The sequence below is a fragment of the Clostridioides sp. LIBA-2809 genome (assembly GCF_056688965.1).
In genome coordinates, this window is the sequence record NZ_CP197004.1 from 3,770,802 (window position 1) to 4,001,487 (window position 230,686).

The window sequence follows — 230,686 nt, forward strand, 5'->3', positions numbered from 1 at the left end:
TGTGGCGATTTGGTATACTTTATTTATTTATAAATATTTGATATAATACAAAACTATAAATTCATAGGTTTAATGTAGTCATAAACTTGATATAGTACAATACTATAAATTCATAAGGAGGTGTATAAGATTGCCAAACTTTAATTTAAAAACATTATTTTTAGGAAACTACATCCTATCACTCCTCTTTATGGGAATCTCTACAAGTATTGAAACTTATATGAATATACAAAGCATTATCCCCTTAATGATTTCAACATTATTGCTTATAGATATTACATATATAACTTCTTGTAATGTCAGAGAAAATAACATTATTTCACTATTTTGTGGGTTATTAGCACTAGATAGTTGGTATTTACTCTTGTCATTTGTAGCCACACCAATAGGTACTATTATTTTTAAAATATTAAACACAATTATAGCGTATGTTTCTATTAAGTTCATATTTTTATTTTTATTTCAAGGTAGTGGATACAAATTTCGTAAGATAACAGATATTTTGTTAATTATTACCTGTATTACTGCAATTATGGGAGCATTTATATCTGACAAAATGTATGCTTGTATGTATGGAATACAGTTTGTTGTAAGTATAATAAGCTTTTTCTATATTATTTTTTATCATTGGAAAAGAGTCACTTTTGTTATAAGAAGTGAAAAAAGACCTATACTGATTTCTGTATTTATAACAATTATAGGATTCCTTATTTATTATTTTTTCACACTAAAAATATCAAATCATATTGGTAATTTTGGAATCTATCTAACTGTATTGATATTTTCTATGAGTATTCATGGTATTGTACTTAAAGAAAATGATAGTTTTCCTATTTCAACAGTTTTTAACTTAAAACAAAGGTCTATTTTTCTTTTTACGAGTATTATAGTTATTAGTTTGGTAGTACTGCTTAGTAGTGGTAATTTTTCTATAATATTAATCGCTATAAATGTTTTATTTATGCTGATTTTCCTTTGTAACATTATTTTAGAATTTAATTTAAAGCATGAAAAAAATCAAATTCCTAGAAATAGTAAGTATACTTTTGCATTAGAGAGATTACAACAAGAGGAACAACTAAAAACAGATTTTTCTAATTTTTTACATGACGATGTGTTACAAGATTTGCTTTCAATAAAAAATATGACTAGTAAGTCATATCGTCCAGAAGTACAAGATATTATATATGAAACACTTAACAACTTAAATACACGTATAAGAAAGCAGATGCAGGACTATCATCCTGTAATCTTAAAAAATCTGACAATAAAAGAAAATTATCAGAATTTGATTGAAAGTATTTCTTCATCATTTCCACAAAGAAATATCCTGGTTGCCTTTAAGTGTTCTGATACTCTATTCTTGGTTGAGCCATATGATATATTGATGTACCGTCTAATTAAAGAATTATTGACCAATGTATATAAACACTCAAATGGTAGCCACGCATGGATAACTTTATCACTAGAAAAAGATATAATAAAATTATCTGTTGGTGATAATGGTGTGACAAATACATCCTTTAAAACTAATTTAGATACACCTAAAATGCCTTTAGATACAACAAAACATAAGGGCATTATCTCAATTAAAGAACAAGTAAAAAATCTAGGAGGAACAATAAATATTTCTGATAATATACCTCACGGAATTTGTGTACAAATTACAATTCCTATGAAAGGAGATGGTTCATATAAATATTTTGTTAGTTGATGACCACATGCTTTTTGCTAAAAGCTTGTCCATTGCATTAGAAGAATATGAAGAAATCGAACAATTTTATTCCACACAAGATGTTCATAATTTATCAGAAATAATTATAAATAAAAAAATAGATATTGTGTTAATGGATATAAATCTTAGAGACTTAAGTGAATGTGATGGCTTAGAGGTAGCTTATAATTTATTAGAAACTAACCCTACTATTAAAATAATCATGTTGACTGGATATGACCTACCAGTTTATAAATATAAAGCTAAAAAAATAGGTATCTGTGGATTCCTTAATAAAAATATCAGTCCAGATAGTTTAATTGATTCATTATTAAAAGTCTATCAAGGTCTAACTTGTTTCCCATCTGAAAATAATGAACTAATTATTGAAGATTTGACAAGTATGGAGAAAAAAATATTACAACTTATCTGTAGTGGAAAAAAAAGAAAAGTGATTGCTGATGAATTATACATAAGTGAAAGAACATTATCAAATCATTTACAACACATATATGACAAATTAGATGTTTCTTCATCAGTTGAGGCTATTACAAAAGCAATTCAAATGGGCTATATTTCTCCAGTATATTAAAAAAAATAGTGTGCTTTTCTCATTAAAAAAATGCACACTATTTTTTAATATACCGTTTATTTTTATATACTCATATTTTAAGCAACTAAAAAACAAACTAACCTCTTAATAAATATCTCTATATAACTCCTAATACATATCATCATATCCATCCCCATAATTACAGGGTTTTAAGGAACTTTCTTCACTTAAATACGACTCAAAATTACAACTAAACAAAATTGCTGGTTCTATATACATTTCCATAGGTGTATATCTCCATCTTTTTACCTTTGCCTCTATAACCTTATAAAAATCATCTAAACTATACCCTTCTTTTAATCTTTCATCTATAATGTCCTTAGTTATACCTGAATCAACTTTAAAATTTTTTCCTGATTCATTGTTTAATTTTTTTATAATAACTTCATGAATAGTTTCTAAAACTCCACAAGTCGATTCTTCATTTGATTCTTCAAGGGTATTTTTTTTAAAATTCTTTTTATTTAAATTGTTTTTTAATAACTCTTTTTTCTTTGTCTCATTTTCTGTTTCACACCCTGTATCAATTACCCACTCATAATCTTTGTCTATACTATATTCATCTATACAGCCGTATGTGCTGGTATTATTGGTTTTGAACAACTCATCTCTATGCTTATGTTTCATTGTTTTTTGATTATTGTTAATAGTTCCGTTAATATATTTCTCTATATTTGTGAAAATATCACTATTTTTTCCTACAACCCCTGTATTACTATCTTCAGAACATACATAACTATACACAGAACAACAATTTCCCTTTACTCCTCTACTTATTAATCTCAATATACCTAAATCTATAAATTCATTTATAAGTCTACTTATTGTAGATATAGATACATCAAGGTCAGATGCAGCTTTTCTTACTGTAATCATAAATTGCCCTCTTGGCAAAGTTCCTTTTAATCTTTGTATATTTTCTTTTCTCATTATATAATGATTAAATCTGATTCTATTTACATCACTTCGTTCATTAAAATACAATACCGCTGAATTTAATTGATAAAAGCCATTACTCATATTCCCACTCCTCCAATTTGAATAAATATTTGTTTGTAAAATTTTTTAGATTTCTAAATAACTTATTAAATTATTATTTTTATTAAAAAGAATTCTTTGATATTTTTATTTTAAACTTTTAATCATATTAAGTTAATGGTGCAGATTTAACTTTTTTATTTAAACAATAAGTGTAATATTATTTTTAATATAAAGATTTTATTAAACTTATCATATAATTTTTTAATATTATTTTATCTTCTCTATATTTTTCTGCTATGTACTAAACTCTAATTCATATCTTAACTTGTTTATATTATGATTTATTTAAATTATGGTTTATTCATATAATAATTTGTCACTGCCATAAACTATATATTTATATAAATACGCAATCAAAAATAAATCACTATGCTATACTAATTATTATGAAGATTATACTGATAGCTACAAAAACAACTATAAGGAGCTTTATACTTTTTATTAAACACAAGAAAAATGTATAACACCTTATTCATTATAAATTACAAATACCTAAAATTTTATGTATTATCAATTAGTTAATATACATATTTTACACAATGAGGAGGAATAGTTATGACAAACTCTAAAAGTAGAACAGAATATCTAAATCGTATTTGCAAAGTACAAGACTATATAGAAGAACATTTGCATGAACCTCTTTCTCTTGATGAACTTTCCAACATAGCAGGGTTTTCAAAGTTTCATTTTCATAGAATTTTCAAAGCCATAGAAAAAGAAACTTTGTCTCAGTATGTAAATAGGCTAAAATTAGAAAACGCAACTTCTTTTCTTATTCACCGCCCTGATATGACAATTACTGATATTGCACATTACTTTGGCTTTACTGATTCTGCTGTTTTTTCTAGAGCATTTAAAAATTATTATAAAATAAGCCCTATAAAATATAGAAATAATTATAGCAAGAATTGCAAAGAACCATATAAAATTTCTCAGTACAATAGAAGCATATCAAAACCTAAATGTAAGAATATTAGAGAGGTTAAGGGTGAAATTGAAATTCTAGAACTTGGTAATATGAACACCATTTACACTAGATATACTGGTTCATATGGTAATCTAACCAGTACTTTCCCAAAACTTTTAGAAAAGCTATTCATATATGCAAGTGAGCAGAATTTAATTGGACTTGAAAATACAAAAATATTAGCCATCTATCATGATAATCCACAATTTACACAGGAGCACCAATTAAGGACTAGTATTTGTATGACAATTCCAGACAACAAAGTTGTCAAAGAAAATGATAATCTTGGCAATATGATAATACCTTCTGGAAAGTATCTTGTGGGACATTTCGATATTTCAAAATACGAATATAGTGATGCGTGGGATTTTATGTATAGAGAATGGCTATCAAATGGCAATTACAAGCTACGTGCATCCTTTCCTTTTGAAGTATATCTTAATAACCCAAATAATCACCCTCAAAATAGGCACTTAGTCGATATATATTTGCCGATAGAACCTTTTTAAATAACCTCGTATAAATTATTCTTGTATTAAGGGTTCATAATCCCTATTTTATGGTTTGATAAGATTGATAAAATGAGGTGAACCAATGAAAGAAATAAAAATTAATGGAGCTAAGATACACAATCTTAAAAATATAGATGTTTCTATCCCAAAAGACAAACTTGTTGTTGCAACAGGTGTCAGTGGCTCAGGTAAATCCAGCCTTATGTTTGACATTGTATTTGAGGAGGGGCGTAAACAATATCTGCAATCTTTAGGTATACTTTCAGGTATTGATAAGGAAGATAAATTTGATAATATTCAAGGCCTAGCTCCTACTATAGCTGTTCAACAAAATATTATTCGTCAAAGTAATCCTCGTTCAACAGTAGGTACAAGAACCAATATACTTAATATGCTTACACTATTGTACTCAGCAGAGGGACAGATAATGTGTACAATGTGTAATACTCCTTTAGGCACCAATCTAGTTTGCAATAATTGCGGTCATGAAGAAGAACGATTGAGACCAAGTTATTTCTCATACAACTCTTCAGATGGAATGTGTATGAAATGTTCTGGACATGGAGCATACTTTGAGATTAATATTGAAAAGTTAGTCTTTGATAAACACGATACCCTAAAACAAGTCTTGGATAGAGCAAAAATTACACCAGGATATTTGAGAGTATTCTCTAAAAAATTCAACGATTATTTAGAGATACAATTCTTACAATTACCTGAAGAAATAAAAAATGAAGTACTCTATGGTCACTATGAAAATGGCAAAAAAAGTTCCTCTTTATCAAAGCTATTTCACAACCGTTACAAAAGGGGTGAGGATTTGAATGGAGTTTACACTATGACTGCTTGTTCTGAGTGTCAAGGCTTTAAGATTGGTGAAGAAGCACGTGGAGTTCTCTTAAATGGAAAACATATTGGTGAACTTGGAAAAATGACTATTTTAGAAATTGATGAGTTCCTTAAAATCTTATTAGGTCAAGGGAATTTAAATACATTTGGTACAAACCTTGTAAATGATATTTTATCCAAAACAAGACATCTAATAGAATCACGATTAGGTCATTTATCCTTATACAGAGAAATGTCAACTTTGAGTGGTGGAGAAATTCAAAGACTATTTTTAAATTCACATCTTGATTCAGAGATGGATTCATTAATTTATGTACTTGATGAGCCAACTGCTGGATTACATGAATCAGAAAAAATAGACATCTTAAAATCAATAAAAAAACTTAAAGACTTAGGAAATACAGTTATAGTCGTTGAACATGATAGAAATACAATTGAAATGGCAGAACATATTATTGATATTGGTCCAAAGGCTGGTATTGAAGGTGGACAACTAATTTATCAAGGAGATTTAAATGGTCTACTTAAATCAGACAAATCAATCACTGGACAATATTTATCAGGAAAATGCTCAATGCCTAACAGAGCAACCTCTAGAAATATTGATAGTATTGATAAAATGCCTTGTATAACTGTTCAAAATGCAAATACAAACAACCTTAAAAATGTAACAGTGTCAATGCCTTTGGGTTCTATGGTTGGAATATCTGGTAAATCAGGTAGTGGAAAGAGTTCACTTATATCAGACACCCTACTCCCTCTTCTTAGAAGTCACTTTAATAACCATACTATCAATAGTCAATCAAGTGTCCTAGAGAGTGAAATAAGTGATGAAGATGATTATGCAGTTGTTGAGACTATAGCAGATAGATTAATAGGCACTAAGTATATTTCTGGATATTCAGAAATATCTCAATCTCCTATTGGCAAAAATATGAATTCAACTCCTGCTTCTTATATTGGTATATGGGATAAGATACGTACAGTATTTGCAAATCAGTCAGAATCAATAAATAGAGGATTTACAGCTGGTCATTTTTCATTTAATTCTAAAGGAGCTTGCTCTAAATGTAGTGGTAGTGGATATGAAAAAGTCTGGCTTGGTAATAACTTAAGCATCGACCATATATGCAGTGAATGTCATGGAAAGAGGTTTAATGATGAGTCTTTATCCATTAAATATAAAAATAAAAATATTCATGATGTTTTAAATATGAGTGTCTCTGAAGCTGTAAATTTCTTTGAAGATATGCCAAATATTGTTTCACACTTAAAGGTACTGGAACAAATAGGTATGGGATATATAAAATTGGGTCAACCCACACCTACTTTAAGTGGAGGTGAATCTCAAAGAGTCAAACTCGCAAAAGAAATTGGTAAAAAACGAAATGGTAATATCCTTTATGTATTGGATGAGCCAACTACTGGTCTAAGTCTATATGATACTGCCAAACTAATTCAACTGTTGGATGAGTTAGTAGCAAATGGAAACTCTGTAATTGTTGTTGAACATGATATAGATGTTTTAAATGTTTGCGACTGGATTGTTGAACTTGGTCCAGAAGGTGGTGATAAAGGAGGCTATATAATTGCAGAAGGCTCCCCTAAAACTCTAAAAGAAAATCCAAACTCTATAACAGGAAGGTACCTATAATGAATAAAAATAGTTGCTTAGATTTGACATTTGAAAGTATAGAACCCTCAAATGTTGGTATGAGTTCAAAAAAACTTTCACAACTTGAACCTCTAATAATCTCTCAGTACAACAATATAAATGGAATAATTATCGCAAGAAAAGGAAATATCGTATTTGAAAAATATTATAATGGTTATAATATTGATGATACTTTTCATGTTGCATCAGTTACAAAAAGTGTTATATCAGCTTTAATAGGTATCGCAATAGACAAAGGATATATAAAAGATGTTGACCAAAAAGTTGTTGATTTTTTTCCTGAATATACTTGTAGTCCTACTGAAATATGTAAAAAGGCAGTAACTATACGTCATCTACTTACAATGACTGCACCATACCCTTTTAAAAATAATACTGAGTCATTAGAGAGATTTTGTAAACAGAAAGATTGGATAAAATATGCCTTAAATCAACTTGGTCAAAAAGGTGATATTGGTACTTTCAAATACTCTTCAGCTGGAACGCATCTACTTTCAGCTATTATCACAAAGACTACAGGAAAATCTGCTCGTGAATTTGCTAATGAATACTTATTTAAACCTATTGGTATGAAAGAGATACCAGATTATGATATGAACGGCTTTGGCTTTGAAGATTTATTTGGAAAAAATCTTAAGGGTTGGGCAAAAGATAGACAAGGTAATTCTACAGGTGGATGGGGACTTATGTTGAGCGCTAGAGATATGTTACGATTTGGTTTTCTATATTTAAATAAAGGTATTTGGAATAATAAAAGTATTATATCTAAATCATGGATTGAAGAGTCTGTCAAAATGAATACCAATGAGTATGGTTACCTATGGTGGCTATGTGAAAAAGATGGAGTTTTATGGTATTCAGCAATGGGAGCTGGAGGAAATGCTATCTGTTGTATTCCACAATATGACTTAGTGATAGCCATCCCATCTAAGATAGTTTTTAAACCTCGTGACAGATGGGATTTTATTCAAAAGCACATACTTACATCTATGATAGATTAACTATATCACAAATAGCGAAACCCTCCACTATAACACCAGACTTTGGTTTAGTGATATTATGATTGATACTATATACATAAAAGGAGATGAATACTAATGGAGACTTACACAACATCAGAGGTAGCAGAATTAATTGGTGTACATCCTAATACTGTGCGTTTATATGAGGAACTCAACTTAATACCTAGACCCAAGCGTAATACAAATGGTTATCGTATCTTTAATGATTTTCATATAGAACAATTTAGATTTGCTCGTACAGCCTTAAAAATTGAAGTTCTACAAAGAGGATTGAGAAAAAATGCTCTTGAGATTATTAAAACATCAGCAAATAGAGATTTTGACAAGGCTATTTGTCTTGTAAATCACTACTTGCAACAATTAGAAATAGAAAAATCTAATGCTGAAGAAGCACTCACTATTGTCACTCAGATTTTAAATGGAAATTCTCAGGAAACAAATAAACTATTTTTAACTAGAAAAGAAACTGCAGAATACTTAAATGTTACAATAGATACTCTAAGAAACTGGGAAATGAATGGTTTGCTAAAAGTAAAAAGAAAACAGAATGGTTATCGTGTATATACTGATGAAGATATAAAGAGACTTAAAATTATCAGTTCACTTCGTTTAGCAAACTATTCTCTTTCAGCTATTTTACGAATGTTAAATGCTTTGTCTTGTAATCCTGATACTAATATCAAAGTTGTCATTGACACTCCAAAAGATGACGATGAAATTATTTCAGTATGTGACAAATTGATAACTTCGTTAAAAGAAGCTGAGCATAATGCAAAAACTATGAAGTCCCATCTTCAAATTATGAAAAAACAATTTTCTTAACCCTACACTCTAACTCCAGACTTTGATTTGTGTGTTATCCTTAAGAACGAGAAAAATTCAACACACAAATCAAAGGAGGAATAGAATGGAAAACAAAAATACTCACTCTACATGGAAGAAAAAAGTAATCACATTTCTAGCAAGTCAATATATTTCTTTATTTGGCTCATCACTTGTACAGATGGCTCTAATATGGTATGTCACACTTCAAACATCATCAGGTATATGGGTAACAGTTCTAACTGTATGTTCCTTTATACCTCAAATGATAATTTCTTTTTTTGCTGGTGTATGGGCAGACTACTACAATAGAAAAGTACTCATAATTGTATCAGATGCAATAATTGCCATCTCTACATTAGTTCTAATCATATTTATGATGTCATCAACTGGAACAAAAAATGAATTGATAGCCATAGCAATAGTATCTGTTATACGTTCTCTAGGAAGTGGTGTGCAGACACCTGCTGTAAATGCAATGATTCCTCAACTTGTACCAGAAGAACACTTAATGCGTTTTAATGGCATAAATGGTAGTCTACAATCTATAGTACAATTTATAGTTCCTATTGTAGCTGCAGCAATACTTAGCTTTGGTAACCAAATAAATCAAGTTCTTTTAATCGATGTATTCACTGCAATTATTGCTATTGTATTGTTGATATTTATCAAGATTCCTAAGCATAACATACCAAAACAAGTTGAAAAAGCATCATTTTTTACGGATATGGTGTCAGGAATAAAGTACTGCTTTTCAGATAAATTCATTAGAAAGATACTTTTTAGTTATGGAGCTTTTATGTTTCTTTGTGTTCCATCAGGATTCCTTATAGGACTGTTGATTGAACGTACATTTGGTAGAGGTTATATCTATCTGTCCATTATTGAAATGATTGGATTTTTGGGTATGGTTTTAGGTGGATTGATTATAGGAATATTTGGTGGCTTTAAAAACAGAAACAAGACTTTTTTCTTAGCAATATTATCTTATGCTGTTTTTTCAATTATTTTAGGTTTTGTAACACAGGCATGGCAATTTTTTATATTTATGTTTTTTACCAATTTTTCAATTCCAATTATTCAAGCATCAGCTATGACTATGTTACAAGAACATGTAGAACCACAAATGCAAGGTCGAGTGCTTGGTTTACCTATTATTATATATACTGGCTTCATACCTCTTGGTATGATGATTTTCGGACCAATGGCAGATATAATATCTATTAATAATTTAATCATAATAGCAGGTATTATACTCTTATTTTTTGCCTTTTCTATTCCCTACTCAAAACAGTTTTATAAGCAAGGGATATTTAAGTCAAAAGAATCTAAATAATATATACTAAAATGAATCATACTATACAATGCTCAACTAAAATTATATACTGCCTTAATAATAAGTATCTTAGCCATTTCACGTGAAACTCTACATGCTGAGAATTCATTTTAAATATAAAATCATGATATCTAATTATTTTAAATCTATATGACTGTTTTTTAATATTGTAAGTGATTTAACTTCATCATCAGCAGTTATGTAAATCTATCTTCTTTTTTATAGATTTTATTTTAATCTATATCAATTTATTTATTTTGCAACTATTTTTAATAGTATTATTATAGTATTATTGATAAAAATAGCCTGCTAACTATATCTCATGTTAGCAGGCTAAAATATTTCTAGAATAATAAATATATTACTTTATTACTATTCTATTTTTTCGATTAAAATATATTCTAAAACAAATATCTTCAATTAATGAATAAATTGCACTTGTTATAAAGTACAGACCTATAGCTACTGGAGTTCTAACAGTCAATATAAGACTCATTATAGTAGTCACTATAGCCATTTGCTTGTTAAACTTTACTTGAGAATTCACCTTAAAATACGGTATATAATTCACCAAATTTGAAGCTAACATAATTAATGTATATATACAAGGCAGTATAAATAAGTTATCAAACGTACCTAAATTAGCAATCCATGGAATTATAATTGTTGTAAATTCCTTTGTCATATCTAGACATACATGATATAACGCATATACTACTGGCATTTGCACCAAAATTATAAGGCATCCAAGCATACTCTTCATGCTTTCTACAGAATTTACTTGTATTTGCTTTTCCAATTCTTTAGTATCATTCTTATACTTTTCTTTTATATGTTCCATTTTTTCTGCTAATTCTTGCTGTTTTTTTACAGAAAACCTTTGTTTTAATGATAGTGGCATTAGTACTAACTTAACTATTAAAGTTATAAGTATAATAGAAATTCCAAAATCTCCTGTAAAGTTAAATAATATACTTAGTAATCCTTGTAATATACTTGAAATGAAATCCATTTTATTCTCTCCTTTTATTTTTAGTTTTTAGGATTATAACAGATTCATTTCAAATTAAAATAAACTACAATACCTCCAAATATCATACTTTTGAAAAACGATATACTGTTTAGGCAATCTTTCTTCAGAATATGTAATTCTATTTACAAATATGTTTCTTATTAAAACATATGTAATTCTATGATTTAAGAGGTCTTTACAAAAATAAATTATACTACCAACGATAGATATCAATAATGTCATATAAATTAGTATATATATCATACTATCCATATCTAATTTCACTACATCACCTCTTCAGTATTTATATTTAGCTTTAAATAATTTCAGTGTTCATACTTGGTTTTAAATAATTATAGTATATAAATTTCCTAATGTAAATATACAAATTGTCATATTTATCATATTTTATTCGAAATATTTATAAGTATCCAACCTTTTCATATATAACATTTACTGAACCTCCCATGACTAAAGTCATAAGTATACGTAGATATTTTTTAAGCAAAATCCTTTAAAATATTCTTTTTAATATCTAAACAAAACAATATTGAATTTTTATATTGGATTCTTACATATAGTCATTAATACAATATTAAATATAACCAAATACTAAAATCAATGACTTTTTTTATGATTAGTGCTAAAATAATTAAAAATAGAAACTAAAACTCAAATGAATTTTCAAAAAAATAAACGGAGGTTACTTAAGATGATAAGTGATTCTATATCAAAAAGACGTAGTATTAGAAAATATAAAAAACAAAGTATTTCACATGAAACTATAGAAAAAATAATTGAAGCTGGAATAAATGCACCTTCATCTAAAAACAGACAACCATGGCGTTTTGTTGTTGTCACTGAGAAGGAAAAAGAATCTATGCTCAAAGCTATGAGTAAAGGTATTCAAAATGAAATTGACGACAATGGACTTCTTCCAGAAAGTCGTCAACATATCGCTGGTGCAAATTACACAGTTAAAATTATGGAACAAGCTCCAGTAACAATCTTTATTTTAAACATATTAGGTAAATCACCTTTAGAAAGCTTATCTGCTGAAGAACGCTTTTATGAAATGGCAAATATACAATCAATTGGAGCTGCAATTCAAAACATGTCACTTGAGGCTGTAGAATTAGGTCTAGGTAGTCTTTGGATTTGTGATGTATATTTTGCATATCGTGAATTATGTGAGTGGTTAGATACAGACAGCCAATTAGTAGCAGCAATATCTTTAGGTTATCCTGATGAAGAACCATCAATGAGACCTAGGTTACAATTAAGCGATGTAACTGAGTGGAGATAAATAATTATATTGAGTAAATAAGACTAAAAGAATTTATATTAGGCGAGGTATTTTAATGAAAAAAATAGTTAAATCTTTTACATTTTGGTTTCTTTTAATAGCATTATTTGAGATTTATATGCATCAAATTGGTCAAGATTCAAAGAGTATTGTTCTAATAAGCTTAAATCCTATCTTATCTATTATTTCTCGCACTGATAGTTTTCTTGTTTTTATGGATTCAGGTATGCAAATACCATGTAGAACGATTATGGGGTCAATTTCGATTTATTGGTACATAGCATCTATACTTTCTTTTCTTATTTATGGCATAATCTTAGATTTGATTAGAGTAATTATTTCTAAAATTGTACACAAAACAAAATAAACATTTTAAATAGTGCATTTTCTTGAGCTATTATGAAAATTTGATTGTTTTTTAAACAACCTTCTCAAGCAAGGCAGAGTATCTACACTCTACAATCTAACTGTAGCTCCTGAAAATGCACCTAAGGTTACACATGAATATTATTTTAGTGTTAATTAATAAAAATTAATTTAATATATTTAATATATTTCTTAGAAAGTATATTATACCTCCATAACCTCTTTGTGATTACCAATCACCTTATTTTGCTTTATAGTCAATGACTTCATTTCATGAAGTGCAAAGTATATACATACAATTGCTGCCGCGGCATCTGCTATTGGCCCTGCAAACATTACTCCATCAATTCCCATAAACATTGGTAAAATCACTATTAATGGAATTAAGAATAAAATCTGACGAGTCAAAGAAGTAAAAAGTCCAAGTACTGATTTCCCAATTGATGTAAAGAAAGTTGATGATATTATTTGAACACCATTTATAAATGTTAAAAATAAGAAAGTTCTAAAATAATGTTCTGCAAATATAAAATAAGTCTCATTTCCATTACCAAATATAGATGTAATTTGTCGTGGGAATATTTGGAAGCATAAGAATGCAATACTAGCTATAACAGTTGCACTTCCTACTGCTAACTTATATGCTTCTTTTACACGATTATACTTTTCAGCCCCATAATTGTATCCTATAATAGGTTGCATACCTTGTGCTATACCTATAATTATAGATATAAAAATCATATTTACTTTAATAATAATACCAACACAAGCAAGTGGAATCTCACTTCCATAAACTGACCTAGCTCCATAATATGCCAATGTATTGTTCATAACTATCTGTGTTACAGTCATTGCTAATTGATTAAAACATGAACTTGAACCTAGTGCAAATATATGTTTATAAATTATACTCTCTAATTTAAAACTTTTCTTATGTAATTTGATATGTTGAAAATTCTTTATATAATAAACACTGATTCCAAAAGATATAAGTTGCCCAATGACAGTTGCTAAAGCAGAGCCAGCAATCCCCATATTAAAAACAAATATGAATAGTGGATTTAAGATTGTATTGATGACTGCTCCTACTAACATACAAAACATAGAAGCTTTTGGTCTTCCATCTGCAAGTATCAACTTACTCATTCCAGTGGACATTATAAGAAATGGTAATCCGATTGATGTAATTTTTGTGTATGTGTGTGCATAAGGTAGTATTTCTGATGTAGAACCAAAGAATTTTAATAGTGGTGTCAAAAATACTGATACTATTACAAACAAACTTATTCCAAAAATAGCCATCAAACAAATAGAATTTCCTGCTGCTTTTGTAGCCTTTTCTGAGTTTTTAGCCCCTAATTCCAATGAGCATTTAGATGCTCCTCCAATACCTAATAACAAGGCAATTGCTGTACATATTGTAGTTAATGGGAAAGCAACATTTGTAGCAGCGTTACCTAATACCCCAACACCTTGCCCAATAAATATTTGGTCAACAATGTTATATAATGCACTTACTAACATTGCTATAATACTAGGAATTGCATACTTAGTTAATAATTTTGAAACTTTATCATATTCCAATGGTTCTTTATAGTTTTCTTCCAATTTCCTTCGCCTCCAATTTTGCTTCTTCATTCATATCAATAGCTAGAAAGGCAACCTTTTCTAACATTGATATAAATAACTCTTTCTCTTCTTTCTCAAACGAACTCAACAATTCTTCTACATATCCATTTGTTATTTTTAATATTTCATCATAACATTCTAAAGATTTCTCTGTAGGGTATAAATGCCATGTTCTTTTATCCTTTACACTTGGTTTTCTAGTGATGAATCCTTCTTTTTCTAAATTTGCCAAAGCTCTTGTTATATTACTAGGATTCACAAGGATTTTTTTAAATATAGTATCTTGTGTAATGCCTGGATTATTACATATGTGTAACACATAAAAATATTGGCTATTATTGATTCCAATATCCGCCAATTTCCTGTCAATATAATTTGTATTATATCTATTTATAATGGAAACCCATTTTAATAGCTCTCTCATATTCTCTCCTTATTTATTATTCACCGTTTTTTGCGTACGCAATAATCTATTTGCTCATGCAATCATTTTACTGCTAATTTTATTCTTTGTCAATAGCACCTAAGTTTATATTTAAATTATAAAGTCACTATAAATTTCATATATTAGACCATTACTTTAATTTAACTATCTTTAATTTTTCACTAATGTTTAATTACCTTTTATATTAATCTATTTACATAAATATTTTCTAATTCCTAATTCCTAATTCCTAATTCCTAATTCCTAATTCCTAATTCCTAATTCCTAATTCCTAATTCCTAATTCCTAATTCCTAATTCCTAATTCCTAATTCCTTTTAAGTTTATTTTAAAAATCATATTGACACAATATTTATTATCTGTAATAATATTTATATCGAAACGATATATATCTAAATGATATTAGGAGGCAATATGTTAGAATACATTATTTTAGGATTCTTAATGGAAGAAGAATTGAGTGGGTACGACTTAAAGCAATGGATGTCACATAGTACATCATACTTTTTTGATGCTAGCTTTGGCAGTATCTATCCAGCACTTAAAAGATTAGAAACAAAGGGATATATCTACTGTCGTGAAGCTATAGATGGTAGCAAATTAAAAAAACTATACTCTATAACTGATGCAGGTAAAGAATACTTTCTTGAATGGCTAAAAAAACCGATAAAATTTTCTAAAACAAAGCAAGACCATCTTGTTAATATATTCTTTTATAAGTATCTACCTAAAGAAGTAATTGAAACAAACTTAAAACTATTTATAGCTGAGGTTGAATTACTCTCAGATAAACTAAATAAACAAAAAATTGATGCAGAAAAAAATCATTGTATTGAAGAATACAAATACATGTATTCCACAATGATTTATGGAGTTGACTATTATAGTTTTGTAATTAATTGGTGTAAAGATTTACTAAAAAATTTGTAAGATATAATTTTTTAAAATAAATATACATAATAAAGGGAGATGAAACTTATGAGACTTTTAATACATGATTTAACTGAGGAAGAATTAGATAAACTATCACCTAGGCTTAATGAAAATATAAAATTACTTCCAAACACAAAAGAAATTCACAAATGTATTGGTTGTTTTAGTTGCTGGATTAAAACTCCTACTGAATGTGTTATAAAAGATTATTATAGTAATATGAGTAAACTTATAAATGACTCTGATGAACTTATTATAATAAGTAGATGTTGTTATGGAGGGTTCAGCCCTTTTGTAAAAAACATAATTGATAAAAGTATTAGCTATATCCTCCCATACTTTGTAATGAAAGATAATATGATGCGTCATAAAAGTAGATATAGCAAACAAATAAATTTAAAAGCTATATTTTATGGAAATCATATTACAGAAGCTGAAAAAGACACTGCTACCAAATTAGTACATGGAAATTCCATAAATTTTAATATGAAAGAACACTCTGTTTGTTTTTATGAAAATATACAAGATATAAGAGGTGAATCTATATGAATATAGCGATGATAAATGGTAGTCCAAAAGTAAATAAAAATAATTCACAGTATTTTTTATCTGAAATAGAAAAACTTATTAAAAAAGACAATAAAATTTTTACATTTAAAATAGATAACACTTCTAAATACCCTGATGCTTTTAATGCTATACTTAACTGTGATAGATTGGTAATTGCATTTCCTCTTTATGTGGATGGCATTCCATCTCATTTGGTTCATTTTCTAGAGGAATGCGAAAAATTTTTAAAGACACAAAATAAAAAGCCTATCCCAGTGTATGCAATAGTTAATTGTGGATTCTATGAAGGCAAACATAATCATTTGGCAATTCAAATGATAGAGCATTGGTGTAAAAAGGTCAATTTCACATGGGTTCAAGGTATTGGAATTGGCGCTGGAGAGATGTTTGGTTCACTGGAATCTGTGCCTTTGGATAAAGGTCCCAAAAAAAAATTAGGTATTACACTAAAAGAATTATCAAGAAATATGCTTAATGACAATATGAACATTGATAATTCTCGTAAAAATAATATTTTCATTTCACCTAATTTCCCTAGATTTCTATATAAACTTCTGGGTAATTATCAGTGGAATCCTCAAGCTAAATCAAATGGTTTAACTAAGAGTGATATACTAAAGAAATAAAAAAATAGAATGATATAACAATATCAAAAAAACCGTCAAGTACAGCAAAGCCATTCATCTTGATGGTTTTCATGATATTCATATTTACTACACAATAGATAGCATAAAATACTCCTAATTTCTATATGTTGCAATTCTTTTCTTTATGAGCTGTAATGATTGTGTAGCTATAAGCATTTACTGTTATAATACAATTATCTACACTTATATACCAGTTCTTTCCCTTTCTATTGATAATAGCATTTGGAGATTCTATTTTAGTTTTACACCAGTTCACTACATCATTTATCTCTAAAGAAAGGTTTTTCTTAATTCTTACCACACCTAATTCTGTTGTATGTAATTTATCTAGATTTCTAAGTAATTCATTTTCTGGATTCATTCGTATTAGAACACCTCACCCTTTATAAAATAAAATATATATTATTTAATTCTATTTTATCATAACCTTATAATAAAGTAATTTTTTCTACTGTTTATAAATTCCTTATTAACATATTAGAGTTATAAAACTATTTTTATATGAATTTCTCTACTTTATATTACTACATATTGCTACTTTTTTTAAAGAATTGGAACCCAAAACTGAATTTCGCTCAAACCACTACCATTAACATTTTCTCCATATTTTACAAAATCACATAAATTATTTTCATTTAATTGACAACTTGAATTAGGAAACCATTCTTGATAGATATATTCTACAACATTTTGCATACTATCTTCATTTCTTCCAATAAACATAAAGACAATATAATTACTTTTTGGAAGTGTAAATTTTTCCATTCCATTAGCTAATTTACCAAAACAAGATACTTGTGCTCCTGCAATATATGTAAACATAGGTGTATTTTCAACTTCTTTAAAGTCACTATAATCATTGACTCCAATTAAGAAATCTAAATCTACTCTGTTTTCTATCAATTGTTTATTTTTATGTAAACTTCTCCAACACCTTCCAATAATATGAAATCCCCTTTTTACTTTACCAGAATAGCCAACAATATTTATCTCTGTGCAATCGACTTTTTTAATGTCTAAAATCATATCTCCACGTAATTTTTTCCGATTATTAATATCAAATTTTAATTGTATTGGTAAAAAGTCTTTATGTTTTCTAAAAAAATTTGGACTATATTTAAACATTTTTTTAAATCTATGTGAAAAAGAGCGTTGTGTGTCATAACCTGAAATTAAAGCAATTTCAATAATTGGCCTTTCTGTAAAAATAAGCATTCTTGCTGCTTCAGTCAATCTACGTCTTTGTATATAATTATGAACAGTAAAACCTACAACTGATGTAAACATTCTATGTAAATGGTACTTTGAATAACCTGTTTCTTTAGCAATGGCATCTAAATCCAACATTTCATCTAAAAGATGTATCTCTATATAATCCAAAGCTTTTTCAATAGTAATTAAATTATTATCCATGTAGAACACCTCCTATCTTAAAGATAACATATTGTTTTAGTTTATTTTTCACATTCTTTGCTAATGTTTTGGTTTATTTTCTTACATATAAAAGGCACTTCAACTTGAAGTGCCTATACATTACATCTTTATTTTTTTAATTTAAATATCTATTACTATTTATAAGATTTAATATTTCAACTCTTTTAATGTTTCAACTCTTATAGAAACATACTTGTAACATTCCTTATTTCCAAAGTTTTATAGACTTATCTGTTAACTACGCTTACAACTTATTAGCTTTTTATTTAAGTTTACTATAATCTTCATCAGATACAGGTTCTAGCCATTCATTGAAAGCACCCTCAGCAGGCACCTCTATAGCTAAATGCTGAAACCAACTATCATGTGCAGCTCCATGCCAGTGCTTTATATCTGGTGGTATATTTACTACATCACCTGCATGCAATTCCTGAGCTGGCTTTCCAAATTCTTGATAATATCCTCTACCTCCAGTTACAAGTAAAATTTGCCCTCCCTTATGGTGTATATGCCATGAATTTATTGTAGAAGGTGCAAATGTTACATTGCCAATTGCTACTCCATTCGTGCTAAGCATATTTAAATAACATTCTCCTGTAAAATACTGTGCAAATGCTTTATTTTCCTCACCAATAGGAAAAACTGCTCCTACACCTAAATCTTTTTCTCTACTCATTTCTAATTCCCCCTATGCCTTAATCTAACTTTTTTACACTTCAAGTATACAACTTGAAGTTAACTCTAAGGCAATAGCTTTTACTATAATAATTTAATTTTTAATTTAGATTTATTTTTTAATCTATTCCTTTAAATCCTCATCCTCTATTATAGATTTTCTTATATTCAATAATTGGTCTACAAATTGATTAGCAGGAGAATTTAAAATATTCTTTGGAGTATCATACTGTTGAATAACCCCATGATTTAATACCAAAGTTTTTGTACCTAAAATCAAAGCTTCATAAATATCATGTGTAATAAATATAATCGTAACTCCTGTTTTTTTATGAATTTCTTTTATCTCTTTTTGTAATTGCTTTCTTGTAATCTCATCGACAGCACCAAAAGGTTCATCCATCAGTAAAATCTCTGGAGAAGAAGCTAAAGCTCTTGCAATACCTACACGCTGTTGTTGCCCACCCGATAATTCTGATGGATAGCGGACTTTCATATCATTCGGTAATCCCACTATCCCCATCCACTTGTCTACAGCATTTTTCACTTCTGATTTATTTTTTTTATTGAGAAGATTTGGTACATATGAAATGTTTTCTTCAACAGTCATATGGGGAAAAAGAACACTTCCCTGTACGCAATACCCTATTTTTCTTCTTAACTTAATTAAGTCCTCATTTTTAATATCTGTTTGATTTATCAAGATATTCCCACCATCTGGCAAAATCAAACCATTAATCATTTTTAAAAGTGTTGTTTTACCAGAACCAGATGAACCAATAACAGTTAAAAATTCTCCTTTTTCTATATCTAAATTAAGATTATTTATGATAGTTTTATCATCATATTGTTTTTCAATATTTTTAAATTGTATAATAGGTGTCATTATATTTCCTCCAATTATAAAAGACCTTTTTTACTCAAAAACTCATGTGCAACTTCTCTAGGCTCTAAATTGTTGTTTTCTACATCATAATTCATTTTAGCCATTTCCTTGTCAGTCAAAGTATTTTCAACCATTTTAAATACTTTTGATAACTCTGGATGTTCCTCTAATACTTCTGAACGAACAACATTTCCACATTGATAAGATGGATAGAAGTTTTTATCATCCTTTAAAACTACAACGTCTGAAACACTGTACTGACCATCAGTTGTAAATATAGGCATTACATCAATTTTGCCCTCATTGATAGCTTGATATTTTAATCCAATATCTAAGTCAACTGTGTTTTTAAAGTTTAATCCATATGTATTACACAATGGAGTATATCCATCCTCTCTCTCATAAAAATCATATTCTGCTCCAAATGTTAATTTAGAAGATGCATCCTTTAAATCCGAGATATTTTTTAAGTTATATTTTTCTGCAACTTCTTTTCTGACTGCCAACGCATAGCTATTAGAAAAACCATACATACCAGTCCATTGCATTTTAAGTTTATTTTTGTATTCCGATTGTAATTCACTAAACATATCTTCAGTATATAATTCATTTTTCTTAAGTACCATATTCCAACCTGTCCCTGTATATTCTGGATAAATATCGAATTCTCCATTTTCCATAGCTGGCTGAATATTAGACGTTCCTCCACCTACACCTTGTGTAATTTCTACTTTTAAACCAGTATTCTTTTCAATTAAAATATCCAACATCTCACCAAGGATATATTGTTCAGTCATAGGTTTTGTAGCAATATGAATAGTTTGAGTCTTCGAAGAATTAAAGAAATATGATGTAAAGATAGCTACTATGAGAATAAAACTTCCTAGAATGGCAAAAACTTTTCTTTTATTTTTCTTTTTTCTTTTTATTTGAAAAAATCTCTCTACTAATCCTAAAATAAAATCAAATACTAAAGCTAACAAAGCGATAAGTATACTTCCAGTAATTGTCATTACTGTATTATTTGTCGTGATTCCTCTATATATGGCTACACCTAATCCTCCAGCACCTATAAACGAAGCAATACCAGCTAATGCAATTGTCATAATGACCATGTTTCTAATACCAGACATAATAACTGGTAAAGCTAGTGGAAGCTTTATTTTATATAGTATCTGAAAATCTGTACTTCCCATCCCTCTAGCCGCTTCAAGAATATTTTTATCTACATTAGTAATTCCAGTATATGTATTTCTAACCATAGGCAATAATGCATAGATAGTAAGAGCAATAACAGCAGTAGTATTTCCAATTCCAGAAAATGGTATTAAAAATCCTAGCATAGAAATAGACGGAATGGTATATAGAAAATTAATAGTTCCCAATATGGGTTTAGATGAACTATGAAATTCGCTTACAATTATACCAATTATACCACCTAAAACTATTGCGATTATTATAGAAATAATAGAAATAGTCAAATGCTCTATAGATAATTTTATAAAAAAATCACTTCTCTCAGATAATAATGTCAAAATAGCATTTATCATTTATCTCACTCCTTTTTATGAGTTTTACTTAACAAGATTTAAATTTTAATTTAGTAATAGTACTCATTTTAATACATCAACAAATTATTCCATAAATTACATGTTAAGGTTATAATATTAAACTTGCAAGTAGGCACAAAAAAGTAACTATTAAAGAATATTTTCTTATATATTATCTATAAAAATAAGAAAAAATGCCAGAATCGTTAAAATCTTGATATTTAAACGAATTTCTGACACTATATTTAATTAAATTTGAATATTTCTCATATTATTTACTACTGTTAAGTTTAAGTATCATTTTATATACCCATTATACTTATTAATATATCATATATTAATTATATTTTATTTATTATACTATATACTTTGCTGTTAATGATACTCTATTATTGCACAATTGATTTGGAGTTCCTTGAAATATTACTTTTCCACCTTTTGTTCCACCTTCAGGACCCATATCAATAATCCAGTCAGCTCTTTTAATTACATCTATATTATGTTCAATTATTATAACCGTATTTCCATTATCTACAATTTCTTCAATTATAGTTACAAAATTTTCAATATCAGCCATATGAAGTCCTGTTGTAGGCTCATCCAATATATACACTGAACTTTCCTTGTTTAATTCGCTAGCAAGCTTTAACCTTTGACATTCTCCACCAGATAAGGTATCAAGAGTTTGCCCTAAAGTAAGGTATCCTATGCCCATTTTTTCAATACATTGTAATTTTGTTTTAATCTGCTTTAGACTAAAAAATTCAATCGCATCTGATACAGACATTTCAAGAACTTCTATTATATTCTTCCCTTGAAACTTATATTCTAAAACTTCTTTTTTAAATTTTTTCCCTTCACAAATATTACAAACGCTCTTTATACTATCCATAAAGGCAAGATTCATCTCTACTATTCCAGACCCTTTACAATTATCACAAGCTCCTTCTGAATTTGAGCTAAATAAAGAAGAATTCACTCCATTTGTTTTTGAAAATATACTTCTTATATTGTTCATAATGCCACTGTATGTTGCTAAACTTGACCTTGAATTTGCTGACACAGGGCTTTGGTCTATAAGCACAGCATTAGGATTTTGCTTTAAGAATTCATCCTTAATTAAGGTACTTTTACCTGCTCCTGCTACTCCAGTAACTAAAGTAAATACACCCTTAGGTATTTTAATAGATATATTTTTCAAGTTATTTTTATTACAATTTTTAATTTCTAAATATCCTCTAGCTTCTCTTACATTTTCTTTGATAGTAAGAGATTTACTTAAAGCATTTGCTGTCACTGTCCCACTTGTAAGTAAATTTTCATAACTTCCTTCATACACAACTTCTCCACCATACTTACCAGCTTTTGGACCTACATCTACAATATGGTCTGCAATCTTAATGACATCTGGGTCATGTTCAACAACTATAATTGTATTTCCTTTATCACGTAATTGTTTTAAAAGTTTATTTAATTTATATACATCTTTAGGATGAAGACCTACACTTGGTTCATCAAATATATACATTAAATCTACAAGATTACTATTCAGATATTTAACCATCTTTATACGCTGAGATTCACCTCCTGATAGAGAAGATGTCTCTCTATCTAAACTTAAATACCCAAGACCTATATCTATTATACTATTTAATTTTTCTATTATTCCCTTAAGTATAGGTTGGGCTTCTGGTTCATCTATATTTTTAATAATTTCAACTAATTCATCAATTTGCATACTAGTTAAATCTGCTATGTTATAGCCATTAATTAAAGACTTGTACACCCTTTCATGAAGTCTCCTTCCATTACAAACAGGGCATTTGTCTTCTATAAGAAGTTTACTCATTTTTTTCTTCGTAGCTTCAGAGATTTCTCCTTCTTTACTTAAATATAGACGATTAAACTTAATCAACAATCCTTCATATGTCATATTAGTTTGACCAGCATTTTCTCCTTTAATCTTTTCTGCTTCACCATATAAGAATTTTTCTAACTCTTTTTCTGAATAATCACAGATTTTTTTATCAAGGTCAAAGTATCTTGATTCAGCAAATATATTCCAGTGCCAAGAACCCACTCCAAATCCTGAAAGCAATATGGCACCTTCATTTAGTGATTTATTCGTGTCAAGAATATTATTCATATTAGGCATTAGCTTTTTTCCAAGTCCATGGCAGTCTGGACACATACCATAGACATTGTTAAAAGAAAACATGTTAGCATTACCTATACGTTCACTTCCAAATCTTGAATATAAGGTTCTTAAAAATGAGTTTACATCTGTAATAGTCCCTAGAGTTGACCTTGAATTGCCACCAAGTCTACTTTGGTCTACAATAATTGGGGTTGATAGATTCTCTATACAATCAGCTTTAACTTCTCCATACTTAGGTAAAAAACCTCTTATAAAAGTGCTAAATCTTTCATTTAACTGGCGTTGGGATTCTTTTGCAATTGTCTCGAATACAATAGATGATTTTCCGGAACCTGATACACCTGTGAATATAGTTATTTTTCTTTTAGGTATTTTTAAAGATACATTTTTTAAATTGTTCTCTTTGCACCCTTTTAAAATTATAAATTCATTATTCATATTTTACCTCCTACATTGTTTCTATTTAGATTCTTTAGAGTAAATCATAGTAATAGCTATAAATAAGTAAGATACTATTTCTATTAAATTACTTTTTCTTGTAAATACAGGTCAAATTATAGCATGTAAATTTTATCTGGTAGTATACTGGAGGGCTTAATATTTATAGAAAATACATTTATTTTATATAAACACTATTGAATCTATTTTATATAAATATCATAATTATATAGATACTAAATTATGTAAAGTTCTTAAGTTAAAAACTTTATATAATTGTATTAATTACAAAAAAAGTATCTTATCTATAATTCTAAAATCATAAATAAGATACTATATTTCATATATGTGTAAAATCAAATTTCACTACTATTTTTTGATAATATCGTCTTTAAACTTTCTCTTAATAAAACTGAAACTATACCTAATATTAAGAACATCAATCCACCTAATACAACATATTTTGTCCCTAATCCCGATATAAATAATCCACATACAGCTGTAGCAGTTGTTATTCCTAGATTGGATGCAGTTAAATATAATCCATTAGCAAAATCAGCAGCTTCTGATGCTACAGATGCAATCCAGTATTGATTAATATTAGCAGCTATACCAGCTAATACTCCCCATGCCAAAGTAATTAACATCATTGGTAAGCTAAACTGACCTAATAAGAATAATACTATGTATACTACTACCATTGAAAAAATAAAATATTTTATAAGTCTTATAGGATTCTTGCTAAGTGATTTTCCTGCTATAAGATTTCCAATAATATTTGCCATACCATATATCAATAACATTACACTAATTATCTTTTCAGGCAAATTTGTTACACTTTTAAGATACTCAGCAAAATAACTATACACTCCAAAGATTGAGCCATTTATTAAAATTACAGCCATAATAGAAAACCAAACAATCGGTTTTTTTAATACACTTAATTGAGCTCCATAAGAAAGTCTTTTTTCTACAGGCATAGATGGCACAAATATTAATGTAATTACAAATGCTATAGCATTTACTATAGCAAAGAATGACATAGCCACTCCTAATGAAACTGTGTTAGCAATAAAATTGGCTACTGGTACACCAATTACCATACCTGCTGATACTCCAACCATTACCCTAGCAACAGCTTTTGGCGCTTCTTCTTCACTTACTGATGCAGAAGCTGTTGAAAATGCAAGTGAGCAGTATATTGGTTGTAAAAAACCACATATTACACGAGCAATTAATAAGACTGTAAAACTTGAAGTAAACACTGATAAAATGTTAGCTAAAAGAAAAATTCCAAGAACAAATAGCATCGCCTTTTTGCGGTTTACTCCTGAGAATAATAAGGGCATAATTGGTCCAGATATTGCAATAGCAAGGGCAAATAGACTCACAAGAAGTCCTGCCTGAGAGATGCTAACATTAAAATTATCAGCAATTATAGGTAATATACCTATAATTCCCATTTCAGTATTTAAAATTGCAAATACTCCAAAAGTTAATATAAATATAAACAGGTTATTATGTTTAGTCATAAGTATTTTTTTCATCCACCTTTATAATTTTTATTCTATTTTAAAATAATCAATTCATTGTATTTTAATAAATTTATTTTAAAATCTTATTTTTTATCATTAACAAATCCTTGTTTACTTAGCGTTTTAGAAATTTGTGGATAATGGTTATAAGGATAACAGTAAAAATCAGTTACAAGCTCTGTCCAATTAGATATACGATTATTGTATGGTCTCTCTTTTAAATATTTAGCATAGGTTTCATCATACTCTTTTATTAACTCATGTAAATCATGATTATAAACTTCCTCAAAATAGACTGCATTTTTAGGCAAACGTGGTTTTAAATCAGGATTCTGAGCAGAATATCCAATACATAAACCTAAGATAGGAATAACGTATTTAGGTAAATTTAACTCTTTAATTACTTCTAAAGCATTTAAACGTACATCTCCAATTACTACAGTTCCTAACCCAAGCGATTCAGCCGCTACAACTGCTGTACCTAAAGCAATACCAACTTCATGAGACCCTACAATTAAATTATCAATATCTTTAATAACTTTATCTATAGACTGATTTTTTTCCTTACATACAAGATATGTTCTATAATAATCAGCACAAAATACAAGAAACACAGGCGCTTCTTCAATGTGCTTTTGATTACCACAAAGTAATGCAAGTCTTTCTCTACGTTTTATATTTTTAATAGCAATGACTGATACATGCTGAATATTAACCCAATTTGGCGCTGATTGTACTGCTTTTATAATCTGCTCTAAAAGTTCTTCACTTATAGGTTTGTCTAAGTAAGAACGGATAGAGCGATGTGAAAGCAGTGCTCCTATAACTTCATTCATAATTATTTACATCCTTTTCTATAGTATAAAAATATTTAAACTAGCTTCTAAAACCATTTTTTTCCAACCATTTTATTATTTCAGATTCTGAATTTTTACCACCACTTTCATAAATTTCAAGTGGATTTAAAATATTTGAATCATTACAAAATGTACGTATATCTGAAACAACATGACCTAGACCACCACCGCCATTGGTACAAAATGGAATTATAGTCTTACCTGACATATTATTTTCATATAAAAATGTTGCAACAGGAGGAGCCATAGTGTTAAACCAATTTGGAGTACCAATAAAAACTATATCGTAGTAATCAATATTTTTACATTCCACAGCTAATTTAGGTCTATATCCTTCTTTAACTTCTTTATTTGCTTTTGTCTCACATTCATTATAGTCATTTGAATAACCTTGTTCTGGTTCAACTTCAAATAAATTTCCACCAATTATATTTTGGATTTGTTCAGCGATTTTTCTAGTATTCCCTGTATAGGAAAAGTATGCTATCAGTATATTATTTTTCATATTATCACCCTTCTTATTTGTAATTTGTAGTTAACTAATTTAAAATAATTTATTTTTTCTGCATCATATTAAAAATTAGAAAATCAAGACAATCTATCTTTTTTTGATTTTCGTGTACTTTATGAAGTAATGAAGTTCTTTGACAAGACAATAAACGTAATTGCTCTTTGATTTTTCCATCTTTTTTTAATTGTAAAAACTTATCAATCATATTAGAGTCGCAACCTGCATCTTTAAGATTACGAATTACAGTAATATTTTCCTTTGCTATTTCACTCAACATAACACCTCCTTTTCTTAATTAATTCTAATACTATTTTTAGTCTATAGCAAATACTTATATCTTATATTCAGATATACTTGACAAGCATTTCTAATAACTATATGATAAAGAAAATTGATAAAAAGGAGATTTACATATGGAACTTAGAGTTTTAAAATATTTCCTTACAGTATCTAGAGAAGGAAGTATCACAAGAGCTGCAAATTTTTTACATGTTACACAGCCTACAATTTCCAGACAACTTAAAGAACTTGAAGAAGAATTGGGTAAAAAACTTTTTATTCGAAGTAACCACAATGTAACACTAACAAACGAAGGAATGCTTCTTAGAAAAAGAGCTGAAGAAATTATTGAAATGGTTGAAAAAACAGAATCAGAGTTTAAATCAATGGAAGAAACTATTTGTGGTGATGTCTATATTGGTAGTGGGGAAACAGATGCGATGAAATATATTGCTGATATTGTAAAAAATTTACAAGAAGATTATCCAAGTATACATTATCATCTTTATAGTGGAAATTCAGAGGATGTTACTGAAAGGCTTGATAAAGGATTATTAGATTTTGGAATTTTAATTCAACCTGCTGATATATCAAAGTATGATTATATTAACATGCCTGTAAAAGATATTTGGGGAGTAATTATGCAAAAAAATAGCCCACTTGCTACAAAAGAAACTATTAGCCGTAAAGATTTATTAGATGTACCTCTTATTTGTTCAAGACAAGCTATACTCCAAACAATATCAAAAAATGAATTTGCAGAATGGTTTGGAAGAGACTTTGATAAATTAAACATTGTCGCTACTTTTAATCTTGTATATAATGCAGCCATAATGGTGGAAAAAGGTGTAGGCTATGCTATAACTATTGATAAATTAGTCAATACAACTGAGAATAGCAACCTTTGCTTTAGACCTTTAGAGCCAAATCTTGAATCAGGCTTAAATATTGTATGGAAAAAGTATCAAGTTTTTTCACCTGCTGCTGAAATATTTTTAAAAAAGATGCAAGAAAATTTTACTATATAGAGAATAATTTATTAAGTGTATTTACTTATAAAAATGAGCTAGTCTAAATTATTTCTTAAGTGCTAAAATATGTAGTAAAAATGCCCTTAGAATTTAATTATTTAAATTCTAGGGGCATTTTATATGTTATTTAAACATATTTATTTTTTATATTATTTAATCTCCATGCTAGAGTATCTCCATCTGTTAATATTAACAATTAATCTTCACTTAACACAGATGTAAGCTCAGGGTCATTTAAAAGATGTTCAAAATAGCTATGTGCTGAAATATATCCTATTCCATACATTTTACGTTTTGAATTTACAACCTTATATTCATAACATGCACTCTTGACTTTATTGTAGTCATTAAAATCCACTGCTTTATAGATAGCTCTTTCATTTCTTGGTATATACTTTACATATTTCGGCTTGATAAAATACAAGTCGTCTTTTATCTTACGCTCACGTTTAAGCTTCTTTAAAACTTCTCCATTTTTTCTATGCATTATATGGTCATCATACTTATAATGATGAGCTATATGAGTAACATCACCCTTAAATTTATGCTCAAAATCCAATATAGTCTTCTTCATTAACTCATAATGTGTTCCTTCTTTTTTATCTATATCTGCAAGTATAATTACATTTTGAGATTTCACTCCAAGTTCTTTCAAAGCAGATTTAAATTCATTATTTCTAAGCTCTTCTTTTTGCTTTCTAGTCAGATTTCTAAACTTGGTATTTGCCTTAAAAACGTTAACCCCAGAACCATCTGATACTAGTACAACATATACATTATTAACACCACACTGTTTTATAGCATCTACAATTGCACTTCCACCCCATAAGACTTCATCATCTTGATGTTGAGGGTAAAATACTGCTGCTGACTTAAACTTCCTGCTATTACTCTTAGGAATAGGCATTTCAAGTTTTCCATTAAAATTCTTCGCAATTAAAAATATCATTAATAATATTAATATACTTATGCCTATGTGCTTTGTTTTATTTTCCATATTTAAAGTTTTCTCCTTCTTATTAATTCAAATATATGATAAACCTTTGTGGCAGATAGGTTGAAATACACAAATTATTTTACAATATTTTATAGTTTCATACACTCTTTGACACGAGCTATAATAAAATAAAAAAGCCTTCTAACCGTAACATTGCAAATATTACAGCTAGAAAGCTTCTTAATTCTTAAAATTTATTAAGCTTATTTTTAATCTGAACATGTCTATTTTAGATAAATTATACTTTAATTACTATATGAATACGACTATTTTCATAGTCTACATTTCTTTTAAAACTTCAAGTAACTCTTCTTCACTATACATGTACTTCTTATTACAGAATTGACAACCAACTTCTGCTTTTTTGTCTTCTTCTATTATTTCAGCTAATGATTTTTTACCTATTGCAACTAAAGCAGTTTTCACTCTTTCCTTTGAACATTCACACATAAATCCAACTTCACAAGTATCAAGTATCTTAGGCTCTAAACCATCTAAAACAATACTTAATATATCTTCTGGTGATTTTCCTTCTTTTAACAGATTCGTTACTGAAGGTAATTTAGCTACATTTTCCTCTAATTTAGCAATCGTCTCTTCTTCTGCATCTGGCATCAATTGAACTATAAATCCTCCCGCAAACTCTACTTCTTCTTCTTTTGTAAGTACACCTAAAGCTACTACTGATGGAGTTTGTTCTGATACTGCAAAGTAATAAGTAAAGTCTTCTGCAATCTCTCCACTTACCAATGGATAAGTGCCATTATATGGCTCTCTAAGACCTAAGTCTTTAATAACTTTTACAACACCTTCTGTACCTACTGCTGCTGCTACATTTAACTTACCATTTGGATAGTCTTCAACTTCTACTTGTGGATTTCCTACATACCCTTTTACCATACCTTTAGAATCTGCTGTTGCAATAATAGTTCCAATTGGACCTCCACCTTTTATTATTACAGTCAATTTATCACTATCATTTTTCATCATTAGTCCCATTATAGATGTTGCAGTTAATGTTCTTCCAAGTGCTGCTGTTGCTACTTTTGTAGTTTCATGTAATCTTCTAGCTTCTTCCACGGTGTTTCTAGTAGTTGCAACAAATGCTCTAACTTGACCATTTCCTGATGTTGCTCTTAGTACATAATCTCTCATTTATATTCCTCCATATTTCGTTAATTATCTAATTTCACTATATGCTATTTTAATTCCAATATATAAATACTTACCTATTTTAACCTTAGATAATAGTTCTTCTATATTAGATTTACTCTCAATCTATAAAACTTTATAATTCTGAACCTCCCATGACTAAAGTCACAGGGTTCCTGCTTCATAGAATTTTGCATACTAAAATATGTCTTACCAATTCTCCACAGGCTATCCCCGTAGTTCCTACGGTTCTTACATACGTTATTTATTTTAAACTCTTATTAGTCTTAATCCTTCTTTTAATATATTTATACTTGCATTTATATCTCTATCGTGAGTTTCATTACAACAAGGACAAATCCATTCTCTTATATTTAAATCCTTAATTTCCTCGTTTTTGTACCCACATTTATTGCATATTTGTGAACTTGCAAAGAATTTACCTACCTTTACAATTTGTCTACCATACCAATTAGCCTTATATTCTAATTGACAAACAAATTCTGACCATGACACATCAGAAATTAAGCGAGATAATTTACGATTTCTAGTCATATTCTTTACTTGTAAATCTTCTATGCAAATAATATCATTCTCTCGTATTAATTTAGTAGATAGTTTTTGTAGAAAATCCTTCCTTTGATTAGCTATATGTTCTTGAAGTCTTGCAACTTTTAACCTTGCTTTATTTCTATTTAAACTACCAATTGTTTTTCTCGATAATTCTCTTTGTAATTTAGCAAGTTTATTTAATGACTTCTGAAGATACTTAGGATTTTCTATAAATTCTCCACAACTTGAGATACAAAACTCTTTAATTCCTAAATCTAAACCTATCTGATTATTAGTATTTTCAAATGCTTCAATATCTATATAAGTACAACATAATGATACATAATATTTACCACTTGGTTCTTTGGATACAGTAGCATTAAGTATTCTCCCTTGAGGTACTTGTTTATCTCTTACTTTAACCATACCAAGTTTAGGTAATTTTATATATTGACTAAAGTACATAATATTTCCATTGGTAAAGTTAGTTCTATATGAAAATCTATTAGTTTTCTTTGATTTAAATTTAGGAAATCCTGCATTTTCTTTAAAGAATTTTTTATATGCGTTTTCTAAATCTTTTAAGGTGTTTTGTAGTGAAAATTTATCAGGTTCTTTAAGCCACTTTAATTCTCTTTTTAAATTGGTCAAATCAGAACTACACTGTTTATAAGTAAAAGTTTCTTTATCGTTTTCATAAACTTCTATTTTTTTAGCAAGATATTTATTATATACAAATCTACAACATCCAAAAGTTTTGTTAATTAACTCTTGCTGTTTTTTATTTGGATACATTCTAAACTTATAGGCTTTTTCCACTACTATCACCTCACTTTAATTGTTTTTTATGATTATTAATATACATATCCGAATAACTTCTATTTTTCATCACCCATTATAATATTAACAAACGTAATTATTTAAAACAATTATTTCGAAGGTTTTATATCTATTTTTAAATAACATATGTAAGAACCGTAAGTCCTAACTTTTATCATTTTTGAGGTTGTCGTTCACATAAGTTCGCTACTTCCTATGCAGTTCTCTTATGAACTTCTTACACTTTCATGCAAGCACAGACTATATCTTATCCTTCGGCATTATCCGTTAAGGTCTACCCACTTCCACTACCAATAGCTTGTAGTGTACTTCCCTCAAGAGGAATAGTCGTTGAAGTTTCTCCTACTTAGGAGCTTACCTGCTGATTGCCCATTTTAAAGTACTTAGGGTTTAACCTTATACCATCTAACCAATTTTTTCTACTTTCGTAACTTTCACACTTAGGTTTATTTCATCCTTATGTTTTAGTTTGGTTAGCTTTAGGGGTTTCCAGCAATTCAAGTAGTATTAGATAGGTTCTATCCTATCTCTACATATAAGTTTCCCTATATGCTGACTATTTTAGCTACTAACTCACGACTAAAGTCACAAGTGTGCGTAGCTATTTTTTAATCAAAAAGTAACAGTTCATAAAACACCATCAATTTGTTTTAATATATAAACCTGTATTTGTTGTATTTTTATATGATATTTATCTTCTATATACAAATATATACAAAATTTTTTTACATACAAAAATATCTTATTTTTTACATACAAAAAATATCCTTTGACTTTCTTCATTAGGTTCATCAAAAGTAAAATCTCCATAAGATTTTATATATTTAAACCCAGATTCTTTAAGCATATCAACTATTTCATCTTCAGTATACGCCCTTTGTTGATGTACTTCTTCAAATCTTTCAAACTTTCCATATTCATCTTTAATAAAAAATGTAAGCTCCATTTCAATTAGATTTTCTTCATCATCAAAGTAATTTTGCCACATATAGGCTATATCTTCTCTATTTTCACCGTACATATTATTTCCTAATATATTGGCTAATTTATAAAATGAGCTTATATCAAATATAAATATTCCATCTTTTTTTAATAATTCATATGTCTTTGAAAATACATTTTCCAAATCATCATCATAGGTTATATAGTTGAATCCATCACAAGCACAAAGCACACAATCTAAATCAGATATTTCAAAATCTAGTTCTGATATATCTTGTTGAAGTAAAACCAATTCTACGCCTTCTTTTTCTGCTTTTTCTCTTGCTACACTAAGCATCTCATCAGATATATCAATGCCAGCTATATCATAATCTTTTTTAGTTAATGGAATTGTAAGATTACCTGTACCACATGCCAATTCCAATATATTTTTTACTTTTACACCTTCACCATCTATTATATCTTCTATATATTTAACCCAGCCTTCATAATCAACTTCATTCATAAGTTCATCGTATACAAACGCAAAATCGCTATATTGACTCATCCTTTTTATTCTGCCCCTCCACAATCTTTTTCAGCCTCTTTTTGCGTGATGTAAGCATACCTCCGATTCTTCCAGCTTCCTTAGCTGTAAGACCTGCCCATCCACGTTCTCCAACTTTGTCCATAAGACCTAGTTCTGAGGCTATCTCATATTTCATTATATCATCATTTGTCAATATTTTAGTATTCTTGCCATTAGTTATCTTCTTTTCTCTTTGCATATTTTCTTTCAAAAAAATCACCCCTTCTTATTTGTATTTTTGTCAATTAAAAGAAATTTATACAAATATGTAAGGGGTATTTATCAATTCACATCTTTTTAAATTTAAGTATCTCTACTTTTTAATATTTATAAATTACTTCTTAATTTATAGCTTCTTTATATTTCAATAATTTTGCATAAACATTCAGTGCATTTACACATATCTTTTCATCAAAATTAAAGTTTATATTATGAAGACCATTTACAAATCCTTTTTCCTCATTTTTTGAACCTAACATAAAAAATAAACCTGGAACTTCTTTTTGATAGTAAGAAAAATCTTCTGATATCATAAGTGGCTCCAATTCCACAACAGTATCATTTCCAACAGCTGATACAAATTCTTGATATAAATCCTTGTCATTTTTAACAGCAATATAATCGTCTATGATATTTATATTAACCTTACAGTTATAAGCTACTTCAAACCCTCTAGCAAGTTCTCTAACTCTAAGTTTCATTTTCTCATACACTTCTGGGCTGAAACATCTCATAGTACCTTCCATCTTTATGTTCTCAGCTATTATATTTCTTCTAGCCCCACCTTCAATTCTACCAATAGTCAACACTGCATTGTCTATTGGGCTTATATTTCTTGATACTATAGTTTGAAGTGAACTTATAAAGTTTGAAGCTATTACTATCCCATCAATCCCATTTTGTGGCATAGCACCGTGCCCACTTTTAGACACTATTTCTATATCAATATCTCCTATTTGAGCCATAAAGTATCCTTCTCTTGTACCAACATAACCTTCAGGTAACTCTGGATATATATGAAGCCCATATATTTCATCAACATTATATTTTCTAAGCACACCTTCATTTATTAAAGCTTTTGCTCCCCCTGGCCCTTCTTCTGCTGGTTGGAATATGAATACTATATTATCATTTAGCTCTTCTTTATTGTCATTTAAATACTCAATTAACCCAAGTAATATAGTAGCATGTCCATCATGACCACATAAATGTTTTACACCCTCTTCGCTATGAAGCCCATCTATATCAGCTCTAAAAGCTATATCTTTTTTAGGTCTTTTACCTTCTATTATACCTACTATACCTGTTTCTAAATAAACTTCATATTTAATTCCCAATTTGTCAAGATAATCTCTTATGTACTTTGAAGTCTTATATTCTTTTCTTCCAATTTCTGCGATTGGGTTTAATGCCTTTCTATGTTTATAAAGTTGCTCTTGTAAATATGATGCCTCTCTCATGTAATCTCCTCCAAATTCTAATTTATTAAAAAATATTTCTATATCTCTCATAATTAAAATATTATATAACAAACTATACTAATTAAAAGTAAAAAATTAAATTTAATATAAAAATATTTTGCATTATTAAATAATTCACCATTAATAATAATTCCCCTGTTTCATAAATCAAAACAGGGGAATTATTAGTTAAAAATTTTATTTTTTAGCAAGAGAAGAAATGTTTAGCAAGTCCACCCTTAGCAGTTTCTTTATACTTATCCATCATGTCTATACCAGTTTCTTTCATTGTTTCAACAACTTGGTCTAAGGAGACAGAATGTGAGCCATCAGTTAATAATGCATAATTAGCTGCATCGTAAGCTCTTTGAGCTGCCATTGCATTTCTTTCTATACATGGAATTTGAACGTATCCATATACAGGGTCACAAGTCATTCCTAGATGATGTTCAAGTGCTATTTCTGCAGCATATTCAATGTGGTCTATAGTACCACCTTTTAAGTATGCTACTGCCGCTGCTGCCATAGAACAAGCTGCACCAACCTCACCTTGACACCCTACCTCTGCTCCAGATATTGATGCATTAGTCTTTATTATATTTCCTATTATCCCAGCTACAAGTAGAGCTTCGATTATTTTTTCGTCATCATACTTATAAAAATCTTGCATTGCAAAGAATATTCCTGGAATTACACCAGCAGAACCACAAGTTGGTGCTGTAACTATTATATTACCAGAAGCATTTTGCTCTGACGCTGCCAGTGCATATGCGTATACAAGCGTTGAGAAATTCTTATCTTTTTGGTATGCATTATAAAATGTACTTGCTCTTCTTTTTAATAATAGTTTACCTGGTATTATCTCATCTGTGCTTAGTCCATCATCAATAGATTTTCTCATAGCATCTTTTATAGTTGTTATATAATCTTTTATGTCTTTTGGTTCACATTCCAACACAAAATCTACTAAAGTCTTATTATTTTCCTTACACCATTTTACTATTTCATCCATAGTATCTAGGTGATATATACTGTTACTTTTGCTATTTCTCTGACCTTCTTCTGCTATAGTTCCTCCACCTACAGAGTATACAGTCCATTCAGCTGTTACATTTCCTTCTTTATCTAAAGCTTCAAACTTCATTCCATTTGGGTGAAAATCTTTTATAATATCTTCTTCCCAAACAATTTCAACTTTTTTAGGTGCTATAGTTTTTTCAATTATATAGTCAGTTAAGTGACCTTTTCCTGTAGCTGCCAAACTACCATATAATATTGCTCTAAAACTTTCTGCATCTGGGTTTTCATTTTTAAATCTTTCTGCTGCTCTTTGTGGCCCCATAGTATGAGAACTTGAAGGCCCACTTCCTATTTTAAAAAGTTCCTTTAAAGTATCCATATTATTCCTCCTAAATTTTCCGTATTATTACTTATTATTAGATTTTACGCACATATTTATTATAACCTAAATATATTAATTATTAGTTATTAAATTCGCATAAAATTTATTTTTTATTTCCATTTTGGTATATTTTATTAAATTAATATGCATATTTTGAGAATAAAACATTTATTTCAAATTTTTGTAATATTAATATAATATAAATATCTTATTTAAACAGTTAAGATATTAACTATACCTATTAAAATTAATTAATTTGTACTATAATTATTATTGTACTTAAAAAATTAAATTTAGATAAAAAAGGAGATTTGATTATATGTTATTTAAAGGTTCTGCTGTTGCTTTAGTTACCCCATTTACAGAGGATAATAATGTCAACTTTGAAAAATTAGGTGAATTAATCGAATACCACATTGAGAATGACACAGATGCACTAGTTGTTTGTGGAACAACAGGTGAGGCAACTACTATGAGTGAATCTGAAATTTTTGCTGTAATAAAATATACAGTTGAAAAAGTTAACAAAAGAATACCTGTTATAGCAGGTACTGGTTCAAACAATACTATGTTGTCTGTTCATATGAGTCAAGAAGCTGAAAAATTAGGAGTGGATGGTCTTTTAATAATAACTCCTTACTATAATAAGACTAATGAAAAAGGTCTTAAACTTCACTTTGAAACAATAGCAAATAGCGTTAAGTTACCAATTATTTTATATAATGTACCTGGAAGAACTAAAGTAAATATAAAGCCATCTGTTGTGGCTGAACTTGCTAAGATAGATAATATAGTTGCTGTAAAAGAAGCTAGTGGAGATTTAGCTCAAGTTGCAGAAATAGCTAAATTAGTACCTAAAGACTTTGCTATATACTCCGGTAACGATGATACTATCTTACCACTATTATCATTAGGTGGAAGTGGTGTTATCTCTGTACTTGCTAACATATGTCCTAAAGAAACACATGATTTAGTAACTAAATTCTTTGAAGGTGATATTGAAGGCTCAAAAAAATTACAACTTGATATGGATGCTTTAATTGCTGCCTTATTTATAGAAGTAAATCCAGTGCCAGTTAAAACTGCCATGAATATTTTAGGTTTTAATGTTGGAGATTTAAGACTTCCTCTAGCTGAAATGGAAGAAACTAATCTAAATGTATTAAAACAAGAAATGACAAATTTTGGATTTAAATTTTAGCAATATTTATATAAATAAGTTGATTTTTTCTTAAATATGTATTATTATTAGAATAATCAAATTTTAATATCCTATTAACCTAGGGTAGAGGTAGCTGTAACTAAGAGTATCCAATAGTAGCTGGCAGGCGTTAATGATTGGAAAAAGGATTTACAGCCGAAGAAAATATTTCTTGCAATTATATTTTCTGGGATTACACATAACATGTGTAATACTGTCACTTATATTATGAGTGATGAGCTACAGGGTTTACTTTGAGTGATAAATTAGACGTACAAAGTATACCTTTGTACGTTTTTTGTATATAATTAAAGTTGTTAATATAATATTAAAGTTTTTGGATATATAAAAATATTAACATATCTTACTTGTATAACTAAAATCAAATAAAATAATGTTTTAATAATTTAAAATTGGGGTGAATTTATATGAAAAAAGTAAATGTAGCGATAGTTGGTGCTACTGGAATGGTAGGTAGAACATTTTTAAAAGTATTAGAAGAAAGAAATTTTCCAATAGAAAATCTATTTTTATTCTCATCTTCTAAATCAGCTGGTTCTAAAGTAGTATTTGGTGGTAAAGAATATATAGTAGAAGAATTGAAGGAAACTTCATTTACTGATAGAGGTATACAAATAGCATTATTCTCTGCTGGAGGAAGTATTAGTGAAAAGTATGCTCCAATAGCAGCATCAAATGGAATCTTAGTAGTAGATAACTCTAGTCACTGGAGAATGGACCCAGATGTACCTTTAGTAGTTCCTGAGGTAAATCCAGAGGCAATAAAAGAACACAAAGGCATAATAGCTAATCCTAACTGCTCTACTATACAAGCTATGGTTCCTCTTAAAGCACTTGATGATAAGTACAAAATTAAGAGAGTAGTATACTCTACTTACCAAGCTGTATCTGGTTCTGGTGTTAAAGGAGTTGAGGATTTAGAGCAAGGAATGAATGGTAATCCTACTGGATTCTACCCTCATCAAATCTCTTACAATTGTCTTCCTCATATAGATTCATTTACTGAAAATGGATATACTAAGGAAGAAATGAAAATGGTAAATGAAACTATGAAAATACTTGATAACTATGACTTAAAAATAACTGCAACTACTGTAAGGGTTCCAGTAAGAAATGGTCACAGTGAATCTATAAATGTTGAATTTAACAATCCATTTGAGTTAGAAGATTTGGTAAAAACACTTGAAGAAGCTCCAGGTGTTGTAGTAGTTGATAATCCTGCTAAGAATGAATATCCAACTGCTGTAGAATTTGACAATAGAGATGAAGTATTTGTTGGAAGAATAAGAAGAGACTTTAGTGTTGATAATGGTGTAAATCTTTGGGTTGTTGCTGATAATATAAGAAAAGGTGCTGCAACTAATGCAATTCAAATAGCTGAAATGGCTTTATCATACGATTTAGTATAATATGCAAAATTGTATAAATATATAATTTTGTAAAATATTAATAATAACACAAAAACAAGCATTAGAAGTAACTGTAATATAAAACACAAAAATAAAAAAGAGGGGATTGATTTTATATGATATTTAAAGGTTCTGCTGTTGCTCTAGTTACACCATTTACAAAGGATAACAAAGTTGATTTTGACAAATTAGGCGAATTGGTTGAATACCAAATAGCTAATGGTACTGATGCTATAGTATCTTGTGGTACTACTGGTGAAGCTAATACTATGACTGATGAAGAACAACTTGCTACTATTAAGTATGTTGTAGAAAAAGTTAATAAAAGAGTTCCTGTTATAGCTGGAAGTGGTTCTAATGATACTATGCACTCAGTTAATCTAAGCCAAGAAGCTGAAAAATTAGGAGTAGATGCTCTATTAATCATAACTCCTTATTACAATAAAGCTAATAAGTCTGGACTTAAACGTCATTTTGAAACAATAGCTAACAGTGTCAAACTTCCAATTATACTTTACAATGTCCCTGGAAGAACTTGTGTAAATATAAGCCCTAGCCTTATAGTTGAACTTGCTAAAATAGATAATATAGTTGCTGTAAAAGAAGCTAGTGGAGACCTAGGACAGGTTGCAGAAATAGCTAGCTTAGTACCAGATGACTTTGCTATCTACTCTGGTAACGATGATACTATACTTCCTTTATTGTCTTTAGGAGGTCAAGGAGTTATATCAGTACTTGCTAATGTTTGCCCTCAAGAAACTCACGATTTAGTAGCCAAATTCTTTGAAGGCGATATAGAAGGTTCTAGAAAATTACAACTTGGTATGGATGCTCTAATCGCAGCTTTATTTATAGAAGTAAATCCTATACCAGTTAAGACTGCAATGAATTTATTAGGATTCAATGTTGGAGATTTAAGATTACCTCTAGCAGAAATGGACCCAGCAAATTTAGAAGTATTAAAGAAAGAATTAGTTAACTTTGGACTAAAAGTTAATGCATAGTAAAAATTGATGCATGGTAAAAAATAAGTTTGGTCAAAAGTTAGCCCTTAATCATAGGAGGAAATTATGTTAAAAGTTATAGCAACTGGTTATGATGGAAAAATGGGTAAGATTTTAGCCGATACTATAAGAGAAGATAGTGAATTAGAATTAGTTTGTGTTGCAGCTAGAGGTATGGATAGCTGTGAAGGTGACCTTAAAATCTATGAAGATATGAGCACTATAGTTGAAAAAGTTGACGTAGTTATAGATTTTTCTCATCACTCTAATTTAGATAATATCTTATCTTATGTTTTAAAAACTAAGACACCTTTAGTAATCGCTACTACTGGATATAATGATGAAGAAATGAACAAAATACATGAAGCGGCTAAAGTTATTCCTGTATTCCAATCATATAATATGTCTCTTGGTGTAAATGTATTAGTAAAATTGGTTAAAGATGCAGCTAAATTATTAGAAGGATTTGATATAGAAATAATAGAAAAACATCACAACAGAAAAGTAGATGCCCCAAGTGGCACAGCTGTTATGATTGCTAACGCTATAAAAGATGTTTTACCAAACGTTGAAAATAATTATGGTAGATATGGTCGTAGTGCGAAAAGACAACCAAACGAAGTTGGTATTCATGCTGTAAGAGGTGGAAACATTGTTGGTGAACATGATGCTCTATTTGCTGGAGATAATGAAGTACTTACAATAAGCCATCAAGCACAATCTCGTGGTATCTTTGCAAGTGGTTCTATAGCTGCTGCTAAATATTTAGTTAAACAAAAACCAGGATTTTATAATATGGACAGCATGTTAGGATAATAACAATAATATAATGAGAATACACAGTATAACTCAAATATATACAATAGATAAATTTATTTGATACTATGCTTATATAATAAAAAATCTGTAAAATAAAATGTAAATAATGAAAAGTAAGTATATACTAAAATTGATAAATAAGTATATAATAAAAGAAATATAATGAAATACAAGGAGAATTAACAAATGGTAAATTTAAACGATGCTTATGAAATAGCAAGATATATAAAAGAAGTTAAAAAGAAAACACCTGTTAAGGTATATGTAAATACTAACTCTTTACATTTCCAATCAACTGATAAATTTAAAGTATTTGGATGCAATGGTTCTTATATATTTATAGGTGACTATGAAGATATAATGGAAGTATTAGATAAACATGGTAAAGATATAATAGATACTCATGTAGAATACGATAGAAGAAATTCTGCTATTCCTCTAAAAAATACTTTAAGTGAACATGCAAGAATTGAGCCAGGTGCAATAATAAGAGACATGGTTACTATAGAAAAAAATGCTGTTGTCATGATGGGAGCTGTTATAAATATAGGAGCTGTTATTGGTGAAGGTTCTATGGTAGATATGAATGCTGTTATTGGAGCTAGAGGTACTCTTGGTAAAAATGTTCATCTAGGTGCTGGAGCTGTTGTTGCTGGTGTTTTAGAACCACCTTCTGCTACTCCTGTTATAGTTGAAGATGATGTTTTAATAGGAGCTAATGCAGTTATTCTTGAAGGTGTTAGAATCGGTAAAGGTGCTGTTGTTGCAGCTGGTGCTATTGTAACTACTGACGTAGAAGCTGGTGCTGTTGTTGCTGGTTCTCCTGCTAAAGTTATAAAAATGAAAGATGAAAAAACGGCTGACAAGACTAAACTTATGGATGACCTTAGAAATTTAGACTAATTAAATAAGTAATGTATAAGCAAAGGGGTGTCTCAACATGAATTTAATTCATTAGAGACACCCTCTTTTTATAATATTTAATTTATTCAATATAGTTTCTTATTTTTATTCTTGTTTATCCTTATCAAATCCGACTGCTTATTTCCACTATGTTTATTTATTTTACTAAATCTGATTACTTATTTTTATTGTATTTTATTCATTCTTATTCAGCATTTTAAACTATCTTAACTTTACCTTAGATTAATACATCGAACCACTATTTACTACTGGTTGTGCATCTTTATTACCACAAAGAACCACCAATAGATTACTTACCATAGCTGCTTTACGTTCTTCATCTAAAGTTACAACATTATTTTCACTTAAATTAGTTAGTGCCATTTCTACCATACTCACAGCCCCCTCAACAATCTTTTTACGTGCTGCTATTATAGCCTCTGCCTGTTGACGTTGTAACATCGCTGCTGCAATCTCTGGTGCATAGGAAAGGTGAGTAATTCTCACTTCACACACTTCAATTCCTGCAATATCAACTCTTGATTGTAATTCGTCTTTTAATTTATCTGCTATTTCCTGACTGCTACCACGAAGAGATTTCTCATCTCCATCTTCAGACACATCGTATGGATAAAGTCTTGAAACATTACGAATAGTTGAATCACATTGAATAGATAAAAATGTATTATAATTATCCACATTAAACACAGCCTTAGTTGCATCTATAACTTTCCAAATTACAACAACTCCTATTATAATTGGATTCCCTAGTAAATCATTAACTTTCTGTTTTTCATTATTAAGAGTCATCGTTTTTAAAGATACTTTTTTCCCTCTTGGATTAGATGATATATCTACTTTTTCATCAGAAGAAGATTTTGATACATTAATTCTCGATGATGTTGGATTTATTGCTGAACAAAATGGATTTACCCAATAATATCCCTCTTTTTTTATAGTTCCATAATAGTTACCAAACAAAACTAGAACTATAGCTTCTTTAGGATTAATCATTTTTAGACCAAAACATAGGATAAAGTCTACCAGTATAAATACAAGCCCTAAAATTAGCATAAGTGAGCCTATCCCAGCAAAACCATTATCAAGTTTTATTATTCCAAAAACCATGATGCTTATTGAAACTATTAAAAACAAGATAATCATTATCAAAGCCACTACTCCATTAAATGTTTTCGCTTCTTTCTCTTGATAAGTTTTTTCTTCTTTTAACATATCTATCACTCCCATATTCGTGTATTAAGTTAAGATATTTCTAATTTAATAATATCACTTTTAATGCCCTAAATGTTGAATTTAAAGTTAATACTCTAAATTTTCACCTATATATATCTTTAGTATTTTTAATATATCAATATTAATTTTTAAATGCCTTTTATGAAATATGAACTTATATTTAATATATATTAAATTTGAGTACACTTTTTTAAATATCCAGTAAATTGTAACCCTATTATCACTAATATTATTTTATATAGATTATATTAGTGATAAAATAAACTTATAGTAATACAACAAATTTTTATTAATTTCATAGGAGGAATTTATGTTGAAAGTTATAATTAGCGGTTATAATGGAACAATGGGAAGAGTATTAGCAGAATGTGTAAAAAAGGATAGTGAATTACAACTAGTGTGTGGTGTAGCTAGGTCTGCTGATGAAAAAGGTTGTCATGGTGATACAAAACTTTATAAAACAATGACTGATGTAACTGAAAAAACTGATGTCATAATAGATTTTTCACATCATGCAACTTTAGAGCCAATATTATCATATGCACTAAAAAATAATACACCTGTGGTATTAGCCACTACTGGCTATGATGAGAGTGATTTAAACAGAATAGAAGAAGCATCAAAAAGTATTCCTGTATTATTGTCATCAAATACATCTCTTGGAGTGAATATCTTAATCAAATTAGTTAAAGATGCATCAAAAATGCTAGATGGCTTTGATATTGAAATCATAGAAAAACATCACAATAGAAAAGAAGATGCTCCTAGTGGAACTGCTACTATGATAGCAAATGCAATTAAAGAAGTATTACCAGAAAGTATAAACACACATGGAAGATATGGTAGAGATTGTAAAAGAAAAGCAAACGAAATTGGAATACACTCTATAAGAGGTGGTAATATAATCAGCGACCATGACGTTATATTTGCAGGAGATAATGAAGTTCTTACATTAAGTCATCATTCTCAATCTGATGAGGTATTTGCAAACGGTTCTATAATCGCAGCTAAATTCTTAGTTGGTAAACAATCTGGACTTTATAAAATGTCAGATATATTAGGATAGCTTTTTATACATAATAAATCTCAATCTATTTAAATATCCATATTTTAAAATTTGAATACTTAATAGATTGAGATTTTAACATATTTCTAAAGTTTATAACTTCTATCTATTTCTTTTGCATATAAATATTTTCTTATCTATTATTTCACTTATTGATATATAATAATATCTTTTACTATCTTATAGTTTTTTATTTCTCATATAAATTATTGTATTCTATACACTGATACATAACCAGATGGAGAAGTACCTGTTGTTCCTGAGCCAAAGGTAAAACTTAAAGTTATTGCTGCTGCTCTAGCGTCAACTAAAAAACTTAAACTTACACTTACATCTGATGAGGTAAGTGTATTTACTGCTTTTGCTACAAAGTTATTTTGAGCTGTTCCATTAAAGTTAGTTGTAATTGCCATAAACCCTGCAAGTGAAAGCGTAGCACGTATACCAAAAGATACATTATACACTCCTCCAACTGCAAGATTTATAGTACTACTTGTTGGTAAAGTTATATTAGTTCCATTTATAAATGATGAATTAAATGTCACCAATGAATTATTCACTAAGCTTGGAGAAGTTACTGTAAATTGTGCATTATTTGATGCTAATGCTCCAGTTGCCCCTGTGTTTCCTGTTGGACCTGTTGCTCCATTGGCCCCTGTTGCTCCTGTTGCTCCTGTTGCTCCTGCCACTCCATTGGCCCCTGTTGGGCCTGTTGGGCCTATTGCTCCTGCTGTTCCTGCTGCTCCTGTTGCTCCTGTGTTTCCTGTTGGACCTGCTGCTCCATTGGCCCCTGTTGCTCCTGTTGCTCCTGTGGCACCAGCTGCTCCATTAGCTCCTGTTGGACCTGTTGGACCTATTGCACCTGCTGCTCCATTAGCTCCTGTTGCTCCTACTGCTCCTGTTGGACCTGCTGCTCCATTGGCTCCGGTTGCTCCAGTTGCCCCAGTTGGACCTACTACTCCATCTGCTCCTGTCGGGCCTGTTGCTCCTACTGCTCCGGTTGGACCTATTGCTCCATTGGCTCCGGTTGCCCCTGTTGCTCCAGTTGGACCTATTGCTCCATCTGCCCCTGTTGCTCCTGTCACTCCAGTTGCCCCTACTGCTCCATTGGCTCCGGTTGGGCCTGTTGCTCCTACTGCTCCTGTTGGGCCTATTGCTCCATCTAGACCTGTTGCTCCTACTGCTCCGGTTGGACCTACTTCCCCATCTGCTCCTGTTGGACCTGTTGCTCCTATTGGACCAGTAGAACCTGTTACTCCATTTAATCCCGTTGCTCCTGTACTTCCTGTTGGACCTGTTGCCCCTGTATTTCCTGTTGCTCCTGTTTCTCCAGTTACTCCATTGGCTCCTGTTGCTCCAGCATTTCCTGTTGGACCTGTTATTCCATTGGCTCCTGTTGCTCCTGTATTTCCTGTTGCTCCGGTTGGGCCCGTTGCTCCTGTTGCTCCAGCATTTCCTGTTGGACCTGTTATCCCATTTGCTCCTGTATTTCCTGTTACTCCGGTTGGACCTGTAGAACCTGTTATTCCATTTACTCCTGTGGCTCCTTTGTTTCCTGTTGGCCCTGTTATTCCATTAGCTCCAGTTGCTCCTGTATTTCCTGTTGGGCCTGTTATTCCGTTTGCTCCTGTTGCTCCGATATTTCCTGTTGGGCCTGTTATCCCTGTAGCTCCATTAGCTCCAGTTGCTCCTGTATTTCCTGTTGGGCCTGTTATTCCATTGGCTCCAGTTGCTCCTGTATTTCCTGTTGGCCCTGTTATTCCATTGGCCCCTGTTGCTCCAGTCGTTCCTTTAGGACCTGTTGGCCCTGTTGGACCTGTTGGGCCTATATCTTGATACAAACTTGGACCTGAATTGTCCTTATAATTACTCATATAATAAATCCTCCCTATTTTAAAATTAGAGCAACACTCTATAAATATTGAGTATTGCTCTAATTAATTATATGAATCGACAATTTTTTATGTGAGAATATATCTATTTACTTATATCAATATCTATACTTTGATTGTTAAAGGTTGTTACATTATTATTATTTTTACCCCAGTCTTCTATTATTGGAGTAACACTTATTTTCTTAACATTTTTTCTAATTTCATATTCTAAATAAGATTCAACATATTTACCTTTAGGATAACCTAAGTCATAGCCTCCTGCACCGCCAACAAATTCTAATTTTTTTCCTCTTCCATCTTTAAGTTCAAACTCTAATATTTTTGGTGCATTATCATCCTTATCAAAATTATATTTATTAGTTTTAAATCCATATATTATCCTAATCTTTGTAGGAGAAACTCTTACTTCTTTCAACACTAAATCAACATCAATATCTTTATTTTTTAATCTTACATTCTTATCTACATTATAAATTCTTGTATCTTTAACTATATTTGAACCATTTATATTCGTATTAAATGACCAATTTCCACTAAGATATCCATTTAAGTGCTCACCTTCTACTCCTCCCATATTTCCTATCTCTATCTCTTTTGATGTCTTTATACTCTTATTTAACTCATACTCGACTTTATTTATACTTATCTTTATATCATAGTCTTTATTTAAATCTATATTTTTTAATAAATCAAAATTTTCTACATCACTTTTTCCATCTCCATCTTTATCTAGATTATCAAGCTTACATGTCATAACCATATTAGTAGTGCCATCTTTATTTTTTTCTGATGTAGAAGCACCTGTTATTGAAACAAAGTTCATATCTCCAACTTTAATTTTAATATCATCAATTCCTAAGAATCCATTTTGTTTCTTTAACCCCAAAGCATCTTTATCAAGCTTACTATCATCAACACTTATGTTGAGGAATAGTTCTCCATCTCCAAGCATAATCTCATTTAACTTTATACTGATTCCTTTATCTGTAGCAACACTATCTACAATGTTTTTATAAGGTTTGAGTTCTTCAGTATCCTTATTAAAGAAATATTCTATTTGTTTTCCTATATGTTGCATATATGCTAGAGTAGTTTCATTAGTAAATGCAGATGTACCTAAAATAACTACTGATAATCCCCCTACTAGAGCATACCTCTTAAAATTATTATTCTTCTTATTATATTGAATCTTAGATTTCATTCTCTTTTTCATCTTAGATTTCTCTTCACTACTTAATACAATGTCATCATATTCTTCTATATCTATATTTGTCTCATTAAATAAATCAAATTTATCTTTCATAAAAAATCTCCTTTTCCTCTATATTTTTTATATTCAAATACTTGCTATTATTCATTTTATATTTAAGCTTTCTTCTTATTTAAATGAATTTTCATCTTTTTTCTACCTCTTGAAAGTCTATTATGTAGATTTTCAACAGTAGTTTCATTTTGTATAGCTATGTCTTTTAGAGAAATATCTTCTAAATAATACTTTCTAAAGAGTTCTGCATCTTTATCACTTAATGTACTTATAAGGTCATTTACTTCTTCTTCAATTTCTTTTTTATCCAATTTTTTATCTATATAGAGTATTTCTTTATCTTCCAATTCTAAATGCATATTATTGTTTGTGTACTTTTTCCTATAATTGATTGCTCTATATTTAGAGATAGAACCTATCCAATTTTTAAATGAATTTTTTTCAATATCAAATTTTTCTATGTTATTCCATATTGATAAAAGTACATCATCTATACATTCTTCTTCATAAATTCTAGCATTAGCAAGTGTTCTTCTGACTATAGATGTTATAAAATTCCCATACTCATCAATAAGCATTTCCATACCTTTTTCTTTTTGCTTTTTTATATTTTTGATTATAAGTTTATCCTCCAATTTAATACCTCCTTTGTAAAAGCCTTTACAATTACTAATACAATTAAAAATCTCATTTCCTATCAATTATTTAAATTTTTTTTATTATATTATAAAAATAAAACCAGTTAATCTGTATAAAGTTAAATTAATCCTACTTTAAATTGCTTTTTAAATGAAAAAAGCCCCAACACGATTAATAAAAATCATATTAAGGCATCCACAAAATTATATAATTGCTTATCTATCTTCATCAGTAACATTGAATATATAAGGAACATTTCTATAGTAATCACCAAAATCAAATCCATATCCAACTACAAATTTATCTTCTATTTCAAATCCACAATAATCTGGTACTAAATCTACTTTTCTTCTACTTGGTTTGTCCAAAAGAACACAACATTTTAAACTAGATGGGTTTTTAGCTTTTAAATGCTTTAATACAAAATCCATAGTTAATGCAGAATCAGTAATATCATCTACAACTAATACATCATATCCTGCTATATCAGTAGTAACATCCGCAACTACTTTAACCCTTCCAGTACTTTCTTCACTATTTCCATAACTAGATGTAGTCATAAAATTAACTCTAAGAGGTAAATTTATATTTCTAACTAAGTCCGCACAAAATATAAAACTACCTTTTAATAGAGAAACTACCATAAGATTTTTATCTTTATAGTCTTTTTCTATAACTGCTCCTAATTCTTTTAATTTATCTTTAATTTTTTCTTCTGAATACAACACTTCCCATTTTTTTGTTTCTATATCCATAAAAAGACCTCCAATTGTAATAATCCTTCTTAATTTTATAAGAGATTGCTCATTTTTTCAATACTCTTATTCAATATTAGCCAATATTATTGAGTTTTTAAGTACATTCAACAATTATTAACAATGTATCTTATATTTTAAGTAGTCGATATATTAATACTAAATTACATACTATATATTTTAGACAAAAAAAGAAAAAACTTGCAATAACAAGTTTTTTCCATTTATACATAATCACATTTTATTAGGGGTACTAACCAAATTTATTTATGCTATTTTTATTGTATTTATAATATAAAAATATTTTAAAATACTAATCAACTTTATTCATATCATTCATTACATTTAGGATTATCTCATCTGTTATAGACATACCTTTATCACTTACTCTACCTAAGTTTTGTATACTTTGCTCAACACTTGAACCAACTATACCATTTAGTGGTGGTACAAAACAATCCTGCTTAGCTATTATAGCACTTTGTACAGCAGCAGATGCAGCAGATGATAATTTCAATGCACAACCAGCTTTTGCTCCATCACATATCATTCCACTTAAATCAGCTATCATATTTTCTATAGCTCCCTCTATTTGCTTTTCAGTACCATTCATAAGCCAAGAGATACCAGCAGTTGCTCCAGTAGATGCAGCAACTCCACATCCACATACAGCAGATAATCTTCCTGTATAGTTTTTGATATAACCAGTTACTAAATGTGATATAGCTAAAGCTTTTGCTAGTCTTTCATCAGATTGTGGGAATTTTTTATTGTAAGCAACTATTGGAAGAATTGCTGTTAAGCCGTGGTTACCACTTCCATTTGAACTCATAACAGGCATTTTTATTCCTGCCATTCTAGCATCTGAAGCTCCAGCAGTTAACATCATTGCATAGTTTATAACATCATTACCTAAAAGACCTTCTTCCATAGATTTTTTAATTCCATATCCAACACCTATACCAGTTTTTTGCTTTAATCCATACTCAGCCATTTCTTCATTCATTTTTACTCCATCTAGTAAAAACTCTATATCTTTAAAATCCATATCTTCTATATTTTTTACTAACTCTTGTATAGTTACAGTATCCATTAAGCTTTCAGCTTTTTCTGCTGAAGCATTTGAAGCTGATACTTTTGGTTCATTATCTAGTAATACTTCTCCATCTTTCTCAAAGTATGTGAAGTTGTCATGTTTAGTTCTTATTCTAACCTTAGAAGTATGATTTGCTCCTTTTAATACAACCTCTATAAACACTTTCTCTTTTGTATCTGCAGGTGCTATTGATAAAGGATTATTATCTATATAATCTTCAGCTATTTTAACTTCTTCCTTTGTTAAGGTCTCTAACACACTTAATCCGTTTTCAGAATGTCCACCTACTATACCTAGAGCTGCTGCTATTTTTAATCCTAATCTTTCAGTACCTGGTATACCTACGCACATACCATTTTTATAGATACTAGGACTAACTAACATACGATTTTCAACGACTTCTTCTCCTAATAACTCTTTTGCCTTTGCACATGCTAGTGCTAAAGCTACTGGCTCAGTACATCCTACTGCTGGCTTAACTTCTGCCTTTAACATTTCCACTAATTCTTTTCTTATATCTCTCATTTTATATAAACCTCCCAATTAAGTTTAGATTTAGTACTCAAATAATTCTATTAAATAATTTCTTATCTATATTTATAGCAATATACATGCCATATTCTTTATTTTTTTTATTTTTTTATTTTTGATATGCTACAATCATTGGTATGGCTAATTCTATGTATATATTTTTTTTATTTATATAGAGATTTTATATTTTTTTCAATTGCTAAAATAGCGACAATTTCGCAAAAAGACAAAAAAAAATCTCAAAATGAGATTTCATATCATTTTGAGACGGTTCAAATATACTATCTAAATATATATATTCAAAATAATCATAATAAAAATTATGCTATTCTTAAAAGTTATAAATTAAAAAAAATTCAAACAATTAATATTTTTATTTGTATTTACGTTTTATACAACTTTTTATTACCTTCTTATATTACTATGAGATTATATTGTATTTTTCAATTTTTCTATATAATGTAGCTCTTGATATTCCAAGTGCTTTAGCTGTTAATTCTTTATCTTTTTTATAATCTTTGTATTTATCTAAAGCTTTTATTATCTCAATTTTCTCAAGTTCATCAAGTGGAATTACTTTATCACTTTTAACTTCTAATTCTTCTACAGATGTATTTTTTATTTTTTGAGGAATCACATTCATTGTAATTATTGGAGATGAAGACATGTTCACACTATATTCAATGATATTCTGTAACTCTCTTATATTGCCTGGCCACTTATATTCAATCAAGGTATCAACAACCCTACTGTCTATATCAATAACATTTTTAGCTAGTTTTTTTGAATACTCTTTAACCATATGCTTAATTATAAGTGGTATATCATCTTTTCTTTCTCTTAAACTTGGTAATTTTATAGGTATAACATTTAATCTATAATATAAATCTTCTCTAAATGTCCCATTTTGAACCATTTTTTCTAAATCTTTATTTGTTGCAGCAATAATTCTTACATCAATTAAAACATTTGATTTACTTCCAATCTTATTGAGCTCTTTTTCTTGTAATACTCTCAATAGCTTTGACTGTAAATGCAAACTCATATCTCCTATCTCATCTAAAAAGATACTTCCTTTATGAGCTACTTCAAACATTCCAAGCTTTCCACCTTTTTTAGCTCCAGTAAAAGCTCCCTCTTCATATCCAAATAGTTCACTCTCCAATAAATTATCTGGTATCGCTGCACAGTTTACAGCTATAAAAGGATTATCAACCCTATTACTATGATTGTGTATGGCTCTTGCAAAGAGCTCTTTACCCGTTCCACTTTCACCAGTAATAAGTACTGTTGAAGTTGATTTAGAAGCCATCAGTGCTTCTTTTTTAGAATTTCTTATAGCTGTACTTTCTCCAATTATATTTTCCAGTTTTATCTTATAATCTTTATTAATCTTATTGTAGTTTTTTATAGCGTCTCTTTTATCTATAAAGTCAATAACGTATCCTTTTAATTCATTTTTTAATACTATTTTATTGATGTTATATATTCCCTTTGAATCATATCCATATCTCTTATAAAAAAAGCTACATGATTTATCTTTCTTAAAGTTATTTATAGAAGGCTTCTGTATAAAGTCTAATTCAGCAAATATGTTTTTGCCAGTTATATTATCTTTTAGATTAAAAAGCTCTTTAAATTTTGAGTTATATTTATCAATTTTACCATCTACATCAATAGATACAACTGCCTTGTCCATATTGTTTAATAAAGTTTCTAATTTTTTCTTTTCTAATTCCAGTTCATATGTTTTAATTTGAGCTTTTAATTTGCTAGATATTAAATCTGCCATCTTGCCTAAAAAGTTTATAAGACCACTTTTATTATTTTCTATAATCTGTGCCTGCTCTTTTGTAAAGGCTATAAGACCTATAACACCATGAGAATCACCATCACATATAATAGGGCAACACACCTCTGCAAACTCTACACAAGCATCATTTTTATAACATTCCTTACATATATCACTACTCTTTGGGTCATCAATCAGTATTGTAATCTGTTCTGTAAGTGATTTTTTAAAAGCCGTATACTTATCTACTTTCTCACCTATTTTATCTACATATACTCCTGTTCCTGCAATCCTAAATAACTCCTTATTTACTATAGTTACATCTATATTGAGTACTGATACTATAGCCTCAGCTATGTTTTGAATATCAGTTTTTATATATTCTAGACCTATCATAATCATCATTCCTTGTTTTTTCTTAACATAAGTATTTGTCTTATTTCTTTAAGAATTAAGTATATCTTATTTAAAGTAAATTGGATTGACATTAGGACTACAAAGAGCATAACAATTATTATCAACTCATAATTTATTTCCATCTAAACATCTCCTTATAACAAAAGACTAGGCTTAACCTAGTCTTTTATATTATATCCATATTTATATTTTAACTCATTTATCTTCTTTTTCCCACATAAATATATTTTAATTTATTTGACTCTTTAATCATACCGTCAAAGTTTAATCTTGAAAATATATTGAATACTTCATGTGGATAGTGAATCTTTGCAACAGAACCACAAAACTTATGTTTAAGATAGTTTAACTTAACTTTTAAATTTTTTAAATTTAAATCCTCTAATATAACCTCTCCATTGCCCTTTAAAACTCTTTGTATTTCGGATGAAGCTTTTTCACAATCTGTAATAACATTAAATTGGTCTACTATTATTATCTTGTTGAAATGATTATCATCAAATGGTAAAAACTCTAACTTACCTTTAACTACATTGCAATTTTCATTATATACTAAAGAGTAACAGACATCTTCATAGTTACTATTCTCCAGTATAGTTACAGAAGTACCAAGACCTCTTAATCTCTTGCCTAGGTTTCCTATATGACCAACAAGCAATATTTTATCACCTACATTATACTCAATTGTATCCAAAAAACATTCTAATTCATCAGATGTATATTTAGCTTTAACTGGCTGTCTATTTATCTGATATAATATGCTTTTCACAATGCTTCACCTCTTCATTTCCTCAATTATAAATTATGTACAGATTACATTATAATAAATGGCGAGCAACTATTCAAGAGATATTTCATTAGTATTTTTTTAAACAATCTTTATGCATTTTAATATGTTATTATAGCGAAATTATTAGTATTTTGTTCATAAAAAACAGTATACTTTTTGAGTCTATTCATTGTTATTTTCATCCAGTTTTTTTATTTTCGATATTGATACTTCATATGCCATTTTTTTAATCACATTATTTTCATCTATTTTTTTCTCATACTCTCTACTTTGAACCCTACCCCAAAGCTGTATTCTATCACCAACCTTTAGATTCTTTGCAAATTTAGCATTTCTTCCCCAAACTATAGATGGTATATAATCAGATTTGTTATAAGGTCTATTTATAGCCACTAATAAATCAGTTATTTCCCTTCCTAGAGGTGTCTTCCTATACACAGGCTCCTTACATACATATCCATCTAGAAATATGCTATTAGGGTCCTTATTTTCCTCGTCTATGCTTTTTATTTCTCTGGCAAACACAGTAAGCACTAATCTATTTTTATTATTTAATGTTTTATTATATGATCTTAATTGTCCTACAACATTGACTAAATTTTGTTTATCGAGGTCAATGTCTTGAAGAAGTCTTTCTGATACAGTCATTGGAAGTATATCAAAAGAATCACTTAGTCTGTTTATTTTTATTTTCATGCTATAAAATTTTTCTCCAAATATCTCATGACTAAATTCTAGCTTATTGTCTAACTCCCCTCTTAAGTTTACTACGTTATTCTCATCTTTAACAGCTATCATATTTTATCCCTCCACAATTGTTAATTCTTATATTTCTGGTATCAGCTTATATAATAAATATATTTGTGAGAGATGTATTTTATTACAAATCTTTGATTGCTGTTTAAAAATTTTTATTTAGTTATAAATTTCATTTAATCTTTCAGTTTTAAACTTATAAAATTTCTATACGATTATATATCATCACTGATGAATTTCCCCATTTTAGCTTTAGATTAATTATGAAACTCTTTTAATGCTTTTTAAGTCATATATAACTCATTTTTAATACTTATATGCAAGTAAATTCAACAACTTAAATTTATACAAATAACTCAGACAACTATCAAGTCATTATAAACTTACTTTTTATTATATACAAGTTATATTAGACTTATTATGATAATATTTTTACTAATCTATTTTAATATATGAATACTTAGTCAGTTTATTGAGTATAAAATATAAATATTTAACTTCAAATTATACTTTAGTTTTTAGAAATATAACAATTTATACATCTAATTTACTAAATTATTATATATATTACATAATTGGCATGTTAATTGCTTTATATAATTATATTAATTTAATAAATAAAAAACTGCCTTAAAATATTAATTCAATATTCTAAAGCAGTTTATGATTTTTATTATTAGCTGTAATATTTAATAAATACTAAGCAGTCTTTTTATTTTTATTTGCAGCCATTATCATTGTAGCAGAAGTGTAAGCTATAACAACTATTACTAATGCTTTTAATATATCCATTGGTAGAGTTTTTACTATATATGCTGCTATGAAAACTCCTATTAAACCACAGATAGCTATTATAACTGATGCTTTTTTAGTATATGCATCTTCTTTTATGAATTTCATACTTGCAACTGGCATTAATAATGCACAAGAACCCATAACTATTGGGAATGCAACTTTTGAAGACATTCCTAAGAAATAAACCATTGCCATACCAGGAGCATATAGACCTATACCAGCTGTCATTAAAGCACCTAGTATAAAGTTACCTACTACACCTATTACTAATTTAACACCAGTAAGACCTAATTCATTTCCTCCACCTGGTAATACATTAACCCAAGGATGACCTAATAACATTAATACTGCTGTTAATGCTAGAGTCACACCCATAACAAGTTGTATTTTTCTCTCGTCCATTTTAGCTATTATTCCTGCACCTATATATGAACCAACAGCTGCTGCCACAACCATAGATACTAGAGTAACACCATCAACTGGTATGATTGATGTAAATATGAATGCTTCTGTTACAACTGGAATTGTATGTGCTACGTTTAATGTACCAGGCATTTTCTTATCTGGTATATTTAATTTTAAAGCTTTTGACATTGCTATTGTTGGAGCAAATGACCCTATTCCTAATGTATCAAAGAAATCTGTTATAAATCCTGTTACAGCAACTTTTGGAGTACTTTGTTCTTCTAGTTTCCCCTCTTTGTTTGCTTTAGCTACGTCTTTACCAAACACAACTGCAAAGATTGCTGCGAATACTACGTATAATGCCTTTAAGATTGCTACCATAATCCATCCTCCTATTTTTTTATTTTTTAATATATTCTGAATCTTATAGCCTAAAAGCTATAGAATAGTAGCCAATAAGAGGCTACTATTCTATTTTAATTTCCCAAGTTATTTATTACTTATTTAAGAATAAATCCATGTTTAAGTGGATCTTCTTCATCTATTACAAAGTGATTAAATCCAGTTATATAAGCAGAACCACTTATTTTAGGTACTACAGCATTGAAATCTGCAACTTTAGTTTCTTCAACTATTTCACCTTTGAATAAAGTTCCTAATATACTTTCATATACGAATTTTTCTCCTACTTTTAATTCACCTTTAGCATGTAAAGTAGCTAATTTAGCACTTGTTCCAGTTCCACATGGAGATCTGTCAACTTGACCTTGACCAAATATAACTACGTTTTTGTAAGTAGCTTCTGGATGAGTTGGCTCATCATATATTTCAACTAAGTCTACAGTTTTTATATGAGCTAAAGTTGGATGTTGTATTTCTATTTTTTCGTTTATTATATCTCTAAGTTTCATAGCTAGCTCAGTTAATTTACCAGCATTTTGAGGTTCGATTTTTAAACCTAATTGACTTGCATGTATTATAGCAAAGAAGCTTCCACCAAATGATATGTCAAATTTAACTGTTCCAACACCTGGTAAGTCAACTTCAACACCTTCTTTATATAAGAAAGCTGGTACGTTTAAGAATGATACTTCTTTAGCTTTTCCATCTACAACTGTAACATCTCCTCTTATTATTCCTGCTGGAGCTTCCATAACTACATGAGTTATAGGCTCTACTGCTGGAACTACACCTGTTTCTATAGCTGCTGTCATAGCTCCTATTGTACCATGGCCACACATGTTAAGGTATCCGCCACCGTCCATGAAGATTATTCCAAAGTCAGCATCTGGACAACAAGGTTGAGTCATTACAGAACCAAACATATCATTATGTCCTCTTGGCTCTAACATTATAGCAGTTCTTAAATAATCTAGATTTTTTTCTAAATATTCTTTTTTCTCAGGCATAGAATTTCCTTTTATGTTAGGTATTCCACCTACAACTATTCTAGTTGCTTCACCTGCTGTATGAGAGTCTATAGCTTGTATACTTCTGCTAAATTTCATATCAAATTCCCCCTTAGGTTTATTTTGCGTGCTCACGCATTTTTAATTTTAGGAAAGCTAATGCTTTTTTAACATCAACTTCATCCATGTGATTGTCTCCAACTACTTCTGTCTCTATGTAGCCTGTTGTCTTTTTATAATCAATTATAGTAGCTTTATCCAAATATGAATTGGTAATTACTAATCCATCTGCTCCTATAATAGTAAGACCTACTGTAGGTATATCTGATTTTACAAACTCTGATATAGCATTTGTAAAATCAATATGCTGGTTTCCTGCCATATCTAAAGTTATAATCACTCCATCAGGTCGCAATGATTCAATCCATCTTCCAAGTCTAGTTGCCAAAAATGTTTTCCATTCATTGTGCTCTGATGTCCCAACTACAACCACTCCTAACAAGTCTATGTCAGAATCATTATCTATCAAATCTAGTAATGGGTCTCTAAATATATGAAGTGATGTGTTTTTCATTGATGTAGAAATTCCCACAAAACTCATTCCCTTACTTAAATTTTTTATCCATGTTTTCTCATTTTAAGCTTTAAAAATGCCAAAGCCTTTTTAGCATCTATTTCATTTGTGTTGTTTTCTCCAACAACTTCTGTCTCAATACCTTCTTTTGATTTGTTCATATCAACTATTGTATTCATATATTGATTGCTTACAACAAATTTAGCTTGAGTACCATTAAATGTCACTCCAACTACAGGTATATCTCTTTTGCCTATTTCTTCAAATGTATTAGCATAGTCAACATGTGAGTTTCCCCATCCATCTGATGAAACTATAGCTCCATCTGCTCTCATGGCTTCCAGCCAAGCGGCCGTTCTTTGTCCCACAAAAGTCTTATTTTCGTTTCCATCTGGAGTTCCTACTACTATTACTCCAAGTAAGTCTACATCTTTATCACTTTCAACGATGTCTAAAAGTGGGTCTCTAAAGTGATGAAGAGATGTTTCTTTTGTTGAAGGTCCTATTCCCATAATATCCACCTCTCTTAAGTCATAGCTCTAAGGGCACCATCTCTGTATTCATTAGGAGATATAATCATAGGTACATTTCCCATATCTATAATTGATGTTCCTCCTTCAAAACCACTAGGTTCCTTTGAGAATAACTGATTGTCATACATAGCACCTTGACCTGCTATTTGCTTTACTATGACAACCTTTTTTGCATTTGGTCGAATTTTGTCAAAATATTCACGAACTTGAGTAGCATTTCTTCCGTCTTCCATTTTCAAAGACGTTCTTATTTCTTGTATAAAATCATCACACGCTCTAAATGCTGCAAGTGGAAGTGTTCTTTCGAAAGGTAAACCTCCCTTTAGAGTTACATCCACATGAATTATATAATCTTCAACTGATGGAGTTCCATATCTACCAAACACCATTTGTTCTTTCAGAATACCTTCTGAAGAACCAAATTCATGCATTTGATTTCCATCTTCATCTGCACCAGTTAACATTACGTATACACCAGTTAAAGTATGTGTAATTCCCTCTCCCAATCTGCCTAAAACTTTGGTTGATATTGGTATAATGTCCATAATAGTGTTAATTTCTCTGTCATAATCTCCAGGCTTTATTATATCCACTTTTATGTCTGTTATTAAATCTTCTCTTTTTTTTATTTCATCTATACTTGATAAGTTGATTGTAAGTACATCTTTCTTTATAGAAGTTTTTGAACCGAAATTAACTTCATTCATATGAAACGGTTTTATAACAAGTCTTCTCATTATTTTTTCTTCCATAATATCCACCTTTGTTCTTAAAACCCCTCTCCCAACTGTATGGGAGAAGGGTTTTATATTTTCAAATATAAATTACATTTTAAACGTGAGCTTTATATTCGTATGGTAATGGAACTATCTTACCAGCAGATGGTATTGCTACTAATTGCTCTAATGTATCTCTTAGTATATGTGTTTGCATTTCTATGTTATGTGGTTCACCAGCATTAGCACCCATTGGAACTAATGGAGCAACTGCTCTAGGAGTTCCGTTTTGTCTAACTACTGGAGGAAGAGCTGCAATTATTATTGTAGGTATTCCAGCTTCCTCTATTGCTCTCTGCACGATCACGGCAGTTCTATGGCAAGTACCTCAGCCAGCTGTCATGACTACACCGTCTACTCCTTCTTCCTTAAGTTTAGCAGCGATAGCAGGACCAGTTTCTTCAGTGAAGACATGTTGGTTTCCTCCACCACCCATGAATGCATAGTGCATAGGAGCTACTGCTTTTATAAATCCTTCTGCAGCTAATTCATGTAATCTATCTATAGGAAACATACAGTTTATATCTTTGTTTACATCTCCATTGTCATATCCACCATGTGATACCATCATTTCATCAACTGTAGCTGTATTAGGTACTGCTCTAAATGTAGTATCTCCTGCTAGATTAAATCTCTTGTCAGATTTTAAGTGAACACCAGCTGCTGTAGCTAAAGCTATAGTCATATCTTTTAATTCTTTAGTTACAGGAGTCCAAACTGGAGGAGGTGTTATTGGAACGAATATTTCAGATTGAAGTCCTTGTACTGTTGTAAGGCTCATATATTTCCTCTCCCTTCTATTTTCAAACGATTATTTATTATTTTTCTTCTTGCTTTGATTGCATTTCTGCTTGTTTTTCTTTTTCTCTCCTAATATTTTCTACATACTCTTGATTAGGCTCTGGACTTAATACCTCAGGATAGCTTAGCATGAATCCAACTTCTTGACCTATCTTAAGTTCGTAGTCAGTTATAAGCATTCTATTAGGTATTTTAAATTGTCCAAGTCTACCTTTCAGGTCTATAGTCACTCCACCACCTTTGATGTCAACTATAATACCCTCATAAAAAGTCTCTGATGAGATATATTTTAATCTATCCATTATAATTCTACCTCTCTACACTGTTTTAAACTTGGATCTAAATTTATACTATTATCTAAATCTTAGTTTTCGTCTTTTTCGTATATTTCTCTTCTTTTCTTACTCATTGGTAAAGATTGCTCATTATCTTCTAATGCTATTTTTTCTCCTGTAACTTTTTCTATAGCCTCTATGTTATTTAATTTAACATTTGGATTCCATTTTCTTTCAGGAGCTTTAACTTCTACACCAGCTATAGCATTTTTAAGCATAGCCATTATTCTAACAGCATCTTCTGGAGCTAATGTATTGTTAGATAATATTTCATTCTCTATACCTTGTTTAGACTTGTTATTGTCTACCATGTGAGTCATGTACTTATTACCAACAACTAGAGCACCTTGAACAGCTGAGAAACTTACACCAACTACTGGTATACCTCTCATACCTATTTGCTCTATGTGAGATGCGAAGTCTATATGGTTATTTCCGAAACCTTCAGTAGTTACTACAGCTCCATCAACTTCCATAGCTTCAACTAACATACCTAATCTCTTAGATACATAGAATTTCTCAGCATTTACTTGTGGAGAACCAACAAATACAACACCTACTAAATCTATTTCTTCATCTTCCATAGCTCTTATTACTAATGGCTCTCTCCAGTAATGTCTTGACATTTCTTTTGATGCAGGTCCTATACAAGTTAATGCATGGATACCACCATCTAATACTTCAAGTGGAGATAATACAACTGGCATGTTTCCTAAGTCAACGTTTGGTTGAGCTCCTAATGTACCAACTGGCTCAACTGGTAATATTAGGTTATCATGCATTGCACCTTGTCCCATTATTTCTTTTATAACAACAACTTTCTTTTTACCTTCTCTTCTGTATTGCTCTATTACTTCTTCGTCAACTACTAAAGAGTTGTCAACTGTTTTTAATGCTTCTCTTATTTCTTGAGTTACATAGTCAAATGCACGGTGAGCAGCTAGAGGTCCTGGTCTTTCCATGTTAGTTCCTGCTTTTATTGTTACTTGACCTTTGATGAATATTTCACCTTTGTCAGCAGCACCTGGTCTACCCCACATCATAGTAGTATTTAACTCACCTTCTGAAGAACCGAATTCACCTATTTGAACTCCATTTTCATCTGTACCAGTTAATACCATTACAGCTCCATCTATAACTCTAGTTATACCTGAACCTAATTCGCCTTCTTCTTTAGTAGCGATTGGTTGTATATCTAATACAGCTTCACTGTAAGTTTCATATTTATCAGGAGTTATTATTTCTAACTTCATATCTACAACTAACTCTTGAGTATCATTAGCTTCTTTACATATTTCTTCAGCATTTCTGATGTATAAAGTAGTTCCTTCTATTTTAGTTTCATCAGCAAATTCAACTTTGTCTATTTTAAAGTGTTTTTTAGTTAAGCTTCTTAAAAGTTTCTTTTCTGCAACTTTTGGAGCTACTTCTACTGCACCTGCTACTGGAGCAGCAACGTTTGCTACTGGAGCAGCAACTCCTGCTTGACCAGCTACTGATAAAGGTATTTCTAAACTTATATTTTTACCTTCACCTATGTGTATTTTAACTGTTTCACCTAAAACTCCTGTGCTTACTGGCACTACTGCTTCTAAAGCTGCTGGAGCTTCTTCTACTACTGCTTCTTCTACTACTTCTTTAGCCTCTCCTGCTTTGTATCCTTCTACGTTTTCTGTAGTCATTGGAGATAACGCATCTAAAGTTTCTTTTAACTTAGCTCCTAGTACTTGACCTATAGTTAATCCATTTTCTGGTATTGTTAATAATCCAGAATCCTCTAAGTCTGCAAATATTGCTGGATCTTCTAAGTTTTCTGGTGCTATTATTGTTCCCGCTTCAAATCTACAACAACATACTGCTGGGTCATTTGCATGGGCTTGAGCTGTTTCTAAAGTTATTGACATAGTATAAAATACCTCCTTACATTATTTTCTTATTTATTATTTTAAATCTCGATTCCTCAACAGGTAACCCCTTAACTGAGGAATCAAGTAAATTAAAACCTACTTAAATAGTTGTATTTTAACTATTATTTTTGTGGTACTACTCCCATTTGAGTAGCAATTGCTAAAGGTATCTCTAAGTTTATATCTTTACCTTCTTGTATGTGTATTTTTATTACTTGACCTGTTGTAGCCTGTGTCAAAGTAGATACAGGTGCTACTGGAGCTTCTACTACTTCTTCAGTAGATTCCTCAACATCCGTTTCTGCTGTTTTATACCCTTCTACATTATCTGTAGTCATTGGAGATAAAGCATCTAAAGTTTTTGTTAATTTAGCTCCTAATACTTGACCTACTGTTAAATGATTTTCTGGTATAACTAGCAATCCTGAATCTTCTAAATCTCCAAATATTGCTGGATCTTCTAAATTTTCTGGTGCTATTATTGTTCCTTCTTCAAATCTACAGCAGCATACTGCTGGGTCATTTGCATGAGCTTGAGCTGTTTCTAAAGTTATTGACATATAAAAATGCCTCCTTCTTTTGATTTTTAATTTATATTGATACCTTAACACTTTTAATAATAAACATTTTTACTGTTCCCTACTAACAGCTCCAAGTGTTAAGATTTTTAAACTACATAAGTCATCAAAATTATTGTTTTTTTCTCATTTGAAGTCACCTTATATATAAGCAATTCCTATGCCAACTTATTAACAAAAAGATTTTTTCTATAATAGATTCTTCTCTTATCGCTATTTTTAGCCAAATATCATATAAATATTTATTTAAAGCAGTTTATTTTTTATGCTTGTAAACATTTTCTCAAACAAAAAAAAGTGTCAATTTATCAACACTTTTTCATTTTTTTTAACATACCCACATACATAGCATTGTTATAGCCATTGATTTTGCTACATTTCAAACTCGCACTTATTATTTTGTCAAAATTTAGTCATGTGTCATATTTTAGACACATCTATTTTATACTGGTCTATCTTATAATACAATGTAGTTCTTGGTATATTTAATATCTTAGCTGCTTTAGCTTTGTTTCCATTAGACATTTTTAAAGCCTTTGTTATATTTTTTACTTCAATCTTTTGAGTAGCTTTCGTCAAATCCAAAGGATATTCCTCTTCTTCAATACTCTTATTAGTAGAATCCATCATATAACTTGGTACATCTTCCACCTCTATCCTAGAGTTTTGAGATAAAACAACCATATTTTCAATTGTATTTTTCAATTCTCTAATATTGCCTTTCCATCTGTAACTTTGAAATATGTCTATTACATCTTTACTAATTGTAAGAACAGGTTTATTATTTTGTTTACATATTTCTTCTAAAAAACTATGCACTAACAATCCTATATCTTCTTTTCTCTCTCTAAGTGGTGGTATTTTTATTTCCACAACATTTAATCTATAATATAAATCTTCTCTAAACTTTTCTGCTTTTACCATTTTCTCTAAATCTTTATTAGTAGCTGATATTATTCTGGGATTTATTTTTATTGTGGTATCTCCACCAACTCTTCTTATTTCTTTTTCTTGCAACACTCTAAGCAACTTAGCCTGCATACTAAGAGGTAAATCAGCAATTTCATCTAAAAATACAGTTCCATCTTTTGCAAGTTCGAATATACCTATTCTACCTTTTTTACTTGCTCCAGTAAATGCACCTGATTCATACCCAAAAAATTCGCTTTCAAATAACTCATTTGGTATAGCACTACAGTTAACAGGTATAAACTGACCTTTCCTCTCACTATAATCATGAATAGCTCTTGCAAATACTTCTTTACCTGTACCACTTTCACCCCAGATAAATATACTACTATTAGTTCTAGCTACTTGTTTTGCAATCGCTTTCGATTTTTCTAATTTATAGCTTTTACCTAAAATTTTGTCAAAGCTACCTTTAGATAAGTTTTTAACTTCATTCTTTAAATATTTCAAAGTATCATTTACTTTTTCAAGCTCAAGAGCAAGTATCTTGGCTTCTGTAACATCAACCTCTGTACATACAACACCAATAAATTCTTCCTTATAAAATATAGGATTTGCATGAACTAACGCATACATATTTTCTTTTTTATCCGTAAAATATAAGTCACTCATACCGATTTTACTATTCAATACTTTCTCTGAGATAGTATTCTCCAAAAATTCGTTCATCGGTCGACCGACTATGTCTTCAGATTTTATATCATACCTTTCCTCCATAAACTTATTCCATAATATAACTACACCTTCGTTATTTATAGCACAAATTCCTTCTTTAATTTGTCCTATAATATATTTTAAAGTCAAACCATAGTCTTCTAAGTGCATATATAGATAATCTCTAATATGTTCTTGTTTTAATACACCAATAATTTTATTATCTCTAAGAACAGGAAGAATTCCTATATTTTTCAATATCATTATATCTCTACACTCATCTAAGGTTAAACCTTCGCTGACATATATTACATCCTTTTTCATTATAAGTTTTACTGTCTGGCCTTCATATTTCTTATGCATGTCATAAAGATTATGTATATCTGTCATAGATATAATACCTTTTAATTCACCAGATGAATCTATTACCATTAGAGTTTTTGTATTGCTTTTTATCATTTCTTTTATTGCATCTTCAATTCTTGTGTCTTCGTCTATAGTTGTAAATTTTGTATCCATTACCTCTTCTACTTTTTTTACTTCTGGTATCGAAAACATAAAGTCCCCCCTTTATAGTAGTACATAATCAAAACTTATTTATACATATTTATTCTAGCATATCATAATAACAATTTATTCAATAATTAATATTAAAATTTCTTAAGTGATTATTATACAGATTTCTAATACAAATTCATGTAAGTACTAAAATGAATACTTAAATCTATACAAATAAAATCAAATGAATTATACCTTTAGTATGTTATTTTTTCAATACTATTTTCACCTTCAAATTATTTTTCTATTCATAAAACAGTTAACATCTATTTTTAAAAAGATTATAGTTACATAAAAAAATGCCTCAAAATGATTTTTAAATCAATTTGAGACAATATATTTTAAAACTTAATAACAAGCAGTATTCTGTATTAGTTTTTTACTCTTTTAGTTTGATACACCAATCCACAAATTGCTATAATACCAATAAGTATATATGGCATTATTTGCGTTTCATCACCTGTTTTTGGTGATTTTACCACTATATCATGTGCTGGTGGCACTGGTGGGTTTATTATTGTATCATTTTTTGATGGTACTGATGTATTTTCTACTATATCACTTGATGGTGGTACTGGTGGATTTATCACTGTATCACCTGATGGTGGTATTGGTGGATTTATCACTGTATCATCTGATGGTGGTATTGGTGGATTTATCACTGTATCATCTGATGGTGGTACTGGTGGATTTATCACTGTGTCATCTGATGGTGGTGATGGCTTAGGTTTATGCCCGTTTGAGTCATTATTATCATTATTTGGTGGTATTGGTGGATTTACATCTGGGTCTCCATCCGTTGGTACACCTATATTGAAATCAACTACTTCACCACTTTTTTGTTCTATTGTATAGCTCAATAAATTTTGCTTACTAGCTGGTAATACAGATGAGTGGTCTTTTTCTCCAAAATCAAAAACTGTCTTAAAATATTGAATGGCTTTTGGGAAAATATAATCATAAGATAATGCAGATACCTTATCTTTTACATTTGGCTTATCTATGCTCTTAAGTTTAAACTTTTGTTGTGTTGAAATCTCTACTTCACCTGTACCTATTACATTTCCGTTTTCATCATAAGCAGTTACTCCATCTGGTAATTTCAACTTAACCACACCACTATAACCTACTAGGGCTATAGATTCTGTTTCATAAGTTCCATCTTGAATTTTATCAAATTTAATATCAGTTAAACCACTACTTAAACTAGGTTTTCCTGTATCATTTGGCTTTAACTCATTACGACCAGCTTCTAATAATGCTTCTAAATAAGCTTTTCTATTTATTTGAGCTTCCTTGTCTTTCAGATATTTAGCTTTTTCTTCTTCAGTATTTGCATTCTCTATCAATCTATCATAAGAATCTATAAGAGTTTGATAAAGCTTAAGTCTCTCTTGTTCATTCATTTGCCCAAGCATAATCCAAATTGCATCTTGAGTTGCAAAATGAATCATACCTTCATATTCTTTTCCACCTAAATTAAATTGTTGCTTATATCCAAATCCATCAAACTCAGAACCTGCATATAGTATAGATTTAATTGCATCTTCATTTTTATTTTCTTGACCATTAAAATCTTCTGCTGGTAAGTATGGACTCTTATTTTTATTACTTGGAGATTTTAAATGATTATTGTAACAAAATGCAGTTTGTTCTCCATCTTCACCTTCTATTACATATTTACCATCCTTATGGCTTGCACCTATAAGACCCTCTATTACATAATCGAAAGTTAAAGTTTTTGTAATATCATCAAATCTTAAATCAAAATAAGGTCTATTTGAACCATCTGTTTCTTTTAATAAACAACTATTCTTTACTTTTGAATTTTTATTATTAGACCAAAAGCTAGTATTTCCATCTCGTGAAGTAAGTACCTCATAAATTTCTGACTGTTCATCTGTTTTTACATCATTTTCGTCTTCCCAGAAATTATATACAATCTTATTTATTTGAGATACAGTAAGATTAAGAATATCTTCAATGTTCTTCTTCAAACTCATTTCTTCCACTTCTAATTTTTCTTCTTCTGATGGTATCATTTCATTTGGTACTTCTTCTAATGATGGTTTATCCCCATCTGGTGTCTCTCCTACTGTTGGTTTTTCTCCATCTGGTGTCTCTCCTACTGTTGGCTTCTCTCCATCTGGTGTTTCTCCTACTGTTGGTTTATCCCCATCTGGTGTCTCTCCTACTGTTGGTTTTTCTCCATCTGGCGTCTCTTCTACTGTTGGTTTCTCTCCATCTGGCGTCTCTCCTACTGTTGGTTTATCCCCATCTGGTGTCTCTTCTACTGTTGGTTTGTCTCCATCTGGCGTCTCTCCTACTGTTGGCTTCTCTCCATCTGGTGTTTCTCCTACTGTTGGTTTCTCTCCATCGAGTATTATATCTTTTCCATCTACTTCGTCAGCATAAGATATTATTGGTGCAAATGCAGTAAATGCTATACTAAAAGCAATTACTAAACTAATTATACTTGATTTTTTAATTTTTATTTTCAAGATTTTCCTCCTATTTATATTTATAGCAGGTTGCACTACTAACTCCATATATCTTTTAAGTGCCCAGGTTTAAGATATACTTCACAGTTTCTATAAATAGGTTTTTAGTAATTTTTAATTCTTATTTTTAAGTATTTTAAGTGCACTTTTTATGAATATCCTAAAATATAATCTTATTATTTAAGATATTCTTGATTAATAAAAGACAAAAATATATTTTCACACTAAAAAAGATACCATAGAGTATCTTGATATAACACAAAAACTTTACCCTGTTGGATGATTGACTTCATTAAATTTTTACTTGTCAATATGGCCACATATTTGAGTCTTTATTTTTGTCTAATATAATTTTAATAGCTATTTCCATCATTATACATTATGCATTACCTTTTGTCTATTTCTTCCATATTATTTATATTATTCCATAATCTTATCGTCATATTGCAACAAAAAACATCCTTAAAGTAATTTTTCAAACTTTTCTAAGGATGTTTTTTTCATATATTTTTATATTATATTATTATTTATATTATATTATTTTATTTTTAATCTTACGTCACCTTTTATTCTTCTTATTAATGGGTGATTAACTGTTCTCATTACATGGTCAGTAATATGATATACACCTAATTTTAATTTTGGTGCAGAACCCATTACTGTGTTACTACAGTCAGTACAGTTTCCTATTAATATAACTTCTGCTCCAGCTTTCTTAAATTCTATACATTTTTGAGCTTGTCCTGGACAGTGTCCTGGATTTTCACATTTTAATGCACCTTTAATTTCTTGAGCTTGTTTACATTTTTGAACTGATACTATATCAGTAACTCCCATTTTAGCTGCTATGTCTCTCATTCTTTCTTCATTAGGTCCACATGCACAGACTAAAAGACCCATTTTTCTCTTTTCATTAACAAATGGCATAGTAACTATTATACCACCACTAGTTTTAGTTATTGGAGTATCTAAAGTAGTAGCTTTACCAGTGAAAGGTCCTCCTAAGATTATCTCTCCGTATTCACCTTTTATTCCACCAGCTCTTTCAATTAATTCTCCAACAGTAGTTCCGATAGGTACATCTTCAAATACTATAGATTCTTTTCCACTGTTTAATTGTCCAACTACAGTTACATTTTTAGATATAACTGGTCTTTTTTGCTCAACAGCTTCTACTATTCTAGTTAATGTCTCTACATTTATTACTACTGCATTAGCTTCTGAAGGTAATTGAGTTGGCTCAAGTAATTTACCTAGAACATCTCTTACTATCGCTCTCTCTTCTCCCATTGGGTACATGTCAACTAGTTCTGCAACTTCTATGTTATCTCCTGGCTTTATTACTTTTTTGAATGCTGCTATTGCTTCTGGATGCTTGCTTTTTATTGCTAGCATACCTTTTCCAGCATTAGTAACTTCCATAGCGTATTTTATACCTTGATAAACTATTTCTGGTCTTTCTTCTATTTCTTTTATGTTGTGAGCTAATAAAGGTTCACATTCAGCTGCATTTGCTAATATTGTTCCACCTTTTAAATCTATGTTTAATTTTATATGAGTAGGGAATCCTGCTCCACCCATTCCTACAACTCCAGCTTCTTTAATTAAGTCAAGTATACTTTCTCCTTTTAATGGTTCAAAAGTATCATCTTGTACTTCATCAGCTTCGATTACTATAGCTTGGTCATTTATTTCACTTATTTTTCCACTAACACTGGCATAAATATTTGCCCCTAATCCAGCTGGTTCTGCGATTAGAGTTCCTTTTTTTACTACATCTCCAACACTTACTACTGGTTTATCTGGACCACCAACGTGTTGTTTTAATAAAATAGAATATAGTTTGTTCAACTAGTACGCCCCCTTAAGTATATTAATTTTTTTATAAGCTGTTCAAATAATGTTAATGTTGTTTTTCTATTACAATGTCTTAACATATTGTTTATTTCTATAGAACATATCGCTTATTAACAAAGCAATTTCTATGCCAACTTTTAAACAAACTTATATCCTTTGAAAATACTGTCTTACAGCATTCATAACTTATTTAAAATATTTAAACTTATTTTAAATAAGTCAATTATTAGACACTTTTTTAATTAATTTAATCTATAATTATTGATATCGCATACATGCATAAAAAGTGTCAAAAAATAGACACCGTCTTTTTATCGACACTTTTCTAACATATATTATATAATTTACCACAACTTTACTTAAAATATACATTTATTACTTATTAATTCCTAGGTTTTTGCACTCCATTAGAGTCAACTATGTAATTATCTTTATATAGTAAGTCTGATACCTTTACTAAATTGTATCCATCTTTTTTAAGTTTACTTATTATAGTGTCCAAGTAGTTATCTACATCATTTATATTAGCATGAAATAAAACTATTGAACCAGGTTGAGATTCTTTTATTACTTTTTCAATTACGTGGTTTGGTCCAAGCTCTTTCCAGTCTATAGAATCCACATCCCACTTAATTACTTTATAACCTAAATCACTACAAATGTCCATAGCTTTGTTGTTTACATCTCCAAAAGGTGGTCTAAACAGATTGGTCTTTTTCCCTGTTATATTAAATATCTTTCCCGATGTCGTTTCTATTTCTTTTGTTATATCTTCTTTTGATATTTCTTTCAAATTAGCATGGGTATTTGAATGGTTTCCAATTTCATGACCTCTTTCATCTATAGCCTTTACAATATCTTCATTATCATCAACCCAACTACCAACTAGAAAAAAAGTAGCTTTTATATTATGTTTATCTAAAGTATTTAGAATTTCATCCATATTATTAGTTCCCCATGCCACGTCAAAACTTAAAGCTATTTTTTTCTCATTTGTATCAACTTTATATATAGGCATTTTTGAGTTGTCAGATTTAGAACATATGTACTTTATTCCACAAACAAAAGCAAATATTAATACTAATAATAATGAAAAAAATAAAACACTATATATCAAAGCTTTAGTTCTTTTAACTTCTCTTTTCATACTATTCCCCCTTTTAGATAATTTCTTCTATATTTAAAATTTATTTTTTTTTAGCTCAAAAAAGTACTGTAATATTTAATTTATAGGACAATAAAGAAAAAAACAAAGTCTATCTTGACCCAGTTAAATGCTCTAAAATACTCATTTATTTAATTTTTTTATATTTTTTACATTTTTACCTTTATTTTTCTGTATATATTGTTTTTATTTTGGAGAAATTAGTATTAACATCACATAAATAAAAGTGTTGTTAGACATCATAAACTAATTATTTGAGGAGGAAATTTACTATGTCAAATTCAAACAGAACAGTAGTGCCAGAAGCAAAAGCTGCTTTAAACCAAATGAAATTAGAAATAGCTAACGAAATAGGTTTATCTAACTATGAGAACATAGACAAAGGTAACTTAACAGCTAGAGAAAATGGATATGTTGGTGGATACATGACTAAGAAATTAGTTGAAATGGCTGAAAGACAAATGGCTGGAAAATAGATAGTAAATTTTGACACCTGGGTATCAACAGGGCTGCTAATTAGCAGCCCTATTTCTCTGTATTTATTTATAAAATTAATTTTATATGATTTGTTAAAGATTAATAATACTATACAAATTGTTCTTTTAATTTTGTATAAATTAGTTTAATATATTATATATAGAAATAGTTTGACGGAGGATGATATTTATGTTTGAAAACTCGTCTGAAGAATTAGCGTATCATAAACTTTTAATTTTATATATCTTAGAAAAAATTAAAATGGATTTAACTAATTCTCAAATAACTCAAGTAGTATTAGAGACTGAAATGATGAATTACTTCTCATTACAACAGCTTTTATCTCAGCTTATGGAATCTAAGTTTTTGACTACATATAAAGACTCTGACAGAGAATATTATGCTCTTACTCAAAGAGGCGTAGAAAGTCTAGAATACTTCTTTAATCGAATACCTACTAGTGTTACAGAAAAAATAGACAAGTATATAGATTCTAATAAAGAAAATTTACTAGCAGATACTCAAGTAAAGTCTAGTTTCGTAAAGCAAAGTGATAATGAATTTATTGTAAACCTTAGAGTCATAGAAAATCAGTCTAACTTAATAGATTTAAATCTAAATGTTTCATCAGAGAAACAAGCAAAACTTATTTGCAACAACTGGAAAAATAATGCATCTTATATGTATGCCGAAGTTATCGACTTACTTATAAGAGACATACATTAAAGCCTACAAACAAATTATAGTTGTAGGCTCTTTTCCTACCTTGATTTCTTTTATTAATTTATTATTTGCGGTTTCGTAAACTTTCACTGAGTTTTCTTGTGTGTCTGATACAAATAATAACTTTTCATCTTTAGATACTTCTAATCCCTGAGGAATTCCATTTATCTCAATATTTCCAATATATCTACTTGTTGTATAATCTAAAATTCTCACATTATTATAACCCAAGTCAGCAACATAAACTTTTTTGCCACTATAATTAAATCTTATTTCCACTGGTAATAAGAATTCATATAATACCTTTTTTATATCCATGCTTACTTCATCAACTATTATGAGCTTTCCATCAAGTGTTGATATATACATTTCTTTCTTTTGCTTATCAAGTTCTATATGCCATGCTCTAAAGTCCATATTAATTTTCTTTTGTATATTTTTATTTATTGTATCTATACATACTATTGAATTTATACACGGTACATATAATTTTTTACTTTCTCTGTCAAAGTCAAATCCATGTGGCATATTATCAACACCAATAATTCCTATTGGATTTAATGTGTCTTTATCCAATACATATATACTATTAGAATCTTCATTTGCTACAAATAATTCATTATCACTAAGTACAACTTGACTAAGACTTCCTCCTATGGAAACAGTATCAATTATTTTATCATTACTTAAATCTAAGACATAGAGTATACCATTACTTGAGCTAGGTATGTATATTAAATTTTTTTCTTTTTCTATGCAAAAATGATGTGGATATATATTATCTTCTAATACTATTTCCTTTTCTAGCTCAAGTGTAGAATAATCAACTATGCTAATGCTCTTTGATAGATAGTTAGAAATATAGATTTTCACATAACCCCTCCTCTCCACAATACATATACTACAATAATATATTATTTCATTAGCTTGTATTATGCTTTATAGTTGCATTATTACGCATATATTTGGTATTATTATTAATGTTAAAAAAATGAAATAATATTTAATGGAGGTCTTTTTAATGAAAGTAACATTTAACCCAAGTGGTGTCTGTTGTAGAGAAATGATTTTTGAAGTTGATGAAAATAATATGATTGTTGATGCTGAGTTCGTAGGAGGATGTAATGGTAATTTATCAGGACTTAGAAGCTTAATAATTGGTCAAAATGCTCTTGAAGTAGCTGATAAATTAAATGGTATTGATTGCGGTGGAAAAGGTACTTCTTGCCCAGACCAGTTATCTAAGGCTATCCGTCAATCTATATAATTACTACTATATAACATCAATAAAATTTATTAAAAACTTACTTTACATAAAAAGAGCTGTCTACCATCTTAGACAACTCTTTTTTATATTTTTATTTATATTCCTGTATTTATTTATAAAATTATAATTTCTTTACTAAAGTTCTCACTGTGCCAATCATGTATAAAGAACCTGCACTTATTATCACATCATCCTTATTTGCTGTTTCTAGTGTGTAATTTACTGCATCTTCTATCTCGTGTTTTGATGTTACATCATCCACATATTTTAATACTTTCTCTTTTAGTATATCTGAATTTATGGCCCTTGGATTGTTAGGTGTTGTTGTTATTACCTTATTAAAACGTGGCAATAATATATTTAAAACACTATCAATATCTTTATCTTCTAGCATACCTATCAATAGAGTTAAACTTCTCTCTTTAAAATTTTTATCAAGTGCTTTTGCCAAAGATTTTGCTCCATCTTCATTATGTGCACCATCTATTATAAAAATTGGATTTTCTTTTATTTTTTCTATTCTTCCTGGCCACTGAGTAGTTATAAGTCCTTTTCTTATAGATTTTTCACTTATATTTTCTAGTTTATTTATATCTTTTAGATATTTTATTACACTCATCGCCAATATAGAATTATTTATTTGATGTTCACCTATCAACTTTATTTCAAGGTCTTTGTGAATTTCTTTCATTACAGTACAGTCATATATTTGAGAGTCTATATCTGATTTTTTTATATTTACATCATCAAAATTAACTTCTATATATTGTGCTTTTTTCTCCTTACAAACTGACTTTATAACATTTTTGGCTTCATCAGTTTGGTCATATACTAGTACTACTCCACGTTCCTTTATTATACCAGCCTTTTCATATGCTATTTTTTCTATTGTATCTCCAAGTATACCTGTATGGTCTAAACTTATAGATGCTATTACACTTACAAGTGATTTTGTTATTATATTGGTAGCATCATATCTTCCACCTAAACCAACTTCTAAAGCTACAAAATCCACCTTTTGTTCTGAATAGTAATAAAATGCCATTGCAGTAACTACTTCGAATTCTGTTGGATACTCATAGCCTTGTCCTACCATAATATCTATTTTTTCTTTTATTAATTCAATTATCCTAGCAACATCATCTTGTGGTATATTTTCTCCATTTACTCTTATACGTTCAGTAAAGGTTTCTAAATACGGAGATGTATATAAACCGACTTTATATCCACACTCTCTTAGTATATTAGAAACAAAAGAACACACTGAGCCTTTTCCATTAGTTCCAGCTACATGTATTATATTTAAAGTTTCTTGTGGATTCCCCAATAATTCTAATAATTTTCCAATATTCTCTAGACCTAATCTTATACCAAATTTATTGGTTTGTGATATATACTCCAATGCTTCTTCATATTTCATTATCTAATTCCCCCTGTATCGGCATTTTCTTTTATGTTATCTAATTATAGTATATTTTCTACTTTTAATCTACTGACAAAGAATACATATAATCTAATACCTTCTACATTAAATCTAGTTACTACTTCTTTATTTTCTTTATTTATAAATTTTTATTTTTATACATTTCTACTAACTCAGTTAATGTATATATCGAAACTAAATCATACTTTGAGATATCCATATAATTAAATTTTATGTTAAATACCTGCTCTAATTTTTGAAGTAAATTAAAACAATTATCATAAACTAATCCTATCTCCTTATTAAAAAGACTACATTGAAATAATTTTTCATTATCAGCTTTAATGTTTAAACAATCTCTAACAACATCAGCAACTTTCATAAGAAGAGTATTTTCTTTGTCATACAAATCCAATTTAAAGTTTGGAATTCTACTATACTCATCAAACTCAAAACTATCCCAATGGTTTTTAGTTGCTAATAGTTCAAGTTTATCATTTAAATCAGATATCTCTATATCTGGATTTTCCGACAATATCTTAGCTATTTTTCCAGTAAACTTCGCTGCTACATAGCTATTACATTTTGGTGGTAACCTGTAGGAGTTGTTTATGTCACAACTTATATATGAATTACTATCCATTACACATTGAACATCATATTTTTTATTGTACCAAAAAGAATCTTCTACATCTAAAGTAAATCCTCTCACGCCTATAACATTATTAAACATTGCTGGATAACTTAAGTCAAAATTATTAGACAATGAACATACTATTATTTTTCCTTTTCTAAACAATTCATAACATACTTCAAATAATCCCTTGACACTTTCTACTCCTATGACTGATAAACTTAAGTTAATCAATCTTATGTTAGTATCTAGAAGATATTTTAATGCTTCTTCAAGAACTTTTATATTTGCAATGCTATCTTTTCCTAAAACTTTTATGACAAATAGCTCTACATCTTCATATTCCTTCTTTATTATTGATGCACAAGCAGTTCCATGACCATCTTCATCATCAAATTTATCTGATATAAAAATATAATCATGTATACATTCAAAAGCAATTCCTCCAACTAAGTTATCCTTTAAGTAATCATGTTCTTTATCTATTCCTGTATCTAATACTGCAACCTTAACTTTATTATTCATATCACATATATTCTCCATTACTAAAAGTTTTTAATATATCTATGCTAATAGTTCATCTTAAACTTTAATTTAAGTTGCACAATTTATCTTTTAAATGCTATATTTATTTCTAAAAACACAAATTAAGTATACTATATATTCAATTTATATTCATTATATCAATTATTATCATTAAATAGTTAAAAATTAAGATAAAATTTTTAGATTTATATCACAATTTAGAATTTTTTGTAAAAAGGAGATTATCCTTCTTATTAGACAATCCCCTTGTATACTTTATTAATACTTATTCATAATTAACTATCAATTGTATATTATACTTTTCAATCTAGATTACATAAATCTCATTTTTATTTAGGGGAATAATTATTTATATACTATAAGAAAATTAATTTAAATATAATCGTCTTGTAATCTATCTTACAAAACATACTATTCATTCTACAAAGTATGAATCAAAGTGTAAAAAAACACCAAGAACTGCGAATAAATATAAATTTAAATTACTATGTAAAAATTTGTACCAAGTACACTCTAAAAATTTATATAGGTATTATCCTAAGAAGCAATACCTACACCCTTATACATTATATCATATTTCAATAAATAAATCGCATAAAAGGAAGTCTTTTAATAGAATTAAACTATCTATTAATTTATTACTATAAGTTCTACAAATTATAAATAATTATTTTAATGTATATACTGTATTGCCTCAAACATTGATATAACCAATCAAAATAGATATAATAAAATGAAACAAATATTTATAGAATTTTATAAATATTCATTATTTTAAAGGGGTGATTGTATTTGAAACAAGAAACATCAAAAAAAGAAATCTTAAAAGAAAGTTTTCTGGCATCAATCCCAATATTTCTAGGATATATTCCATTAGGACTTATTTGTGGTATTATGCTTCAAAAAGCAGGTTTATCTGCCTTTTACATATTAATGATGTCACTTATGGTATTTGCGGGTAGTTCACAATTTGTAGCAGCTTCAATGCTAGCTTCAAATGGAAGTATAACTTCAATAGTATTAACTACATTTATATTGAATCTTCGTAACTTTTTAATGAGTTCCAACCTACATATGCATATAAAAAATAAAAATATGAGATTTTTAATGTATTTTTGCCATGGTGTTACAGATGAAACATTCGCTATAAACTTAGAAAAATATACTTATGGTACTTGGACAGATAGACACGCATTATACCTAAACAATCTTTGTATAATAGTATGGGCTGGTAGTTGTTTCTTAGGAGCATTTCTTGGAAAAATTGTTACTATCAGTGATTCTGTTGCAGGCTTCCTACTTACAGCAATGTTCATCACATTAGTAGTTAATCAAATTAAAAGTAAAGTATATATACTCGTTTCAATGCTTTCTATCCTATTATCAATAGTTTTATATACTTTCTTTAAAAGCAGTTTAGTTATCATAATAGCCTCTGTTTTATCTGCTTTATTTGGCTTTTATATACAAAAATTAACTCATAAAAAGGAGGAAGTCTATGAATACTAATTACATACTTATAGTTATTTTAGGTATGGCAATTGTTACTTATATTCCAAGGATTTTACCTATGATAATACTTTCAAAAAATGATATGCCTGATTCTATTAAAGACATTATGAAATTTATACCTATCGCTATACTTAGTTCACTAATAGCAAAGGATATTTTTTTTAATGGAGATAGTATATATTTGTCATTCACCAATCCCAAAATTATATCAGGTATCATAGTACTATTAGTAGCTTATAAATTTAAATCTATTGCTATCTCAATAGCTGTAGGTGCAATATCTATATGCTTTTTTGGAGTCATCTTTTAAAATTTTATGTCACTATACAGTAAAAAACTGAAATACTGTACAATACTGCATATAAAAATCAGTCATAATATACTAATAATTAATCTATTATAATTGTGTACTCTACATCTAAAACAATATCAATAATCTATAAGCTACTATTTTACATCATAATAAGGGCTGTCTTAATACAGAGAATTTTTTCTATATTAAGACAGTTTTAAATTAATAGCTCTGTGATGACTTTAAATATTTTTCAAAATATTTTACTTTACCTTTTTCAAAATTAATACATTATATCACATAACAAGCTTGTTAATGCTACTTTTAAATCTTTGAGCCTGTACTTACTAATAGGTATAAATTTATCATTAATAGTAATCATATTATCCCCAAGATCTTCTATTCTTCTCAAATTGACAATAAAACTTGTGTGACATCTGAAAAATCCATTTTCACATAATAATTTTTCTGCTTGTTTCATGCTCATATTAGCTTTATAATCTCTCCCTAATGTATGTACAACTAAATCTCTCTTTACAGTTTCAACATATAAAATAGAATCTATCAGTATTCTATTAAATCCTTTTTTACTATTTAAAACTATATAACGCTCCTTCTTTCTTTGAAGGTTATCAATACAAAGATTTACACCCATTGCAAAGTTACTATACTCTATAGGTTTTACTAAATATCTATAAGCACGTACTTCATAACCCTGGGGAGCATACTCTGAAAAAGCTGTTGTAAATATAATTTCTACTTTTTCATCAAACTTTCTTATTTTTTTAGCCACCTCAATTCCATTGATATCTTTCATTTGGATGTCTAAAAATATAATGTCAATTTTTTCTGGGTATTTGGATATTAAATCTTCTCCACAGGAGAATTCCAGTATTTGATAATTTAGACACCTTTCAGACAAAAGTTTTTCTGCAAATTCCTTCAGTATGCTTCTTTGTATTTTTTCGTCATCACATATAACTACCCTGAACATAATATCACCTCCAAATCTAAAATATCATTTAGTTTACTTTATTTCAATTTCCAAACTGTACTCATTGACTTTTCTATTCAAATTTTTTTACAAGTTTAAATTGTCGATTAAACTACTTCTAGTAATTATCTTTGATACATAAACTTAAATTATGATAAATTCATCTATTTTTCTAGTTATATTGTGTAAAAAATATATGAAAACAAATGTAATATGTATTTTATTATGCTATGTTAAATATCATAATACAGCAAATTTTTATTACTCATAAATTTTTTAAATGTAAGATTAATATAATCATAAAATAAGATAAAAATATAACACATCTGTAATGAATTATAACATCATATTTGTATATATAGAAAGAAAAACATACAAAAAGTACAAATTACGTACTTTTTGTATGTTTTTATTAACACTTTCATTTATTTTATTTTAGATTCTAAATTTATTAGTCTTTCCTCAACAGATTTAATCATCTCTTCAAATTTTTCTTTTTTAGCTTTTTCTTCTTCAATTAGACTTTCAGGAGCTTTTGCTAGGAATCCTTGGTTTGCAAGTTTTCCATTAACTCTTTTTATTTCTCCTTCTAATTTTTTCTTTTCTTTAGATAATCTTTCAATTTCTTTTTCAAAGTCAACTAACTCATTAAGAGGTATAAATATTTCAACACCATCAATAACTACTCCAACTGCATCTTCTGGTACATTAGATTTGTCTTTTGCTACCTCAACATTTGAAGCAGATGCTAAAGTTATGAAATAATCTTTACCAAGTTCAATAGCTTCTATCTTTTCCTCACTTGGTATTATTATCAATTTAGCTTTCTTAGAAGGTGGTACATTCATTTCTGCTCTTACATTTCTTATACTTCTTATACCTTCCATCAATAAATTCATCATTTCTTCTTCTTCAGCCATATTATCTTCTTCATTATATTTTGGCCACTCAGATACTATTATACATCCTTCAACAGTAGGAAGGTAAGTGTATATCTCCTCTGTTATAAATGGCATATATGGATGTAATAATTTTAATATCTTTTCAAGAACATAAGTTAATGTATATAATGCTGCAGATTTAGCATTTGTATCTTCTCCATATAATCTAGGTTTAACCATTTCAATATACCAGTCACAGTATTCTGACCAAGTGAAATCGTATATCTTCTGAAGTGCTATTCCTAAATCAAACTTATCCATATTATTAGTTGCTTCTTTTACAATATTATTTGCTCTTGATATTATCCATTTATCTGCTAAAGTTAAGTTATCTTTAACACTTTCTCTAGTTATGTTTTTAATTATATCTTCATCAATATTCATAAATACAAATCTTGATGCATTCCACAATTTATTGGCAAAGTTTCTAGCAAATTCTACTCTTTCCATATAGAATCTCATATCATTTCCTGGGGAATTTCCAGTTGTTAATGTAAATCTTAGTGCATCAGCTCCATATTGCTCGATTATCTCTAATGGGTCGATACCATTTCCTAAAGATTTACTCATCTTTCTACCTTGAGAATCTCTTACCAATCCATGAACTAATACATGGTCAAATGGCTTCTCATTCATACAGAACATCCCTGCAAAAGCCATTCTAACTACCCAGAAGAATATTATATCATATCCTGTAACAAGTACACTTGTTGGGTAATAGTAGTCTAAAGCTTCAGTTTTATTTGGCCATCCTAGAGTAGAGAAAGGCCATAGTGCAGAACTAAACCAAGTATCTAATGCGTCTTCATCTTGTTTAAAATGAGTGCTTCCACATTTAGGACATTTATCAGGCATTTGTTTTGCTACTACTATTTCTCCACATTCTTGACAATAGTAAGCTGGTATTTGATGACCCCACCATAATTGTCTTGATATACACCAATCTCTTATATTTTCTAGCCATTGTAAATAAGTTTTATCAAATTTTTCTGGAACAAATTCTAGTTCTCCATTTTTAAGAATATCTATAGCTGGTTTTGCAAGTTCATCCATCTTAACAAACCATTGCTCTGATAATCTAGGCTCAACTACTGTATGGCATCTGTAACAAGTTCCTACATTATGATTATGCTCTTTTATCTTAATTAGGTAACCTTGCTCCTTTAAGTCTGCTACGATAGCTTTTCTACATTCAAATCTATCCATACCTTCATATTTTCCGCAAACTTCATTCATAGTTCCATCTTCATTCATAGTATTTAACTGCTCAAGATTATGTCTTAATCCTACTTCAAAATCATTAGGGTCATGTGCTGGAGTCATTTTAACTGCACCAGTTCCAAACTCTAAGTCAACATAATTATCTGCAACTATTGGAAGTTCTCTTCCTACTAATGGAAGTATTGCTGTTTTTCCTATTAAGTGTTTGTATCTATCGTCTTCCGGATTTACTGCTATACCAGTATCCCCTATCATCGTCTCAGGTCTAGTTGTAGCTATTTCTAAGAAATCTTCACTATCTTTTAGTGGGTATTTTATATGATAAAAGTTTCCGTCATGTTCTTCATGCTCAACTTCTGCATCTGATAAAGTAGTTTTACAATCTGGGCACCAGTTTATTATTCTATTCCCTCTGTATATGTGACCTTTTTCATATAGTTTTACAAAGAATTCTATAACTGCTTCATTACACCCTTCATCCATGGTAAATCTCTCTTTATCCCAATCACAAGAATCTCCTAATTGTTTAAGTTGGTTAGATATTTTTCCTCCAAATTCATCCTTCCAGTCCCAAGCTCTCTTTAAAAATTCATCTCTACCTATTTCATACTTTGTCTTACCTTCTTCTTTTTTTATTCTTTCAACAACTTTAACTTCAGTTGCTATAGAAGCATGGTCAGTTCCTGGAAGCCAAAAAGCTTCATACCCATCCATACGCTTCCATCTTATTAATATATCCTGAAGTGTATGGTCAAGAGCGTGTCCCATATGCAATTGCCCTGTTATGTTTGGTGGTGGCATCATTATTGTAAATGGCTTTTTATCTGGATTTGGTTTAGATTTAAAATACCCTTCATCCATCCATTTTTTATATAACCTAGCCTCAAAATCTTTTGGATTATAAGTTTTTGATAAGTTCGTATTTTCCATTGTCTTGCCTCCTGTATTTTTATAAATAAATTTTTTAAAATATATCTAGAAATAAAAAAGAGCCCTTCATCCTCTTTAAAAGGACGAAAAGCTCGCGTTACCACCTTAATTCCAAAGTTTAAAATACAATAACATTAATCAAATATTGTTTAATGTTATTTCATCAACTTTGACTCTCAAAGAATTTAACGGTTCTAACCGTCTAAACTTACTAACAGTTCAGTTTAGAAACTCCAAAGCTACGTTCAGCAAACCTTATACTTAGAAAATCTTACAGCCAGTGAATTTTCCTCTCTTTTAGTAGTATTTACTTACTCCTCTTCTTCTCAGTCTTTAATATTACATATTATTATATACAAATATTATTCTCTTTGTCAATTATTTTTATTTTATTTTTTCTGAATTTTCTTAATTATTTTTTTATATTATATGCTGATTATTATATTCTATACTATTTTTTTCAACTTATTTTATCTTATAATGTCAATAACTATACTATTTTTTGTTTAAATTTTAACGCCATGTTATTTATTTTAGATTACATTCTATTTACATTATCTTTCTTATGTTCTATTTTTTATATTCTATTTTATAAATTATATGTTTTATTTCCTAAATAATTTACTTTATTTTTTACTATAATTGAATTTATTGTAAGTTTTCTTGCCAGAAATTTTTAGGTGTGATATTCTCTGTAATTGGCAATATTGTATATCCTCTCTCCTTCAAAATTCTTATAATATTGTTTAAAGCGTTTAAACTTTGTTCTTTCTCATGAATCAGCACTACTAATTCATCTCTTTTTCTTCCATAGTACAATATATTACTAACAATTTGACTTGTAGAAGATTTCCAGTCTTGTGTATCCAAATTCCAGTCCCAAATTAAATAATCATTCTCCATAAGTTTACTATATGAACCTTCTGGCATATATGGCTTACTTCCATAGGGTAATCTTATTAATTTTGAACTCTGACCAGTTATATCTTGTAAAGTATCATTACATGTATTGAACTCCCCCACTGTTACCTCTGGGCTTTTATATAGCTTATGTATATCATGACTTACACTATGAAAACCTATTGAATTTTTCTCTTCTAATACCCTTTTTACTTCTTCCTTATGATTTTTCATGTTTTGATTAAGCATAAAAAATGTCGCTTTGACATCGTTCTCTTTTAAAATATCAAGAAGTGCATTTGTATATTTTGATGGTCCATCATCTATCGTTATGTACGCTACTTTTTCAGAAGTAGCCCCTGGTCCTTTTGTTTCCTCTTGAGATGCTTTATACATAATTTCTCCTAATGTATTCCCTTGAGAAAGTAATTCTAGTGTATTTTCACCTTTTGTGCTTATATTTTGGACTGGAACATTATTGATTTTTTCTTCCAATAATGTCCCAGTTAAAATTAAAACAGCTATAAGAAATAACCTTATCATTACATGAAAAGTAGCCTTATTATCTTTAATTTTCATCCCCCATATCTCCCTTTTATAAAAGAATAAGTTTAAGAGTAAAAATTACTTTTTATACTTATTCTCTTTCTTATTACTTTTTATATCTCTACTAAATATTTTTTTAACTTTTTCTTCTTCCTTTTCTCCTAGAGATTCTACTCTTTTGATTCCCAAAGAAGTTAAAAATTGCAACACATTTAAATTATCAAATGGAGTTTCCATATTTGTACTTTCACTATATTCATCAACATTCTTAGTACCTTCTTCTACACTTAAAATACGCTTAGGACCTCCTACACAGCCTCCTACACACCCCATTCCTTCTATAAAGGTAGCTTCTATCTCCTTATTTAAAACTTTCTTTAAACCGTCCATACATTCTTTTGTTCCCTCAAATGCTTTTTCTTCAAATTTTATATTTTTGTCAATTCTTCTAACTGATAACTTAACTGCTTTACTTACACCTCCTGTTCTAGCATAAACTCTACCTGAAAGGGATGCCTCTACTCTATTACTTTCATCCATTATAGCTGGATTTAACTCTAATGCATCAAATATTTCTTGTAACTCTTTAAATGTAAGCACAAAATCAACTGCATCCTTTATATCTTCTAACATTGCTTCTTTCTTTTTTGCCATACAAGGACCTATGAATACAACTTTAGCATCTGGATTTAAAATTTTTACAGCTCTCCCACAGGCAATCATAGGAGAAACAGATGGTGATACATTCTCCAATATTTGAGGAAAACTATTTTGTATCAAGCTTACCCAAATAGGACAGCAACAGCTAGTTATAAAGCATCCTTCTTCATCCTTTTTCATATGTTCATAATAATCATATGCTTCTTTTGCAGTAAGCATATCTGCTGCCAAAGCAACTTCTATCATATCTTCAAATCCTATCTTTTTTAATGCAGTTCTTAATTTACCAGGGCTTACATCTTTTCCAAACTGCCCTACAAAAGCTGGTGCGACTATTGCATATACAGGACTCTTTATATCTTTCAACAACTTTATCATTGGTATAAATTCTATCTTATCTGATATTGCACCTAACTTACATCTTGATACACAATCACCACAAGCACTACATACATCTTCCTCATTACAATTAATATGCTTGCTTTTTATTTTACATGACTCATCTTCCTTATTATTTTCATCACAATATTTGCAAGCATCTGATATTATAGATATTATTGGTCTTTTGACTTCATCTAAATTTATAGCTTCATGTAATGCATCTTTTAAATTTTTATCTGTGTCTCCTGTTACATCTAATCCCATAGTTACTCTAATTAGATTTACCATGGTATCTTTATCAAATTCCTCATTAAAATCATTTTTTAAATTATTATTCAAATTATCATTTAAAATTTTTTCAGGTAGATTTTCAATATCCTCTGTATTATCATTCCACACTGCCTTTACAAGTTCTCCAAAAAGCTTCATCTTATATATTTCTAATATTTTAGAATTATCATTTCTAGTATTCATAAAAAATAGTACCTCCGTAAATTAAACTTATATATGTTTAATATTTACAAAGATACTATTTTTTATTTATTATTTACTTACTATTATTGATATAATTTATTTAATTTCTTTAACATCTCTATTTCAAGCATTATTTTCATTAAATGATAGTTAAATACAGGGCTTTTTTCTTCATCTATATTCCAGTCTAATTCATCCACATTATATGTTTTCTTAAGGTATTTATATGTATGCTCCTTTAAATAAAGTTTATTTTCTAATAACTCTATAGACTGCATATGAAAATGTATTTCTCTACATATCCTTAAGGCATTCTCAATTTTTTCTATATTAGTTTCACTCAAACTATAATCCAATTCATCAATAAGTTTTGAATATATTTCTTCTAATTTTTCTACTTCTTCTTCAAATCTCTCTACATCTAAATTATTTTTTCTAAGTATTTTGTCTTCAATAAGTAACATTGACAGTTCTTCTATCTTTTTAAACTCATCTATAACACTATTTAGATAATTTGGTCTAGCAACATAGTAATTAACAAGTACCCCAAACAAGACACCTACAGATGTATCCAGTACCCTATGTAAAGAATAATATACAGGGTCATTGTTTCCTACTCCTAGATGTATAGCCAGAAAAGTTACACAGGCAACTACTACTGACTTTATTTTAAACAGATTGCATAAATATATTGAGCACATTACTCCTAGACCACATAAAAAAGGGTCTCCAGCTTTAGTGATGGCAAAGATGAATCCTATTATACCACCTAAAATAGTACCTTCTACTCTATTGATTCCTGTTTTTAAAGAACCTTTTACCGTATCTTGGACAGAAATTATACATGCTACCAGAGAATAAAACATATTCTCAACTAAATAGTCTCCTAAAAGCATACATAACGTTACACTAATTCCTGTTTTTATAGTTCTCATACCCATCTTTTGAAGTTTCAAAGTTCCACCTCCTAAAAAGCACTTTCTATAAAATACGCATCCTCAAATTTAATATGTTCCTAGTATATCACAATTTTTTAAATTTACCCATTAATCATATTTTTTTATCAATTACTTCTTAATTTAGACAATAAAAAAAAACTGCTTTAAAGCAGTTTTTTTATCCTATCTCTACCATTTTACCTTCAATTGCAAAAATTATTTTTTCACACACATTTGTTATATGGTCTCCAATTCTTTCAAGGTATCTTCCTATAAGTAAAAGTTTTACCCCTTGGTCTATGGTATTTGTATTTTCATGCATTATTTTTAAACAATCAATTTGTACTTGTTCATACAAACCATCTACAATATCATCTTTAGTTCCTACATCATAAGCTATACTTGCATCAAATAAGATTAAAGCTTCTCTAGTCTGAGACATCATAGATTTACATTCTTTTGCCATCTTAGGAATATCTATCAGCTCTTTTATATAAGCTTCTCCACCTATTTTCAGCATTTCTCTAGCTATGTTAGCTGCATAATCTCCTATTCTTTCTAATTCTATTGATATATTTCCTAATGAATAAATAAATCTTAAATCCCTTGCCATTGGTTGCTTTAATACTATTAGTTCTATACTTTTATCCCTTATCTCTTCTCTTAATTTATTTATCTCTTCATCATTTTCTACTACGTTTCTTGCACCTTCTAAATCCTTCTCTATCATACAAGTCACAGACTTTTCTATTGCTTCTTCACATTTTTCCATCATAAGTACTGTTTGTTCCTTTAAAGTATCAATACTTATATCTAAGCTATTATTGACCATTGTCTAACTCCTTTATAGTTATATATTTTAACCAAATCTACCTGTTATATAGTCTTCTGTTCTTTTATCCACAGGAGTGGTAAACATAGTTTTTGTATCACTAAATTCTATAACCTCTCCATTTAAGAAAAAAGCTGTTTCATCTGATATACGAGCAGCTTGCTGCATGTTATGAGTAACTATGACTATTGTGTAATCTTTTTTTAAATCCTCTATAAGTTCCTCAACTTTTAATGTTGAAATTGGGTCTAGAGCAGATGTAGGCTCATCCATAAGGATAACTTCTGGTCTCATAGCAATTGCTCTTGCTATACATATACGTTGTTGTTGACCACCAGAAAGACCTAATGCAGATGATTTAAGTCTATCTTTAACTTCATCCCAGATAGCTGCTCCTTTCAAACTCTCTTCTACAATTTTATCTAATTGTTTCTTATCTCTTAGCCCTTGTGTACGAGGGCCATATGCAACATTATCATATATACTCATAGGAAATGGATTTGGTTTTTGAAATACCATCCCTACTTTAGTACGAAGATTTATGACATCATCTGAAATATATATGTCTTCTCCGTCCACAAAAATGTTTCCTTTAATTGTTACATCTTCTATTAAGTCATTCATTCTATTTAAAGTTCTTATAAAAGTTGATTTTCCACATCCAGATGGTCCTATTAAAGCAGTAACTTTATTTTCTTTTATATCCATATTTATTTTATTTAATGCTTGTTTGTCACCATAAAATAAATCCAAATCTTTTACACTCATTTTTATATTATCGATTAATTCCATTATTCACACCTCTTAAATTTAATAATTAGCCTTATTTAACTTCTTAGCAACAAATCTTGCTAGCATGTTTAGTGCTAATACGATTACTATTAAAACAATTCCTATACTAGCTGCTGTTGCTATATCTCCACTCTCTTTAGTCAGTAAATATGAGTGTACAGTTAATGTTCTTGCACTATCAAATATTCCACCTGGCATCTTAGCTACAGTACCTGCTGTAAGTAATATCGCAGCTGATTCTCCAATTATACGACCAACTGATAAGATTATTCCTGATAAGATTCCTGGTATTGCACTTGGAAGTACTACTTTATATAAAGTCTGAAATTTAGTAGCTCCCAGTGCTAATGATGATTCTCTATACGCTTGAGGAACTGTCTTTAAAGCTTCTTCTGTTGTACGAATTATTACTGGTAATATTATTATTGCTACTGTAAGCGAACCTGCAACTATTGAATACCCCATTTTTAATGTAACAACAAAGAAAATTCCTCCAAATAATCCATACACTATAGATGGTATTCCTGATAAACTTTCAGTTGCGAATCTTATGGCTGTAACTGCTTTTCCTTTTTTTGCATACTCTTGTAAATATATAGCAGCTAAGATTCCTATAGGGGTTGCTACGACTATAGAAACTACTACTGTGTATAATGTTGTAATTATCATTGGAAGTATACCACCATCACCTGATGCTGAATAATTGCTGAATAAGAAATTAAAATTCATATTTCCAATTCCCTTTATAAATATAAATCCTACTATGACTACTAACGATACTATTGTAAATAGTGCTGATAGGTATACTAATAACTTTAATGTATTCTCTCTGAACTTTCTCATCTTAATTTACCGCCTTATTTGAAAGTTTATTTAAAACTAAGTTTAAGATTAATATAAATGTAAACAGTACTACTCCAGTTGCAAATAGCATTTCTTGATGTGTACCAAATGCATATCCCATTTCAAGTGCTATATTAGTTGTAAGTGGTCTTACACTGTCTGTTATTGAAGTTGGCATAACTGGTGAGTTTCCTGCAACAAGTATTACTGCCATTGTTTCTCCTAAAGCTCTTCCTACTCCTAATACTACTGCAGCTAATACTCCAGATTTCGCAGCTGGTAATACAACTTTAAAGATTGTTTCTATTTTTGATGCACCAAGTGCTAATGAACCTTCTTTATATGCTTTTGGTACTGCTCTTATAGCTGTTTCTGATACAGATATTATTGTTGGTAACATCATTACTGCTAGTACTATTACTATTGCTAATAAACTTTGACCCTTTGGAAGATTAAACATATTTTGTATCATTGGAACTATCACTGCAAGACCAAATACACCGTATAATACTGAAGGTATACCTGCTAGAAGCTCAACTGCTGGTGACATTATTTTTGCTAACCTCTTAGGTGCTACTTCTGCGATAAATATAGATGTTAATATTCCTACTGGTACTCCTATCACAAGTGCTCCAAGTGTTGCAAATATTGATGCTACTATCATAGATGATATTCCAAATTTATTAGCAGAAGGAACCCAATCTGCACCAGTTAAAAAATCTATAAATGAGTATCCCTCAAATATAAATGGTCTTAGTCCTTTATAAAATACAAATCCTATTATCAAAAGTAAACTTGCAACTGCTACCAAAGCACTAAGTAAAAAAATATTTTTTGCTACTTTTTCAATTATATATTTTGTCTTGTTGCCGTTATTGTTGTTTTTTTCTAAACCTACTAACCTAGATTTTACTATCATAATATCCTCCCAATCGATTTTCATTCTGTATTCAAAATTTAAATTTTTATAATTCGTATCAATTAAATTTTCTATACTTTTATTCTACTTTTTTTAAGTTAAATCTATATTAGGATTAAGTTAAACAAGTGTAAAATTATATTCACTTTTTTAACATCGATTTTACTTTTAGAACTATTTTTGACATTTAGTTTACATTATGATGGTATTTGCTTATATTAAAATAGCAGATATAAGTAATAATACATTTCTCATGTAACTCATTACTTATATCTGCTATTGATATTTATTAATTAAATTTAGTCCTTTATAACATATACATTCATATTATTCCTTATTAAAATAGTAACCTGCTCCTCTTATTGTTATAATTTTTTGAGGATTTTTATAATCTTTTTCTATTTTCTTTCTCAATCCGTTCACTGCAACTACTACACTATAATTATCCTCTAAATATTCATTTAACCACACATGTTCATATATCTCTTTAGTAGTCAATGTCTTTTCAGGATTTTCTATAAAATAATTTAATAATTTATTTTCTGTTGGAGTTAATTTTATTATTTTGTCTTCTAATTTTATTACTCCACTAGTTCTATTGTATTCCTCTAATTTTGAATTACTTTCATTGCTATTTACATATGAATTTATTCTTCTTAAAATTGCTTTTACTTTTGCATATAAAATTTCCAAATTTAGAGGTTTAATCAAATAATCATCTCCACCAGAATTTAAGGCATTTAAAATACTTTGGTCTTCATTTATGTAAGTCATATAAACAATTGGACAAGTAGTTACATTTCTTATTTTCTTGCAAAGAGTCCATCCATCACCATCAGTTAGGATTATCTCTAAAAATATTAAATCATATCTATTACTAAATATTTTTCCAATAGCTTCTTCACAGCTATATGCTAAATCTATAGTTATCCCTTTTCCTTCTAAAAAGTTTTTCAATTCCTGGCAATTATTCTTGTCTCCATCTATTATCAATATCTTAGTTTGCATTATAATCACTCCTAAATATCATTATTCTTTTATATTAAATAACCCATTATTATGAAAAACAGAGATTTAATTTTATTGTAAAAACGGTTCCTTTTCCTAACTCTGAATCTACAAAAATTTCTCCATCATGTTCTTTTACAATGGATTTTACAATATATAACCCTAACCCTTGCCCTGTTGAAATGTCAGTATCTCTTGCTGTAAAGAATCGTTCAAATATCTTTGGTATATTTTCTGGTGGTATTCCTTTACCATTATCAGAAATTTTAATAACTGCAAATTCATCTTCTTTATTCATTGACAAACTTATCCTACCATCAAATGAAGTAAAGCTTAAAGCATTGTAAATTAGATTTTCAAATGCTCTAGCCAATCTTTCTTTATTTATCTTTGCATATATTTTTTTATCTAATAGAGAGAGTTCAAAGTTTACACCACATGCTTGTGTGTCTGGCAAGTTATTTTCATATATCTCTTTGATGAAATCATTTAGACATATCTTCTCACTAAGACCAATTTCTTTATCTTGTGATGTAAATTCTTGTAGACTACGTACTCTACTTTGTACTTCATTTGATTTTTGATTTATCGCAGATAGATAAGCTTTTGTCTCTTCATCTACATGAATATTACCAACCTTTATTAAATCTATAAATGCCTGTATAGCTGAAACAGGTGCTTTTAAATCATGTGCCACATCAGCCAAGAACTTTTTACGTTCATCTAATAGTGTCATAAGTTCATTAGTTCTTAATTCAACTTCATGCTCAAGATTCTTTGTGAGTTTTTCATTTTCTTTTATTATCATCTTGTTCCTATGTATCATCATAATAGAAAATAAAATAACAATTATAAACCCACAGTATTCTGTTTGCCATCCTGTAAATATAGGCTCAAATCTGTTACTAGTCACTGCATCGAATAATACACTAATACCAAACACAATATTTACTGAAACTAAAATATAGGAACTTATATGCTCAGAGCATGTCTTTTTATAGATTGAAACTAGTGAAGACATTAAGATATAAATAAATACAATATATTTATATATATCTATTAATTTTCCATATATATCAACAAAATCTATATAATATGGAAGAAGAACAACTGGTATTACAATAGATATAATACACATTGTAATCCCTAATGGTAAAATTAAAAATCTATATCCTTTATTTTCTTCTATTTTGGATATACTTCCATTTATACAAATAATACATAAGACCGCTATAAAATATGATGAATCCTCAACTGCATATGTAAAGTTTACTAAAGGAAGCCCCAATAGATGCACAAAAGGATATGATACATGTATTGCAAAGAAAATACACATACATCCAAAATAAAAGTAGAGTTTACTTTTTTTTGAAAAAAACCAAACAGCTAGTGAAAATATAGCTATTGCAAAAGTTGTGAAACAAATTATACTATAAAAAAGTAATCGATAAAATACCATATTACTTATGTCTTTTGTTTCCCCCAATGCAGGTGGATAATACAAACCACTATAATAATGTGAAAAATTAGATACATTGATTATAATTTCTGTATCTTTCTTTGCGACAAAACTTACTACTGAATTTTTAATTTTTGGTCTATACTTTTCTGTTCCTACATCTCCCAGTTTAGAAACCATTTCTCCATTTATCCATACTTCACTTGCACAAAAAATTTCAGGAATCTCTAGACTTAATACCTTATCCCTACCTTCATTTTTTATTCTCATACGGTAAGTAGCATTGCCATATGGTGATTGGTTCTCTTTTCTCATAGAGAAATCTGGATATTGACCTATAAAAACGTATTTTGGTTTTATATGTTGTTCTATAAAATCATTTGGTTTAAATATTTTATGGTTATAAAACTCCCAATCATCTATTAAAAAGACAAGTTTACTTTTAGTAAAGGTATTACTATCTATAGTTAAAATTCCATTACTTGCTCTAATAGACTTATATGTATATTTATTATCATATTTATACAGAAGATTTAATCCTGTTATTGCCAACAGAGAGATTATCAATACAATGAGAGTTCCTTTTAGTATATTATACTTTTTCATTGCATCAATCACATCTCTTTCATAGTAGTACTAAATAAAACAAGAACTATTTATTGATTACAGTATCCCACTTATGGTACAAATTTATATCCTTTTCCCCATACAGTTTGAATGTATTGATGCTCTCTGCTTAAAGAATTAATTTTTTTCCTCATCTGTGCAATATGAACCTGTACTGTATGTTGGTCTCCAATATCAGGCATTTTCCAAACTTGATTATATATTTCTATTTTTGAGAATACTTGTTCTTTATTTTCAGCTAGAAACAATAATATTTCAAACTCCATAGTGGTTAAATCGATACTTTTTTCGTCAAAAGTTACTTTTCTTGAGTTCACATTTATCACTAAAGACGAAAATTTTAACACATTAGGAACTGATGTAATGTTTTTATATTGCCTCATACGAGCATATATTCTAAGTTCAAGTTCTTTTAAGCTATATGGCTTTGTTATATAATCATCTCCTCCAGCTAAAAAACCCCGAACTCTTTCTTCTTCATGTTCATAATTAGATAAAAATATTATAGGTATGTTAACCTTTTCTTTTATAACATTGCATACTTTATACCCATCTAAGTCTGGTAATGCAATATCTAGAATTATACAATCTAAAACTACACTTTCTACTATCTTCATAGCCTCTTTAGCTGTCTTAGATATATATACATTAAAACCTATATTTGAAAAATAAATTTGATTTATGTTTAAAATATCAACATCATCATCTACAACCAGTAAGTTATACATTACACCACTCCATTCAAAATATTTCAATCATAGTCTAAGGTTTTAATTATTACAAATTATGATGTTTTATTTTTTATATAACTAGTATTATTATTTTATAATATCTTTACAAACTCGACTATAAAACTTAAGTATTTTTGAATAATTCTTGAATATTGAATTAAATATTAAGATTCATTATTAAATACTAATCAAAGTCTCCGATTGTTGGAAAATGGAGCTTAAGGTGATTTTATATTATAAATTTATTATTTTTCTAGAAACTTGTCAATCAGCCAGTTTGAGTATTGATTTATATGATTTATATAGTTATAATATAAAATAAATTGGATTATTTTGGTAAATGTATTGTTACAAAATGTTTATATTTCGCATCTTGATGTTTATAAAAACGTTATTTTCTTATTATAATTATATTATACTTTAAAAAAAATTCCCCTTTTCCAACAAATGGCTACTTTAAAAGCCAAAATTCCACGTATCAAATTAAATCTAACTACTAATTCAATAGTCTTTAGATTTTTAAATATTTTTGTTAAATTTAAAACAAAAAAAGGCTATGCAATATAAAATTATATTCATAGCCGGTTGCACCACTAACTCCATATACCTCTAGATGCCCAATAATAAGGTATACTTCTCAGTTTCTAAAATATTTTTATTAAAAAATTTTAATACACTTTAATAAATTTCCTTTTTATTCTAACATTGTAATATTATTTTGTCAATATTCCAATATTCTTTAGAGATAATGTACTAAAATATCTATTATATAATTAAAATATTTATATTCATATCACCAATAATAGACAATACCCTGCAAGTTACAGCAACATTTTTATGAGCTTATCTTGCAGGGTACTATATATTCATTTTATATTAAATATTTATATTATTGATTAACTTTAATAAATCCTTTTTCTGAAACAAGTGCTTGTCCTTCATCACTCAATATATAATCTATTAAAGCTTTACCTTTTTCTGATAAATTATCTTCTTTATTAACTAGTATAAATGGTCTTGATATTGGATATTTATTAGCTATTACATTGGCATCAGTTGCTTCAACATCATTTATTTTCAAACTATTTACTTTCTCATCAACATATCCAAATGATATATATCCTATAGCATTTTCATTTCCCTCAACTGTAGTTTTTATATTTCCTGAACCATCACTTATTTGTGCATCTTTAGTTAATTCTTCTGACTTGAATCCTACAATTTCTTGGAATCCATCTCTAGTTCCTGAACCTTCTTCTCTTGATACAATTACTATTGGAGCGTCATTTCCTCCTACGTCTTTCCAGTTAGTTATCTTTCCTGTATAAATACCTTTAACTTGATCCATTGTTAAATTTTTTACTGGGTTAGTAGTATTAGTTATCAATGCTATTCCATCTATTGCTATCTTAGTTTCCTTTAATCCAGCACTTTTTTCTTCATCTTTTAAGTCTCTTGAACTCATTCCTATCTCAGATGTTCCTTCTATAGCATTTTTTATACCTCCAGAAGAACCAATCTGTTGAACTTCTACACTAACACCTTCATTTTTTTCCTGAAACTTTTCTCCTATAGTTTCCATAAGAGGACCTATTGAAGTCGAACCTGAAACAGAAACTTTATTTGAGTCTGCTGAACCTCCTGAGCCAGAGCCACATCCTACTGCTAAAACTCCAACTAACATTGTACTAGCTAAAAGAACTCCTATTTTCTTTTTAAACATTTCACTTACCCCCGCTTATATTTTAATTTTTTTGTTGTCATATTTTCTATATTTTAATAATACATATTTTTTGTTAAGTGAATATTAGAGCGAGGTTAAGTAAGTGTAAATATTGTTAAATACATGTAAAAATTTAATTTTATATAGTATATTGCTAATTATATTAATTTTTTTAAGTTATTTTTGAAGTATATAAGTATAACGCAACATTTAAAATTATTGCAAACCTTCACTAAGATTATTAATTTGCCACATTCTATAATTCTTTTTCTAGTTTATTAACTAAACCAGCAAATACATTTAAGGCTTCCTCTATAGATTCTTTTTTTGTCATATCTACACCAGCAGATTTCAATTGTTCTAAAGGATACTCTGACCCTCCACTTTTTAAGAAGTTTAAATATCTATCTACAGCAGTACTACCTTCTGAAAGTATCTGTTGACTTAAAGCACTTGCAGCTGAAAATCCTGTAGCATACTTATATACATAGAAATTTGAATAAAAATGAGGGATTCTAGCCCACTCTATTCCTATTTGTTTATCTACTACTGCAGATTTTCCATAATACTTTTCATTCAATTTATAGTATATATCAGTAAATTCATCAGCAGTAAGTGGTTCTCCACTCTCTACTTTTTCATGTACAATTTTTTCAAATTCAGCAAACATAGTTTGTCTATAAACTGTAGTCCTAAATTGTTCTAAATAATAATTTAATAGATATATAGTTTCATCTTTAGACTTAGAATTTTCTAACAAATAATTTATAAGAAGTAATTCGTTTAAAGTAGATGCAACTTCTGCAACGAATATCTTATAGTCAGAATATAAAAACGGTTGACTTGTTCTTGAATAATGACTATGGACAGAATGACCCAATTCATGAACTAAAGTAAATAGAGAATTAAGGTCATTTTTATAGCTCATTAATATATAAGGATGCGAATCATAACTTCCCCAAGAATAAGCTCCTCCTTTTTTACCTTCATTATCATATACATCAATCCAGCCTTCTTCAAAAGCACTCTTTATAACTTTTAAGTACTCTTCTCCCAAAGGCTTAAGTGCCTCTAATATGATATTCTGTGCTTTATCATATGGTATATCCATATCAAACTTTTCTGTCAAAGGTACATATAAATCGTACATGTGTATTTCATTTAGCCCTAAAAATTTCTTTTTAAGTTCAACATATTTATTTAAAGTAGGAAGACTTTCATCTATAGCTGATATAAGATTATTGTAAACATCCAAACTTACATCATCTGAAAATAAGGAAGCCTCTATTGCTGAATTATATTTTCTAGTTTTTGCATAAAATATCTCTGACTTTATTCCACCATAAAGAGTTGATGCAAATGTATTTTTATATTTTCCATAAGTTGAAAATTCACCTTCAAAAGCTTCTTTTCTAACTCTTCCATTTTTACTTTTTATAAATAAAGAGTAATTTGAATGAGAAAGCTTAACTCTATTGCCTTCTTCATCTTCTATCTCAGGAAATTCCATATCAGCATATGCTAACATATCATATACATTTTCTGGAACTGTTGATAGCTCTGATGTAGCAGCAAGTATTTCTTCTTCTCTTTCACTTAAAGTATGAGGTTTATCTCTTAATATATCCTTGATATACTTTGTATAAAAAGATAACTCCTCATCCTTTAAATATTCATTTAGTTTATTCTCTTCTATAGCCAGTATCTCTGGAACTATATAAGAAGTAGCCACACCCAAATCAGTCGATAACATTTCTGTCTTAGTAGCTCTTCCTTGATTGTCATTGATTCTAGTATCTTCATGTTGTTTCATATGAGTATATACATATAGATTTTGAATAATTCTAGATGCATTTTCAGAAATATTTAATACTTTATATAAATTCTCTTTACTCTCAGAAACTTTACCTTTATACTCTTTTACCTCTTGGATAAGATTTTTTACTTTACTTATGTCTTTTTCGATTTCTTCTTTACTAGAATACATCTTATCTATCTTCCACTTATACTTTTCTTCTACTGTACTTCTATCAGTTCCCATATAATACACCTCTATTTTGATTTGTTTTTATATTTTATTATCTTTACAAAATATATTGTATATATTTTAGTCCAAATAATCTACATTTATTACTCCTTCTATCATATTTATTTCCTTCATAACATCATGTAAGTGTATTCTCTTACCATAAGATACAAAAAAATTAACTTTCCAGTATTCTTCATTACGACATTCTATTTCCATATTTCTTACAATAAGTTGACTTTTTTCAAATTTATCATATAAAAAAGGTATCGAATCCAAATTGCTTAATTTTAATATCAACACATTTTTTTCTTGACTGAATAAAAACGTATTTATTATCCTAAGTACAAATAATGCTATCATTACAAATAGCCCACCTAAAATTGATAGTTCATAATAACCATAACCTACTGCTATACCAATACACGCAGTTGCCCACATGCCAGCAGCTGTAGTAAGCCCTTTTACTCCACCTTTATTTTTTAAAATTGCTCCTGCACCTAAAAAACCAATTCCAGATAATACCTGAGCAGGCATTCTTGCTGGGTCAGCATTTGTATATAAATTATAATCAGAAAATAACTGAATTGAAGTTATTGAAACAATACAAGAACCTATTGCTATTAATATATGTGTCCTAAACCCTGCAAACTGTCTTATTTTTTCTCTTTCTAAACCTATTATTCCTCCTATTATTAGAGCTAATAGTAACCTTATTGCTATCTCCTTACTTCCTATGTCAACCATAATATAAAACCCTCCTGACCTAATCATAATTATGTCCTACAGATAATTTACACATCAGAAATACTATTTTATATCTTAATATTATTATTAATATATGTAAAATATAGCTATCTGTTAATTTTTGATACAAAAAAACCCACAACTGTGGGCTATTTGCTTAAGTACATGTATTTATTTATTAATATATCTATTTTCTTACTCGATTCTACTAACTCTTCTTGAAATATTTCTGGATATTCTATGTATGTATTTATCTCTTCCCTAACTGCTTCAATCTCATTTTTTAACGTTTCTAATTCATTGTTCGCCATAATAATCACCACTATTACAAATTTGTATATTTTTATATACATTTTATCAAACAATATTATATTTTGTCAATATTATGTCAATAAAACTTACTATAAAAATGCTCCAACTTGGGTACTGTATACCTAGACACTAAGCCTACAAACATACCCGTTACTAACGATGCCATTAACATAAATGGTAAGTATCCTATAGCAAGTATATTTTCTATGATTAAACTTGCAACTATTAATTGACCTATATTATGCCCTATTGCACCTATAATGCTTACTCCAATCAATGATAAACCTTTTATTTTACTTGCTAAATACATAAATAAAAGACTTAGATAAGCTCCTCCTATACTAAATAGAAGATAGGACAAAGGACCTGCGAATATTGATGACAAAATTACCCTGATAGTAACAATTATAACAGTATCTTTGACACCTAACAACATTAATGAAATTAAAGTTATAATATTGCTCAAACCCAATTTTGCCCCTGGAAATATAATTATAAGAGGATTCGGTATATATGTCTCTAATACATATAAAGCTAAACTATACCCTATCATCAGACCTAAAAATGTCATTTTTCTAGTTTTCATTAAGTTAACTCCTCCAAATTTTATCTATCATCTTACATTATAATACAAAATATATAAAAACACCTAATTTAGATTAAAATATTTTTCAATTTATTTAAAATAAACATTAGTGATTTCAATGTGTAATTGCCTCTATAATTCTTGACTTTTTGTATCATACTTGTTACAATTTTAATGATAATGAATTTCATTAGGAGGTGCTAATAATGACTGTTTACGATTTAAAAATAGGAGAAAAAGGACTTATTAATAGTATAGATGGAGATATTAAATTATCTAAAAGATTACTTGCACTTGGATGTATAAATAGTACTGAAATAGAAGTTAAAAAGGTTGCTCCATTTGGAGACCCAATTATAATCAGATTTAGAGGTTTTGACCTTGCTATTAGAAAATCTGATGCTAAAAATATTTCTTTACAATAATAGAGGAGGAGCTACCTGTGATTAATGTAGCATTATTAGGAAACCCAAATGTCGGTAAAACTACTGTTTTCAACCTACTTACAGGTTCAAATCAATATGTAGGTAACTGGCCTGGTGTTACTATAGAAAAAAAAGAAGGATTTATTGGGAAAGAAATAAAAGTTGTAGATTTACCTGGTATATACGCAATGGATACTTTCTCAAATGAAGAAAAGGTTTCTAAATCATATTTAGAAAATGAAGACGTTGATGTAATAGTAAATGTAGTTGATGCATCTAACTTATCGAGAAATCTTTATTTAACAACTCAACTTATGCAATTTAACAAACCTATAGTTATACTGCTTAATATGTTAGATATTGCAGAATCTAAAGGTGTTAATATAGATGCTAAAAAATTAGGTGAAGAACTTGGAGTAATTGTTGTTCCAATTATTGCAAAAAAGAAAAACGGTGTTGAGAGAATAGAAGAAGAAATTAAAGGAGCTACTCAAAAAGCTTTTATATATCAAACAAACTTTGGAAGTGAAACGGAAACATACAAAAAATTAGAATCCATTTTATCAAGATGTACAAAAACTACATATACACACAAAAAATCTATCAGTGATAAAATAGATAATGTAGTTTTAAATCCTATATTAGCCTATCCAATATTTATTGGTGTACTGTTCCTCTTATTTAAATTTACCTTTGATTGGGTTGGAGGACCACTACAAGAGGGCTTTGCTGGTATTATAGAAGCTTATATTTCTGCACCTGCTAGTGATATGTTATCTAACTCTAGCCCGTGGTTTAAGTCACTTATAGTTGACGGTATAATTGGAGGTGTTGGTGGCACGTTACCATTCTTCCCATTAATATTTACATTGTTTTTTGGTATATCACTATTTGAAGATAGTGGATATATGTCAAGAACAGCATTTTTAATGGATAAAGTTATGAGAAAAGTTGGTCTATCTGGTAAAGCTTTTATACCTATAGTTATGGGTATGGGATGTTCTTCTCCAGCTATAATGGCAACTAGAACATTGGAAAGTGAAAAAGACAGAAGAGTTACAGCTCTTATTGCACCACTTATGACTTGTGGAGCAAAACTACCTATATATGCACTATTCGTAGCTATATTCTTTCCACATAATGCTGCCTTAGTGACTACATCACTATACTTGGTTGGTATAGTTATGGCAATAGTGATTGCATTATTCTTAAATAAAACGGCATTTAAAACAGAGGCTGAGCCATTTATATTAGAGTTACCAGAATATAGAATTCCTACTATAGATGCACTTATTAAAAATACATGGAATAAATCAAAAGGTTTCTTAATAAGAGTTGTTACTGTTATGTTTGCAATGTCAGTTGTAATTTGGGGACTTTCTTCATTTAATATTTTTGGATATACAGAAGATATAAATGTAAGCTTTTTGGCTACTCTAGGTCATATTATATCTCCTATATTCAAGCCCCTTGGCTTTGATGATTGGAGAACTTCAGTTGCTATTTTAAGTGGTCTTGGAGCAAAAGAAATCGTAGTAAACTCTTTAAATATACTATATGGTAATCTAAATGTTGTATTGCCAACAATATTTAATGGAGTTACTGCATATACTTTCTTGATATTTACTGCTTTATATACTCCATGTATAGCTGCACTTGCAACTATGAAAAAAGAATATGGCAATAAGATGATGTTTGCATCATTTGCATATCAGTTTGTATTAGCATGGATAATGGCGTTTATAGTTAAAAGTATTGGTGGAGTATTATTTATGGGCAATTCAATAATGGAAGCTTTGATAGGCGGAATAATTATAGTTCTTGCAGTTGTGATTTTATTTAATAAATTCAAGTCTACAAAGAATGGAAATAGCTGTAGTGGATGTTCTGGCTGTAGTGGATGTCCAAGTTCTAATGCTTGTTCAGACGAGGAAAATAATGATAAAAAAAGTAGTACACACTAACATGTAGATGTCTTATATTTAAAGATACATTTAAAGAACTATCCTTTAAAGATAGTTCCTACAAAAACCTTATTAGAATAATATAGAAGCTATCATACAAACAATTTTAAATTGCTGTGTGATAGCTTCTTTTTTACTTATTCAGCTTCTTACTTCCTAATTTCATGTGGAACTTAGTATCTTTTGGAATACTTGGGTCTACTCCCCTTAATATAGGTATTTCTCCGCATATTAATTGTATAGGTATTATAAAGTTAAATGTTTGATAATAATGATTATCTGTAATATCTATTTTTAAGTTTTTATCATCTTCTGTAACTTCTCTACCTATAACAAATACATTGTCTGTCCATCCAGAAAGTACTTCAACCATCTTGGCTACTCTAGGCTCTTTTCCTGTATCTAATATAAATATAGTTGAATCACTATTTATAGCATTATATATACCATGTATGAACTCCTCAAACTCGTATCCAGTTACAGGTATTCTCATTGTTTCTAATAATTTCAACGCTGATTCTAGTGTGTCTCCATATATATCAGAATGACCTATTATTCTTATTTCTTTAGATTCAATTAGCTTTTCTTTGTTTCTTTCAATCCATTGCTCAGATAGCTTATACACTGATTTAAATCTATCAATTGCATCTAATATCTTATTTATCTCCTCATTATACCCTTTACTAGATATTAAGCCTTTTTCTCTAGCTATTTGAAGCCCTAATAACATTAAGTTCAACTTTGTACAGTAGTATCCTTTTGTTTTAGCTCCAGATTTTTCTTCACCACAATTTACTGTTAATATATAATCAGAAATCTCATCTATTAGAGCGTTTTTACAACCTGCCATAGATGCTATTTTACAACCATTGTCTTCTGCTAATTTCATAGCATTATATGTAGAATAACTACTTCCACCTTGAGATATCCCTACCACTAAAGTATTTTCATTGTTAAACTTAAATGTATCTTCAGTTATCATAAATGGATATATCACTACAACATCTATGTCTAATAAATTTTGTAAATATGCTTGTACTTGTAACCCTGAGTGATAACTAGTCCCTGAACCTGTTATTATAATCTTTTTTATATCTTCTTTCTTAACCTCATTAAACAAATTATCTGCATTAGATATCATTTCTCTCATTCTAGTTGGTGTCTCTAAAATATAATCTTGTATTCTCATTTTGTATGCCTTCCTTATCTATAATATATTCAACAAATTATAATTTAAGTTCTATAATAAACCTATAGCATGTAAAACAATTCCTCCTGCTATAATTCCTATAGTTAATTTTGTTACACTTACCTTTTTCTTTAACATATAATATATTAAAAAAGCAAAAGTTAAAGGCAGCATATTAGGTATTATTTTATCTAATATATCTTGTAGAACTACTTCTGCACCATTTAAGTTAAACTTCAAAGGAGTGGTTATACTTAACATCGTTGCCACCATTCCTCCTACAACAAATAAACCAACAGTTGTAGCCATAGACATTATTTTCTCCATAAGTCCTTCTTTTTGTATTCTTTCAAGGGAATTTACTCCGACTTGATATCCATATTTAAGTCCAAATATTCTAAGAGCAAATGCTGGTATATTGTATAATAGCAAGAATAATAGTGGTCCAAATATATTTCCTTCTTTTGCAAGTGATACTCCTACTCCAGCAGCTATAATTCTAAATGTTCCCCAAAATAGTGAATCTCCAATTCCTGCAAGAGGTCCCATAAGAGCTGTTTTAACAGCACTAATTGAACTTTCATCAAACTCTGCATTGTTAGCGTTTTCTTCTTCCATGGCTGCTGTTATCCCTAATATTGTAGGAACTACTACAGTTGTTGTATTAAAAATCTCTAGGTGTCTTTCTATTGCTTTTGCTTGCTTTTCTTTATTATTGTATAGTTTCTTTATTGCAGGTAACATTGAATAACAGTAACCTAAATTTTGCATTTTCTCATAATTGAATGCGCCCTGAAGAGCAAATGAGCGCCAAAACATACTTCTTAATTCTTTTTTTGTTAGTTTATTCAAAGTCAATCTCTCCTTCCGTTAAAGTATTAATTGCCAGTTGAGGATTTTGATTATTTTCTTTGTTATTTATATAAAAGTTTAATACGACTGCTACACAAACTCCAAATAGTGCAATTGCAGTTATATCTATCCCACCATAAGATGCTAAAAGGAATCCTATAAAGAAGAATACAGACATCTTTTTTGAAAGTAACATATCCATAAGAAGTGCAAATCCTACTGCTGGTAATAATGTTCCAGCGACGCCTAATCCATCTAATATAACTTTAGGTATTGCATTTATTAATATTGTAACTTTATCAGCACCAATCATGATTGCTAAAAAAGTTGGAACTGATGTACTTAAAAAGAATAGTACTACTGGTATCCACATCATTATAGTAACTTTCTTAAAATCAGCTTGTTTAGCATAAAAAACTGCTTTTTGAGAAAAGTATGAGTTTATTATTCTAACCAATACACCAAGAGATTGCGCTAAGACTGCTACTGGCACTGCAACTGCCAAAGCAACTTCTGCACCATTTCCTGACAATATAGCAAAAGCTGTACCTAATACACCACCTGTTACTACATCTGGAGGAGTAGCTGCACCTATTCCTGCAATTCCCATCCAAATTAACTCAAGTTGTGCACCAATCATAATTCCTGCCTTTATATCTCCTAAAACTAACCCTACTAACATACCTGTAACTATGGGTCTATCCAGCATAGACTGGCCAAATATACGCCCATCTAATATGCCAAAACCTGCTATAATAGCTAACATGACAGCTTGTACTAACATAGTAAACCTCCCTCTTAATTCAGTTTAAATTTAAATTAATTACATCACATTCTTAATTTTATTTTGACTTTCTAATAATTCATTTACATAAATAATTCCATTTTTTGCTTCCTCTAACCCTGATTTAGTTAATAGTTTTGTATCTTCTTCAACTGATAAAAGAACAGATAAAAGCATTGGTAAATTTACTCCTGTCAATAACTCAAATTTGACCCCTTTTAAAAGTAAATTAGTACATATATTTGCTACACTTCCACCAAATACATCTGTTAAAACAACAAATTCTTCATTAGTTTTGTTATCTGATAGTATACTTCTAATTTCTTTCTCAGCATCATCTGCTGATTTATCTTTTGTCATACAAAAGTACTCAACATTATTTAATGAACCAATTATTAATTTACTTGTATCAACAAGCTCTCTAGACAGTTTTCCATGTGTTGCAATTAAAAATTTTTTCATTTTCTTTCTCCTAAATTATTTTATTAAGTCTGATAGTTTTTTCTTTTTGTCTCTAGGTAACATTCTGAATTCTATATCAATTCCCAAATCAATTATTTCCTTAAAATTATTTATATCATTATCATCAACAGCAACTAAGTCTGTAAGCTTCTTCTTTCCTTCTTCATACCTTAATCCACCTACATTTATTTCTTTTAAAACTCCTCCTGAATTTTTAGCTACATCTAAAGCATCTTTTGTATTTTTTACTAATACTAATACATTACTTTTCTTTGATGAAGCAAATTTTTCTACTATTTCTCCAGATTCTTCTATCCCCCTTATATATAAGGTTACATTGCTAGGCTTAGCTAAATTTAATGACATAGCTTTCATTTGGTCATTTTTTGCTTCATCATTTGCAACTAAGATTACATTTATACCTAGTGACGTTGACCATCCATACGCTACCTGACCATGTATTAATCTGTCATCAATTCTCATTAAAGATATCATTTTCCTTAAATCCTCCATTCTATATTAAAATTTTTACTATTTATTCTCTTACTTAGCTATAAAAGCAAAAAGTATGCCAAATAGTGGCATACTTTTTTTAATTTTATTTATCTATTTTTTAATCCTGTATTCTACTGAGGTAGACCATAAATAATATTATAGATGTATCCTATTTCTGAAATAGGTATTTGCACACTATAACTTTTTTCTAGCACACTAAACGCATTTTTTATTAGTTTGATTTCACTATTATGATTTTTAATTAATAAATTCATATCATTATACTCTTCAATCTCAGCTTGTCTAACTAATCTTTCAATCATACAACTTAAGTGAACATATAAAGCAATCTTTTTATCATTAGGAAGTTTTTTCTTTTGAATATTTTCTATAGCATTTATTCCCTCTTCTATTCGTTCTATTATCTTTTTTGAATCCAAAATGGTCAGGCTATCTATTACTCTAGTCAATGAAAAATTCTTTATAATAGAATCATTTATATTTTTAATTTTTTCACTTTCTACTACTCTGCTAAGTATCCTAAAGACATCGTCTTCTCCTTTTCCCGATATCATATCCTCTAATAGTATGAAATCTACACCATTTACATTTGGATTGGCAGTCCCTACTATGGCCAATACATCATACATCTTGAAAATTGGGTCTTTATCTCCCATAGAGACAAGATTATCATAGTCATAGGGTATTATCTTAACATCAAAGATTCCCATTAAACTATCTGAAAGTAAGTGCTGAATTTTTATAGCAGTGCCTATTCCTGTAAAACAAGAGGATACGATTGCATACTCCTTATTTTTTTGAGGATAATACAATTGTATATTTGGTTTAGTTTCTTCATCCATAATTTCTGCAATCTCTTCAATATTTTTACTTTGCATTAATAAATTTCCTACCTCTAGTGCAGAGATAGTAGATATTTGGTCTATAAATAACATTGGACTATTTATTTTATTCTTTAAATCTTCATATATCAAATTGAGAGAACCCATATCAAATAGCACAACTAGTCCATTTTTTATTCTATCTTCATCCAAGTATCTAGACATTTGATTTGATACATCTGCTATAGTAGCATCTATAGGCATATCAATAGCTGTAAATACATTTTTACCTAGCATACGATTACATACATTTGCCATACTACTAGCTGTAGCATATCCGTGCGCTATAATCATTGCATTAATTTTATTAGACTTCATTCTTATAACTGTTGACTTAATAAATATAGTCATCATAATTATATCTGCATTATTAAGATACATATCTAATCTGTTCATTATTAATGTAGATACTTTATTTATTATAGAGTATTCTTTATAATTTTCTTTTTTTAAGTACATTAGTAATCTGCTTTCTAAATTCTTATATTCATCAGACAGTTGATAAGACTCATCCTTTAGATAAAGATATGATGAAAATGCTAATACATTATTCCCATCATATTTTATATTGTTGTTAACTTCTAGACTTCTAAATATATCCTGCATTATAGATATTATAAGATCCATAAGTACATTTTTATTTTCATCATTATTTGAAAAAATAAGATTATCCATTAATCTAATCATTAAATTGGAGCTGTTTTCGCTAAATAGCTTGTCTGTTATTTCGTTTTTTTCTAGACTATCAAAGTAATTTAAACACTCTATAAGAGTTTGATATATTATATTTCTTTTATTTCCTCCAACTGATATCTCAAGACTAGATTGGTTAGGAGAAAATACAATACTTTTGCTTTTCCCACTTTGGAATTGAAATACATCTGCATTTTCTATATAAATGTTCCTAGGAAGGTCCTGAAGTGTAACAAAGATATTTTCATTTCGTCTTTGGTTTTTTGCGTATGCTCGTCCACATGCATATTTTATTACATTTTTACATTCACCTATATTGCCTTTGAATTTTATCTTTAAAATTGTATTTAATGTAATTTGGGTTATCTCTATAGGTAAACCAAGCACTTTACTTTCTTCGTATATAAAGTGTTCTACAATCTTTCTTTTTTCAAGACTTCCTCTTTCTTCTATATTAGGTACATAAATATTTATAGGTATTCTTCTTAGAAAAGTTTGTAAAAATTCGGATAAACTCTCTGTTGTAGCAAACACTAATCTTACCTTAGCCCTTCTACTTACCCCATTCTCTCCAATTCTAGAAAATGTACCTGTATCCATAAATGTGAATAACTTTTCCTGCCCTTCACTGTTTAACCTATGTACCTCATCTAAGAATAATATGCCCCCATCAGATTGTTCTATTAGACCTGCTCTAGATTCAATTGCTCCAGTATAAGCTCCCTTTACATGTCCAAACAGTATACTGGACAATAGCTCCAAATTATTATAATACTGTGCACAGTTTAGTACATTATATGGAGCATTTTTTTCTAATATATTACTATTTACACTATATTCATATATTACCTTAGCTAAAAAGGTTTTTCCTACTCCACTTTCACCTGTTAACATTATTGTAAGTCCACCATTTGGATAAAGTACAGCCGTTTTTATTTGTTCTATTACCTCTTTTAAACTATTATCATGACCTATAATACTATTGAATACAACCTCTTGCTTTAATATTTTACACTCATTGTTAAGTTCATCTACACTTTCATAAATACTTTTTTTCGTAGGTCCTATTACATTATTTATCTTATTTTTGGGTAAAAAGATAACAGGTCTACTATTTATCTTTATAAGATTATCAGACTTGACCAAATCATTTAATAATCTACTTGATTGAGTTCTGCTTAAATTAAACTTTTTCACTATATCTTCTGTTACAATACCACCCTTTTTTTTAAGTTCATCAAAATTGTTAAATAATGTACATTCATTTACAAAACTTAAAATCTCATTCCTCATATTCAACCTCCAATATAAACATCAATAATACTATAGCACTAGTATATCATTTATATACTCATGAAAAAGCAGATTATATTCTTATCTTTTCTTAATTTTCTGTTATGGAGTAATAATATTAAATTTTTTATAGATAAAATCTTTAGCTTTTAGCCATAAATTCAAAATATCTATCTATAATTTAGTACAGAATATTTAGTATAGAATCTATGTAATATAGTTTCATTGTATTTACTATAATCAAAAGTAATGTAATATATATGTTTTTAGAACTTATTAATGAAGAAAATCTTATAAATTTTATTATTCTATGAATATTATTTCAAATTTACAAAGTCCATTAAGTAAATTTGCTTTTGTATAAATCTACTTAGAGTCTAAAAATGATATTTATAAATTTTTTATTATTATAATTTATTTATAATATAGTTAAATTTTTATCTAACTAGCCATTAATATTTAACTACTAAATACTCAATCAATCATTAATCTTTTTCCAAAATATACAAGTACAATTAAAAATTTATCTTGTAAGGGTAAAATGTATATTTTTTATAAATATAACGAAATGCTAAAAAGGACTTTAAAAAAACAGTCACACAATAGAAAATAAAGAAACTGTAGACATTTTAGATGCTTGTATTGTAGGAGGAATTATAGATGGTTGTTTAGAGATGATTTCTAAAAAATATAGTGAAAATAATTCAGAAGTAGCAGAAAATACTGCAAAAACTATTAGTACATTTATTGCACATGGTATGAATGGACTAAAAAATAAAATATAAAATAAAAATGTCTCAAAACAAGCTATGAAAGTCATTTTGAGACATTTATTTTTATATTATTCTTATTTACTATTTGCTCATATCTTTAGATTTATCTATAGCAGCAACAATAGACTTTATAACTGCTGATCTAAATCCTTCTTCTTCTAACACTCTAACTGCTTCTATAGTAGTCCCTGCTGGAGAGCAAACCATATCTTTTAATTCCCCTGGATGTTTGCCAGTTTCAAGAACCATCTTAGCTGACCCCATAACTGCTTGTGATGCAAATTTATAAGCTTGTTGTCTTGGCATACCAGCTAATACTGCTGCATCTGCCATAGCTTCTATAAACATAAACACATATGCAGGAGAAGACCCACTAACACCTGTAACAGTATCCATTAAATACTCTGATACTATTTCTGCCTCTCCAAATGATTCAAATAGAGACTTAATCATATTTAGTTCTTCATCAGTTACATTATTATTTTTACAAAGAGCTGACATACCTTCTCCAACAAGAGCTGGAGTATTTGGCATTACTCTTACTATTTTTTTATCTGAACCTATAATATTTTCTAATGTTTCTATAGTTTTTCCTGCTGCTATTGATACTATTATTTTATCTGCATCTATTAATTCTTTAAGTGGAGCTAAAGCTTTTTCACATATATTAGGCTTAAGTGCCACTAGTATTACATCAGAATTTGCAACAGCTACCTTGGAATCAGTTGTAGTCTTTACTGAAAATTCTGCTTTTACTTTATCTAAAGCAATTTGGCTTAAATCTGATACAGTTATATCTTCTGCTTTTACTAGACCTGATTTTACTATACCACCTATCATTGCACTTCCCATATTTCCTGAACCAATAAATCCTAAAGTTTTCATATCAAATCTCCTTTTTTCTATTAGTTTTTATTTTAAAGTAGCTAAATTAACTATGTTTTAACTGCTTAAAATTATCTTATTCTCATAAAATCTAACCATATTATATTAATATAAATTATTCCTTAATATATATAACACTTATTAAATATAAATTTAACGATTTTTTCATTAAACTTAACGAGCTAACTTCCAATTTAGAAAGTTAGCTCATAATTAATCTGAATTTTTTTAAATGATATCTAATAGTCTATACTATTATTATACCAGTTGCTTTTTTATATAGTAAGAAGTTTTGTTTACAAACAATCCTAGAATGTTTGCTCAGTTCTTCCTATTATCTCATCTTGTAGTGTTCTACTTAGATTATTGAAATGGTCACTATACCCCGCAACTCTAACTATTAAGTCTTTGTAATCTTGAGGATTCTTTTGAGCCTCTAATAATACATTTTTATCAAATACATTGAATTGTATATGATGCCCATCCATATTAAAGTATGCTCTTACTAGATTAGCCATATTATCCAATCCTTTTTCACCTTGAACTACTGATGGTGCAAATCTTTGATTTAATAATGTTCCACCAGTTTTTATATGGTCCATCTTAGCACAAGATTTTATAACTGCTGTAGGTCCATTAGTATCCCCACCTTTTTCAGGTGAAATTCCCTCTGAAACTGGTTTTGCACAAAGTCTACCATTTGGACTTGCTCCCATAATTTCACCAAAGTATACATGACAAGTTGTTGGTAACATATCCACTCTATATTCTCCACCACAAACAGTTGGTCTACCAGTTACCTCATTATAATATGTGTTGAATATCTCTTGCATTATCTCATCAGCATAATCGTCATCATTTCCATATTTAGGAGTCTTATTTGAAACTAAATTAAGTATAGCTTCATATCCTTCAAAATTAACATCAAGTGCTTTAAGTAATGTATCCATATCAAATTTTTTCTTATCGAATACATTATATTTTATTGCTGTTAAACTATCTGTTATAGTTCCTATACCAACACCTTGTATATATCTAGTGTTATATCTTGCTCCACCTCTTTGATAGTCCTTACCTTTTTCTATACAATCATCAACTATTGTAGACATAAGTGGGCAAGGCATATGTTTTGCACATATATTTTCTATTACAGCATTTCCTTCTATTTTTATATCAATCATATAATGTAATTGCTTTTTAAATGCCTCAAATAATTCCTCATAAGATTTAAAGCTTCTAGGGTCTCCAGTTTTAATACCTATTTGCTTTTTGCTAATTGGGTCATATCCATCATTTAATGTTAATTCAAGTATTTTTGGAATATTCATATATCCAGTTAAAACATATGCTTCTTTACCAAAGCATCCAGTTTCAACACACCCACTAGTTCCACCAAGTCTTGCATCTTCTATAGTCTTTCCAGCTTCCATAAGTTCTTGTACTATTGCTTCAGTGTTATAAAATGCTGGTTGACCCCATCCTTTTCTTGATATTTCACAAGCTCTCTTTAAGAATTTTTGAGGAGTTTTTTTACTTATTTGAACGTTTGAACTAGGTTGTATCAATTTCATTTCATCCATAACATCAAGTATTATATAACTAACTTCATTAACACCATCTTGACCGTCTGGATTTATTCCACCAGTGTTTATATTTGCAAAGTCTGTGTATGTGCTACTTTCTTTTAATGTTATACCAACTTTTGGTGGTGCTGGTTGATTATTAAATTTAACCCATAAACATTCAAGCAATTCTTGTGCTCTATCTCTATCTAACACTCCATTCTCTACATCTCTTTCATAGAAAGGATTTAAATGCTGGTCAAGTCTTCCTGGAGTAAAAGCATCCCATATATTAAGTTCAGTAGTAACCCCTATATGAACAAACCAGTACATTTGTATAGCTTGATGATAAGTTTCTGGTTTATGAGCTGGTACAACATCACAAGTTTCAGCAATTAGTAATAAATCTTTTTTCTTAGCTTCATCTGTTTCTTCTTCTGCCATTTGTCTTGCTTTCTCAGCATATCGCTTACCTAATATTACCATTGCATCACAAGCTATTGCCATAGCTTCTAAATCAGCTTTCTTATTATATGCATCTAAATCATTAAGAAAATCTAATTCTTTTAGTCTTGCTTCTACATCTTTCTTTAAATCTAAAAATCCTTTTTTATATATTGTATCTCCACAAACTGTATGTCCAGGAGCTCTTTGCTCCATAAACTCTGTGAACATACCTGCTTCATATGCTGCTAACCATTCAGGTGTCATTGCATTTATTATTTTTTCTCTTGTTTGTCTCTTTTTCCAGAAAGGTATTATTTCTTCCTGTTGTATTTTTTTAGCTTCTTCAGATACACTGAAATTTATTATATCTCTATTGTGCATTACATCTAAATCTTCTAAAGTATGACAACAAATTTCTGGATATGTTGGTGCTCCATTAGGAGAATCACCTTTTTCACCTACTATTAATTCTCCATCATTTATGCTAAGAGTTCTATTCTCTATATAATGCTTAAATGATAAAGCACGAAGTACAGGAATTTCTACACTTCCTTCATATTTTTTATAAGCCTCTGTCATAAGTACTGCTCTTTCAATAGATATGTGTGGTTCTGCGTTAACACTTTCTTCTCTTAATTTTTTAGTTCTCTCAAAAGTTCCTCTTGACATTTTATTACCCCCCAATCTTAGTATTGAAATTACTTGCTTCAAACAGCCTTTTTATTTCTTCTAATTTTTCTTCAGTTGGTCTTTGTAATTCTTCTCCCTCATACTTTTTATAAATCTTATCATACTTATGTTTACCAATATTATGATATGGAAGAAGACTTACAGCTTTTATATTCAAAGGCTTTAAAAATTCTATCATTTTTTTAACCTCTAAATTTTCATCATCTACATTTACTCCTACTATTAATGGTATTCTTATATTTATATTAGCTCCTAATTCACTCAGAAGTTTGACATTTTCCAATATTAAGTCATTTGATTTTCCTGTAAATTTTATGTGCTTTTCTTCATCAATAAGCTTAATATCATATAAAAATAAATCTGCACATTTTGCAACTCTCTCATAATTTTCTGACCTTGCATAACCACAAGTATCAATTGCTACATGAATCCCCTTTGATTTGCACATATTTATTACTCCACAAATAAAATCCATGTCTTGAGCCATTACTTCCCCACCTGATAGAGTTACTCCTCCACCTGATTCTTCATAGAAAATTCTATCCTTCTCTATCTCTTTAACCAAACTTTTTACAGAATACTCTTGACCAACAATTTCTCTTGCATTGTTTACACAATAGTCTAAGCAAGTTTCACAAAATTCACACTTATCTTGGTCTAAACATATTTTTGTTTCCCCTTTGAAGATTGCTTTATGAGGACATATGTTTATACATGCTTCACATCTTGAACATCTTTCGTCATTATACAAAACTTGTTTTGTATATGTTTGACTCTCTGGATTATGACACCAAACACACTCAAGTGGACATCCTTTAAAAAAAACTGTACTTCTTATTCCTGGTCCATCATGTATACTACATTTTTGTAAGTTTATAACTAATGGATTCATAATTTTTCACCCCTAAATAATATCCATTCCATTTTTTCATCTTTATGTAATTTATTTTCATAGGTTGTATCTATGAAAAGCATTTCTACAATTACATAATACTATATTTGTTATTATTTTGTCTATATTTTTTTAGTGTTATTAAAAAATTTTATTTTATTATGATATTTATACTGATTTTATAAATTAAATTTAAATATTTATTAAATTTATTTTTATAAGTAAATATAGCTATATCACATAAACAATATATTATTTTTGTTAATTTAGATATATATACTATAAAAATTAAATAAAAATAGAGACTACACTTTATCATGTAGTCTCCACCTTTCTAGTCATATTTAGAAATTCACATTTATTGTTACTGCTTTTCCGCCTCTATTTACTGTAATTTTTGTACTAGCTCCTTTTGAGAAAGTATATAACTTTTTATTTAGGTCATTCATACCTGTTATATTTGCATCTCCTACTTTAGTTATAATATCTCCTACTTTTACTCCAGCTTTTTCTGCTGATGAGCCAGATACTACTTCTGCCACATAAACACCTTTATCAGTACTTAATTTTGTTCCTGTAGCTGCCTCATAGTTTGATACATCTGTACCTTTTATACCTAGAGTCACTTTTTCATATTTTCCAGTTTTTATTACTTCTTCAACTATGCTTTTAGCTGTATTAATTGGTATTGCAAATCCTAAGCCTTCTGCTTGAGAAGCTTTTGCTGTGTTTATACCAATTACTTGACCTTTTTGATTTAATAATGGTCCTCCACTATTTCCTGCATTTATACTTGCATCAGTTTGTAATAAACCAGTCATATTAGTTTTTTCTGTTTGTATAGTTCTATCTAATCCACTTATTATCCCTTGAGTAACTGTTTTTTGGAAATCTAATCCAAGTGGATTACCTATTGCTATTGATATATCTCCAACCTTTACTTTATCACTATCAGCAAATTCTGCTGGTGTCAATCCAGTTTTATCAACTTTAACTATAGCTAAATCAAGTTGTTGGTCAAACCATACAACTTTACCTGAAGTTGTTGAACCATCATTGAATAGTACATTTACACTTGTAGCTTGACCATCTGATATAACATGAGAATTAGTAAGTATATAACCATTTGAATCTACTATGATTCCAGTTCCTACACCTTGTGTTTCAGTTGGTATTGCAAACATATTATTAGTATCGACGCTAGTTGTCGTAATACCTACAACAGATGGTGTGGCTTTTTCTGCAACTGCTTGATAAATATTTTGACTTTTACCATCATCATTTACAACTATAGGTGTAGAATTTCCTGTAGTCTTACTTCCTAAATTATCTTTAACTAAAATTATTGTTAGTAAACTACTAAGTATTGAACTTATTATAGCAACTAATATTACTAAACTTATACCTTTCTTTCTTCTTGACATCTCATACCACTCCCTATCTAATATAATATAAATTATCAAAATATATTTTTCCCAATTTTTCATAAAAAAATGAAATCATCTATTTTGAGTAAACTCTTTTTCGATGATTTCATTATATTATTTTAATCTTAATTAAACCTTAACTATTTAAAATTATTTAAGTCTTTTTTCTAATTCTTCCTTTTCTTTTTCATAACCTGGTTTTCCTAATAAGGCAAACATATTTTTCTTGTAGGCTTCTACTCCTGGTTGGTCAAATGGATTAACACCCAATAAATATCCACTTATTCCACAAGCTTTTTCAAAGAAATACACTAAATATCCAAAATTATATTCGTCTAATTGAGGTATATTTATTACTAAATTAGGTACTTTTCCATCTGTGTGGGCTAATAGAGTTCCTTCAAAAGCTTTATGATTAACAAAATCTACAGTCTTACCTGCTAGATAGTTTAGACCATCTAAATCTACTTCCTCTGAATTTATAGTTATATTTCTCTTACAGTTTTCAACATTAAGTACTGTCTCAAATAAGATTCTTTTCCCATCTTGGATATATTGACCCATAGAGTGTAAATCTGTTGAAAAATCTACAGAAGCAGGGAATAACCCTTTATTTTCTTTTCCTTCACTTTCTCCATAAAGCTGTTTCCACCACTCACTCACATAATGTAATTGAGGTTCATAGTTAACCAATAGCTCTACATCTTTTCCTTTTCTATGTAAAATTGTTCTAGCAACAGCATATCTATAACTATCATTACTTTTTAAATCAGGATTTTGAAATGCTTCTCTAGCATCACTTGCACCTTTCATCATAGCATCAATATCAAGCCCTGCAGCAGCAATAGGAAGTAATCCAACTGCTGTTAGTACAGAAAAACGACCGCCTACATCATCTGGTATTACAAAAGTCTCATATCCTTCTTCTGTAGCTAACTGTCTAAGTGCTCCTTTACTTGAATCTGTTGTTGCATAAATTCTCTTTTTCGCTTCTTCTTTGCCATACTTTTTCTCTAAGTAATCTTTAAATATTCTAAAAGCAAGAGCTGGTTCTGTAGTAGTTCCTGATTTAGATATTACATTTACAGAAATATCCTTACCTTCAATTACATCTAATAAATCCATAATATATGTTGAGCTTATATTGTGTCCTACGAAATATACTTCTGGAGCCTTTCTTTGTTCCTTTTTAAGCCCATTTCTAAATGAATGACTTACCATATCTATAGCAGCTCTTGAACCCAAATAAGAGCCTCCTATACCTATTACTAAAAGAACGTCTGAGTCAGATTTTATCTTTTCAGCAGATTTTTTTATTCTATCAAACTCTTCCTTATCATAATTTTTAGGAAGGTCTATCCAACCTAGAAAAGTATTTCCTAAACCCGTTTTATTATGTAACATGTCATGTGCAACATCTACATATGGTTGCATAACATCTATTTCGTTTTGACAAAAAAACTCCGTAGCTTTACTATAATCAAAATTTATTTTTCCCATTTAAATCCCTCTTTTCAGCATATTCGTTTTAAAGAGATTATAACATAAAATATGGGTGTTTTTTTTTAAAATTTGCCACAAAATTATACATATATCACCATTTATTATCAGGAAATCGATTCTTCTAAATACTATAACTATCTATAAATTATAAATTTTTAATCAAATAAAGTTATTAAAAATAGTATATCATCTGTATTTCACAGAAAATTAAAACATGCTATATGGATGATTGACAAGAAATAATGCTTTGTTTAAATTAATTGAAATACAGTTTATACGTCCTTACATGTAAATTTAAATAGATTTAAGTTGTAGGTAAAATCTTTATGGAAAAATCTAGTACTAAATTTATGATGCAGTATTAAAGTCGCTTTATTGGAATAGTTATACAGTCGGATAGTTGAATTATAAATAACCAATAAAAAAAAACTCTAAACTTATCATTTAGAGTTTCTCTTTCATTTATATTTTAATTCTTATATTATTTTTAATCATTTCCTAATCTCTTAGCTATAACTTGTTGTGCTATGTTGACAGCATGGTCAGATATTCTCTCTAGATTACTTATTACATCTAAATAAATAACTCCATTCTCTATACTACATAGATTATTATTCAATCTGTACATATGATTAGCTCTACAAGATTTTTCCATTATATCAACTTGCTCTTCGATTTTTATAACCTTGCAAGCCAAATCTACATTATCAGTTCTCATTGATTCTAATGCATAAGTATATGCTGAAACAACCTTATTGTACATAACATCAAGTTCAGATTGTCCTTCTTCTGAGAAAGAAATATTTGAATCTATTGCAACTTGTGATAATTCAGCTATATTTTTAGCATGGTCACCAATTCTTTCTATATCATTAACTGTGTTAAACAAGGTATCCACAACTTCTCTCGAATCATCATCTAAAGGTGCTTTTGAAAGTTTAAGTAAGTAATTCAAAATAGCTTTCTGCAAATCATTGATTAATCTCTCTCGTCTATATGTCTTGTCTATTTTTTCAGTTGCATGTTCTACTAAAGCCTCCATAGAAGCATTTAAACTTTCCTTAGCCTTTTCACCCATACGAAGTGTTTCTTTTATCGTATTTGCAAGAGCTATAGAAGGAGTTTCTATCATTCTATCATCTATATATTTAATAGTCTTAGCTTCATCTTCATCTATATCGCCTTCTTTATCAGGAACAAGTCTTATTGCTAGCTTTATGATAAGCTTTGTAAATGGTAAAAGTATTAAGACAGATATTATATTAAACAGTGTATGTGTATTAGCTATTTGTCTTGCAACATTACTTGGGTCCCAACTTGTAACCAAGTTTACTACTGGCTTATTTAATAATATTAAGAATATCACCGTTCCTAAAACATTAAAGATTAGATGCATCATAGCTGCTCTTCGTGCATTTTTATTGGCACCAATACTCGATAACAGCGAAGTTACACATGTCCCAATATTTTGACCATAAAGAATTGGCAATGCTGCTGATAATGGCACTAGACCTTCTGCTGCCAATGCAACCAACATACCCATAGATGCACTTGAACTTTGTATTATTGCTGTGATTCCAAATCCCAATAATAATCCAAGTAGTGGATATCTACCAAATGTAACTAGTAAGTCAGTGAACCCTTGATAGTCTCTTAATGGCTCAACTGCCATTTTCATAAAATCCATACCTGTAAACAATATACCAAAACCTATAAGTATTTCGGCTATATTTTTTATCCTAGGCTTATTTCCAAATAAATAAAGTATGATACCTATACCTAATGCTACTGGAGCCATACCAGTTAAATCAAAAGATACCAATTGGGCTGTAACAGTAGTACCTATATTGGCACCCATTATTACCCCAATTGCCTGCTTTAATGTCATTATGCCTGCATTTACGAAACCAACAACCATTACAGTAGTAGCACTTGAACTTTGTATTACTGCTGTAACTCCTGTACCTACTAAAACTCCCATAAATAGGTTACTAGTAAGTAATTTTATTATCTTTTTTAGCTTTGTCCCAGCAGATTTTTGTAGACCTTCTCCCATAAGGTTCATACCATATAAGAATAGACCTAATCCACCCATTAGACTTATTATAATGTTCAAATTATTTCCTCCTTGTAAAGAGATTACTGTATCTAAAAATTTTTATAACCTATTGTATTTTATCAAATTATAGGAGTGATAATGTTAAATTCATGTTAAATATTAAAAAATCATTAAATTTATGTTAAATTTTTGTATTATTAGTGTATTTTTGTATTATTTTTTCTGCACATTTTATACCATCAACTGCTGCTGTAACTATCCCACCTGCATATCCAGCACCTTCACCACATGGATATAGATTCTTAACACTTACTGACTCTAAAGTGTCCTCATCTCTTACTATTCTTATTGGTGATGATGACCTAGTCTCTACTCCAGTTAAAACAGCATCATACATTGCAAATCCATTCAATTTTTTATCAAGAGATATGAATGCCTCTCTCATAGTTTCTGTTACAAAACTAGGTAAACATTCACTTAAATTTGTAAGTGTATATCCAGGTCTATATGATGGCTCAACACTACCTAAATTTGTAGATGCTTTATTATTGATAAAATCTCCAACAAGTTGAACTGGTGCATTGTAATTTTTTCCACCTAATTCAAAAGCTAATTTTTCATATTCTTGTTGGAAATGTACACCTGCTAGAGGATTATCACTATTAAAGTCTTCTGGAGTTACATTTACTAAAAATGCACTATTTGCATTTACCTTGTCCCTTGCATGTTCGCTCATACCATTTGTAACTATTTCAAAGTCATTTGATGCAGATGCTATGACACTACCTCCTGGACACATACAAAAGGTATATGCTGTTCTTCCATTTGAAACATGCTCTATAAGTCTATAATCGGCTGCTCCTAGTCTAGGATGATTGTAAAACTCCTTATATTGTGCTTTATTTATTAAATCCTGTGGATGCTCAACCCTAGCTCCTATTGCAAAAGGTTTTTGAATTATTTTTACACCTCTTGAATACAACATTTCATAAGTATCTCTTGCACTATGTCCAACAGCTAATATAACTGTATCTGTATCTATTTTTTCAATACCATTTATCATTACAGATTGTATAGAATCATTTGATACAACTACATCAGTCACTTTTGAATTAAACCTAACTTGACCACCTAGATTTATTATTTCATTTCTTATATTTTTAACTACATTTTTTAATATATCTGTTCCTACATGTGGCTTATGTGAGTATAATATTTCATCTGGTGCTCCAAATTGAACTAACTCTTCCAATACTTTTCTGCATCGTATATCTTTTATTCTTGTTGTAAGTTTACCATCTGAAAAAGTTCCTGCTCCACCTTCTCCAAATTGAACATTTGAATTATTCTTAAACTTTCTAGTTGTCCAAAAATCACTTATATCTTTAGTTCTATTGTCTACATCAAGACCTCTTTCAAGTAGGATTGGTTCATACCCCATTTGAGCTAAAATTAAACCTGCAAACAAACCTGCTGGTCCACTACCAATTACTAAAGGATTATTCTTCAATTTTTTATTACCCATAGTCACATTTGTATATCTGATTTCCTTTATTTTTGTTACATCTTTTATTTTTGAACTGAGTATTTTATCTTCGTCTTTAACTTCTACATCTACAGAATAAACAAACTCCATTTTTCCTTTTTTTCTAGCGTCTATAGATTCTTTATATATACTATATTTAACTAAGTTTTTTTCTTTTATTCTAAGCTTCTTAAGTACAATATCTTTTAATAAAGATATATCTTTATCGATTCCAAGTTTTATATTAGATACTCTTAACATATTGTTTTCCTCTCTTAGATTGTAATATAAAAAAGCTAGGGTTATTCCTAGCTTTCTACAAATATAACTTCTATATTCTCTTTTACTAGATTTTCTACCCAAATCTCGTCTAACACAAAATTCTTTATTTTATTTACAACAATTGCTTTATCTAAATCTTTTTTCAAGTTTTTTACTAAGACCATTGCTTCAACTGACTTATTCAATCTTTCAACATACAGAGAATTCACTTTAATTAATATAACCCTTAATTCACACACATATAACTCTTCACTACCTAAAGTGATTTCATCATCATATTTATACACACTAAATTCATATACATTTTCATAAGGTGTTATATTTTCTATTCCTACATAGTCCATTTATTTATCCTCTTTTAGTTATAAGACCTCTTATAACTTTCATGTTATTAAATACCTTTTCTAAGAAGTTTTCTGCTTCTTCATTATCTAAAAGATTTATTTCAAGGTTTTCATTTTCTATAATACCTTTAGATTTACAGTATTCTTTTGCTATTTCTATTAGTTCATTTTTTTTATCCATAGATAAATCGAACTCTTTATAGTCTATTATTATATATTGTTTGGTATCAGGTGATACACCATTATTATATCCTATTTCTATATGATAAATAACCGCATATATTTCTTCTCCATTGTACACAGGTACTGCTGGATTAGATTTTATAAAGTTCGTTGACACAGCAATTGCATTTCCTAAACTAAGACTCATTATTAATACCTCTTTCTCAACATTATACATATATTATACTATATATTCTTTATCTATGACTTAAAGCTTTTCATAATTAATTAAGATATTTTTAAATCTTTATATCTTTTTCCTAACGTACTGGAACTTATATCGTATTTTTTTGATATTTGTACTTGAGTTATAGGTTGTCCTGCTTCTTTCTTAACATAATATTCAACAGCAGCTGCCCAACCATTTTCAGCTCCTTTTATATTTTCATGTTTTTTCTTATACTCATTCCAAAACTCTATACAGGCATCTATATTTTCTTTTTCTACATTTTCTTTAAGAGTATCTAAAACTTTGCACTCTACTTCAGCTAATTCATTTTCTGAATTAACTTTTGTTTTCTTCTTATCTCTTTCTCTCTTTAAGTATTCAGCTATACTTGGGTCTAAAAGCTGTTGTATATACTTGTATAGTATATGTGTATGATAGATTAAGAAAGTCTTCATATCTTTGTATAAGTCTTGATATTGATTAAATAAATTCATAACATCTTTTAAAATTATGTCTTTAACTTCATTTGATATACTTATAGTTACATCTATCAGTATGTTAGTTCCTTCAATATCAATAATTCTAGCTATCATACAACTTCCGCTTTTAAAACTTCTTAGAAGTTTTACATCTTCTGTGTAAAGTTCATTCCCACTTAGACAATCTTTTAATACTATTTTTCCAGAAGAAACTTCTTTTACTTCATAAATACTTACATATGATTCAAACAAACTTTTTAATATTGATACTTCCGATTGGCTTAAGTTTGCACCATTTTCTTCAAGAAACCCAACAGTCATGACCTTTTTATTTTCCATTATGTGGTCTTGTATTAAATAAGTATTAAAAAATCTTTCAAATTTTTCATTTACACTATCATTTTGCATTATATAAAACATTTCTTTAGCTTTTTCACATTCGTCTTTGAATCTGTCCTGTCTTGAATAATCATATAACTTTGAATATAAATCTGTATATTGTTTTTGTGAAAGTTCAGTTTTTCTGCATGCTCTTTCTGAAACAATATCTTTATTTAAACAACATTTCTTGTATTTTTTGCCACTTCCACAAGGGCATAGCTCATTTCTCCCTAACAATATGACTTCCACTCCCTTATTATTAAATTAAAGTACAATTTGTTATTATACCATTTTTTTATTAATCAATCTATAGTATAAGTAAATATTCTCTTAAATTTACTTATATTTTGGTATAATATATTAACTTTAATTAGGATTTCGATAAAATCACTAACAATCCCTCTTGTAGAAATGAATTATCGTAAAACTAATTCCTCTATAAAATTTTATTAATTGATAATAGTTTTTTACTTTATCTATTCTTTTTTGTTATGTGACTCTAATTGTCATTTTACATTCAACAATATTGTCTTTTCCTCGTTTATCTCCATTAGAAATATTTTGGACGTCTAAATTACTCGTTTTTAATTTGTTAATTTCTACTTTTTCAAGTTTATTACTTAACTTCAAATTCTTCATTAAACCTTCAAGTTTCAATACATTTTCAAGTTCACCATTGACTTTTATTTCTAAATTAACTTGTTTTTTATTGCTATTATCCAAACCACTCTCTTGATTAATATATTCTATGTTCACTATGTCTCTCAGTTCGTTTTCTACTAATAATACTATATCTTTATTTGTTTTTTTATCTAAAAATGAATTATTAAAATTACTTTTCAATTCTTCATTTCCATTTAATTCAACATTTTCTATATATTTATCATCTTTATAATTATTGTCCTTTATTTGATAATTATCTTGCTTATTTATTTTATTTATTAAATTTTGTTTTTCTTTCTTCAAACTAGTTAAGTTTTTTTCTAGTGGACTTAATACTATATTAGTTGCTAATATAATAATTAATATGAACAATATTTTAAGTAGATTTTTTTCTCTATTATTTAATCTCAAAAATAATCACCCATCTAACTTTTTATTTTAAATTTGTAATATTCTCCATCTCTTACAATGCTATCTATATGATAATATTTTATGTACTTTATTTTTCTTAGATTATTTAAAACATCTAAATCATTACATACTCCTTCCACTTCCAGTTTATTTTTATCTATGGATATTCTAGTAATATTATTTATTCCAACTGTCTCATATATTTTTTTTATTTCATTAAATTTTATTTTAGAGAATTGCTCTCTATTCTCTTCAGTCATTGGTATAGCCTGTTTTGATTCTTTTATTGACGTATTTTGACTTATGTAATTTTTAAGTTCGCTTATAGAGTTTAAATATATAAACGATTTGAATATAACACACATTAAAATTAAGACTATTATTAGTTTATATACTTTATTAGATGATTTAGTTTCTTTTAATCCATTGAGAAAATTTATAGTTTTACAAGGCTTCATTTAAATAATCATTCCTATACTGCTTATATAATTTATACTGCTACCTTCTAAATCTCTATCATAATTATTTTCTACTTTTACTTTATCTTTTAATTTCAATGGACTTATTTCAATATACCTATCTGTATCTTTAAAGTATTCTTCAACAAAATAATTTTCTATTCCATAGTAATAAATGCACTTAAAACTACTTAATAGCTTCTTTACTGATTCATAAGATTTTATTTCTTTTGATAGTAAGTATGTTTCTTCTATTTTTTTATCTCTTGTTAGATTTATAATAAACTGATTTTTTTTACACTCTATAAATACTCCTTCTTCTAAAAAATCTTCTATCAAGTCTAAGTTTATGAGTTTTTGTAGTATATCAAAATTTATATTTATAGCCTTTGGGTTTAAGTTTAGATTTTCTGAAATGCTCTTAATTAATTTAATAATACTTTTTGGAAAAAGAATCACTTGTATATTCAATTTATCATGGCTAGAATTTATAACTTTGTATTTTATTGAATAGTTATTTATATTTATCGGAATGTATTGTGTTATTTCAAATTCAATCATATTTAATATGTCTCTTTTTTTCTTAGTATCTATAACTTCAATATTCCTAATAACTATATCTTGAATTTGAATATTAAAGTATACATTTTTATATGATATTTTTGATTTAGCTATCTCCTCTTTTACAAGTCTAACTACATCTTCTATGTATCTAATCCTCACAACCTCATTACTATCATTTTTTATATTAAAGTTAATCTCTTTTGTAACTGACTTATCTATAAAAATTTTTTTATGATTTTTTCTTAAAAATACAATCCTTATATAATCATCATTTATCTCTAAGTTTAAAATTTTTTTAATTATAATCCTCTCCTTTAATTAAACTCTAAAATATATAGATATAAATACTACTTTGGATAGAATTGTTTAGAATTTATATTTACACTTATATCTGTACCACTATCATTTATAACAAGTTCAAATTTACCTGATGTACTTTGAGGAACTGGAACAGTATTTAAATATCCTTTTTCCTTTAAAGACTCTACACTTAGAGATTCTGCTATATTTTCATCATCATTAATAGCCATACTAGCTGCGGTTACTATATTTGCAGCATTTGTATAATCTGCATTTAGCTTAGCACTTTCTTGAACCTTGCTGTATTTAACTAATGCTATACTAGATATAACACCTAAAATTGTTACTACTACAATCATTTCAACGAGTGTAAATCCTTTTCGTTTTTTATTTATCAATTAAATATTCTCTCCTTTTAAAAGTTTTCTCTAATAAAATTTATTTTTTATCCTAAAAACTAGTAACTGCATTGAACATTGGAATAACCATCGCCAAAATAAAAATTCCAATAATTAATCCCATAAAAATAATTAAAATAGGTTCTATAAATTTCATTATTTGTTCTATTTTATTATTTAATTCACTTTCATAAAATTTATTTATTACATCTAAACTTTTATCTAATTTTCCACTTTCTTCTCCTGTGTTTGCCATTGAAATAAATAATTTAGGAAAAATATTTGCTAGATTTAAGGACTTACCTATACCATTTCCCTTTTTTATATAATTATTAGAAATCTTTAGTCTTTCACAAATAAATTCATTATCTACAACACTTGCTGACATTTCTATAGCGTCCACAATTTGTATTCCACTACTAATTAAGATAGACAATGCTCTAGAAAATCTAGTTGTAGCTACCAACTGATTAATCCTTCTTATAAAAGGCACCTTAAATTTCAGAGAATTAATCAATCTTTTTATTTTATCATTTGTTATAAAAAAGTAAATAGTTACTATTAAAAATAATATAAAACTGAGCATCAGAAAACCTAGATTATTTGTAACTATTGTAGATATTACTATTAAGGCTCTAGTTATTAAAGGTGGTTCAATTCCATTGCTTGTAAAAACCACCTGAAAATTAGGTATTACAAATACTAATATAAATATCATTGATACGATAGATAATATTATAAGTATTATTGGATAGATTGAAATATTTATTATTTTCATTTTTAATTTGTGTTCTTTATCATAATAATTAGATAAATCATTCATTATTACATCTAGGTTTCCACTAGTTTCTCCTGCTCTTATCATGCTTATAAAAAATTTAGAAAATGTACCTGTTATCTGAAATGATTCTGCTATTGAGTTACCTTTTTGGATGTGATTTGATACTATGTTAAGCAAATTTTTTACCTTTTTACTAGACTGCCCCTCAATGACTTCAAATATCTTCGTAATCTCACATCCAGATTCTAGTAATATACCTATCTCTTTGCAAATTACTCTAACTTCTTTATCACTAATTCTATTTAATACTAAATAAAGCTTTTCTAAATTATAAAATATACTTTTAGATAATCTCATGTACTATAATTCCTTCCAAATTATATTAATTATAATTAAATAAACTTAATATTTTCTAATTTAATACATTTAACTTTTTCTCACTTAAGTATAATTTATACTCAAATACTTTAATTAAAGTAAATTAAATGAAGTCTAACTATTTAAATGAAAGTTAACTATACAATTAAATTAAATCATTTCATTTACTACTAAACATTCTTCTAATGTAGTAATTTTCTCATTTATTAATCTTTTACAACTATCTTCAAATGTTATCATTCCATTTTTTTGTGCAACATCTTTTATAGTACTAGAATCATCCATATTTCTTATACATGTCTTTATATCATCATTGACTTCTAATATTTCATAAATTGCCGTCCTTCCAAAATACCCTTTGTCATTACATCTCTCACAACCTACAGCTACTTTAGTATTTACATCTCCACTAAAATTATCTTTTATCATAATCTCATGACTGCAATGATTACAAACTTTTCTAACCAATTTTTGAGAGATAACACCTATAAGAGATGCATTCAAAAGATATGGTGGTATTTGCATTTCTAATAACCTAGCTATAGAAGACACTGCATCATTAGTGTGTAAAGTACTTATAACTAAATGACCTGTTATAGCTGCTCTTACTGCTATTTTAGCTGTTTCTGCATCTCTTATTTCTCCAACCATTATTATATCTGGGTCTTGTCTTAATATCGCTCTAAGACCCACATCAAAACTTAATCCTACTTTTGAATTCACTTGAATCTGACTTATACCATCCATCTTATACTCTACTGGATTTTCTATGGTCATTATATTTTTATTTATGCCTTTTAAATCATTTAATAAGGAATATACTGTTGTAGTTTTTCCGCTACCTGTAGGGCCTGTAACTAATAATATCCCTGCTCTTTTATTTATTATATTATTTATAGATTTTATTGCTTCGTCTGAAAATCCAAGTTCTATCTTATCTTTTAAGAAAGTATCTCTATTAAGTATTCTTAAAACAATTTTTTCACCATAGACAGTTGGTATTGATGAAACCCTAATATCAATTAAGTTCCCACCTAACTTTACATCCACTCTACCATCTTGAGGAAGTCTTTTTTCCGTTATATCCATTGAGGCCTTTAATTTTACGACAGTAGATAATGATGGATATATATCAATTAAAAACTTTGATACTTCCTTTAGTTCTCCATCTACCCTCATTCTCACTATTAAATGCTCTTTAAATGGTTCTATATGTATATCACTTGCATTTTCTTTCATAGCCTTTTCTAAAAGATTTTCAAATAGTTTTTTTGCATAATCCTCATCAAGTTCAAAGTTATTGTAATATTTATCAATTTTCTCACTTATAAGTTCTTTTTTCTCTTTTTTCAATATAATTTCTTTCCCTGTAGCTAATCTTAAATCCTGTAGAGCGTATATATCTTCATCTTCTATTTCTACTACTAAATTATCATCTTGAAATTCTACTGGAAATACATTATATTTTTTTGCAAGTTTTTCTGGTATTAACATTGGCAAACTGCTTTCCTCTAATATAATCTTAATCACCCTTTATATACTTTAATTTATTAGGTATATTCATTTTTTTCATAGAGATATTTTCTTCAGCTTTTATACTTACTTTCATTGGATAAGTAGTTTGTATACTATCTAGATATTTACTGCCTTTATCTACATAATTAGATAGTTTATCTTTATCCCCAATGCATTTTATTTCATAAGGTTGTGCTACAGGAACTCCATTTATATTTATGTGGCTTCCTGCAAGTACAACTTCTGAATACTGATTGATTCTTTGACCATTTATTTCTATGTATTTTCCTCCATTTACTTTTAATTCATTTATGACTTTTACAAGTATTTTATTATAGTCTATACTATTGGCTATATTCCCTGTTTTTTCATCTATAGCGTCTATACTTAATATTATTCCGCTACCTTTCACATCTGAATATGATAGGCTATCTCTAAGAGTTTCTATTTCTGAGATTTTTTCAGAATTTTTTTGATTTTTTTTCATTGAATTAATTGCTTCATCTAATTTATCTTTTTCTTTTGTTAATTCCTTTATAGACTTTCTTGTCAATTTTATTTCTTTTCTTATTGACTTATCTTTACTTGTATAAACTGTTTGTTCATTACTATAATCTCTAAATATGGTTCCAACAAGTATACCTAAAATAGTACTTGATAGTATTATAAACACATATTGTTTTTTCATACTGTATTGCTCCTTACAAATTTATTTTTATATGATAAGTTTATTTAATTAACCATTTAACATTTACATATGTTTATTATATCAAAGTTATATATTAAAATTCATCTTTAGTATATAATATCATACATTGAACTCCTATCACTAAATTACTAATACCAAGTATATATCCCTAAATCTTATTTACAAAATACGAGAACTTTCAATAAACATTTTTTTGTATTATTATAAAAGCATAACTTTGAAAAGGATATTCCATTATCACACGTTAACTCAAACTAAAGATATTATAGCTAAGTAAGATATTTTTTGTAAAATTATTTCTAGAATATTAATTTTTTATATAAAAATCTCTATTAATTAATAATTATTTCTTAATTGTATCAAAAACGGCAAACTGGCATAGCTTCAAAGCTACGCCAGTTTACTAAAAATCATATTTTATAATTAATATCTAATTTAATATATATGTTCTTATACATTTTTCTCATATTTTAAAATTCTTTTAACTAGTTTGTCTCTTAACTTTCCAACTTCATCGAATCTCATGTTAGGAATATAGTAACTTTCTATAATATCATGCTTAGACTTAGCTCTCTTAAGATTTAACACTGCCCAACAAATTAAATCATCCAAAACTTTTTCATCAAATTTAATGTCTTCTTCATATTTAAGTAATTTTTCCCTATTTAAAAATTGATTTAAATTAATTGTCTCCTCTTCTTTAAAAGTTGTGCTTATAGTTATACCTATATCTAAGTCAGTTAATAATACAGTCTCAATTTTCTCAGGAATAAGTGGATAATGATAAACTTCTACATTTAAACCTTTTTCAATAGCTTTTTTATACACTTTATTTAATAATGTAGTTTTCCCAGTTCCTATTTCTCCATCTAAATAATACACCTTATTTACATCTTTTAAAATGTTTTCTGTATAATCTAAACATCCTACAGGAGTTATGGCTGAACCAAATAAATGTTTTGCTTTTTTTAAATTACCTGTGCTCTCAACTCTATCAAACAATTTTTTAATAAGTTCTTCTGTAACTAGATTCACTTTACCATAATCCATACAGTCAGAATACTTTTCCTCTATATCTCTAAAGATTGGTTCTGATGCTTTTAAAAACTTAAATGCTCTTTTAAATGCATTACTAATATCTTTATCGTATCCTGATATTTCTTGTCTGTTTTTTTCTAACTCTTCTGTATTCCAGTAATCACCTAAATTAATTATCTCGTCCAAAGCTCCTGGTAGCTTTGGGTCCATAGTGTGTGGAGCAGTTGCATCCATAAGTACCACGCCTAATTCCTTTATAACTACACCGTCCAATGAACTTGGGTCAGAAGGACAGTTATATAATTCGATATCATATCCTCTATTTAAAAATTCTTTATAAATTTTTTTCATAAGTGAGGATTTTCCTACTCCAGGTCCACCTTTTAAACAAAAAACTCTTTTTACATTTTCAGGAATTATATATTCAAAAAAAGAATATGAGCCTTGTGATGTGTTCCCACCTGGAAATGCCTTCTTTACCTTTCCTTCCATATTAGCGCCTCCTCATAATTTACAATATCTCTTAATTAAGATATTAATATTATACGAGTTTTGTTACAGCTTTATGCTTTTGATAAATCTAAAACTTATCATTCAATACCAATAACAAATTAATTTTATCTAATTATAGTAGATTTCCATACTATGTGATTTAACTTTTATATACTTTTATGTATGAATATAATTTCACTCTTTATACAGTAATATAGTTGTGTATTGTTTAAATCCAATTGTTTCCGTTGTAATTTTATGTTAAAATAATATTACAAAATACATCTGTTTTTCTTCAGAAACGGGTGAAATTCCCTATCGGCGGTAAAAGCCCGCGAGCCTTATGGCATAATTTGGTCAGATTCCAAAGCCGACAGTAAAATCTGGATGGTAGAAGAAAATAGTATATGAGTACCTTTATGTAATTTTGCATGAGTAATCTATACAACTCCTTCAACTACCGTATTTATTCATGAAATTAAACACATTCGAGGTACCTAAGATGTAGGTGCTTTTTTGTTGTTTATTTTATAACCATTCTGTACTTATAAAATCTATTATATAAAAGATTGGAGTGTTATCATGAAACAAAAATGGATAGTATTAATTATCATCTGTATTGGTGTATTTATGTCTACTCTTGATGGAAGTATACTAAATATCGCAAATCCTACAATCGCTACTGACTTTAAAATTAACATGTCACAAATTCAGTGGGTTGTAACAGCTTATATGCTTGTCGTAACAGCTACTATGTTATTTTTTGGAAAACTCGGTGATAAAGTAGGCTCAAATCGACTATACACGTTAGGATTTTTTGTATTCACAATAGGTTCTTTTCTGTGTAGTATATCACACAATTTATCAACATTAATTTCCTCAAGAATATTTCAAGCAGTTGGAGCAAGTATTTTAATGGCAACTGGACTTGGCATAGTTTCTAATGCATTTCCAGCAAATGAAAAAGGAAAGGCTATAGGAATCACTGGAGCTGTAGTTGGTATAGGAAATATGAGTGGTCCCGTAATTGGAGGGATACTTTTAGAACATTTCGGATGGCCTTCTATTTTTATTATCAATATACCTATTGGCATTGTAGCAGTCTTTCTTGGAATTAAATTTCTTCCTAGACCTGTTTTAGATGAACAAAATAATAGCTTTGATATTCCAGGTCTTCTACTATTTGCAACTTGTACTACACTTATATTACTTGCGATGAATGGAAAGGGAGATACAAGATTGTATCTAGGAATAGCATCACTTATAATATTCTTACTGTTGGCATTAAGAGAAGTAAAATTTGAACAAAGTTTTATTGACTTACCTCTATTTAAAAATAGAAATTTCACTGTAGGTAACATTATCGGAATAGCTTGTTATTTTCCTCAAATGGCAGTGTCTTTCCTACTTCCGTTTTATTTAGAGCAATTAAAAAATTTATCTCCTATGATGGCTGGTTCTGTAATGACTGTACATCCACTTATTATGGTACTTATAGCTCCTATTGCAGGTTCTCTTTCTGATAAACATGGTGCAAAGAATATTTTAACAGCATCTTTTTCATTTATGACTATTTCCCTTGTTGGAATGGCACTTTTAAAGGCAGATTCACCATTGTTCCTTCTAATTGCATGTTTAGTTATTTTTGGACTTGGACTAGGTGCTTTTAGTTCACCAAACAATAGTAGTATCCTTGCAGATGTCCCTCCACAAAAACAGGGATATGGAGGTAGCTTTCTTGCAACTGTTCGTAATTTATCATTTGCTCTTGGAACAGCATTTTTTAGTAGTTTCTTTGCACAAAGCCTTACATATAATCAAAATTTTAAAAGCCATACATCAGCTTATGTCACAGCTAGTAATCAATCTTATTGGATTGCAGCAGCAGTATGCTTTATAGGACTTATACTAACTATTTTCTTTATGAGAAAAACAGATAAATCTATTTCTTAAATAAAATTTATTGGTTATTTCATTAGTGAATAAATTTTTAAATATACTAATCTACATTAATTTATAGTAGTTTTGCTAAGTTTTATAATTTTTAACAATAAATTGCTAATATTTATTGCTTATAAACAACAAGGATGCCAAAAAATGACCATTAAAACCATTTTGAGGCATCCTATATTTTATTTTGATATTAATACAATTAAAACTAATCTAATCTTATATAGATTATCTAAACAAGTATTATGCCAACATTTGATATTTTAAATTTAATCTACTGTTATCTCATATCCATGTTGATTGTATTGATTTACAATTTCTTCCCATAGTTCTTCAACACCAGTCTTTTTTAATGAAGAAACAGGAATTACTTTTTCACTACTTTCCAGTTGTAATTTTTTTCTTATTATACTTATATGTTTTTGATATTGCCCTCTAGATATTTTATCTGCCTTAGTTGCAATAACTACACAGTTGTATCCAAAGTGTTTTATCCATTCATACATAAGCTTATCATCTGCTGTAGGCTCATGTCTAATATCTACAAGTAGAAGTATAGAACATAATTCTTGTCTACTTTCTAGATATCTTTCCATTATACCTCCCCATTTTTCTTTTTCAGACTTAGCTATCTTTGCATATCCATAGCCCGGAAGGTCCACAAAATAAAACTCATTATTTATTAGGTAAAAGTTTATAGTTCTAGTTTTTCCTGGTGTTTGACTAGTTCTAGCAAAGTTTCTTCTATTAAGCAATGTATTTATTATTGATGATTTTCCAACATTTGACCTACCAGCTAATGCTATCTCTGGAATTCCTTCTGCCGGATACTGTGATTTATTCACAGCACTCATAGTTATCTCTGAACTTCTAATTTTCATTCTTCTCACCACTCTTTAATAAAGCTTGTTCCAATACTTCATCCATGTGTTCTACGAGTACAAACTCCATTTTTTCTTTTACATTTTCTGGTATTTCATCTAAGTCAGCTTCACATTCTTTAGGAATTAAGACTTTTGTTATGCCAGCTCTGTGAGCTGCTAATAATTTTTCTTTAACTCCTCCTACTGCTAGGACTCTACCTCTTAAAGTTATCTCTCCTGTCATAGCTATATTGCCTGGAACAGGTCTTTTAGTAAGTGCTGAAATCACTGCAAGAGCCATAGTTATACCAGCTGATGGCCCATCTTTTGGAACAGCACCTTCTGGAATGTGTATATGGATATCATTTGTCTTATAAAAGTCTGGGTCTATATCAAACTTGTCCACTATTGACCTTATATAAGAGATACCTGTCTTAGCAGATTCCTTCATAACATCCCCTAGTTTTCCAGTTAATACAATTTCTCCTTTACCTTTAAGTACATTTACTTCTACTTCAAGTGTAACTCCACCAACTGCTGTCCATGCAAGACCATTTACTAGTCCTATTTGAGGATTAACTTCTGCAAGTTGATACTTAAAGATGTCCTTTCCAAGATATGTCTCCAAATCAGACTTATTTACAACAACTTCTTCAAGAGTTGGGTCTTCAACATATTTTTTTGCAACTTTTCTACAAATTTTACCAATAGTTCTCTCTAGTGTTCTCACACCAGCTTCTCTTGTATAATGATTTATTATGCTTCTTAAAGTCTCATCATCCATTTTTATGAAGTTTTCTTTTAAAGCATGTTCTTTAATTTGTTTTGGAAGTAAGTATTTTTTTGCTATATTTAGTTTTTCTTCTTCTATATATCCAGATACTTCTATTACTTCCATTCTATCTAATAATGGTCTTGGTATATTACCTAAACTGTTTGCTGTTGTAACAAATAGTATTTTTGATAAATCAAAAGGTATTTCTAAGTAGTGGTCTACAAAATCCTTATTTTGCTCTGGGTCTAATACTTCTAGCATTGCTGAAGCTGGGTCACCTTTATAATCTGCTGCCATTTTATCTATCTCATCAAATAAAAATACAGGATTTTTTGTTTGTGCTTCTTTTACTCCATTGATTATTCTTCCTGGAATTGAACCTACATACGTTCTTCTATGACCTCTTATTTCTGCTTCATCTCTAACTCCACCTAAAGATATTCTTACAAACTTTCTATTCAATGCTCTAGCTATTGATTTTACTATAGATGTCTTTCCTGTTCCTGGAGGACCAACTAAACATATTATAGGACCTTTAAGTGATTTAGCAAGTGTTCTTATAGCTAGGTATTCTAATATTCTTTCTTTTACTTTCTCTAAGCCATAATGGTCTTCATCTAATATAGCATTTGCCTTATTTATATCCAGTTTATCTTTTGTCTCTTTATTCCATGGCAATGAAAAGATAGTATCCAAGTAGTTTCTACTTACAGATACATCTGGAGACATTGAAGATATCTTTGAAAATTTATCTATTTCTTTTTCTATCTTTTCCTTAGTTGTTTTAGGTGCTTTTATTTTCTTAAGCTTTTCTCTATATTCATCAGCTTCAGAATTTATATCTTCTTCTTCACCTAATTCTTTTTGTATTGCTTTTAATTGTTCTCTAAGATAATATTCTTTTTGAACTTTATTCATCTGTTTTTTAACTCTTAAAGTTATCTTTTTTTCTATTTTTAATATATCTATCTCTTCTAATAATATAGAATATATAAGTTCAAGTCTTTTCTTAATATCAAATTCTTCTAATATTTCTTGTTTTTGACTTGACTTTAGATATATATTTGCAGCTATTGTATCTATAAATCTATCGACATCTTCTATATCAGCCAAAGATATTAATATTTCTGGTGATACTCTGTTTCCAATATTTATATACTCTTCAAAGGCATCAAATACATTTCTTACAAATGCTTCAATTTCAACTTCTGTCTCACTATCTAGATTATCACTATCAAAAACTATTTCTTCTATTACTGCTTTGAAGTACCCTTCTTCTTGTTCTATTTGCTTTACTCTACCTCTTGATACACCTTCAACTAAAACACGAACTGTATCTCCTGGTAATTTTATCATTTGTTTAACTTTACAGATTGTTCCTACATGATAAAAATCATCTTCTCCTGGCTCATCGACTTCAGCTTCTTTTTGAGATGTTAAAAATATAAGTTCTTCCTCCATCATAGCTTGGTCTAAAGCCTTAAGAGATATCTCTCTTCCTATGTCAAAATTTAATATCATATATGGAAATATTGCTAATCCTCTTAGAGGAATTAATGGTAATTCATGATCTATTTTAGTATAATTTTGTTCCATCAACATTACTCCTTTTCTAGTCTAATTATTTTGCTTTTAATATTATATATTCGAATAGGTTAACTTTCAACATTAATGATAAATTCTTAGCATATTATATTATTATTTTATTATGATATAATATTAATATTAGTATACTTAGATGTTATTTATCTTTTGGAGGTTTCTATTATGTTGAAATTGTTTTTAACCTTTTTAAAAATCGGTGCGTTTACATTTGGTGGTGGATACGCTATGGTTCCTCTTATACAAGATGAACTTGTAAACAAACAAAAACTTTTAGAGCAGGAAGAATTTATTGATTTTCTATCCATAGCTCAAAGTTACCCTGGAGTGCTGGCAGTTAATATATCTGTATTATTAGGATATAAACTTTATGGTATACCAGGAGTTCTTATATGTACCTTAGGCTCTGCTTTACCATCATTTTGTATAGTCTTAGTTTTATCATATCTATATTTTAAAAATTCATCATCTAAAATTTTAGATGGATTTTTCAAGGGAGTTGCCCCTGTTGTAATAGCTCTTATATTGTATTCTTTTACGAGCATGTTTAAGAAACTGCCAAAGTCTAGAACTAACATACTACTATTAATTATAGCAGTTTTATCTGTTGGTGTATTCAATATAAGCCCTATTTATTTAATAATTGGAGGAGGTGTATATAGTCTATGTCAGAAATAACACTACTCTTCTTAATATTCCTTAAAATAGGAGCCTTTAGTTTTGGTGGTGGGTATGCTATGCTACCATTTATTCAACAAGAATTTATATCTAAATACCACCTAATAACTAATCAAGAATTCTTAGATTTACTTGCTATATCACAATCTACACCAGGTCCTGTAGCAATAAATAGTGCTACATTCGTAGGATTTAAGACTGCAGGTTTCTTTGGTTCTCTATCTGCAACTATTGGTGTAACGATTTTTGCGTTAATAGGTCTAACTATTATATCAAAGTTATTTTCTAAGTTCAAAAACAATAAAAAAGTAGAAAACTTATTGATGGTTCTTAGACCAATTACTTTGGGATTCATATTATCAGCAGCTTTTTCATCTGCCAAAGAGGTTAATTGGGACTTATATGGAATAATTGCATTTATAGCTTCATTTTATCTTTTATATAAAGGAAAAATTGGTTCTATTGCAATTGTATTCGTCTTTGGTATTCTAGGTATATTACTCTCATTTTTATAATGTAATATCTAGTTTTATATTAAGCATATTAACATAAAAAAAGGAGCCTTTAAAGCTCCTTTTCATCATCTTATGCACTTTCCTCTTGATCCTTAAGTACTATGATAGGATTTACTGAGTCTTCGTTCACAGATTTCTCTGTTACTATAACCTTCTTTATATTATCTCTAGATGGTACTTCAAACATAGTCTCCATCATTACGCTTTCAACTATACTTCTAAGCCCTCTAGCTCCTGTATTTCTTTCTATAGCCTTTTTAGCTATTGCACGAAGCGCACCATCTTCAAATTCTAGCTCAACATCATCCAACTCTAATAGTTTTTTATATTGTTTTACTAGAGCATTTTTAGGTTCTTGTAATATCTGCATTAATGCATCTTCATCCAGCAATTCTAAAGTAGCTAAAACTGGTATTCTTCCTATAAATTCAGGTATTATACCATATTTTAATAAATCCTCTGGAAGTACTTTTTCATATAACTTCCCTAAATCTAATTCTTTTTTACTTTCTATCTTAGCTCCAAAACCTAGTGTTTTATCTCCACCACGTTTTTGGATTATTTTTTCTAATCCATCAAAAGCTCCTCCTAATATAAATAATACATTAGTAGTATCTATCTTTAGGAATTCTTGATGAGGATGTTTTCTTCCGCCTTGTGGTGGAACATTTGCAACAGTACCTTCTAATATTTTTAGAAGGGCTTGTTGAACACCTTCACCACTTACATCTCTAGTTATAGATGGATTTTCAGATTTTCTTGCAATCTTATCTATCTCATCTATATATATTATACCTCTTTCAGCTTTTTCTATATCAAAATCAGCAGCTTGAATAAGTTTTAGAAGTATATTTTCAACATCTTCTCCAACATATCCAGCTTCAGTCAATGATGTAGCATCAGCCATTGCAAAAGGTACATTAAGAGTTCTTGCTAGAGTTTGAGCAAGTAATGTTTTTCCAGAACCAGTAGGTCCTAATAAAAGTATATTACTCTTTTGAATTTCTATATCCTTGTTACTAGATTTTTTACTGTATATTCTCTTGTAATGATTATAAACTGCAACGGATAAAGCTTTTTTAGCTTTTTCTTGACCTATTACATAATCATTTAGAATTTCCATCATTTCCTTTGGCTTTGGTAATGATGTAGTATCTTCATCTATAGTATCTTCTATCTCTTCTTGAATAATTTCGTCACAAAGTTCAACACACTCGTCACAAATGTATACATTTGGACCTGCAATTAATCTTCTTACTTGATCTTGATTTTTACCGCAGAATGAACACTTTAATTGTCGTTTTTCTTCATATTTAGACATATTAACACCTCTCTCTATCTACGGTCTCTTTGTAAATACTTCATCTATTAAACCATATTCTTTGGCTTCTATTGCACTCATGAAGTTATCACGTTCAGTATCCATTTTTATTTTCTCTAATGGCTGACCAGTTCTTTCAGATAATATCTCATTTAGAGTTTCTTTTATTTTTAAAATTCTTTTTGCATGAATTTCTATATCTGTTGCTTGACCTTGAGCTCCACCTAATGGCTGATGTATCATTATTTCACTATTTGGTAGTGCTAGTCTTTTTCCTTTTGCTCCTGCTGCCAACAAGAATGCTCCCATAGAAGCAGCCATACCTATACATATAGTGCTTACATCTGGTTTGATGTATTGCATAGTATCATATATAGCCATTCCAGAAGTTATACTTCCTCCTGGAGAATTTATATATAAATGTATATCTTTGTCTGGGTCTTCAGCTTCTAAAAATAATAGCTGTGCTACTATAAGCCCTGCTGTGGCATCGTTAACTTGATCTCCTAAGAAGATTATTCTGTCTTTTAATAGTCTAGAAAAAATATCATATGATCTTTCTCCTCTTCCTGTTTGTTCAACAACTACAGGTACTAATGCCATGGTTTCATACCCCCTTTATTCTATATAATTTACAGTAGCTTTTTTTGAGCTACTGTAAATTATTATACGCATTTAACTAAATTATATTTGCACATCATTATATACTAAACATTCTATAACGTCAACTATATTAGTTAGCGTTTATTTTATTAAGCTATTGTTGCATTCTCAACTAATAAATCTATTGTTTTTCTTATCTTTATTTGTCCTTTTATATCTTCTTTATCAGCATCTCTTAAAGAAGCTTCTATTTTGTCTATTTCCATATTGTAAGCAGAAGCCATTTTTTCTAACTCAGCTTTAAATTCTTCTTCTGTTGATTCAATTCCTTCAGCTTTAGTTATTGCTTCCAATACTAGAGAAGATTTAACTAATTTTTTAGCATCTTCTTTTCTCTCTTCTCTTAATTCTTCCATAGTTCTACCAGTCATCTCTAATAATTGTTGTAATCCAAATCCTTGATATTGTAATTGATAGTTAAGTTCGTTTAACATATTATCTATTTGATGTTGTACCATAACTTCTGGTATTTCTATTTCTGTATTTTCAGCAACTTTTTCTACTACTGAATTTCTAGTTTCTGCATCTGCTCTATTTTTAGCTTCTTCTTCTAATTTAGCTCTTACATCTGCTTTTAATTCATCTAAAGTATCGAATTCACTAGTATCTTTAGCAAATTCATCATCTAATGCAGATAATTCTTTTACTTTTACATCATTTATTTTCACATTAAATACAACTGGTTTTCCAGCTAAATCTTGTGAGTGGTATTCTTCTGGGAAAGTAACATTAACTTCTACTTCTTCACCAGCTTTTTTACCTACTAATTGTTCTTCAAATCCTGGTATAAATGTGTTTGAACCTATAACTAAGTTATAATTTTCACCTTTACCACCTTCGAAAGCTACACCATTCTCAAATCCTTCAAAGTCTATTATAGCTGTGTCTCCATCTTCTAAAGCTTTATCTTCTACACTTACTAATCTAGCATTTTTTTCAACCATTTCTTGTAGTTTAGCTTCAACATTTTCGTCACTTACAGTATTCTCAACCTTAGCTATTTCTATACCCTTGTAGTTTCCTAATTCAAACTCTGGTTTAACTTCTACATTAAGAACCATAACTAATCCATTATCTTTGCTTATTTCTTCTATATCTAAATCTGGATTGTCTATTGGGTCTATATCTAATTCCTTGATAGCTTCTGGATAAACTTCTGGGAATAATATTTCTATAGCATCATTATAGAATATGCCTTTTCCGTATTGAGTCTCTATAACAATTCTTGGAGCTTTACCTTTTCTAAATCCAGGTATATTATATTTATTTCTGCTTTTATTATAAGCCTTATTTACTGCTGCTTCAAATTTATTGTTATCTACTGTTATTTTTAAAGTAACTTTATTACCCTCTTTTTTAATTAGTTCTGCTTTCATCCTTCTAATCCTCCTAGTGATATTTATGTAATACCCGATAATGGTATCATAATTCATTCTATTTATAATTCAACCACTTAATTATATCACATAAGTTTTTTTATTTACAAGTGTTCCATTAATATCGTTGTACTTATTTGATAAAATTTAATTTTTTGAGCGTTTTTTGCCGTTTTTTTGGATAAACACACCTTTATATGCGTATTTCTTCAATATTTATGTCATCACCTTCTATGTCCATAATAACAAAACTTTTATACGATACTCCTCTTGGAAGTGAAGTACTTCCAGGATTTATGTAAAGCACATCATCTTTAACTTCTCTAAACGGAGTATGGGTATGACCAAATATAACTATATCAGCTCCAACTTCAGTTGCCTTGTTTTCTAACATCTGTGTTCCATATTTTACACCATACTTATCTCCATGACATAAAAATATAGTCTTATTTGCCACTTCAAAGACAACTTCTTCCTCAACAGCATCAAAATCACAATTACCTTTAACTGCAATAATTCCCACATTAGTCATACTATGAATATATCTTGAGTCTGTAAAGTTGTCTCCTGCATGAATTATTAGGTCACATTCTTTCAAATATGGTATTGTTTTTTCCATATTTTTAATCATCATATGTGTGTCACTTACTATGCCTATCTTCATTACTTCACTACCCTTTTCATAAACTCTTGTTTCATAAGTTTTAGTGCATTTGCTCTGTGGCTGATTGAATTTTTTATAACACTAGGTATTTCACCAAAAGTTTTATTATATCCTTTTACTATAAATAAGCTATCATATCCAAAGCCATTTTTACCCTTTTCTTCAAAACCTATTATTCCTTCACAGATTCCTCTTACTACAAATTCTTTTCCATCTGGGAAAACTACTGCAATTGCAGAAACGAATCTTGCATTTCTTTTACTAATTGGTACATTTTGCATAGCTTTTAATAGCTTTTCTCTATTTTCTTCATCTGTTGCATGTTCTCCTGCATATCTAGCTGAATAAACACCAGGTTTTTTTCCTAAAGCATCTACTTCTAGACCTGAATCGTCTGATATGGCTATAAGTTTAGTTTTTTTAGCTATTGTTCTAGCTTTTATTAAGGCATTATGCTCAAATGTTTTTCCATCCTCAACTATCTCTATACCTGCTAGGTCAACATCTTTTAAAGAATATACTTTATATTCAAAGTCTTTTAAGATTTCGCCTATTTCTTCTAACTTATGAGCATTATTAGTAGCAATTACTACTTCATTACCGTACTCCATACCTAATATCTCATCTGCTATTTCACCTAAAGCTTCTCTTTGAAACCTTATTAATTCTTTATTCCCTTTTTCTCCTAACTCTAACAATAAATTTAAATCTTTTCTTGAAAAAGGCTTCTCTTCTCCAGTCCCCTGTACTTCTACAAACTCACACTTATCAGTCATTATTATATTCATATCTACCTGTGCTTTAGAATCTTCTTCATAACATAAATCTATCATATGTGTTTCATTTACTATACCAACACTAATTGCTGATACAAAGTTTGTTATTGGCATTTCTTTTATTGTCTTTGCTTTATATAATTTATATATTGCTTCTGCAACTGCTACAAATGCTCCTGTTATAGACGCTGTTCTAGTTCCACCATCAGCTTGTATAACATCACAATCTACCCATATAGTTCTTTCACCTAATTTATTCAAATCTACAACAGACCTTATTGCTCTTCCTATTAGTCTCTGTATCTCTTGTGTTCTTCCGTCGATTTTCCCCCTAGATGCATCCCTTATCTTTCTTTGTTGTGTTGCTCTTGGCAACATAGAGTATTCAGCATTTATCCACCCAGTACCACTATTTCTTAAAAAGGGAGGTACTTTATCTTCTACTGATGCAGTACATATAACCTTTGTCTCTCCCATTTCTATAAGAACAGAACCTTCTGCATACTTTGTATAATTTCTGCTTATCTTTACAGGTCTTATCTGGTCATTACTTCTATCATAACTTCTGGTCATTTTTTATATCCTTTCTTATATTTTTTATATTTTATAAAATTATTTTTATAATTTTTAGTTTCGTCAAATATTAATTTTTGTCTTTTTCACAGTCTTATTAGCTTACTGAACTATTCTATCATTAATTATAGTAGTTTTCTAGTAAATTAAACGACTTTTTAGCCCTCTAATATAGCTTTTACTTCATCTTTCGATAATAAATTCAATAATTCTAAAAACATCTCTTCGTCTATAACTTTAATACCTAAATCATTTGCTTTAGTAAGTTTAGAACCAGCTTCCTCTCCTGCCAAAACAAATGTTGTCGATTTACTTACACTAGATGTAGCTTTTCCACCTCTTTTTTCTATCATTTCTTTTGCATCATTCCTTTTTAATGTAGGAAGTGTCCCAGTCAAGACTATTTTCATTCCCTCAAATATTTTTTCTACCTTTTCTCCTGTACTGTCTGATGATTTTGTATTTACTCCTACACTTTTCAACTTGTTTATAACATTTATATTTTTCTCTTCCTTAAAAAACTCGACAACGCTGTTTGCCATTATACTTCCGAATTCCTCTAATTCTTCCAGTTGCTCACTTGTTGCAGAAATTACATCATCTAAGTCGTTAAAGTTAGATGCAAGTATCTTAGCTGCTTTAACTCCTATAAATTTAATACCTAATCCATTTATAAGTCTCCATAAATCATTTTCTTTTGATTTTTCAATTGAATTAATTAAATTATCAGCAGACTTTTCACCCATTCTTTCTAGGTCTACTACATCTTCCTTTTTTATATAATATAAATCAGATACATCTTGAATTATTTTTTCATTTAATAACAACGTAATTATAGATTCTCCTAAGCCATCTATATTCATTGCATCTCTTGATACAAAGTGTATAATTCCCCTTCTTATTTGTGCTGGACAAGACATATTTATACACTTTACAGCAGCCTCTCCTTCTAGTCTTACCGTTGGCTCTGAACATACAGGGCATTTTTCTGGCATCTTAAAATCAATTTCATCTCCAGTACGTTCTTCATTTATAACTTCTAAAACTTGAGGTATTATATCTCCTGCTTTTTGAACTAATACTGTATCATTTATCTTTATGTCTTTTTCTCTTATATAATCTTCGTTGTGAAGTGTAGCTCTACTCACAGTAGTACCTGCAAGTCTAACTGGTTCAAGTATTGCTGAAGGTGTTATTGTACCAGTTCTACCAACTTCCACTATTATATCTATTATTTTAGTTTTTTTCTTTTCTGCTGGAAACTTATATGCAATTGCCCATCTAGGGCTTTTTGCTGTATATCCCATTTCTTCTCTCTGTTTTATATCGTTTACTTTTATTACCATACCATCTATCTCATATTCCAAATTGCCTCTATTTTCCGTCCAGTACTCAATATGTTCAATAACTTCATCTATGCTTTTACAAACTTTATAACTCTGACTTACTGAAAATCCTAGTTTTTCTAAATACTCTAGTGATTCACTGTGACTTTTTAAATCGTACGCTTCTATATTTTCCATATTAAATATAAATATATCTAATGGTCTCTTTGCAGTTAATTTTGGGTCTAATTGTCTTAATGAGCCTGCTGCAAGATTTCTTGGATTAGCAAATAATGGCTGTTCTTGTTCTTCTTGTTGATCATTTACTTTTCTAAAATTATCTTTTGATATATATACTTCTCCTCTAACTATCAGTTCTTTTTTGTCGTTTATTTTAAGAGGTATACTTTTTACTGTCATTAAATTATGAGAAATATCTTCTCCTACAATTCCATCTCCTCTAGTTGCTCCTTTTTCGAACTCTCCATTATTATAAGTAAGACCTACAGAAAGACCATCTATTTTAAACTCAACAACATATTCAACATTATCTCCTACATATTCTTGAACCCTCTTGTCAAAATCTCTTAAGTCTTGTTCTGAGAAAGCATTCGATAGACTTAACATAGGAGTTTTATGTACAATTTGATTGAATTTGTCTAATGGCTTACCTCCTACCCTATTTGTTGGGGAATCAATTCTCTTTAGCTCTGGATTTTCTTCTTCTAAAGAAATTAACTCCTTCATTAATTTATCATATTCATAGTCTGATATTTCTGGGCTATCTTGATTATAATACCTTTCATTATGGTAGTTTATTTTTTCTATAAGTTTATTAATTTCATCTTTAACACTCACTTTTTGCACCTCTTTATATTTTTTAAATTATTTTTAAATTTCCTTATAATTGATTATTTCCTATTTATACATTTTTTAGTATATCACTTTTTTGACTTTAAATTTATTACAAAAAAAACTCTTATTAGTATCTCTAAAAATACCAATAAGAGTTTTTTATTTTCACTAGAATTTTTTATGTTTAATAGCCTCTTGATATATCTACAACATTATCTATAGGTTTATTCTCCATTATATAGTGTTTCAAATTATTATAAACCATATTAAATGTTCTTTCCTTATTCTTATCAGATACCCAAGAATTGTGAGGAGTTACTATGACATTTTCGCACTCCCATAACTTATTATCTTGACTTAAAGGTTCACTTTCAAATACATCTAATGCTACCCCTCTAAATTTTTCTACACATTCTTCTAAATCTTTCTGGTTAACTGTATTTCCTCTACCAACATTGATAAATACTGAACCTTCTTTCATAAGCTTAAACATGTCCTTGTTTACTATTCCATCTGTACTTTTTGTGGAAGGCATTGCTACAACAACTATGTCACACTCTTCAAATACAACATTCATATTGTCAGTAGCAAAACATTTATCAAAGTATTTTTTACTACTTCCATCAGTATTTACACCCCATATTTCTAGACCAAAAGCCTTTAACCTTTTAGCTGCTTCTGATGATATAGTACCTGTTCCAAGAAATCCAACTCTTTGACCATATAATTCTGATACGGAAAAATCCATCTTCCATTCTTTGTTTTGTTGCTGTTTAAAAAACTTTGCACTATTTTTATAGATTTCTAAAATATACATGACTATGCTTTCACCAATAGGTATACTATATCCACCTCTATTATTAGCTATCTTAATATCTCTCTTTAATACTTCTTCTCTTGGAAGTTGGTCTATACCTACACTAGTTGTTTGTATATATTTTAAATTTTCCATTTTAGAAATATCTAGTCTATTAAAAGGATTATATGTAACTAGTACATCTGCAGTGTTTACATCTTCATTATTTTCAATACTATCTTCAGAGTAATGTATAACATCATATCCTAATTCACTTATTTTATCAAACTTTTCTTTTCCATAGTTTATTGTAAATAAAACTTTCATCTTAATCTCCTTCATCCACTCACATTAAAATTTTTATATACTACAGTATAATATGATACTTAATGTATATTAGTTAAACTCACTAGAAGATGTTTCAAAATTATTTATGTTCAATTGTTTTTCCTAAAGCCATAGCATTACGTTCTTGAACTAAATTTTCTATTAAATTATTTAATGTCCAATCAATAGATGTTTCAGTTACAATAGCTGTAAAAGGTCTACTTATTCTCACTTTTTTTAATCCTTCTAAAAATGCATTTACTTGTGTACTTGGTGTGTTATTGAATATCACTGATTTACTCTTAATTCCATTTTCACATTCATTTGATATATTCCCATCCAAAATATCTCTTATTACATTTTCTCCATTTTTATCACTTAAAATTATGTGGTCTCTTATTCCAGCAAAATTACTAACATTTTTAATTAGTGATAATTCTTTTTTATTAAAATTTACAAACATGATACACTTTCTATTGTGTATTTTATCTAGATTATTATTATTTATCTTTTCAAATGACATTTCATCCATCCTTTCATTTATCTATCTATATATGTTAATTTACCCCATCCGTTTAAAATAATCAATTTTTATAGAGAATTTTTATATTAATACCCAAAATTATATTTAAATAATTATACTATCCAAAAGTAATCTATAAAACTAGAATAATTAGATTAGTATTTACAAATCCTAATCTAAAGGAGAGATACAATGAATACACTACTAAACAATAAATTTAGCATTAAAAATTTTTCAAATGCTTGGGTTATAGTAATTGGTTGTATGTTGATGCAAGCTGTTCCATTTAGTATTGTAGCAAGTATACAGCCTCAGTTTATAAGTTACGTTGTAGAAGGAGAAGGCTTTAGTTTAGCGTCTTTTTCTCTAATATTCACTATTGGTACTATAGCTTCAGCAATTGCATCACCTTTTATAGGTACATTATTTTCTAAGGTCAATATTAAGATACTATATTTATTAGGTTGTTTAATTTCTAGCATTGCATTTGCTGCTTTTTCTATATGTACTGAATTATGGCAGTTTTACACTGTATCATGTATTGTGCAAATTGGTGCTACAATTATATCTTCCATAGGGATACCAGTTTTAATAAGTGCTTGGTTTGATGAAGAAAGTAAAGGAAAAGCTCTTGGTTTTGCTTTTGCAGGTGGCTCTATTGGGAGCATATTTTTACAACCAATTGCAGTTCGCTTATTAGCTTCTCAAGGATATAGTCGTTCCTATCTAATATTTGGAATTGTAGCATTAATAGTTGGTATACCTGTAATATTATTCATACTTAGAATGCCTAAGGACATTAGTGAAAAAGTGAAATCCAAAGGTAAAAAAGAGAAAGTATCTAGTACAGTTTCTCCTTCAGTATGGGGTTATACATTAAAAGAAGCTAAAAAAATTAAGTATTTTTGGATTATGACAATTGGATTTATATTTGTTGGTATATATGTTTCATCACTATCTGTGCAATATCCAACTTATCTTAGAAACTATCTAAATCCAATTCTAGTAGGAATAGTAGGCTCCACCTTTGCTTTATTTGCTCTCATTGGTAATTTAATTGGAGGATTATTATTTGACAAATTTGGTCAGATAAAACCGCTTATTATATCTTTTATATTGGTATTTATAGCTACTTTATCACTACTACTTGTAGACAAATATTCTAACTTTGCATTTGTATTTGCTGCCTTGAAAGGACTTTCTGTATTTGCTTATATGATTGGTCCTGCTTATTTAACTGGTGCTTTCTTTGGTCAAAAGGAGTTTGGTAGTATATATGGAATCGTACAATTAATTTTTGCAGTGGGATTTGCGTTAGGTTCAACATTATTTGGATTATTGGTTGATAACTTTGGATATAGATTTTCTTGGTCTATTATAATTTTATCAGTTATAATTGCCTATACTTTACTTATTATAACTTCTATAGGAATGAAAAAAATGAATGAGGAAAGGCTCGATAAACTAATGCAATAATTGATTTTTAGATATATAAATATTATATAAAAAAGATGGAGCTTTTAATACCAAATAGAACTCCATCTTTTTATATATTACAATATAGCTAATTTTCTCTTGTTTTTAACTTTACTATCTATATCTTCATCCTTAACAATAGTAAATGCTTTGGTTGGACAGACATTTACACATGCAGGTCCTTCTGGAGATTCTATACAAAAATCACATTTATTTGCTGTCATTCTTTCTCTAAAACAAAGCTTTCCTTCGTCTATATCTTTTAATGTAACTATATCTATTGCTCCTATAGGACAAGCTAGCATACAAGTCTTACATCCTATACAATTTTCTTCATTTATTTTTATTGTGTTTCCTACCCTAACTATACCACCATTTGGACATGCCTTTGCGCAAGGAGCATCTTCACAGTGTCTACATTGTATTGGAGCACTAACTTCCTTTGTCTTTATAACAGAAAGTTTTGGGTTAAAATTTATCTCATCTGGATTTTTGTAAAAAATATCCTCATCTGAATGTGCAACTACACATCCTATCATACAAGTCCTACATCCTATGCACTTATCAGGGTCTGCTATAACAAAATAGTTCATTACTTAGCCACTTCCTTTCCTATACAGTATGTAGTGTGTAATAAATGATGAGATTTTTCTCCTAATGGTTCTACTAGATATTCATCATACAGCTTTTTAATCTCAGGGTTCTCATGAGATTTTCTAACTGCTAAATGTTCATCATGCACATATGTTGCTTTTGTTCTATTTTCATAGGCTAATTCTTTATATTCTTCTAGTAAAATTTTTGGTTGACCTCCACCACTTACACATCCAACAGGGCAAGTCATAACTTCAATAAAATCTACATCCAATTTTCCTTTTTCTAAATCTTCAAGTACTGGTATTACATTTTTTAGTCCACTCACTACTCCAACTCTTAGGTCTAAATCTCCTATTTTAATAGTTGACTTTCTAAAACCATTCTCTCCTCTTACTTGCTTTACTTCTACATTAGGAATACTCTCTCCAGTTATAAGTTCATAACCAGTTCTTATAGCGGCTTCCATAACTCCACCAGTAACACCAAATATAGTTCCAGCTCCACTATAGCTACCTAAAGGACTATCAAACTTTTCTTCTCTTAAGTTTTTGAAATCAATTCCCATATCTTTTATTAGGTAAGCTAATTCTCTTGTAGTTAACACTACATCTACATCTCTATATCCACTAGAATCCATTTCTTCTCTATCACATTCATATTTTTTACATGTACATGGCATTATAGAAACACTAAATATCTTTGATGCATCTACATTATTTATTTCTGCTCCATAAGTTTTAAATATCGCTCCACCCATCTGTTGAGGTGATTTACAAGAAGATAAATGATTAGTTAATTTAGGATAATTTTTTTCCATAAACTTTACCCATGCTGGACAACAAGATGTAAACATTGGGAGAGTTCCACCTTCTGTCACCCTTTTAATTAACTCACTACCTTCTTCCATGATAGTCAAATCTGCTGCAAAGTTAGTATCATAGACTCTATCAAAATTTAAAGCTCTAAGTGCTGCTGCCATTTTACCAGCACCTAAGTATCCTAAATAATATCCAAAATCTTCTCCTAAAGCTACTCTAACTGCTGGTGCACATTGAACCATAGTAAATACATTTGGGTCACTTAAAGCCTTTTTCACCCTATCCACATCACATACATTATGTGCTGCAAATATAGGTTCATTTATAGACTCTGGTATATCTCTTTCTTGTTTTTTGATTTGTAAAAATTCAAAACCTTCATCTATAACTGAGGCATATGATTTACAAGTTTGAACACATTGACCGCACATAACACATCTATCTAAATTTATTTCTTGTGGTTTCCCCTCTTCACCTTCAATAGCATTTACTGGACAGACTTTTGAACATTCTCTGCATCCAGTACATAAATCTTTATCTATATTTATTATCATAAACGTCACCTACCCCTGTATCCTTTATTTATTTGTTAACAATAAACTAAGTGCAGCCTGTCTATTCTTAGCTTTTTTGTCATCTATTGGAGTAACAAGTTTTAATGCTTCCTGAGGACATGCACTTATACAAGCTATTTTTTCATTGTCTTTACATAAGTCACATTTATAAGCTATTTTTTTATTTTCTTCTAAAATTACTTGTTCTACTTCTTTACCATCTTCATATTGTGGAAGTAAATCTATAGCTCCAAAAGGACATGCTAGCAGACAAGTTTTACATCCTATACACTTTTCTTCATTAACAGACATAATATTATTTTCTTTGATTATAGCTTTTTGTGGACATGAGTTTAGACAAGGAGCATCTTCACAATGTCTACATTGTATTGGCATACAGAAAGTATCACCTTTTACTAAATAAAGTCTAGGTATAACAGGTATATCAACTGTTCCAACTGTATAACCTACATTGTTATGTTGATTATGCATTGTAAAACAAGCTACTTCACAAGCTCTACAACCTGTACATTTGTTTGGGTCTGCTATTACAAAAGAGCCTATCTTATTTTTCATATTATCCCACCTTTCAATTTGCATATTTCTAACACCCTAGTTACTTTCCATTATATATATTTATATATTTTAATATTTTCTCAGTACTTATATTTCGCTTACATTTTTTACACAAATTGTATGTGTTTTCATATATTTTATCAGTGTCATCAATTAATGCTCCACAAATTTCACACTTTGAATATTTTTGTTTTTCTTTTTTAATACACATATACTCAGTCTCACTTTTTAATAACTCTCTGTGGGTTTGCATAAATATTCATTCGTCTTCCTCTCACAAACCCAATAAGAGTTATGTTTAATTTTTTAGAAAGCTCTATTGATAAATTAGTCGGTGCCGATTTTGATACTACAATAGGAATTTGAGTCATAGCTGCTTTCAATATCATCTCCAATGATATTCTTCCACTTACTGCTACAATTTTATCTTCCAATGATATTTCATTTAAAACACAAAACCCAATCGCCTTATCCATTGCATTATGTCTCGCTACATCTTCACAAGTTACTATATTTTTATCATAATTAAATATGGATACACTATGCACCCCACCTGTGTTTTTGAATAATTCTGACGAATTCAAATTTCTATCCATTATACTATAAACCGTATCATAATTTATTTTTATATTACTCTCTACAGGAACACATTTTATATAGTCTAGTGAGTTCAAAAATATAATTTGCTCATCTTCAATTTCCTGTTTTCTTTGAATATTTACTCTTGCAAAACGCTCCTTTTCGTTTATCTCCAAACTTAATAAATTTTTTTTATTTTTTATGTATCCCTTAGTTTTCAAAAAACCAACTACAAGTTCTTTCAAATTATATGGGGTACATAAAAATGTATTTATATATTTATCGTTCAAAATAAAACTAAGTGGATATTCTGCAATTATTTCTTCATTATCTGATGATAGTTCATATTCGTTTATTTTATTTACTTCTATATTAAAAGAATTTAAATATTTGTAATCCACTAGACTATAACTTTTTTCAAAAACTTCATCTTTGCTATTCTCTTGTAATTTAGTTTTTGAGTATATATTATTCATAAAATATTAGCCTTTCCGCTTTTTATAAATCTTTAATCCAATTAACTACTAAATATTTGTAGCAGTCATTTTATCTTTAAGATTTTGATACTCTTCTTTCACACATTTTTCTGCTAGTTCTTGGTCTTCAAGTTTCTCCAGTTTAACAGCACAATATTTATATTCTGGTGTTTTAGATATAGGATCCAAGTTTGCTATTGTAAGTTCATTACAAGCTCCAACCCACCACTGATAAGTCATATATGTTGCACCTTCCTTAACCCTATCAGTAACTGTCGCTCTTGTTATTACACTTCCTCTTCTTGAACTAATTCTAACTAACTCATCATCTTCAATTCCTAATTTTTCAGCATCATTGCAATTTATTTGAACACGGCCTGGTTCATCTTCTAATGAGCTAAGTGTTCTACAATTACCAGTCATAGTTCTTACTGAATAGTGTCCAACTTCTCTTACAGTACATAAGCTAAATGGATATTCATCATCTTCGACTTCCATAGGAGGTCTCCATTCAGCAGCAAATAAATTACCTTTTCCATTAGGAGTAGAAAACTTTTGACCTTCATATAAATACATAGTTCCTTTATCTTCTACACTTTCACTCTTACAAGGCCACTGAACACTCCCTTGAGCTTCTATCTTTTCATAAGTGGCACCTAAGAAACTAGGACATAATTGTCTAAGTTCATCCCATATTTCTTTAGTGTTTTTATAGTTCATAGGGTATCCCATTGCTGTAGAAATTTCGCTTATAATTTGCCAATCTGGTTTTACATCTCCTTGTGGCTCTATAGCCTTTCTCATCAACTGGAACCCTCTATCTGCACATGTATATACTCCCTCATGTTCTCCCCAAGAAGTAGCTGGAAGTATAACATCAGCATGAAGTGCTGTCTTATTCATAAATATATCTTGAACAACGACAAACTCCAATTCATCCAAAGCTTCTCTAACTTCTGATGCGTCTGGGTCACTTTGCACTGGGTCTTCTCCAAATATATAATAAGCCTTAAGCTTTTTCTCTTTTAGTACTAAATTTGGAACTTGAGTTAAACTATAACCATTATTAGGAGATAATTTTACACCCCAAGCGTTTTCAAATTTTTCTCTTATCTTGTCATCAGTTACATTTTGATACCCTGGATATACATTAGGAAGAGCTCCCATATCACAAGCACCTTGCACATTGTTTTGTCCACGTACAGGTCCTATTCCAACACTTTCTCTACCAAAGTTACCTGTAAGCAAAGCAATTGATGCAAGTCCTTTAACTACATCAACAGCTTGACCAAATTGACAGACACCCATTCCATAAAGTATCATAGCTTTCTTGCCTTTTGCATATTCCCTCATAGCTTTTCTTATAAGCTCTTCTGGAATTCCTGTAATCTTTTCAGCATATTTAGCTGTATACGGCTTAACAATTTCTTTATACTCATCAAATCCTTGTGTATGATTTTGAACAAATTCTTTATTATAAAGACCTTCTTCAATCAAGATATTTCCAAAAGCATTTACTAAAACCATGTTTGTTCCACCTTTTATAGGTAGATGTATATCAGCAATTCTCGCAGATTCAGTTAATCTAGGGTCAGTAACAATTAACTTAGCTCCATTTTTTTTAGCTTTTACTATTCTATTTGCTACTATTGGATGTGAATCTGCTCCATTATATCCAAATATAAATAAAACATCTGCATTTTCTATCTCTGGTATAGAGTTTGACATTGCACCACTACCTAATGAGTAAGCCAGACCGGCTACAGATGGTGCATGTCAGACACGAGCGCAATGGTCAACATTATTAGTTCCTACTGCAGCTCTCATAAATTTTTGCATTATATAGTTTGCTTCATTACCAGGACCTCTTGCAGAACCTGTTCCCATAATAGAATCAGGACCATATTTTTCTTTAATTTCATTTAATCTTGAAGCTGTGTAACTTATAGCTTCATCCCATTCAACCTCTTCTAATACACCTTGTTTTCTTATCATTGGCTTTTTTAGCCTAGGTGTTAAAATTTTAGGGTCATTTAGAAAATCCCATCCATAACGACCTTTTAAGCACAAACTTTCTTGATTTGTTCTACCATTAGCTGGTTCAGCTCTTAATATCTTATTATCTTTCACAACTAGATATAATTGGCATCCAGCTCCACAGTATGGACAAACTGTTAAAATTTTTTTCTCCATACATTTCCCCCCTTAGATTTATCCCCTGATAAGTAAAATTTACCTTAAAGATAATGAAATGTTTTTATAATATGCAAAATTACAAATATTTTGCAATACTATCTATTAAATTCAACAATTTTCTCACAATTCCTTTTATGTTTTAAAAAAAATATGTCATAATAATCTTTATATTTCAACTACCTAATTAAAATATTCTAGCTCTTATGACATATTTTTTAATATACGCTTATTTAAATTTATTTAATTTTCACCTAAAACGACATTTCTGCCAATCTTATTTTTCATTCTATAGTGAGTGATTACAGTAAATATCCCACTTCCAATCAGAATCAAATAGTACATAAATCCACCATATAAAAATACCGCATATCCCATCAACGGTTGAGGGAATACTGATTTGAATATAGTGAAAAATGCTAGTTCATTAGCTCCTACATTCCCAGGTGTTGGTATTGGGGATATTGCCATATATAAAAATGCTTGTAGTGTTAATATATAGATATAACTGTAACCTTGTAAATTAAATGCTTTGTATATCCAAAATGAAACACTAAAGTAAGCACTTAATTGAATAAAAGTTACTATTATAGTTAAAATTAACACTTTTTTATTCTTGGCAAAAAAACTTATCGCTTTACTATAATCATCTATAAAATTTTCTATAGAGTCAACCTTATTATCTAAAAATTTCAAAAATTTAATTTTTGTTAAATGCTTTATAGAAACTCTCATAAAATATTTTATTTTTTGAGGATTTAAAATAACTAATATTATCATAATTAAGACAAATGAGTTAATAGCTATCCCTAAAAAGACTAAAGGCATAATCACTTTCATCTGTTTTTCTAACATAGCAAAATTCATTAGAACAAGTATTGTACAATAAAAAGTAACTACTATTTGAAAAATAATAGATTTATTGGTAACAACTGCGCTTGCCTTACTAAGTGGCATTTTACATTTTTTAAGTACATATATCTGCACTGGCTGGCTTCCTGAGGCAAATGGAGTTATTAAATTATAATAAAATCCCATAATGGCTAGCTTAAAACCAATAAATCTAATATTAACTTTGTGGGTGCTTTCTATAATTATCTTCATTACCACTCCTTCAAGCATTATATGAGACATTATTGCCAAAGCACCTATAAATAAAAATTTCTTATCTACCATAACTATAACATTTGATAACATTTTAATGTCTAATGTTTTAAACACTAGATAAATCGTTATACCTATTAGTAAAAATAAAAATGTATACTGTAGTAAACTTTTTCTAATATTCTTTAGTTTATCCATTAAAGATAACCGTCCTTTTCTCAAGATTTAATACCAAATACCTTATTATTAGTATACACTACGAATATTAATATTTTATAACAAAATACCTTACAATTTTGTCATTCACAAAAAATATTAATCTATAAATTAAATTTTAATATATAGATTAATATTTTACAAACATTTTGTAGATATATATAATATTTTCACTAAATTACACTTCCATTTATTACACCCATTTATACCCTATACCCCACACAGTTTCTATTGTATATATGTTATATTGTTTTAATTTGCTTCGTATATTTTTTATATGCTCTGTAATAGCACTTATATCACTTTCTCCATCAAAACCATATACTGACTCATATATTCTTTCTTTTGAAAATACTTGCCCCTTATTTTTTGCTAAAAATTCACATATTAAATATTCACTCTTAGTAAAGTTGATTTTTTTACCATCAACTGAAACTTCTTTTCCTAAAAAGTTAAATTGAACATTTGATATAGTTAATAAATTTTTTTTCTCTCTATTTTCTCTTCTTAGGTGAGCTGTTATTCTAGCTCTTAATTCTCCTATACCAAAAGGTTTTGTTATATAATCATCTGCTCCTATACCAAGACCATACATAATATCACTTTCCATATTTTTAGCTGTCAAAAACAGTATTGGACAATCAACCTTATTTCTTATAGCTTTGCATACTTCAAAACCATCCATCTTAGGCATCATTACATCTAATATTATTAAATTAAAAGAATTAAAATTGATATCCATAGCATTTTCCACATCGCTAATTACTTTTACTTCATGTCTATCTCTTTTTAATACATTTTCAATTAGCTTTAACATATCTAAATCATCATCTATTACTAGTATCTTAGACATACTAACTCCTCCCTTTATGTGTTCAATAACATTTTAATGCATATTTTTACAAATTTATATCAACTATCATACTCTCATATTATAGATTACAATAACTGCTTAATATTTTACAAATAAAATATTTTAGATACAAAAACTTTATATTTCAAGCACTTTATATTTATTTTACGTATATTCGCTTAAATATCAAAATTTATAGTTGTAATATTTTAAATATGTAATAAAATCAATAATAAGAAAACTTCTTATTAACATATCTTTAATTATTTAAATTGGAGGAAAAAATCATGGATGAAAAATTAACAAAAAGTAATTATAATGTTCCATTTGACTATGCTCGAGAAAAATTTAAAGAATTAGACCCTCATACAATTAGTAAATTAAGCGATATACCTTTCAACAGTAATTCAAATAAATTCACACTAAATTTTTTTGATAGACAATATATTATAGACTATCCAAGTGGAGAAGTTTGGAATGGTAATGATGACCTTTGTAAAAATTTTGAGCTTAAAATTTTGATAATTAGATACTTAATCAATGCTAAAGGTATTCCTAGAACTAATAAATATGTAACTTTTAAAGAAGTACCAGGAGGTAATGTTTACTATCCAAACTTTTTAAATAGGACCCTCTCTAGACTTTCAGAAGTTTTTGCATCTCAAATAGACAAATACAAGTTAGTTATGGAAAGTATAGGAGCTGAAAAAGTAAACATGGGCGATTTAGCTTATAAGTTTACATATATGGGTAATACGTCTATGATATTTATACTTTGGTTTGGAGATGATGAATTCCCTCCAAATTCAAATATATTATTTGATTCTAATATAATTTATTACTTTAATGCAGAAGACTTAGCGGTTGTTCCTGACACAGCTATAGATGTAATTCTAAGTAAAATAAAGAAATTATAAATATCAATTAATATCATAATAAAACTTCTTATAGATTCATTTAAAATGTAATATGAAATGGAGTCAAAGACATGAATGTAGAAAATCAATCTTTATCAGATATTGAAATAATATTATCACACAGGCATGATAATGGTGCAGACTATTGGACTACACCTGATAAACGTTTAATAAAAGGTTCCCCTTTCTCCACTCTTGATAGTATACTTTACTTGTTAGAATTGGGAGTTAATCCTAATGATACTTTGCTTAAAGAATGTGCTGAATTAATATTTAGTACTTGGAGAGAAGATGGACGTTTTAAACTATATCCAAATGGAGGTATTTACCCTTGTCATACTGCTAATGCTGCTAATGTACTCTGTCATATGGGATATGCATTTGACACTAGGATACAAAAAACGTTTCAGCATTTTTTAGATACACAATATAGTGATGGTGGATGGCGTTGCAATAAATTTAGTTTTGGTAGAGGTCCAGAGACTGAATATTCAAATCCTCTTCCAACACTTAATATACTAAACGCATTTCGTTTTAGTGATTATTTAAATAAAGAGTCAAAGCTTGACAAAGCTGTAGAATTTTTACTTAATCATTGGACTATAAAAAAACCAATTGGACCTTGCCATTATGGAATTGGCACATTATTTATGCAAGTTGAATATCCTTTTCGTAATTATAATCTATTCCTTTATGTCTATGTTTTATCATTTTACAATAGTGCAAAAAAGGATAAGAGATTTCTAGAAGCGTTAAAAACACTTGAATCTAAAATAATAGATAATAAAATTGTGGTTGAGCGTGTAGTTCCCAAACTATCAAAATTATCTTTCTGTAAAAAAGGTAAGCCAAGTACACAGGCTACAACACACTACTATGAAATCTTAAAAAATCTAGAAAGAGAATAGTTATATACAAAAATAGTGGCTTTTCATTTTCATAGCCACTATTTTTTAAAAGATGTAATAATAGAAAATATATTAAGTTAGTTATTCTAGTAAATTTGAAGACTTCTGCTTCTCCTTACCTATCTCTAACATAATTTCATAATTTAATTTGATTTTCTTTAAATCAACTCCAGATATACTTTTAATAACCCCACAGTCTAACATTTCATCAAATTTCTTCCTAGATAAACCTAGTTTCTCACGTAATAATGTTGATACCTTTAGCTGAGATGGATATTTACTAACAATTCTAACTTGTGTAAGGTCATTAATGTTAATTCCTTGACCTACTATTTTATATTCTGGAATACCAACTTCTGCTCCATTTCTATGTAAAAGTTCTGCATTCATAGCATATTGCTCAACAAGATTATCATCATTTTTATGGAATTGTTCTAGTATTTCTTGATTTAAATTTTTTGGATTAACACGAGAATATATAGTTGAGTTCCATGTTGAATCACAATTTGAACACTTATATATTAGCCATATATCCAAATATTTATGTTGAGCATTAACTCTAAATAAACCAGAACAAATATATTCAGCCTTTTTTCCACATTTTTTACAGTACCTAATTACAGGTAGTTGGGAGATATATTTCACCTCCCAAGTAATTTCTTGCATAAACATAATTTCCTTTCTATAAGATTATTAAACTAATAGAAAGTTATGAAAAGGTGGAATATAATCAAGTATTTTTTTCAAAACAAGACCTCCTAATTTTAATAAATTTTAATTTCACACATATAAAAAGCTATTGCTTACTATTAGGTACTTTACAACTAGCTTTGTTAGCTTTTGTATAAGTTATTGAAATTACTTAAATTATATCATCCACTTAAAAGAAACTATACCTCAAACACTTTTATCAAAAGAAAATGAGCCAGTATAGTTATAAAACTATACTAGCTCATTCTTAAACATCTTTTCTTTTTTCTTGTAATACAATTCTTTGAATACTTTTCAAAGATAAGTAATATTTTTCTGATAAGTATTTTAAGTCATGTCCAACTTGATAATCTTCGTAAATTTGCATATTTCTAGTTGATAATTCTGAACGAGTAGATGTATTACTTCCCCATTCTTTTTTATTATTGTATTTTCTAGGAATATAGATATATTCTCCATCTACATATTCTTGTATTAACTCAAGTAATTCTTCTGGTAGTATATGTATTGCTTTTTTATAGCTCATTTTGCTCTCCTATTAAATAGTAATTTTTTATTAGGAATAGCAAAGGGCTATTTATATATTAAATTTTATATTTGCAATAGCCCTTGCTATGCAAAAATAAAGATTAAATCAAACATAAATTCTCACCCCTCCTTATATATCACAGCGATACATATAAGTCTAGCAATAGCATAAATAGTTGTCAATCAATATAAATTATTTATATATACTTTATACTTTATTTATTCTTGTAACTTATTACAGATATAATTAGAATCGTTAATTAATGTGAGCTCTTTATCTTAATGGATTTATTACTGAACAAGGAACACCAACTATACATTTCCCACAAATATCACATCCACCTATATAGGAATACTTAGCTTCATTTAGCATACACATCTCGTAACACTTCTTTCTATCAAATCCATCTTCTTTTAAAGCTCCTTTTACACATTTACTTACACACTTTTTACAACTGTTATTTTGTTTATACAAACAGTATTCTTGTTCTGGCCTTTTAGTTGGCTCTAATTCTAAACTTGTGATTATACTTCCTACTCTTCCACAACATCCTTTTTCTGTGATAAGCATATTATTTAGGCCAAAAGTTCCAAGACCTGCTATGAATGCTACATGTCTTTGTGACCAATCACTGACTAATTTATTGTTATCAAAATTATATGACCCAGGAATGGCATATGAGTTAAATCCTATCTTCTCTAGTTCTCCACATAAAAAATTATTCAGATCTGAAATTAATCTATTAGTTTCTACATATGCCCTTGCCCAAACTTCTGAACATTCAAATCCCCCAATATTACTATTATTCACACTTTTATCAAAAGGTATAAAATATGTAATTATAGTTTTACCATCTTTCAAAAAATCTTTTGGCATAGCATGAGATGTTCCTACAGCAATTTTTAGCTTCTGAAACATATCATCTTCAGCAGATGCATAAGCAAATAAAAGCTCTTGCCATTTTGTAGTTATATTATTTAATTTATAATACTCTTTTACAAAATTATTCATTAATGTTTCAATCTTACTTTTCACAATATCCCCCCTAGACAACTTTCCATTTAAAATTTAATGTTATTTATTTTATATTATATTATAGTACTTTATATTATGCTCAACAATTAATATTAAAACTATGTTTATCTATCAGTATTAAAAAAGCTTCTAATATCAATAAGATACTAGAAGCCTTTTTTTAATTATCTAATCTAATTTATTGAAATTCCTGCACTTGCATATCCTGCTACAGTATTAACTAATGAAAGTCCTGAAGCTGTTGCAGTAAATACTAGTAAGAATCGAGTTTGTGCTGTTGCTGCTATATTTAATCCAGTTACAATTCCACTAGAAATTGAACCAACTGATAATATTCCTGTAAGAGGTGGAGCCAGTGTAACTGTTGCTCCTGGAACAGCTGTAAATGAGTTATTTGGTGCAGTCGATTGGTAAAGTGTTGCTGTGATTGTAATCGTTGAACCAACAAGTGAAAGTGCTACTGTTGTACTAAAGTAAGCTGAAATAGATGTTATTGTTCCAGCTCTTGGCATTGAGAATGCAAAGTTAGTCAATGTTCCTGCTGCGTTTGTAAGGTCTATTACTCCTCCAATTATGCTTAAGCCTGGAGCTGAACTACCAAAACCAACAAATCCTGGTGTACCTATTAATCCACCAGCTATAGTTGTAAGTGATAGTGGTATACCTGATGCAAAAGGTATTATTGCACTAGCTCCTGGTATTCCTGTATTTCCTGTTGCTCCTGTTGCCCCTGTTGCTCCTGTTGGACCTGCTACTCCATCTGCTCCTGTATTTCCTGTTGCTCCTGTTGGACCCACTAATCCATCTGCTCCTGTTGCCCCTGTTGCTCCTGTTGCCCCTGTTGCTCCATCTGCTCCTGTGTTTCCTGTTGCTCCTGTTGGGCCTGTTACTCCTGTTGCTCCATTTGCTCCTGTGTTTCCTGTTGCTCCTGTTGGACCTACTAATCCATCTGCTCCTGTGTTTCCTGTTGCTCCTGTTGGACCTGTTGCTCCATCTGCTCCTGTATTTCCTGTTGCCCCTGTTGCTCCTGTTGGACCTGCTACTCCATCTGCTCCTGTATTTCCTGTTGCTCCTGTTGGACCTACTAATCCATCTGCTCCTGTTGGGCCTGTTGCCCCTGTTGCTCCTGTTGCTCCTGTTATTCCTACTCCTGTTGCTCCTGTATTTCCTGTTGGACCTGTTATTCCTACTCCTGTCGCTCCTGTTGCTCCTGTTGGGCCTACTAATCCATCTGCTCCTGTTGCCCCTGTTGCTCCTGTTACTCCTGTTGGGCCTGTTGCTCCATCTGCTCCTGTTGCCCCTGTTGCTCCTGTTGGACCTATTAGACCTGCTGTTCCAGTTGCTCCTGTTGCCCCTGTTGGACCTGTTGCTCCGTCTGCCCCTGTTGCTCCTGTTGGACCTATTAATCCTGTTGCCCCTGTTACTCCTACTCCTGTTGGACCTGTTGGACCTGTTGCTCCTGTTATTCCTATTCCTGTTGCTCCTGTTGCTCCTGTTGGACCTGTTACTCCAGCATCTCCTGTTGCCCCTGTTGCTCCTGTTGGACCTGTTACTCCTGTTGCTCCGTCTATTCCTGTTGTTCCTGTTGCTCCTGTTGGACCTGTTATTCCTATTCCTGTTGCTCCTGTTGCTCCTGTTGGACCTGTTACTCCAGGTGTTCCTGTCGCTCCTGTTGGACCTATTAATCCTGTTGCTCCTGTTACTCCAACTCCTGTTGCTCCTGTTGGACCTGTTGGGCCTGTTATTCCTATTCCTGTTACTCCTGTTGCCCCTGTTGGACCTGTTACTCCATCTGCACCAGTGTCTCCTGTTGCTCCTGTTGGGCCTGTTACTCCTGTTGCTCCAGGTGTTCCTGTTGCCCCTGTTGGACCTGTTGGACCTGCTAATCCATTTGCTCCTGTTGGGCCTGTTGGACCTGTTGGACCTGTTGACCCAGGTGTTCCTGTTGCTCCTGTTGCTCCATTCGCTCCTGTCCCTCCAGCTGCTCCATTTGCTCCTGTTGCTCCTGTTGCTCCCGTTGGGCCTGTTATTCCTATTCCTGTTGCTCCTGTCGCTCCTGTTGGGCCTGTTATTCCATTTGCTCCTGTTATTCCTGTTGGGCCTGTTGGGCCTGTTACTCCATCTGCTCCTGTATTTCCTGTTGCTCCTGTTACTCCTGTTGGACCTGTTACTCCAAATCCTGTTGCTCCTGTTGGACCTGTTGGGCCTGCTGAACCTGTTGCTCCTGTTGGACCTCTTAATCCTGTTGCTCCTGTATTTCCTGTTGCTCCTGTATTTCCTGTTGGACCTGTTGGGCCTGTTGGACCTGTTGATCCTATTCCTGGACCTCTTGGACCAGTTGGTCCGGTTGGTCCCGTTGCTCCTGTTCTACCTCTTGGACCCATTGGACCGGTTGGTCCTACACAAGATGGTGGACATCCATGATGACAATCATAGCTATTACAATTATCATGACCACCGTTGCAATCATCATAGTTATTGTTGCAATCATTATCATCAAATGGGCCAAAATATTTATTTCTACTCATTATTAAAAGCACCTCCTAATATATTTGAGCTTTTAAGCTCTATATATAATATGTCAAATTTAGTATTATTGTGACTTATCACTTATTTTTTAACTTATTAAAATAGTTTTCGTTGTGCAAAATAGCACTATCATTAGGTTTAATTTCTTTTGCTTTTTCATGACAATAAATAGCTTTATCTGTTTCTCCTAATCTGTCATAGCAAACACTCAATTGTATATATGGTATATATCCATAGCAATCATTCGATTTAAATCCTCCATTAGTATCATTTTTATCTCTTGTTAGTGCTACCTTATACCAAAAAATGGACTCTTTATATTTTTGTCTATCAAACATGTGCTTTCCTACATCACAGCAAACTTCTGCTCTTGGCTCATCAAATTCAAAGCTTCTAAATAAAGAATATAAGGCATTTTTTTCATCATTAATTAAGTAATAACATGTGGCTAAATCTCTGCAAGCACTGATACAATCCTCAATCCACCCTCTAGATGAATCTAAAAATTTAGTAAAACCTTCTACTGCTTCCTCATACCTCGCATTATAGTACAGCTCTCTTGAATAATAAAATTGATGTCTTGGCTCTAATACCCTACCTTCTGAAATCATTTTTTCAAATATTCTAAGATTTCTTAGAGGGTCCTGTCTGTGTAGTTTTTTATGAGATATTGCAATTTCAGAATAGAATATCTCTCCAACAAGAGGTATCACTTCATGAATAGGGTCAACCCATTTATAATTAGAGCTTCTTTTAAATAATCGTTCTCTATAATATGATAAAGTTGGTTTGCCGTTTTCATCAAAGGAGACATTGTATTTTGCCATAACAATATCAATGGAAGTATCTAAGCTTTCCTTAATTTCCAATAATTTTTTCCTATCATCTTCTAAAATTATGTCATCTGCATCAAGCCACATTGTATAGTCTTTAGAAGCTTTAGAAAATGAAAAATTTCTTGCAGCAGAGAAATCATCTATCCATTTAAAATCATATACCTTGTCTGTATATTTTGAGACTATTTCTTTTGTGGAATCTGTAGAACCAGTATCTACAACTATAATTTCATCTACTATATCCTTTACACAATCTAAACATCTTCCTATAACCTCTTCTTCATTCTTAACAATCATACACAAACTTATTGTAATCATAATGTACAACTCCTTTGTCTTCTATATATTACAGACATAAGTAATATATGGTATTTCTCTTTAATTTGTTATTGAAATTTCAGAAATTTTTAACGACAAAAAAACAGTATATAACTCTATCTACAATATTTACTTTATAGTTCATTTCTATTGAATTCAGAATTCTAATACTTTAATTTGTTTGATATATACTTTTGAGTTATTATAATCATAAGAAATTGTTAAATTTATTCATTCATAGTACAAAAAATTAAACTACTTTTTATTGGAGGCAAATTATGAAAAAATACTTTGAAACATTAAAATCTAATGGAGCAGATATTGCTATTTCAATAGACCCTAAAACGATTCTCACAGCAGCATGGACAATTTACAAGTGCCAGTTTGGTTGTAATACATTTGGGCATAGCCATTGTTGTCCACCTAATGTACCAACATATCAACAGACACAAGCAATAATAGATTGCTATGATAAAGCTATTCTATTTAGATGTCATGAAATGAGTATTGTCACTCCTTTAGCTGTCAAACTTGCAAGAGAACTATTTTTAGATGGATATTATAAAGTAATTGCTTTTGGAAGTGGACCTTGCACAATGTGCGCCAAATGTAACTCTGCTACCTGTAATTTTCCTAACAAAACGGCTCCATCAATGGAAGCTTGTGGCATTGACGTATTTGCTACAGTAAGGTCAAATGGATTAGAAATAAATACTTTACGAAAAAAAGGAGAAATTCAAAATCATTTTGGTTTATTGCTAGTTGATTAAACATGTTAATACTTTATTTTTATTTTAATAGTATAAAGTTTGTATTTATAATAAATCTTTGTACAAATATTAACCAGTGTGGTTATAATCCCAAGAAAAGTTTCTTTTTCTAAAAAAAAATAACCATGTTTAAATAAACATGGTTATTTTTTAGTATCTATATACTATAGATTAGATTCTAAAATCAGCTTTCTACTCTTCTTTATTCATTATATAATCAATTAGTCCATATTCTTTAGCCTCTAGTGCAGTCATAAAATTGTCCCTGTCTGTATCTCTTCTAATATCTTCTATTGATTTTCCTGTATTTTCAGAAAGAATTCTATCTAATTTTTCTTTTGTTTTTAACATATTATCTACTGCTATTTTTACATCTGTTGCTTGACCTTTAGCTCCACCCATCGGCTGATGAATCATAATCTCTGCATTAGGTAAAGCACATCTTTTTCCATTTGTTCCTCCTGCAAGTAAAAATGCACTCATACTTGCAGCCATACCAATACAAATAGTTGACACATCACATCTAACATAATGCATAGTATCATATATAGCAAATCCTGCTGTAACAGAGCCACCAGGGCTATTTATATATATAATTATATCTGAATCTGGGTCTTCTGATTCTAAAAACAGTAATTGAGCTACTACTAGACTTGCAATATCATCATTAATTTCTTCTCCTATAAATATAATTCTATCTTTTAACAATCTCGAATATATGTCATACGACCTTTCCCCTTGACCTGTTTGTTCAATTACATGTGGTACTAAATTCATGCTACCTTCACCTCGCAATTAATATTAAAATAAGAATTGATTTCGTCTCTTCTTTGTTCACAATTAATACTTGTATAAGAAATACATTTTGTATTTTGGATTTGATGATTTAGATTTAAAACAAATCTATGTTGTATAGGATAAAATTCATCTTTATTTCTATATACTTGTGGAGACTCTTTGTATAATTTTCTAAATGCTAGCGTAAATGATTGATGTGTAGAATATCCTGCTGTAATAGCTATGTCTATAATATATTTATCTGTAAATATAAGTTGTCTAGCTGCTTCAGTAAGTCTCCTTCTCTGTATGTATTGATGAATAGTACATCCTACAATATTTGTAAACATTCTGTGCAAATGATATTTTGAATAATTAGCAATATCTGCTATCTTATCTAAATTTAAATTTTCTGTAAGATTTTCTTCTATATAATCAATGATTTCCATAATCACATCTGTATTTGTTTTCAACTTCATCATCTCCTTTTAAGTATTATAACTTATGCAAAAACTTTTTTCTTAATATAAATTGCTATCTTAACTTAATTAATAGTTACAAAATATCCACAACACAATATTAAGTATTCCAACATAAAAATAATAATAGATATCATTAATATAATACTATTATTAAAATTTCAACTTGATTGCATCTTATATAAATCGCTATAGATTCTATCTATATATCTTGTTTCATATGTACTATTTTACTGAGTATTTTTATACCTTTTTCAATTTCATCAATACTAAGATGAGCATAACCCAGTATAATTTCATGGTCATATTCTAATGTATTTTTAATTGCATACTGCTGTATAGGATAAACTTTTATGTTTTCTTCAAAAATTTTATTAATCAAGCTTCCTGTAAACTTAATATTATAAAAATGAACAACTATATGAAGACCTGCTGCCTCACCTTTTATTTTAAATTCATTTTTAAACTCAGTATTTAATACTTCAATTAGGTGTTTACGTTTTCTATTATATAGCTTCTTCATTCTAAAAATATACTTTTCTAAGCTTCCATTTCTAATAAATTCAGCCAATACATACTGAAATATTGTTTCTGTATGAACATCAGAGTACATTTTTAAAACTTTATAATTCTCTAGCATATTGTCTGGTAGTAACATAAATCCGATACGAATAGCTGGAGATAATATTTTACTAAAAGAGCCTATATAAATTACTTTATTTGGATTAAGTTCATAAAGAGAACTAATTGGTGGTCCCTCATATCTAAATTCACCGTCATAGTCATCTTCAATTATATAGTAACTATTATCTGTTGCACATTTAATAAGCTCTAACCTTCTTTGAATAGGTAAAATGCCTCCCAACGGATATTGGTGAGAAGGCGTAGTATAAACAAAAGAAATGTCTTTTACCGATTTTATTAAATCAGTATTCATACCCTTATCATCTACTTTAATTCCAACAACTGAATATCCAATAGATGAAATAACTTTTAATAATCCTTTATGAATAGGGTCTTCTACAACTACCTTTTTATTATTTTTATATAAAAGTTGGGAAATTAGGGATAAACCTTGTGTTGAACCAGAGACAATCATAATATTTTGGGGATTACATCTAATCCCCCTAGTTCGAAATAAATACTTAGATATTTCTACCCTCAATTCCCATACACCAGCTACACTTCCATATCTAAAGTCTGAATCTGATAAATCATATAGTATTTGTTTATATAGCTTTGAAAATTCTTTACGTGGAAATAGTTTTAATTCTGGAATACCAGAACGAAAATCTATGCAATTTTTTTGTTCATTGATGTGCAAATTATCTGCACTTTCAAAAGTATAGTTTAATTTAAAGCCAACATTATACCCTGATATCCCTTTAGCTACGATTGTACCATAGCCATTTTTTGTATCCAAATATCCTTCTGCAATCAATTGATTATATGCATCCAAAACTGTATTGCGAGATACAGATAATTCTTTTGACAAAGTTCTAGATGATGGCAATTTTTGTTCAAACTTTAAGCTTCCATCCAAAATCATATCCTTTATCTTACAATAAATTTGCCTCGATAATGGTATGTTGCTATTTCTATTAATTGTAATCCACACTTTAATACCTCCAAAAGTGGTTCTATAAAATTTCTATAAAAGTGGAACTACAAAATCCACTTTTAACTTGCTAAGATTATATCATAAAATATAAAATAAAAAGGAGTCTATATTATGCTAGAAATATCAAGTAAGGTAAAAGAAATTTATCCTAATATTAAATTCGGAGTTATGGTTATAAATATTACATATTCAAATCCTAATAAAGAAAATTTTTTATTCCTTAAAAACTCTATAACTGAAAATATTATTGAACAACACCCAGAGTACAATCGTAAAGAAAAAATTAAAACAGAACCAATTTCAAGTTATATAAAATATTATAAAAAATTTAAGAAAACTTACCCTGTATTACTTCAATTGGAATCTCTTTTATTAAAATCAAAAGGTATTCCAGATGCAGGAATAACAGTTGAATCAATGTTTTTAGCAGAATTAAAAAACCTTCTTCTAACAGCAGGGCATGACTTTGATAAGATAGAATTACCTTTGAGAATAGATATTGCAAATGGTAGTGAACATTTTTATGGGATAGGTAGAAAAGAACAGGTTTTAACAAAGTATGATTTATTTTTATCTGATAACATTGGTATATTATCCAGTATTCTTAATGGACCAGATAATCGAACATCTATAACAAAAGATACTAAAAATATTATGTATTTTGTATATGGAGCTGATAGAATATCAGAAAAACAAATTCAAGACCATCTAAATGATATAAAAGACTATATTTCAAGTGCTTTTTCAGATTTAAAAGTTAGTTCAATAAATATATTTTAGTTAATTCGTAAAACCTTCATATTTAATAAATATTTTTAAAAAATAAATTAGTGAAGTATATCTTTTATTAAAACTAGATACACTTCACTAAAGTTAATTTCATGTAGATATTACTTATTTTGAATTTTACTTACAGTAAATATTTTATGACATTTATTATGTAAATAACCTGATTTTATGACTAAAGAGTTTCATAAGAAACAATTTCACTTAAAGGAACACGAGTTTTTTCGTGTCTCTCTGGGCTTTCTGGTGTTTTAGATTCGTATCCTATCAATAATATATTTATTGCTTCCAGATTATCTGGCAAGCTAAACTCTTCTCTAATTACATCTGGATTAAAATAGCATACCCAAACACTTCCTAATCCAAGTTCAGTTGCCTGTAACATCATGTGGTCAGTAACTATGCTTGTATCAATATCTGTAAGTTGTTTCCCATCAAAAGGTCTTGTCCAAACTTTTTCCTTATCTCCACACACGATAATAGCTAATGGTGCATCATATATATTGGCAGCCTTAGAAAGTTTATTCAGACCTTCTTTTTCTTGAATAACAATTAATCTTTGTGGTTGACGATTACCACCAGTTGGAGCTATTCTTGCAACATCTAAAACTTTCTCAAGTTTTTCTTTCTCTACCTTTCTATCCTGATAATTACGACAAGAATATCTTTTTTTTGCAAGTTCAACAAAATTCATTTACTTACCTCCTATCATTTTATTAGGCTAAGTTGATGATTCATTTAACCTATGCTATAATTTTATCACTATAGTTTTATATTACAATAATGCACTTTTTTGTAATATAGTACCTAAAAAGATACTTAAAATATATAAAAGGAGCTTAAAAATGAAAAAATGTTCTAGTGATTATAGTTGTCCAATAGAAGCAACACTTGCATTGATTGGTGGTAAATACAAGACACTTATACTTTGGCATCTCAAAGACACTATATTGAGATTTAATGAACTAAGAAAATTAATTCCTAAAGCAACACCTAAGATGTTAACTCAACAGCTACGTGAATTAGAAGCAGATGGTTTAATTATCAGAGTTGTTTATCCTGTTGTTCCTCCAAAAGTAGAATATTCACTATCAGATTTTGGAAAGAGTATTATTCCAATTCTAGATTGTATGTGTGACTGGGGTTCTGATTACTTAGAAAATCTATAGCTCATTATAGTTTAAATCCCATAGCTAGTTTAACAGTCTCCATTTGTTCTCTAGATGTCAACATTTCCAAAAGTTTAAAAGCTACATGTGGAGCAGTTTCTGGACAATATGAAGTTATAATATTTTTATCTACAACAATTGGTTCATTAATTACATTTACATCAAATTCTCTTAACTGTCTTTGCCTTTGACCATTTTTCAAATGATATGTAGTAGCTTTACGATTTTTTAAAACTCCACTTTTGCCAACTGGCAATGCTGCCACACAAATAGATGCAATTATCTTTTCTTTTAAATCAAACTCTCTTATTAAATTTAAAAAAGACATATCATATGCTTCTTCATAAAATCCAAACTCTTCAAAACCACCAGGAATAGCTAGAGCATCATAATCATCAACACATACTTCTTCTATAGTCTTATCAACAAATACTGGAATATTAAACGTACTCATAACCTTATTTTTAAAGCCACAAGTTACTACATCAATATCACAACCATAATCATTACGAGCCCATCCTATAACATCTATAAATACGCTGAATTCCATAGTTTCAAAACCTTTTGCTAAAAAAACTAAAATTTTCATATTACATTTTCCTCCTAAAATTTAGTTAAAATAAATATAGATAAGGTAATTAACATTTAACTATTAATCTATTTTAAAAATATTTTTACATGTATTAATTTCTTCTTTAATTGTAGATAGAACAATAGTTGTATTAGCTTTCTGAATTCCCTTGATTCTTTTTAATGTCACAGATATGAATTCTTCAAGGTCATTTGTATCTTCTGCTAATACTTTTATCAAATAATCATACTCTCCTGAAATATGATGACACTCCAATACAGTCTCATGTTCCAATATAGTTTGCTTAAAATCTTCCATACTTTCAGATAAATCAGTATTGATAAATATAAAAGCTAAAAGTTTGTATTTTGTTTTTTCTCGATTGATTTGGATAGTATACTTTTGAATTATATTTGATTGCTCAATTTTCTTTATTCGTTCTGATACTGCTGGTATTGATAAATTGACTTGCCTGCTTATTTCAGAAGTTGAGGCTCTACTATTCTTCTTTAGAGAATTAATTATTTTTAAATCTATCTCATCTATCGCTACTCACCTCCTTAATTATTTAGTATAATTCTAACTAATAAGTTATATTAAGTAAATAATTTTAATTATTTCAATAAAATTTAATATAATTATATTATTTCACCTTAAAATTTTAGTTTTTTCAAAGTAAATCATACATTATACCTAAGATTATCTAAGATTTAATTAATGTTATTCTTTTTGTTATTCGTAATACACTACTTATTTTTACAACAATAAAAGACACTTCATAATTTATAAAGTGCCTTTACTATATATTTAATTTTCATTCATTTTTAGATATCATACATAAATATTTTATTTATTGTAATCTTTAATATACTATTATAACAACTTAAATATTTATACAATTTCTATATATCTTTAGACTTCTCCACTTTTTGAACAAACATATCCTTTGGCATAGGTTTAGCATATAAATAACCTTGTGCATAATAACAATTAATACTCATTAAAAATTCCGCCTGTTCCATATTTTCAACACCTTCACAAATTACTTCTAGACCCAAGTCATTTGCCATCTCAACTACTTTACTTATAATCTTACCTTCACCTTTAGAATTATCTAATAGAGATTTATCTATTTTTAGAATATCTACAGAAACTTGGTTAAGAAGATTTAAAGAAGAGTAACCTGACCCAAAGTCATCAACAGAAATAAAAAATCCAAGTTCCTTAATCTTTTTTATCATATCATTTGATATACTATCATTTTCAAACAAACTTTCAGTTATTTCAAGTTCAATTATGTTTCTAGGTATATTATATTTAACAAGCAACTCTTGCAATCTATTTATATAATCTTTTCTCTGAAAATGTGCTCTTGATTGATTTACAGAAATTGAAATTGGTTTAATTCCAGAATCCATCCAAAAACGAGTCAATTTACATACTTCATCCAACACAAAAAAATCAACTTCTATAATACCACCACTCTTCTCAAGTATAGGAATAAATTCTGCTGGATTCATAAAGCCAAGTTCTTTATGATTCCATCTTACAAGTGCTTCTGCTCCAATAATTTCATTTGTTCTCATATCAAATTTAGGTTGATAATAAACTTGGAACTCCTTGTTTTCTAATGCATAATCTACTCTGTCAACAATCTCTTTTTCTTTTTTAAGATTTTCTCTAAGTGAATCATCAAAATATACAATAGATAGCTTGCCTTCCTTTGCTTTTCTTCTAGCAATTTCAGCATAATCAATAGCCTTTGTAACAGCAATATTCTCAGTTTCAATATTATATACTCCAAAGTTGGGCTTAACTTTAATACTAAAACCTTTAACTTCAAAATATGAGATATTTTCATTTATACAGTTAAGGGTTAGTTCCAAATCTTTTTTAAACTCGTATGGTAAAAGAAAAAGGAAATGGTCTGCTTTTACATGGGCCAATAAGGCTGTATCTCCGATAATCCTTTTTAGGACTGAAACAATTTCTTTTATGATTATATTTCCAGAATCTCTACCATAATTTTCATTTATTATAGCAAATTTTTTTATGTCAAAAGCAACCAGTGCATAAAACTTTCCTTTATGTTTTTCCAAAATTTTTGTTGTTTCTTTTTCAAATCCATTGTAATTCCAAATTCCAGTAATTGTATCTTTAAATGCTAAATCAAAAATATGTATTGAATGTCTTCTGTTAATTGCAATTATATAAGAAAGAGCAGCTATTATAATTAAGAAAAAGCAAAAAGAAACTAAAACTGTCTGAACTGGATGCTGATGAACAAATTGAGATAAGCTAGTTTCATAATTTTGAAACATTGTATACTTTGCAATAATTTCAGAGCACTCATCCTTATTAAGTGAATTTATTCTTTTATCCAAAATAGAATATAATACTGGATTTATATCTTGGCTAACCCCTAGAGATATATTGGTTTTATAATCAGTAACTAAGGTTGCTTTTAAATTATTATAATCCTTTTGTATATAGTTTTCAGCAGAATATGTATTTATAAACGCTACATCTGCATCGCCTCTTTCTACTGCATTTATAGCCATTTTTTCAGATTTATAACTTTTAACATTAGATTTTTTATAACGTTTTTTGATATACTCATCATTAAACTTATCACTGTCAACAACAGCAATATTATTAAACTTAGTATTCCTATAGTTCTTAGTTATTGCACTGTAGTTCAATTCCATATAAGGAGATGTAATTTTTATTCCATTCTGTTCTGCCCATCCATAATCAGAATTAAAAAAACATATAACATCTGCTTTTCCTTCTTTTAACATATTAATTGATTCTTTATATGAATTGGTTTCTATATAGTCTATCTTCAAACCAAGGTCCTTAACAATTAAACTAAACATATCTGATATTATACCATTAAAATTTCCGTTGTCTAAGTATGATAATGGATATGATTCTGGCATACTAACTAAACGTATACTATCATTTCTTTTTAAATAATTATGTTCTTCTTTAGAAAGGATAAACTCATTTTGATTACTAGATTGATAATACTTACTATATAAATTAAACTTATATGCAGGATTATCCATTTCTATGTCTTCTAGAGCATTATTAATTTCTTCTAACAATTGAGCATTACCTTTTTTTACAATACAATAAAATGGAGATGGAGAAAACTGAGCAATTACATTTTCATCTTTAGCAGTTCTTAGGCTACTAGTTAATATAGCATCCACTTTTCCATTTTTTAATGCACTTTCTAACTCTTTTTGATTTTTGAAATATTTAGATGTGTAATTAAATTCTTTTTCGTATGCAAATTTTTTTAAGCTTTCATTTCTACTATTACTTTCAAGTAATCCAATCACTATTCCATCAAAATTTTTATAATCATTTGGTAAATATTTTGAATTTCCATGTTTTACTGTAATGCGTGCATAACTGCTTCCCAAAGGCAATTCTGAGAAATCAAATTTTTCTGCACGTTCTTTTGTATATTGTGCAGATGTAAGCAAATCAATCTGACCATTTTCTAACATAGCTTGACATTCTTCCCATGTACCAGATACATATTCATATGTCCAGCCAGTATGCTTTGCAATCTCATGAAGATACTCATATCCATACCCACTTCTATCCCCAGTTTCATTATACTCATGATACCCTTCAAACTCAAAAAAACCTACCTTTACAACACGCTTTTCTGATGTAGCAATTGTTTGTATTGGGAGATACACAAATATTATACAGATAATTAAAGAAATTATAAAAGCAATTCTTTTAATTGACACAAATCTAATTCCCCCCTTTATAAAAAGTTTTTGTTGAAATTGCTTGCGATTATTTTAATAACAATACTTATTTACATTATGTTACTAATGATATTATATTCAAAATATACCTATTTATATAATCATAAATAAACATATATCCTTACTTATTACTTTAAATGTATACTTTCATATATAAAATTTATATTTATTTTGTTTCTAACAATTATATATGTATCTTAGCACATACTTTAAAATTCAACAATAGTATTCAACTGCTTCTACAGGTTGTAATATTTCATAAAAATAGTACATGCTATATTAAAATTATAAAGCTAATAGCCTTAATTGCTTTTATAGATTATACGATTTTATTAGAAATGAATTGTTATACAATTTTAATAAAAAAAAACATACATTAAAAATATTTGTAATTATACAAATACAAGATTTAGAACAATAAGTTTGACAAAGTAATATAATATATTGACTATATATAGTTTTTTATATGTTGACAAATATTTTTTTATATATTATAATCTCATAGAAATTAAATATCTCGGTAGGTGAGGCTACCATAGGGATACGGGTTGCTGCCGCAAAATAGTGGAGACACTATGAGAAGGTCAACAGTTTATGTCGATTCCAAGGCATAATCTAATGCAATTTCATCGCCCTATGAAGTTAAAGCTTGAACGATGATTAAACATTTTTTACTGTATTATAAATATACTTAGGTTTTCTATACCTTGGTTGTTTTTATTGTAGGTTTAATTCCCTTGTCATTGTTTATGCTTTGATAAGGGATTTTTTAATGTTTATTTTAGATTTATATATTTTGAATTTTGGAGGTGAGAAGAATGGACGCAGGAAGTAGTAATAACATAAGCTCTGTTGAGCGAAGTAGTCACTTATTTGAAGAATTGTACTATTTTGTACGTCTTATTTCTTCTGCCTATTTTTAATAAACTTAAAACTAGTGATGTTTTTCGTCACAGACTTATGTCTTTACTTCCTTATTTTCAAGAAATAGATAACTATTTAAGGAGGTCTCAGACATGATAAAAAAATTAAATAAAAAACTTATTACACAAACTATATATAATTCAACTTCAAAAGAACGTATACTTGATTCAGCTATAATGAAAGACTATATTTTATTAAATGAATATAAAAATTCTTATAATGGTTACTCTGAAAAAATGGTTAATATAATGAGAGACAAGTATGGTAATAACGAAATCACTCAAAAATCTGGTAATTCAATGATAAAAAAGTTTGTAAAAGCTTTTGTAAACCCATTTACCATTGTACTCTTTATTTTAGCTATAATTTCTTTTGTCACAGATGTTATTTTAGCAAAGCCAGCTGATAAAAATGTAACTACAGTCATTATCGTATTGACAATGGTAGCTATAAGTGGATTACTACAATTTATTCAAGAATCTCGTTCTGGGAAAGCAGCACAAGCCCTAAGTGATATGGTAAATACTACTATATCAGTTATGCGTGATTCTAAAGGATTAATAGAAATACCACTAAGTGATATTGTTGTAGGAGATATTATCCATATTGCCGCTGGTGATATGATTCCAGCTGATGTACGTATATTACAATGTAAAGACTTATTCGTTAGTCAATCTTCTCTTACAGGAGAAAGTGAGCCAATAGAAAAATTTTCTGATGTCTACAAAGGAGCTAGCAATAATATACTTGATTTAGATAATATTGCATTTATGGGTAGTAACATAATTAGTGGCTCAGCCATAGCTATTGTTATTTCAGTAGGTGATTGTACTGTATTCGGTTCTATGGCTCAGCAAATAACAAACAATAAAACTATAACAGGTTTTGAAAAGGGTGTTAACTCAGTTTCATGGCTACTTATAAGATTTATGTTTGTTATGGTTCCAATAGTTCTCTTTGTAAATGGTTTTACAAAAGGTGATTGGATGGAAGCATTTTTGTTCGCACTTTCAATAGCAGTTGGACTTACACCAGAGATGTTGCCAATGTTAGTATCTGCAAATCTTGCTAAAGGTGCCGTTGCTATGTCAAAGAAGAAAGTTATTGTTAAAGATTTAGGCTCTATACAAAATTTTGGTGCTATGGACATACTTTGTACTGACAAGACTGGAACTTTAACTAAAGATAAAGTAGTTTTAGAGTATTCTCTTGATATTCATGGAAAAGAAGATAAACGAATCCTTCGCCATGCATTTTTAAATAGTTATCATCAGACAGGGCTTAAAAATCTTATGGACATAGCTATTATTGACCATGCAAATGATAATGGTATGCAAGAGCTTTGGATAGATTATACAAAAGTTGATGAAATCCCATTTGATTTTAATAGAAGAAGAATGAGTGTAGTAGTTAAAAATAAATTTGGAAAAACTCAGCTTATTACAAAAGGTGCTATTGAAGAGATGTTGTCAATTTGTACTCATGTTGAGTATAAAGGTGAGATTCAGTTGATAACAGATGAAATACGTAAAGAAATTATTACAATAGTTTCTAAATACAACGATAAGGGTATGAGAGTTTTGGGAATTGCACAGAAAAATAACCCTTCTCCTGTAGATGAATTTTCAGTTTCTGACGAAAGTAACATGGTTTTAATAGGTTACCTTGCATTCCTTGACCCACCAAAGGAAAGTACATCTAATGCAGTAAAAGCTCTACTTAAAAATGGAGTTGATATAAAGGTTCTAACTGGTGACAATGATGCAGTAACAAAGTATATTTGCAAACAAGTAGGCATTAAAATCGAAAATATCTTACTTGGTTCAGACATAGAAAACATGGATGATAAAAATCTTGATAAAATAGTAGAAAATACAAGTATATTTGCAAAACTTTCTCCAGAACAAAAATCTCGTATAGTTGCATCTCTTCGTAGAAATGGACATATCGTTGGATTTATGGGTGATGGCATAAATGATGCTGCTGCTATGAAGGAATCTGATGTTGGCATATCCGTAGATACAGCGGTTGATATAGCTAAAGAATGTGCAAATATTATACTACTTGAAAAAGACCTTATGGTACTAGAACAAGGTGCCATTGAAGGACGAAAAACATATGCAAATATTATAAAATATATAAAGATGACTGCAAGTTCTAATTTTGGTAATATGTTCTCTGTATTAATAGCAAGTGCATTCTTACCATTTTTACCAATGCTACCAATTCAAATCTTAATACTAAACTTAATTTATGATATTTCATGTATAACTATTCCATGGGATAATGTGGATGATGATTATCTAAAAGTTCCAAGAAAATGGGATTCATCATCTATAAGCAAATTCATGACTTGGATTGGTCCAACTAGTTCAGTATTTGATATTACAACATATATACTAATGTATTTTATAGTATGCCCAAGTGTATTTGGTGGAAGTTTTCATAGCTTAGATACTACAGGTCAGCTTGGATTTATATCTCTATTTCATGCTGGATGGTTTATAGAATCTTTATGGTCTCAAACATTGGTTATTCATATGATAAGAACTCCACACATCCCATTTATTAAAAGTCGAGCTTCATGGAAATTAACTCTTTTTACAACAATGGGAATTGTTATTGGTACTGTTATACCCTATACATCCCTTGGTCATGCTATTGGTATGATGCCACTTCCAAGTATATACTTTATTGGATTGATTTTTACTATTTTATCTTATATGGTCTTGGTAACTCTATTAAAAAAGATATTTATAAAAAAATATGGAGAATTATTATAATTAATACTATCCTTCATCTTAATAATATAAACTTTAATTTATTATGCTATCAAGGTGACTATATAAAAATAACTTTTTTTGTTGACTATAATCACGTATTATGATAACATGATTTAAGCTATAATTAGCAAAATATATTTTAAATAAATAAGATAATATCAAAAGTACAAAGTACAATTTAAATATAAATAAACTAGAATTACTATTAAGATTAGGATGTGAATAATTATGATTTATATAAAATTAGTTAAACTTGTTAGAAAACTTAACTCTACACAAATGTATACGATGAAGCGTTGTGTAGAGGTTAATCTGGAAGCTTAGAGCTTTCTATCTTCATCGGCAAATATAGGTTGGATAGTATAGTTTTTCTGCTATGCTTATTTAAAATCGCCTATTTGCCGATAGATATATAGATTTTCTGGTCATAGACAACAATGCTTGTCTATGACCTTTTGTTTTTCCAAAAGCAGAGGTCGGCATTTTAAAATGCCTTTCCTCTGCTTTTTTTATTTTCATAAATTTTTTAATAAAAGAAAAGGAGTTTGAATTATGAGTTTATTAAAAGTAACTAATTTATCACAAGGTTTTATGGATAAGTCACTGTATGAAAAAGCTAACTTTGATTTATTCAAAGGTGAACATATTGGTATAGTTGGTCAAAATGGTGTAGGTAAAAGTACCTTAATTAAAATTTTATTAGGAGAAGTTGTTCCAGATGAAGGAGAAATCAAGTGGCAAACTAGTATCAAAATAGGTCATTTAGACCAATATGCAGAAATTAATAGAGATACAACAATATCCCTCTATTTACACACTGCCTTTGAAGAACTTTATAAAATAGAAAAGGAGATGAACTTGCTATACCAAGAAAGTGCTCTATCTGGAAATGAGCAACAACTAATTAAAGCATCAGAGTATCAAGAATTATTAATAGCAAACAACTTCTATTCTATAGACAATGAAGTGAACAGAATAGCAACTGGTCTTGGATTAGATTCAATAGGAATGAATCGTGTTGTTGGAGAACTTAGTGGTGGACAAAGGGCAAAAGTAATCTTAGCAAAATTACTACTTTCTAATCATGAAGTTTTATTATTAGATGAGCCAACAAACTTTTTAGATAAAGAACATGTTGAATGGCTTGCTAACTATTTAAGCACATTTAGTGGTGCATTTATTGTGGTTTCTCACGATTTTGATTTTCTAGAAAAAATTTCTACAGGTATTCTTGATATAGAGTTTGGAATGATTAAGAAATATCATGGAAAATATTCAGAGTTCCTTAAGCAAAAATCACACTTAAGAGAAGATTATATTCGAAGATATCATGCACAACAAAAGAAAATAGAAAAAGAAGAGATATTTATACGTAAAAATAAAGCTGGAGTTAATTCGAAAATTGCAAGAGGAAGACAAAAACAATTGGATAAAATAGAAAGAATAGCTCCTCCTAGTTTTGTAGGAAAACCAAATATTCAATTTTCAGAGACTGAAATATCTGCTCAGAATGCACTTACAGTAACTAATCTTGAGGTGGGCTACTACTATTCTTTACTTCCAAAGTTAAATTTCTCTGTTGATGGAGGTCAAAAAATAGTTATAACTGGATTTAATGGAATTGGTAAGTCAACTTTATTAAAGACATTAGTTAAAGATATTCCTTGTATCTCTGGAAGTTTTCAGTTTTCAGAGCAAGTTAAAATTGGTTATTATGAACAAGATTTAAAATGGGAAAATCCTACTAAGACACCCCTTCAAATAGTGGCAGATAAGTATCCAAAATTTAATACAAAAGAGATTAGACGTCATCTAGCCAGATGTGGTGTAAAGGAAGAGCATGTTTCAAGGAGTGTGTCTACTTTGAGTGGTGGTGAACAATCTAAGGTTAAATTATGTTGTATGATGTTATCTCCTTGCAATTTTTTGATTCTAGATGAACCAACTAACCATTTTGATGCTGAAACAAAGGATGCTTTACAAAGTGCTTTAAAACAGTTTAAAGGAAGTATCATACTAGTCTCTCATGAAGAAAAATTTTATAAAGGTTGGATTGATAAGGTATTTAATATAGAAAAACAATTAATATAAATTTATATGTTATATGATATATTGTTTAATTAGTACTTCAATACATGTATTAATATTTTAGTTAAAGTTTCATTGCTAGGAAACTTTAAAGAATAAATGTCTACAAGAGTATAAAGTCTATTGCTAAGATACAAATATTAATAGGCACTTGTTTAGGAGTGCCTATTAATATTAAAATTTGTTCTAATCAACTCTATTCACAAGTTTATATCCTAGACCTTTAACTGTTATAAGTACTTTAGGATTTGAAGGATTATCTTCAATTTTTTCTCTTATATGTCGTATATGTACCATAATTGTATTATCACAGATACTGCTATATACACCCCACACTTGTTCATAAAGTCTTTCTTTTCCTATAATTTTATTTACATTTTGAGCCATGTAACTTAAAAGTTGATATTCTCTTCCAGTTAACTCAATTTCATCTCCATTTTTATATACACGACATCCTCCTGTGTCAATAGTAATATTACCTAACTTAATAACTACATCATCCGATGGTATAATGCTTTGGTACTGTTGTCTACGCAATTGAGCTTTAACTCGAAAGACAACCTCTCTTGGACTAAATGGCTTCGTTATATAATCATCCCCACCACTACTAAGACCAAGTATTTTGTCAATATCATCATCTTTTGATGAAAGAAAAAGAATTGAGCAGTATGAGAACTCTCTAATTTTTTTACACACTTCTATTCCATCTACATCTGGTAACATTATGTCAAGAATAATGACATCTGGACATTCTGTCTTACACAAAGAAATAGCATCTAAACCATTATAAGCTTTAACAATATTTTTAAAACCATCCTTTATCAAAACTTCTTCAATTAGATTTATTATATCTTTCTCATCATCAACAAGTAATATTTTTTTATTAAAGTATGTCTCCATATTAAAATCGCTCCTATAAAGAGTTATTTTTTTCTATTTAATTCTATCGCTCTCTATGTTCTGCTTAAAGTATATTCAAATAATTAAATAAAATCAAGTATATATCAATTATAAATTAAATTCTAATTAATCATAACTTTTCTCATATTAATTTAAGCAGTAAAATAAAAACTTATCAGAATTAGCAAAGACACTCTCTCGTTTTAACAATTTCAATATTAATGAAATTATATTGTTTATGTAATAATTTCGTTAATTATATATATTATGATAGCAAACTACACTTAGCATTTTCGATATACTGTTTGCATACAGCCCACACCTTATCTATTGCCTCTTTATTATTGACATAAGGCGGATAAACCTCTTTGCTTGTAATAATTTTTATAAATGATATTGAATCATCAGCCATTTTAACAATTTGACCTCGATGATTTATTAGTTTTCCAGTAATACCTGTATAAACATTAGAGGTACAAATTGAAAAGTAAGCCTTTCCAATAGTTTCTGGCTCTAGTATAATAAGGTTTTGTAAAAATGCAAGTGTTTTCCAATAAGAATTAAACTTATTAATTGTTTCTTTACTCATTTTTGTTGCTGGAACCATAATTGCATTTACACTTATATTATAAGGCTTGTATTTTTGTTTCATCATAGTTGTAGCCATAAGTAAAGCCATTTTAGAATCCCCATAAATTTGATATGAATTATATTGTTTATCCTCTATGGCTTCCCCACTTAAAACTCCAAAATTAATTTTTCTTCTTTCATCAAAAAAATGTTTTATATTTGTGCTACAAACATTTAGAATTTTAGGATTATTTGATTTAGCAAGTACATCCAATAATAACTCAGTCATGAGAACTGGCCCAAATAGATTGGTAGCAAAAGTTAGTTCCACACCATCAATACTTTTTTGAAATCTTTTTTCTCCATGTCTGAAATGTCCAGCATTATGAATTAAAATATCTAGAACACCATATTTATTCTTATACATCTCACAAAAACTATAAATTGATTGTTTTGATGAAATATCAAGTTGAAGCAAATCTATATTAGTATTTTTAGTCCTATCAATAAGTTCTTCATGCACTGCTTCACTAGTCTTAATATTTCGACATGCCATTATGACCCTATAACCTTCTGATGCAAACTTAAATGCTGCTGCCTTCCCTATTCCTGAATTAGCTCCAGTTATGATTACAATTCTTTTCACACTAGCTACCCCCTTTTTCTTGATTATGACCATTCTTTGAACATTCATTAATTAGTTTTTTCTTTAAGTTCTCAAACCATTCTATTTCAAAATTTGTCCTATCAATCCCAAACTGTAAAGTCAATAATTCAAAATCAATTATATCTTGAATATCTCTTTGCATGTCAGAGGGTTCAGTGTATTGTGAAAAGTGATTAAACTGTGCTTGGTTTTCTTCTATACAAGTAATGAACTGTAATTTTACAATATTGATGTCTTGTTTTTTGATATTCTCTAACTGCTCTCTTTCTTTTTTGAGGTCTACAAGATAAGATTCTATTAATGATAATCTTTTTTTCGTTGGCACAAAACCCATAAAAAATAGTTTACTTAATTCCATATCCTTCATTTTACCTGAGATCATAGCAGTCTGTACCCATTTTAAAAAACATAATTTCCCTTCATCAGTTAATACATAAAATTTCTTATTTACACTATTTTCAATAATTTCTTCATATACTATCATTTTCTTTTCAAGTAATTTTTTTATTGCAGCTTGAATGCTTCCCATACTATTGCTACACATTGAAGTGAAATTTATTTCTATGATGTTTCTTATCTCATAAATTGTTAGCTTCTTAAACATAAGTAATCCTAAAATAATTTTATCCATTTTACTTACTCTCCTTTTATATTACTAATAGTAACATTCCTAATAGATAAAATCAACCACTAAAAAAACTAATGTAATGTCTTCAGGCTCTATCTACTAATAAAAAATGTCTATCAATCATCTATAAAAGTAGCCCATAAATTTGACTTAATTATTTATGAATATCTTTTCTTTTTAGGGAAGCATATAGCATAAAAGTTCAATAAGCCTGTTGTTAGGATTATTACTGCACCAGCTCCTAATGAAATTCTGATGAAAGAATTTATTAACTCTGGCTGAAGATTAAGCATATTCTGTTTTAAATGGATATGTTACAGATGGACTAGAAAAGTGTCAAACGGTGTTGAGTTAATGACTGATTCTTGGTTAAAAGAAATTAGAAGTACAGGTAGTAATGAATTTGGTGCTGATTTGATTATGCAATATATGAATAACAAAATATTAAAAAAAAATTAAAATTGTAATGTTGTTAAGAACAGACTTGCCATAAAGGAATAAATTCAAAAGAAGAAATACAATAAAAGCCCATAAATAACGGAAAAATCGTTATTTATGGACTAAATGATACACAGTTAAAAAAGATATATGTTAACTATAATTGTTATTATATATAGTTATACTTATTCTTATATTTATATATAAAACTAACTGTTAAAAATAAGGTTAATAGCTCAGCAATTGGTACCGCTAGCCATATACCATATATATCCAATATATTTGGTAATATCAGCAAACCTATAGATATAAAACCAAATGTGCGTAAAAAAGATAGTATTGCAGATATTTTTCCATTTGATAGTGCTGTAAACATAGATGATGTAAAAATATTGAATCCACAAAAAATAAAGCTAAAAGAAAATATATAAAATCCAGACCTTGTGACCTTATAAACATTGCTTCCTCTTTGAGAAAAAATCTCTACTATACTTGGTGAACATATCATAGAAAAAACAAATACCACTAAAGAAGCTACTGAGATAAATAATATACAAATTTTAAAAATGTACTTTAACTGTACATTATTTCTACTTCCATAATTATAACTTATTATTGGAGCAACTCCCATTGAAAAGCCAATATAAATTGAAGTTAAAAGGAACTGAGAATAAATAATTATTGTAATAGCTGCAACTCCATCTTCACCAATCAACTTCATCATTATAATATTAAATAAAAAAGTGGTAACTGCTGTTGATAATTGACTCACCATTTCAGATGAGCCATTAAAACAAGTCTCAAACAATACTTTCTTATCTACTTTAGGTATACAAAATCTAAGTATCCCGTTACTTTTTGAAAAGAAAACTAACCCTGCAATAGCAGGAATTAAATATCCTATACCAGTTGCAAGTGCTGCTCCACCAATACCCATTTGTAATGGAACAATAAACACATAATCTAAAATTATATTAGTGCACCCTGCACCTATCACTAACCATAACCCAAACTTTGGTTTCCCAGTTGTCACAAATAGACTTTGAAATAATACTTGTAATATATTAGCAGAAGCAAAAATCAAAATAATAAAAAGATACGAGCGACAATATTTAATCAAAATCTCACTTGCTCCTAACCATATAATAATATAATCCATAAATACAATCCCAATGCCAGTAATTATCATCCCAAGTACAACTCCAGATAATACGATTAAAGTAAAAACTTTCTTTGCTTCATCAGTCTCACCATTCCCCATCTTACGAGCTACTATAGCACTCCCCCCAGTAGCAAACATAGTTCCAAGTCCAACGATAATATTAATAATGGGACATACAATATTAATTGCTGATAAAGCATTTGTATTAACAAATCTTGAAACGAATATAGTATCAACAATTGTATATAGCCCCATAAAAATCATCATAAAAATAGTGGGAAATGCAAATTTTAATAGAGAAAACAAATTAAACCTTTGTGCAAGTAAATTATTCTGCGCATGAAGATTATCTTGCTTTCGATTTTCTGAATAAGATATATCACTCATTCAATTCATTCTCTTGTACATTACTTATATCTAAAATTATATCCAATCTATTAGACATTAAAAGACCCCCTTTCTCCATAAAGATTATATCTAATTGCTTGAATAGATTTTTAATTAATCTTGCTATTATACGTTATCATAATATCTAAAAATAACTTCTTAACCTTTACTCCAAGCATTTTATGATTTTAATCACTAACACTTGTTTTTATTGTTTAGTATCACATGAAACGTGTTTACTTATAAACATTCACATAGTATCTTTTTTCAACTCTTTAGAAAATATATGTATCATTACTTCTTCAATAGCCGAGATACTTGCTACAACACAAATCATACTAGTAAACAAACTTATGTTAACCAGATTATAAAATAAAGGGAAACAGAACAGCATAAATCCAGATATTTTATTTCCATATGTGTGTAATATAAAAAATGTATTGTATTTATAAATTACTATAATTATTGATGTAATACGAATGATAGCAATTACTACTATCCATAACACTATATACTTTGGTATATTTATTATGGGAAGCATAATAACAGATGTGGAGATTACAAAACATATATCTGCTATGCTATCAAGCCTTGAGCCAAATTCACTTGTTAGATTCATTTTTCTAGCTATATATCCATCTAAAAAGTCACTTAATCCACAAACAATATAGATTATAAAAAATAAATTAGAGAATACTTCTGTTTTAAGTAATACTATTGATAAAATAATTCTAAGTATAGTAATAATATTTGCTATATTTTTAATTCTCATCACCTCAAAGCAGTAAAATTGTTAACTACTTGCACTTTTATAATGCCTCATACCTAACTTCCAAAATCTCCACATAAACACTGTAAACAAGAATACAATTAAGATTGAATATATCAATCCATTCATTGTTATTGTACCAGCCAAAATTTGAGTTGGAATTGTTGACATAATTCCATATGGTAAAATTAAATAGAATAATAATTTAAAAACACCTTCATATATTACACCAGGAATTTTCATGTTCATTGGTAATAAATTATCTTCTAATCTCATTATAGCAGAAGAAGATATAACAAAAAATGAAACTGTTCGAAGTATAATCGCTACATCATAAAAAAGCAATGTCATCAATAGTACCATGCAGATATACATTATTATTGTGATATAAATTATCTTTGGATTTAATTCAGATACCCCATATAAAACTATAAGTATACTTGCTAAAATTAATGGGGACGAACCAATATTAATATTTTCAAATGTCAATCTAAATAGTGGGTCTATTGGTTTTGTAATATAGTAATCTAATTCTCCTTCTTGAATTTTTCTTGGAATATCATAAATACCAAAAAAGAAAATCGTCATATTTATTGCATTTATTAATGAAAAAGTTCCTATAAATATTAGCATTTCTCCATGTTGCCAACCCCCTATTGAGTCTATATGAGAATATATACCATTAAACATTAATAATTGTAATATAAATAATGAACTATCTACAAAAAATGCTCCAAAAAAATCAAATCTAAATACCATCATCTTTGATAATTTCATCTTTAGTAACATAAATATTATTTTGAAATTTTTTTTCATTATATCCCCGCCCCATCAAATAATGTTCTCATTCTTTTATATATGATTTTATTCACTATAAAAAAAAATAAAACCCATAATGCTATAATAATCAATCCTTGTGTTGCCTCACTGCTGTTTCTATCTATTAGTAACATAGATGGTAAATAAGCTGTATAATAAAATGGAAATATCTTCATAACTGATACTACAACTTCTGGCAAAAGTATTAGTGGTATCATTGTTCCTGTAACAAATTCAGAGATATTTTCAATTATCATTCTAAAAAATCCAATCTCAAGAAATTTAAACGACAAAATTCCAATAAAGAAATGAAGTTGCATCATAAAAACAAGCCCTAAAAAAATCATTAAAATTGAAATAAATATTTGAACTGGATTAGATGTAAAAGCAAAATCCAACTTAAATATGAAAATCCATACAAAAGCAGAAATCATATTAAATACAAAATAGAAACATGTCATTCCAAAATTTTTAGCAATAAAATAATTTTGAACATTAATTGGAATAATCATATATTTTGAAAATGTACCTAATTTTACACGATTACATATCTCTTCACTAGTACTCTTTGACATATCAATACCTGATAAAAATGAGCTTATTATGTAATAAGACAACATTGAATTAAATGTAAAGCCAGAAACTATTTCATTTTCACCAAAAACTGCTTTCCATAAGATATAAGCAAATAAAATTTTTATAATAGTAAACATCATATTAACTACTACATCAAATCTCCAGATAAGTTGTACTTTGAAATTAATTTTGGCTACTTCATAATATCTTCGTATATTTTGTTTAAATTTATAAAACATTGAATGACTAGAATATACCTGATTATAGTTGCTCACGATATTCCTCACTTCCTTTCTTATATATTCTCTCTACAATATTACCTATATCTTCTTCTTCAATTATCATATCCTTGACATCATAATTATCAAAAATCCATTTAACAGTTTCATTTCCTCTTTCTTTTGGCATAACTACTGATATCTTATGCTTTGTTTGCTCAATGATTTTACAATCTTTCGGAAATTTAATATCAGTTTCATCAGCGAAACTAACTGTTATTTTTTTATATTTTTGGAAATGATTAAACAATTCTTCTGTAGAACCATCATATATTTTATGACTATTTTCTACAACGATACTTCTACTACATAAGCTCTTAATATCCTCCATATAATGAGAAGTAAGTATAATAGTAGTTCCCTTTGTTTCATTCACTTCCTTTAGAAAATATCTAATTTGTTTTTGTGCTACAGCATCTAGACCTATTGTTGGTTAATCCAAAAACAATATTTTAGGATTATGAAGAAGAGCTACTATTAGCTCCATCTTCATTCTCTCTCCTAAAGAAAGTGTTCTAACTTGTACATTTAAATAGTCTGATACCTCAAATAATTCAATAAAGTAATCTAAATTTCTTTTATATTCTTCATTAGATATATCATATAGCTCTTTAAATAAAAGAAATGTATCTGCTGGTGTCAATTCAAAGAATAGTTGACTTTTTTGTCCCATAACAACAGCGTACTGTTTTTTAAAGTTGTTTTCCAAATTATTAGGATAATAACCCATAACAGATATATCTCCAGAAGATGGTGCAATAATACCAGTTAACATCTTAACAAGAGTAGTTTTCCCAGCTCCGTTTTGCCCTATTAATCCAACAAATTCTCCTTCCTCTACTTCTAAATCAAATGATGATATAGCTGTTTTCTCTGTGTATTTCCTGTTAAATAAAGATTTTACACTTCCCATAAGCCCTGGCTCTTTCTCAAATCTTTTATAAGATTTAGTCAGTTGCCTAAGTTCAATTATACTCATTTCAACTACCTCCATATTTCATAATTTATATAAAAAAGCCCACAGGTATATCTGCCTTTTTCTGTGCATGTATTGACCAGCACAAAAACAGAAAACTCCTGTGGACTAGAAAAGTTAATACTTTCTATTTCAACATAATTATAATCAAAATAATACTATGCAAAATTAATAAAAGTGTAGCAGATTAAAGCCTACTACACCATAATTTAACAAAGTAATATATATTTCAAATACTATCTGTTGTCATATGTCAGTTATCTATAAAGGCAGAATAAGACACACAAATTAAATGTATCAAAAATACACTTAAAAATTCTGATTATATAGAATATATGTGTCTCCAACTATTTAATTGTTGGTTACCATTATATAACTCCGACATCAAGGCACTCCTTTCATAGTATTATTATTGACATCATATCATAAAGATTATTTATGTTCAAGTATAGATTAAAACTCTAATGCATTTAGATTTATTTTATTTCTTCATAGTTAAATTCAAATCTAATTTACCATTTTTCTTTATAGTTTTAAAATGTAATGCTTCTATTAAAATTGATTACTTTTCTATAATAAATTTATTATAAAAAACATACTTCTCTCTACACATAATGCAATTTATTTAGTTCTATATTATAATATTGTAATAATAGTTTAATTTATAATACACTAAAACTATAAACTGCAAATCTTAAGGAGGTAATGTATGGAAAATAATACGATACAAAAAAGATTAAATGATTTATCAAAAAAGATTTGGCATATTTATGTTTTAAATCCAGAAGAAGAAGGTATTAAATTTATTATCTCCTTATTAGAGGATAACCTTACATTAATTGGAACAGGAAAGCATGAATTTTATGAAACATTAGAAGAATTTATTATAAATCTTAAAAAGGATCAAAAAGAATCAGAACAGATAGACTTTGAAATTATAGATGAATGGTATTCATGTACCAAAGTCACAGATGAAACTTTTATAGTATATGGGACTCTTTGGGTAATAGAAAAAAATTATTTAGGAAAAGATGTATATATAGAAATGGATACTCGCTTTACAATGGTATACAAAGTTATAGATGATATAATTAGACTTATTCATGTGCATCATTCTATTCCAAACTTTGACCAAATGAAAGATGAGTATTATCCTAAAACAATAGCTGAAAAAGCACAAGAAGCATTAGCAATGGCAAATGAATTTAAGCAAAAATCAGAAAAAGACCTTATGACTGGACTATATAATCGACATTTTTTTGAAGTACATATAAAAAAAATGCTTGAAACTGTTTCACATGGGTATTTTTACATTTTTGATTTAGATAATTTTAAGCAGGTAAACGATATATTTGGTCATATTCGAGGAGATGAGATACTAATACATTTTTCAAAAATTTTGACTAAAGTATTTGTCAATGATGCTATTATTGGAAGACTTGGTGGAGATGAATTTGCTGTCTTTGAATATAGTAATCAATCGAAAGAAGATGTTGAAAATAAAGCAAAAAAAGTTTTAGAATTGTGTTCTAATAGCAATTCTTGTTCTATAGGTATCTCTAGATTTGAAAATAACTCAGATACTTTTCAATCTTTGTACAAACAATCGGATTATGCTCTGTATTACTCAAAAAGAAATAATAAAGGAAGTTTTAGTTGGTTTTAGTTCTAAATATATTAAAACATATAAAGTAAAATCCAAAATGGTATGTTTTTATTCTATGCCATTTTGGATACTTATATAAAATTTATGATTGTTTTAACGTCTACCTTTTAAAGCAAATGTAATAAATAGTTTTTCAATTTGACTTTAATATAACTAATCTCTCGTTTTGCTTATGCTTCTAAATAATTTATTGTATTAGCTAGTGATTTAGTGCTAATAGACGAAACTATTATTGAAAACACTGTAGTAACAATTGTTGGTATCATTGTAAAAGGTGAAAGAGAAAAAATATTAGTAACTAAGGCACAGAGTATTACTGCTACTACAATTGCTGTTGGCACAGATTTACGTTTGAACCCAATTGACATTGCTATTGCTGAAAATCCTCCTGCTATAATAGCCATCAGCAATGTTAGAAAAATAGACTTACTTATTATACTAATTGAGAGATTATCATTAACAATTTGAAAAATTGATTCACTTAAGAAAAATATAACAAACATAAGTAAATTACTCAAAACCATTCCTCCAACCGTAAATAAAGTTACTAATAAGAACTTAGAATAAAACATCTTTTTTCTTTCAATTGGATAAGAAAATAGTAACACAGCTCGTTTGCCAATATATTCATCAATAATAAATCGTGAATGCATGACAGAACTAAGTACACAAAAACATGCCATATTTATAGAACTAACAATAGATAGTATCCCTATATAACCAAAAAATTCCCCATCTGAACCTGTCATAGACATATATGCAAACATATATAGCATACAGAAATTACACATAGTAATGACTGCCACAGCTATTAGATAGATTTTAACATTGGTACGCCTTAATTCTAACTTCATTAAATTATACATAAGTATTTCCTCCACTCATAATATTAAAAAAATAATCCTCAAGCCCATTTGGAAATTTTTCCTTAATAGAGGCTAAATTAATTTCTTCTACAATACTACCATTTACAATCACACCAATAATATCTGCCATATACTCAATTTCACTAAGAATATGGCTAGATATTAGAATAGTCATATTCTCTTCTTGAACAAGTCTTATAAAAAGTTCTCTCATTTCACGTATTCCCATTGGATCTAATCCATTTATTGGCTCATCAAGTATTAAAATACGTGGTTTATGAATAATTGCTCTAGCTATTCCTAATCGTTGTCTCATGCCAAGAGAAAATTGGGATACAGGCTTTTTACCTGTACTAACAAGTCCTACATCATTTAATGTTTTTTCAATATTAGCATCAATAGCACCCATATATTTAAGGTGTATTTCTAAATTTTCTGTAGCAGAAAGATTGTCATAAAAAATAGGAGATTCAATCATACATCCAAGTTGTTTCAATATTTTGTTATGATTTGTTTCAATATCTAAACCAAGAATGTTTATTTGTCCATAAGTTGGATTTAATAGTCCTGTTATAAGTTTAAAAATTGTTGTTTTTCCTGCACCGTTTGCTCCTAAGAAACCATAAATTACTCCCTGTGGAACTGTCATATTACATCTATAAATAACTTCTTTCTCATTAAAAGTTTTGGTTAAGTTTTGAACATTAATAATTTTATTATCCATATAATATCTCCTCATTTTTTAATTAATAGAAACTTCTTTTCGCTATGCATTTAGTTACTAAGCACAAATAGCAATATATCTTTACATATAGTTATATAAACCAACTATTTTTAACTTATAATAGTCATCATATTGACTATTATAGAATATCATAAGCTTCAAATATAGTCAATATGATGACTATTATATTTTAATAATTCTATTTTCAAGAGTGATGTCAAAGGATTATATTTTTTAATTAAAATTGATACTGTTATAGAGAATTTTTCTTAAAAAATCCATAAAAAAGGCTCTACAAAGAACCTTTCCTGTTTTTATTGTTTAAATCCTAATATAGGTAATTCCTTAATATCATAGTAAACAGAATGAGTAGAATAAAAACAATTGCACTCATATCCTAATTATCTTATTTATTTTTAAAATATTTTTTATTTATCTTTGAAATATTTTTAAATTTCTTTTCTTTTTCCGCCAAATAGTTGCTTTTATCATCTGCGAATATTGCTTCAGTTTTTAGCTTACGATAAGCTTCCCACCTTTTAGGAGAAAGTTCCTGATTTGCAATGGCTTCCCAAATAGCACAACCTGGCTCTGAAGTATGAGTACAATTACGGAAACGACATTTTCCGAAGTAAACTTCTACATCTGCAAAACTTTTATCTAAGCTCTCCAAAGCATGCCACATTCCCAACTGTCGCATACCTGGTGTATCAATAACAATACCACCACCTGATATTAAAAATAATTCTCGTCTAGTTGTGGCATGTCGTCCTTTATCATCATCTATGCGAATTTCCTTCGTATTTAGAAGTTCTTCACCCAACATACAATTAATTAATGAAGATTTTCCAACTCCTGATGAACCAAGTAAAGCAATAGTATAGCCTGATTTAATATACTTAGAAAGCTCTTTCCAACCATCTGGTTCTATAGAAGAAGTAACAACTACATCTACACCCAAAGCTACAGAATTAATTGCATGTAACTTGCGATATAAATTGTCACATAAGTCCACTTTAGTGAGTACTATTACCGGAATTGCCCCACTTTCCCATGCCATAGAGAGATACCTCTCTAATCGATGAATGTTAAAATCCTTGTTTAGTGACATACATAGAAAAACAATGTCAATGTTAGCTACAACTACCTGTTCCTCATTTGTCTTTCCAGCAGACTTACGTATGAACAAGCTTTTTCTACGAAGCACATGATGAATAATAGCATTGCCATTTTTATCAGTACATCGGTCTAACATAACAAAATCTCCAACAGCTGGGAAGTCAGATGGTATAGTAACTTCAAAACGCAACTTTCCTGATACCTCTGCAAAAAGTTCACCATTCTCACACATCGCACGATAAAGGTTCTTTTCCTGTGATACAATACGTGCAATATACAGACCACTATATTCGATACTCTGAGCTATAAAACTGTTATCTAGACCATATTCCTGTAAATCAATCTGTTTTATATCTTTCATTTTTCTTCCTCCTTTTCTAATTTCTCAGTGATTTTTTCCAGTGGAAAAGGTGGTTGTGCCAATGGTTTTAGTGCAATCGACATCAATTTCACTTGATTATCATCTGCTGCCACTCTATTAGAACTAAGATGACCACATCGTATGCAACGATGAATAATTGCCCACTCTCCATTTTTTCTTACCCACACTCCGATGGGTTCCATATTACCATCACAATCCGCAGCACGGTCACCAGGAATAATATCCACATGAAGACTATGTAGACAATGTGGACAATGATTTCTATGTTGTGTCCCAGAACCTTCAGGAACTACAAGGCAACCACACTTTTTGCAAATAAAGTTATCTAGACAGGAATTATCCTGATAATAAGCTCGTTTTCTATTTGTATAATTCATTTTTAAATCCTCCTTAAGATAAACATCTTACACTTTCCACTAAGTTCAATAATGCTCATTTTTATTGACTCAATATCTTATATTTTTCACAAAAAAAATCCACAGGTATTTATATCTGCCTTTTTATGTAGTATATATTTACCTACATAAAAACAGAAAACTCCTGTGGACTAGAAAATTTAATATTTTCTATTTCAACATAATTATATTTAAAATAATACTATGTTAAATTAATAAAGGTGTAGCAGATTAAAGCCCACTACACCACAATTTAACAAAGTAATATATAATATTATTATTTGTTGTCATATGTTAGTTATCTATAAAGGCAGAGTAAGACACAATAATTAAATGTATCAAAAATACACTTAAAAATTCTGATTAAACAGAATATCTATGTCTCCAACTATTTATTTGTTGGTTACCATTATATATAACTCCGACATCAAGCAAAACTCTCCTTTTCTAATAATATTATTGATATTTTACCATAAAATATCCTTATGTTCAACTACAATTTAACATACTCATACATTTAAGTTTATATCTTTTCTTTACTCTATATCATTTAAGATTCTTATCAAATCTAATATTAGCTCAATATTAATTTTTTATAATAAGTATCTTTTGTATTTTTCCTTATGATTAATCTTACTATAAAGCTCAAAACAAATTCTTATTTTTAGCTATACTCTACTATAGAAACTTTATTTAGTTTTGTTTTTGTTATTATCTAATACTACTCCAATAACTAACCCCATGGACAAACCAATAGCGAGATTTTTAAATACTAAACCCAAAATAACACCAAAGCATAATCCTAATGCCAAATAACTTACATTTTCATCTTTCATATCTCTTACTCTCTCCTACCCATATTTATCTATATTATATTAAAATAATCTTATAAAATTTAAAAGCGCATATCTTACACCTTTAAATTTTATAAGATTATAGTCTTTGCCCTATAGCTTTGAAATCAAGTTTCATATACATGTGTTTCCCTTTCCTAGAATATTTACACATATTGTAATCCTTTTGAAAGTATATTATAATAAATTGCTAAAATTATTTGTTCCATTTATTATAAGTAAACCTATTTTTTGCTTTTATTATAGTTTACAAGTTGTTACACAACGCTTGTAAATACATTTTTTATCCAATCAATTATTAAGTCCTTTAAGTGTTCTTCTGTATAACTTGTCCCAACTCCAAAGTTAAAATTTATATAGTTATAAGTATCAATATTATCATCATTTATCAAAGTATTTGCTTATTTTTATTTAATTTCTTGATAAATTACAGTATTTATTTGTATAAAAAATAGAGTTTTTTCTCATCTGACATTGTGACAAGTTTCCATGTAAGGTCAACATTAAAATTACTTTTTTAAGACATACTGCTTAAACCAATGTATTTATATGTCTTTTTTGTTTATCTATTTTATTAAATATATTAGTATTTGAATTTTGTTTATATTCTTTAACATCCTCATCTAATTTTTCTATTCTAGACTCTATTTTCTTTATTTCTTCTTGTGTCATATTTATAAAATTTTTAAGCATGCCTTCAAGCTCTTCACGAGTTTTACCTAATAAAGACAAATCTTCAGATACTTTATCATTGTTATTATAAGCCTCTTTATCGGTCTTTTTTTGTTCTAGTTCTTCTAATTCTTTATCATTTAATTTCTTATTTTTAATTTCTTCATTGAGCTCTTTAGTTATTAAAGATTCTTTCTCCTCATTTATATCTAGATAAGTCGAATTTTCATCTAACATTGTATTTTTATTTTCATCTTCTATATCACTATTTTTTATACTCATTTCTATATTAGAAAAGTCATTAATTGTTTCTCTTATTTCTGACTTAGGTAAGTTCTTAATCGCCTCATTTATTTTTTTAGTATAAATCTCTTGTCTCTCTTTCAAATCTCTAATTCGATTATTAAGTTCTTGTTTTTGCCTCATGATATTAGATAAATAATTGTCTTTTCCTGTATTAGCATTTTTATTAATAATCTTTTCACTAGTTTCTTTATTTATCATATCATTTTTATAACTAAATGAGTACTGACTTTCATGTTTATTAGAAATCTTCATTAATTTTATCCTCCTAAAATAAACTACTTCTTAAGTCTAGATTAATAGTTAAATATTGTCATTCACTTTTTACAACTTCAATATTTCTATAAAGTAAAATCTCTTTTATAAGAGATTCTTTATAATCTAAGTAAATTCAGTATTCGTCACAAGTTATATATATTATCGGAAATATCAAGTTTTTCTAAAGTATTTTTCTTGTAGTATTATATAAACATTTTCAACTTACACAATTTCTTATAAGTTATCAGAAACTTCATTTTGCTCAATCAACATTATTTTAAAATTCTAATTTGTAAACTAAATTTGCCACCGAGATTAAGTTACGTTGGCAAATCGGTGGCAAATACAATATATTATTAATATATAATCTATATAAATGTACTATTTCTTGATTATCTTAGCTACAGTTTCCACATGTGTAGAATGAGGGAACATATCTACAGGCTGAGCCTCGACACATTTAAATCCGTGCATATTTAGATAATCTAAATCTCTCGCTAAAGTAGATGGATTACAAGAAACATAAACTATCCTCTCAGGATTCATTGAAACAATAGTCTCTAGAACCTTTTCGTCACATCCCTTTCTAGGTGGGTCTACAACTACAACATTCGCAGTTTTACCCTGACTGTACATCTTAGGTACAACCTCTTCTGCCTTACCAACATAGAATTCTGCATTATGTATGTTGTTTAATCTAGCATTTATCTTAGCATCCTTTATAGCGTCTTCTATAATTTCTATTCCATAAACTTTTTTAGCCTTTTGTGCCAAAAATAAAGATATTGTACCTATACCACAGTAGATATCAAAAACAGTATCAGTATCCTTTAGACTTGCATACTCAAGAGCTTTATCATATAATACTTTAGTTTGGACAGGATTTACTTGGAAAAATGATAATGGTGAAATCTCAAACACTAAGTCACCTATATAATCATTTATTTTACCATCACCATAAATAACTATATTTTCTCTTCCTAAAATAGTATTCGTATCTTTTTGATTTACATTTACAACCAAAGTTTTAAAACCAGGTATATTTTCTTTAAGTACAGAAGCTAATTCTTTAAGATATGGAAGTTTATTTCCATTAGCTACTAATACAACCATCACTTCTTTAGTTGTAAAACCTATTTTTGTTACTAAGTGTCTAATTAATCCTGTATGAGTCTTTTCATCATATATACTTACCTTATAGGCTCTTATATATGTTTTTATTATCTTAACAATTTTATCATTTATCTCATGTTGTATTACGCATTTTTCTGTTGATATTACATCATGAGTCTTCTTTTTGTAAAAGCCAATAATTGGAACACCATCATTCTTTTGTATTGGAAATTGTGCTTTATTTCTATATCTATATGGATTCTCCATTCCTATAGTGTTATGAACTTCTACGTCATCTAACTTACCTATTCTAGCAAGTACTTGTTTCACTTCATTCGTTTTCATTTCAAGTTGCTTATTATAATCTAAATCTTGTATCTGACATCCTCCACAATCCCTAAGATTGTCATTACACACTCTTTTTACTCTAAACGGAGACTTCTCTATTATTTCAACAATATCTCCTACAGCATAATTTTTCTTTACTTTATTAATCCTAACTTTTACCTTATCTTGTATTAATCCGCCCTCTACAAAAACTGTAATACCATTGTACTTTCCTACTCCTACTCCGCCTTGTCCAATGTCTACTATATCTACAATATACACCTCGTTTTTCGAAAGCATAAATCACCCTCCAATCAATCTATTATATTTTAATCTTTACAAACTTTTTCTTTAAATTTATATTAAAATATTGCTATTAACTAAACTATATTTTTTACTAAGCTACAATATTTTATTTTACCAAAAAAAAAGGAGCTTATAAAGCCCCTTGACAAATAAATTTATTATTTTTCCTATAAAACTCTAGTTGAACCTCTATATACCACACCTCTTGATGCATCCACAGTTACAACTTCTCCATTTTCTACTAAATTTGTTATATCTGTTGCAGACACAATAACTGGTATATCTAAATTTATACCTACAATAGCTGTATGTGATGTCATTCCACCATTCTCTGTTACTACAGCTCCTGCTTTCTCTATATAATTGTTCATTTCAGCATCAGTAGTCGTAGAAACAAGTATATCTCCTTCATTGAAATCTACACAAGCCTCTCCATTCTTTATTACACGAACTTTACCTTCCACTGTTTGAGTACCTACACCTATACCTTGAACAATTTCTTCACTTATTACATGAACTTTTATTAAGTTAGTAGTTCCGCTTACCCCTACTGGTACTCCAGCAGTTATAACTACTAACTCTCCATTATCTATATAATCTGCTTGTCTAGCTGCCTCTATTGCTTTTTCTATAACTTCATCTGTATTTCCTGCAACAGAAGATTTAACTGGATAAACTCCCCATGTAAGAGCTAGTTTATTCATAGTCTTTTCATTATTTGTAGTAGCTATTATTGGAGATTTTGGTCTAAACTTAGATACCATTCTAGCAGTATATCCCGAAGAAGTAGACGTTATTATAGCTGATGCATTTAAATCTACTGCTGTTGTACAAGTTGCATGACTTATTGCATCTGTTACAGTAACATTATTAGTTCCATTTTCCTTTAGTAATCTATCATAATCTAAAGTTTCTTCTGTTCTTTTTGCTATTGTAGCCATCATTTTTACTGCTTCTACAGGATATTTTCCAGCAGCAGTTTCTCCAGATAACATTATCGCATCTGTTCCATCATATATAGCATTAGCAACGTCTGTAACTTCTGCTCTTGTTGGTCTTGGATTTCTTATCATAGAATCAAGCATTTGAGTAGCAGTTACAACTGGTTTTGCTAATTCATTACATTTTTTTATCATCATTTTTTGAACTATTGGCATCTCTTCAGTAGGTATCTCAACACCTAAGTCACCTCTAGCCACCATTATACCATCAGAAACCTTTAATATTTCATCTAGGTTCTCTACACCTTCTTGGTTTTCTATCTTAGATATTATTTGTATATCAGTTGCATTATTATTTTCTAGTATTTCTCTTATCGCTAGTACATCAGATGCCTTTCTTACAAAAGAAGCTGCTATATAATCTATACCTTGACTTATTCCAAACTCTATATCACTTATATCTTTAGGAGTTATTGCTGGTAAATTTATCTTAACACCAGGTACATTTACTCCCTTGTGATTTTTAACTATCCCTGAGTTTTCAACAATACAAACTATATCTTCTCCATTTATTTCTTTTACTCTTAAGCCAACTAAGCCATCATCTATTAATATAGAATCTCCTGCTTTAACGTCTTCAGCAAGACCTTTATAGCTTACTGTACACATTTCTTTAGTTCCCATAACATCTTTCATAGTTATAGTGAACTTTTGCCCTTCTTCTAAAAATACCTCTGGGTCTTCAAAATTACCTGTTCTAATTTCTGGACCTTTAGTGTCTAATAATATAGCAACTGGCTTATTTAATTTCTCTCTAACTTTTTTTGCCATATCTATTCTTTCCTTATGTTCTTCATGTGAACCATGAGAAAAGTTAAATCTACACACATTTAGACCATTTTGCATAAGTTGAGTTAAAACTTCTTCGCTTTGTGATGCTGGACCTAGTGTACAAACAATTTTTGTCTTCTTTACATTATTTAACATATTTGCTCCTCCTGAGATATTATTCCACAGATTTATTTTTAATACTAAAACTTATATAGATAATATTTTTGCCATCTCATAAGCTTCTTTGTCAAACACTTTCTTTTGAGCTAAAGCCTCACTTATTTCTAAATCAATTATCTTATTTTCTTTTATTCCTACGACTCTAGCTGATTTTCCATCTAGTAATAATTCTACTGCTCTTACACCAAGTCTACTTGCTAGTATTCTATCAGATACAGTTGGACTTCCTCCTCTTTGGACATGCCCCAATACGGTTACTCTTAAGTCTGCCCCTGACTCTTTTTTAAGTTCTTTTTCTAAATCGCTAGCACTTCCGACACCTTCTGCCAAAACGATTATACTATGTCTCTTACCTCTTTTTTGAGTAGTCTTTAGTCTTAAAGCAACTTCATCAACTTTAATTTCTACTTCTGGTACTATTATAGTTTCAGCTCCCCCTGCAAGACCTGCATATAGAGCCAAATCTCCACAGTGTCTTCCCATGACTTCTACTATATTAACTCTTTCATGAGAAGATGATGTATCTCTTATCTTACCTATAGCATCTATAATAGTATTCATTGCAGTGTCAAATCCTATAGTATAATCTGTATATGCTAAATCGTTGTCTATAGTTCCTGGTATACCTATAGCTGGAAATCCTAAATCGCTAAGTTTTTGAGCTCCTGTAAATGAACCATCTCCACCAATTACAACTAAACAATCGATTTTATACTTTTTAAGAATTTTTACTGCTTTTAATCTACCTTCTTCTGTTTTAAATTCTTCACATCTAGAAGACTTTAATATAGTTCCTCCTCTGTGTATAATATCTCCAACAGAAGATAAGTTCATTTCAGTTAAATCTTCCTCTAGTAATCCCTTATATCCTCTATTGATTCCATATACTTTGCATCCATAATATATTGCTGATCTTACAACCGCTCTAATCGCAGCATTCATTCCTGGAGCATCTCCTCCACTTGTTAGTAATCCTATAGTTTTCATCTTTTTCCTCCTTGGATTTTATGTCAATTTTTTATTATAATCATTGTTATTATATGTTAATGGACTTTTTTTGTCCCTATATCATTTTTCAATCCCATCAAGACTAAAAAAATTAAATGTCCTTAAATGTCCATTTTGTGATATTATATCACAAAACGGACAATATTTTTCATATTATTATAATATATTTAGATTTTTATCCGAAAAATTAAGCTTTTATTTTTATGTTATCTTTAGGAAGTAACTTTTCTAAGTTATTTATAAATTCATCACATATACAAGTCAATACTCCTGTCATTTTATATGCTTTACGCTTACCATTTATATTTTCATCCATAGGATATAGGTATATACTATCATTGCCTGGATGCTGTTTAGCTATTTCTACAATATTATTAGTTGTATCTGTATCAGACATACTATCTATTTTCAAATACAATTTTTTACCACTTTGTGGTTTAATATCTTGTATATTTTTAGTTCTTCCTGAATTATAGTTTCTAGTTGCAAAATCAGTGCTATCGTTTATATCTTTTATCTCTCTAGCTATAAGTTTTGCATTTTCGCCTTCTTTTATACTTAATGTTCCTTTTACATAGATTATATTGTCTTCATTTAAAATGACATTGTATTTTTGTAATAATTGAGGAAAAACTACTATTTCTATAGCTCCATACAAATCTTCTAATTCAATAAACGCCATAATTTCATTTCTCTTTGTAGTTTTTATAGTTTTATTCACAATCATTCCGCCCATTATGGCATCTGTTTCATTCATTTGTATATATGCTTCTTCATCCTCTTTTAATGAATTTAATTTTCCATTATCTATAGATGTTTTTTCTTGCAACTCTTTTTCAAATTGTGATAAAGGATGTCCACTTACATACATTCCCAGTACTTCTTTTTCAAGATTAAGTCTCTCTCTTTCTTCATATTCTTGTCTTTTAGGTAAACTATATATTTGTTGAAAATCATTATCTTCTTCACTATCTCCAAAAGCATCAAATAGAGAAATTTGACCTTGAACATTTTTCTTTCTATCCATAGATACACTTTCTAATAAACTTTCATAACCAGCCATTAAACTAGCTCTATTTTCACTTATATTATCAAAAGCTCCACATTTTATTAAGCTTTCTATTACTCTCTTATTTGTATCTTTTTGGTCTAACCTCTTAACTAAATCTACTAAATCTACAAATAATCCATTCGATTCTCTTTCGTCAATTATATTGTTTATTATGTTTACACCAACATTTTTTACAGCAGCTAGACCAAATCTTATATTATTACCTTCAACTGAAAACTTTGAAAAACTTTTATTTATATCTGGAGGCAATACATCTATTTCTAATGCTTTACATTCTCTTATATACTCAACTACCTTGTCAGTATTTCCCATGACACTCGTTATCAACGCCGCCATAAATTCAACTGGATAATATGTTTTTAGATAAGCTGTCTCATATGCTAAAACTCCATATGCCGCCGCATGTGATTTATTAAATGCATAACGAGCAAAGTCTATCATATCATCAAATATTTTATTAGCTATTTCCTCTTCTACACCATTTCTAATGCAACCTGCGATTTCTATATTGCCATCTTCATCAAATTTACCATGGATAAAATATTGTCTTTCTTCTTCCATTACATCCATCTTTTTCTTACTCATGGCTCTTCTAACCAAGTCACTTCGACCGTAACTATAACCACCCAAATCTCTAACAACCTGCATAACTTGTTCTTGATATACCAAACAACCATATGTTACTTCCATTATAGGCTTTAATTTTTCATGTAGGTAGGTTACATCTTTTGGATTGCTTTTGTTTTTTATATATGCAGGTATAGAATCCATTGGGCCTGGTCTAAACAGAGATATTCCCGCTACAATATCTTCAAAGTTGTCTGGTCTTAGTTGCTTTATAAAGCTTCTCATACCAGCACTCTCCAATTGGAATACTCCTAATGTGTTTCCAGATGATAACATCTCATATACCTTTGGGTCATCATAATCCATCTTTGAAAAATCTATTTTTTCTGTATAGTTTTTTATAACTCTATTTTTTTCTATTAAATCAAGAGTGTCTCTTATAACTGTAAGTGTTCTTAATCCAAGAAAGTCCATCTTTAAAAGACCCAGTTCTTCAAGTGTCGTCATAGTAAATTGTGTTGTTATTGCATCTTGATGTTTATATAGAGGCACATACTCATCTACAGGATTTTTTGATATAACTACTCCTGCTGCATGAGTAGAAGCATGTCTTAACATTCCTTCTATCTGTTTAGATATATTTATTATCTCTTTTGTTTCAGGGTCTTGGTCATACAACTCTTTAAGGTTAGGATTTGTATCTAGAGCTTTATCTATTGTCATTCCCAAAGCAAAAGGAATTTCTTTAGCTATCTTGTCAACTTTATTGTATCCTATATCTAACACTCTTCCTACGTCTCTTATTGCTGCTTTTGCACCCATTGTCCCAAAAGTTATTATTTGTGCAACATGGTCATCACCATATTTTCTCTTTACATAATCTATAACTTCTTCTCTTCTCTCATAACAAAAATCTATATCTATATCTGGCATAGATATACGTTCTGGATTTAAAAAACGTTCAAATAAGAGAGAATATTTTATTGGGTCTATATCAGTTATCTTAAGTGTATATGCTACTATTGAACCAGCTGCACTACCTCTACCTGGACCTACTATAATATTATTTTCTTTAGAAAAGTTTATGAAATCCCATACAATTAAGAAGTACTCCATATAGCCCATTTTTTCAATTACATCTAATTCATAATTTAATCTCTCCAGTATCTCATCACTGGGATTGTCATATCTCTCTTTTAATCCATTAAAACATAACTCCCTTAAATAAGTTTCTGGTGTATATCCTTCTGGAACATCATACTTCGGAAGATGTATAGTATTAAAATCAAACTCTACATTACACATGTCAGCTATTTTCGTAGTATTATCAATAGCTTCTAATGCATATGGAAATAATTCTTCCATTTCTTCTCTTGATTTCAAATAGAACTCTTCACTACCAAATCTCATTCTATTTGGGTCATTTAATGTTTTTCCCATTTGAATACACATAAGGACATCATGTATTTTTGAATCTTCTTTATTTACATAGTGGACATCATTAGTCGCAACTAGTGGAATACCAGTCTCTTTTGATAATTTCACTAATCCAGAATTTACTTCTTTCTGTTCGGGTAAATTATGGTCTTGAATCTCCAAAAAGAAATTTTCTTCTCCAAATATATCCCTGTAATCAATAGCAAATTGTTTTGCCTTTTCATAATTTCTATTCATTAAGGCACGTGCTACATCTCCTGCAAGGCATGCAGAAAGTGCTATAATTCCCTCATTGTGTCTTTTAAGTTCTTCCATATCAACTCTAGGCTTATAATAAAAGCCTTCTACATATGAAGTCGAAACTATTTTTATTAAATTTTTATAGCCTTCCATATTCTTAGCTAATAGAACTAAATGTCCTTGATATTTATCATAGTTTGGGTCTTTATCTCTAAGTCCACGTGCAGCCGTATAGACCTCACATCCTATAATTGGCTTTATTCCTTCTTCTATAGCTGTTTTGTAGAAATCTATAACACCAAACATACAACCATGGTCAGTGATAGCTATTGAGCTCATGTTTAACTCCTTAGCTCTTTTTATAAGTTTTTTCACCCTCGAAAATCCATCGAGTAAACTATACTCAGTATGTACATGAAGATGAGCAAAATCTTTGTCCATTAAATCACCTCCTGTTTTATAAATTTAATTTTACCACAAATATATGTCTTAAAACAAAAACAGAGACTTTTATCTCAAAATAGGAATTAACTTCAACATATCCCATTATATGTTAGAAATTAATGCTTATTCTGAGATTGTCCCCTCAATTTATTATAATGATTTTTTTCTCAAATCTGTCGCAATTTCCTCTATTTTTCTAAGCCTGTGATTGACACCAGATTTTCCTATCGGTGGCTCTAACATCTCTCCAAGTTCTTTGAGAGTCATATCTTCATACTCAATTCTAATATTAGCTATTTCTTGTAAATTTTCTGGTAAGCTGCTAATTCCTATAGTTTCTTGTATGAACTTAATATTTTCTACTTGTCTTACTGCTGCATTTACTGTTTTAGAAAGGTTAGCTGTCTCACAATTTACTATCCTGTTTACATTATTTCTCATTTCTTTTACTATTTTAGTATTTTGGAGACTTAAAAGAGCGTGGTGTCCTCCTATAATACTCAACAAATCTGATATTTGTTCACTCTCTTTAATATAAACAACATGATTATTTTTTCTAGCCACAATTTTACTATTAAAACCTAAAGAGTTTATAAGCTCTTTTAAGGAATCTGCAAACTCCTCGTTGTTAGTCACAAATTCCATATGATAGTTCTTTTCTGGGTCACTTATAGAACCTCCACCAAGAAAAGCACCTCTTATGAAAGCTCTTTTACATCCTTCGTGTTTAATTAAGCTATCTGGAATTTTGTTTATAGTAAAAAATCCTTCTTTATCTTCAAGTATACCTAATTTTTTTAATAACTTTTCTGAACCCATTTCACTTGTTACCATCAATACATAACTGTTATTTCTCTTTAACATTTGATTCTTATTTACAGAGATTGTAGTATTAATATTAAAATTCTTTTTTAATAACTTGAATACTTTACGGGCTATTGAATTTAATTCTGTTGTTATCTTTAGATTTAGTTTTTTATATCCAACAATTTGTATACTTCCCCCTGATTTGACTAGAGCTGACAATTCAGCTATATTACAACATTCATTTCCAGATACAATTCTCGCTAGTTCATTTTTGGTTTCAGTTGAAAAAGACATCTCTATCACCCATTAACTAATTTTTCTTTAACCTTTTTTTTATTTCTTGTAAGGCAACCTTTATTATCTCCTTTTCATCATCATATCTAGCTAGGTCTACAACTCTATCTAGATGGATAAATTTAGCATCAATAAAGCCTTCCTCTTTTTGTGGAATAGTATCCATATTCTTTGCTTGCATCAAATACCAAAAAACTGTTTTATGAACTGCTCTATTTTCATCCCAGTTTTCTTTGAATGTATAATGTATTTCACCTAAATATTTCAATATATCTGCTTTTACTCCAGTTTCTTCACTTACTTCACGTAATGCTGCCTCTTGGTTATTTTCCCCTTCTTCTACTTTTCCTTTGGGTAGCACCCAATCTCCATTGAACTTCCTTAGTAAAAGAATTGTATTGCCAAACAGGACTACACCACCAGCACTAACCTCTTCTCTCATCGATGTTCACTCCTTAAAACTAACATAATGATAAGGATTTCTACACAATTTTTTAAAATCCTTTTTTACTAACTTTTGTTGTAATTATGATTTAGGGCTAACTCAATAACTATGTTAGATATATACTTTGCATCATGTCTTATATAATTATTTTTTATTTCAATTAAATTCTTTTCTACGGTTTTTATACCTATCTCTTTTAATTTATCTTTTTGTTTTTTATCAAGCAAAACTTGTTCTGCTCCATCCTGTCTATAAAGGTCAAGCATTTCCTCTGGCAATATTTCATTGTTTGCTATTACATAATCTATTAAACTCTCATCAGTATGCTTCACTATAGCATTAACATGCTCTAATACGTTGTAACCATCTGTCTCACCTGGCTGGGTCATTATATTTGATATATATACTTTTGGAGCTACAGACGATTTAATGGCATCTACAATCCCATCTACAAGTAGATTTGGTATGATACTTGTATATAGGCTTCCAGGACCCATAATTATAATATCAGCATCATAAATAGAAGCAATAACATCCTTTAATGGTTTGACATCTTTTGGATTTAAAAAAATTTTGTCAATAGAGCTTTTTTGACTTTTCGATTCTTCTGGTATGCTAGATTCTCCATTTATTATGTTGCCATTCTCCAATTTTGCAACTAAGTTTACATCTTCTAAGGTTACTGGCAAAACTCTTCCTGTTATAGCAAAAATCTCACTTAATTTATACACAGCCTTTTCAAAGTTGCCATACAATCCATTCATAGCAGCCAAAAATAAATTTCCAAAACTCTGACCTTTCAAAAGTCCTTCTGTAAATCTATATTGCATGACTTCATTCATTGTTGGTTCTATATTTGCAAGTGCTAATAGACAGTTTCTTATATCTCCTGGTGGTAGCATCCCTAGGTCTTCTCTCAATACACCTGAACCTCCACCATCATCAGCAACAGTAACAATTGCAGTGATATTCTGTGTGGAATGTTTAAGACCTCTTAAAAATACTGACTGACCAGTACCTCCACCTATCACTACTACATTTGGGTCTCTATTTTCAACAATAGACCTTTGAAATAATTTTACTTTTTCATTTTTTGCTTTTTTATATATAAATAACGATACAATTAATGCAATCCAACCTAAAATTCCTACAATAATAAGTAATTTAGCCATGTTTGCCTCCACTATCGTAACATAGAGTCTCTATGTTTCTTTACAACCCTATATCCTTTATTAGATAAATCCTCCGCTATAAGATTTGTTATAGTAACTGACCTATGTCTTCCACCTGTACATCCAACACCAATTACTAAATGTTGTTTTCCTTCCTCTATATATTGAGGCACTAAAAAATGAATCATATCTAAAAGTTTTATATAAAATTCTTCACTGATTTTAGAATTCATAACATAGTCTCTAACTTCTTTATCATCACCAGTTTTAGATCTCAATTCTTCAACATAATATGGATTTGGAAGAAATCTTACATCGAATACTAAATCTGCATCAGCAAGTATACCATGTTTAAACCCAAAAGATACTACAGATATAGTTAAATTTGGATTATCTTCACCAGAAGAATATATTTTCTTTATTTCTTCTTTAAGGTCTTTTGGCTTCATATTAGTTGTATCAATTATACATGTAGATAATTCCTTTAAAGGCTCCATTATTTTTCTTTCCATTTTTATACCTTCTGGAATCTGCATATCTTTTGCCAACGGATGATTTCTTCTTGTCATTTTATATCTCTTTAACAGTACATCATCATCACAATCCAAATATACCATCTCATATTCATAATTTTCTTTTTCCAAGTAGTTTAAGCTTTCATGAAGAGCTTCAAAAAATTTTCTTCCTCTTATATCTATCCCTAGAGCAACTTTATCAATACTTGAATTTGGTTGATAACATAATTCTGCAAATTTAGTTATTAAAGCAGGAGGTAGATTATCTACACAATAAAATCCCATATCCTCTAAAGCTCTCATTGTCTCACTTTTTCCAGATCCTGAAAGACCTGTAACTATAACAAATTTCATTGCTAACTCCTCCATTTTATCTTACGTTTATTCTATTATAATGTTTTCTACTAATGATACATCTAGATTAGAATTAAATACAGTCTTTATCGCTAGTTCAAAGTCACCAACTCGTTCTGGACAATGTGCGTCTGAACCTATCACAAATTTATTTTTTAACTCTTTTATCTTGTTTAATTGATTAACATTCAAAAAAGAATGACTACTATTTATTTCAAGTCTAGTATCTGTTTTTTTTGCTCTCTTTGCTACTTCTTCTATATACACATCGCCTTTATCTCCAGGATGAGTAATTATAAAAATATCATTATTACTCATCGCATTTATTACAGCTTTTGTATTATATTCTTTTGCTTTTTCAGTTTTGAATATATAATTATTACAATGATTTAATAGACTTTTGAATGAGGTTGGAGTAGAGCCAAAATGATAACCAGCCATAATATAGTCAAATTCTTTGATAAATTTATCATCCATATCTATATTCCCTTTGTCATCTAATATGTTACACTCCATACCTAAGAGTATATTTATATCACTATATTTATCATTTAAATAATTTACTTCTTCTCTCATTTTAAGAATATCTTTTTTCTTTACACCATATGCAATATGTTTATAACTATGGTCTGATATTCCTATTGTTTTTATTCCCTTAGAAATGGCCACCTTTACATTGTCTTCAATAGTCCCTTTTCCATGACTATATAATGTATGTGTATGATAATCAGCCAGTATTTTCATCTGTTAATCCTCTCCAAGTATTTTGACTTCTTCTTCCAACATAACCCCAAACTTGGCATATACAGCACTTTTTATAACATATATTAAATCTAAGATATCTTTAGCATTTGCTTCTCCTTGATTAACTACAAATCCACAATGCTTCTCAGACACTTGTGCTCCTCTTAAAGTAAGACCTCTTAATCCAGTTTCCTCTATTAATTTACCTGCAAAATATCCTGTTGGTCTTTTAAATGTACTTCCTGCACTAGCAAAATTTAATGGTTGTTTAGTTGTTCTTCTTGTTGCCAAATCGTCCATTAAACTTTTTATTTCATCATAATTTCCTTTTTGTAATTCTAATTCTGCTGATAAGGCTATATAGCCATTTTTTGATATTATACTTCCTCTATACCCAAATTCCATCTGTTCATTTGATAGTTCAAATATATTTCCTTCCATATCCATTAATCTTACTGATTTTACTATATCTTTCATTTCGCCACCATATGCCCCAGCATTCATGGCTAATGCTCCTCCCAATGTTCCAGGTATCCCTGATGCAAATTCAAATCCTTTTAATTCTTGTTTTTGAAGAGCTTTACCTAAAACTGATAACAAAACTCCTGACTGAGCAATCATTCTAGTATCATTTATTTCATAAGAATTGAAATTATCGGCTAATTCTATTACAATACCTCTTATTCCACCATCTTTAATTAAAATATTTGAGCCATTTCCAATTATTAAATATGGAATGGATTCCTTTTTTACCAACTGAAGTACATTTTTTAATTGTTCTTCTGTTCTAGGTCTAACCAATATATCTGCTGGTCCTCCTACTCTAAATGAAATATGCTTTTTCATAGGTTCATCAACTTTTATATCATCTTTACTTAATATATTTAATAAATTTTCGTATATATCTTGATTATTCATTGTATTTCCTCCCAAATTATACTGAACTTTAGCTGTCATTCTTATTTAAATTACATTAATATATAGTATTAACTATATTCAATAATATATGATTTTGCTTATCATATGGATTTTATATTTTAAGTTTCTTAATTACAAACTATATTCAATAAATATATAATAAATTAAAAAAAAAAAAATAACAACATATAAAAGAATATAAATAATTTAAAAAAAGCATCAATATCACTGATATCAATGCTTTAAAAGGCAATTTAATTCGTATTATTTATCTAACTATTTTTAACATAGCAAAGATAATAAATTCCTCCAACTATTATGGAACCTCCAACAATATTTCCAAGTGTTACAAATACCAAATTAGTTATGAATTGGACTATAGTTATATTTGCTCCTAATGCCATTCCCATTGGTATAAAAAACATGTTTGCAACGCTATGTTGGAATCCACATAACACAAATAGCATTATTACTGTCCAGCATGAAGTTAACTTTGATACTACATCTTGAGATGCTGTAGCCATCCATACAGCTAAAACTACTAGAATATTGCAAAGTATTGCTTTTAAAAACATTGAAACTATAGTTGAATTAACTTTAGCTTCTGCTACAGCTATAGCTTTTGTAGCTGCATCCCCTGTCAATGTAGAAGAATAAAATACAAGTGCGACTAATAAAATTGAACCTACTAAATTTGCAAAATAAACCAGTCCCCAGTTTCTTAACATTTTTCCTAATGTTATTTTTTTGTCCATAAGTGGAATAAGCATTAAAGTATTTCCAGTGAATAACTCTGCTCCTGCTACCACTACAAGCATAAGACCTACTGGAAAGACCATAGCACTTAAAAAACTAGCTACTCCTGGGTCTATTTTACCGAAAGTCTGACTAACTATAATACTCCCCAATGCCCCTAAACCTATAAATGCGCCTCCAAATAAACCTAATAAAATTGCATTTTGTGTTGAAATATTCGCTTTTTTAATGCCAGCACTTATAGTTGCTTGTGCTGTTTCCCCAGGTGTCAAGAATCCTTTACTCATAAATCCTTCCCCCTTAAAAATTATACTTTTCCTTGTCTTTTTATGGCAATAATTATATAATAACAATATGATATATAATAAATTTTATTAACATAAAAAATATACTATATGCTTATATATACTTGTCTCATATAATTATACTATTTATTATATACCAACTTTGTTAATTTCGAAATAATTTATATCGAATTTGAAAAATTTACCTCTCGATTATTTATTTTACTTTTTTATTGTTGAGGTATTATATATAATAGATATATGTTTGTGTTATTATATATAATTACTTATTTTAATAAATATTTGAAGGAGGAAATTTTATGTTTGATATATCATTTTTCGAAATGTCGATATATGAAATAGCAGTTACTACAATATATATAATTAATTTCATGGTTATACTGAACCTTATCTTTAGAGAAAAAAGAAACATAAATACAACTCTAACATGGCTTCTTATATTAGTGTTAATCCCTGCACTTGGATTCATACTTTATATAGCTTTTGGTAGAAACATTTCAAAAAACAATATGTTTAGATTAAAAGAAAAGGACGATAAGATAATCAAAAGTAACATACTAGATACTCAGGTTAAGTTACAGTCTACTTCTGAAATTGATTCAGATATACATCAACATAAGGATATGATTTATGCATTAGCTAATTCAAATAATGCTCATTATACCAATAATAACGATGTGTGGATTTATGCTGAGTCTAGTCAATTTTTTAACAGTCTTCTTGAAGAACTTAAAAAGGCTAAAAAATATATAAACATACAATTTTACATTTTCAAAGATGACAAAATCGGAACTGAAATAATCGACATTCTAGTAGCTAAAGCTAAAGAAGGTGTCGAGGTAAGACTTTTATTTGACGCCGTTGGTGGTAGAACACTAAAGAATAGTACACTTTCTAGACTTAAAGAAAGTGGTGTTAAGGTTGGAAGTTTCTTCCCATCATTCTTAAAAATTGTAAACTTTAACTTAAACTATAGGAATCACCGAAAAATTGTTGTTATTGATGGTAAGGTAGGATTTGTAGGTGGATATAATGTTGGTGATGAATATTTAGGTAGAAATCCAAAATTTGGTCTATGGAGAGATACACATACTAAGCTTACTGGTGATTGTGTAATTGACCTGAATATGAGATTTATCCTTGATTGGAGATACACAACTAAAGAAGATTTAGACTTAGAAAAGTACTTTATAGAAGAAGAAGCACACTCTAATCATCCTTCTGAAAATATTGGGATTCAGATAGTGTCAAGTGGTCCAGATATATCAGAGCTTGACGAAATTAAATATGGTTACCTTAAAATGATTCAGAAAGCTAGAAAATATATATATATACAGAGTCCTTATTTAATACTTGACTCAACGTTTATAGATACTTTAAAAATAGCTTGTTTATCTGGTGTTGATGTAAGAATTATGATTCCTTCTAAACCTGACCATCCTTTTGTATACTGGGCATCATATTCATATGCTGGAGAGCTTTTAAACTTTGGAGCTAAAATTTATACTTATGGGCAAAATGCATTTTTACATGCTAAAACGATAGTTATAGATGACTCTATCTGCTCTATAGGAACAGCTAATATGGACATAAGAAGCTTTGAACTTAATTTTGAAGTAAATGCATTTATGTACTCTTCAAAAAAAGCATTGGAACAAAGAATTATATTTGAAAATGATATTTTAGATTCAAAAGAAATAACATTAGATATATATAATTCTAGGTCTACTTATATAAAAATCAAGGAATCAATTTCTAGACTATTATCAGCAGTTTTATAAATCTTTTATTTTATAAAAATTTTACATTTCAGTTTATTTTTTAAAGTTTTTTATATATATTATTTTTTTTTTATTGAATTTAGTCCATTTTTTTTATTTTTTTTAACTATTCTGAATTATTTTATATTATAATAGACTAGTATAGTTTTTATTTTTAATAGGTAACTTTTTTGCATTGTTTTTATGAATAAAGAAATTGTTGTATATTGTTCTTTCTTTATTGTTTTGGTTTTGTTCACCAACATAAGGTTGGGGTCAACTCATGGTTAATTATTTTTTGAAAAATAATAACTTTAAAAAGAAAAGGGGGATTTGTTATGTGCGATTTTATTTCACACAACAAGCAATTATTTGACGAACTAGATATATTTATTGACTCTCTTGCAACAAAGGAAGGTGCGTTAATACAAGTTCTACATGAAGCGCAAGGTATATTTGGATATCTTCCAAAAGAAGTTCAGCTTCATGTTGCTAGAAAACTTGGCGTAGCTCCTGCAAAGGTATATGGAGTTGTTACATTCTATTCTTATTTTACTACAGAACCTGTAGGTAAGTATAAAATCAGTGTCTGTCTAGGTACTGTATGTTTTGTAAAAGGTGCTGACAAGATATTAAGCGCTTTTGAAAAACAGCTTGGTATAAAAGTTGGAGAAACTACTAGTGATTTTAAATTTTCTTTAGAAGGTTTAAGATGCTTGGGGGCATGTGGTTTAGCTCCAGTTGTTACTGTAAATGGTAAAGTTTATGGTAAGGTAAAACCCGACCAAGTAAGCGAAATATTAGATACTTATAGAGAATTAGAATTGAATTGTTAAGAGGGGTGAATAAATAATGCGTAAAGTAAATTCATTTGATGAATTAAAAGTTTTGGCTGATGAGCTGAAACCTAATCTTAGCTTAAGAAAAAATTATTCTAAGGAAAATGTATTAAGAAGAGAATTACTTGTTTGTTGTGATACTGGATGTACATCTTCAAACAGTATGGAAATAGTTAGTGAATTAGAAAATGAAATAAAAAAATCAGGAATCCAAGACAAAGTTAGTGTTCGCTTGACTGGTTGTTTTGGTTTCTGTGCTCAAGGTCCTATCGTAAAAGTTTATCCTGATAACGTTTTCTACGTAAAGGTTGAACCATCAGATGCTGAAAAGATAGTTCAAAGCCACTTGATTAGAAATACAGTTGTTGAGGAATTATTATATGAAGAAGAATCTTTAAGTAAAAAAGTAGAAGAACAAGAAGAAATGTCTTTCTACAAGAAGCAATTACGTATAGCTTTAAAAAATTGTGGACTTATAGACCCAGATAGTATAGAAGAATATATTGCCAATGATGGTTATTTAGCCCTAGGCAAATGTTTAACTTCTCTTACTCCTCAAGAAGTTATTGCAGAAGTAAAAACTTCTGGTCTTCGTGGTAGAGGTGGTGCTGGTTTCCCTACAGGATCTAAATGGGAAGCTGCTTCAAAAAATCCTGCTGGTCCAACAGATAAAAAATTCGTTGTCTGTAATGCTGACGAAGGTGACCCAGGTGCATTTATGGATAGATCAGTACTTGAAGGTGACCCTCACAGTGTACTAGAAGCTATGGCAATATGCGGATATGCTATAGGCTCTGATACAGGTTACATATACATAAGAGCAGAATATCCAAAATCTATAGAAAGATTAAAAGTAGCTATAGCTCAAGCTGAAAAATATGGTTTACTTGGCGAAAATATATTAGGTACTGGATTTAACTTTAAATTAGAATTAAAATACGGTGCAGGAGCTTTCGTTTGTGGTGAAGGTACAGCTCTAATGCATTCAATTGAAGGTAGACGTGGAGAACCTAGAATGAAGACTTATAGTTCTTCTAAGAGTGGTTTATGGAAATCTCCTACTTGTTTAAACAATGTTGAGACTTTTGCTAATATTCCAGCAATCATACTGAATGGTGGAAGCTGGTTTGCTAACTTAGGAACTGAAGATTCTAGTGGTACTAAAGTTTTTGCTCTTGGTGGAAAAGTAGAAAACGTGGGGCTTGTTGAAGTTCCAATGGGTACTACTTTAAGAGATATTGTATTTGAAATTGGTGGAGGAATCCCTGAAGACAAACAATTCAAGGCAGTTCAAACAGGTGGGCCATCTGGTGGATGTATACCAACTGAGCATTTGGACATCCCTATAGACTTTGGTTCATTAAGTTCTATAGGCTCAATGATGGGTTCTGGTGGTATGCTTGTTCTTGATGAATCTGACTGTATGGTAGATATAGCCAAATTCTTCCTTGAGTTTACTGTTGAAGAATCTTGTGGTAAATGTACGCCTTGTCGTATAGGTACTACAAGATTATTAGAAATATTAACTAAAATTACAGAAGGTAATGGTACTCTACAAGATTTAGATGACCTAGAAAACCTTGCTGAAACTATACAAACTGCTTCATTATGTGGTCTTGGTAAAGCTGCTCCAAACCCTGTTTTAAGTACTCTTCAATATTTCAAAGATGAGTATATAGCTCATGTTGTGGATAAGAAATGTCCTGCTGGCAAATGTCAAAACTTACTTTCTTACTTTATAACAGATGCTTGTAAGGGTTGTACAAAATGTTCTAGAGTGTGTCCTGCTGGTTGTATAACAGGTTCTGTTAAAGAACAACATACAATAGATACTTCTAAGTGTCTAAAATGTGGTGCTTGTATAGATAATTGTACATTTAACGCTATAATCAAGAAATAACTTATTTGGAGGAGGAATAACAATGAGTTTAGTTAATTTAACTATTAATGGCAAACACGTTTCAGCACCTAGTGGAACTTCTATCTTAGATGCTGCGAAATTAATAAATATAAAAATACACAATCTTTGTCATTTACATATGAATGAAATAGATAAGCTTGACACTTGTGCATCTTGTCGTGTTTGTATGGTTGAGACAGAGAGAGGCCTAGTTCCAGCTTGTGGGACAGTTATAAAGGAAGGTATGAGAGTTCAAACTAATAGTGCAAAAGCATTAAATGCTCGTAGGACTATTGTTGAATTATTGTTATCAGACCATCCACAAGATTGTTTTGTATGTGAAAAAAATGGAGATTGTGAATTACAGACTATAGCTGCTGATTTAGGAGTAAGAAAAATAAGATATCAAGGTTCTAAATCTTTTGCAGGTAAGGATACTTCTACTAAGTCTTTAGTTAAAGACCACTCTAAGTGTATATTATGTAGAAGATGTGAAACTGTATGTAATGATATACAAACAGTAGGAGCATTATCTGGAGTTAATCGTGGATTTAATACTTTAGTTAGTACATTCTTTAACGCTGATATGGTTGAAACAGAGTGTACATTCTGTGGTCAATGTATATCTGTCTGTCCAACTGGAGCATTAACAGAAGTAGACAATGTACCTAAACTTTGGGATGTTTTAAATAGAAAAGAAAAAACTATAGTAGTGCAAGTTGCTCCTGCTGTAAGAGTTGCAATTGGTGAAGAATTTGGATTAGAGCCAGGTTCAATTTCTACAGGAAAAATGGTAGCTGCTTTAAAAGCACTTGGATTTGAACATGTATTTGATACAAACTTTGGTGCAGACTTTACTATCATGGAAGAAGCTACTGAATTTATAGAGAGAATTCAAAGTGGTGAAAATCTTCCTATATTAACTAGTTGTTGTCCTGCATGGGTAAACTTCTTAGAGCATAATTATCCAGATAAGTTAAATTTAGCATCTAGCTGTAAGTCTCCTCAAGGTATGTTTGGTTCTATAGCTAAAAATTACTACGCACCTAAAATATTAGGAATCAATCCTGAAGAGCTTTATGTTGTATCTGTAATGCCTTGTGTAGCTAAAAAATATGAAGCTTCAAGAGAAGAATTAAGTGAATCTGGAATACTAGATGTTGACCTTTCTATAACTACTAGAGAGTTAGCTAAGATGATAAAAGAGGCTGCTATCGATTTACCTAATCTTCAAGACCAAGATTTTGATAATCCTTTAGGAAAATCTACAGGTGCTGCATCTATATTTGGAGCAAGTGGTGGAGTTCTAGAAGCTGCTCTACGTACTTCATATGAGAAGATAACTAATAAGACTTTAGATAATGTAAACTTTACTAATGTTAGAGGTCTTAAAGGAATAAGAGAAGCAAGCATAGATGTTGATGGAACTACAGTTAATGTGTGTATTGTAAATACACTTAAAAATGCTAGAAAGATTATGGATAAGGTTAGAAGTGGAGAATGTAAATATCACATTATAGAAGTTATGGCATGTCCTGGTGGATGTGTTGGAGGTGCTGGTCAACCTTATCACCATGGTAATACTGAAATAGTTGATAGACGTGCAAATGCATTATATGAAATAGATAGAAATAAAGCTATTCGTAAATCTCATGAAAATCCTGATTTACAGGCTATTTATAAAGACTTCTTTGGAGACCCAAATAGTGATGTAGCTCATAAATACCTTCATACTCATTACTTCGATAAGAGCTGTATTTATGGAGAATGTCCACAAGAATGTGCTTGTGAGGAATCTAAATAAGCTCTAACAATTATAAAATTAAGTGTTCTTAAATAAAAGGATTGTCTCAAAATACTCTTAAGTATTTTAAGACAATCCTTATTAGTTTAATTTAATACAACTTCCTAGACTCATAGATTAATTAAAGAATCCCAGCCATCCTCATAAGTTGTTTTGCATTTGTAGTTTTACATCTTCCATCTTTTATCATATAGTCAAAATGGATTTTATCATCTACATAGTACTCTGAGAAATGATAGTTTACAACTTCAACATCTCCACTACCTGAAAGGTCACATAACTCAAAATCATGTGTTGTAACCATACTTATAACCCATGGTCTTGATAGCTTCTTTACTGCCTCACTTGCCCCAATAATTCTATCAGCAGAGTTAGTTCCCTTAAAAATCTCATCCACTAAAACCAACATTGGTAATTCTTTTAAGCTATATTGAATCATTGATTTTATTCTAAGAATCTCAGCATAAAAAGTTGATATTCCTTGGCTTACATCATCTTGTATTCTCATAGATGTAAATATAGCCATACAAGTTGCATCAAAATTTTTAGCGCATACTGGCCCTCCTGCATATGCTAATACTAAGTTCACTCCTATACTTCTTAAAAATGTTGTTTTTCCAGACATATTTGAACCTGTAATAATACATGTCTGAGAATTTAATTGTATTGAGTTTGCTATTACACTTTTCTCTGCTATCAATGGATGATATACTTCTTCAACTTTTAACCTTGGAGCATCTTCATATTTTATTACTGGAAAGCATGTATTCTCCTTTACATGACCAATAACTGTTAAACTTATTAGAGCTTCAAATTCCCCAATAGATTCCAGCCATCCTCTAATTTGATTTCCATACATTCCTTTCCATCGTTCCAGAGATTCTGCACAATGATAATTCCACATAAGAACACCACAAGCAATTATATATAATATCTGATTATATCTTAAATTCACAGCATTTCCTATTGAATTCAATTGTTTAATACCTTTTGAAACGCCACTTCCCTTAGAAAGTTTTTCTTGTAATTCTTTCAAGTAAGTACTTTCAAATGTCTCTTTTTCTAAAACCTCAAACATCTTTTCATATACTTGTATATTTCTACTAAATGAAAATAATGGAGAAAGAGTTTGCATAAGTTTCGTATGCCCAAAGCCACTAAATCCCAACTGTATTATAAAAAGTAAAAAAACAGGTAAAATAGGTAAAAAACCTAATGTAAAAAATATAAAAGATAGGATTGTAGCAGTAGGTAGACCCCAAGTAAAAATATGCATCCATTTAGGTATATATACATTTTTATTTTCTCCATACTCTATAAATGTTTCTATACTCCCATCAGAGTTATTTTTTTGCTCCTTACCAATTATATTGCTCAGTGTTTGAATATGAATAGAAAAGTCATCTTTTGATAAAAGTTCTTTTATTGCCATTTGTCTCTCTGATATTATCTTATCATCTGGATTTTCATTCCATAATGACTTATCCAAAGACTTCTTCCCATAAGATGTATTAGCCACACATATATATTGATACAATGAAGCTCTTCCAAACAAATCTAAATCTTTTGCTTGTGAATTCTCATCTTTTAAGTATTCTTTACCATCTATTTTGAATTCTTTCCATCCATCTCCAAATCGTTTGATATACTTGTCTATTACTTCACTCTTACTTTTAAAATATATTTCTTCTTCTTTTACTTTATTATGAATAACCAAGAGTGCTATAAATAATATAATTGCTATAGCTCCAACAAAAATACCTGCTATATTTTTATTATAAAATCCAATAGCAAATCCTGCTATCACTATCAAAAAAGAGATTAATCTTGCTGTGCTTATATTATTTGACTTTTTACTTAAGAGCAATTCTTTTTCAGTAGTACTTTGTAAAAGTTTACTAAAATAGTCTATTCCCATAAAAAATTCCAACTTTCTTATTATATAATAAAATTCAAATATAAAATTAATCTAGTGTGATTTTAATCTATTATTTTAAATTTTCCTTATATGATATATATTATTAATAAATATTATATACAACTTAATTTTAATATTATTCTTTACTACTTAGTATCAATTAATTTTGATAATTTTTTAGTAAACTCTTGAGCTGCATCATATCCCATTCCTCTTTGTCTAAAATTCATTGCTGCTACTTCTAATATCATAGCAGTATTTCTTCCAGGCTTAACAGGTACAACAAGTTTCTCTACGTTAACACCAAGTATCTCTTCATATTCTTTATCAAGTCCAAGTCTGTCATAATATTTAGTTTCATCCCAAGCTTCTAGATGAACTACTAAATCTATCATTTTAGAATTTTTAATCGCTCCTACTCCATATAGACTTCTAACATCTATTATTCCTATTCCTCTTATCTCAAGGAAATGTCTTATTAATTCAGGTGACTGCCCCATCAGCATACTTTCATCCAGCTTTCTTATTTCCACAGCATCATCTGCAACTAGTCTATTTCCTCTTTGAATCAGTTCTAATGCTGTTTCTGACTTTCCTATACTGCTTTCACCTTTTATCAGTACGCCTATCCCATAAATATCAACTAACACTCCATGAATTGTTGTGTGTGGTGCTAATTTATTATCCAAATAATTTGATAGTCTATTTATAAGTCTAGTTGTATTTCTGTTTGTACTCAAAAGTATTCTCTTATATTTTTTAGCTTTTTCTATTACATCTGGCTTAATTTCCAAGTCTCTAGAGATTATTAGAGCAGGTATTTCATATGAGAAAAATCTATTTAATACTTCTTCTCTAATATTATTATCCATCAATCCAAAGAAATTATATTCTGTTTTTCCAACTATTTGTATTCTTTCATACGCAAAGTAATCAAAATAGCCTGCAAACTGTAATCCTGGTCTATTTATATCTTGAGAGTAGACATAATAATCTACATCATCAGGCATGTACACAACTTTTAACTTTAGGTCTTTTATTATCTCTCTTATCGATACCTTATTGCTAGTTTCCATTAATTTTCTTCCTTCCTAAAAAAATTATAAACATTATCTGCAATGTTTTTATTCATTCCATCTACTTCTAGAAGTTCTTCCATAGTAGCTTTTTTTATAGCATCTACATCTTTAAAATGATTTAGTAATGATTTCTTTCTTTTTTCACCTATTCCTTGTATATCATCTAAGATAGATTTTGTCAAAGCTTTATTTCTTAAACTTCGATGATATGTTATCGCATAATTGTGAACCTCTTCTTGTATACTAGCAATAAATCTATATAAATTGGTTGTTTTATCTAGCTCTATTTCTTTTTCTTTGCATATCAATCCTTTGGTTCTATGCTTATCATCTTTGTACATTCCCCAAAGAGGTATATCTACATCATTAAGTTCTAAGACCTTTTTTACTGCACTAACCTGCCCTTTTCCACCATCCAACAATATCAAGTCAGGTAAATTTCCATGTTTTAATCTTCTATCTACAATTTCAGCCATAGAATCATAATCATTAGGTCCAATGACTGTTTTTATTTTATATCTTCTGTATTCTTTTTTATCTTTTTTAGCATTTGTATATACTACCATAGAACCAATCGAATCCACACCTTGTATATTTGATATGTCATAAGCCTCTATTCTTATTGGTAACTTTTCTAGATTTAATAGACGTTTTAATTCTTCCAATGCTCCAATACTTTTTTCATATTTTCTTTTGTTCATGTCAGAAAACTTTTCAAGATACTCTACAGCATTTTTTCTTACCATTTCAACTAAGCTTTTCTTTTCTCCCTTTTGTGGAACTCTTATCGTTACTTTTTGACCTTTTTTTGACGATAACCATTCTTCTAATATAGAACTATCTTCTATCTCATCTTCTATAATTAATTCTTTAGGTATATACTCTTGCTCATTATAAAATTGTTTTACAAATGAACCTAATATAGAAGCTCTTGGGCTATCCATTACACCTTCTAGTATAAAGTGTTCCCTACCTACAATTTTACCATTTCTAATAAAAAATACTTGTACACAAGCCTCATTATGAGCTCTTGCCATTGCAACCACATCTTGATTTAAGTCACTTACATTAGTATCTATTTTTTGCTTCTGTATCATTTCTTCAAGACTCTTTATTTTATCTCTATATACAGCAGCTTCCTCAAATCTAAAATTCATAGAACTCTCATTCATCTTTTCCTTTAAAAGCTCCATTAATTTTTCTTCTTTACCAGATAAACACATTATAATTTCTTCTATCATCTTTCCATATTCTTCTTTAGAAACATTTCCTGTACAAGGCCCTAAACATTTATTTATATGCAGATTTAAACAAGGTCTTGTTTTATTCTTTATTGCTTTTTCTATATCTATTTTACAGCTTCTTATTGGATATGTGCTACTTATAAGTTCCAAAGTATCATTCACAGCAGTTATATTAGTATATGGTCCAAAATACTTTGCCTTATCTTTAAGAACTCTTCTAACCTTTAAGATTCTCGGGTAATCTTCATTTGTAGTTACTTTGATATATGGATAAGTTTTATCATCTCTAAGTACTACATTATACTTTGGTCTATATCTTTTTATTAGATTACATTCAAGTATTAATGCCTCTAACTCTGAATCCGTTATAATATACTCAAATTTATATATATTCTTAACCATAGATTTTACTTTAGATGTATGGTTTTTTGAAGATTGAAAATACTGCCTTACCCTGTTTTTTAAAGATATGGCTTTTCCCACATATATTATATGGTCGTATTTGTCTTTCATTAAATATACTCCGGGCTCAGAAGGTAATTTTTTTAAATGCTCTTGTATATCAAACATCTCGCCCTCCAAAACATTAAATTTTATACTAAAATTATACCCTAAAATGTGAAATTTAAAAAGTTATACAATTTCCAGTACTCTAGACAAGTTAAAGTCCATATCCCCCTTCCATAATTGATTTAAAAACAAACCTAAATATGAAGAGTAATATGGACTTTATACTTTTGTTGACTGTTTACAACTTATAGTTAACTAACTTCTAAAAGATGTAATTAGCTTATATCTCTAATTTTAAGATTATCACATTTTACATGATTTAAGAAAAATATTTCTTTAAAAATTGACCTGTATAAGACCCATCAACTTTAGATACTTCTTTTGGTGTTCCAGTTGCAACTACAGTTCCACCTTTATCTCCACCTTCTGGTCCTAGGTCTATTACATAATCACAAGTCTTTATAACATCTAAATTATGCTCTATAACTATAATTGTATTTCCTGTATCTGCTAATCTTTGTAGCACTTGAATTAGCTTATCTACATCTGCCATATGAAGTCCAGTAGTAGGCTCATCTAATATATACAAGGTCTTCCCTGTTGGTCTTTTACTAAGTTCAGCTGCTAATTTTATACGTTGTGCTTCTCCTCCTGATAATTGAGTTGAAGGCTGTCCTAATTTGATGTATGAAAGACCTACATCCATTAAAGTCTCTAGTTTTCTTTTTATATTCGGTATATTTTCAAAAAACTCAACAGCTTCTTCCACATTCATATCCAGTATGTCAGATATAGTTTTGTCTTTGTATTTTACTTGCAGTGTTTCTCTATTATATCTTTCACCCTTACAAATTTCACAAGGAACATATACATCAGGTAAGAAATGCATTTCTATTTTTATTATTCCATCACCCTTACAAGCTTCACATCTTCCACCTTTTACATTGAAACTAAATCTTCCTTTTTTATAACCTCTTGCTTTAGCTTCATTAGTTGCTGCAAAAATATCTCTTATAAAGTCAAATACACCTGTATAAGTTGCAGGATTTGAACGAGGTGTTCTTCCAATTGGGCTTTGGTCTATATTTATAACTTTATCTATGTTTTCAATTCCTTTTATTTCCTTATGTTTACCAGCTCTTTGTTTAAGTCTATTTACTTTACTTGCAACACCTTTGTAAAGTATATCATTTATCAATGTACTTTTCCCAGAACCTGAAACACCTGTTATACATGTAAACTTACCTAATGGGAATTTTATATCTATATTTTTTAGATTATTTTCTGATGCTTTAACTATTTCTATAAAATTTCCATTTCCTTCTCTAGTAGTCTCAGGAAGTAATATTTGTTTTTTACCACTTAGATACTGACCTGTTATTGAGTTTTCATTTTCAATTATTTCATCCAAAGTACCCTGTGCAACTATCTCACCACCATGTATACCTGCACCTGGCCCAATATCTAAAACATAATCAGCTTCTCTCATTGTATCTTCATCATGCTCTACAACAATTAAGGTATTTCCTAAGTCTGTTAGGTGTCTAAGAGTACCTATAAGCCTATCATTGTCCCTTTGATGAAGTCCTATACTTGGCTCATCAAGTACATATAAAACTCCAACCAATGCAGAACCTATTTGAGTTGCTAATCTTATACGTTGTGCTTCTCCTCCTGATAGAGTTCCAGCCTTTCTTGATAAATTTAAATAATCAAGACCTACATCTCTTAAGAACATAGCTCTTCCTTTTATTTCTTTTATAATCTCATGAGCTATAAATCTCTGTTTCTCTGTAAGATTTATATTTTCCATAAAGTCAATCAATTCATTTACAGATAAGTTTGTAACTTCCATTATGTTTTTTCCATCAACTAAAACAGATAAAACTTCTTTTTTAAGTCTCATCCCTTTACATTTTGGACATGGTCTTTCTGCCATATATTCTTCAATCTTATCTCTCATGTACTCTGAGTTGGTTTCTCTATATCTTCTCTCTAAGTTTACTATTACACCTTCAAAATATGACTTATAATTTCTAGTTCCTCCAAATTTTGATTCATAAGTAAACTCTACAATTATATTGTCTTTGCCATAAAGTAATTCCTCAACAAAATCCTCTGGTAAATCTTTAAATGGAGTTGTCAAAGATACATTAAAATGTTCTGCTAAGCTTTTTATCATTTTACTATAATAAGTATCATCATTAACACCAGTTGACCCCCATGCTGCAACTGCACCTTGTTTTATTGATAAGTCTTTATTTGGTACTACTAATTCCGGGTCTACTTCTTTACTTTCTCCAAGACCATTACAAACATCACAAGCACCAAAAGGAGCATTAAATGAGAACATTCTTGGAGATAATTCTTCTATCCCAATTCCATGTTCTGGGCATGCAAATTTAGTTGAAAAAAGAATTTCCTCTCCGTCTATTATTTGTGCTATTACAAGACCGTCAGATAACTTAACTGCAGTCTCAATTGAATCTGCCAATCTAGATTCAATTCCATCTTTAATTACTATTCTGTCTACTACAACTTCTATACTATGTTTTTGATTCTTATTTAAATCTATATCTTCACTAACTTCATAGTTTTCACCATCAACTCTAACTCTTACAAATCCTTCTTTTTTGATATTATCAAAAACCTTTTTATGTGCACCTTTTTGTCCTCTAACAATTGGTGAAAGTATCTGTAATTTCGTTCTATCTGGAAAATCTAGCATTTTATCAACTATTTCTTGAATAGTCATTTGGCTTATTTTTTCACCACATGTAGGACAGTATACATCTCCTACTCTTGCAAATAATAATCTTAAATAGTCATATATTTCTGTTACTGTTCCAACAGTAGAACGTGGGTTTTTTGAAGTAGTCTTCTGGTCAATTGATATAGCTGGTGACAACCCCTCAATATATTCTACATTTGGCTTTTCCATTTGACCTAAAAATTGTCTAGCATAAGCAGATAAACTCTCTACATATCTTCTTTGACCTTCTGCATATATTGTATCAAATGCTAAAGAAGACTTTCCAGAACCCGATAATCCTGTAAAAACAATAAATTTGTCTCTTGGTAATTCTAAATCTACATTTTTTAAATTATGCTCTTTTGCTCCTCTTATTATAATTTTATCTTCCATAATGTTGTTTTTACCTTTCTATTTTTCCAATTTTTCTTCTAATTGTTTTACTTTATCTCTAAGTTCTGCTGCTCTCTCAAATTGTAAGTTTTGAGCAGCTTCCATCATCTCTGATTTTAATTTTTCTATATTATCTCTTATCTCATCTTTATCATCTGTGTCAGATATTCCATATACAACTTCTTCCTCTGCTACCTTAGTAGCTTCTATACTATCTCTTATACTTTTCTGTATAGTTTTAGGGGTAATGTCATGTTCTTCATTATATAGATTTTGTATATCTCTTCTTCTCTTTGTTTCATCAATAGCATTTTGCATTGAGTTAGTTATTCTGTCTGCATACATAATTACTCTTCCATTTTCATTTCTAGCTGCACGTCCAATAGTCTGTATTAATGCTGTTTCGGAACGTAAGAAACCTTCTTTATCTGCATCTAAAATTGCTATAAGTGAAACTTCTGGTATATCCAATCCTTCTCTAAGTAGATTTATTCCTACAAGTACATCGAACTTTCCTAGTCTTAAATCTCTTATTATTTCTGTTCTTTCTAATGTAACTATATCTGAATGTAAATATTTGACTTTTATCCCTATCTCTTTAAGATAATTAGTCAAGTCCTCACTCATTTTTTTAGTTAAAGTGGTTATAAGCACTCTTTCATTTTTTTCTATAGTTTTGGTTATCTCTCCTACCAAATTGTCTATTTGATTATTAATAGGTCTTACTTCTACAATTGGGTCTAAAAGTCCAGTTGGTCTTATTATCTGTTCTGCTATAGTTTCTGAATGTTGAATTTCATAAGGCCCTGGTGTAGCACTTACAAACAACATTTGATTTATATTTCCTTCAAATTCTTGAAAGTTTAATGGTCTATTATCAAGTGCAGAAGGTAATCTAAATCCATTCTCTATAAGAGATGTCTTCCTAGACCTATCCCCTGCATACATACCTCTTACTTGTGGTATAGTAACATGTGCCTCATCTACAATTATTAAATAATCATCTGGAAAGAAATCCATTAATGTATATGGCTTTTCTCCTTCTGACCTACCTGTAATATGTCTTGAGTAGTTCTCTATACCTTGACAAAACCCTATTTCTTTTAACATTTCTATATCGTACTTTGTTCTTTGTTCAATTCTTTGAGCTTCCAAAAGTCTATCATTTTCCTTGAAAGATTTTATTTGTTCTTGAAGCTCGTCTTCTATTTCTACAATTGCCTTTTCAATTCTTTCTGGTGTTGTTACATAGTGAGATGCTGGGAATATAACAATGTGATTTCTAGTACCAACAATCTTTCCTGTCACATAATCAATCTCTGTTATTCTATCTACCTCATCACCAAAAAATTCTATTCTTATTGCTTTTTCATCGTTACTTGCTGGAAATATCTCTAGTATATCTCCTCTAACTCTAAAAGTTCCTCTTGTAAAATTTATGTCATTTCTCTCATATTGTATCTCTATTAACTTTTTTATTACATCATCTCTGTCTCTTTGCATACCTGGTCTTATAGATAACATAAGCTCTTTATAGTCTTTTGGGTCTCCAAGTCCATATATACAAGATACAGATGATATTATTATAGTATCTCTTCTCTCTAAAATAGATGCCGTAGCAGAATGTCGAAGTTTGTCTATTTCATCATTTATGCTTGCATCTTTTTCTATATAAGTGTCACTGTGAGCTACATATGCTTCTGGTTGATAGTAATCATAGTAACTTACAAAATATTCAACTGCATTGTCTGGGAAAAATTCTTTAAACTCACTGTAAAGCTGTGCCGCTAGTGTCTTATTGTGAGCCATTATTAGGGTAGGTTTCTTAACTTGCTGAATGATGTTTGCCATTGTGAATGTTTTTCCTGAACCCGTTACTCCTAACAATGTCGAAAATTTCTCATTTCTATTTATAGAATCCACTATTGATTTAATAGCTTCTGGTTGGTCACCTGTAGGTTTGAAGTCTGATTTTATTTTAAAATCCACAGTATCACTCCTTTTTTTCGAACATTAGTTCCTAATATTTATTATTATATCATACCTTTCTAAAATTGTTTAAGTTATTTTAAATATTTTACCCATTTAAATTTTACTTAAATCTAAAATATAAAAAAAGACTTCTATCTTTACAATAGAAGTCTATAATACATGGAAAATAAATACTTTATTTAACTTATATAACAAAATCAAACGCTTCTTTTTCAACTCCATCTAGCTTTAAATCAAATATCTTTAATATAGTTGATGCATGTGCTCTCAAATCTCCGTTCTCTATAACCACACCACTTTTAATATTAGGTCCAAAAGCTATAAATGGAGGTCTATTACCTTTAGTAGGTAAATGACCATGTGTCGCAACAGCAAATTTATAATCTTTTATATCCGAATCCTTTATAATATTTCCTTCTAAATCATTACCAAATGAAATTCCTTCAATACCTTCAATTACCATTTCGAAATCACCTTCAAGACCAAGTTCAGACGCTTCCTCTTTGCTAAAAATATTCTCTATAAATAATTCTTCTTTAAATTCTTCAAGTAGTTGTCTTAACTCGGTTAATCTATCTAAGTTATTTACTATTATCTGAGCTGATATACCAGAGGAATTTACATAGGCATCAAAATTTTTAACTTCTCCGTCTTCTACTGTTATAAATCCTCTTGATTTAAGTAAGATATTTGGATTTATAACTTTATCAACTCTAAGATGACCATGGTCTCCAAGTATTATAAAGTTTGTATCTTCATATGTACCCGCATCTTTTGTAGCTTGAATTATATCTCCTAACCATTCATCATTCATTTTCAATGCTTTATCTACTTGCTCGTTAAATAGACCATAATTGTGTCTTGTGTGGTCCAATGTAGCCAAATGTATCAACATTAAATCTGGCTTATAGTCCTTTATAATATCTACTGTACAGTTTACTCCAAACAAATCCATGTTAGGTTCTAACTTCCAATCAATATAATGACAATGTTTATTGTAAATACCATCCATTATAATCTTACTAGAACTTTTTTCAAAAGTATCTCTTGGATTATCTTCTCTATTAGGAGCCCATATTTCTGCAATATTATAGTCTATATTTGGATTTGCTCCCATTACAGGCCATAATACGCTAGAGGTAGTTAGATTGTTTTCTTTTGCTACGTCTACAATAGTTTTTACTTTTATATCTTTTGAATACCAGTACCAATCTTTATTTTCTTTATTGGGGTCAAATTTTTCATTATGATATATACCATGTTTTTTCGGGTATACTCCTGTAACCATACTAGTATGGCATGGATATGTTAAAGTAGGATATACACAATTTATATTTTTTACTATAGAACAATTTTCTAATATAGATTTAAAATTTGGTAGATTTTTTACGAATTCCAAGTCTTTTTCAAATAAAGAATCCACTGATAATACTATAACTTTTGTCATTTACATTACCTCTTCATTCATATATTATTAAATACTTTTAATCAGTTACAGGTCTACATAATTATTTATTTGTTTTATCTATCACTGCTTGCATTGCAGAAGTTCCTTTACTTACTGCATCTTTTGGAGATATATTTAAATCAGTAAGTCCCTTTTTAATCTCATCCATTAACTTATCAGTTGCTTCTTTATATCCATTTAGCATTGGAAGTGCGACAGCATATTGTAATTGGTCAGTTGCAACTTTGTATTGAGGTTTTTCTTTATATAGTGTTTGTAATTTTTCTGACTTAGTTGCATCTTCAGTTGTTGGTAAGTACCCTGTTGATGAACTGAATTGAACTATCTTGTCTGTTTGAGTCATCCATTTTATAAACTCTGCACTTGCTTCTTTTTCTTTATCTGTTCCACCTTCAAGCATAACTAGGTTTGCTCCACCTGTAGGAGTTGCGTATTTTTGATTCTTTGGTAAAAATGCTGTTGATATTTCAAATTTACCTTCTGTTTGTTGCATAAGTCCTGCTAAATCTGCTGTTGATGTGAATATCATACCTACTTTACCATTTACAAAGTCTTGTTTTGCCACATCCCAAGCATTATAATCTTCACCAGGAGGCATTTTCATTATTCCATCTTTCATCATATCTTGCCAGAATTTAACTGGTGCTTGTCCTGCTTCATTATTAAATGCTACTTTTTTACCATTAGCTATTTCTCCACCACTTTGCATTACCATAGCTTCATAAAACCAAATATCTATTGGTGTTTCAAAACCATAAGTATCTTCTGATTTATTTGTCATTTTACTAGAATACTCTTTAAGCTCTTCCCATGATTTTGGACCTGAAGGGTCAAAACCTGCTTTAGTTGCCATATCTTTATTTATGTATAATATTGGTGTACTTCTGTTAAATGGCATTCCAACAAACTTATTTTCATAATAGGAATTTGTTAAAAGACCAGAAAAAAATCTTTCTTGGTATGTTTTATCAAAATACTTGCTCATATCTACTAAAGCACCTGCCGATGCAAATGTACCTGTTTGAGTTATTTCTAATAATGTTACATCTGGTTGGTCTTTAGAAGTTAAAGCTGCCTGTAATTTTGTTGCATTTTCATAATAATCTTTCTGTTTCAACATATTTACCTGTACATCCTTATGTTCACTATTAAACTGGTCAACCATTTTTTGTGCAGTTTCACCATTAGTTCCACCTAAAGGGGCCCAAAAATCTATCTTTGTAATATTGCTATCAGTCTTTTCCCCTTTAGATGCATTTGAATCATTAGAATTTGAACACCCAACTAAAGAACCTAATAATAATGTTATTGCTAATCCTGTTGTTAATTTTCTTTTAAGCTTCATTTTCATCCTCCAAATTTAGTCTTTAATTTTTTATTTTATTCCTGAATACATAAAGGCTTCTTTTACCTTTTTATTTGCAAATATATATACAAGAATTATTGGTAAAATTAGAATTATATTTCCTGCCATTATTACATTCCATGCAGTAATTCCTTCTGAAGATTTAAGAAGTGCTACTCCTATTGGTAAAGTTCTTATGGCATCTGTGTTTGTCATTACTAGAGGCCAGAAGTAATTATTCCAATGATATATAAAATTAAATAATATAAATGTTATTACTGCTGGTTTAGCCATGGGAACCATTATTTTAAACATTATTTTTAAATCAGAAGCATTATCTAGTTTAGCTGCTTCAATAATCTCATCTGAAATCTGCATAAAATTTTGTCTAAGCAAGAATATGCCAAATGAAGATGTCATAAATGGAATTATAAGAGGAACATATGTATTTATAAATCCAAACTTACTCATCATCATATATACTGGTAGAAAAGTTACTTGTGGTGGAATCATAAGTCCCATAAGCAAAAGCCCAAATAGTACCTTCTCACCTTTAAATTTAATTTTAGAAAATGCATACGCTGCTGGAACCATCACTAAAAACTGTATAATTAAAACACTTCCTGTTACAAATACACTATTTAGTAAATATCTAAAAAATGGACCTGAATTCCATGCTGTACTATAATTTTCTAGCACTATATCATTTGGTATAATAGTAGGGGGTAATTGCATCATTTCTTGTGGATTTTTAAAAGATGTTGATAACATCCATATAAAAGGGAATATAAATATTGCAGATAAAAGTAGTAAAATTAATACTTCTATTGATTTTGATGCTATTTTTTTTATATCAATTTTATCTTTTTTGATGGGTTGTATAATATCCATTTTCTCCTCCTTCTTGATAGGCCTTATAGTGTCTATTTCTCTTTATTGATAGTGAACTTTCTTTGACAGTAATCTGAAATTAGCATATGTAGCAATCATAACTATAGCCAGTAAAAACATACTCGCTGCACTTGCTTGTCCTATATCATAATATATAAATCCAGACTCATATATATAGTAAGATAACATGTTGGTTGAACCTAGTGGACCACCTTGTGTCATTATACTTATTTCATCAAATACTTGAAATGATGCAGTTGTTGTTGTTATCATAAGAAAAAATATTGTTGGTGACAATAATGGCAATGTCACTTTAAAGAAATTTGTTATCTTGTTTGCATTATCTAGTTTAGATGCCTCATATATATAGTTTGGTATAGATTTAAGACCTGATAACACGATTAAAATATTGTATCCAAGTGTTTTCCATATCCCTATTAGAATAAGTGACATTAAAGCTGAACTTTCACTTGAAAGCCATTTTGATGTTGGTAAATGCAGTGTTGACAGTATCCAGTTTAAAAAGCCATATTGCGGCTCCATAATCCAAAGCCACAATACAGCTACAGATACTAGTGAAATTACATGTGGTGTAAAGATTATACTTTGTGTCAAATTGTGTATTATAGAGTTTTTATTTAACCAAACAGCAAGTACTACAGCTAATGAGATAGATATAGCCACCATAAAAAAAGTATAAATTGCAGTATTCGTTATAGTCTGTATGAATTCTGGATTCTTTAAGAGTTCTGTATAGTTGTTTAAACCTACATTTTCAAAAGTTGAACTAAGAAGACTACCTGATTTGAAACTTAGAGATATTGTCTTAATTATTGGATATACTATAAACAATAGAGTTCCTATAATAGCAGGTGTTATATATAAATAGGCTTTATTAAATCGCTTTTTCATAAATATCTCCTTTAATTTTAGAATACATATTTTTACATTTTTTTATATCTTCTATTCTTTCTCCATGTTTATCAAAATAATATAAATCTTTTTCTAACACACTTATTCTTAAAGTTCTTCCAATATCAAATATATCATTTTCTGTTTTAACTCTTATCTCACTATCAAGAACAGACAGACAATATATAGTTTCATTTCCCAAGACTTCTTTAGTCATGACCTTTCCAAATAGGCTAAATACACCGTCATTTTTTCCATCTATATTTATACTCTCTAATGTTGCTTTTTCTGGTCTAAATCCAAACTTGACATCATTCTTGATATTTAATATGTTCATACAAGGATTTCCAATAAACTGTGCCACAAATAAGTTTTTAGGATTTTGATATATTTTCTTTGGAGAACCTATTTGCATTATCTTTCCTTTGTTCATTATAACTATCTTATCTGCCATAGACATTGCTTCAACCTGGTCATGTGTTACATAAACAAATGTAGATTTCAGTTTTTGATGTAATTGTATTAATTCTGTCCTCATCTGATTTCTTAATTTAGCATCTAAATTTGATAATGGCTCATCCATTAAAAATACCTTTGGATTTTTAACCATCGCTCTAGCAAGTGCTACTCTTTGTCTTTGTCCTCCAGATAGATTGCTTGGTTTTACATTTAAATATTCTTGTAATCCTACTACATCAATAACTTCTGTTATAAGTTGTTCTCTTCTTTCTTTAAGTACTTTCTTATTTTTAAGACCAAATTCTATATTTTCTTTGACAGTCATATGTGGATATAATGCATAGTTTTGAAATACCATAGCTATATCCCTTTTACTAGCATCCGTTTTTGTTACATCATTTTCTTCAATCTTTAGTTTTCCTGAAGTTATCTCTTCAAGACCTGCAATCATTCTTAGTGTAGTAGATTTACCACATCCACTTGGCCCTACCAACACTGTAAAAGAACCATCTTCTATAGTAAGATTTAAGTTTTCTATAACGGGATTTTTTTTATTATAAGATTTTGTGACATTTTCTAGCCTTATATCTGCCATTTTTTATCCTCCTAAAATATTTGATTTGATTTTACGATTTACTTATAGATTAATAATACTATTAATTTGTAAAGGATATATTAAGGCAAAGTGAATATATAGTAAATTTATTAAAATGAAGGTTAAATTATAAACATTTTTTGTTAAATATAATAAAGTTAAATGAATATGTTGTTTAAGTAATTTATGATTTTCTATAATTTCTATATTTAATGTTTCCTATCACAAGATAATTTTAATTTATAGAATAATATATAAGACTATTTATTTTTATAAAATTAGAGTTGAAAATAAAAAAGACCTCTATGGGGGATAGAGGCCTTTAAGTGGGGGAGATTGAGTAATTTATTTTTGCTATATTAAGTTTTACAATTATATTATGTCCCAAATTTGCAGGGTCTAAACATAAAATACAAAACTTTTTTTAATTTTAATAAATTTACTCAAAAAAAAATTACGTGGCTACGTCCTACTCTCCCAGGCAGTTTCCCACCAAGTACCATCAGCGCTAGAGAGCTTAACTTCTGTGTTCGGAATGGGAACAGGTGTATCCTCTCTGCTATTGTAACCACATAATCTTTATGCTTAATATTTCTATTAAGTTATTAGAATCTAGTAATACTAGTTTCTTTAGAGTTAGCACTCTAAAAACTACACATATATTTTACTGAATGAACATCAAATAATTTGGTCAAGTCCTCGACCTATTAGTATCGATAAGCTAAATACATTGCTGCACTTACACCTTCGACCTATCAACCAGATAGTCTTTCTGGGGTCTTACCCTTGCGGTGGGAAATCTTATCTTGAAGTTGGCTTCGCGCTTAGATGCTTTCAGCGCTTATCCATTCCGTACATAGCTACCCAGCCATGCCCTTGGCAGAACAACTGGTACACCAGAGGTACGTCCATCCCGGTCCTCTCGTACTAAGGACAGGTCTTCTCAAATTTCCTACGCCTGCGACGGATAGGGACCGAACTGTCTCACGACGTTCTGAACCCAGCTCGCGTACCACTTTAATGGGCGAACAGCCCAACCCTTGGGACCTACTACAGCCCCAGGATGTGATGAGCCGACATCGAGGTGCCAAACCTCCCCGTCGATGTGGACTCTTGGGGGAGATAAGCCTGTTATCCCCAGGGTAGCTTTTATCCGTTGAGCGATGGCCCTTCCACGCAGAACCACCGGATCACTAAGTCCGATTTTCATCCTTGCTCGACCTGTATGTCTTGCAATCAAGCTCTCTTTTGCCTTTACACTCTACGTACGATTTCCGACCGTACTGAGAGAACCTTTGAGCGCCTCCGTTACCTTTTGGGAGGCGACCGCCCCAGTCAAACTGCCCACCTGACAGTGTCCCAAGACCAGATTCATGGCCTATGGTTAGAGTCCCAGTACTACAAGGGTGGTATCCCAAGGATGGCTCCGCCAAAACTGGCGTCCTGGTTTCAAAGCCTCCCACCTATCCTGTACATGTAGTACCAAGACCCAATGTCAAGCTACAGTAAAGCTCCATGGGGTCTTTCCGTCCTGTCGCAGGTATCCGGCATCTTCACCGGAATTACAATTTCACCGAGTCTGTTGTTGAGACAGTGCCCAAATCGTTACGCCTTTCGTGCGGGTCGGAACTTACCCGACAAGGAATTTCGCTACCTTAGGACCGTTATAGTTACGGCCGCCGTTTACTGGGGCTTAAGTTCACTGCTTCGATTGCTCTAACAGATCCCCTTAACCTTCCAGCACCGGGCAGGCGTCAGCTCCTATACATCGTCTTGCGACTTAGCAGAAACCTATGTTTTTGGTAAACAGTCGCTTGGGCCTATTCTCTGCGGCCACCGGATGGTGGCACCCCTTATCCCTAAGTTACGGGGTCATTTTGCCGAGTTCCTTAACAACAGTTCTCTCGCGGGCCTTAGGATACTCTCCTCACCCACCTGTGTCGGTTTGCGGTACGGGTACCTTTAACCTCGATAGAGACTTTTCTTGACAGTGTGAAATCAGCTACTTCGCTACTAAATTTCGCTCCCCATCACATCCCAGCATTAT

At 29.3% G+C, this 230,686-nt stretch carries 199 protein-coding genes, 2 rRNA genes, 2 pseudogenes, 5 riboswitches and 1 other annotated feature (1 of these 209 running past the window's edge); of the genes and pseudogenes, 43 read left to right on the top strand and 160 right to left on the bottom strand.

The features are described from left to right. Positions 1 to 216: 216 nt before the first annotated feature. On the bottom strand, positions 217 to 447 hold the full coding sequence (locus ACTG44_RS17800) for a hypothetical protein (protein ID WP_479920965.1): 231 nt from the start codon (positions 445 to 447) through the stop codon (positions 217 to 219). A gap of 85 nt (positions 448 to 532) precedes the next feature. On the opposite strand from ACTG44_RS17800, the gene ACTG44_RS17805 reads away from it, so the two are divergent. Both ACTG44_RS17805 and ACTG44_RS17810 read left to right on the top strand, forming a co-directional pair. Then, complete coding sequence (locus tag ACTG44_RS17805; RefSeq protein ID WP_479920966.1) at positions 533 to 1,714, top strand: sensor histidine kinase; 1,182 nt, start codon at positions 533 to 535, stop codon at positions 1,712 to 1,714. Next, positions 1,686 to 2,306 carry a response regulator transcription factor gene (locus ACTG44_RS17810; protein WP_479920967.1) on the top strand — a complete coding sequence of 207 codons (621 nt, stop codon included), beginning with the start codon at positions 1,686 to 1,688 and terminating at the stop codon, positions 2,304 to 2,306. The genes ACTG44_RS17805 and ACTG44_RS17810 overlap by 29 nt, the downstream gene beginning before the upstream one ends. Positions 2,307 to 2,435: 129 nt before the next feature. On the opposite strand, the gene ACTG44_RS17815 is transcribed toward ACTG44_RS17810, so the two are convergent. Next, entirely contained in the window at positions 2,436 to 3,347 is a 912-nt protein-coding gene (locus ACTG44_RS17815) for a conserved phage C-terminal domain-containing protein (protein ID WP_479920968.1), read from the bottom strand. A gap of 576 nt (positions 3,348 to 3,923) precedes the next feature. Here ACTG44_RS17815 and ACTG44_RS17820 point away from each other — a divergent pair. The 5 genes from ACTG44_RS17820 to ACTG44_RS17840 all read left to right on the top strand — a co-directional run bounded on the left by ACTG44_RS17820 (position 3,924) and on the right by ACTG44_RS17840 (position 10,551). Beyond that, positions 3,924 to 4,844: an AraC family transcriptional regulator gene (locus ACTG44_RS17820; protein WP_479920969.1), complete on the top strand. Its 921-nt coding sequence runs from the start codon at positions 3,924 to 3,926 to the stop codon at positions 4,842 to 4,844. A gap of 85 nt (positions 4,845 to 4,929) precedes the next feature. Next, a complete protein-coding gene (locus tag ACTG44_RS17825) occupies positions 4,930 to 7,350 on the top strand; it encodes an excinuclease ABC subunit UvrA (protein WP_479920970.1) in 2,421 nt (806 codons plus the stop codon). Further along, positions 7,350 to 8,372, top strand: coding sequence for a serine hydrolase domain-containing protein (locus tag ACTG44_RS17830; protein ID WP_479920971.1), 1,023 nt, complete (start codon positions 7,350 to 7,352; stop codon positions 8,370 to 8,372). Before ACTG44_RS17825 ends, ACTG44_RS17830 begins: the two co-directional genes overlap by 1 nt. Positions 8,373 to 8,468: 96 nt before the next feature. After that, positions 8,469 to 9,215 (top strand): MerR family transcriptional regulator, encoded by a 747-nt coding sequence (locus ACTG44_RS17835; RefSeq protein ID WP_479920972.1) that lies wholly within the window; start codon positions 8,469 to 8,471, stop codon positions 9,213 to 9,215. A gap of 85 nt (positions 9,216 to 9,300) precedes the next feature. Beyond that, positions 9,301 to 10,551 (top strand): MFS transporter, encoded by a 1,251-nt coding sequence (locus tag ACTG44_RS17840; protein ID WP_479920973.1) that lies wholly within the window; start codon positions 9,301 to 9,303, stop codon positions 10,549 to 10,551. A gap of 361 nt (positions 10,552 to 10,912) precedes the next feature. On the opposite strand, the gene ACTG44_RS17845 is transcribed toward ACTG44_RS17840, so the two are convergent. Together ACTG44_RS17845 and ACTG44_RS17850 are read right to left on the bottom strand one after the other, a co-directional pair. After that, positions 10,913 to 11,563 (bottom strand): YidC/Oxa1 family membrane protein insertase, encoded by a 651-nt coding sequence (locus tag ACTG44_RS17845; RefSeq protein ID WP_021386143.1) that lies wholly within the window; start codon positions 11,561 to 11,563, stop codon positions 10,913 to 10,915. 54 nt (positions 11,564 to 11,617) lie between these two features. Next, positions 11,618 to 11,848, bottom strand: a complete 231-nt coding sequence (locus tag ACTG44_RS17850) for a hypothetical protein (protein WP_044213970.1) — start codon at positions 11,846 to 11,848, stop codon at positions 11,618 to 11,620. A 427-nt stretch (positions 11,849 to 12,275) separates the two neighbouring features. Here ACTG44_RS17850 and ACTG44_RS17855 point away from each other — a divergent pair, with 427 nt between their 5' ends. After that, the gene (locus tag ACTG44_RS17855; RefSeq protein ID WP_021386147.1) at positions 12,276 to 12,869 is read left to right on the top strand and encodes a nitroreductase family protein; all 594 of its coding nucleotides are present in this window, start codon (positions 12,276 to 12,278) and stop codon (positions 12,867 to 12,869) included. Positions 12,870 to 12,924: 55 nt separating this feature from the next. After that, positions 12,925 to 13,236, top strand: a complete 312-nt coding sequence (locus tag ACTG44_RS17860) for a hypothetical protein (RefSeq protein WP_044213971.1) — start codon at positions 12,925 to 12,927, stop codon at positions 13,234 to 13,236. A gap of 203 nt (positions 13,237 to 13,439) precedes the next feature. Here the strand turns inward: ACTG44_RS17860 and ACTG44_RS17865 are convergent, their stop codons facing one another. Further along, positions 13,440 to 14,843: an MATE family efflux transporter gene (locus ACTG44_RS17865; RefSeq protein ID WP_021386151.1), complete on the bottom strand. Its 1,404-nt coding sequence runs from the start codon at positions 14,841 to 14,843 to the stop codon at positions 13,440 to 13,442. Next, on the bottom strand, positions 14,827 to 15,288 hold the full coding sequence (locus tag ACTG44_RS17870; RefSeq protein ID WP_021386141.1) for a MarR family winged helix-turn-helix transcriptional regulator: 462 nt from the start codon (positions 15,286 to 15,288) through the stop codon (positions 14,827 to 14,829). The genes ACTG44_RS17865 and ACTG44_RS17870 overlap by 17 nt, the downstream gene beginning before the upstream one ends. A 434-nt stretch (positions 15,289 to 15,722) precedes the next feature. On the opposite strand from ACTG44_RS17870, the gene ACTG44_RS17875 reads away from it, so the two are divergent. Genes ACTG44_RS17875 through ACTG44_RS17885 form a run of 3 tightly spaced genes read left to right on the top strand, consistent with a single transcriptional unit; the run spans position 15,723 to position 17,437 of the window. Beyond that, positions 15,723 to 16,238, top strand: a complete 516-nt coding sequence (locus ACTG44_RS17875; RefSeq protein WP_479920974.1) for a PadR family transcriptional regulator — start codon at positions 15,723 to 15,725, stop codon at positions 16,236 to 16,238. A 48-nt stretch (positions 16,239 to 16,286) separates the two neighbouring features. Further along, the gene (locus ACTG44_RS17880) at positions 16,287 to 16,790 is read left to right on the top strand and encodes a flavodoxin family protein (protein WP_479920975.1); all 504 of its coding nucleotides are present in this window, start codon (positions 16,287 to 16,289) and stop codon (positions 16,788 to 16,790) included. Next, positions 16,787 to 17,437 (top strand): flavodoxin family protein, encoded by a 651-nt coding sequence (locus ACTG44_RS17885; RefSeq protein ID WP_479920976.1) that lies wholly within the window; start codon positions 16,787 to 16,789, stop codon positions 17,435 to 17,437. Before ACTG44_RS17880 ends, ACTG44_RS17885 begins: the two co-directional genes overlap by 4 nt. A gap of 121 nt (positions 17,438 to 17,558) precedes the next feature. Here the strand turns inward: ACTG44_RS17885 and ACTG44_RS17890 are convergent, their stop codons facing one another. The 10 genes from ACTG44_RS17890 to ACTG44_RS17935 form a co-directional block, all read right to left on the bottom strand. Further along, positions 17,559 to 17,819 carry a DUF3781 domain-containing protein gene (locus ACTG44_RS17890; RefSeq protein ID WP_479920977.1) on the bottom strand — a complete coding sequence of 87 codons (261 nt, stop codon included), beginning with the start codon at positions 17,817 to 17,819 and terminating at the stop codon, positions 17,559 to 17,561. Between the two features lie 182 nt (positions 17,820 to 18,001). Then, a complete protein-coding gene (locus tag ACTG44_RS17895; RefSeq protein WP_479920978.1) occupies positions 18,002 to 18,871 on the bottom strand; it encodes an AraC family transcriptional regulator in 870 nt (289 codons plus the stop codon). Between the two features lie 283 nt (positions 18,872 to 19,154). Beyond that, a complete protein-coding gene (locus ACTG44_RS17900; protein ID WP_479917581.1) occupies positions 19,155 to 19,568 on the bottom strand; it encodes a cupin domain-containing protein in 414 nt (137 codons plus the stop codon). 123 nt (positions 19,569 to 19,691) lie between these two features. After that, entirely contained in the window at positions 19,692 to 20,453 is a 762-nt protein-coding gene (locus ACTG44_RS17905) for an ATP-binding cassette domain-containing protein (protein ID WP_021386159.1), read from the bottom strand. A gap of 14 nt (positions 20,454 to 20,467) precedes the next feature. Then, positions 20,468 to 22,003, bottom strand: a complete 1,536-nt coding sequence (locus ACTG44_RS17910) for an ABC transporter permease/substrate-binding protein (RefSeq protein ID WP_479920979.1) — start codon at positions 22,001 to 22,003, stop codon at positions 20,468 to 20,470. 355 nt (positions 22,004 to 22,358) lie between these two features. Next, a complete protein-coding gene (locus tag ACTG44_RS17915; RefSeq protein ID WP_479920980.1) occupies positions 22,359 to 24,599 on the bottom strand; it encodes an ATP-binding cassette domain-containing protein in 2,241 nt (746 codons plus the stop codon). A 356-nt stretch (positions 24,600 to 24,955) separates the two neighbouring features. Continuing rightward, on the bottom strand, positions 24,956 to 26,146 hold the full coding sequence (locus ACTG44_RS17920) for an MFS transporter (RefSeq protein WP_479920981.1): 1,191 nt from the start codon (positions 26,144 to 26,146) through the stop codon (positions 24,956 to 24,958). 71 nt (positions 26,147 to 26,217) lie between these two features. Then, the gene (locus ACTG44_RS17925) at positions 26,218 to 26,970 is read right to left on the bottom strand and encodes an NADPH-dependent oxidoreductase (RefSeq protein WP_479920982.1); all 753 of its coding nucleotides are present in this window, start codon (positions 26,968 to 26,970) and stop codon (positions 26,218 to 26,220) included. 40 nt (positions 26,971 to 27,010) lie between these two features. Next, positions 27,011 to 27,496, bottom strand: coding sequence for a flavodoxin (locus tag ACTG44_RS17930; protein ID WP_021386138.1), 486 nt, complete (start codon positions 27,494 to 27,496; stop codon positions 27,011 to 27,013). Between the two features lie 49 nt (positions 27,497 to 27,545). Then, positions 27,546 to 27,779: a hypothetical protein gene (locus ACTG44_RS17935; RefSeq protein ID WP_021386144.1), complete on the bottom strand. Its 234-nt coding sequence runs from the start codon at positions 27,777 to 27,779 to the stop codon at positions 27,546 to 27,548. A 136-nt stretch (positions 27,780 to 27,915) separates the two neighbouring features. Between ACTG44_RS17935 and ACTG44_RS17940 the strand changes: the two genes are divergently transcribed. Beyond that, complete coding sequence (locus ACTG44_RS17940; RefSeq protein ID WP_479920983.1) at positions 27,916 to 28,809, top strand: LysR family transcriptional regulator; 894 nt, start codon at positions 27,916 to 27,918, stop codon at positions 28,807 to 28,809. A gap of 199 nt (positions 28,810 to 29,008) precedes the next feature. Here the strand turns inward: ACTG44_RS17940 and ACTG44_RS17945 are convergent, their stop codons facing one another. From ACTG44_RS17945 to ACTG44_RS17975, 7 genes are all read right to left on the bottom strand, one after another. Beyond that, on the bottom strand, positions 29,009 to 29,809 hold the full coding sequence (locus ACTG44_RS17945; protein ID WP_479920984.1) for a PIG-L family deacetylase: 801 nt from the start codon (positions 29,807 to 29,809) through the stop codon (positions 29,009 to 29,011). Between the two features lie 279 nt (positions 29,810 to 30,088). After that, positions 30,089 to 30,964, bottom strand: a complete 876-nt coding sequence (gene hslO / locus ACTG44_RS17950; protein ID WP_021386186.1) for an Hsp33 family molecular chaperone HslO — start codon at positions 30,962 to 30,964, stop codon at positions 30,089 to 30,091. Between the two features lie 267 nt (positions 30,965 to 31,231). Then, on the bottom strand, positions 31,232 to 32,341 hold the full coding sequence (tnpB, locus tag ACTG44_RS17955) for an IS200/IS605 family element RNA-guided endonuclease TnpB (RefSeq protein WP_479920985.1): 1,110 nt from the start codon (positions 32,339 to 32,341) through the stop codon (positions 31,232 to 31,234). Between the two features lie 754 nt (positions 32,342 to 33,095). Next, positions 33,096 to 33,842, bottom strand: a complete 747-nt coding sequence (locus ACTG44_RS17960; RefSeq protein ID WP_479920986.1) for a class I SAM-dependent DNA methyltransferase — start codon at positions 33,840 to 33,842, stop codon at positions 33,096 to 33,098. Then, positions 33,829 to 34,074, bottom strand: a complete 246-nt coding sequence (locus ACTG44_RS17965) for an alpha/beta-type small acid-soluble spore protein (protein ID WP_021386217.1) — start codon at positions 34,072 to 34,074, stop codon at positions 33,829 to 33,831. Before ACTG44_RS17965 ends, ACTG44_RS17960 begins: the two co-directional genes overlap by 14 nt. A 130-nt stretch (positions 34,075 to 34,204) precedes the next feature. Next, positions 34,205 to 35,323: an N-acetyldiaminopimelate deacetylase gene (locus tag ACTG44_RS17970; protein ID WP_479918806.1), complete on the bottom strand. Its 1,119-nt coding sequence runs from the start codon at positions 35,321 to 35,323 to the stop codon at positions 34,205 to 34,207. A 205-nt stretch (positions 35,324 to 35,528) separates the two neighbouring features. Beyond that, positions 35,529 to 36,722, bottom strand: a complete 1,194-nt coding sequence (locus ACTG44_RS17975; protein WP_021386175.1) for an L-serine ammonia-lyase — start codon at positions 36,720 to 36,722, stop codon at positions 35,529 to 35,531. A 322-nt stretch (positions 36,723 to 37,044) separates the two neighbouring features. Here ACTG44_RS17975 and dapA (ACTG44_RS17980) point away from each other — a divergent pair, with 322 nt between their 5' ends. The 5 genes from dapA (ACTG44_RS17980) (at position 37,045) to dapD (ending at position 42,082) form a co-directional block, all read left to right on the top strand. Next, positions 37,045 to 37,926, top strand: coding sequence for a 4-hydroxy-tetrahydrodipicolinate synthase (gene dapA / locus ACTG44_RS17980; RefSeq protein WP_479919506.1), 882 nt, complete (start codon positions 37,045 to 37,047; stop codon positions 37,924 to 37,926). Positions 37,927 to 38,003: 77 nt separating this feature from the next. Further along, positions 38,004 to 38,177: riboswitch (Lysine riboswitch) on the top strand. A 177-nt stretch (positions 38,178 to 38,354) separates the two neighbouring features. Continuing rightward, the gene (locus ACTG44_RS17985; protein WP_021386242.1) at positions 38,355 to 39,356 is read left to right on the top strand and encodes an aspartate-semialdehyde dehydrogenase; all 1,002 of its coding nucleotides are present in this window, start codon (positions 38,355 to 38,357) and stop codon (positions 39,354 to 39,356) included. A gap of 116 nt (positions 39,357 to 39,472) precedes the next feature. Then, positions 39,473 to 40,360 carry a 4-hydroxy-tetrahydrodipicolinate synthase gene (gene dapA / locus ACTG44_RS17990; RefSeq protein WP_254478790.1) on the top strand — a complete coding sequence of 296 codons (888 nt, stop codon included), beginning with the start codon at positions 39,473 to 39,475 and terminating at the stop codon, positions 40,358 to 40,360. Positions 40,361 to 40,426: 66 nt separating this feature from the next. Next, positions 40,427 to 41,176 carry a 4-hydroxy-tetrahydrodipicolinate reductase gene (gene dapB, locus ACTG44_RS17995; RefSeq protein WP_479917592.1) on the top strand — a complete coding sequence of 250 codons (750 nt, stop codon included), beginning with the start codon at positions 40,427 to 40,429 and terminating at the stop codon, positions 41,174 to 41,176. 189 nt (positions 41,177 to 41,365) lie between these two features. Then, positions 41,366 to 42,082 carry a 2,3,4,5-tetrahydropyridine-2,6-dicarboxylate N-acetyltransferase gene (gene dapD / locus ACTG44_RS18000; protein ID WP_021386275.1) on the top strand — a complete coding sequence of 239 codons (717 nt, stop codon included), beginning with the start codon at positions 41,366 to 41,368 and terminating at the stop codon, positions 42,080 to 42,082. Between the two features lie 243 nt (positions 42,083 to 42,325). On the opposite strand, the gene ACTG44_RS18005 is transcribed toward dapD, so the two are convergent. Further along, positions 42,326 to 43,315, bottom strand: a complete 990-nt coding sequence (locus ACTG44_RS18005) for an SPFH domain-containing protein (protein WP_479917593.1) — start codon at positions 43,313 to 43,315, stop codon at positions 42,326 to 42,328. A 331-nt stretch (positions 43,316 to 43,646) separates the two neighbouring features. Here ACTG44_RS18005 and dapB (ACTG44_RS18010) point away from each other — a divergent pair, with 331 nt between their 5' ends. After that, positions 43,647 to 44,402, top strand: coding sequence for a 4-hydroxy-tetrahydrodipicolinate reductase (dapB, locus tag ACTG44_RS18010; protein WP_479917594.1), 756 nt, complete (start codon positions 43,647 to 43,649; stop codon positions 44,400 to 44,402). Positions 44,403 to 44,608: 206 nt separating this feature from the next. Here the strand turns inward: dapB (ACTG44_RS18010) and ACTG44_RS18015 are convergent, their stop codons facing one another. The 22 genes and pseudogenes from ACTG44_RS18015 to ACTG44_RS18120 all read right to left on the bottom strand — a co-directional run bounded on the left by ACTG44_RS18015 (position 44,609) and on the right by ACTG44_RS18120 (position 70,136). Then, positions 44,609 to 46,276 carry an exosporium protein gene (locus ACTG44_RS18015; protein WP_479920987.1) on the bottom strand — a complete coding sequence of 556 codons (1,668 nt, stop codon included), beginning with the start codon at positions 46,274 to 46,276 and terminating at the stop codon, positions 44,609 to 44,611. Positions 46,277 to 46,379: 103 nt separating this feature from the next. Beyond that, the gene (locus ACTG44_RS18020) at positions 46,380 to 47,600 is read right to left on the bottom strand and encodes a DUF4179 domain-containing protein (RefSeq protein ID WP_479917596.1); all 1,221 of its coding nucleotides are present in this window, start codon (positions 47,598 to 47,600) and stop codon (positions 46,380 to 46,382) included. A gap of 62 nt (positions 47,601 to 47,662) precedes the next feature. Further along, entirely contained in the window at positions 47,663 to 48,196 is a 534-nt protein-coding gene (locus ACTG44_RS18025; RefSeq protein ID WP_021386260.1) for a sigma-70 family RNA polymerase sigma factor, read from the bottom strand. 219 nt (positions 48,197 to 48,415) lie between these two features. After that, positions 48,416 to 48,955, bottom strand: a complete 540-nt coding sequence (gene hpt / locus ACTG44_RS18030) for a hypoxanthine phosphoribosyltransferase (RefSeq protein ID WP_021386183.1) — start codon at positions 48,953 to 48,955, stop codon at positions 48,416 to 48,418. A gap of 313 nt (positions 48,956 to 49,268) precedes the next feature. Continuing rightward, positions 49,269 to 50,576 (bottom strand): L-cysteine desulfidase family protein, encoded by a 1,308-nt coding sequence (locus tag ACTG44_RS18035; RefSeq protein ID WP_479917597.1) that lies wholly within the window; start codon positions 50,574 to 50,576, stop codon positions 49,269 to 49,271. A 427-nt stretch (positions 50,577 to 51,003) separates the two neighbouring features. Next, positions 51,004 to 52,779 carry a sigma-54 interaction domain-containing protein gene (locus ACTG44_RS18040; RefSeq protein ID WP_479920988.1) on the bottom strand — a complete coding sequence of 592 codons (1,776 nt, stop codon included), beginning with the start codon at positions 52,777 to 52,779 and terminating at the stop codon, positions 51,004 to 51,006. Then, positions 52,776 to 52,913: a hypothetical protein gene (locus tag ACTG44_RS18045; RefSeq protein ID WP_021386277.1), complete on the bottom strand. Its 138-nt coding sequence runs from the start codon at positions 52,911 to 52,913 to the stop codon at positions 52,776 to 52,778. The genes ACTG44_RS18040 and ACTG44_RS18045 overlap by 4 nt, the downstream gene beginning before the upstream one ends. A 77-nt stretch (positions 52,914 to 52,990) precedes the next feature. Next, positions 52,991 to 53,560, bottom strand: a complete 570-nt coding sequence (locus ACTG44_RS18050) for a class I SAM-dependent methyltransferase (RefSeq protein WP_021386272.1) — start codon at positions 53,558 to 53,560, stop codon at positions 52,991 to 52,993. Positions 53,561 to 53,743: 183 nt separating this feature from the next. Next, positions 53,744 to 54,379, bottom strand: a complete 636-nt coding sequence (locus tag ACTG44_RS18055) for a single-stranded DNA-binding protein (protein ID WP_479917599.1) — start codon at positions 54,377 to 54,379, stop codon at positions 53,744 to 53,746. 657 nt (positions 54,380 to 55,036) lie between these two features. Continuing rightward, positions 55,037 to 55,918: a TSUP family transporter gene (locus ACTG44_RS18060; protein ID WP_479917600.1), complete on the bottom strand. Its 882-nt coding sequence runs from the start codon at positions 55,916 to 55,918 to the stop codon at positions 55,037 to 55,039. A 119-nt stretch (positions 55,919 to 56,037) separates the two neighbouring features. Further along, positions 56,038 to 57,045 carry a proline racemase gene (locus ACTG44_RS18065; RefSeq protein WP_021386243.1) on the bottom strand — a complete coding sequence of 336 codons (1,008 nt, stop codon included), beginning with the start codon at positions 57,043 to 57,045 and terminating at the stop codon, positions 56,038 to 56,040. Between the two features lie 19 nt (positions 57,046 to 57,064). Next, a complete protein-coding gene (locus ACTG44_RS18070) occupies positions 57,065 to 57,547 on the bottom strand; it encodes a glycine/sarcosine/betaine reductase component B subunit (protein WP_479920989.1) in 483 nt (160 codons plus the stop codon). Positions 57,548 to 57,564: 17 nt separating this feature from the next. Then, a complete protein-coding gene (locus tag ACTG44_RS18075) occupies positions 57,565 to 58,032 on the bottom strand; it encodes a glycine/sarcosine/betaine reductase component B subunit (RefSeq protein ID WP_021386220.1) in 468 nt (155 codons plus the stop codon). Between the two features lie 14 nt (positions 58,033 to 58,046). Beyond that, positions 58,047 to 58,805, bottom strand: coding sequence for a proline reductase cluster protein PrdD (gene prdD / locus ACTG44_RS18080; protein ID WP_479917601.1), 759 nt, complete (start codon positions 58,803 to 58,805; stop codon positions 58,047 to 58,049). Positions 58,806 to 58,884: 79 nt separating this feature from the next. After that, on the bottom strand, positions 58,885 to 59,610 hold the full coding sequence (gene prdB / locus ACTG44_RS18085) for a D-proline reductase (dithiol) protein PrdB (protein ID WP_079739805.1): 726 nt from the start codon (positions 59,608 to 59,610) through the stop codon (positions 58,885 to 58,887). Between the two features lie 37 nt (positions 59,611 to 59,647). After that, on the bottom strand, positions 59,648 to 59,932 hold the full coding sequence (locus ACTG44_RS18090) for a CBO2463/CBO2479 domain-containing protein (protein WP_003422102.1): 285 nt from the start codon (positions 59,930 to 59,932) through the stop codon (positions 59,648 to 59,650). Between the two features lie 62 nt (positions 59,933 to 59,994). Beyond that, entirely contained in the window at positions 59,995 to 61,869 is a 1,875-nt protein-coding gene (gene prdA, locus ACTG44_RS18095) for a D-proline reductase (dithiol) proprotein PrdA (RefSeq protein WP_479917602.1), read from the bottom strand. Between the two features lie 140 nt (positions 61,870 to 62,009). After that, a pseudogene (locus ACTG44_RS18100) lies at positions 62,010 to 62,432 on the bottom strand (D-proline reductase (dithiol) proprotein PrdA); the annotation flags it as partial. A 438-nt stretch (positions 62,433 to 62,870) separates the two neighbouring features. Beyond that, positions 62,871 to 64,631 (bottom strand): sigma-54 dependent transcriptional regulator PrdR, encoded by a 1,761-nt coding sequence (prdR, locus tag ACTG44_RS18105; RefSeq protein ID WP_021386203.1) that lies wholly within the window; start codon positions 64,629 to 64,631, stop codon positions 62,871 to 62,873. A 371-nt stretch (positions 64,632 to 65,002) separates the two neighbouring features. Beyond that, on the bottom strand, positions 65,003 to 67,132 hold the full coding sequence (locus ACTG44_RS18110; RefSeq protein WP_479920990.1) for a Cys-Gln thioester bond-forming surface protein: 2,130 nt from the start codon (positions 67,130 to 67,132) through the stop codon (positions 65,003 to 65,005). Between the two features lie 15 nt (positions 67,133 to 67,147). After that, a riboswitch (cyclic di-GMP riboswitch) is annotated at positions 67,148 to 67,233 on the bottom strand. Between the two features lie 436 nt (positions 67,234 to 67,669). Next, complete coding sequence (prdC, locus tag ACTG44_RS18115) at positions 67,670 to 68,983, bottom strand: proline reductase-associated electron transfer protein PrdC (protein ID WP_021386223.1); 1,314 nt, start codon at positions 68,981 to 68,983, stop codon at positions 67,670 to 67,672. A gap of 388 nt (positions 68,984 to 69,371) precedes the next feature. After that, positions 69,372 to 70,136 (bottom strand): polysaccharide deacetylase family protein, encoded by a 765-nt coding sequence (locus tag ACTG44_RS18120; protein ID WP_021386279.1) that lies wholly within the window; start codon positions 70,134 to 70,136, stop codon positions 69,372 to 69,374. Positions 70,137 to 70,426: 290 nt separating this feature from the next. Between ACTG44_RS18120 and ACTG44_RS18125 the strand changes: the two genes are divergently transcribed. Both ACTG44_RS18125 and ACTG44_RS18130 read left to right on the top strand, forming a co-directional pair. Further along, a complete protein-coding gene (locus tag ACTG44_RS18125; protein WP_003422115.1) occupies positions 70,427 to 70,630 on the top strand; it encodes an alpha/beta-type small acid-soluble spore protein in 204 nt (67 codons plus the stop codon). Between the two features lie 190 nt (positions 70,631 to 70,820). Beyond that, positions 70,821 to 71,357, top strand: a complete 537-nt coding sequence (locus tag ACTG44_RS18130) for a DUF4364 family protein (protein WP_009891708.1) — start codon at positions 70,821 to 70,823, stop codon at positions 71,355 to 71,357. A 3-nt stretch (positions 71,358 to 71,360) separates the two neighbouring features. Here ACTG44_RS18130 and ACTG44_RS18135 read toward each other — a convergent pair whose 3' ends face one another. After that, entirely contained in the window at positions 71,361 to 72,227 is an 867-nt protein-coding gene (locus tag ACTG44_RS18135; protein WP_021386168.1) for a YncE family protein, read from the bottom strand. A gap of 148 nt (positions 72,228 to 72,375) precedes the next feature. On the opposite strand from ACTG44_RS18135, the gene ACTG44_RS18140 reads away from it, so the two are divergent. Beyond that, positions 72,376 to 72,621 carry a TIGR03905 family TSCPD domain-containing protein gene (locus ACTG44_RS18140; protein WP_021386182.1) on the top strand — a complete coding sequence of 82 codons (246 nt, stop codon included), beginning with the start codon at positions 72,376 to 72,378 and terminating at the stop codon, positions 72,619 to 72,621. 121 nt (positions 72,622 to 72,742) lie between these two features. Here ACTG44_RS18140 and ACTG44_RS18145 read toward each other — a convergent pair whose 3' ends face one another. Both ACTG44_RS18145 and ACTG44_RS18150 read right to left on the bottom strand, forming a co-directional pair. Beyond that, entirely contained in the window at positions 72,743 to 74,041 is a 1,299-nt protein-coding gene (locus tag ACTG44_RS18145; protein ID WP_479917604.1) for a bifunctional folylpolyglutamate synthase/dihydrofolate synthase, read from the bottom strand. Between the two features lie 142 nt (positions 74,042 to 74,183). Next, complete coding sequence (locus tag ACTG44_RS18150; RefSeq protein ID WP_021386222.1) at positions 74,184 to 75,203, bottom strand: S8 family peptidase; 1,020 nt, start codon at positions 75,201 to 75,203, stop codon at positions 74,184 to 74,186. 813 nt (positions 75,204 to 76,016) lie between these two features. Between ACTG44_RS18150 and ACTG44_RS18155 the strand changes: the two genes are divergently transcribed. Next, positions 76,017 to 76,733: an AzlC family ABC transporter permease gene (locus tag ACTG44_RS18155; protein ID WP_479917606.1), complete on the top strand. Its 717-nt coding sequence runs from the start codon at positions 76,017 to 76,019 to the stop codon at positions 76,731 to 76,733. Next, the gene (locus ACTG44_RS18160; RefSeq protein ID WP_021386202.1) at positions 76,723 to 77,046 is read left to right on the top strand and encodes an AzlD domain-containing protein; all 324 of its coding nucleotides are present in this window, start codon (positions 76,723 to 76,725) and stop codon (positions 77,044 to 77,046) included. Before ACTG44_RS18155 ends, ACTG44_RS18160 begins: the two co-directional genes overlap by 11 nt. Positions 77,047 to 77,311: 265 nt before the next feature. Here ACTG44_RS18160 and rgaR read toward each other — a convergent pair whose 3' ends face one another. From rgaR to ACTG44_RS18245, 17 genes are all read right to left on the bottom strand, one after another. Next, positions 77,312 to 78,022 (bottom strand): two-component system response regulator RgaR, encoded by a 711-nt coding sequence (gene rgaR, locus ACTG44_RS18165; protein ID WP_021386188.1) that lies wholly within the window; start codon positions 78,020 to 78,022, stop codon positions 77,312 to 77,314. A 425-nt stretch (positions 78,023 to 78,447) separates the two neighbouring features. Beyond that, positions 78,448 to 81,114, bottom strand: a complete 2,667-nt coding sequence (locus ACTG44_RS18170) for a valine--tRNA ligase (protein WP_021386236.1) — start codon at positions 81,112 to 81,114, stop codon at positions 78,448 to 78,450. Between the two features lie 76 nt (positions 81,115 to 81,190). Beyond that, positions 81,191 to 81,451, bottom strand: a binding site (T-box leader). A 311-nt stretch (positions 81,452 to 81,762) separates the two neighbouring features. Then, the gene (locus ACTG44_RS18175; protein WP_021386271.1) at positions 81,763 to 82,593 is read right to left on the bottom strand and encodes a polysaccharide deacetylase family protein; all 831 of its coding nucleotides are present in this window, start codon (positions 82,591 to 82,593) and stop codon (positions 81,763 to 81,765) included. A gap of 45 nt (positions 82,594 to 82,638) precedes the next feature. Then, positions 82,639 to 84,075, bottom strand: coding sequence for a [Fe-Fe] hydrogenase large subunit C-terminal domain-containing protein (locus ACTG44_RS18180; protein WP_021386247.1), 1,437 nt, complete (start codon positions 84,073 to 84,075; stop codon positions 82,639 to 82,641). Between the two features lie 83 nt (positions 84,076 to 84,158). Further along, positions 84,159 to 85,031, bottom strand: coding sequence for an FUSC family protein (locus ACTG44_RS18185; RefSeq protein ID WP_479917607.1), 873 nt, complete (start codon positions 85,029 to 85,031; stop codon positions 84,159 to 84,161). A 160-nt stretch (positions 85,032 to 85,191) separates the two neighbouring features. Then, entirely contained in the window at positions 85,192 to 85,845 is a 654-nt protein-coding gene (gene phoU, locus ACTG44_RS18190; RefSeq protein ID WP_021386251.1) for a phosphate signaling complex protein PhoU, read from the bottom strand. Between the two features lie 27 nt (positions 85,846 to 85,872). Further along, entirely contained in the window at positions 85,873 to 86,637 is a 765-nt protein-coding gene (gene pstB / locus ACTG44_RS18195) for a phosphate ABC transporter ATP-binding protein PstB (RefSeq protein ID WP_044213975.1), read from the bottom strand. Between the two features lie 18 nt (positions 86,638 to 86,655). Further along, positions 86,656 to 87,480 (bottom strand): phosphate ABC transporter permease PstA, encoded by an 825-nt coding sequence (gene pstA / locus ACTG44_RS18200; RefSeq protein ID WP_021386214.1) that lies wholly within the window; start codon positions 87,478 to 87,480, stop codon positions 86,656 to 86,658. Position 87,481: 1 nt separating this feature from the next. Next, positions 87,482 to 88,399 (bottom strand): phosphate ABC transporter permease subunit PstC, encoded by a 918-nt coding sequence (pstC, locus tag ACTG44_RS18205; protein WP_021386196.1) that lies wholly within the window; start codon positions 88,397 to 88,399, stop codon positions 87,482 to 87,484. A 327-nt stretch (positions 88,400 to 88,726) separates the two neighbouring features. Continuing rightward, a complete protein-coding gene (gene cmrT, locus ACTG44_RS18210; protein ID WP_479920991.1) occupies positions 88,727 to 89,407 on the bottom strand; it encodes a response regulator transcription factor CmrT in 681 nt (226 codons plus the stop codon). Positions 89,408 to 89,456: 49 nt separating this feature from the next. Beyond that, positions 89,457 to 91,472 (bottom strand): sensor histidine kinase, encoded by a 2,016-nt coding sequence (locus tag ACTG44_RS18215; protein WP_479917614.1) that lies wholly within the window; start codon positions 91,470 to 91,472, stop codon positions 89,457 to 89,459. 71 nt (positions 91,473 to 91,543) lie between these two features. After that, positions 91,544 to 92,221 (bottom strand): response regulator transcription factor CmrR, encoded by a 678-nt coding sequence (cmrR, locus tag ACTG44_RS18220; RefSeq protein WP_021386246.1) that lies wholly within the window; start codon positions 92,219 to 92,221, stop codon positions 91,544 to 91,546. A 573-nt stretch (positions 92,222 to 92,794) separates the two neighbouring features. Beyond that, positions 92,795 to 92,878, bottom strand: a riboswitch (cyclic di-GMP riboswitch). A gap of 235 nt (positions 92,879 to 93,113) precedes the next feature. Further along, positions 93,114 to 93,947: a phosphate ABC transporter substrate-binding protein gene (locus tag ACTG44_RS18225; RefSeq protein ID WP_021386181.1), complete on the bottom strand. Its 834-nt coding sequence runs from the start codon at positions 93,945 to 93,947 to the stop codon at positions 93,114 to 93,116. A 256-nt stretch (positions 93,948 to 94,203) separates the two neighbouring features. After that, positions 94,204 to 95,988 (bottom strand): oligoendopeptidase F, encoded by a 1,785-nt coding sequence (pepF, locus tag ACTG44_RS18230; RefSeq protein ID WP_479920992.1) that lies wholly within the window; start codon positions 95,986 to 95,988, stop codon positions 94,204 to 94,206. A gap of 66 nt (positions 95,989 to 96,054) precedes the next feature. After that, a complete protein-coding gene (locus ACTG44_RS18235; protein WP_479917617.1) occupies positions 96,055 to 96,720 on the bottom strand; it encodes an MgtC/SapB family protein in 666 nt (221 codons plus the stop codon). Between the two features lie 149 nt (positions 96,721 to 96,869). After that, a complete protein-coding gene (locus ACTG44_RS18240; RefSeq protein WP_021386276.1) occupies positions 96,870 to 97,031 on the bottom strand; it encodes an aspartyl-phosphate phosphatase Spo0E family protein in 162 nt (53 codons plus the stop codon). Positions 97,032 to 97,108: 77 nt separating this feature from the next. Then, positions 97,109 to 97,618: a Gx transporter family protein gene (locus ACTG44_RS18245; protein ID WP_021386209.1), complete on the bottom strand. Its 510-nt coding sequence runs from the start codon at positions 97,616 to 97,618 to the stop codon at positions 97,109 to 97,111. A 206-nt stretch (positions 97,619 to 97,824) separates the two neighbouring features. Here ACTG44_RS18245 and ACTG44_RS18250 point away from each other — a divergent pair, with 206 nt between their 5' ends. Both ACTG44_RS18250 and feoB read left to right on the top strand, forming a co-directional pair. Continuing rightward, positions 97,825 to 98,043, top strand: a complete 219-nt coding sequence (locus tag ACTG44_RS18250) for a FeoA family protein (protein WP_021386230.1) — start codon at positions 97,825 to 97,827, stop codon at positions 98,041 to 98,043. Between the two features lie 17 nt (positions 98,044 to 98,060). Beyond that, complete coding sequence (feoB, locus tag ACTG44_RS18255) at positions 98,061 to 100,007, top strand: ferrous iron transport protein B (protein WP_021386227.1); 1,947 nt, start codon at positions 98,061 to 98,063, stop codon at positions 100,005 to 100,007. A 133-nt stretch (positions 100,008 to 100,140) separates the two neighbouring features. Here feoB and ACTG44_RS18260 read toward each other — a convergent pair whose 3' ends face one another. From ACTG44_RS18260 to ACTG44_RS18375, 24 genes are all read right to left on the bottom strand, one after another. Then, complete coding sequence (locus tag ACTG44_RS18260; RefSeq protein WP_479920993.1) at positions 100,141 to 101,196, bottom strand: SIS domain-containing protein; 1,056 nt, start codon at positions 101,194 to 101,196, stop codon at positions 100,141 to 100,143. A 51-nt stretch (positions 101,197 to 101,247) separates the two neighbouring features. Next, positions 101,248 to 102,054, bottom strand: coding sequence for a PTS system mannose/fructose/sorbose family transporter subunit IID (locus ACTG44_RS18265; protein ID WP_479920994.1), 807 nt, complete (start codon positions 102,052 to 102,054; stop codon positions 101,248 to 101,250). Then, positions 102,041 to 102,832, bottom strand: a complete 792-nt coding sequence (locus ACTG44_RS18270; RefSeq protein WP_479920995.1) for a PTS mannose/fructose/sorbose/N-acetylgalactosamine transporter subunit IIC — start codon at positions 102,830 to 102,832, stop codon at positions 102,041 to 102,043. The genes ACTG44_RS18265 and ACTG44_RS18270 overlap by 14 nt, the downstream gene beginning before the upstream one ends. 39 nt (positions 102,833 to 102,871) lie before the next feature. Then, positions 102,872 to 103,294 (bottom strand): PTS sugar transporter subunit IIA, encoded by a 423-nt coding sequence (locus tag ACTG44_RS18275; protein WP_021386238.1) that lies wholly within the window; start codon positions 103,292 to 103,294, stop codon positions 102,872 to 102,874. Between the two features lie 15 nt (positions 103,295 to 103,309). Then, complete coding sequence (locus ACTG44_RS18280; protein ID WP_479917622.1) at positions 103,310 to 103,789, bottom strand: PTS sugar transporter subunit IIB; 480 nt, start codon at positions 103,787 to 103,789, stop codon at positions 103,310 to 103,312. A gap of 131 nt (positions 103,790 to 103,920) precedes the next feature. Continuing rightward, on the bottom strand, positions 103,921 to 106,677 hold the full coding sequence (locus tag ACTG44_RS18285) for a sigma-54-dependent transcriptional regulator (protein ID WP_479917623.1): 2,757 nt from the start codon (positions 106,675 to 106,677) through the stop codon (positions 103,921 to 103,923). Positions 106,678 to 107,531: 854 nt separating this feature from the next. Beyond that, positions 107,532 to 108,335, bottom strand: a complete 804-nt coding sequence (gene proC / locus ACTG44_RS18290; protein WP_021386204.1) for a pyrroline-5-carboxylate reductase — start codon at positions 108,333 to 108,335, stop codon at positions 107,532 to 107,534. A gap of 308 nt (positions 108,336 to 108,643) precedes the next feature. Then, complete coding sequence (gene hypD / locus ACTG44_RS18295; RefSeq protein ID WP_479919513.1) at positions 108,644 to 111,013, bottom strand: trans-4-hydroxy-L-proline dehydratase; 2,370 nt, start codon at positions 111,011 to 111,013, stop codon at positions 108,644 to 108,646. A 4-nt stretch (positions 111,014 to 111,017) separates the two neighbouring features. After that, the gene (locus tag ACTG44_RS18300; protein WP_479917624.1) at positions 111,018 to 111,926 is read right to left on the bottom strand and encodes a trans-4-hydroxy-L-proline dehydratase activase; all 909 of its coding nucleotides are present in this window, start codon (positions 111,924 to 111,926) and stop codon (positions 111,018 to 111,020) included. Between the two features lie 344 nt (positions 111,927 to 112,270). Then, positions 112,271 to 113,350, bottom strand: a complete 1,080-nt coding sequence (gene htrA, locus ACTG44_RS18305) for a serine protease HtrA (RefSeq protein ID WP_021386234.1) — start codon at positions 113,348 to 113,350, stop codon at positions 112,271 to 112,273. A gap of 153 nt (positions 113,351 to 113,503) precedes the next feature. Beyond that, on the bottom strand, positions 113,504 to 114,853 hold the full coding sequence (locus tag ACTG44_RS18310) for a glucose-6-phosphate isomerase (RefSeq protein ID WP_479919515.1): 1,350 nt from the start codon (positions 114,851 to 114,853) through the stop codon (positions 113,504 to 113,506). A 490-nt stretch (positions 114,854 to 115,343) separates the two neighbouring features. Beyond that, entirely contained in the window at positions 115,344 to 116,972 is a 1,629-nt protein-coding gene (locus ACTG44_RS18315) for a Na/Pi cotransporter family protein (RefSeq protein ID WP_021386231.1), read from the bottom strand. Positions 116,973 to 117,096: 124 nt separating this feature from the next. Next, positions 117,097 to 118,701, bottom strand: a complete 1,605-nt coding sequence (locus tag ACTG44_RS18320; RefSeq protein ID WP_021386258.1) for an NAD(P)/FAD-dependent oxidoreductase — start codon at positions 118,699 to 118,701, stop codon at positions 117,097 to 117,099. A 47-nt stretch (positions 118,702 to 118,748) separates the two neighbouring features. Then, positions 118,749 to 119,066 (bottom strand): hypothetical protein, encoded by a 318-nt coding sequence (locus ACTG44_RS18325; RefSeq protein ID WP_021386273.1) that lies wholly within the window; start codon positions 119,064 to 119,066, stop codon positions 118,749 to 118,751. A gap of 4 nt (positions 119,067 to 119,070) precedes the next feature. Further along, a complete protein-coding gene (locus tag ACTG44_RS18330) occupies positions 119,071 to 119,436 on the bottom strand; it encodes a hypothetical protein (protein WP_021386207.1) in 366 nt (121 codons plus the stop codon). 80 nt (positions 119,437 to 119,516) lie between these two features. After that, positions 119,517 to 120,554, bottom strand: coding sequence for a YecA family protein (locus ACTG44_RS18335; protein ID WP_021386268.1), 1,038 nt, complete (start codon positions 120,552 to 120,554; stop codon positions 119,517 to 119,519). Between the two features lie 252 nt (positions 120,555 to 120,806). Continuing rightward, a complete protein-coding gene (locus tag ACTG44_RS18340; RefSeq protein WP_479920996.1) occupies positions 120,807 to 121,391 on the bottom strand; it encodes a hypothetical protein in 585 nt (194 codons plus the stop codon). A gap of 14 nt (positions 121,392 to 121,405) precedes the next feature. After that, a complete protein-coding gene (locus ACTG44_RS18345; RefSeq protein ID WP_479917629.1) occupies positions 121,406 to 121,849 on the bottom strand; it encodes a hypothetical protein in 444 nt (147 codons plus the stop codon). Next, positions 121,850 to 122,572 carry a pilus assembly protein PilM gene (locus ACTG44_RS18350; RefSeq protein WP_479919518.1) on the bottom strand — a complete coding sequence of 241 codons (723 nt, stop codon included), beginning with the start codon at positions 122,570 to 122,572 and terminating at the stop codon, positions 121,850 to 121,852. A gap of 188 nt (positions 122,573 to 122,760) precedes the next feature. Continuing rightward, complete coding sequence (locus ACTG44_RS18355) at positions 122,761 to 123,111, bottom strand: type II secretion system protein (RefSeq protein WP_021386197.1); 351 nt, start codon at positions 123,109 to 123,111, stop codon at positions 122,761 to 122,763. Between the two features lie 52 nt (positions 123,112 to 123,163). After that, complete coding sequence (locus tag ACTG44_RS18360; protein ID WP_479920997.1) at positions 123,164 to 124,249, bottom strand: type II secretion system F family protein; 1,086 nt, start codon at positions 124,247 to 124,249, stop codon at positions 123,164 to 123,166. A gap of 171 nt (positions 124,250 to 124,420) precedes the next feature. After that, positions 124,421 to 125,764 carry a GspE/PulE family protein gene (locus tag ACTG44_RS18365; protein WP_479920998.1) on the bottom strand — a complete coding sequence of 448 codons (1,344 nt, stop codon included), beginning with the start codon at positions 125,762 to 125,764 and terminating at the stop codon, positions 124,421 to 124,423. A 28-nt stretch (positions 125,765 to 125,792) separates the two neighbouring features. Continuing rightward, positions 125,793 to 126,473 carry a DUF881 domain-containing protein gene (locus ACTG44_RS18370; RefSeq protein ID WP_021386278.1) on the bottom strand — a complete coding sequence of 227 codons (681 nt, stop codon included), beginning with the start codon at positions 126,471 to 126,473 and terminating at the stop codon, positions 125,793 to 125,795. Between the two features lie 471 nt (positions 126,474 to 126,944). Further along, positions 126,945 to 128,024 carry an ATPase gene (locus ACTG44_RS18375; protein WP_021386165.1) on the bottom strand — a complete coding sequence of 360 codons (1,080 nt, stop codon included), beginning with the start codon at positions 128,022 to 128,024 and terminating at the stop codon, positions 126,945 to 126,947. A 287-nt stretch (positions 128,025 to 128,311) separates the two neighbouring features. Further along, a riboswitch (FMN riboswitch) is annotated at positions 128,312 to 128,427 on the top strand. A 179-nt stretch (positions 128,428 to 128,606) separates the two neighbouring features. Between ACTG44_RS18375 and ACTG44_RS18380 the strand changes: the two genes are divergently transcribed. Then, positions 128,607 to 129,977, top strand: a complete 1,371-nt coding sequence (locus tag ACTG44_RS18380) for an MFS transporter (RefSeq protein ID WP_479917634.1) — start codon at positions 128,607 to 128,609, stop codon at positions 129,975 to 129,977. 266 nt (positions 129,978 to 130,243) lie between these two features. On the opposite strand, the gene yihA is transcribed toward ACTG44_RS18380, so the two are convergent. Next, positions 130,244 to 130,855 carry a ribosome biogenesis GTP-binding protein YihA/YsxC gene (gene yihA / locus ACTG44_RS18385; protein ID WP_021386255.1) on the bottom strand — a complete coding sequence of 204 codons (612 nt, stop codon included), beginning with the start codon at positions 130,853 to 130,855 and terminating at the stop codon, positions 130,244 to 130,246. Continuing rightward, positions 130,845 to 133,208, bottom strand: a complete 2,364-nt coding sequence (gene lon, locus ACTG44_RS18390) for an endopeptidase La (protein WP_021386266.1) — start codon at positions 133,206 to 133,208, stop codon at positions 130,845 to 130,847. Before lon ends, yihA begins: the two co-directional genes overlap by 11 nt. Positions 133,209 to 133,379: 171 nt before the next feature. Here lon and ACTG44_RS18395 point away from each other — a divergent pair, with 171 nt between their 5' ends. Both ACTG44_RS18395 and ACTG44_RS18400 read left to right on the top strand, forming a co-directional pair. Next, entirely contained in the window at positions 133,380 to 133,892 is a 513-nt protein-coding gene (locus ACTG44_RS18395; RefSeq protein ID WP_021386213.1) for a chromate transporter, read from the top strand. Beyond that, positions 133,880 to 134,407 (top strand): chromate transporter, encoded by a 528-nt coding sequence (locus ACTG44_RS18400; RefSeq protein WP_021386259.1) that lies wholly within the window; start codon positions 133,880 to 133,882, stop codon positions 134,405 to 134,407. Before ACTG44_RS18395 ends, ACTG44_RS18400 begins: the two co-directional genes overlap by 13 nt. Before the next feature lie 70 nt (positions 134,408 to 134,477). On the opposite strand, the gene clpX is transcribed toward ACTG44_RS18400, so the two are convergent. The 8 genes from clpX to ACTG44_RS18440 all read right to left on the bottom strand — a co-directional run bounded on the left by clpX (position 134,478) and on the right by ACTG44_RS18440 (position 143,606). Further along, positions 134,478 to 135,728, bottom strand: coding sequence for an ATP-dependent Clp protease ATP-binding subunit ClpX (gene clpX, locus ACTG44_RS18405; protein WP_021386241.1), 1,251 nt, complete (start codon positions 135,726 to 135,728; stop codon positions 134,478 to 134,480). 18 nt (positions 135,729 to 135,746) lie between these two features. Further along, positions 135,747 to 136,331, bottom strand: coding sequence for an ATP-dependent Clp endopeptidase proteolytic subunit ClpP (gene clpP / locus ACTG44_RS18410; protein WP_021386274.1), 585 nt, complete (start codon positions 136,329 to 136,331; stop codon positions 135,747 to 135,749). A 149-nt stretch (positions 136,332 to 136,480) separates the two neighbouring features. Continuing rightward, entirely contained in the window at positions 136,481 to 137,767 is a 1,287-nt protein-coding gene (tig, locus tag ACTG44_RS18415) for a trigger factor (RefSeq protein ID WP_021386237.1), read from the bottom strand. A 193-nt stretch (positions 137,768 to 137,960) separates the two neighbouring features. After that, positions 137,961 to 138,431, bottom strand: a complete 471-nt coding sequence (locus ACTG44_RS18420) for a metallophosphoesterase family protein (protein ID WP_021386218.1) — start codon at positions 138,429 to 138,431, stop codon at positions 137,961 to 137,963. Beyond that, the gene (rph, locus tag ACTG44_RS18425) at positions 138,431 to 139,780 is read right to left on the bottom strand and encodes a ribonuclease PH (RefSeq protein ID WP_021386200.1); all 1,350 of its coding nucleotides are present in this window, start codon (positions 139,778 to 139,780) and stop codon (positions 138,431 to 138,433) included. The genes ACTG44_RS18420 and rph overlap by 1 nt, the downstream gene beginning before the upstream one ends. Before the next feature lie 158 nt (positions 139,781 to 139,938). After that, positions 139,939 to 141,963, bottom strand: coding sequence for an NAD-dependent DNA ligase LigA (gene ligA, locus ACTG44_RS18430; RefSeq protein ID WP_479920999.1), 2,025 nt, complete (start codon positions 141,961 to 141,963; stop codon positions 139,939 to 139,941). A gap of 181 nt (positions 141,964 to 142,144) precedes the next feature. After that, positions 142,145 to 143,083, bottom strand: a complete 939-nt coding sequence (locus ACTG44_RS18435) for a phosphoglycerate dehydrogenase (RefSeq protein WP_021386235.1) — start codon at positions 143,081 to 143,083, stop codon at positions 142,145 to 142,147. Positions 143,084 to 143,183: 100 nt separating this feature from the next. After that, positions 143,184 to 143,606, bottom strand: coding sequence for a DUF3783 domain-containing protein (locus tag ACTG44_RS18440; RefSeq protein WP_479917636.1), 423 nt, complete (start codon positions 143,604 to 143,606; stop codon positions 143,184 to 143,186). Positions 143,607 to 143,798: 192 nt separating this feature from the next. Between ACTG44_RS18440 and ACTG44_RS18445 the strand changes: the two genes are divergently transcribed. Further along, entirely contained in the window at positions 143,799 to 145,082 is a 1,284-nt protein-coding gene (locus ACTG44_RS18445) for a conjugated bile salt MFS transporter (RefSeq protein ID WP_479919524.1), read from the top strand. Positions 145,083 to 145,159: 77 nt separating this feature from the next. Here ACTG44_RS18445 and ACTG44_RS18450 read toward each other — a convergent pair whose 3' ends face one another. The 8 genes from ACTG44_RS18450 to ACTG44_RS18485 form a co-directional block, all read right to left on the bottom strand. Continuing rightward, entirely contained in the window at positions 145,160 to 145,675 is a 516-nt protein-coding gene (locus ACTG44_RS18450) for a 4Fe-4S dicluster domain-containing protein (RefSeq protein WP_021386201.1), read from the bottom strand. Continuing rightward, positions 145,675 to 147,051, bottom strand: a complete 1,377-nt coding sequence (locus tag ACTG44_RS18455) for a [FeFe] hydrogenase, group A (protein WP_021386239.1) — start codon at positions 147,049 to 147,051, stop codon at positions 145,675 to 145,677. Before ACTG44_RS18455 ends, ACTG44_RS18450 begins: the two co-directional genes overlap by 1 nt. Before the next feature lie 24 nt (positions 147,052 to 147,075). After that, entirely contained in the window at positions 147,076 to 147,627 is a 552-nt protein-coding gene (locus ACTG44_RS18460) for a 4Fe-4S dicluster domain-containing protein (protein WP_021386206.1), read from the bottom strand. Positions 147,628 to 147,667: 40 nt separating this feature from the next. Continuing rightward, positions 147,668 to 147,880 carry a hypothetical protein gene (locus tag ACTG44_RS18465; protein ID WP_202594874.1) on the bottom strand — a complete coding sequence of 71 codons (213 nt, stop codon included), beginning with the start codon at positions 147,878 to 147,880 and terminating at the stop codon, positions 147,668 to 147,670. Then, the gene (gene fdhD, locus ACTG44_RS18470; protein ID WP_479921000.1) at positions 147,849 to 148,682 is read right to left on the bottom strand and encodes a formate dehydrogenase accessory sulfurtransferase FdhD; all 834 of its coding nucleotides are present in this window, start codon (positions 148,680 to 148,682) and stop codon (positions 147,849 to 147,851) included. Before fdhD ends, ACTG44_RS18465 begins: the two co-directional genes overlap by 32 nt. Positions 148,683 to 148,730: 48 nt before the next feature. Next, the gene (gene fdhF / locus ACTG44_RS18475; RefSeq protein WP_479921001.1) at positions 148,731 to 150,875 is read right to left on the bottom strand and encodes a formate dehydrogenase subunit alpha; all 2,145 of its coding nucleotides are present in this window, start codon (positions 150,873 to 150,875) and stop codon (positions 148,731 to 148,733) included. 243 nt (positions 150,876 to 151,118) lie between these two features. Beyond that, positions 151,119 to 152,177 carry a lysylphosphatidylglycerol synthase transmembrane domain-containing protein gene (locus ACTG44_RS18480; RefSeq protein WP_021386195.1) on the bottom strand — a complete coding sequence of 353 codons (1,059 nt, stop codon included), beginning with the start codon at positions 152,175 to 152,177 and terminating at the stop codon, positions 151,119 to 151,121. 211 nt (positions 152,178 to 152,388) lie between these two features. Then, positions 152,389 to 153,048: a response regulator transcription factor gene (locus ACTG44_RS18485; RefSeq protein ID WP_479917640.1), complete on the bottom strand. Its 660-nt coding sequence runs from the start codon at positions 153,046 to 153,048 to the stop codon at positions 152,389 to 152,391. A gap of 287 nt (positions 153,049 to 153,335) precedes the next feature. Here ACTG44_RS18485 and ACTG44_RS18490 point away from each other — a divergent pair, with 287 nt between their 5' ends. Both ACTG44_RS18490 and ACTG44_RS18495 read left to right on the top strand, forming a co-directional pair. Next, positions 153,336 to 153,965, top strand: a complete 630-nt coding sequence (locus ACTG44_RS18490; protein WP_479921002.1) for a DUF3786 domain-containing protein — start codon at positions 153,336 to 153,338, stop codon at positions 153,963 to 153,965. A gap of 71 nt (positions 153,966 to 154,036) precedes the next feature. Continuing rightward, the gene (locus tag ACTG44_RS18495) at positions 154,037 to 154,873 is read left to right on the top strand and encodes a prenyltransferase/squalene oxidase repeat-containing protein (protein ID WP_021386232.1); all 837 of its coding nucleotides are present in this window, start codon (positions 154,037 to 154,039) and stop codon (positions 154,871 to 154,873) included. A gap of 81 nt (positions 154,874 to 154,954) precedes the next feature. Here ACTG44_RS18495 and ACTG44_RS18500 read toward each other — a convergent pair whose 3' ends face one another. The 5 genes from ACTG44_RS18500 to ACTG44_RS18520 form a co-directional block, all read right to left on the bottom strand. Then, positions 154,955 to 155,539 carry a DUF1062 domain-containing protein gene (locus ACTG44_RS18500; RefSeq protein ID WP_479917642.1) on the bottom strand — a complete coding sequence of 195 codons (585 nt, stop codon included), beginning with the start codon at positions 155,537 to 155,539 and terminating at the stop codon, positions 154,955 to 154,957. A gap of 292 nt (positions 155,540 to 155,831) precedes the next feature. After that, entirely contained in the window at positions 155,832 to 156,110 is a 279-nt protein-coding gene (locus tag ACTG44_RS18505) for a CD3324 family protein (protein ID WP_479917643.1), read from the bottom strand. Between the two features lie 276 nt (positions 156,111 to 156,386). Continuing rightward, a complete protein-coding gene (locus ACTG44_RS18510; protein WP_479921003.1) occupies positions 156,387 to 157,148 on the bottom strand; it encodes an epoxyqueuosine reductase in 762 nt (253 codons plus the stop codon). A 173-nt stretch (positions 157,149 to 157,321) separates the two neighbouring features. Then, positions 157,322 to 159,688 carry an exosporium glycoprotein BclB-related protein gene (locus tag ACTG44_RS18515; RefSeq protein ID WP_479921004.1) on the bottom strand — a complete coding sequence of 789 codons (2,367 nt, stop codon included), beginning with the start codon at positions 159,686 to 159,688 and terminating at the stop codon, positions 157,322 to 157,324. A 66-nt stretch (positions 159,689 to 159,754) separates the two neighbouring features. Next, a complete protein-coding gene (locus ACTG44_RS18520; protein WP_021386280.1) occupies positions 159,755 to 160,831 on the bottom strand; it encodes a glycosyltransferase in 1,077 nt (358 codons plus the stop codon). A 278-nt stretch (positions 160,832 to 161,109) separates the two neighbouring features. Here ACTG44_RS18520 and ACTG44_RS18525 point away from each other — a divergent pair, with 278 nt between their 5' ends. Next, positions 161,110 to 161,601, top strand: a complete 492-nt coding sequence (locus tag ACTG44_RS18525; RefSeq protein WP_479919532.1) for a DUF2284 domain-containing protein — start codon at positions 161,110 to 161,112, stop codon at positions 161,599 to 161,601. Between the two features lie 192 nt (positions 161,602 to 161,793). Here the strand turns inward: ACTG44_RS18525 and clpP (ACTG44_RS18530) are convergent, their stop codons facing one another. The 3 genes from clpP (ACTG44_RS18530) to pdxR all read right to left on the bottom strand — a co-directional run bounded on the left by clpP (ACTG44_RS18530) (position 161,794) and on the right by pdxR (position 164,475). After that, positions 161,794 to 162,378, bottom strand: a complete 585-nt coding sequence (gene clpP, locus ACTG44_RS18530; protein ID WP_021386292.1) for an ATP-dependent Clp endopeptidase proteolytic subunit ClpP — start codon at positions 162,376 to 162,378, stop codon at positions 161,794 to 161,796. After that, positions 162,375 to 162,851: a helix-turn-helix transcriptional regulator gene (locus tag ACTG44_RS18535; RefSeq protein WP_479919533.1), complete on the bottom strand. Its 477-nt coding sequence runs from the start codon at positions 162,849 to 162,851 to the stop codon at positions 162,375 to 162,377. The genes clpP (ACTG44_RS18530) and ACTG44_RS18535 overlap by 4 nt, the downstream gene beginning before the upstream one ends. Positions 162,852 to 163,059: 208 nt before the next feature. After that, the gene (gene pdxR / locus ACTG44_RS18540) at positions 163,060 to 164,475 is read right to left on the bottom strand and encodes a MocR-like pyridoxine biosynthesis transcription factor PdxR (RefSeq protein WP_021386295.1); all 1,416 of its coding nucleotides are present in this window, start codon (positions 164,473 to 164,475) and stop codon (positions 163,060 to 163,062) included. 114 nt (positions 164,476 to 164,589) lie between these two features. Between pdxR and ACTG44_RS18545 the strand changes: the two genes are divergently transcribed. Then, positions 164,590 to 165,258 carry a phenylalanine--tRNA ligase beta subunit-related protein gene (locus ACTG44_RS18545; protein ID WP_479919534.1) on the top strand — a complete coding sequence of 223 codons (669 nt, stop codon included), beginning with the start codon at positions 164,590 to 164,592 and terminating at the stop codon, positions 165,256 to 165,258. A 181-nt stretch (positions 165,259 to 165,439) separates the two neighbouring features. On the opposite strand, the gene ACTG44_RS18550 is transcribed toward ACTG44_RS18545, so the two are convergent. Then, complete coding sequence (locus ACTG44_RS18550; protein WP_021386285.1) at positions 165,440 to 165,958, bottom strand: nitroreductase family protein; 519 nt, start codon at positions 165,956 to 165,958, stop codon at positions 165,440 to 165,442. A gap of 151 nt (positions 165,959 to 166,109) precedes the next feature. Between ACTG44_RS18550 and ACTG44_RS18555 the strand changes: the two genes are divergently transcribed. Further along, positions 166,110 to 166,433: a winged helix-turn-helix transcriptional regulator gene (locus ACTG44_RS18555; RefSeq protein WP_021386281.1), complete on the top strand. Its 324-nt coding sequence runs from the start codon at positions 166,110 to 166,112 to the stop codon at positions 166,431 to 166,433. Between the two features lie 4 nt (positions 166,434 to 166,437). Here ACTG44_RS18555 and ACTG44_RS18560 read toward each other — a convergent pair whose 3' ends face one another. The 4 genes and pseudogenes from ACTG44_RS18560 to ACTG44_RS18575 all read right to left on the bottom strand — a co-directional run bounded on the left by ACTG44_RS18560 (position 166,438) and on the right by ACTG44_RS18575 (position 170,777). After that, the gene (locus tag ACTG44_RS18560; protein WP_479921005.1) at positions 166,438 to 167,022 is read right to left on the bottom strand and encodes a DJ-1/PfpI family protein; all 585 of its coding nucleotides are present in this window, start codon (positions 167,020 to 167,022) and stop codon (positions 166,438 to 166,440) included. A gap of 63 nt (positions 167,023 to 167,085) precedes the next feature. Next, entirely contained in the window at positions 167,086 to 167,415 is a 330-nt protein-coding gene (locus tag ACTG44_RS18565; RefSeq protein WP_479918808.1) for an Lrp/AsnC family transcriptional regulator, read from the bottom strand. Then, positions 167,416 to 167,550, bottom strand: a pseudogene (locus tag ACTG44_RS18570) (Lrp/AsnC family transcriptional regulator); the annotation flags it as partial. It lies immediately after the preceding gene. Positions 167,551 to 167,906: 356 nt separating this feature from the next. Then, positions 167,907 to 170,777, bottom strand: a complete 2,871-nt coding sequence (locus tag ACTG44_RS18575) for an EAL domain-containing protein (protein WP_479921006.1) — start codon at positions 170,775 to 170,777, stop codon at positions 167,907 to 167,909. A gap of 530 nt (positions 170,778 to 171,307) precedes the next feature. Further along, positions 171,308 to 171,466, top strand: a riboswitch (M-box (ykoK) riboswitch). Positions 171,467 to 171,814: 348 nt separating this feature from the next. Between ACTG44_RS18575 and mgtA the strand changes: the two genes are divergently transcribed. Both mgtA and ACTG44_RS18585 read left to right on the top strand, forming a co-directional pair. After that, a complete protein-coding gene (mgtA, locus tag ACTG44_RS18580) occupies positions 171,815 to 174,505 on the top strand; it encodes a magnesium-translocating P-type ATPase (RefSeq protein WP_021386297.1) in 2,691 nt (896 codons plus the stop codon). A gap of 552 nt (positions 174,506 to 175,057) precedes the next feature. Continuing rightward, positions 175,058 to 176,596, top strand: a complete 1,539-nt coding sequence (locus ACTG44_RS18585; RefSeq protein ID WP_021386288.1) for an ABC-F family ATP-binding cassette domain-containing protein — start codon at positions 175,058 to 175,060, stop codon at positions 176,594 to 176,596. 183 nt (positions 176,597 to 176,779) lie between these two features. On the opposite strand, the gene ACTG44_RS18590 is transcribed toward ACTG44_RS18585, so the two are convergent. From ACTG44_RS18590 to ACTG44_RS18600, 3 genes are all read right to left on the bottom strand, one after another. Further along, the gene (locus ACTG44_RS18590; protein ID WP_479921007.1) at positions 176,780 to 177,493 is read right to left on the bottom strand and encodes a response regulator transcription factor; all 714 of its coding nucleotides are present in this window, start codon (positions 177,491 to 177,493) and stop codon (positions 176,780 to 176,782) included. Between the two features lie 265 nt (positions 177,494 to 177,758). Beyond that, the gene (locus tag ACTG44_RS18595; RefSeq protein ID WP_021386283.1) at positions 177,759 to 178,709 is read right to left on the bottom strand and encodes an SDR family NAD(P)-dependent oxidoreductase; all 951 of its coding nucleotides are present in this window, start codon (positions 178,707 to 178,709) and stop codon (positions 177,759 to 177,761) included. Between the two features lies 1 nt (position 178,710). After that, positions 178,711 to 179,361: a PadR family transcriptional regulator gene (locus ACTG44_RS18600; RefSeq protein ID WP_021386291.1), complete on the bottom strand. Its 651-nt coding sequence runs from the start codon at positions 179,359 to 179,361 to the stop codon at positions 178,711 to 178,713. Between the two features lie 330 nt (positions 179,362 to 179,691). On the opposite strand from ACTG44_RS18600, the gene ACTG44_RS18605 reads away from it, so the two are divergent. Then, the gene (locus ACTG44_RS18605) at positions 179,692 to 179,817 is read left to right on the top strand and encodes a hypothetical protein (protein ID WP_021386290.1); all 126 of its coding nucleotides are present in this window, start codon (positions 179,692 to 179,694) and stop codon (positions 179,815 to 179,817) included. 148 nt (positions 179,818 to 179,965) lie between these two features. Here ACTG44_RS18605 and ACTG44_RS18610 read toward each other — a convergent pair whose 3' ends face one another. From ACTG44_RS18610 to ACTG44_RS18635, 6 genes are all read right to left on the bottom strand, one after another. After that, positions 179,966 to 181,345, bottom strand: a complete 1,380-nt coding sequence (locus tag ACTG44_RS18610) for an MATE family efflux transporter (RefSeq protein WP_479921008.1) — start codon at positions 181,343 to 181,345, stop codon at positions 179,966 to 179,968. A gap of 250 nt (positions 181,346 to 181,595) precedes the next feature. Then, entirely contained in the window at positions 181,596 to 182,117 is a 522-nt protein-coding gene (locus ACTG44_RS18615) for a CDP-alcohol phosphatidyltransferase family protein (protein ID WP_479921009.1), read from the bottom strand. 21 nt (positions 182,118 to 182,138) lie between these two features. Further along, entirely contained in the window at positions 182,139 to 182,930 is a 792-nt protein-coding gene (locus tag ACTG44_RS18620) for an ABC transporter permease (protein ID WP_479921010.1), read from the bottom strand. Continuing rightward, positions 182,930 to 183,748, bottom strand: a complete 819-nt coding sequence (locus ACTG44_RS18625) for an ABC transporter permease (protein WP_021386329.1) — start codon at positions 183,746 to 183,748, stop codon at positions 182,930 to 182,932. The genes ACTG44_RS18620 and ACTG44_RS18625 overlap by 1 nt, the downstream gene beginning before the upstream one ends. Before the next feature lie 22 nt (positions 183,749 to 183,770). Beyond that, complete coding sequence (locus ACTG44_RS18630) at positions 183,771 to 184,163, bottom strand: hypothetical protein (RefSeq protein WP_479921011.1); 393 nt, start codon at positions 184,161 to 184,163, stop codon at positions 183,771 to 183,773. Positions 184,164 to 184,220: 57 nt separating this feature from the next. Continuing rightward, on the bottom strand, positions 184,221 to 184,766 hold the full coding sequence (locus ACTG44_RS18635) for an ATP-binding cassette domain-containing protein (protein ID WP_479921012.1): 546 nt from the start codon (positions 184,764 to 184,766) through the stop codon (positions 184,221 to 184,223). Between the two features lie 706 nt (positions 184,767 to 185,472). Between ACTG44_RS18635 and ACTG44_RS18640 the strand changes: the two genes are divergently transcribed. After that, positions 185,473 to 186,429, top strand: coding sequence for a GGDEF domain-containing protein (locus ACTG44_RS18640; protein WP_479917658.1), 957 nt, complete (start codon positions 185,473 to 185,475; stop codon positions 186,427 to 186,429). 170 nt (positions 186,430 to 186,599) lie between these two features. Here ACTG44_RS18640 and ACTG44_RS18645 read toward each other — a convergent pair whose 3' ends face one another. From ACTG44_RS18645 to ACTG44_RS18730, 18 genes are all read right to left on the bottom strand, one after another. Continuing rightward, positions 186,600 to 187,295, bottom strand: coding sequence for an ABC transporter permease (locus ACTG44_RS18645; RefSeq protein WP_021386314.1), 696 nt, complete (start codon positions 187,293 to 187,295; stop codon positions 186,600 to 186,602). Then, positions 187,288 to 188,019, bottom strand: coding sequence for an ABC transporter ATP-binding protein (locus ACTG44_RS18650; RefSeq protein ID WP_479921013.1), 732 nt, complete (start codon positions 188,017 to 188,019; stop codon positions 187,288 to 187,290). Before ACTG44_RS18650 ends, ACTG44_RS18645 begins: the two co-directional genes overlap by 8 nt. A 406-nt stretch (positions 188,020 to 188,425) precedes the next feature. Next, a complete protein-coding gene (gene rsgA, locus ACTG44_RS18655) occupies positions 188,426 to 189,499 on the bottom strand; it encodes a ribosome small subunit-dependent GTPase A (protein WP_479921014.1) in 1,074 nt (357 codons plus the stop codon). Continuing rightward, on the bottom strand, positions 189,496 to 189,897 hold the full coding sequence (locus tag ACTG44_RS18660) for an RNHCP domain-containing protein (protein WP_021386311.1): 402 nt from the start codon (positions 189,895 to 189,897) through the stop codon (positions 189,496 to 189,498). Before ACTG44_RS18660 ends, rsgA begins: the two co-directional genes overlap by 4 nt. A gap of 707 nt (positions 189,898 to 190,604) precedes the next feature. Further along, the gene (locus ACTG44_RS18665) at positions 190,605 to 190,751 is read right to left on the bottom strand and encodes a glycine zipper domain-containing protein (RefSeq protein WP_021386309.1); all 147 of its coding nucleotides are present in this window, start codon (positions 190,749 to 190,751) and stop codon (positions 190,605 to 190,607) included. A 275-nt stretch (positions 190,752 to 191,026) separates the two neighbouring features. Continuing rightward, positions 191,027 to 191,161: a hypothetical protein gene (locus ACTG44_RS18670; protein WP_479917660.1), complete on the bottom strand. Its 135-nt coding sequence runs from the start codon at positions 191,159 to 191,161 to the stop codon at positions 191,027 to 191,029. A 139-nt stretch (positions 191,162 to 191,300) separates the two neighbouring features. Beyond that, entirely contained in the window at positions 191,301 to 191,999 is a 699-nt protein-coding gene (locus tag ACTG44_RS18675; protein ID WP_021386334.1) for a V-type ATP synthase subunit I domain-containing protein, read from the bottom strand. Positions 192,000 to 192,383: 384 nt separating this feature from the next. Beyond that, the gene (rlmD, locus tag ACTG44_RS18680) at positions 192,384 to 193,742 is read right to left on the bottom strand and encodes a 23S rRNA (uracil(1939)-C(5))-methyltransferase RlmD (RefSeq protein ID WP_021386322.1); all 1,359 of its coding nucleotides are present in this window, start codon (positions 193,740 to 193,742) and stop codon (positions 192,384 to 192,386) included. 173 nt (positions 193,743 to 193,915) lie between these two features. Next, on the bottom strand, positions 193,916 to 195,676 hold the full coding sequence (pyk, locus tag ACTG44_RS18685) for a pyruvate kinase (RefSeq protein WP_021386316.1): 1,761 nt from the start codon (positions 195,674 to 195,676) through the stop codon (positions 193,916 to 193,918). 51 nt (positions 195,677 to 195,727) lie between these two features. Then, positions 195,728 to 196,687, bottom strand: a complete 960-nt coding sequence (gene pfkA / locus ACTG44_RS18690; protein WP_021386333.1) for a 6-phosphofructokinase — start codon at positions 196,685 to 196,687, stop codon at positions 195,728 to 195,730. Between the two features lie 208 nt (positions 196,688 to 196,895). Further along, positions 196,896 to 200,465 (bottom strand): DNA polymerase III subunit alpha, encoded by a 3,570-nt coding sequence (locus ACTG44_RS18695; protein ID WP_021386328.1) that lies wholly within the window; start codon positions 200,463 to 200,465, stop codon positions 196,896 to 196,898. A gap of 153 nt (positions 200,466 to 200,618) precedes the next feature. Next, on the bottom strand, positions 200,619 to 201,569 hold the full coding sequence (gene whiA, locus ACTG44_RS18700; protein ID WP_021386323.1) for a DNA-binding protein WhiA: 951 nt from the start codon (positions 201,567 to 201,569) through the stop codon (positions 200,619 to 200,621). A 16-nt stretch (positions 201,570 to 201,585) separates the two neighbouring features. Next, positions 201,586 to 202,011, bottom strand: coding sequence for an NUDIX hydrolase (locus ACTG44_RS18705; RefSeq protein ID WP_003416968.1), 426 nt, complete (start codon positions 202,009 to 202,011; stop codon positions 201,586 to 201,588). 68 nt (positions 202,012 to 202,079) lie between these two features. Beyond that, positions 202,080 to 203,186, bottom strand: coding sequence for a gluconeogenesis factor YvcK family protein (locus tag ACTG44_RS18710; RefSeq protein WP_479917717.1), 1,107 nt, complete (start codon positions 203,184 to 203,186; stop codon positions 202,080 to 202,082). Positions 203,187 to 203,197: 11 nt separating this feature from the next. Continuing rightward, positions 203,198 to 204,055, bottom strand: coding sequence for an RNase adapter RapZ (gene rapZ, locus ACTG44_RS18715; protein WP_021386320.1), 858 nt, complete (start codon positions 204,053 to 204,055; stop codon positions 203,198 to 203,200). Positions 204,056 to 204,082: 27 nt separating this feature from the next. Then, positions 204,083 to 204,799, bottom strand: a complete 717-nt coding sequence (locus ACTG44_RS18720) for a PHP domain-containing protein (RefSeq protein WP_021386308.1) — start codon at positions 204,797 to 204,799, stop codon at positions 204,083 to 204,085. A gap of 3 nt (positions 204,800 to 204,802) precedes the next feature. After that, the gene (murB, locus tag ACTG44_RS18725) at positions 204,803 to 205,717 is read right to left on the bottom strand and encodes a UDP-N-acetylmuramate dehydrogenase (RefSeq protein ID WP_479917718.1); all 915 of its coding nucleotides are present in this window, start codon (positions 205,715 to 205,717) and stop codon (positions 204,803 to 204,805) included. Between the two features lie 272 nt (positions 205,718 to 205,989). Beyond that, on the bottom strand, positions 205,990 to 206,760 hold the full coding sequence (locus tag ACTG44_RS18730) for a formate/nitrite transporter family protein (protein ID WP_021386327.1): 771 nt from the start codon (positions 206,758 to 206,760) through the stop codon (positions 205,990 to 205,992). 317 nt (positions 206,761 to 207,077) lie between these two features. Between ACTG44_RS18730 and cls the strand changes: the two genes are divergently transcribed. From cls to ACTG44_RS18750, 4 genes are all read left to right on the top strand, one after another. After that, entirely contained in the window at positions 207,078 to 208,559 is a 1,482-nt protein-coding gene (gene cls / locus ACTG44_RS18735) for a cardiolipin synthase (protein WP_479921015.1), read from the top strand. 317 nt (positions 208,560 to 208,876) lie between these two features. Further along, positions 208,877 to 209,374, top strand: coding sequence for an NADH-quinone oxidoreductase subunit NuoE family protein (locus ACTG44_RS18740; protein ID WP_003416946.1), 498 nt, complete (start codon positions 208,877 to 208,879; stop codon positions 209,372 to 209,374). A 16-nt stretch (positions 209,375 to 209,390) separates the two neighbouring features. Then, positions 209,391 to 211,277, top strand: coding sequence for an NADH-quinone oxidoreductase subunit NuoF (locus ACTG44_RS18745; protein WP_021386321.1), 1,887 nt, complete (start codon positions 209,391 to 209,393; stop codon positions 211,275 to 211,277). Positions 211,278 to 211,299: 22 nt separating this feature from the next. Then, positions 211,300 to 213,081 (top strand): NADH-dependent [FeFe] hydrogenase, group A6, encoded by a 1,782-nt coding sequence (locus ACTG44_RS18750; protein WP_021386324.1) that lies wholly within the window; start codon positions 211,300 to 211,302, stop codon positions 213,079 to 213,081. 121 nt (positions 213,082 to 213,202) lie between these two features. Here the strand turns inward: ACTG44_RS18750 and ACTG44_RS18755 are convergent, their stop codons facing one another. The 12 genes from ACTG44_RS18755 to ACTG44_RS18810 form a co-directional block, all read right to left on the bottom strand. After that, a complete protein-coding gene (locus ACTG44_RS18755; protein ID WP_479921016.1) occupies positions 213,203 to 214,999 on the bottom strand; it encodes a MutS-related protein in 1,797 nt (598 codons plus the stop codon). 146 nt (positions 215,000 to 215,145) lie between these two features. Continuing rightward, positions 215,146 to 216,075, bottom strand: a complete 930-nt coding sequence (gene hprK, locus ACTG44_RS18760; protein ID WP_021386302.1) for an HPr(Ser) kinase/phosphatase — start codon at positions 216,073 to 216,075, stop codon at positions 215,146 to 215,148. Then, entirely contained in the window at positions 216,075 to 217,892 is a 1,818-nt protein-coding gene (uvrC, locus tag ACTG44_RS18765; protein WP_021386330.1) for an excinuclease ABC subunit UvrC, read from the bottom strand. Before uvrC ends, hprK begins: the two co-directional genes overlap by 1 nt. 259 nt (positions 217,893 to 218,151) lie before the next feature. After that, on the bottom strand, positions 218,152 to 220,977 hold the full coding sequence (uvrA, locus tag ACTG44_RS18770) for an excinuclease ABC subunit UvrA (protein ID WP_479921017.1): 2,826 nt from the start codon (positions 220,975 to 220,977) through the stop codon (positions 218,152 to 218,154). Between the two features lie 18 nt (positions 220,978 to 220,995). Further along, on the bottom strand, positions 220,996 to 222,966 hold the full coding sequence (gene uvrB / locus ACTG44_RS18775; protein ID WP_479921018.1) for an excinuclease ABC subunit UvrB: 1,971 nt from the start codon (positions 222,964 to 222,966) through the stop codon (positions 220,996 to 220,998). Positions 222,967 to 223,153: 187 nt separating this feature from the next. Next, entirely contained in the window at positions 223,154 to 224,416 is a 1,263-nt protein-coding gene (locus ACTG44_RS18780; RefSeq protein ID WP_479917723.1) for an alkaline phosphatase family protein, read from the bottom strand. Positions 224,417 to 224,477: 61 nt separating this feature from the next. Beyond that, positions 224,478 to 225,782 (bottom strand): ABC transporter substrate-binding protein, encoded by a 1,305-nt coding sequence (locus tag ACTG44_RS18785; RefSeq protein WP_479921019.1) that lies wholly within the window; start codon positions 225,780 to 225,782, stop codon positions 224,478 to 224,480. Positions 225,783 to 225,812: 30 nt separating this feature from the next. Further along, positions 225,813 to 226,673, bottom strand: a complete 861-nt coding sequence (locus ACTG44_RS18790) for a carbohydrate ABC transporter permease (protein ID WP_479917725.1) — start codon at positions 226,671 to 226,673, stop codon at positions 225,813 to 225,815. Between the two features lie 42 nt (positions 226,674 to 226,715). Next, positions 226,716 to 227,585 (bottom strand): carbohydrate ABC transporter permease, encoded by an 870-nt coding sequence (locus tag ACTG44_RS18795; RefSeq protein ID WP_052328893.1) that lies wholly within the window; start codon positions 227,583 to 227,585, stop codon positions 226,716 to 226,718. Continuing rightward, positions 227,569 to 228,639: an ABC transporter ATP-binding protein gene (locus tag ACTG44_RS18800; protein WP_021386315.1), complete on the bottom strand. Its 1,071-nt coding sequence runs from the start codon at positions 228,637 to 228,639 to the stop codon at positions 227,569 to 227,571. Before ACTG44_RS18800 ends, ACTG44_RS18795 begins: the two co-directional genes overlap by 17 nt. 456 nt (positions 228,640 to 229,095) lie before the next feature. Continuing rightward, positions 229,096 to 229,212: ribosomal RNA gene (gene rrf, locus ACTG44_RS18805) — 5S ribosomal RNA — on the bottom strand. Positions 229,213 to 229,326: 114 nt separating this feature from the next. Continuing rightward, positions 229,327 to 230,686: ribosomal RNA gene (locus ACTG44_RS18810) — 23S ribosomal RNA — on the bottom strand; it runs 1,538 nt beyond the window's last position.

Bases quoted from the DNA above. Each gene is read 5' to 3' on its own strand.
- ACTG44_RS17800 (WP_479920965.1), bottom strand. From the start codon at position 447: ATGAACTTAATAGAAACATACGCTATAATTGTGTTTAATATTTTAAAA.
- ACTG44_RS17805 (WP_479920966.1), top strand. From the start codon at position 533: ATGGGAGCATTTATATCTGACAAAATGTATGCTTGTATGTATGGAATA.
- ACTG44_RS17810 (WP_479920967.1), top strand. From the start codon at position 1,686: ATGGTTCATATAAATATTTTGTTAGTTGATGACCACATGCTTTTTGCT.
- ACTG44_RS17815 (WP_479920968.1), bottom strand. From the start codon at position 3,347: ATGAGTAATGGCTTTTATCAATTAAATTCAGCGGTATTGTATTTTAAT.
- ACTG44_RS17820 (WP_479920969.1), top strand. From the start codon at position 3,924: ATGACAAACTCTAAAAGTAGAACAGAATATCTAAATCGTATTTGCAAA.
- ACTG44_RS17825 (WP_479920970.1), top strand. From the start codon at position 4,930: ATGAAAGAAATAAAAATTAATGGAGCTAAGATACACAATCTTAAAAAT.
- ACTG44_RS17830 (WP_479920971.1), top strand. From the start codon at position 7,350: ATGAATAAAAATAGTTGCTTAGATTTGACATTTGAAAGTATAGAACCC.
- ACTG44_RS17835 (WP_479920972.1), top strand. From the start codon at position 8,469: ATGGAGACTTACACAACATCAGAGGTAGCAGAATTAATTGGTGTACAT.
- ACTG44_RS17840 (WP_479920973.1), top strand. From the start codon at position 9,301: ATGGAAAACAAAAATACTCACTCTACATGGAAGAAAAAAGTAATCACA.
- ACTG44_RS17845 (WP_021386143.1), bottom strand. From the start codon at position 11,563: ATGGATTTCATTTCAAGTATATTACAAGGATTACTAAGTATATTATTT.
- ACTG44_RS17855 (WP_021386147.1), top strand. From the start codon at position 12,276: ATGATAAGTGATTCTATATCAAAAAGACGTAGTATTAGAAAATATAAA.
- ACTG44_RS17860 (WP_044213971.1), top strand. From the start codon at position 12,925: ATGAAAAAAATAGTTAAATCTTTTACATTTTGGTTTCTTTTAATAGCA.
- ACTG44_RS17870 (WP_021386141.1), bottom strand. From the start codon at position 15,288: ATGAGAGAGCTATTAAAATGGGTTTCCATTATAAATAGATATAATACA.
- ACTG44_RS17875 (WP_479920974.1), top strand. From the start codon at position 15,723: ATGTTAGAATACATTATTTTAGGATTCTTAATGGAAGAAGAATTGAGT.
- ACTG44_RS17880 (WP_479920975.1), top strand. From the start codon at position 16,287: ATGAGACTTTTAATACATGATTTAACTGAGGAAGAATTAGATAAACTA.
- ACTG44_RS17885 (WP_479920976.1), top strand. From the start codon at position 16,787: ATGAATATAGCGATGATAAATGGTAGTCCAAAAGTAAATAAAAATAAT.
- ACTG44_RS17890 (WP_479920977.1), bottom strand. From the start codon at position 17,819: ATGAATCCAGAAAATGAATTACTTAGAAATCTAGATAAATTACATACA.
- ACTG44_RS17895 (WP_479920978.1), bottom strand. From the start codon at position 18,871: ATGGATAATAATTTAATTACTATTGAAAAAGCTTTGGATTATATAGAG.
- ACTG44_RS17900 (WP_479917581.1), bottom strand. From the start codon at position 19,568: ATGAGTAGAGAAAAAGATTTAGGTGTAGGAGCAGTTTTTCCTATTGGT.
- ACTG44_RS17905 (WP_021386159.1), bottom strand. From the start codon at position 20,453: ATGACACCTATTATACAATTTAAAAATATTGAAAAACAATATGATGAT.
- ACTG44_RS17910 (WP_479920979.1), bottom strand. From the start codon at position 22,003: ATGATAAATGCTATTTTGACATTATTATCTGAGAGAAGTGATTTTTTT.
- ACTG44_RS17915 (WP_479920980.1), bottom strand. From the start codon at position 24,599: ATGAATAATGAATTTATAATTTTAAAAGGGTGCAAAGAGAACAATTTA.
- ACTG44_RS17920 (WP_479920981.1), bottom strand. From the start codon at position 26,146: ATGAAAAAAATACTTATGACTAAACATAATAACCTGTTTATATTTATA.
- ACTG44_RS17925 (WP_479920982.1), bottom strand. From the start codon at position 26,970: ATGAATGAAGTTATAGGAGCACTGCTTTCACATCGCTCTATCCGTTCT.
- ACTG44_RS17930 (WP_021386138.1), bottom strand. From the start codon at position 27,496: ATGAAAAATAATATACTGATAGCATACTTTTCCTATACAGGGAATACT.
- ACTG44_RS17935 (WP_021386144.1), bottom strand. From the start codon at position 27,779: ATGTTGAGTGAAATAGCAAAGGAAAATATTACTGTAATTCGTAATCTT.
- ACTG44_RS17940 (WP_479920983.1), top strand. From the start codon at position 27,916: ATGGAACTTAGAGTTTTAAAATATTTCCTTACAGTATCTAGAGAAGGA.
- ACTG44_RS17945 (WP_479920984.1), bottom strand. From the start codon at position 29,809: ATGGAAAATAAAACAAAGCACATAGGCATAAGTATATTAATATTATTA.
- hslO (WP_021386186.1), bottom strand. From the start codon at position 30,964: ATGAGAGATTATGTACTAAGAGCAACATCAGGAAATGGTCAAGTTAGA.
- ACTG44_RS17960 (WP_479920986.1), bottom strand. From the start codon at position 33,842: ATGAGTCAATATAGCGATTTTGCGTTTGTATACGATGAACTTATGAAT.
- ACTG44_RS17970 (WP_479918806.1), bottom strand. From the start codon at position 35,323: ATGAGAGAGGCATCATATTTACAAGAGCAACTTTATAAACATAGAAAG.
- ACTG44_RS17975 (WP_021386175.1), bottom strand. From the start codon at position 36,722: ATGGATACTTTAAAGGAACTTTTTAAAATAGGAAGTGGGCCTTCAAGT.
- dapA (WP_479919506.1), top strand. From the start codon at position 37,045: ATGTTATTTAAAGGTTCTGCTGTTGCTTTAGTTACCCCATTTACAGAG.
- ACTG44_RS17985 (WP_021386242.1), top strand. From the start codon at position 38,355: ATGAAAAAAGTAAATGTAGCGATAGTTGGTGCTACTGGAATGGTAGGT.
- dapA (WP_254478790.1), top strand. From the start codon at position 39,473: ATGATATTTAAAGGTTCTGCTGTTGCTCTAGTTACACCATTTACAAAG.
- dapB (WP_479917592.1), top strand. From the start codon at position 40,427: ATGTTAAAAGTTATAGCAACTGGTTATGATGGAAAAATGGGTAAGATT.
- dapD (WP_021386275.1), top strand. From the start codon at position 41,366: ATGGTAAATTTAAACGATGCTTATGAAATAGCAAGATATATAAAAGAA.
- ACTG44_RS18005 (WP_479917593.1), bottom strand. From the start codon at position 43,315: ATGTTAAAAGAAGAAAAAACTTATCAAGAGAAAGAAGCGAAAACATTT.
- dapB (WP_479917594.1), top strand. From the start codon at position 43,647: ATGTTGAAAGTTATAATTAGCGGTTATAATGGAACAATGGGAAGAGTA.
- ACTG44_RS18015 (WP_479920987.1), bottom strand. From the start codon at position 46,276: ATGAGTAATTATAAGGACAATTCAGGTCCAAGTTTGTATCAAGATATA.
- ACTG44_RS18020 (WP_479917596.1), bottom strand. From the start codon at position 47,600: ATGAAAGATAAATTTGATTTATTTAATGAGACAAATATAGATATAGAA.
- hpt (WP_021386183.1), bottom strand. From the start codon at position 48,955: ATGGATATAGAAACAAAAAAATGGGAAGTGTTGTATTCAGAAGAAAAA.
- ACTG44_RS18035 (WP_479917597.1), bottom strand. From the start codon at position 50,576: ATGAGAGATATAAGAAAAGAATTAGTGGAAATGTTAAAGGCAGAAGTT.
- ACTG44_RS18040 (WP_479920988.1), bottom strand. From the start codon at position 52,779: ATGATGATTATGATAGGTCTAGAATATATAAAAACTGATATTCAAAAC.
- ACTG44_RS18045 (WP_021386277.1), bottom strand. From the start codon at position 52,913: ATGGAAATAAATTATGAGTTGATAATAATTGTTATGCTCTTTGTAGTC.
- ACTG44_RS18055 (WP_479917599.1), bottom strand. From the start codon at position 54,379: ATGATAGCTGTTAAAGATGAGAATAACGTAGTAAACTTAAGAGGGGAG.
- ACTG44_RS18060 (WP_479917600.1), bottom strand. From the start codon at position 55,918: ATGGTAGCAATCTTAAAGGCATTATACGTAGTATTCGCAGCAATCTTT.
- ACTG44_RS18065 (WP_021386243.1), bottom strand. From the start codon at position 57,045: ATGAAATTTAGCAGAAGTATACAAGCTATAGACTCTCATACAGCAGGT.
- ACTG44_RS18070 (WP_479920989.1), bottom strand. From the start codon at position 57,547: ATGAGTTTTGTGGGAATTTCTACATCAATGAAAAACACATCACTTCAT.
- ACTG44_RS18075 (WP_021386220.1), bottom strand. From the start codon at position 58,032: ATGGGAATAGGACCTTCAACAAAAGAAACATCTCTTCATCACTTTAGA.
- prdD (WP_479917601.1), bottom strand. From the start codon at position 58,805: ATGGAAGAAAAAATAATGAGAAGACTTGTTATAAAACCGTTTCATATG.
- ACTG44_RS18090 (WP_003422102.1), bottom strand. From the start codon at position 59,932: ATGGATAGATTAAAATATATCTCATCAGAGACTTTTTATGAGGGTATT.
- prdA (WP_479917602.1), bottom strand. From the start codon at position 61,869: ATGTCAATAACTTTAGAAACAGCTCAAGCCCATGCAAATGACCCAGCA.
- prdR (WP_021386203.1), bottom strand. From the start codon at position 64,631: ATGTTTTCGATACCAGAAGTAAAAAAAGTAGAAGAGGTAATGGATACA.
- ACTG44_RS18120 (WP_021386279.1), bottom strand. From the start codon at position 70,136: ATGAAAAGAGAAGTTAAAAGAACTAAAGCTTTGATATATAGTGTTTTA.
- ACTG44_RS18125 (WP_003422115.1), top strand. From the start codon at position 70,427: ATGTCAAATTCAAACAGAACAGTAGTGCCAGAAGCAAAAGCTGCTTTA.
- ACTG44_RS18130 (WP_009891708.1), top strand. From the start codon at position 70,821: ATGTTTGAAAACTCGTCTGAAGAATTAGCGTATCATAAACTTTTAATT.
- ACTG44_RS18140 (WP_021386182.1), top strand. From the start codon at position 72,376: ATGAAAGTAACATTTAACCCAAGTGGTGTCTGTTGTAGAGAAATGATT.
- ACTG44_RS18145 (WP_479917604.1), bottom strand. From the start codon at position 74,041: ATGAAATATGAAGAAGCATTGGAGTATATATCACAAACCAATAAATTT.
- ACTG44_RS18150 (WP_021386222.1), bottom strand. From the start codon at position 75,203: ATGAATAATAAAGTTAAGGTTGCAGTATTAGATACAGGAATAGATAAA.
- ACTG44_RS18160 (WP_021386202.1), top strand. From the start codon at position 76,723: ATGAATACTAATTACATACTTATAGTTATTTTAGGTATGGCAATTGTT.
- rgaR (WP_021386188.1), bottom strand. From the start codon at position 78,022: ATGTTCAGGGTAGTTATATGTGATGACGAAAAAATACAAAGAAGCATA.
- ACTG44_RS18170 (WP_021386236.1), bottom strand. From the start codon at position 81,114: ATGGAAAATACGAACTTATCAAAAACTTATAATCCAAAAGATTTTGAG.
- ACTG44_RS18175 (WP_021386271.1), bottom strand. From the start codon at position 82,593: ATGAAAATTAAAGATAATAAGGCTACTTTTCATGTAATGATAAGGTTA.
- ACTG44_RS18180 (WP_021386247.1), bottom strand. From the start codon at position 84,075: ATGAATACTAGAAATGATAATTCTAAAATATTAGAAATATATAAGATG.
- phoU (WP_021386251.1), bottom strand. From the start codon at position 85,845: ATGGTCAATAATAGCTTAGATATAAGTATTGATACTTTAAAGGAACAA.
- pstB (WP_044213975.1), bottom strand. From the start codon at position 86,637: ATGGAATTAATCGATAATATAAAAATGAGTGTAAAAGATTTGGATTTA.
- pstA (WP_021386214.1), bottom strand. From the start codon at position 87,480: ATGAGAAAGTTCAGAGAGAATACATTAAAGTTATTAGTATACCTATCA.
- pstC (WP_021386196.1), bottom strand. From the start codon at position 88,399: ATGATAGTAAAATCTAGGTTAGTAGGTTTAGAAAAAAACAACAATAAC.
- cmrT (WP_479920991.1), bottom strand. From the start codon at position 89,407: ATGCAAACTAAGATATTGATAATAGATGGAGACAAGAATAATTGCCAG.
- ACTG44_RS18215 (WP_479917614.1), bottom strand. From the start codon at position 91,472: ATGAAAAAGTATAATATACTAAAAGGAACTCTCATTGTATTGATAATC.
- cmrR (WP_021386246.1), bottom strand. From the start codon at position 92,221: ATGTATAACTTACTGGTTGTAGATGATGATGTTGATATTTTAAACATA.
- ACTG44_RS18225 (WP_021386181.1), bottom strand. From the start codon at position 93,947: ATGTTTAAAAAGAAAATAGGAGTTCTTTTAGCTAGTACAATGTTAGTT.
- pepF (WP_479920992.1), bottom strand. From the start codon at position 95,988: ATGGGAACTGATAGAAGTACAGTAGAAGAAAAGTATAAGTGGAAGATA.
- ACTG44_RS18235 (WP_479917617.1), bottom strand. From the start codon at position 96,720: ATGGTTGACATAGGAAGTAAGGAGATAGCAATAAGGTTACTATTAGCT.
- ACTG44_RS18240 (WP_021386276.1), bottom strand. From the start codon at position 97,031: ATGGCGAACAATGAATTAGAAACGTTAAAAAATGAGATTGAAGCAGTT.
- ACTG44_RS18245 (WP_021386209.1), bottom strand. From the start codon at position 97,618: ATGAAAACTAGAAAAATGACATTTTTAGGTCTGATGATAGGGTATAGT.
- ACTG44_RS18250 (WP_021386230.1), top strand. From the start codon at position 97,825: ATGACTGTTTACGATTTAAAAATAGGAGAAAAAGGACTTATTAATAGT.
- ACTG44_RS18260 (WP_479920993.1), bottom strand. From the start codon at position 101,196: ATGAGAATACAAGATTATATTTTAGAGACACCAACTAGAATGAGAGAA.
- ACTG44_RS18270 (WP_479920995.1), bottom strand. From the start codon at position 102,832: ATGTTAGTACAAGCTGTCATGTTAGCTATTATAGCAGGTTTTGGCATA.
- ACTG44_RS18275 (WP_021386238.1), bottom strand. From the start codon at position 103,294: ATGAAAAAATTTTTAATTGCAACACATGGAAAACTGTCTAGAGAGCTT.
- ACTG44_RS18280 (WP_479917622.1), bottom strand. From the start codon at position 103,789: ATGATATCTTTAATGAGAATTGATGACAGATTAATACATGGTCAGGTA.
- ACTG44_RS18285 (WP_479917623.1), bottom strand. From the start codon at position 106,677: ATGAGGAATGAGATTTTAAGTTTTGTAAATGAATGTACATTATTTAAC.
- proC (WP_021386204.1), bottom strand. From the start codon at position 108,335: ATGAAAACTTTAGGATTTATTGGTTCAGGAAATATGGGAAGTGCAATG.
- hypD (WP_479919513.1), bottom strand. From the start codon at position 111,013: ATGTCAAGAGGAACTTTTGAGAGAACTAAAAAATTAAGAGAAGAAAGT.
- ACTG44_RS18300 (WP_479917624.1), bottom strand. From the start codon at position 111,926: ATGAATCCATTAGTTATAAACTTACAAAAATGTAGTATACATGATGGA.
- htrA (WP_021386234.1), bottom strand. From the start codon at position 113,350: ATGTCAAGAAGAAAGAAAGGTATAAGTTTAGTAATATTAGTTGCTATA.
- ACTG44_RS18310 (WP_479919515.1), bottom strand. From the start codon at position 114,853: ATGGGAAAAATAAATTTTGATTATAGTAAAGCTACGGAGTTTTTTTGT.
- ACTG44_RS18320 (WP_021386258.1), bottom strand. From the start codon at position 118,701: ATGTTAAGAGTATCTAATATAAAACTTGGAATCGATAAAGATATATCT.
- ACTG44_RS18325 (WP_021386273.1), bottom strand. From the start codon at position 119,066: ATGGACTATGTAGGAATAGAAAATATAACACCTTATGAAAATGTATAT.
- ACTG44_RS18330 (WP_021386207.1), bottom strand. From the start codon at position 119,436: ATGAGTCTTAGTTTAGGAAATGCAATTGCTGTGTCAACGAACTTTATA.
- ACTG44_RS18345 (WP_479917629.1), bottom strand. From the start codon at position 121,849: ATGAAGCCTTGTAAAACTATAAATTTTCTCAATGGATTAAAAGAAACT.
- ACTG44_RS18360 (WP_479920997.1), bottom strand. From the start codon at position 124,249: ATGAGATTATCTAAAAGTATATTTTATAATTTAGAAAAGCTTTATTTA.
- ACTG44_RS18365 (WP_479920998.1), bottom strand. From the start codon at position 125,764: ATGTTAATACCAGAAAAACTTGCAAAAAAATATAATGTATTTCCAGTA.
- ACTG44_RS18370 (WP_021386278.1), bottom strand. From the start codon at position 126,473: ATGAAAAAACAATATGTGTTTATAATACTATCAAGTACTATTTTAGGT.
- ACTG44_RS18375 (WP_021386165.1), bottom strand. From the start codon at position 128,024: ATGGAAGGAAAGGTAAAGAAGGCATTTCCAGGTGGGAACACATCACAA.
- ACTG44_RS18380 (WP_479917634.1), top strand. From the start codon at position 128,607: ATGAAACAAAAATGGATAGTATTAATTATCATCTGTATTGGTGTATTT.
- yihA (WP_021386255.1), bottom strand. From the start codon at position 130,855: ATGAAAATTAGAAGTTCAGAGATAACTATGAGTGCTGTGAATAAATCA.
- lon (WP_021386266.1), bottom strand. From the start codon at position 133,208: ATGGAACAAAATTATACTAAAATAGATCATGAATTACCATTAATTCCT.
- ACTG44_RS18395 (WP_021386213.1), top strand. From the start codon at position 133,380: ATGTTGAAATTGTTTTTAACCTTTTTAAAAATCGGTGCGTTTACATTT.
- ACTG44_RS18400 (WP_021386259.1), top strand. From the start codon at position 133,880: ATGTCAGAAATAACACTACTCTTCTTAATATTCCTTAAAATAGGAGCC.
- clpX (WP_021386241.1), bottom strand. From the start codon at position 135,728: ATGTCTAAATATGAAGAAAAACGACAATTAAAGTGTTCATTCTGCGGT.
- clpP (WP_021386274.1), bottom strand. From the start codon at position 136,331: ATGGCATTAGTACCTGTAGTTGTTGAACAAACAGGAAGAGGAGAAAGA.
- tig (WP_021386237.1), bottom strand. From the start codon at position 137,767: ATGAAAGCAGAACTAATTAAAAAAGAGGGTAATAAAGTTACTTTAAAA.
- ACTG44_RS18420 (WP_021386218.1), bottom strand. From the start codon at position 138,431: ATGAAGATAGGCATAGTAAGTGACACACATATGATGATTAAAAATATG.
- rph (WP_021386200.1), bottom strand. From the start codon at position 139,780: ATGACCAGAAGTTATGATAGAAGTAATGACCAGATAAGACCTGTAAAG.
- ACTG44_RS18435 (WP_021386235.1), bottom strand. From the start codon at position 143,083: ATGAAAGTTTTATTTACAATAAACTATGGAAAAGAAAAGTTTGATAAA.
- ACTG44_RS18440 (WP_479917636.1), bottom strand. From the start codon at position 143,606: ATGTCATTTGAAAAGATAAATAATAATAATCTAGATAAAATACACAAT.
- ACTG44_RS18445 (WP_479919524.1), top strand. From the start codon at position 143,799: ATGAATACACTACTAAACAATAAATTTAGCATTAAAAATTTTTCAAAT.
- ACTG44_RS18450 (WP_021386201.1), bottom strand. From the start codon at position 145,675: ATGAACTATTTTGTTATAGCAGACCCTGATAAGTGCATAGGATGTAGG.
- ACTG44_RS18455 (WP_021386239.1), bottom strand. From the start codon at position 147,051: ATGATAATAAATATAGATAAAGATTTATGTACTGGATGCAGAGAATGT.
- ACTG44_RS18460 (WP_021386206.1), bottom strand. From the start codon at position 147,627: ATGAAAAATAAGATAGGCTCTTTTGTAATAGCAGACCCAAACAAATGT.
- ACTG44_RS18465 (WP_202594874.1), bottom strand. From the start codon at position 147,880: ATGCAAACCCACAGAGAGTTATTAAAAAGTGAGACTGAGTATATGTGT.
- fdhD (WP_479921000.1), bottom strand. From the start codon at position 148,682: ATGAATAATATATACTCAAAAACTAAATTACAAGAGAATAGCAAAGAT.
- ACTG44_RS18480 (WP_021386195.1), bottom strand. From the start codon at position 152,177: ATGGATAAACTAAAGAATATTAGAAAAAGTTTACTACAGTATACATTT.
- ACTG44_RS18485 (WP_479917640.1), bottom strand. From the start codon at position 153,048: ATGTCTAAGATACTAGTAATAGATGATGATTTAGATATGTTAAAGCTA.
- ACTG44_RS18490 (WP_479921002.1), top strand. From the start codon at position 153,336: ATGGATGAAAAATTAACAAAAAGTAATTATAATGTTCCATTTGACTAT.
- ACTG44_RS18495 (WP_021386232.1), top strand. From the start codon at position 154,037: ATGAATGTAGAAAATCAATCTTTATCAGATATTGAAATAATATTATCA.
- ACTG44_RS18500 (WP_479917642.1), bottom strand. From the start codon at position 155,539: ATGCAAGAAATTACTTGGGAGGTGAAATATATCTCCCAACTACCTGTA.
- ACTG44_RS18505 (WP_479917643.1), bottom strand. From the start codon at position 156,110: ATGAGCTATAAAAAAGCAATACATATACTACCAGAAGAATTACTTGAG.
- ACTG44_RS18520 (WP_021386280.1), bottom strand. From the start codon at position 160,831: ATGATTACAATAAGTTTGTGTATGATTGTTAAGAATGAAGAAGAGGTT.
- ACTG44_RS18525 (WP_479919532.1), top strand. From the start codon at position 161,110: ATGAAAAAATACTTTGAAACATTAAAATCTAATGGAGCAGATATTGCT.
- clpP (WP_021386292.1), bottom strand. From the start codon at position 162,378: ATGAATTTAGTACCACATGTAATTGAACAAACAGGTCAAGGGGAAAGG.
- ACTG44_RS18545 (WP_479919534.1), top strand. From the start codon at position 164,590: ATGCTAGAAATATCAAGTAAGGTAAAAGAAATTTATCCTAATATTAAA.
- ACTG44_RS18550 (WP_021386285.1), bottom strand. From the start codon at position 165,958: ATGAATTTTGTTGAACTTGCAAAAAAAAGATATTCTTGTCGTAATTAT.
- ACTG44_RS18555 (WP_021386281.1), top strand. From the start codon at position 166,110: ATGAAAAAATGTTCTAGTGATTATAGTTGTCCAATAGAAGCAACACTT.
- ACTG44_RS18560 (WP_479921005.1), bottom strand. From the start codon at position 167,022: ATGAAAATTTTAGTTTTTTTAGCAAAAGGTTTTGAAACTATGGAATTC.
- mgtA (WP_021386297.1), top strand. From the start codon at position 171,815: ATGATAAAAAAATTAAATAAAAAACTTATTACACAAACTATATATAAT.
- ACTG44_RS18585 (WP_021386288.1), top strand. From the start codon at position 175,058: ATGAGTTTATTAAAAGTAACTAATTTATCACAAGGTTTTATGGATAAG.
- ACTG44_RS18590 (WP_479921007.1), bottom strand. From the start codon at position 177,493: ATGGAGACATACTTTAATAAAAAAATATTACTTGTTGATGATGAGAAA.
- ACTG44_RS18600 (WP_021386291.1), bottom strand. From the start codon at position 179,361: ATGGATAAAATTATTTTAGGATTACTTATGTTTAAGAAGCTAACAATT.
- ACTG44_RS18610 (WP_479921008.1), bottom strand. From the start codon at position 181,345: ATGAGTGATATATCTTATTCAGAAAATCGAAAGCAAGATAATCTTCAT.
- ACTG44_RS18615 (WP_479921009.1), bottom strand. From the start codon at position 182,117: ATGAGAATTAAAAATATAGCAAATATTATTACTATACTTAGAATTATT.
- ACTG44_RS18620 (WP_479921010.1), bottom strand. From the start codon at position 182,930: ATGAAAAAAAATTTCAAAATAATATTTATGTTACTAAAGATGAAATTA.
- ACTG44_RS18625 (WP_021386329.1), bottom strand. From the start codon at position 183,748: ATGTTTTATAAATTTAAACAAAATATACGAAGATATTATGAAGTAGCC.
- ACTG44_RS18635 (WP_479921012.1), bottom strand. From the start codon at position 184,766: ATGAGTATAATTGAACTTAGGCAACTGACTAAATCTTATAAAAGATTT.
- ACTG44_RS18640 (WP_479917658.1), top strand. From the start codon at position 185,473: ATGGAAAATAATACGATACAAAAAAGATTAAATGATTTATCAAAAAAG.
- ACTG44_RS18645 (WP_021386314.1), bottom strand. From the start codon at position 187,295: ATGTATAATTTAATGAAGTTAGAATTAAGGCGTACCAATGTTAAAATC.
- ACTG44_RS18650 (WP_479921013.1), bottom strand. From the start codon at position 188,019: ATGGATAATAAAATTATTAATGTTCAAAACTTAACCAAAACTTTTAAT.
- rsgA (WP_479921014.1), bottom strand. From the start codon at position 189,499: ATGAAAGATATAAAACAGATTGATTTACAGGAATATGGTCTAGATAAC.
- ACTG44_RS18660 (WP_021386311.1), bottom strand. From the start codon at position 189,897: ATGAATTATACAAATAGAAAACGAGCTTATTATCAGGATAATTCCTGT.
- ACTG44_RS18665 (WP_021386309.1), bottom strand. From the start codon at position 190,751: ATGAAAGATGAAAATGTAAGTTATTTGGCATTAGGATTATGCTTTGGT.
- ACTG44_RS18675 (WP_021386334.1), bottom strand. From the start codon at position 191,999: ATGAAGATTTCTAATAAACATGAAAGTCAGTACTCATTTAGTTATAAA.
- rlmD (WP_021386322.1), bottom strand. From the start codon at position 193,742: ATGCTTTCGAAAAACGAGGTGTATATTGTAGATATAGTAGACATTGGA.
- pyk (WP_021386316.1), bottom strand. From the start codon at position 195,676: ATGTTAAATAATGTAAAGAAGACAAAAATTGTTTGTACACTAGGTCCA.
- pfkA (WP_021386333.1), bottom strand. From the start codon at position 196,687: ATGAAAACTATAGGATTACTAACAAGTGGAGGAGATGCTCCAGGAATG.
- ACTG44_RS18695 (WP_021386328.1), bottom strand. From the start codon at position 200,465: ATGGACAAAGATTTTGCTCATCTTCATGTACATACTGAGTATAGTTTA.
- whiA (WP_021386323.1), bottom strand. From the start codon at position 201,569: ATGTCTTTTTCAACTGAAACCAAAAATGAACTAGCGAGAATTGTATCT.
- ACTG44_RS18705 (WP_003416968.1), bottom strand. From the start codon at position 202,011: ATGAGAGAAGAGGTTAGTGCTGGTGGTGTAGTCCTGTTTGGCAATACA.
- ACTG44_RS18710 (WP_479917717.1), bottom strand. From the start codon at position 203,186: ATGGCTAAATTACTTATTATTGTAGGAATTTTAGGTTGGATTGCATTA.
- rapZ (WP_021386320.1), bottom strand. From the start codon at position 204,055: ATGAAATTTGTTATAGTTACAGGTCTTTCAGGATCTGGAAAAAGTGAG.
- ACTG44_RS18720 (WP_021386308.1), bottom strand. From the start codon at position 204,799: ATGAAAATACTGGCTGATTATCATACACATACATTATATAGTCATGGA.
- murB (WP_479917718.1), bottom strand. From the start codon at position 205,717: ATGAATAATCAAGATATATACGAAAATTTATTAAATATATTAAGTAAA.
- ACTG44_RS18730 (WP_021386327.1), bottom strand. From the start codon at position 206,760: ATGAGTAAAGGATTCTTGACACCTGGGGAAACAGCACAAGCAACTATA.
- cls (WP_479921015.1), top strand. From the start codon at position 207,078: ATGTTTGATATATCATTTTTCGAAATGTCGATATATGAAATAGCAGTT.
- ACTG44_RS18740 (WP_003416946.1), top strand. From the start codon at position 208,877: ATGTGCGATTTTATTTCACACAACAAGCAATTATTTGACGAACTAGAT.
- ACTG44_RS18745 (WP_021386321.1), top strand. From the start codon at position 209,391: ATGCGTAAAGTAAATTCATTTGATGAATTAAAAGTTTTGGCTGATGAG.
- ACTG44_RS18750 (WP_021386324.1), top strand. From the start codon at position 211,300: ATGAGTTTAGTTAATTTAACTATTAATGGCAAACACGTTTCAGCACCT.
- ACTG44_RS18755 (WP_479921016.1), bottom strand. From the start codon at position 214,999: ATGGGAATAGACTATTTTAGTAAACTTTTACAAAGTACTACTGAAAAA.
- hprK (WP_021386302.1), bottom strand. From the start codon at position 216,075: ATGGAAACTAGCAATAAGGTATCGATAAGAGAGATAATAAAAGACCTA.
- uvrC (WP_021386330.1), bottom strand. From the start codon at position 217,892: ATGTTTGATATACAAGAGCATTTAAAAAAATTACCTTCTGAGCCCGGA.
- uvrA (WP_479921017.1), bottom strand. From the start codon at position 220,977: ATGGAAGATAAAATTATAATAAGAGGAGCAAAAGAGCATAATTTAAAA.
- ACTG44_RS18780 (WP_479917723.1), bottom strand. From the start codon at position 224,416: ATGACAAAAGTTATAGTATTATCAGTGGATTCTTTATTTGAAAAAGAC.
- ACTG44_RS18785 (WP_479921019.1), bottom strand. From the start codon at position 225,782: ATGAAGCTTAAAAGAAAATTAACAACAGGATTAGCAATAACATTATTA.
- ACTG44_RS18790 (WP_479917725.1), bottom strand. From the start codon at position 226,673: ATGGATATTATACAACCCATCAAAAAAGATAAAATTGATATAAAAAAA.
- ACTG44_RS18795 (WP_052328893.1), bottom strand. From the start codon at position 227,585: ATGAAAAAGCGATTTAATAAAGCCTATTTATATATAACACCTGCTATT.
- ACTG44_RS18800 (WP_021386315.1), bottom strand. From the start codon at position 228,639: ATGGCAGATATAAGGCTAGAAAATGTCACAAAATCTTATAATAAAAAA.